We start from the raw sequence: 230,686 nt of genomic DNA, 5'->3' as shown, positions 1-230,686 counted from the left end.
TACAGCGTCTTCGATGGTGACGATGCGGTCAGTAGCCGGAATGAAGGAGGACAAGACGTTCAGCATGGTCGTTTTACCCGTACCGGTGCCGCCTGAGACGATGATGTTCATCTTCGCGAGCACGCAGGCCTGAAGCAGTTCGGCCATCTCGGGAGACAAACTTCCGAAGCTGATGAGTTTCTGGACAGTGAGGGCTTCGCGGCCGAATTTTCGGATGGTCAGGGAAGCGCCGTTGACGGCGAGGGGCGGGATGATGGCGTTCACACGAGACCCATCGGCGAGTCGGGCGTCAACCAACGGTGACGACTCGTCAATGCGCCGACCGATCCGGGTGACGATGCGTTCGATCACACGTCGGAGAGCGTCCTCGCTGGCGAACTTTGTGTCCGTCAGGAATAGCTGGCCCTGGCGCTCGACATATATCTGATCGGCTCGGTTGACCATGATTTCTGTGACCGACGGATCATCGAGAAACCGCTGCAAAGGACCGTGCCCCAAGACATCGTCGATAATCTCCCGGGTCAGACGTTGCCGCTCGCCGGTTGATAGGGGCACTTGCTCCTCGTCCACCACAGCTTTCAGCTCATCTCTAACAAACTGATGGAGCTCTGATTCGTCCATTGACGAGTCGGTGATCCTGGAGCCCAGGCGCTCATAAAGTGCCTCGCTGGCGCGCTCCTTAAGGGCCGAAAGGGCCTCGCTTGCGCTACCGGCCGTAACCTCGACGCTCACAGGTACGGATGCCTGTTCGGCAGCTTGTGCTTGCTGGATTGAGCTGAGCGTTGAGGGTGCCGTTGGCGGGGCGGGAATGCTGCCGGCAAAACTGTTGTCAACCAACGCTTCGTCGTCATTGCCGCGCAACTTGGCAAATCGGTTGGAAAGACTCACGACACTACCGCCCTTCGATGCAGCTTCTTATGGGGACGCGCTTCCCAGTTGGGTTTGAATCGTTCAACGAGCTGTCTGAGACCTTTCGCGACTAGGTCTCGGCCACCGTCGTGCAGGAGAGGAACACCCTTGTTTGTGGAAAATGGGACCGTTCGTGAGCGGGGGAGCACGACGTCCACTGGGGCACCGATGGTTGCCTCGACGTCCTGGACCGTCAAGCCCGTTTTGCGGTCGGCCATGTTCAGTACTACGTGGCGATTGTCGGGAAGCAGATCGAGTTCGGAGAGGATCCGGAATCCCGTGCGCAGACCACGAATGCTGGGAATGTCCATCCCGCAGACCCATACCGCGTCGGTTGCCTGCTCGAGCGTTGCCAGCACATGCTCACCGAGCCCCGGTGCGGTATCCACCACAACGTATTGAAATTCGGAACGCAACTGTCGGAGCAAATGGCTTATGTGCTCACCGGTGATCCGGTCCATCTCAATGGGATTGCGAGGCGCGCAGAGCGCGTAGATGCTTCCGGGATGTAGCGAGAGATACGTTTTTAGGACCATTGCGTCTTGGCTCGCGGCACCCACCACAGCGTCCGTGATCGTGTACTCCGGTTCGAGCATCAGGCCGCTTGCGACGTCGCCAAACTGGAGGTCGAGGTCCACTATGACAACGCTCATCGGGGCAATCTGTCCCAACCCGATGGCAAGGTTGCTGGCAATCGTGGTCTTGCCAACCCCGCCCTTGGGTGACATCACGGCGATGATTCTGCCACCATCGGAGCCAATGCCTTCTACCGCCGTCGGGGCTAGACCGCGGCGACGACCGGCAGCGGAGAGGCTGGCCCTTTCCACCAAGGCGCGCACCGCGTCAGAATCGGCCGCTGGCGAGATGATGTCGCGGACGCCCGAGCGCATGGCATTCAGCGCAGTTTCGCCGTCGTCTTCAGCGGTCAAGACGATACTGATTTCCGGGTACTGAAGGTCCAAGACCGCAGCGAATTTGAGCGCTTCATCCAGAGGCAGCCCAGGCCCCAGAATCAAAACTTCGGGCGGCTCACCGGTTTGCTGCCTTAGCATATCCTCCGGGGAGTCTGGCAGATATGCCGCCTGGTAGAACTGCAGCGAGCCTCGAAGGGGCGCGATGGAGGCCCGGACCGTCCGCTCATAGTCTGCGGAGGGGGATATCAGAATGTAGCGGCTCATCGGAATACCCTTACCTGATTGACAACACCGGTGGTTCCTTCAGTTGCGTCGGACGGCTCCTTGGACAGGTAGATCTTCCCGAACTCTGCGGCGAACACCAGCTTCTCGGCGTCGACAGCGTTTCTCGCAAAAGTGATGAGGTATGCGTCGCTTGTTGTCGGCTTGGACTGACTGTCGGCGTTCAGCGCGCCCGTCGAACTCGCCTGGGTCGCTTCAGCTTGAGTCTGGGCCGCAGCGCCCGAGCTGAACTGGACGGCCGTCACAAGAACCTTATGAAACGCGAGCTGTGTTGCATTCCCGGCGGTGGCGTCTGTGCCTGTGGCTGCCGCGGCCGCCATGGAAATGAAGACGCCTACAGTGTCGCCGGCTTGAAGATGTCCGCCGACCACCCGGTCGATGCCGAGGCGGAGCGTGATCTCTTGGAGGCCAGGAGGTACCTCAATTCTGGCAGGCCCGAGGTAGGCAGTTGCGTCCACCAGGCGACTGCTCAGGAGCTGTTCGCCTGGAACGAGGGCCACCGAGGTGACTTTTGAGCCGAATGAGTTGAGGTCCTCTACTGCTTCGGCGGCCAATGTCGTGCGCGGCACAGCCTTGGTGGTGATGTACGGTGCGAGCTGGCTGGCTGGCGTTCCCGCCGGGATATTCTGCTTGACCACCAGGACGTCCTGCGTTTCTGTATTGGCCAAGGCGCGGCGATCCGCGCTTTGGACGTAGGTGAAGAGAAGGACGGTGCCAATGATTGCTACAACCAGTGCGGCGATGCCTCCCAGTAGGCGTGCTTTCACTTGAATCTCCTTAGTCGAACTATTTAATGAGCTTCACAACTGTTTGTTGGAAAAGTGGCCCGCCGACAGAAGCCCGATCGGACCACGGAATGAACTCAAGGACCTTCCCGCAGATTCCGCGGTTGTTGCTCGGATTGAACAACCCGACACAGATCGGGTCGGCTCTTGGGCTCGATAGCCCGTCCTTGTCCGGGACGAAAGACCAGCCGTGAACTTCAATCTTGCTGAATCCCACAATGTGGAAACGGCCGTGCGCGCCGCCGCCGTCTCCATCATCAAAGACTGGGAAGTACCCGATGGCATATTGGTTCTTGGAGTTGTCGGTGGCGGCACGCCACGCGTTGAGCGTGGGCATGCAGGAGGACGGCAATTTGCTGTTGCCCGGGTTGGACCCCACCCAGGCATTTGAGTCGGCCTTTGCATTGCAAGGAAGCGTCGTGTCCGGGTCCAGCCAGCCGAAACCTCCCGGGATGTGGTGCCCGGACGGACTTCCGACACAGGGACTCATTCCGTGTTCATTTATAAGTACGGTTTTTCCTGCCGGGGCGTAAGATGCCCCGACTTGACACTTGTCAAAGATCAGAGGAAAGGCGCCCGGGGGTGGCGTCACCTGCCATAAGGCGGTGGCGCTGGCACCGACAGTCGCTGCAGCCGACCCTAATGCATTGGAAAATAGCTTCGGTAGCGTGGGGCCGCCGTCAGTGCCGTTTTTGGTTTTCGTCTTTACCGTGACCTGGCCGGGAATCGAGAGGTCAACGGGCCCGCCCAGGTCGCTCTTGCCGTCGAGAGAGTTTTGGTTGGCCAAAGGTGCCGCGAGGGCCACCGCGCAGGAGCCTTTTGCGCAACTGTCTGCAACGGCCAATGCACCCGCATCGGCTGCGTTCTGAAGTTGGGCGCGTTCGGAATAGATTTGCCCGACATCGACGGCGATAGCACCCACGCCGATCAGGACCAGCATCATGAGAACAACAAGCACGCCGGCTACGCCTCTTTCGGGGTGTTGACCATTTTCGGCAGTTAACCTTCGCATTGCATTGCTCCCACTCCGGTGCTGACGAAAGTGTTTGAGAAAGAAATGTTGCTTCCCTGTACGTTGAGGGAGAAACCGGTCGGGGAGCTAAAGGTGTGAGTCACGGTGACTTGAACCGTCTTCCCTGTCCCCGAACACGTGCTGGTCGGCGCCAATGTGAAGTCGGAGGCGATCAGTCCGCTTCCGGGTGCTCCGGCGATGCCCGCGGTGGTGGCCTCGGACCAAACCTTTGTCACGGCGTAGTTTCGTGCTGCTTCACGGGCTGCCTGGGAGAGGGAGATTTGCGTGTTGTAAACGAAAGAAAACTCGACGATACCGGCGACCAGTGCTAGTAAAAGCGGGGCAACTAGAGCAAATTCGACGGCAACTGCGCCGCTCTCTCTTCGATCGGAAGTTGGAAGGATGCCTTTAGAGCGAATGCTGCGTTTCAAGGGGTCCCCCCAGGGTTACTTACAGCTGATAGAGGAAAGCAGGTGTGCCGCATGGGCCAATGCGATGCGGCACACCGGTAAGACTTGCATTTAACTACGGCGCTGGCCTGAAGCCACGGCCAGCGGCTGCCGCGAGGCCGTTGAAGAAGTCATTGAGACTGGTGCCAAAGAGCCCCACGCCCACAACAATCACGAGAGCGATCAGACCAACCAGAAGCGAGTATTCCGTGGCCGTCGCACCCTTTTCGGAGCTGAGGCGATCCTTAACTCCGGCGACAAATGTCATCATTGAGACCATAAGAGAAGTCATGGCTATTCCTTAATTCAGTGAAGTTGGTTGGGATATTTTCAAAGAAGCCGTGGCCTCGGACCAAACCTTTGTTCCGGCGTAGTTTGGCTGCTTCGCGGGCTGCCTGGGAGAGGGAGATTTGCGTGTTGTAAACGAAAGAAAACTCGACGATACCGGCGACCAGTGCTAGTAAAAGCGGGGCAACTAGAGCAAATTCGACGGCAACTGCGCCGCTTTCTCTTCGATCGGAAGTTGGAAGGATGCCTTTAGAGCGAATGCTGCGTTTCAAGGGGTCCCCCCAGGGTTACTTACAGCTGATAGAGGAAAGCAGGTGTGCCGCATGGGCCAATGCGATGCGGCACACTGGTAAGACTTGCATTTAACTACGGCGCTGGCCTGAAGCCACGGCCAGCGGCTGCCGCGAGGCCGTTGAAGAAGTTATTGAGATTGGTGCCGAAGAGCCCCACGCCCACAACAATCACGAGAGCGATCAGACCAACCAGAAGCGAGTATTCCGTGGCCGTCGCACCCTTTTCTGAGCTGAGGCGATCCTTAACTCCGGCGACAAATGCCATCATTGAGACCATGAGAGAAGTCATTGTATTTTCCTTAATTCGGTGAAAGGGATGTGAATTGATTTCAACGAACTCCCAGCTGCCCCCATAAATCCTTAGCGGCTGGACTTCGCTAAGAAGAGATTGTCATTCGGGGGTGCCGGCAACAATGCGTAGGGGTACTCGAATTTTCCTAGCCATTTTAAATGGCGTACTCGAAACACAATCCTGAGTACTCGCATCAGGGATGTATGTACGCAGACCACTACTTGGATGCGGCGACGCGACTGAACGCCAGCAGTTTGATGGGAGCGGCCGCGGTCTAGGTCAAAAGGAGCGCAACGCCCGCCGCGGAAAAAAGCATGGAAGGCCCGTGGGGCACCTCAGAGGGGCGTACTGCGCGGTTCCTGCGGAGGATGAAGAGTGTTACGACTCCGTTCAGGATGAATCCTAGGAGGCCGCCGTACAACAGTTGGCTCCAGCCTAGGTACCCCAAGTAAAGGCCCATGGGTGCCGCGAACTTGACGTCGCCCATTCCCATGCCCTGGGGGGAAATAATCGCCAAAATCAGGTAGATGACGAAGAGAATTGCTGCGCCTGCCACTGCCCGAAGCGAGTCTGACCAGCCTGATCCGGCCACAATCGCCGCCAGAAGGCAAAAGAGTCCCCCTAATAAGAGGGACAAAACCAGAGGATTCGGCAGTAAATGCAGCGCGATGTCGATTCTGGCGAGCTGCATACCGAGAACTGCAAGCAGTAGGAACGCCGGCAGTACTTTGTCGGCCTCAAATCGGAATGCGAAAGCAGCGCAGAGGAAGCCGGTGGTCACCGCCGTCGTCACCCGGACGCGCGGGGTGGGTAGCCCTCCGAGTCGGGGGAGGAGCTTGGCGATGAACAACTCTGCGACAGGTGAAAGAATGAGTCCCAGGAGTCCGATGCCAGCCACGAACAGCGGCACCGTTGAACCGGCGTTGCCCAAAGAAGTCATCGAGTCCCCTGCATGCGTCAGGCCGGCGGGCTGCGAATAGCGTCCGGCTCACCTATTTTGACCCTGGGGCCCCGTTCAAGCTAACATTGGTAGTCGTTGTGCGTGTCCTTTCTCGATGATGCGTGCCCGCTTGAGAATCCGGTTGCAGGATAACTACTCAACGTGCACATTCGAGACCTCAGGATGACTGGTTACATAGAGCCCTCACCTCTGTTCCGGTAGCGCATAGATAGTAGGTGCACACGTTTGCGTGACACCTAAACAAGAACGCCAGAACAAGAACGAGGCAAAAACCGTGCGTACGTACACCCCGAAGCCCGGCGATATCAACCGCCAGTGGCACGTCATTGACGCCACAGACGTTGTCCTTGGTCGTCTCGCGAGCCAGACCGCAATCCTGCTGCGCGGCAAGCACAAGGCCACCTTTGCGTCCCACATGGACATGGGCGACTTCGTCATCATCATCAACGCTGAGAAGGTAGCCCTGACCGGCGCCAAGCTGGAGCAGAAGCGCGCCTACCGGCACTCCGGCTACCCGGGCGGCCTGACCTCCGTCAACTATGCGGAACTCCTGGAGTCCAACCCGGTCCGCGCCGTTGAGAAGGCCATCAAGGGCATGCTCCCCAAGAACTCCCTCGCTGCCCAGCAGCTGGGCAAGCTGAAGGTGTACCGCGGTGCAGAGCACCCCCACGCCGCCCAGCAGCCCAAGACTTTCGAAATTACCCAGGTCGCCCAGTAGTCCTGGCCACCAAACAACTTATCTATACAAGGAGAACCGTGGCTCAGAACGAAGAGACCACCGAAGCCGTTGAGGCTGAGGAAACCCTGACCAGCTACACCTCTGAAAGCGGAGCTGCCGAAGCTGCTGCGCCGAAGAAGGAGCGTCCGGCCCTGACCGTTGCCGGCGCTGCTGTTGGCCGCCGCAAGGAAGCTGTTGCCCGCGTCCGCGTTGTGCCGGGGTCCGGCAAGTGGACCATCAACGGCCGCGCGCTGGACAACTACTTCCCGAACAAGCTCCACCAGCAGGACGTCAACGAGCCCTTCAAGATCCTTGATCTTGACGGCGCCTACGACGTCATCGCCCGTATCCACGGTGGCGGCATCTCCGGCCAGGCCGGTGCACTGCGCCTCGGCATCGCCCGTTCCTTGAACGAGATCGACACCGAGAACAACCGCGCCACCCTGAAGAAGGCCGGTTACCTGCGCCGTGACGCCCGCGTCATCGAGCGTAAGAAAGCCGGTCTCAAGAAGGCCCGCAAGGCTCAGCAGTACTCCAAGCGCTAAATCCGCTTGCATAGAAGCCCGTCCCGCCATTGGCGGGGCGGGCTTCTGCCGTTAACTTCGCTTCTTATGACGAGCGGACAGTCCACCTGACCAGTCATTTCAAGCCCTGAACCCCTCATCCCCTAGACTTGACCCCGATGTCTAGATTATTTGGAACAGATGGAGTCCGGGGCCTGGCTAACGGCCTGTTGACGGCGGAGCTCGCCATGCAGCTTGCCCAGGCAGCCGCCGTCGTGCTCGGGCATGACCGTAATACCAACGGGACCCGGCCCCGCGCCGTGGTGGCGCGTGACCCCCGCGCGAGCGGCGAGTTCATCGCCGCGGCCGTTGAGGCGGGGCTCTCCAGCTCAGGCATTGACGTTTACGACGCCGGAGTCCTCCCGACGCCGGCCGCTGCCTACCTCGTGGCTGATCTCGACGCTGACTTCGGCGTGATGATCTCCGCGTCGCACAACCCTGCTCCGGATAACGGCATCAAGTTCTTCGCCCGTGGCGGCCAGAAGCTGCCTGACGAGGTTGAAGACGCCATCGAGCAACAGATGAGCAAGGAGCCCACCCGGCCCGTCGGAGCTGACGTGGGCCGCATCCAGCGCTTCTCGGACGCCGAGGACCGCTACATCGTCCACCTGCTGGGCACGCTGCCGCACCGCTTGGACGGGCTCAAGGTTGTCCTGGACTGCGCCCACGGTGCCGCCAGCGGATGCTCGCCCCAGGTCTTCAGGGACGCCGGAGCTGACATCGTCGTCATCGGCGCGGAACCGGACGGCCACAACATCAACGACGGCGTGGGCTCCACGCACCTGGGCCAGCTCAAGGCCGCCGTGATCAAGAACAAAGCCGACCTCGGTATTGCCCACGACGGCGACGCCGATCGCTGCCTCGCCGTGGACCACGAAGGCAACGAGGTGGACGGCGACCAGATCATGGCGATTCTGGCCGTGGCACTCAAGGCCTCAGGCAAGTTGATCGACGACGTTCTGGTCGCCACCGTCATGAGCAACCTCGGCCTCAAGATCGCGCTCCGCGAGGCTGGCATCAGCATCCGCGAAACGGCAGTGGGGGACCGCTATGTCCTCGAGGGTATGCGCGACGGCGGCTACAACCTCGGCGGCGAACAGTCCGGACATGTCATCTTCTCCGATTACGCCACCACCGGCGACGGCGTCCTCACCGGACTGCAGCTGGCCGCGCAGATCGCGCTGACCGGCAAGTCGCTGAAGGAACTTGCTGCCGTGATGACCAAGCTCCCGCAGGTCCTCATCAACGTCAAGGGCGTTGACCGCAGCCGCGTGAACAGGTCCGCAACACTCGCGCAGGCAGTCACCGTCGCCGAAGCAGAGTTGGGCGACACCGGACGCGTCCTGCTCCGGCCGTCAGGAACGGAGCCTGTAGTCCGCGTCATGGTGGAGGCCGGGGACGAAGCCACGGCCGAATCCATCGCGGAGCGGCTCGCACAGGTGGTCCGCACAGAGCTCGCGCTCGAACTCGTCACCGACTGACCCAGACTTCTAACAACTGTGGCCCGCCTCCGTCAGGAAGCGGGCCACACGTGGTTAGTGCCCAGGCGAAACTCAGAGTACCCGGTTCTGCAGCGAGTCGCGGATTTCGGTGAGCAGGGCGATCTGCGGATCCTCCGCGGCCACTTCCTTGACGTCCGGGTTGATGCCGAGCCTGCGGTTGCGGCGCTCGATCATGTGGTTCATCGGCATGATGACCACGAAGTAGACGGCGGCGGACACCAGCAAGAAGGAAATGATAGAGGAGATGACGGATCCATACATGAATCCCTCCCACTGCATTTCTGCAATCCCTTTGGCACTGAACAGACGGCCGATCAGCGGTGTGAGGAGGCCCTCGACAATTGAGGTCACGACGGCGCCGAATGCGGCACCCATCACGACGGCGGCGGCAAGGTCTACGACGTTGCCCTTCAAAATGAAGTTCTTGAATCCTGTCAACATAGAACCCAAAACTAGCGCACCAAGGTAAGCCGGACATGACTAAACCTGTAAATTCCTGCCACCGTGTCAGGAACTACATACGCACCGGTTGCGGTCAGGCGTACCCAGGCGCCGCTTCCACCCCGAAGTACTCCTCAAGAGTGACGATGCCGCGGTTCGCCATGTCCGTGGCGGCCTCCACGCCGATGTACCGCAGGTGCCACGGCTCGTAGTAGTAGCCGGTGATCGGGTGGAACATCAACGGATAGCGCACCACAAAGCCGAAGCGGTGGCCGTTCGCTTTCGCCCACACCGCGGCCGGCTGATCGGCGAAGCAGGAATCGAAGCCGCAGGCCCCGCCGCCGTCGCCAATGTCGAGGGCCCACCCGGTCTGGTGCTCCGAGTAGCCGGGCCGGGCACTGGCGGTGTCGGCATCCGCCTGGCCGCGGGCCGCCACATAGCCGTTGTACGTCACCACCTGCGTGCCATACGAGCGGTAGCCGCTCGCCAGCGTCATCACCACGCCATCCTGCGCGGCGGCGGCGAACATCGTTTCTGCGGCAGCCGCCGTCGGGCTGTTCAGCAGGGCCGCCTCGCCGGATACAGCCAAGTTCACGTTGGGCCGGACAAGGTCCGCCGGGGCATAGTCCGCCGGCGAGAGCGGGCGGTGTTTGTTCACCACCACCCAGGGGCTCGCCGGATCCGTCAGCGAGAACTGCCGCGGCAACGCCGCAGCTGCTGACGGCGAAACAGGAACCTGCGCACTCGGCGCAGCTGCCGCCGTCGTACTTTCCACTGCGGGGACGCCGGACGCGGACGTCACCGCGGGAACGGGGGAGGACGACGGCGCCACCGTCTCGGGTGCCACCGGCGTGCACGCTGCCAGAACAGTCAGTCCGGCTCCGGCGGCGAGGAAGCGGGCGAAGGACCGCCGGCTGGCCCCCGCCGTACGACGGCCTGCCACGCAGTCATGGCACACCTGGGTTAAACCTTCCGCAGGAGCATACGGCGGATGGAGTGATCCGCGTCCTTGGTCAGCACCAGCTGGGCGCGGCCACGGGTGGGGAGGACGTTTTCCTCCAGGTTGGGCTCGTTGATGCGCTTCCAGATATCCCGGGCGGTGCTCTCCGCTTCGGTGGGGGACAGCGATGCGTAGCGGTGGAAGTAGGACTCCGGCTGCGCGAACGCCGTGCTCTGAAGCCGCCGGAACCGCTCCACATACCACTCCTCGATATAAGCGGTCTTGGCGTCCACATAGATGGAGAAGTCGAAGAAGTCGCTCACGGCCAGGCCCTGCCGGCCGTCATGCCGCGGGCGGGCCGGGGCCAGCACGTTCAGGCCCTCCACAATCAGTACGTCCGGGCGGCGGACCACCACTTCCTTGTCCGGCAGGATGTCATAGGTGACATGCGAGTACCACGGGGCCCGGACCTCCTCCGCGCCGCCCTTGACCTCGCTGACAAAGCGCAGCAGCGCCCGGCGGTCGTAGGACTCGGGAAAACCTTTCCGGTCCAGCAGCTGGCGCCGCTGGAGCTCGGCCAGGGGATAGAGGAACCCGTCCGTGGTGATCAGCTCAACGTTCGGTGTCCCGGGCCAGCGCCGCAACATCTCCCGGAGCACCCGCGCAATGGTGGACTTGCCCACAGCCACCGATCCGGCCACGCCGATGACAAACGGGGTGCGCTGCGTCTTCTCGCCCAGGAACGTGGTGGTGGCCGAATGCAGCTGGCCGGCGGCCTCCACATACAGGTGCAGGAGCCGGGACAGCGGCAGGTAGACCTCGCGGACCTCCTTCATGTCCAGGGGATCGCCGAGGCCACGCAGTCGCACAATGTCCTCTTCGTTAAGGGGCTGCTCCATCTGGGCGGCGAGCCGGGACCAGGTCTGCCGGTCCAGCTCAACGAACGGGGAGACACCCTCGCCGTTCGCTTCGTTGCGTTGCAAAGTCACGTTAGAGATTCTGCCCCTCCCGCGGCTGAGAGCGAAATGCGGCGGCGAAAGTTTAAATCTCCTCCCGCCTGCCGATAGGCTGGTGCGCATGTGTGGAATCGTTGGATATGTGGGCCATTCTGCTGGCCGTGGCAATGCCGGTCACAGTGCGTTGGATGTGGTCCTTGAGGGATTGCGCCGCCTCGAGTACCGGGGTTATGACTCTGCAGGGGTGGCGGTGGTCTCTGAGGGGTCCATCCAGTCCCGGAAGAAGTCCGGCAAGCTGAGCAATCTCCTGGCCGAGCTGGAGGAGCACCCGCTGCCGGAGACGCTGACCGGGATCGGCCACACGCGCTGGGCCACGCACGGCGGCCCCACGGACCAGAACGCGCACCCGCACCTGGCCGACGGCGGCAAGCTGGCCCTGATTCACAACGGCATCATCGAGAACTTTGCCGAGCTGAAGCTGGACCTGGTGGAGAAGGGCTACACGTTCGAGTCCGAGACGGACACCGAAGTCGCGGCCGTGCTGCTGGGCGATATCTTCCGCACCAAACTCAACGGGGATGTGTCCGACGGCGGCCTGACGAAGGCCATGCAGCTCGCCTGCCAGAGCCTCGAGGGTGCGTTCACCCTCCTCGCCGTCCACGCCGACCAGCCCGACGTGGTGGTGGCTGCCCGCCGCAACTCGCCGCTGGTGGTTGGCCTGGGCGAGGGCGAAAACTTCCTGGGCTCGGACGTGTCCGGGTTCATTGACTACACCCGCCGCGCGGTGGAGCTGGGCCAGGACCAGATTGTCACCATCACCGCCGACTCCGTGGAAATCACTGACTTCTTTGGTGCCCCGGCCGAGGGCAAGGAGTACCACGTTGACTGGGATCCGGAATCGGCGGAAAAGGGCGGCTTCCCGTCCTTCATGGAGAAGGAAATCCATGACCAGCCGGACGCCGTGGCCAAGACCCTGCTGGGCCGTTCCGACCTCGACGGCCGGCTGACCCTGGATGAGCTGCGGATCGATCCGGAGCTGCTCAAGAGTGTCAACAAGATCATTGTGCTGGCCTGCGGCACGTCCGCCTATGCCGGGCAGGTGGCCAAGTACGCCATTGAGCGCTGGTGCCGGATCGCCACCGAGGTGGAGCTCTCCCACGAGTTCCGTTACCGCGACCCGATCGTGGACGCGAACACCCTGATCGTCTCCATCTCCCAGTCCGGCGAGACCATGGACACCCTGATGGCTGTCCGCTACGCCAAGGAACAGGGCGCAAAGACGGTGTCCATCTGCAACACCAACGGCTCCACCATCCCGCGTGAATCTGACGCCGTGCTCTACACCCACGCCGGCCCGGAAATCGCGGTGGCTTCCACGAAGGCGTTCCTGGCGCAGATCACCGCCGCGTACCTGTTGGGCCTGTACCTTGCTCAGCTGCGCGGGAACAAGTTCCAGGGCGAGATCAAGGACATCCTCGCGGACCTGAACAAGATCCCCGCCAAGATCCAGACCATCCTGGACAACGAGGGCCCGATCAAGGACCTCGGCAAGTCCATGGCCGATGCGAAGTCCGTGCTGTTCCTGGGCCGCCACGTCGGCTACCCGGTCGCGATGGAAGGTGCGCTCAAGCTCAAGGAGCTCGCGTACATCCACGCTGAAGGGTTCGCCGCCGGTGAGCTCAAGCACGGCCCCATCGCGCTGATCGAGGAAGGCCAGCCCGTCTTTGTGGTGGTCCCGTCCCCGCGCGGCCGCGACTCGCTGCACGCCAAGGTGGTCTCCAACATCCAGGAAGTCCGGGCCCGCGGCGCCAAGACCATCGTCATCGCCGAGGAAGGCGACGAAGCCGTGAAGGCCTACGCCGAGCACGTCTTCTACATCCCCGCAACCGACACCCTCCTGGCACCGCTGCTCAGCACGGTCCCGCTGCAGATCTTCGCCCTGGCCCTCGCCTCGGCCAAGGGCTACGACGTGGACCAGCCGCGCAACCTCGCCAAGAGCGTCACCGTAGAGTAGTGCCATGATTGTTGGCATTGGCGTAGACGTTGTAGACATTGAGCGGTTCGGCCGCCAACTCGAGCGCACCCCCGGCCTCCGGGACCGGCTGTTCGTCCCTGCGGAACGCGAGTTGAACACCCGGTCCCTGGCCGCACGGTTCGCCGCCAAGGAGGCCGTGGCCAAGGTTCTTGGTGCGCCGGCCGGCATGAACTGGCAGGACTGCTGGATCGGCCTGGACCAGCACGGCCCCACCATCCAGGTCAAGGGCACCGTCCTTGCGGTGGCCGAGTCCAAGGGCGTCAAGCGCTGGCACGTGTCCATGAGCCACGACGGCGGGATCGCCACCGCCACGGTCCTCGCCGAAGGCTGAGAACCGCAACGGCTGAGACGCCAACGGTCCTGACACGATGATCAGCGCCTACACCGGAACCCAGATCAGGGCGGCCGAACAGCCACTCCTGGCGGCCGGCATGGGCGGCGTCCTGATGCAGCGCGCTTCCTACGGGCTCGCCAACGCCATAGTCCACGAGCTGCAGGCCCGCGGCTGGCGGCTCTACGGCGCCAGCGTGGCCGTCCTCGCGGGCAAGGGCAACAACGGGGGAGACGGACTCTTCGCCGCGTCATTCCTGGCCGCCCGGGGCATGCGGACGACGGCGGTGCTCACCGCCGGGGCGGCGCACCCCGAGGCGCTGGCCGCTTTTGAACGCGCCGGCGGGCGCGTGTATCTGCTCACCGAAGCGAATGTCAGCCAGCTGGCGGCTGAAACGGCAAGTGCCGACGTCGTCATTGATGCTGTCCTGGGGACGGGCGCCCAGGGCGGGCTGCGGGGAGCCGGCGGAGCACTGATGGGCGCTCTTCTGGAGGGGCGTTCCGGCGGCCCTGGACTTGTGGTGGCCTGCGACATCCCCAGTGGCGTGGACGCCGATACCGGGGAAGCCCATGCGCCGGTGCTGCCCGCGGACCTGACCGTAACATTCGGCGCCGCCAAGGTGGGCCTGCTCGCAGACCCGGGCGCCGATCACGCGGGCCGCGTTCAGGTGGTGCCCATCGGCATTGAGGACGAGCTGCCGTGGCCCGCCCTGCGCCGGCTGGGGCCGCCTGACCTGTCGCGTCTGCTGCCACGGCCCGGCAGACGGTCGCACAAGTACTCCCGCGGGGTCCTGGGCGTTGTTGCCGGCTCGGCCGGCTATCCCGGCGCCGCAGTGCTCGCGTGCCGCGGTGCGCTTGCCGCCGGCGCGGGTATGGTCCGCTACCTCGGCCCGCCGGAGGTGGCCGGCCTGGTCCGGCAGGCCTGCCCCGAGGTGGTCTGCAGCACCGGCTCCGTGGCGGACACCCACGTCCAGGCGTGGCTGGTGGGTTCGGGCATGGGCCCTGGCGACTCGGATCAGCTCCAGCGCGCCCGGGACGCCGTGGGGTCCGGCCTGCCAGTGATTGCCGACGCCGGTGCGCTGCCGTCCCTGCCCGACGTCCTGGGGCCGCACGTGGTGCTGACCCCGCACGCCGGCGAACTGGCGTCCCTCCTGGGACGGCTCGGCGCTGAGTATGACCGGTCCGCCGTGGAGGCCAACACATTAGGCGCCGTCCGGCACGCCGCCGTGCTGACCGAGGCCACCGTCCTGCTCAAGGGTGCCACCACGCTGGTGGCCTCGCCCTTCCAGGACTTCTACAGCCAGGCCGACGGCACGCCGTGGCTCGCCACCGCCGGGAGCGGCGACGTCCTGGCGGGAATCATCGGTGCGCTGCTCGCCCAGGCGGGGTCCGACGTCGGGCGCTTCCGTGACGCGGGCATCGATCCGGACGAGCGCTGGGCGGCGATTGCAGCCCTCGGGGCAAGCCTCCACGGCCTCGCAGGTACTGCCGCAGCCGCCGGGGGACCGTTAAGCGCAGGGCGGATTGCGGACGCCATACCAGAGGTTTGGGGTAAAGTCAGCGTGCTTAGTAAACACGGGGTCCGGAAACGTAATAGTCACACCCACCCGCTACCGTAGGCATAGGTTCTGTACCGGCCGGGGTGGTGCGGCGATGTTTCGCGGGCCCCTGCTGTCGAATAACAATGAGGAGCACGCATGGAAATCTGGCCCGGATCGGCTTATCCGCTTGGCGCCACTTTTGACGGGACCGGCACTAACTTCGCGCTGTTCAGCGAACGCGCCGAAAAGGTTGAGCTGTGCCTCTTCGATGACGACGGCGTGGAAACGCGGTTCGGGCTCGATGAGGTGGACGGCTACGTGTGGCACTGCTACCTCCCACAGATCCAGCCCGGCCAGAAATACGGCTACCGCGTCCACGGACCCTATGACCCCGCCTCCGGGAACCGGTTCAACCCGAACAAGCTCCTCCTGGACCCGTACGCCAAAGCCGTGCACGGGCAGATCGACTGGGACCCGGCCCTGTTCACCTACAACCTGGGCGAAGAGCCGGACACCATCAACAACGATGACTCCGCGGCGCACATGATGATGGGTGTGGTCATCAACCCGTTCTTCGACTGGGACGGAGACCAGAACCTGCGCGTCCCGTACCACAAGTCCGTCATTTACGAGGCCCACGTCAAGGGCCTCACCCAGCTCCACCCCGAGATCCCGGAGGAGCAGCGCGGCACGTACGCCGGGGTGGCGCACCCGTCGGTCATCGCCCACCTCCAGAAGCTGGGCGTCACCGCCATCGAACTGATGCCGGTGCACCAGTTCGTAAATGACGGCACCCTGCAGGACAAGGGCCTGAACAACTACTGGGGCTACAACACCATCGGCTTCTTCGCCCCGCAGAACACCTACAGCTCCACCGGCGACACGGGCCAGCAGGTCCAGGACTTCAAGGCCATGGTCCGGTCGCTGCACCGGGCCGGCATCGAAGTGATCCTGGACGTGGTCTACAACCACACCGCCGAAGGCAACCATCTGGGCCCCACCCTGTCCTTCAAGGGCATCGACAACCAGTCCTACTATCGCCTCATGGAGGGCGACGAGAAGCACTACATGGACTACACGGGCACCGGTAACTCGCTCAACGTCCGCCAGCCCCATTCCCTGCAGCTGCTGATGGACTCGCTGCGGTACTGGGTCACCGAAATGCACGTGGACGGCTTCCGCTTCGACCTCGCCTCCACCCTTGCCCGTGAGTTCTATGACGTGGACAAGCTCTCCACGTTCTTCGAACTCATCCAGCAGGATCCGGTGGTTTCCCAGGTCAAACTGATTGCCGAGCCCTGGGACGTTGGCCCCGGCGGCTACCAGGTGGGCAACTTCCCGCCGCAGTGGACCGAGTGGAACGGCAAGTACCGCGACACCGTCCGGGACTTCTGGCGCGGCGAACCGGCCACGCTGGGCGAATTCGCTTCCCGCATTACCGGCTCCGCTGACCTGTATGAGCATTCCGGCCGCCGCCCGGTAGCTTCGATCAACTTCGTCACCGCGCACGACGGCTTCACGCTTGCGGACCTGGTCTCCTACAACGAGAAGCACAACGACGCCAACGGCGAGGACAACAACGACGGCGAATCCCACAACCGTTCGTGGAACTGCGGCGCCGAGGGCCCCACCGACGATCCTGCTGTCCTGGGCATGCGCGCCCGCCAGCAGCGGAACTTCATCGCCTCCCTTCTGCTCTCCCAGGGCGTGCCCATGCTGCTCCACGGTGACGAACTGGGACGCACGCAGCAGGGCAACAACAACGGCTACTGCCAGGATTCGGAGCTGACCTGGATCAACTGGGAGAACATCGACCAGCCACTGATTGAATTCACGGCGGCCGTCAACGCGCTCCGTGCCAAGCACCCCACGTTCCGCCGGAGCAGGTTCTTCGACGGCCGCCCCGTCCTGCGGGGCGAAGGCGAACGTCTGCCCGACATCGCATGGCTGGACGTCGGCGGCGACACCATGAAGCCTGAAGACTGGGACAGTGGTTTCGGCCGCTCAGTTGGTGTGTTCCTCAACGGCGACGGCATCCAGGGCAAGGACCTCCGCGGCCGCCGGATCACGGACGTGAACTTCCTTCTCTACTTCAATGCCCATGACGACATGGTTGAGTTCACTCTTCCGAATGACGAGTACGCGCCGGCATGGGACATCATCATCGACACCGCGGGCCACAATGCCGACACGGAACCCGTCAAAGCCGGTGAGGCCTTGCCGGTGGATGCCAAGTCCCTGGTGGTGCTCCGCGCCCACACGGTGGAGGAGACGGAACCGGACCACTCCGTGGCCGCGTCGCTCGCAGCCCTGTCGCAGACCTCTACCGCGGAAACCGCCGCCCTGAGCACGCCAACCGTGCCGGAACCCAAGAAAACGAAGAAGGTCAGCACGCCAGAGGGGGCAGCCAAGTGAAGGTCCCGGCGTCCACCTACCGGCTCCAGATCCGGAGCAGCTTCACGCTGTTTGATGCGGCCGCCACGGTTCCGTACCTGAAATCACTGGGCGTTGACTGGGTGTATCTCTCGCCCATCCTGACGGCCGCGCAAGGTTCTGACCACGGCTATGACGTGACGGATCCGTCGGCGGTTGATCCCGAGCGCGGCGGGCCCGAGGGCCTGCTGGCACTCTCCGAGGCTGCGCGTGCCCACGGCATGGGGGTGCTGGTGGACATCGTTCCCAACCACGTAGGCGTAGCCACGCCCGTGCAGAACCCGTGGTGGTGGTCGCTGCTGCAGGAGGGCCGCGGCTCGCCCTACGCGGCAGCGTTCGACGTCGACTGGGACTTTGGCGGCGGACGGCTCCGGATTCCGGTGCTGGGCAGCGATGACGACGTTGCCCGGCTGGAAATCAGGGACGGTGAACTGCGCTATTACGATCACCGCTTTCCACTGGCAGTCGGCTCCTACACCGAGGGCGATTCGCCGCAGGCTGTGCATGACCGGCAGCACTACGAACTGATCTCCTGGCGCCGGGCGGACAGCGAGCTGAACTATCGGCGGTTCTTCGCCGTCAACAGTCTGGCGGGCATCCGTGTGGAAGACCCCTGGGTTTTCGATCAGGCGCATGCCGAAGTGCACCGCTGGTTTACTGAAGGCCTGGTGGACGGGCTGCGCGTGGACCATCCTGACGGCCTGGCCGATCCGGTGGGCTACTCGCACCGGCTGAAGGAACTCAGCGGCGGGGCGTACGTCCTGGTGGAGAAGATCCTGGAACCGGGGGAGGAGTTGCCGCCGGAATTCGCCTGCGAAGGCACTACCGGATATGACGCCCTGGCCGACCTGGACCGTGTCCTGGTGGATCCGGCGGGGGAGGCTGGTTTGGACGCGCTGGATGCACAGCTGCGGTCCGGGGAATTGGCGGACTATGCGGCCATGATCCTTGGGACCAAGCGGGCCGTGGCGGACGGCATGCTGCGCTCCGAAATCCTGCGGCTGGCTCGTCTGGTGCCTTCCGATGCGGGCCTGTCTGCCGACAGCTCGGCCGATGCGCTGGCGCAGGTCATCGCGGCCTTCCCGGTGTACCGCACCTACCTGCCTACCGGCGAGGACGTGCTCCGCGGCGCCTGCGTGGCAGCGGCGGAGTCGCGCCCGGACCTGGCCGACGCGTTGGACGTCCTCCTGCCCCTGCTGCTGAAACCGGAAACGGAACTGGGCCGCCGGTTCCAGCAGACCTCCGGGATGGTGATGGCCAAGGGTGTCGAGGACACTGCCTTCTATCGCTACACCCGGCTGGGAACGCTCACGGAGGTGGGCGCTGACCCGGCCCACTTCTCGTTAACAACCGACGAGTTCCACCAGCGGATGGCGGAGAGGCAGGCCACCCTGCCGCTGTCCATGACCACCCTGACCACCCACGACACCAAGCGCAGCGAGGACACCCGGGCGCGGATTTCGGTGATCGCCGAGCGGGTGCCGGAGTGGGCAGAGCTGCTGACGGCGCTGCGTGCGGCCGCGCCGTTGCCTGACGGTCCGTTGTCCGCGTTGCTGTGGCAGGCGGTGGTGGGGGCCTGGCCCGCCAGCCGGGAACGGCTGCGCGGCTACGCCGAAAAGGCTGCCCGGGAAGCCGGGAACTCCACCACGTGGACGGACCCGGACACCACCTTCGAAGCCGCGTTGATGAAGGCCGTGGACGCGGTTTTCGACGACGACGCCGTCAACGCCCTGGTCACCGGGTTCGTGGACTCCCTGGCTCCTTACTGCGCGGTCAACTCGCTCTCGCTGAAGCTGCTCCAGCTGACCATGCCGGGGGTCCCGGACGTTTACCAGGGTACGGAATTCTGGGACCGTTCGCTGGCAGACCCCGACAATCGGCGCCCGGTTGATTTCGACCGCCGTGTTGCCGCCCTGGCGGGGCTGGACGGCGGCGCTCGTCCCGCGGACTTCCAAGACGAGGCCGTCAAACTGCTGGTGACATCCCGGGCGCTGCGTCTCCGCCGGGACCGGCCGGACCTGTTCCGGGGTTACGAGCCCTTGGCGGCGTCCGGGGCAGCCGCCGACCACCTGGTGGCCTTCGACCGCGGCGGCGCACTGACGTTCGCCACCCGGCTTCCCTTCGGACTGGAACGTGCCGGCGGATGGCGGGACACCGCCGTCGAACTTTCCAGCGCTCTGCGGGACCAACTCACAGGCCGGACATACGGTCCCGGCCAGGTGCCGGTGGCCGGCATCCTCCAGACCTACCCTGTGGCGTTGCTGGTGCCCGTGAACGGAGAGAACGCATGAGCCTGACGCACCACGGTTCCGGCCGGTTCGACGTCTGGGCGCCGGACGTTGCGGCGGTTTCGCTGCTCGCTAACGGGCAGCAGTACGCTATGAAACAGGTGGCCGGAGCCCCCGGTGCAGACGGCTGGTGGTCCGCGCCGGACGCCCCCGGGGACGCCGACGTAACCTACGGCTACCTGCTCGACGGCGACACCCACCCGCTGCCGGACCCCCGGTCCCGCCGCCTCCCGGACGGCGTCCATGCCCTGTCCTGCACGTATGATCCCGGCTCCCACAACTGGCAGGACGCTGGATGGGCCGGGAAGGAACTGCGCGGCTCGGTCATCTACGAACTCCATGTGGGAACCTTCACGCCGGAGGGCACTCTGGACGCGGCGGCCGGCAAGCTTGGCTACCTGGCGGACCTCGGCGTCGATTTTGTGGAGCTGCTGCCGGTCAACGGGTTCAACGGCACCCACAACTGGGGGTACGACGGCGTCCAGTGGTTTGCGGTCCACGAAGGCTACGGCGGGCCGGCCGCTTACCAGCGGTTTGTGGACGCCGCCCACGCATCCGGCATGGGCGTGATCCAGGACGTTGTCTACAACCACCTGGGCCCCAGTGGCAACTATCTGTCCCGGTTCGGCCCGTACCTCAAGCACGGCGATGCCAATACGTGGGGGGACTCGGTCAACCTCGACGCCCCAGGCTCCGACGTCGTGCGTGAATACATCCTGGCCAACGCCGCCCTGTGGCTGCGCGACTACCACGTGGACGGCCTGCGCCTGGATGCGGTCCATGCGCTGCGGGACGAGCGCGCGGTGCATCTCCTGGAGGAACTTGGGGCGCTGGGCGACGCGATTGCCGCGGAGACCGGTTTGCCCAAGACCCTCATCGCCGAATCGGACCTGAACAACCCGCGGCTGCTCTATCCGCGGGACGCCAACGGCTACGGCCTTGCCGGGCAGTGGAGCGACGACTTCCACCATGCGGTGCACGTCAACGTCAGCGGGGAAACCGCGGGCTATTACGGCGACTTCGTGTCCCTGGCCGTGCTGGCCAAGGTCCTCAGCGACGGGTTTCTGCACGATGGCAGCTACTCCAGCTTCCGCGGACGCCATCACGGCCGTCCCATCAACACCTCCCTGGTTCACCCCGCCGCCCTGGTGGTGTGCAACCAGAACCACGACCAGATCGGCAATCGGGCAACGGGGGACAGGCTGTCGCAGTTCCTTCCGTACGGGCCGTTGGCCGTGGCTGCGGTGCTGACGCTGACCTCGCCGTTCACGCCCATGCTGTTTATGGGCGAGGAATACGGCGCCACCACTCCGTGGCAGTTCTTCACCTCGCACCCCGAGCCTGAGCTTGGCAAGGCGACGGCGGAGGGCCGGATCCGTGAGTTCGAACGCATGGGGTGGGATCCCGCCGTCGTGCCCGATCCGCAGGATCCCGAAACGTTCCGCCGCTCCAAACTCGACTGGACTGAGGCAACCACGGGCGACCATGCGCGGCTCCTGTCGCTCTACCGGTCGCTGACGGCGCTTCGCCGCGCTTACCCGGACCTGGCCGGGCTGGGCTTCGCCGAGACCCACGTTGAGTTCGACGACGACGCCTGCTGGCTGCGTTTCCGCCGGGGGTCCGTGGAGGTGCTGCTGAACTTCAGCTCTTCTTCTGTGCGTTTGGCTGGTGCGCGGGGAACGCTGCTGCTGTCCACCGAAGAAACCTCCGGCGCAGAGGGCGATTCGTTTCTGCTGGCGGCACACAGTGGGGCGGTTCTGACCAGTGGGAGAGAAGTAGCCTCGAGTTGACGTAGACACTGGAGTTACCCGGGCGTACCATGCGCTTACTGGCCAGCCGTGATGTACGGCTCGGCGGCATGGTGCGGGCGATGGAGGCCGTCATGGGTGACAGTGTGGATGGCACGCCGAAGGTCCCGGCCACGCTTGAACTGCGGATCCATGGCATCCGCAATACGCCGCCGCACGAGCTCCTCCAGTGCGAAGTCGCAGACGTTGACCGGGTCCAGGGCGACGAGCTCGGCGGTTTCTTTACTGCAAAGGCACCCTCTCCCGGACCGACCCTCGTGGAGGCCTACAGCTGGGGGAAATTGGCTCGTAATTCGCCGGTTGCCAGCATTTTTGGCAAGGTCGGGGTTGTTGCAAGCAATCTGGCATGGTTTCTGCTCTTGCCATTTGGTCTTGCGAATGCGGCCTACTGGGCGCGCAGACTACAAAAGGACGGTCCCAAGGGAGGCAGCCAACTCGCCGCAGGAAACGGGGCGGGAACGGTACGGCTGTTCGCCCTGCTTCTAAGTGTGTTCTACACCGCAGCGCTGTGCACGGTGGCCTTCGACCTGCTGGCGGTGCAGTGCTTCCGCCACCTTGAGGGTGTGCCAGGGGTGTCGGTATGCAGCCAACTTCCTGGCCCTGCTGACCTACTTCGGAACCTGACCCGGGGGCAGCGCCATACCGTTATGGCCTCAGTGCCGTTGCTGGGAATGGGACTCCTGTTCACCATTTCCCTTTTGTCCAACGCCAAGTACCGAAGACGTACACTTCGACTCGAAGCCCGCAGCTCCGTGGAAGCTGCAGCCGGCGCCGTCAAACTTCCCATTCTGGCCGCCTCCGGGTTCTGGGATCGAAGGTTTGTTTCTTCGTCCACAGGAGTCCTTCACATCGCGGCATGCTTCGCATTCGTCGCGCTGCTGATTAATGCGGATGCGGTCGCAGCCCTGCGGTCCCCCGTCTGCGGTGACCCAGGCCGGTCGTTCGACCTCGTCTGCCTCACGGAACCGTTGCGCCGCGCCGGGGAACGCACAGTCGAGATGGCGCTCCTCGTCACAGGCGGCGTTCTGCTGCTGATGGTCGCGGTCATTGTGGTGGCGTGGTCATCGGAGGTCCGCGCACCAGTCTCAACTGCGCTCCGGCGAAAGCGGGCCGCGGCCTTAGTCATGGTGGCCGTCGTCCTGCATTTGGCCGGAACACTCAGCGTGGCTTATTTCGCGACCCCGGATGCTTTCGTTACCAGGGGTTTCTCGGGCACTCGTGCGGCGCCTCTTGTGTTGCTGGCGCTGTTGACCATCTTGAGCCTTTCGGCTGCCGTTACGCGTTCAGGGGTGCCGGCGGCCAGGGCGTTCGTATTGATCTCCATTTCCACCGTATCCCTGCTGGCATGGTCGCTCATCCCGGCAACCGACCTCATCCTCCTACTGCCACTGGGCGCCGGGCTTGTTCTGGCCGTAGACATCGTCCGAGTGCGCCGGCGAAGCCTTGCCGATTTCGAACACGAAGGATGGTTCGGCTTTGGACCAGGGGTATTCATGTTCCTGGCGGTCATGTTTGCGTCTTTCCTCAGCGGGAGCCTTGTGGTGGGAGTGGCCGAGTTCCTGAGGAGTCCGCGAATAATCAGCCAAGTTCTGGAGCAAAATCCGGTGTGGCGATCGGTGACCGAGAGCGCCGCGCTGGGAGAGTTAACTGTCCCGACGTCATACCGGATGTTTGCGGGTGTCCTGCTGGTAGCCATCGTGGTTGCTTCCGTGGTGGTTGTCCTCTGGGCCGGCGTCAATTTGTTCAAACGCCATATTATTGCTTACCCGCGAGCCTATGACTCTGGCGTTGGGATGCCTCCTGGCGAGCCTGGAGAATTTAAACCCCGCAGGGCGCCCGAATCGCTTGAACCGCGCCTGCAAAGGGTGGCAGACAGGCAGAGATGGTCATCCTTGGCCCAGCGCGGTGAACCTGCCATCTGGATCGTGGTACTCCTTGTGTGGTTGGCCGTGACCGTCAGCCTGGCCGCCAGCACGGCTCGAAGCCGCACCGTCAGCGATTCTGCACTGCACGCATGGCTCTATGACCTTGCCGCATTCGTGGACCTGAAACTTGCAGGCTGGGGGGTTGTGGCAGGTGCAATCCTTGTGCTGGGCCTCGCCATTGGAAACGCGGCCTCGTCCAAGGACCGGCCGCTGTCGCTCATTTGGGACATCATCTGTTTTCTTCCCCGGGCGGCGCATCCATTTGCGCCGCCTTGCTACGGCGAACGGGTAGTACCGGAACTCAGCGACAGGATGGCTGAATGGATACGGCCGGCAAACCGAATGGGCGCCCAGATAGTGCTTTCGGCACACAGCCTCGGCGCTGTTCTAGCCATTGCTGCTTTGTTTCATCTGAAGGCAACGGCGCCGGACCTAGACTTTACGCGGATCCGACTCCTCACTTACGGAGTACAGCTCCGGTCCTACTTTGGGCGGTTCTTTCCCGAGTTGCTGGGTCCTGCCGTGCTCAGTACAGCGCCCTCCTTGGGCCCCGCATTAGGCGCAGCAGATCCGTGGACACGACAGGTCGCCCGGGATTTCGCCCTGTCCAACCACCCGCAGGTTACCGCGTACGAAAAATACTCACTCGCGTCCCTGCTCAACGGGGACTGGGGCAACGAGGAACCCACGCGAGGCGAGGATCACTGGATCAATATCTGGCGGCGCACCGACTATTTGGGCTTTCCCATCGACTCCTTCTGCACCGGCCCGGGGCAGCGGGACCGCATTGCTGAGGAGATCGAGCCCAGCGGTTACATGGAGGAAGTCGCGACTCACTCCAATTACCTGTCGACTGCTGCGTACGAGACGGCCCGGAACGCCTTGATTTCCACGTGATCGGCGGACCGAGGTCCTGTCGCGTGCGTCACAGATGGCAGGATGGAACGCATGACTTATTCAGCCGCGGAAAACCGCTATGAATCCATGCCCTACCGCCGCGTCGGACGCAGCGGCCTGAAGCTCCCGGCCATCTCACTGGGACTTTGGCACAACTTCGGTGACGACAAACCGTTCGACGTGCAGCGCGACATCCTGCGCCGTGCCTTCGACCTCGGCGTCACCCACTTCGACCTCGCCAACAACTACGGGCCGCCCTACGGCACAGCCGAGACCAACTTTGGCCGCCACTTTGCCGATGACTTCAGGCCGTACCGGGACGAACTCATCATCTCCAGCAAGGCCGGCTATGACATGTGGCCCGGGCCGTACGGCAACTGGGGCTCCCGCAAATACCTGCTGGCCAGCCTGGATCAGTCGCTGACGCGCATGGGCCTGGACTATGTGGACATCTTCTACAGCCACCGTCCGGACCCGGAAACGCCGCTGGAAGAGACGATGGGAGCCCTGGACCATGCCGTCCGGTCCGGCAAGGCGCTCTACGCCGGCATTTCTTCCTACACCCCGGAGCAGACCCTCGAGGCGGCCCGGATCCTCAAGGAACTGGGTACGCCGCTGCTGATCCACCAGCCGAGCTACTCCATGCTGAACCGCTGGACCGAAAACGACTCGCCTAACCTGTACGAGGCACTTGAACAGGTGGGGGCGGGGTCCATCGCCTTCTCACCGCTCGCCCAGGGGATGCTGACCAGCCGCTACCTCGACGGTATCCCCGCGGATTCGCGGGCAGCGCAGGACAAGTCGCTGGACGAACGCATGATCACGGACGAAAATCTGGACCGGGTGCGCGGGCTCCACCGGATTGCCGAGGGCCGGGGCCAGACGCTCGCACAAATGGCGATCGCCTGGATCCTCCGAGAACAGGGCAAAGGGTCCGCCGTGACCTCAGCACTGGTCGGCGCGTCCAGCGTCCGGCAGTTGGAAGACAGCCTCGCTGCCGTCAACAACCTCCACTTCGGGGACGACGAACTGTCTGCCATCGACGAGTTCGCGGTGGAATCCGACATCAACCTCTGGAAGCAGAAGTAATCTTTATGATGCTCCGGCAAGCAGGGGCCGGGAACAATCCAGGCCCCTGCTTGGTTGGGTAAGATGATAAAGCGCCGATTGGCGCACTGCCAGCACGCCGCCGTCGTATTTTCCGGTGTTGACCGTCCTGGCGGCTGAGGTTGTCTTCAAAGGAGTTCCGTGTCTGCAAATCCGATTCGTGTTGCCATTGTTGGTGTAGGTAACTGCGCCGCCTCGCTCGTCCAGGGTGTGCAGTACTACCGCGACGCCGATCCCCAGGCCACGATCCCGGGTCTGATGCACGTGGAGTTCGGCAAGTACCACGTCAATGATGTCCAGTTTGTTGCCGCTTTTGATGTGGACGGCAAGAAGGTGGGTGTTGACCTCGCCGATGCCATCCTGGCCAGCGAGAACAACACCATCAAGATCGCCGACGTTCCGCCCACCGGCGTGACCGTCCAGCGCGGCCATACCCTTGACGGCCTCGGCAGGTACTACCTCGAGACCATCGAGCAGTCCACCGAAGAGCCCGTGGACATTGTCCAGGCCCTCAAGGACGCCAAGGCTGACGTTATGGTCTGCTACCTGCCCGTCGGGTCCCAGGAAGCGGCCGAGTTCTACGCGCAGGCTGCCATTGACGCCGGTGTTGCCTTCGTCAACGCCCTCCCCGTTTTCCTCGCCGGCACCAAGGCCTGGGCTGACAAGTTCACCGCTGCCGGTGTCCCGATCGTGGGCGATGACATCAAGAGCCAGATCGGTGCCACCATCACGCACCGTGTCATGGCCAAGCTCTTCGAAGACCGCGGCGTCACGCTGGACCGCACCTACCAGCTGAACGTCGGCGGCAACATGGACTTCAAGAACATGCTTGAGCGCGACCGCCTCGAGTCCAAGAAGATCTCCAAGACCCAGGCCGTGACGTCCAACGTTGAGGCCGACATCGCGCCCCGCGACGTCCACATCGGCCCGTCCGACTACGTCCAGTGGCTGGACGACCGCAAGTGGGCTTTCGTCCGCCTCGAAGGCCGCAACTTCGGCGACGCCCCCGTGTCCCTGGAATACAAGCTGGAGGTCTGGGACTCACCCAACTCCGCCGGCGTAATCATCGACGCCATCCGCGCCGCCAAGATCGGCCTGGACCGCGGCATCGGCGGCCCGCTGCTCTCCGCCTCGAGCTACTTCATGAAATCCCCGCCGGAGCAGTTCAACGACGACCTCGCCCGTGAAAAGGTTGAGGCCTTCATCCGTGGTGACCTGGAGCGCTAACCCTCGCCGCACCCCGGACGCTCTCTCACGGAGCCTGGGTTTTTACCAGACGCTCCCTCACTTCGGTGGGGGAGCGTCATGGTTTAAGCGCAGTTCTGGTACCGGTGGATGGCGTGGCTGGCCCTCGTCAGTGACATCCGCCGCGATATCCGATCGCACCTCGGAAACAGGGTGGGCAGCCACATCGGCATTGCCGTGGCCTTCGGTTTTGCCGTTTACGTGCCGGGGCGCGCCCTTCGTGACCTGCTCGCCAGAAACCTCGCCGCAGCGGTCTCCGCTGGCGGGCTCGTTGTGCTGAGCACCGTGGTGATCTATGTTTCGCGCAAGCGGGGCGGCCGGGTGGGCCGGTATCGTCTCCCAGCGCGACGGATCCGGGCCTCGAGGAGGTGACGTTCGCCGCCGTACTGCGACCTGTTTAGGCGCGGGACCTGCCACGGACGAAGTGGAAGATCAGGATGACCACGGCAACGACTAAAAGCAGGTGAATGAACCCGCCGCCGATGTTGGCGAGCAGGCCAAGAAGCCAGAGAACAGCGATAACGACGGCTATCCAGAGCAACATGAGAGTCTCCTTCGTATATGTGGCGTGGACGGAAATGCCTCTCACATTCTAAATAGCGACAGGAACAGGACACAAGGCAAGCATGCTTAGCAAATTCTTTCGCTCGGTAAACCAATGCCCCGGGCCGCAGGCTTAGAAGCCCGATTTGATCGCCGCGAGCAGGGCCGTCCCGTCGGGGTTGCCGAGCCCGGTGCAGGGATCCCAGCCGGCCGCGGCCATGACTCCCTGGTGTGGGCTTCGGAGCAGGTTTGTGTGCCGCCGCACGCCAGTACGTGCGGGCTGGAGGCCGGAAAAATCCGCGTGGTCTTTGCCGTCTGTTACCCCGTCGGTGCTGCCGTTGTCGCCGGCCGCTGCCGTGACGGTCACGCCCAGTGCCGTGGCGTCGGCCAGGGCCTGGTCGAACGCAGTCCGTGCCTGGGCGGTCCAGGCGTCCTCGTTCTGGCCCCAGCTGATGCTAATGGAGGCAGGTGCCGGGGTCGCGTGGGAGGCGTTGATAATCGCGTCGAGGAAGCCGGCGTCGGTGTTCGGGGCGAAGTAGACCAGGATGTCCGCCTTCGGTGCCAGGGCGCCGACCACTTCGACGTGGGAACCCGCGTTAAGTGAGAGAGCGTTGGTGAAAAACCCCTCTACGTCAAGCTGGTTGTGAGTCAGCGTCTGCGGGCGGGCTTAGGAGAGGCCTACGGGGTTGCCGGCGTCGTCCACGTCCATGCGCATGGCAGCCGGGCTGACGGGCAGTCCTGGCATGGTCATGACAGCGCCGGTGAGCGCCACGATGAAGCCTGCCCCCGTCTTGGGGATGAGGTCGCGGACGTGGATGGTGAATCCCTTGGGGGCGCCGAGGCGGGAGGCGTCGTCGGTGAAGGAGTACTGGGTCTTGGCCATGCAGACCGGCAGCCCCTGCCAGCCGTTCTTCTCAATGTCAGCGAGGCGTTTCAGGGCCGGGACGGAGAAGTCCACGCCGTCGGCGCCGTAGATCTCCTGCGCGATGGTCCGGATCTTCTCCTCCACAGGCAGGTCAAGCGGATACAGGTGCTTGAAGCTGTTGGGCGCCACAACCGCCGCAGCGACTCTCGCGGCCAGTTCGTCGCCGCCGTCCCCGCCGCCGCCACGTCCCCAAACATCGGCAACCGCCGCCTGCACACCTTCGGCGGCGCACCACTCCAGCAGCCAGTTCAGTTCCTCATCAGTGTCGGACGAGAACCTGTTGATGGCCACCACCGGCGCCACCCCGAACTTCTCCACGTTGTGCACGTGCCGCCGGAGATTTGCGACGCCCGCCTGCAGCGCGTCGAGGTCAGGCTCCGTGAGCCGGTCCTTGGGCACGCCGCCGTGCATCTTCAGCGCGCGGACGGTGGCTACAACCACGACGGCGGACGGCGCCACGTCAGCCATCCGTGCCTTGATGTCCATGTACTTTTCCGCGCCCAGGTCGGCGCCGAAGCCTGCCTCCGTGACCACGATGTCCGCGAGCCGCCGGGCGGTCTGGGTGGCGATCAGCGAGTTGCAGCCGTGCGCGATGTTGGCGAACGGACCGCCGTGCACCAGGGCGGGCGTGCCGGCGATGGTCTGCACCAGGTTCGGCTTGATGGCTTCCTTCAGGAGCAGGGTCAGCGCGCCCTGGACGCCGAGGTCTGCCACGGTGACCGGAACCCTGGCATAGGTGTAGCCGAACGTGATCCGGCCCAGCCGCTCGCGGAGGTCGGCCAGATCCGTGGCCAGGCAGAAGACGGCCATGATTTCCGAGGCCACCGTGATGTCGAAGCCGTCCTGCCGCGGCACACCCTGCGTGGGCCCGCCCAGGCCGATGATCACCTCGCGCAGTGACCTGTCATTCATATCCAGCACTCGCTTGAACGTCATCCGACGGGGATCGATGTTCAGCTCGTTGCCCTGGTAGATGTGGTTGTCCACGAGCGCCATCAGGGCGTTATTCGCCGAGGTGACGGCGTGGAAGTCACCCGTGAAATGCAGGTTGATCTCGTCCATCGGCAGCACCTGCGAGTAGCCGCCCCCGGTGGCGCCGCCCTTCATCCCCAGGACGGGCCCGAGCGACGGTTCCCGCAGCGCGATCATGACCCTGTGGCCAGCCCTGGCCAGCGAATCGGCCAGCCCCACGGTGGTGGTGGACTTGCCCTCCCCGGCCGGGGTGGGCGACATCGCGGACACGAGCACCACCTTCCCCGCGGGCGCCGGTGCCGTGAGGAGCGACGGATCAACCTTGGCCTTGTACCGGCCGTAAAGTTCCAAGGCTTCGGCGTTGATGCCTGCCGCGGCCGCAATGTCGCCGATGGGCCTGATGGTGGCCTGCCGTGCGATCTCGAGGTCAGTCAGGGGAATCAGGCCAGTCATTCGAGCTCCTTAGGGTGCCGCGACAGCTGCGGCCGCCGCAGCAGCGAGACCGGGAACGGCGGGGGCCAGCCGGCTTGCCAGTTGCTGCTCGACGGCGGTGTGGTAGGTCTCCAGCGTGATGGCGGCCGTGCGGTTCCAGCCCAGGTTCTCCGCCCGGATGGCCGCGGCCCGCCCCATATCGGCGCGGGTGTCCGGATCGTCGTACATGGCTTCGAGGGCGTCCGCCCAGTCTTTGGCATGGTGCCCCTCCACCAGTAGCCCGGTCCGGCCATGGCAGATGGCCCGGGACAGTCCACCCACCCGGGTGCCCACCACGGGGGTACCGCAGGCCTGCGCCTCAATGGCCACCAACCCGAACGACTCGCTGTAGGAAGGCATCGCCACAACGTCCGCCGCCCTGAACCAGGACGCCAGATCACTCGCGCTGACCGGCGGAAGGTGCGTCACGACGTCGTGCAATCCGGACTCCGTGATCAGGTGCCGGAGGTTGAAGTCTTTGTTGCCGCTTAATGCCCCCAGGATGGTGAGCCGCAGATCGATCTCCGGCCGCCGTTTACGCAGCAGGGCTGCGGCCTTAAGCAGGACCTGCGGTCCTTTGAGCCGCTGGATCCTGCCGGCGAAAAGCAGGTGGAACGTCTCCGGCGGCACACCGCGCCCCGCCCGGGACCGCGCCCGGAAGGCAGGCGTGAAGGTGTTGAGGTCCACGCCCGGCGGCGCCACATCGATCCGGTCGGGATCGGCGCCGTAATGGGACACAAGTTCGGTGGCTTCGGTGCTTGTGTTGGCGATCAGGCGGGCCGCGCCGTCGACGATCCGGTGCTCGCCCTCTTCGCGCCGCCGCGGCTCGGGCTGCTCGCCGGGCTGCAGCAGCAGGTTCTTGACCTTGGCCATCGTGTGCATGGTGTGGATCAGCGGCACGCCCCAGAGCTCGGATAGTTCCAGTCCGGCGATCCCGGACACCCAGTAATGCGAGTGGATGACGTCGTACCGGCCGTGCAGCTGCTCCCGGCGGATCTCGTCGATCTTGGCCACCATGCTGTGCAGCAGCGCGGGCAGTTCTTCCTTGGGGATTTTCCGCGCAGGTCCGGCCATCACGTTGTGGACGCAGACGCCGGGGCTGGGATGCTCGACGGCGGGCTGCCGGGCTGAGGTGGACCGCGTGAAGATCTCCACTTCCACCCCGCTTTCGGCCAGGGCAGAGGCCAGTTCGCGGATGTAGACGTTCATCCCGCCGGCGTCGCCGGAACCGGGCTGTTCCATGGGGGAGGTGTGGAGGGAGAGTAACGCGACCCTGCGGATCAGTGTCATGGCTTCCCCTTCCCGCCCCCGGTGCGTCGTCCGCCCCGGCTGTTGTCCACTCGGTAAAACACTACTCCTGCCGCCACAGTGCACCCAGTGCCGGGAACACGCGCTCGTAGCCGGTCAGTAACGCCGGGCCCAGATGCGGTGAGTCCACCAGCGGATGCCGGCTGAAGGCGTCGACGGCGGCCTGCCGGTCGCCGCGCGTCGCGGCCCGGACGGTGAGCTGCTCCACCTCCTTGACCCGGCGCAGCAAGGCAAGTTGCTCCGGTCCGGGGGCCGACTGTGGAAGCGGCACCGCGCCGTCGGGCGTTACAGTGCACGGGACCTCGACGACGGCATCCGCCGGCAATCCCGGGACGGCCGGCTGCGGCGGGGCTTCTCCAGGCGCGGCGGGATTGACCGGAAGGGTGTTGGGTGTGTTGAGGATGAGTTGGGTGCCGCCCGCCAGGGCTGACTCCCCCGCCAGCGCGCGCATCACGGCCAGGGCGACGCGTTCGTAGCCGCCGCCGGCGAGGTCGGCTTCGTCGCGTTGCTCACCAGGGGTCCGCGCCTCCGCGAGGTAGCCTTCCTCGCGGGAGCGCCGGGCAGCGTCCCACAGCCGGTAGGCGTCCGTGCCTGCCGAGGCGAGCCGGGGGTACAGCTCGGCCTGCTGGTGGTGGATGGATTCGCCTCGGGTGACGGCCATGGCCCGCATGGCTGCGGCTGCGGTGTCCCGTTGGTAGTAATAATAAAGGTATTCATTGGGCAGGGCGCCGAGCTGCGCCAGGAACGGCTGGGGAAAGAGCCGGCCTTCCTCGAAGGAGGCCAGGGCAGCCGGGTCGGCGAGCAGCCCCGGCAGCAGATCGCGGCCCTCAGACTCCAGCCGGTACAGCCAGCCCAGGTGGTTCAGCCCGTAGTAGCCCACGCCGTCGAGCCTGCCGTCCGGCAGCGACAGGCCGGCCGCCCGGGCCGCCCGGTGCACCAGCCCGCCCGCGGAATCACAGATTCCGATGACCTTCCGGCCCAGGATGGGCACGAGTGCCTCGGTGACCATGCCGGCGGGGTTGGTGAAGTTGATCAGCCCCGCGTCCGGGCAGAGTTCCTGCATCTGCCGTGCCAGGTGCAGCATTTCCGGGATGGTCCGCAGGGCGTAGGAGATGCCGCCGGCGCCGGTGGTCTCCTGGCCGAGCAGGCCAAGATCCTGGGCCACCCGTTCGTCGGCGATCCGGCCGGCCGTGCCGCCGGGCCGGATCGCCGCGAATACCAGGTCCGTCCCGCGCAGTGCGTCCGGCAGGGACGTGGTGGTGCGGACGGCGGGCGGCGGGGCATGCGCGCCCGCCCCGGCGGAAGCACCGCCCGCGGAAGCTCCGCCGTCGGGCATGGCTCGCACGACCGCGGCGATGGCACTGAGGCGGGCGGGGTCGACGTCGAACAGCACCAGTTCGCTGACCAGCCCGGCGAAAGGGCCCGAGGACAGCGCCCGGTAGACAAGGGGCACGCGGAATCCGCCGCCACCGGCAATCATGAGCCGCATAGCCAGCAGTCTAGGGCGACGGCGGCCGCGCCCCTACCGCAGCGCGGCGGCAGGGCGTAGTCTGCCGGACATGGACGCCAACCCGGACCGCCGCTTCGATCCGCTCGCGTCCGTCCGAACGAAGTCCAACGGCGGCTTCGACCTCATCCTGGCAGGCACCGTTTTCCAGGACATCATCTTCACGGGGTTGAAGCATGCACCCGAGCCCGGCACGGAAATCTGGAGCGAGGGTATGGGCAGCTGCCCCGGCGGAGTCGCGAACCAGGCCATTGCTGCGGCGAGGCTGGGCCTGAAAACCGGGCTTGCTGCCGCATTTGGGGACGACGGTTACGGTGACTACAACTGGAAGATCCTCGCCGGCCAGGAACACGTGGACCTCAGCCTGAGCCGCCGCGTGCCAGGGTGGCATTCGCCGGTCACCGTTTCGCTCTGCGTCCAGCAGGACCGCGCCCTGGTGACACATGGCCACCCGGCTCCCGTGACGGCGTCCGAACTCATTGGCCCGCCACCCGCTGCGCTCGCGGGCATTGCCGAGCTCGGCGTCGAAATTGAACCGTGGGCCAAGGCCGCGCACCAGGGCGGCGTGAAGCTGTTCGGCGACGTGGGCTGGGATCCCAGCGGCGAGTGGGCGGCGGTCCGGCTGGAGAACCTGCAGTACTTCCACGCGTTCCTGCCCAACCAGCGCGAGGCCATGGCCTTTACGGGGAAGGACAACCCGTGGTCCGCGCTGTACGCCCTTTCGGACCGGGTGCCTGTGGCTGTGGTGACGCTCGGCCCGCAGGGTGCCATGGCCGTGGACTCCGAAACGGGGGAGGAAGAGTGGGTGCCGTCGCTGCCGGTGACCGCTTTCGATCCCACCGGCGCCGGCGATTGCTTTGATGCGGCCTTCATTGTGGGCAGCCTCGCGGGCTGGCCGCTGGGGAACCGGCTCCGCTTCGCGAACCTTTGCGCCTCCCTGGCCGTGCAGGAGGTGGGCGGTTCGCTGGCCGCGCCGGGCTGGGGCGACATCGCCGACTGGTGGAAGAAGGCCAACGCCCGGCCGGAACGCCAAAGCAGCCAGTGGCTCCGCCGCTTCGGCTTCCTCGCCGACATCATCAGCGACGTGCCGCAGGCTGCCCAGCGCCGGGCCACCGCCACCATCGCACACCTCTCCGACGCCTGAGAGCACACCGATTATCCGGCCCTGACAGCCCGCACTAGAATCACTAGGGTGACTTACCCCGCAGCAACCGGTGACTTCAGTGTGGCCCCAGGAACGGATCCGCTGTACGAGCGCTCCGCCGTGATCGACCTGGACGCCATCCGGCACAATGTCCGCCGGCTGGCGGACGCAGCCTCACCCGCCAAAGTCATGGCCGTGGTGAAGGCCGACGCCTACGGGCACGGCGCGGTTCCGGTGGCCAGGGCCGCCCTCGAAGCCGGTGCCTCCTGGCTGGGCGTCGCGCACATCTCCGAAGCCCTGGCACTGCGCGCCGCTGGCATCGAGGCGCCGCTGCTGGCCTGGCTGCACACCGCCGAAAGCAACTTCGCCGCGGCGGTGGCTGCCGGCGTCGACATCGGCTGCTCGGGCTGGGAACTGGACCGCATTGTGGCTGCCGCTCGCGACCAGGAGCGTCCCGCGCGGATCCATCTTAAAGTGGACACGGGCCTGGGCCGGAACGGTGCAACACTCGAGTCCTGGGACCAACTGGTGGGCGAGGCGCTGGAGTACCAGGACGAGGGCCTCCTCCGGGTGGTGGGAATTTTCTCGCACCTGTCCGTGGCGGATGAACCCGACCGGCCGGAGACGGACGAGCAGCTGGCTGTCTTCCGGGAAGTGCTCGCCGTGGCCAAGGACGCCGGCGTCGACCCGGAAGTCCGCCACCTCGCCAATACGCCGGCCACGTTGTCGCGTCCCGACACGCACTTCGACCTGGTCCGCGTCGGGCTGGGAATCTACGGACTCTCGCCCTTCGAAGGCCAGACCTCCGCCGAGCTCGGCCTCCGTCCGGCGATGACGCTGCGCACCCTGGTGTCCCAGTGCAAGGATGTCCCGGAAGGGCAAGGCGTCTCCTACGGACTGCGTTACCGCACCAGCGGTCCCAGCTCTCTCGCGCTGATCCCGCTCGGCTACGCGGACGGTGTGCCCCGCGTTGCTACCGGCGGCCCCGTCCGGGTGGCCGGCCGGACCTACCCTGTGGTGGGACGGATCGCCATGGACCAGATGGTCATTGACGTCGGCAACATCGGCGCCGCGGGTGCGGACCTTTTCGGTGCCGAGGCGGTCCTGTTTGGCAACGGCGACGACGGCGGGCCCACTGCCGACGAGTGGGCGGACGCCGCAGGCACCAACAACTACGAGATCGTCACCCGCATCAGCCCGCGGGTGCCGCGCCGGTTCGTTAACGAAAGTCCCGCCGTCGGGCGTTCCAACACGGGACAGTCCGACGCCGGGCAGGTCGACGCCGGGCAGGTCGCGCCGTGAGCGTGTCCACCCCGGCTGGGCTGCCTGCCTGGGAACAGACGCTAAGGGTCACGACGGCGGACCAGACGCACGCGCTCGGCGCGGCGTTGGGGGCGGTGCTGCAGGCGGGGGATCTGCTGGTGCTGACCGGCGAGCTGGGTGCCGGGAAGACCACGTTTACGCAGGGGCTCGGCGAGGGCCTTGGCGTGCGGGCGGGCATTATTTCGCCCACGTTTGTCCTGGTCCGCATCCATCCCAACCTGCCTGGCGGCCCTCGTCCCGGTGGCCCCGACCTGGTGCACGTGGACGCGTACCGGCTTGGATCGGCGCCGGAAATTGACGACATTGACCTTGAGAACACACTGGACTCGTCGGTGACGGTGGTGGAATGGGGGCGCGGCCGGGTGGAGCACCTGAGCGAAAGCCGGCTCGAAGTGGATCTGCTCCGCGCCATCGGGTTCGAGGCCATAGGCGCCACGGAACCCATCCCCGGCCACACGGAAACCCTGGACTTTGACACCGAGGACGACGACGAACCACGCACCATCGCGATCCGAGGATTCGGTCCCCGCTGGAGCACCAAGCCCGTCCTCGGCGGCGCCTTCGAAGGGACACTCTGATGCTTATTCTTGCCATCGACACCTCCGCCGTGGCCAGCGCTGCCCTGGTTTCGGACGACGCCCTAGAAGGCGTGGTGGCCAGCTTCTCGACGGAGGACACCCGCAGCCACGCCGAAGTCCTGGCTCCCGGCATCGAGGACCTCCTCACCTCCGCCGGGGTCACAGGCCAGGACATTGACGCGATCGTGACGGGCGTGGGCCCTGGCCCATTCACAGGCCTGCGGTCAGGGATCGCGACTGCCCGGACCCTCGCCTTCGTCTGGGACAAGCCGCTCTATGGGCTGATGAGCCTCGACGCCGTCGCGCTGGAAGTGGCGGAATCCACCGATGCCGCCGACGAGTTCCTGGTGGTCACCGACGCCCGGCGCAAAGAGGTTTATTGGGCCCGGTACAGCCTCGCGGCGGGCCAGCTGCCTGCGTTGGTGGACGGCCCGCATGTGGGATCTGCCGCCGATCTCCCCGACCTTCCTGCCTACGGGGCTGGCGCCGGCCTGTACAGCGACGTTCTGCGCGCTGACCCCGGCTTCAGCAACGAACAGCCGGACGCGCTGTACCTCGGGCAGTTCGCCCTGGCCCGGCTCGCCTCCGGCGGACAGCTGCTGGATTCCACACCCCTGTACCTCCGCGAATCCGACGCGCAGGTGCCCGGGCCGCGGAAGCGGGCCCTGTGAGCACGCCGTCCAGCACCGGCCGTTCTAGCACCGATGGTCTGACCTTCCGGGACATGACCCTGGAGGATGTGCCCGCCGTCAACGCCTTGGAACAGCGGCTGTTCCCTGCGGACGCGTGGCCGCTGCAGATGTTCCTGGCGGAACTGTCCCAGCCGGAGACCCGGCGCTACTTCGTGGCAGAAAGCGGCGGGGACGTTGTGGGCTACGCCGGCCTGATGTGCATTGAGCCCATCGCTGACGTCCAGACCATCGCCGTCGTGCCTGAATTCGAGGGCCGCGGAATCGGTTCGGCCCTCCTGACCCGGCTGATCGACGAAGCGCGGCTTCGCCGGGCAGCTGACGTCCTGCTGGAGGTCCGTGAGGACAATCCGCGGGCCCAGCAGCTGTACGTACGGTTTGGTTTCGAACAGATCCACGTGCGCCGCAAGTATTACCGCGACGGCGTGGACGCCTTCATCATGCGGCTGCAGCTGGTGCCGGACGGCGCCATCCCGGCAGCCGACCCCACCGCCAATCCCACAACGGAAGCAGGCCAGGCATGAACCGCTCGCAGCCACTGGTGCTGGGCATCGAATCATCCTGCGACGAAACCGGCGTGGGGATCGTCCGCGGCACCACCCTGCTCACCAACACCGTGTCCTCCTCGATGGACGAGCACGTTCGCTTCGGCGGGGTGATCCCCGAGATTGCTTCCCGCGCCCACCTTGACGCCTTCGTCCCCACGCTGCGGCAGGCCTTGGCCGATGCCGACGTGAAGCTGGATGACGTCGACGCCATCGCCGTTACCTCCGGCCCCGGGCTGGCCGGCGCGCTCATGGTGGGGGTCTGCGCGGCGAAGGCACTGGCCGTCTCCACCGGCAAGCCGCTGTACGCCATCAACCACCTGGTGGCGCACGTCGGCGTCGGGCTGCTGGACCGTGCAACGCCCGACGGCGGGTCCCCGGCCGGGGGCCCGGGAGCTGTGTCGGCGGGCGTCCAGGGTGCCCCGCGCCTGCCCGACAACCTCGGCGCCCTGCTGGTCTCCGGCGGGCACACCGAGATCCTGAAAATCAACAGCATCACCGACGACGTCCAGCTCCTCGGCTCCACCATCGACGACGCCGCCGGCGAAGCGTACGACAAAGTGGCCCGCATCCTGGGCCTTGGCTACCCGGGCGGCCCGGCCATCGACAGGCTGGCCCGGACAGGCAATCCCAAAGCCATCCGGTTCCCGCGCGGACTCAGACAGCCCAAATACATGGGCACCGCCGAGGAACCCGGGAAGCACCGCTACGACTGGTCCTTCAGCGGCCTGAAGACCGCCGTCGCCCGTTGCGTGGAGCAGTTCGAGGCCCGCGGCGAGGAGGTGCCGGTGGCCGACGTCGCGGCAGCATTCCAGGAAGCGGTGGTGGATGTGATCACGTCCAAGGCGGTGCTGGCCTGCCGCGAGCACGGCATCAAGGACGTCCTGCTGGGCGGGGGAGTGGCGGCCAATTCCAGGCTGCGGGAGCTTACCGGGCAACGCTGCGCGTCGGCCGGAATCAGGCTCCACGTTCCGCCGCTGGAACTGTGTACGGACAACGGAGCGATGGTGGCGGCCCTGGGCGCGCAGCTGGTGATGGCGGGGATCGGGCCGAGCGGCATCCGCTTCGCCCCCGACTCCTCGATGCCGGTCACCGCGGTGTCACTGCAGGTCTGAGGCAGGTTCGCCCGGCGAACTCCGCGGGGCACTTTGGGGGCGTCGTCGTCGTAAATCACGACGGCGGCTGGCGTGTCCGTGTTGAAGTGCCCCGTTTCGGGGCAGGGACTGCATTAGCCCGTCGGGCCGTTCCGCATCTGCTTGACGAGGTCCAGCACCACTGCCTGCAGGTCTCCGCCGTGCTCGGCGGCCACACGGCGCTGGCGCTGGTAGCCGGCGCCCCGGCGGATGATCTTTTCGACGTCGGCCAGCTCGTCGGTGCAGCCGAGTTTAACCGCCACCGGCTCCAGCCGGTTCAGGGTCTCCATCAGGTGGTCAGTGACCAGCTGCTCGTTGCCGGCGGCGTCGAGGATAATGATGGCTTCCATGCCGTAGCGGGCGGCCCGCCATTTGTTTTCCTGGATGTGCCAGGGCGGCATGGTGGGGATGGTCCCGCCGTTGTCCAGCGTGGTGGAGAATTCGTCCACGAGGCACTGGGTGAGGGCAGCGATCGCGCCCACTTCCTCCAGCGAGGCCAGGCCGTCGCAGATGCGCATCTCGATGGTGCCCAGGTTGGGGACCGGCCGGATGTCCCAGCGGATCTCGGACAGGGTGTCGATCACGCCGGTGGTGAACATGTCCTGGACGTAGGATTCATATTCCGCCCAGGACCGGAACTGGAAGGGCAGGCCCGCCGTCGGCAGCTGCTGGAACATCAGGGCGCGGTGCGAGGCGTAGCCGGTGTCCTCGCCACCCCAGAACGGGCTTGATGCTGAGAGCGCCTGGAAATGCGGGAAGTAGTTCACCAGCCCGTCCAGCACGGGCAGGGCCTTTTCGCGCCGGTCCAGCCCAACGTGGACGTGTACGCCGTAAATGACCATTTGCCGGCCCCACCACTGGGTGCGGTCGATCAGCTTGGCGTAGCGGGCCTTGTCCGTCACCGGCTGCAGCTGCGGCGGGCTGAACGGATGGCTGCCGGCGCAGAAGACCTCCACACCCATGGGATCGGTGATTTCCCGGACAGCGGCCAGCGACCTGCTGAGGTCTTCCTTGGCTTCGCCGGCCGTCTCGCAAATGCCGGTCACAAGCTCCACCGTGTTCAGCAAGAGTTCCTGCTTGATGTGGGGGTGTTCGTCGTCTTCGTTGAGCTCGGGGTGTCTGGCAACCACGCCGCGGAGGACCTCATTTGCCACCGATGCCAGTTCGCCTGTCCGGCCGTCCACCAGGGCCAGTTCCCATTCCACACCAAGAGTTGATTGCCTCGATGAAGCGAAATCAATCTTCATGCGTTCCCCTAACTGTTCGGTTGACCATGGGCGCACGCCGCGTTCAAGTCTAGTGCAGGGGTAGCATCGTCTTGATGGCTTTGTTCGTGAGCACCCGTGACAGTATTCACAAAATTACCCTCTTTTTCGCGGCTGCGGCTGCCGCATCCGCGTTGGCTGCCTGCACCGCCGTTCCGGCCACATCGCCAGTGCCGTCAGGCTCCGCTTCCGCATCTCCATCTGTCTCGCCACCCGGATCAGAGCGTCCGACGGCGGCACCTCCTTCCGCGGCCCCCGCACCTGACCCCGGGGTGAGGCCGCTGGGCTGGGGCCCGGAGCAGCGGGACCATGATGTGGCAGCCGCCGCTGTGGCGGCAATGTCGGTGGAGGAGAAGGCGGGCCAGGTGCTGATGGCCGCATATGCGGGAACCGACCCGCAGGCCCAGGCCGCCACCATTGAACGACTTCATCTGGCCGGGTCCATCATTATGGGCGACAACATTCCGCTGGACGCGCGCGGCCAGGCGGACCCGGCAGCAATGGCGGCGGTGAATGACCGGCTGGCACAGGCTTTCCGGGCTGACGGAAGGCCATGGCCCGGTCTCATCGGCGTGGACCAGGAGGGCGGGATCGTGGCCCGCTTAGGCGCACCGCTGACCGAATGGCCCACGCCCCTGAGCTACGGGGCAGCCGGCGATGGGAAGGTCACCCAAGACGCAGGCGGGGCACTCGCCGCTGAGCTCGCTGGGCTGGGATTCAACGTGGACTTCGCTCCCGATGCCGACGTCACCATCGGCCCTGCGGATCCCACCATCGGGGCACGGTCGATGTCCGGAAACCCTGACCAGGCGGGGCAACTCGCGGTGGCGTTTTCCCAAGGGATGGAGAAAGCCGGCGTCCTGCCCGCCGTCAAGCATTTCCCCGGCCACGGCTCCGTCACCGTCGACTCGCATCAAAACCTGCCGGTGCAGCCTGCAGGCATCTCCGATCTCGAGGCCCGTGACTGGAAGCCGTTCCGGGCAGCCATCGCCGCCGGTGTGCCGATTGTCATGACGGGGCACATCGCCGTGCCGGCGCTGGAACCCGGCGTGCCGGCGTCGTTATCAGCGCAGACGTACGGAACACTCCGCGGCATGGGCTTCAAGGGCGTTGCCGTGACGGACGCCCTGAACATGGGCGCGGTCCAGCAGCAGTATCCCGGTGGCTCTGCTGCGCCGGCAGCGCTCGCGGCCGGCGCGGACCTGCTGCTGATGCCGGCGGACATCGGGCAGGCCCATGCGGCCATCGTGGGTGCCGTGGCTGGCGGAACCTTGCCGGCGGCGCGCCTGGACGAGGCCGCCACGCGGGTTGCCACCATGATGGCGTGGCGCGGCCGGACGGCGTCATCCCCACAAGGGCCCAAGGGCGCCGCCCCGGGCAGCACCGGCGACATCTCGGCGCGGGTCTCCGCAGCAGCCGTCACGGTCCTGTCCGGACAATGTGCCGGGCCCCTCGCCCCGGCAGGCATCCGGATCGCCGGCGGTTCCAACCAGGACCGGGCAAGGTTCGAAGCGGCCGCAGCGAAGGCCGGGTTGGCCATCGGGCAAGGCCCGCTCGTGACCCTCATCGGCTACGGCGGAAGCCCCGCCGGAGGGGACATCGCGGTGACGCTCGATGCGCCCTGGCCACTGGCGGGCTCCAGCGCACCGGTGAAGATCGCGCTCTACGGCCGTACCCCTGGCGCCTTTGACGCGTTGGTCGCCGTGCTGGCGGGCAAAGCGGCCGCCCCGGGGAACCTGCCAGCTGCCGTCGGAAGCTTCCCGGCGGGCACCGGCTGCCCGTAACCCGCCCAACTGACTTGCACTTAACGTCGTCATTCGCCCATTTCAGTGCGTTATCTGCCATTCAGTTGGGGAGTCCGGGTTAAATGGACGGGTGCCCATTCTTAATAAAGACATGACCCTCTGCATCTCGCTGTCGGCCCGGCCCAGCAACAACGGGACCCGGTTCCATAACCACCTCTACGACCAGCTGGATCTGAACTGGATCTACAAGGCGTTTGCCCCCACCGACCTGGCCCAGGCGATCGCCGGCGTTCGCGGGCTGGGGATCCGGGGCTGTGCGGTGTCCATGCCCTATAAAGAGGATGTGATGGCCCTCGTGGACGAGCTTGATCCTTCGGCTAAAGCCATCGACTCGGTCAACACCGTCGTGAACACCGACGGCCATCTCACGGCCTACAACACCGACTACACGGCGATCGAACAGCTGCTCAAGAACAACGCCGTGCCCACGGACTACTCCGTATTGGTCCAGGGTGCCGGCGGCATGGCGAAAGCTACCGTGGCGGCATTGCGCGACGCCGGCTTCCCCGACGTCACCGTCATCGCCCGCAACGGGAACACCGGCCGGGGGCTCGCGGAGCAGTACGGCTTCCAGTGGCGGGCAACGCTCGACGGCGGCACGGCGGACCTGATCATCAACGTCACGCCCATAGGGATGGCAGGAGGCCCCGACGTCGACTCCTTGTCCTTCCCGGCGGACGCCATCGCTGCAGCCAAGGTGGTGTTCGACGTCGTGGCACTCCCCGCCGAGACACCGCTGATCACGGCCGCGCGGGCCGCGGGAAAGCGCGTGATCACGGGCGCTGAGGTGGCCACCATCCAGGCACTCGAGCAGTTTGTGCTTTACACGGGGGTGCGTCCCACCGACGCGCAGGTGCGGGCCGCCGAGGATTTCATGCGCGCCCAGTAGAACGCGCCAGCAGAACAGGTTTAGACGGGTTCCACCGCGATGGCTACCCGGTCCTCCCCGATGCGGGTCAGGACCAGGGTGGCCGTTTTGGCTCCGGCCTTCTTGCTGCCGCCCCTAGTGCCGGCGAGGAGCTGTTTCCGCAGTTCTTCGGGGGTCACGGAGACGCCGCGTTTTTTGATGTCCAGCACCGTGACGCCGTTGTCCTTGACCCAGGCCTTGAGCGCCTTAACGTTGTACGGCATCACCTCCAGCACCTTGTAGGCCCGCGCGAAGGGTGTGTCCAGCAGATCCGGGGCACAGATGTAGGCGATGTGTTCGTCCAAAAGGTGCCCGCCGAGTTGAAGCGCAACGTCGGCAACCATGCCCGCGCGGATCACCGCTCCGTCGGGCTCGTACAGGTAGCCCTCTGCCGGACCCACCTCTGCGGTGGGACCGCCGTCGAAGTCTTCGGCGCTGGTGATCTCCGCAGCTCCCTGCGGCCCGAGCAGCAAGGCGCCCCGGCGGATCCCGGGACGCCTGACGGAGTTGAACCACAGGGCAACCTCGGTGACATCGCCGCCAACAGAAACCCACTGCGCCTCGCACCCGGTGGGCACGGACTCGTGCGGCATGCCGGGACCCATTTTGACCCCGACGGCGCGCCCGGTGGCTGCGAGGGATTCCACAAAAGACAGCGGCGGCGAAAACGCCTCGGGATCCCAGATCCGTTTAGTACCCGAGGTGGAGGTGACCCGGCGCGCGGGATCCAGCCAGACGCCGTCGACCCCCTCCAGCGGAACCGTCATGGCGTCCGAATGCACCACCTTGGCGTTGGGAAACGGGATGAGGTTGACAGTGGCGCAGGCAGCCGTGGTTTCGTCCACCTCCACGGCCGTGACGGTGATGTCCATCGATGCCAGGGCCAGGGAATCAGCACCGAGCCCGCAGCCGAGGTCCGCCACATGGCTGATGCCGGCCTGCGCAAACCGTTCTGCGTGCCGGGCCGCAACGTTGAGCCGGGTTGCCTGTTCAAGGCCCGCCTGGGTGAACAGCATGCTCCGGGCGAACTCGCCAAATTTGAGCTCGGCCTTGGTGCGCAGCCTGGACTGGGTGAGTACGGCGGAGACCAGTTCGGGGGAGTGCCCCGCTTTGCGAAGCGTCGAATTGAGTTCAAAGGCCCCGTCCTCGCGGTACGGCCCCAGGGATGCCAGCAGCTCCCAACCCTCGCTCGTGAGCAGTGGGGCGATCTGTTCCTGCGGTACTGAAGACATGGGTTCAAGCCTAGTGGAGGTGGGCCGGCGCCCTGTTCCGGCTAGGGTTGAAGGCATGGAAGACAGCGCAGGCACCCAGCCGTCCGGACCGTCCCCAACCAGCCGCACGGACCTGGTGAAGATTGCCCGCCCCGCCCTGATTGCAGGATCCGCAGTAGCCGTCGTATGCATCGCGCTGCTGGTGATCATCTTCTTCCTGGACACTTTCAACGCCACTGTCTACTCCGTGGGCGGCAACGATATCCAGGACGCCACTGACGAAGCCCGGGACATCCGCGGACTTTACGCCGGCATACGCGTGGGCGGCACTATCCTGCTGGTGATTTCGCTGCTGGCTGCCGTGGGCGGCGCGGTGGTGCTGTATCTGAAGCGGGGCACTGCAGAGGACGGCGACGACGGCGATGAGGACGTGGATTTTGACGACCTTGCTGGCCGCTGATTCTGTTCGCCGGGGACATAATTCTGGCACTCGCCTTGACCGAGTGCTAACCAGTACATAGAGTCGTCATTAGCACTCTCCCTAGGAGGGTGCTAACACATGAAGAGCTGCCAGCCAGGCTGCTGCCGGCACCGCGACGACGGTTTGCCAGCCACGGCGACACAGCCTAACTGTCCATGAATTTTGCTGACGTAGAAGGAGAGGTCCGAGTGTCGGTCTCTATTAAGCCTCTTGAGGATCGTATTGTTGTCCGCCCGCTCGAAGCCGAGCAGACCACGGCTTCCGGCCTGGTTATCCCGGACTCCGCGCAGGAGAAGCCGCAGGAAGGCGAAGTTGTTGCAGTCGGCCCCGGCCGCTTTGAAGATGGCAACCGCGTTCCCGTCGACGTAGCCGTTGGCGACGTCGTTATCTACTCCAAGTACGGTGGAACCGAAGTCAAGACCGGCGGCAACGAGTACCTCGTGCTGTCCGCCCGCGACGTTCTGGCGATCGTCGTAAAGTAACTCTTTGGATCCCCGCGCTGCTGTTCCGTCCCTGACTGAACAGCAGCGCGGGGTTCTGTCTTGAAAGGACAAAACCATGGCAAAGCAGCTTGCGTTTAACGACGCTGCCCGCCGGTCGCTTGAAGCCGGCATCGATAAGCTCGCCAACACTGTCAAGGTGACGCTCGGCCCCCGCGGCCGCAACGTTGTCCTCGACAAAAAGTGGGGGGCACCCACCATTACCAACGACGGCGTCACCATCGCCCGCGAAGTTGAGCTTGATGACCCGTACGAAAACCTTGGCGCACAGCTGGCCAAGGAAGTAGCCACCAAGACCAACGATGTTGCCGGCGACGGCACCACCACGGCCACCGTGCTGGCCCAGGCCCTGGTCAAGGAAGGCCTGCGCAATGTTGCGGCTGGCGCCGCTCCGGGCCAGATCAAGCGCGGCATCGAGGTTTCCGTTGAAGCCGTCGCTGCCCGCCTGCTCGAGAACGCACGCCCCGTTGAAGGCACCCAGGTTGCCAACGTTGCTGCCATCTCGGCTCAGAGCGACGAAATCGGCGAGCTCCTCGCCGAGGCGTTCGGCAAGGTCGGCAAGGATGGTGTGATCACCATCGAGGAGTCCTCCACCACGCAGACTGAGCTGGTCCTCACCGAAGGCATGCAGTTCGACAAGGGCTACCTGTCCCCGTACTTCGTCACCGACACCGAGCGTCAGGAAGCCGTCCTCGAGGACGCCCTCATCCTGATCAACCAGGGCAAGATCTCCTCCGTGCAGGACTTCCTGCCGCTGCTGGAGAAGGCGCTGCAGAGCTCCAAGCCGCTCTTCATCATTGCCGAAGACGTCGAGGGGGAGGCACTGTCCACCCTGATCGTCAACCGTATCCGCGGCACCCTGAACGTGGTTGCCGTCAAGGCTCCGGGCTTCGGCGACCGCCGCAAGGCCATGCTGCAGGACATCGCCACCCTCACCGGTGCGCAGGTTGTCTCCGCGGAACTGGGCCTCAGCCTGGATACCGTTGGCCTTGAGGTGCTGGGTACCGCCCGCCGCATCACGGTCACCAAGGACAACACCACCATCGTTGACGGCGCCGGTTCCGCAGAAGACGTCGCAGCCCGGGTTTCCCAGCTGCGCGCCGAGCTGACCCGCACCGACTCCGACTGGGACAGGGAAAAGCTCCAGGAACGCCTGGCCAAGCTGGCCGGCGGCATCGGCGTGATCAAGGTTGGCGCAGCCACCGAGGTCGAGCTGAAGGAAAAGAAGCACCGCATCGAAGACGCAGTGTCCTCCACCCGCGCAGCCCTCGAAGAAGGCATCGTGGCCGGTGGCGGTTCCGCGCTGATCCACGCACTGAAGGCCCTCGACGAGGATCCCGCAGTGAAGGCCCTCGAAGGCGACGCCGCCGCAGCTGTGGGCATTGTCCGCCGCGCGCTGGTCCAGCCGCTGCGCTGGATTGCCCAGAACGCTGGCTTTGACGGCTACGTTGTCACGGCCAAGGTTGCCGAACTCGAAACCAACAACGGCTTCAACGCCAAGTCGGGCGAGTACGAAGACCTGATCGCTGCCGGTGTCATCGACCCCGTCAAGGTCACCCGTGCAGCCCTCCGCAACGCAGCCTCCATCGCGGCGCTGGTCCTCACCACCGAGACCCTTGTGGTGGAAAAGCCCGTTGAACAAGACGAGCACGCAGGCCACAGCCACTAATCCCCACCGTCTCCCTTACCTCGCTTCGTCCCCACCGGCTCCCAAATCTCGCTTCGCTCGATTTGGGCCCCTCGCCGGTGTGGGCCCACGGTCAGGGAACGGCGTGGGCCCAGGGCATCTGCGCAAAGTCTCAAGCACAAAGAACCGGTCCAGCTTCGGCTGGGCCGGTTTTTTGTGGCCCTTAGGCGACCGCCATCTCCTGCGTCTCGACGCCGCCGGTGCGCTCGTAGACCAGCGACACCGCGCCCTTTGGGAAGGTGCGCGCCCGCTCAGCGAGGCGGAAGGAAGCGGGGATGGTCCCGGGGTCGAAGAGGCGCTTGCCCTGGCCGAGGGTGATCGGATAGAGCCAGAGGTGGAGTCGGTCGATCACGTCTGCCTCGAGCAGTGAACGAATAAGGACGCCGCTGCCAAACATGTGCACCTGGTCGTATTCATCCCGGAGCCGGCCCGCGGCGGCAGCGTCCGGCAGTACGGTAGTGCCCGCCCACCCCGGAGCGGTCAGGGTGCTGGAGACGACGAACTTGGGTACCCGGTTGAGCGTGCCGCCGATGTCATCTGATTGGTGCGGCCAGTAGGCGGCGAAGATGTCGTAGGTCTTCCGGCCAAGAAGCAGGGCGTCAATGCTTTCAATCCCGGCACCGATGGCCGCGGCGGCCTCGTCATCTGACACCGGCGCCTGCCAGCCGCCGAAGGCGAAATCGCCCTCGGTGTCTTCCTCGCGGCCGCCGGGAGCCTGGTAGACGCCGTCGAGGGTGATGAACAGGTTCGCGACGATGATTCCCATGCGTTCATTCTGGAACTGCGTCCCGGCGCTGTCCATCGTCTGCGGGCGTGGCAGACTGGTGCCATGCTGCTCGACGAGCTCGTCAGAACCACGGCGGCCGTCGCGTCGACCCGCTCCCGGCTTGCGAAGGTCGCTGCGCTGGCCGACCTGCTGCGCCGGCTTGAGCCCGGGGACATCGCGGCCGCCGTCGGCCTTCTCGTCGCCAAGCCGCGACAGGGCCGCGTAGGGGTCGGCTGGCGCGGCATGACAGCAGCCATGGGGGAGCCGGCCGCCGAGCCAAGTCTTACCGTGGCTGACTTCGACGCTGCGCTGGATCGCCTGCTTGTCACCGCGGGCGCCGGATCGGCTGCGGAGCGCGCCGCGACGCTCCGCTTGCTCACGGAGGCAGCCACCGAGCGCGAACAAGCCTTCATCGCCGGCGTGCTGCTCGGGGAACTGCGCAGCGGTGCGCTGGAGGGGGTGCTGACGGATGCCGTGGCCCGCGCCGCAGATCGGCCGGTCGACGCCGTACGCCGTGCGGCGATGCTCTCCGGCGATCTCGGCGGGACCGCCCTGCTGGCGATCACCGGCACGGCGGCCCAACTGGACGCGGTGGGCCTCGTCGTCGGCCGTCCCGTGCAGCCCATGCTCGCCGCAACCGCGGCGACCGCCAGCGCGGCACTGGAGGTCACGGGGGAGGCATCCGTGGAATACAAGCTCGACGGCGCCCGCATCCAGGTGCATCGCGTCGGCGACGATGTGCGCATCTACACACGCACCCTGGCCGAGGTGACCCACCGGCTGCCCGAGGTGGTGGAGGTGGTGCGCGGACTGCCGGTGCTCGATGTGATCCTCGACGGCGAGACCCTCGCCCTCGACGAGGACGGCGGCCCGCGACCCTTCCAGGTGACCATGTCGCGGTTCGGGGCGGATGCTGCGCGCGCCACGGTGCTGCATCCGTGGTTCTTCGACGTGCTGCACATCGACGGGCGCGACCTGCTTGACGAGCCGCTTTCGACCCGGATCGGCGTGCTCGAGCGCATTGCCCCCGAGCACCGGATCCCTGGGGAGATTACGGCGGACGCGGCCGTGGCTGAGAGAGTCTCGCGGGATGCGCTTGCCGCCGGCCATGAAGGCGTGGTGGTCAAGGCGGTCGGATCGGCCTACGCGGCCGGTCGGCGAGGTTCGAACTGGATCAAGGTGAAGCCGGTACTCACGTATGACCTGGTGGTGCTCGCCTGCGAGTGGGGGTCTGGACGGCGCACCGGGCTGCTGTCCAACCTGCATCTGGGAGCCCTGGACCCGGCCGGCGAGTTCGGCGTGCCGGGCGGCTACGTGATGGTGGGCAAGACCTTCAAGGGCCTCACCGACACGCTGCTGCGCTGGCAGACCGAGAGGTTCCAGGAGCTCGAGGTGCGCCGCACGGCGGCCACCGTCTGGGTGGAGCCCGTCACCGTGGTCGAGATCGCGATTGACGGCGTGCAGAAATCGTCGCGCTATCCGGGCGGAATCGCCCTGCGGTTCGCACGCGTCAAGCGTTACCGCGACGACAAAGCGGCGGCAGAGGCCGACACCATTCAGACGCTGCGCGCGCTGCTGCGTTCGTAGCTTGTGCCCGTTCCGCAGCGGGCGTACCGTCTCGCCTGATACCGGCCCGCGCCTGCCGACACGGCGGGCAGACCGAAGGCTCCCCCGAGTTTTTGTCCAGATATCGCGGATTGCACAGCGCTTTCGGCCAATTATCTGGACAAAAACTGCGCGTGGTGGGGCTCGACGTCCTCAGGCTCCCCGACCCTTCCGGCCCACGCCGCGAGTCCGCGCCGGCTGCCAGCTGAGAGGCCATTCTGAATCCCGCCGTGATTGGCCATCCTGAGTCACAGGCAAGTAGGGTGGATGTTTTTGCCAGCGGGTTTTAGGGGTCATGGGTGTTGATTGCGGGAACAGAGGCTGCGCCCGGCGGTCCGGCGGACGCCACCGGCGCCCCCCGCAAACCCACCTTCCGTCCCGAGGTGCAGGGCCTCCGTGCGCTCGCTGTACTCATGGTGGTCACGTATCACGTGTGGCTTGGCCGGGTGTCCGGCGGCGTGGACATCTTCCTCCTGATCTCGGCCTTCCTGCTGACCATGTCCTTTGTCCGGAAGGTCGAAGCCGGTACTTCGCTCAATCTTTTCCGGCACTGGCTGCACCTCTTCAAACGGCTGCTGCCGGCCGCCGTCGTGGTGATCCTCGCCGTCCTCGCGGGCACCTGGCTGGTCCTCCCGCAAGGCCGCTGGCCGGCCGTGCTGGACCAGGCCTGGGCTGCGCTGCTTTACCAGCAGAACTGGCTGCTGGCCGACACCGCCGTTGACTATTACGCCCAAGACCACGCCGGGGCGAGCCCGCTGCAGCACGTCTGGTCCTTGTCCATCCAAGGGCAGGTTTTCATCCTCTGGCCTCTCGTTTTCGCCGGCTCGGCTGTAGTGTGGCGGCTCCTGCGGCGGAGGTTCAACACCAGCTACCGGGCCGTGGCGGCAGCCGTGTTCGCAGCCATCCTCGCCGCATCGCTGGCTTTCTCAGTTGACCAGACGGCCACGAACCAGGCGTACGCCTACTTCGACACGAGGGCCAGGCTGTGGGAATTCGCCCTGGGCTCGCTCCTGGCATTGAGCCTCCCGCTGCTGAAGCCCGGAAAAGTGCTTCGCCTGATCCTGGGCTGGGCCGGGCTTATCGCCATGGTCTCCTGCGGCCTGGTGCTGACCGTGGACCGGGCCTTCCCGGGATTCTTGGCACTGTGGCCCACCATTGCGGCAGCAGCGATCATTGTGGCCGGCCAGAGCGGCGGCCGCTTCGGCGTGGACCGCTTCCTGAGCTGGAAGCCGCTGGTCTCGCTGGGCGACAACTCCTACGCGCTCTATCTGTGGCACTGGCCCGTACTTGTGTTCGCACTGGCCGCCACCGGCGTCGAAACACCCAACCTCAGCGAGGGCGGGGCCATCGTTGCCGCCTCGATCGTCCTGGCCGTCCTCACCACACGTTTTGTGGAAAAGCCGCTCCGCGAATGGCGCTGGCCTCAGTTACGCAGCTGGCGCACCGCCGTCGTCGTTGCTGCCTGCTGTGCCATCCTGGCCGGACCCGTGGCGGTCTGGCAAACCAGCCTGACCGCGGAGGAGGCCGCCACTGCAGCGCAGCCCCGCGAACTGACTCCGGGGGCGGCCCAACTGACGTTTGGGAACGGAGACACGCCGGCCCCCGCGGCGCGGATCATTCCGGCGCCGGCGGTCCTGGACCACGACTGGGCCGGGATCCATGCGCCCTGTATCGATGCGAACGCGACGCCCGATCCGGTTCTGGCTGGGTGCCGGCAGGCTGTCCCGCCCGGCGAAACCACCAAACGGATCATGGTGCTGGGGGACTCCCATGCGCAGCAGTACCTGGCCGCTCTTGCCCCCATCGCGGAAGCCCGCGGCTGGGAACTGGTCACGCTGCTGATGCCCGCCTGCCGTTTTGGGGCGGAATCCGAGGCCCGGAATGCTGAATGCAACGCCTACAACCGGGCCAGCGCGGCGTACGTGCTCGAACACCGGCCGGATGCCGTCTTCACCGTGGCCACCCTGACCCACGAGGAAGCCCCGTTTGAGACAGAGGTACCGGCGTACCTGGAAGGAATCCAGCCGATCGCCGACGCCGGCATCGAAATCCTCGGCATCCGGGACAACCCCAGGTTCACCTTCAACATGCCCGAATGTGTCCAGCGCAAAGGTCCGAACTCCCCGGCCTGCAACCCGCCGCTAAACGAATCCCTGGTCGATCCTTCACCCCTGGAGAGCTACCGCGGGAAGGTCGACGGTCTGCACCTGATGGACGTCAGCGACTTCATCTGCGCCGGCGGCAGCTGCCCGGGGGTGGTGGGAAACGTCTACGTGTACAAGGACGACAACCACCTCAGCCGGACCTACGTTGAAAGCATGATCCCCATGTTTGAAGAGCGGCTGCTGGCCGCCACGGGCTGGACGTGACTCCCGGGGGGCGGGCCCATGCCTGCATGGTTCCCTGTCCGGGCGGGCGGGGTCAGGGAGCGTGCCGTTGCTCACAGTCGGCTGCCGGAATAGGGGGATCGGCTGCGAGGTTCTAATATTTACTCAACGCTTTGCGCATGGCTACCCTGCGTGCGGCACAGACTCATTAGGCCCCTGCACCGACCAGTCCCGTAATGACGGGCTGGTCATCAGCTGCAACCCCTACCCGTGAACGAATACCCAAGGTAAGAGGCGCACTCATGACCCAGCCCGAGCACAACCCTTTCGGCTTCATCGGCCTGACCTACGACGACGTCCTGCTCCTCCCGGGACACACGGACGTTATCCCGTCCGAAGCGGACCCGTCGTCGAGGATCTCCAAGCGGATCTCCGTGCACACCCCGCTGCTGTCCGCCGCCATGGACACGGTCACCGAATCACGGATGGCCATTGCGATGGCACGCCAGGGTGGCCTGGGCGTGATCCACCGCAACCTGTCCATCCAGGACCAGGCGGACCAGGTGGACCGCGTGAAGCGCAGCGAGTCCGGGATGATCACCAACCCGCTGACCATCGGCCCGCAGGCAACGCTGGCTGAGCTGGACGAGATCTGCTCGCAGTACCGGGTTTCCGGCCTGCCTGTTGTGGACGAGGGCCTGCGGCTGCTCGGCATTGTCACAAACCGCGACACCCGCTTTGTGCCCGAAGCAGACTTCCCGCTGCGGCTGGTCAGCGACGTCATGACCAAGATGCCGCTGATCACCGGCCACGTTGGCATCAGCCGTGAGGAAGCCTCCCACAAGCTGGCCACCAACAAGATCGAAAAGCTCCCGCTCGTTGACGAGCAGGGCCGGCTCAAGGGCCTCATCACCACCAAGGACTTCACCAAAGCCGAGCAGTACCCGCTGGCCACCAAGGACGAAGAGGGCCGGCTCCGCGTGGGTGCCGCCATCGGCTTCTTCGGTGACGGCTGGGAACGTGCCATGGCCCTGGTCGACGCCGGCGTCGACGCCCTGTTTGTTGACACGGCCAACGGCCACTCGCAGGGTGTGCTGGACATGATCCGCCGCCTGAAGTCTGATCCGAGGGCTGCGCACGTGGACATCATCGGCGGCCAGGCCGCCACCCGTGAAGGTGCCCAGGTCCTGATCGACGCCGGTGCCGACGGCATCAAGGTGGGCGTGGGCCCGGGATCGATCTGCACCACCCGTGTGGTGGCCGGTGTGGGCGTCCCGCAGATCACCGCCATCTACGAATCCGCCAAGGCGGCCATCCCTGCCGGCGTTCCCCTGATCGCCGACGGCGGCCTGCAGTACTCGGGCGACATCGGCAAGGCGCTGGTTGCCGGCGCCGACACCGTGATGCTCGGTTCCCTCCTGGCCGGTTGCGACGAGTCCCCGGGTGAGCTGATCTTCGTCAACGGCAAGCAGTTCAAGAGCTACCGCGGCATGGGCTCACTCGGTGCCATGCAGTCGCGCGGCAAAAACACGTCCTACTCCAAGGACCGCTACTTCCAGGCCGATGTGTCCGGTGATGACAAGCTCATTCCCGAGGGCATCGAAGGCCGCGTCGCCTACCGCGGCCCGCTCGCGTCGGTGGCGTACCAGTTGGTGGGCGGCCTTCGCCAGACCATGTTCTACACCGGCGCCCCCACCATCCCGGAACTCAAGTCCCGCGGCAAGTTCGTCCGGATCACGCCGGCGGGCCTCAAAGAATCCCACCCGCACGACATCCAGATGACCGTGGAGGCTCCGAACTACGGTTCGCGCTAGTCCCACCGGCACCCTCGCCTCGCCAGCTCGGCCAGGGAACCCTGCCGGCGTGGGCGCACCCACCAAACAGGCCGCGGGAATTGTCCCGCGGCCTGTTCTCGTTGGTGCCGGGAACTAGGCTGGAGCCATGCCTGAACGAAGCCATCCCGTCGAACTGAACCCCCAGCGCGACGCTCGGCGACGTTTGGCCCTGAGGCCGTACGCCCGGGCCGTGGCGCAGGTTCTGCGCGTCAGCTTCCGGGCCTCGCCGGGCGCCGTCGTGATGAAGGTTGTGGGGTCGCTGATCTCGGCAGTGCTGCCGCTGGTGACAACCTTCTTCGCCGCGCTGACCACCACCGCGTTGGCGGCCGCCTACGCGGGCGATGCCGCGGCGGGCCAGCAGGCCATTGTGTACGTCATCATCACGGCAGCGCTGGGACTCTTCTGGGGCGCCTTCAGCAGCGTGGACCGTTACATCCAGCAGCTCATGAGCTTCAAAGTGGGCGCCATTGTGGGCGACCAGATGTATGAGCGCTTTCTGGCGCTGGAGTTCTGGCGCTACGACGATAAGCAGACCGTGGATCTGTATGACCGGGCCAAACGCTTCTCCGATTCCTACGCCAGGGTTTTGGACCGGATCGCCGCAATTTTCACTCAATTGGTCTCGGTGATCCTGGCCGTCGGGGCCCTGCTGCTGGTCAGCTGGTGGATCGCCGTGATTGTCCTCGTGGCGATCGTGCCGAGCGTTTACCTGCAGTTCAAACTTTCCCGGGAGCAGATCGCGCACTGGAACACCCAGGTGGATTCCCGCCGGCAGCGCCGGATGATCGAAACGAACCTGCTCCGGCCGCAGCACATCGCCGAGATGCGCCTGTACGGCATCGTGGGGTACCTGATGGACTTCCGCTCACGCCTGCGCGACGCTGACGAGCGCCGGCGCCTTGACTTCCAGAAGCGCTACATCCCCAGGCAGCTGGCCGCCGACGCGCTGCAGTACGCCGCGGAGGTGGTCTCGCTGATCTGGGTGGTGGGGCAGATCATTGCCCGGGCCCAGCCGGTTGGCCAGTTCCTGTATGTCCAGCAGATCGTTAGCCGCGCCCTGTCCACCGCCAACAACCTGGTGTCCTCGTTGAGTTCCATCGACGAGGACCTGGCGAACCTCAAAGACTACGAAGTGTTTATGGCGGTGCCGGTGCACTCCCACCACGCACCGGCGCTGCTGCAGGCTCCCAAGACGGTGGAGCTGCGGGACATCCGCTTCACCTACACAGGCAGCGACCTGGAGGTGATCCGCGGCATCAGCATGACCATCCGGGAGGGCCAGCACATTGCCATCGTGGGAGAGAACGGGGCGGGAAAGTCCACCCTGATCAGGATCCTGGCGGGGCTTTACGCCCCGGACTCCGGGCAGGTAATGCTCGACGGCGTCGACCTCGCCGCCGTCGATGTCACCTCCTGGCACCGCCACCTGGCGGTGCTGAGCCAGGAATTCCTGAAGTACGAGTTCGCCACTGCCGCTGACAACATCCGCTTTGGCGACGTCGATTCGCCACAGGATGACGACCGGATCCGGCGGGCTGCGGCCGACGCCGAGGCCCTGGAGTTCATCAACAAGCTGCCCAACGGCCTGGACAACCATGTCAGCAACTGGATGGAGGACCCGCGCGGCCGGAAGGGCAGCGGGTTGTCCGGCGGCCAGTGGCAGCGGTTGGCCATGGCCAGGAACTTTTACCGCAGCGCCTCCTTTATGGTCATGGACGAGCCAACGTCGGCCATCGATGCGCTGGCGGAGCACCGGATCTTCACCCGGCTTTTCGCGGACCGCAGCAGCACGATCATCGCCATCAGCCACCGGCTCGCCACTATTGAGAAGGCTGACATCGTCTACATGCTTGAAGACGGCCGGATCGTGGAGCAGGGCACGCACAAGGAGCTGGTGGCGCTGCGCGGCCGCTACTTCAGGATGTTCGAGTCCCAGCTGACGGTGGAAGAGGCCGAAGGGATCTGAATGTCACAGCCCCCTGGCCCGCGTTAGCGGCGACCCGTCCCGGCCACGATTGTGGTCCGGACACGGGCCACGCTGGGCTGGGCCGGCACGCTGCTGAAGCCGAACGTCACGGCAGGCTGGATGGGTGCGAGAGTCCCCTGGTTCCTGCCCTCCCAGGAAATTTCGGCAGTGCTGATGCGGTGGACGTCTGTCACCCCGTAGGTTTCACGCCTCCCGTTTCCGGCAGTGCCGGAGGTCCGGGCTCCGGGACTGAGGAGGCCCGCCAGCGGGTCGACAGCCCGGAGCCACCTTGGATGGACAGCAAGCGGCCGCGGCACTGCCCGGAGGGCGAAACCCAGGGGAGTCCTGCGGCCGATCTCTGCGTTGATCTGCAGCGGTCCGGCATTCACGGCCAGCTTCCGCCGGCCCAGCTGAACGTCTACTGCGACCACCCGCACAACGTCAAAGCTGTAGGTGGCGGAGACGAAGTCCGCCACCTCCACGGCGGGCGCGAGCAGGATCCGCTGCCCGGACGGGAGCTGCACCATCACGTCGGCGAAAGGTCCCAGCGGGGAGGCCTGCCACACTCCAACCACGGCCCGGAGTCCGGATTGCGCGCCGATGCCCGCGATGTGGCCGTCGAAGACCCACTGTTTGCCCATTCGGCCACTCTAGCCATCAGCCGCGGCCAAGGTCCCGGCTGGGATAACCTAGAGCAGTGACTTACGAGATCGAGATCGGCCGTGGCAAGCGTGGGCGTCGTGCCTACTCCCTGGATGACATTGCGATTGTCCCTAACCGTCGTACCCGCGACCCCAAGGACGTGTCTGTCTCCTGGCAGATCGATGCCTACAAGTTCGAAATGCCCGTGATCGCGGCGCCGATGGATTCGGCCATGTCCCCGGAGACGGCCATCGCCCTGGGGCGCCTGGGGGGTCTCGGCGTGCTGGACCTTGAGGGTCTCTGGACCCGCTACGAGGACCCGCAGCCCATTTTGGACGAGATCGCTGCCCTCGAAGATGAGGTCAACAGCCCCACTGTGACGGGCCGCATGCAGGAACTCTACCGCGCGCCCATCCAGCCGCAACTGATCACCTCCCGCCTCGCCGAGATCCGCGCCGCCGGCGTGACGGTGGCTGGATCGCTGACCCCGCAGCGCACGCAGGAATACTACAAGACCGTGGTGGCCGCCGGCGTCGACATTTTTGTGATCCGCGGGACCACCGTGTCCGCCGAGCATGTTTCGAAGGACGACGAGCCGCTTAACCTGAAGCAGTTCATTTACGAACTGGACGTTCCGGTGATTGTGGGCGGCGCGGCCGGCTACACGCCCGCGCTGCACCTGATGCGGACCGGCGCCGCCGGCGTCCTGGTCGGCTTCGGCGGGGGAGCCACGTCCACCACCCGCCGCGCACTGGGGATCCACTCGCCGATGGCCTCCGCCATCTCCGATGTCGCCGCCGCCCGGCGTGACTACATGGATGAATCCGGTGGGCGCTACGTGCATGTAATTGCCGACGGCGGCATGGGCACCTCGGGTGACATCGTCAAGGCAATTGCCGTGGGCGCCGACGCCGTGATGCTCGGCAGCGCCCTCGCCAGGGCCAAAGAGGCCCCGGGCAAGGGCTGGCACTGGGGCCAGGAGGCCCACCACCTGGAACTGCCCCGCGGGGACCGGGCCAACGTCGGAACCGTCGGGCCTCTTGAAGAGGTGCTCTTCGGGCCGGGCCACCACACGAACGGCACGTCCAACCTGATCGGCGCCCTCCGCCGGTCAATGGCCACCACGGGATACTCTGACCTGAAGGAATTCCAGCGCGTCGACGTCGTGGTTTCACCGTACGCCGGTAACTGAGGACAGGTGGACGCCCTGCCCAACTAAGCGGCTAGGAAGTAGGGTGGATCTACTACCGGCAGCAGCGGCAATGGGAGGCGTTCCATGAACAATAGTCCAAACCAAGGCGGGGCCCTGGGGCCTGCAGCGCGGGAAGCGTCGATTGCCCGGCTCAGGGCGACGTCCGAGCCCGGCAATGAGCTGGACATCCTCATTGTTGGCGGCGGAATCGTCGGTACGGGGGCAGCGCTGGATGCGGTGACCCGCGGTCTCAGCGTGGGGATCGTGGAGGCCAGCGACTGGGCAGCCGGCACGTCGTCCCGGTCATCGAAGCTGATCCACGGTGGCCTGCGCTATCTGGAAATGCTTGACTTCGGGCTGGTCAAGGAAGCGCTGCAGGAGCGTGGGCTGCTGCTTTCTGAACTCGCCCCGCACCTGGCCCGGCCAGTGCCATTCCTGTATCCGCTCACGAAGCCTTTCTTCGAACGGCCCTACGTGGGCGCCGGCATCGCACTGTATGACCTGATGTCCGTTTCCAACGGGCACCGGCGCGGCGTGCCGTTCCACAAACACCTCTCCAGGCGGGGCACCCTCAGGGCAGCCCCCAGCCTGAAAAAGGATGCCTTTGTGGGGTCAATCCGCTACTACGACGGCCAGGTGGATGACGCGAAGTATGTGGCCAACCTGGTCCGGACGGCAGCCCACTATGGCGCCCATGCCGTGAACCAGATGGCCGTGGTGGATTTCCTCCGTGAAGGGGAACGCGTGGTGGGGGCCAAGGTGGTCAACCACGAGGACGGTTCGCACTTCAACATCCGGGCCAAGCAGGTCATCAACGCCACCGGAGTGTGGACTGACGAAACCCAGGCCATGGTCACCGACCGTGGCCAGCTGAAGGTCCGGGCATCCAAGGGCATCCACCTGGTGGTGCCGCGCGACCGCTTCCAGTCGACCGTTGGCCTGATCCTGCGGACCGAGAAATCGGTGCTGTTTGTGATCCCGTGGGGCCGGCATTGGATTATCGGTACTACGGACACTGACTGGCACCTGGACAAAGCCCACCCGGCAGCGTCCAGCAAGGACATCGACTACCTCCTCGAACGCGTCAACACGGTGCTCAAGCGGCCCCTCACCAGGGAAGACGTTGAAGGGGTTTACGCAGGTCTGCGGCCGCTCCTGGCCGGTGAGAACGACTCCACCGCCAAGCTGTCCCGCGAACACGTGGTGGCTCACCCCGTTCCGGGCCTGGTGGTGGTGGCCGGCGGAAAATGGACCACTTACCGCGTGATGGCCAAGGACGCTGTGGATGAGGCCACGCGCACCATGGATGAGCGGGTCCCGCCCAGCTGCACCGAAACCATCCCGCTGCTTGGGGCCAGCGGCTTCAAGGCTGCCTGGAACCGCAGGAACAGGACGGCTGACGAATCCGGCGTGCATGTGGCCCGGGTGGAGCACCTGCTCAACCGGTACGGGTCCATGACCCCGGAAGTGCTCGCCATCATCAAGGAGAATCCTGAACTGGCCGAGCCGCTGCCCGGCGCCGACGACTACCTGCAGGCGGAAGCTGTCTACGCCGCTACCCATGAGGGTGCCCGGCATGTCCATGACGTCCTGACCCGGCGGACCCGCATCTCCATTGAGTCGTGGGACCGTGGCGTGTCCGCGGTGCCGGTAGTGGCTAAACTGATGGGCGAAGTCCTTGGCTGGAGCGATGTGCAGCGCGAAAGTGAAATAAAGCACTACATTGCACGCGTTGAGGCTGAACGGCTGAGCCAGGAGCAGCCGGACGACGAATCAGCTGACGCCGCCCGCCTGGGCGTGGATGACATCGTCCCGTTGCGCTAAGGGCTCTGCGCATCACCACTCGCCTCACTGAAGGGACACTCCTTGGCGGAACTACTTGACCGGTACGATGCCGATCTCACCACCTCCGAATTGGTCATCCTGGAGCTGGAGGCAACGGACAAGGCGGATGCGGTGGCCCAACTCGCAGAATGCCTCTTCGCGGCCGGCCGGGTCACGGACCTCCCCGGCTTCCTTGGACACGTCAACGCCCGCGAACACCAGCTCGCCACGGGCCTGCCGGGCGGCATCGGCCTCCCGCACGCCCGCAGCGAATTCGTCTCGCGGACGTCCATTGCTGTTGGAATCACGAAGTACGGCCACGCGCTGGACTTCGGTGCCGCTGACGGTCCCGCCACCGTCATCCTGTTGATCGCCACCCCGGCCAGCTCGTTTTCGGACCACCTCGAGGTGCTGGCCACGCTGGCACGCTCCCTGTCCAAGGAGTCCTTCCGCGAGTCACTGCGGCGGGCCTACGACGCCGAAGTGATCGCCGAGCTCATCAACTCCAGCCTGGTGTTCTTCGACCACTGAAATTGGTGACCCCGGCGGCTCCGTTCCCTGGCCGGAAGCAGGGCGTTTAGTTGTTCTACGGCGGAACGAAGTACCTTTAAGGGGTGTGGAAAACAGCCCTTAAGCCCCGGTGGATCGCTGGCCTGGTGTTCGCGATCGTAGTATCGGGGGTGTTTGTCCTGCTCAGCCAGTGGCAGTTTGGCCGGTCCTTGCAACCCGAGGTTCCGGTCAGCCCTGCCACCGAGGAAACCAAGGCGCTGACGGACACCCTCCGGCCCGGTGGCTTCTTCCCCGGATCCGTGTCGGACCAGATGGTCTCCGCGGAAGGCACGTATGACCCCGCAAAACAGGTCCTGGTGCCGGGCCGCTTGAAGGACGGCAACACTGGCTACTGGGTGGTGTCCGCCTTTGCCGTGAAGGGGGCTCCTGCCCTCAGCGGTGTGGCCGCTTCCCCCGAAACGTGGATTCCGGTAGCCCGCGGCTGGGTGTCAGATCCCGACGACGCCGGCGCACCGCCGTCGGGCGCTATTCAGCTCACCGGACGGCTGCTGCCCTCCGAATCGCCGCTCCCGGCCACGGCGCCGGAATCCGGACGCGCCTCCGCCGTCTCCATCGCCGAACTCATCAATTACTGGGACATCAGCAGTTACCAGGGCTTTGTGGCCGCCACCGCTGAAGCGGCGGACGGCTCCGACGTGAGCGCTGCGGCGGTTGGCGGAGACCTGAAGCCGCTGAACATCGGCCCCCAGCCGCCCGCCCAGCAGGTCAATTGGCTCAATCTCTTTTACTCGCTGGAGTGGGTGGTTTTCGCCGGCTTCGCCCTCTTCATCTGGTGGCGCCTGGTGAAGGACGATTACCGGCGGGACCTCGAAGAGGAGCTCGACGACGACGCCCACCATGACACTCCGCCCACATCTGAACAGCTCCAACAAAAGGTAAAGCCATGATCGAACCGAAACCAGCCGTCCAGTCGGGTTCCGTGCAGGGGAAAAACAAGAAGCGCCGCTTCGGCGGTACCGAGGCGCAGATCCGCTCGGCGCTGAAGTTCTACAAGGTGTTGGCCTACCTGACCGGCGGGATGCTGCTGCTGCTGTGCGCCGAGCTGATAGCACGGTACGCGTTCGGCCAGTACCTGTTCGCCGGCGGGACCAACGCGGTCACAGGCCAGCCCTTCGTCCTGGGCTTCGCGGACGCCGAGCCCCAGGGCGTGCTGGGCGGAGTCAACGTTTCCGTTGGTGTGCTGATCGTCCACGGCTGGATGTACGTGGTGTACCTGATCTCCAACTTCCGGCTGTGGACGCTGATGCGCTGGCCGTTCTTGAAGCTCATCCTCCTGGCGCTGGGTGGAGTGGTGCCGTTCCTGTCCTTCATCGTGGAGAAGAAGTTCCACGCTGAGGTCGAGGCGGAGCTCGCCGCGCACCCGCAGGCCGCACAGCGGTACTGAGCACCGGCGGCCGAAGCCAAAGCGGAGTCTGCTCCGTCACAGCGGGCTTTCTAACGTGCGGCAGGGCAACGCGGCCAAGTAGGCTAGTACGGTGACTACTCCCACTGCATCCCAGACTTCCCAAAAGCCGGTGCTGGTTGTTGACTACGGTGCCCAGTACGCGCAGCTGATTGCCCGCCGCGTCCGGGAAGCAAATGTGTATTCGGAAGTGGTTCCGCATACCTACAGCACCGAGCAGCTCCTGGCCAAAAACCCTGCTGCCATCATCCTGTCGGGCGGCCCGTCCAGTGTGTACGCAGACGGCGCACCTTCAGTCGGCGCCGACCTCTTTGAGGCCGGAATCCCGGTCTTCGGCATCTGCTACGGGTTCCAGGCCATGGCCAACGCCCTGGGCGGCAAAGTCGACAAGACTGGCCTGCGCGAATACGGCTCCACCCAGACCACCATCCTAGGCGAGGGCCGCTCCGTGCTTGAGGGCATGCCGCAGCACCAGAACACGTGGATGAGCCACGGCGACTCCGTGCACCAGGCCCCCGAAGGCTTCGAAGTGCTGGCGACCACGGCGGGCGCCGAAGTGGCTGCCTTCGCCAACGAGGAGAAGTGCCTGTACGGCGTGCAGTGGCACCCGGAGGTGAAGCACTCGGCTTATGGCCAGCAGGTGCTGGAGAACTTCCTGTTTAAGGGCGCCAAGCTGGAACCCAACTGGACCACGGGGAACATCCTCGAGGAGCAGGTGGACCGCATCCGGGCGCAGGTCGGCGAGGCCAGGGTCATCTGTGGCCTCTCCGGCGGCGTGGACTCCGCAGTGGCCGCAGCACTGGTCCAGCGGGCCGTCGGCGACCAGTTGACCTGTGTGTTTGTTGACCACGGACTGCTGCGCGAAGGCGAAGCCGAACAGGTGGAGCGCGACTTCGTGGCCGCTACCGGCGTCAAGCTCTACGTTGCCAACGAGCAGGAGCGGTTCCAGGCCGCCCTGGCCGGCGTCAGCGATCCGGAGACGAAGCGCAAGATCATCGGCCGCGAGTTCATCCGCGCGTTCGAGGAAGCCGAACTGGCCATCATTGCCGAGGCGGCCGCCCACGGTGAGAAGATCAAGTTCCTGGTCCAGGGCACGCTGTACCCCGACGTCGTCGAATCCGGCGGCGGTGAAGGTGCAGCGAACATCAAGAGCCACCACAACGTGGGCGGCCTTCCCGAGGACCTGCAGTTCGAACTCGTGGAACCGCTGCGGGCACTTTTCAAGGACGAAGTCCGTGCCGTCGGCGCCCAGTTGGGGCTGCCGCAGGAAATTGTCGGCCGCCAGCCCTTCCCCGGCCCCGGCCTCGGAATCCGGATCGTCGGCGAGGTCACCAAGGAACGCCTGGACCTGCTCCGCAAGGCGGACGCCATTGCCCGCGCCGAGCTGACTGCGGCCGGCTTGGACAACGAGGTATGGCAGATGCCGGTGGTTCTGCTTGCCGATGTCCGCAGCGTCGGCGTGATGGGCGACGGCCGGACCTACGGCCACCCGATCGTGCTTCGTCCCGTGTCCTCCGAGGATGCGATGACGGCCGACTGGTCCCGCCTGCCCTACGATCTCCTGGCCCGGATCTCCAACCGGATCACCAACGAGGTGGAAGGCGTTAACCGGGTGGTGCTGGACGTAACCAGCAAGCCGCCGGGAACCATCGAGTGGGAATAGCAGTGTGAGTGGCCGGTCCCCGCCAGCGGGGGCCGGCCATTGCTTTTATCCGGCCAAATCCCGCAATTTGGCCTGACCCAGTGTTGCGGTCTCTCATCCCGGCTCGTTTTGCGGCTACCCTCGAAAGTATGCCGGTATGGTCCAGGGCGTCACGTGCAAACGCAGAAAAGAAGGCAGTAGTGTCAGTTGGTCAAGGCCACCCGGAGGGTTCTGAGGAGCTTGGAAAATGGCTGTCCGGGCTTAAACCCGTCACCGGGGCAGACACCATGCTGCGCTTCACCAAGACCCCCGAGGGTTCAATTGACCTGACGCATGCCCACCCGTCGGGGCTGGCCCAGTTGATGGCGGGCCGCCGCACCCGCCTGTCCACCCTGATCCGGGACCACCAGCAGTACGTGGTGGCGGCGCGGGCATCGCGGAACATCCGCTCCAAGATCTTCGAACTCGGAAACGACCGCGGCATTGATGCCGGGTACCTTTCCGCCGGCACTGTGGTGTGGACCTCCGCCGTCGGCGGCAAACCCCAGCGTGTTTCCGCTCCGGTCATGCTTACCGCAATTTCGCTTACGGTCCGTCCCGGCGAGGACGACTACGAGCTTCAGCTCACCGAACAGGCGCACATCAACCCGGCCCTGGTCCGGCTCCTGAAGACCATCCACGGCATCGTTTTTGACGTCAACGCCGTCACCCGCCTCGCCTACAGCACCGCGCGTTTTGACCCGCAGCCCGTCCTGGACCGGCTTGCTTCGCTCATCCGGCCCATCCACGGCGCGGAAGCCCAGCACAACCTGCTGGTGTCCACCTTTGCCGACCTCTCCGGCAACCTCGACGACCCCTGGATCAACGAGGGCAACCCGCTCATGAACGCATTGGCCAAGGCAGCCGGCGGCGAAGTGGTTGACGTTGACCCGCCGGACACGTCCCGCTTTCCCAGCGTTGACCAGCGCCACCCCAGGGACGAATTCCTCCTGCTGGATGCCGACCCGGACCAGCAGTACGTCGTTGATGCTGCGCGTGCAGGGGACTCCCTGGTGGTCAGCACACCGCCGGGCACCGGCCAGACCCAGACAGCCATCAACACCATCGGCGCCCTGGTGGATGCGGGGCGGACGGTCCTGGTTGTTGGTGACCGCCGGGCCAGCCTTAATGAAGTCTCGGCGCAGCTTGAATCGCTGGGCCTGGAATCGATCCTCTTTCAGCTGTCCGGCACCGCCACTCCGCAGCAGCTCAAGACCCAGCTGGTCCGCGCCATCGTGCGGAACGAGAAATCGCTTGAACCGCAGTTGGGGAACCTCCACAAGACCCTGACCGAACACCGGCACGCCCTGATGGACCATGTGGCGTCCCTGCATAACGTGCGCCAGCGCTGGGGTTGCTCGCCGTACCAGGCCATGCAGTCGCTTGCCGAGCTGACCTCCATCCACCCGGCGCCCGCCACCACGGTGCGGCTCAAGCGGAGCGTGCTGGACAGTATCCGCGACCGCAACGAGCTGGCCGGCCGGCTGCGCCGCGCCGCACAGCTTGGCAGCTTCAGCCGGGCGTCCACCACCAGCCCGTGGCACGGTGCCAGGCTCCTCACCCGAAAAGAAACCGAGGAAGCCCAGGAGCTGGCCCGCTCCGTGGCCAAGAACCTGCCGGTCCTGCGCGACCGGATGCACGGTGTGGCCGAGCATGCCGAGATCCGGTTGGGTATCTCCTTCGCTGAATGGGGCGAGCAGCTAGAACTGCTCGTGGCTGTCCGCGAAAGCCTGGACAAGTTCACCCCGGACATCTTCGACCGGCCGGTCAACGACCTGATCTCCGCCACCGCGTCCTCCGCCTGGCGCCGGGAGCGGAACCTAGACATGGCGTCCATGCAGCGTTCCCGGCTGCGCCGTGTGGCCAAGGAGTATGTCCGGCCGGGCGTCCACATTGCTGACCTTCACAGTTCGCTGGTGCTGGTGCAGGAGCAGCGGGCCCTCTGGGCCGGTTATGCCACCTCGCAGCGCCATCCGGCTGTTCCCTCCGGCCTGGCCGAAATGAACGTGATGTACCGTGCCCTCGACGCGGAGCTGACCCAGCTGGGGGCGGCCCTGCTGCACACGACAGCGGGCGGCTCGCTGGCTACGGCCCGCTATGAGGAATTCATGGAACGGCTCGAGCGGCTGGTCGCGGACACGCACACCCTGAAGACCCTCCCTGAACGCACGCTCCTCGTGGAAAACATGCGCGAACACGGACTGGGTGAACTGCTCGCTGACCTTGCCGACCGCGAGGTACCCGCCGAGTCCGTGGCTGCCGAGCTTGAGCTGGCGTGGTGGCAGTCCGCGCTTGAAGCCATGATCAGCGGCGATGATTATCTGGCCATGTCCGACGGCGAAGCCCTCCGGCAGCTGGAGGCCGAATACCGGCTCGCGGACAACGCCCACATCGCCAGTGGTGCTGCGCGGCTTCGCTGGGACCTGTCCGAGCGGTGGCGGGCGGCACTGACCGAGCACCCGCGCCAGGCCCAGTTGCTGCGCAGCCTGCTCAAGGACGGCCGGGTGACCCTCGCCGCGCTGACTGCCCAGGCGCCGGACCTCGTCCCGATGCTTGTCCCCGTGTGGTCGGTCAGCCCGTACCTGATGACCGGGCTCCTGCCTGCGGAACAGTCTTTTGATGCCGTGGTCATCCTGGATGCTGAAGCGACGTCGCTGCAGGCAGTCCTGCCGTCCATAGCCCGCGCGAAGCAGGTTATTGCCTTCGGTGATGCCAGGATCGCCAGCGCGCGGACCTTCACCGTGGGTGTGGAGCGACTGGCCGTTGGCGACGCGCCCCACCAGCGCGTCGGAAGCGCCTACTCGGCGTTGTCGGCCGTATTGCCAGTCTGGCGGCTGAATTTTGTCTATCGCTCAGTGGATGAGGACCTGGTCCTGCAGCTGAGCAAGAACTTCTACGACGGCGGCCTCCGCCGGCTCCCGGAAGGGCAGGCGGCCACTGGCCTGGACCGGGCCCTGACGGTGGAGTACCTGCCCGACGGGACCGGACTGCCCAGTGCTGACCACGAAGGCGTTGAGTCCGTGGTGGCAGAGGTCAACCGGGTGGTGCAGCTGGTCTTCGAACACGCACGCCTGCGCTCCCGCACATCGCTGGCGGTGGTTACCGCGAGCCTGCGCCATGCTGCCCGGATCGGCGAGTCCATCCGGCTCCAGCTGCCCAACCACCCAACCCTTGCCGGGTTCTTCGGCGGCGGGCCGGAGTCGTTCCGCGTGGTTGACCTTGAGAGGGCACAGGGCCTGGTCCGCGACCACATCATCTTCTCGCCCGGCTTCGGCCGCACGCCCCACGGCCGGGCGCTGCACAACTTCGGTCCGCTCTCTGCCGAGGGCGGCCGCGAGAAATTCGCGCTCGCCATGACGCGTGCCCGGCGCTCGATCCACGTCCTGACATGCTTCCAGCCCCAAGATCTCGATCACACCCGGCTTTCGTACGGCGCCGTGGACTTCTATGAGCTCCTCAACCGTGAGATCGCGGGCAAGACGGACCTCGGAACCCCGGCGTCCCGGGCTGCGGCCAGTGAGCAGGCCCTCGGGGCGGACCCCCTCGTGGCGGACCTCGGGGACCGGCTCCGCGCCCGGGGCGCCCGGGTCTGGCACCAGTACGACGGCGTCATTGACGTGGTGGCCGCGGCAGACCCGGTGAGCACCATGGGCCAGGACGACGCAGATACCCCGTGGCCGGTGGCGATTGAATCCGACGGCACGGAGCAGTACCGTACCATGAGCGTCCGCGAGCGGAGCCGCCTCCGCCCGCAGTTGCTGGAACGGATGGGCTGGCGGTACATGCCGCTGTGGACCATTGAAGTCTTCACGGACCCCTCCGCCTGCGCTGACCGCATTGCAGGCTACCTGGGCCTGGAAAATGTTCTGCCACCCGGTCGCGGCACTGCGTCGGGAGGCTTCTTTGACGAGGACGTGGATTCGCCCGCGCAGGGGACGGCAGAGAACTACTGGAACGATGACCAGGCAGAACGCCTGGACCGCGAGGAGGAGGTTGTGGTGAGTACACAGAACCCCGGCCGGGCCGATGCCCAGGGCAATGACGAGCAGGACACCCAGAACGGGGAGCACGCGCCCGCGCCGGAAAGCGAGCAGGCCGGTACCGCAGGCACCCTGCCGAACAAGGCAGCCGAGGACGACCCCCGGAATTGGGGCGACGGCTCGGACACCGATCACGATGCCTGGCTGAAGGAAAACAAGCCGCCGCACTGGGGCTGAGACCGGCCACGCTGCGTCACCCCGCCGCATTCGACGGTCCCACGAGGACAAAAAAGAGCTTGCCTTGTGTGGACGCGCCAGCCAGGCGGGCGGCCTTGTCGGGTGCTGCCGCTACCACAATCAGCCCGTCCGTCTCTCCTGTGCCGAGCCACTGTCCCGTCTTGCCGCCCTGCCCGGACGTCCAGAGGACGGGTACTGCTGAAGCGAGCACTTCGGACGGGGAGTTCTGGTCATAGCCGTTGGCGCCGGTCAGAACCACGTTGACCAGTTGCCCGGGCGATACCAGCTGGATGGAGGAAGGATCTGCCATCCGCAAGGGCACGGCCGCAGAACCTGGCGGCGTTCCGGTCAGGAGGCCTGGCCCCAGCAATTGGGAATCGGTCAGCAACTGGCCTTTCCGCAGCGGAGCCGCCAGTTGCTTGCCCGTGGCTTCACTGGCATCGGCTATGGATCCGGCGTTCACCATCTGCGGGGGGATCTTAACCGGGCTCAGGTCGGCTGCCGCCAAGGCCGTACCGGCGGGCAGGTCCCTCGCTGCGGCCAAGGCCGTCGCTGTGTCGGCAGGCGGGGGAGTGAGCTGATGGACAGTAATCCCGGCAGCGACGCACAGCAGGAGCGCGATGGCGAGACGCCGGTTCCGGCCCAGCCAGGACACAAGTCTGTTGCTGCCGCCGCGGCTTGTACGTCGGGCTGGAATCGGGCGGCGGACGGTGCGTGCGGGCGCGGAGGACCGGCGGCTGGGGCGGAAGAGGGTGGCGGGCATGGAACCCACGCTACGTTCCGGGGACAGCGCCGGACAGCGGCAGAGGTGCCTATGTGGACAACTCTTGTGACGGCGTCGGACGTGGCCCTGGACGGTGCGATGGCACCGGACTTACCCTGGCGGATCAGCTCGTCGGGGGCGGCAGAGAGGGTAAGGTCAGCTGGCGGCGGCAGGTGCCGGTGCAGCTGCCGGGGCGGGTGCGGCTGGTGCCGCAGAAACCGTGCTGCCCTTGGCGTCCCGGGAATCGGTCCGGTAGAAACCGGAGCCCTTGAACACCACACCAACGCTGTTGAACTTCTTGCGCAATGCCCCCTGGCACTCTGGGCATGACGTCAGGGTGCTGTCGGTGAACGACTGGAAAACGTCGAAGGCGTGGCCGCAGTTCTTGCAGGCGTAGGCGTAAGTGGGCACTGGTGATCCTCCTCTGGGGCAAACGAGAGGTCCTGTGTTGCAATGAACAAATCTTGCAGTCCATTAGCAGTCTCAGGGCCTGAGTGCCAATTCTACCACCCCCGGAAAGTAGCCCTGAGAGTGCCGGAGGGGCCGATCAGGAACTGCCGGCCAAGGGAACCAGGCCAGACGGGGTCAGGGCAACAGGAACTGTACGGTCGAACTCTTCGGCAGGAATACTTCCTGCGGGCAGCACTTCGGAATCGAAGACGATGGCTGCCAGCGGGATATCGAGCCCCTCGCTGGCCAACGAGCCCAAAAAGACGTCGTAGTAGCCGCCGCCCTGGCCGATCCTGTTTCCGCTGCGATCCAGGGCAGTCGCCGGGATGAAGAGGCCGGCCACTGAGCGCATGATGGCCAGATCGTGGCGGGGTCCGGCGGGTTCCACGACCGGGGCGAAACGGCTGCGGACGAACTTTGCCTCGGGTGTCCAGGCTGTCCAGCTCAGCCGCCGCCCGGGCTCGCAGACGGGGAGCAGGACGGTGTGGCCACGGGCGTGGAGTTCCCGGATCAGCGGCAGCGTGGGCGGCTCGGGCACTACGCCAAGATAGGCGCAAAAGGTCGACGGCGCTCCGCTCGTCAGCTGTTCGGCCCAGGCTGCGCCGTGGACGGCCAGGGCGCCGCCGGCTGCATCGCGCTGGCCGGGTTCAATGTCGGCGCGATGCTTGCGATGGCGTGCCCGGATGCCTTCCTTGGCCGCCCTGTCGCGATCGGACATACCGTTCCCTCTTTCATGTGCACGTGGCCCGCGGCGCCTTTTGCGGTGCGCCGCTGCGGGCGCCAAGTCTGCATGGCCAATAATTACTGAATGATCGGCCCCTCCGTTAGATTAGTCCAGTGACTACCTCTCAGCAGACTGTACGCAAGGCCGTAATTCCCGCCGCAGGGCTCGGCACCAGGTTCCTGCCGGCCACCAAAGCGATGCCCAAGGAAATGCTCCCGGTGGTGGACAAGCCAGCCATCCAGTATGTGGTTGAAGAGGCCGTCAACGTTGGTCTTAACGACATCCTGATGATCACAGGCCGCAACAAGCGTGCCCTGGAGGACCACTTCGACAGGGTTCCTTCGCTGGAGGACACCTTGGAAGCCAAGGGCGACATGGCCAAGCTTGAGTCCATTCAGGCAGCCAGCAACCTCGGTGACATCCACTATGTCCGCCAGGGTGATCCCAACGGCCTGGGCCACGCGGTACTTCGTGCAAAGCAGCACGTCGGCAACGAACCGTTTGCTGTCCTCCTCGGTGACGACCTGATCGATGCCCGGGATGAGCTCCTCAGCACCATGATCGAAGTCCAGGCCAAGACCGGCGGATCCGTGGTGGCCCTGATTGAGGTTGAGCCGTCCCAGATCAGCGCCTACGGCTGCGCCGACGTGCAAACCATCGACGGTGAAGGTTACGTCAGGATCAACAAGCTCGTCGAAAAGCCGGACGTGGATGAGGCGCCGTCGAACCTGGCCGTCATTGGCCGTTACGTTCTCCACCCTGAAGTTTTCGACGTGCTTGAGCGCACCGGTCCGGGCCGCGGCGGAGAAATCCAGCTGACGGACGCGCTGCAGGAACTGGCAGCCGGCGAAGGCGAGGGCTACGGCGTTTATGGAGTAGTCTTCCGCGGCCGCCGTTACGATACTGGTGACAAACTCAGCTACCTCAAGGCCTGCGTCCAGCTCGCCATTGACAGCGAGGATCTCGGTCCTGGCCTGCGCGAGTGGCTGCCGGGCTTTACTGCCGGTCTCGCTAAATAGCTGCCGTGCGTCCCGGACCAATCTGGCCCACAACCCTGGAGTGCGGCGACGTGATCCTGCGCCCCATCAGGTACAGGGACAAGAGGGAATGGACAGAGGTCCGGTCGCGCAACCGGGAGTGGCTGGCGCCTTGGGAAGCTTCCAACCCGGCACCCGGGGGCCTCTTGCCGGACTACCGGCAGATGGTGCGGTCATTGAAGATCCAAGCCGCCCAAGGCACCGCCTTGCCGTTCCTAATCACCGAGCGTAGGTCCGGTTCCGGCTCGCCGGTCATAGTCGGCCAGTTAACCGTGTCATCGATTGTGTGGGGCTCGGCCATGATGGCAACGCTGGGTTACTGGGTTGACCAGGAACGGGCCGGCCATGGCATTGCTCCCACATCGGTGGCCCTTGCCACGGATCATTGCTTCCAGGCCCTTGGTTTGCACCGGATGGAGATCAGCATCCGGCCCGAGAACGGTCCCAGCCTGCGCGTGGTTGAAAAGCTTGGATTCCGCGACGAGGGCTACCGGCCGCGGTACCTTCACATTAACGGGGAGTGGGCTGACCACCTGTCGTTCGCCTTGACGTCGGAGGACGTTCCCGAGGGGCTGCTGAACCGGTGGATGGCCTCCCGGGCCTGAGCCGGGGGCTCGCGCTGGGTCATAAATCCATTGATTTGTGACGTTGCCCGCGACACACCGAGGCTAATGCGGGTGTGGCTGACTTTCTACTCATACGGTTTTGATTGTGGACTTCCCCCTAAGCAGCTCAGTGATCCTTGTGGTTGCCGTTGTGCTCTGGATTGTCTGGGTTGGGCCTTACGTCCTGCGGAACGGCCGTCACCAGGCCCAGGCCGCGGGTGAGTACTTTGCGGAAGTGCCAGCTATTGAAGCATCGGACCCGAGAGCCCGGGCGGTCATGAACATCACCGCCCAACAGGAGAAAGCCATGGATATCAGGAAGAGCCACGGAACCGCAGCCGAGACATCCGGCAGTGCGACGACGGGCGCGTTCCGGATCCGATACGGCCGGACAGCCATCGCCCTCGCCGGGGTGGTGGGTTTGCTGACCGCCTTTGTTTCAGGCATCCTGCTGCTGTTCGGGCTTGGCACGGCATTGCTGCCCGTTGCCAGCTTGGCTATTACTGTTGCCGCCCTTGCGTTGCTGCGCTCTCTTGCATTGCGAGACCGCAATTCCAAGGTGAACGCCGCCTTTCGCTCCGCGATGAGCGCGCCGGTCGGCCGCCAGGAACCCACTGCCGCGGCTGCCACCCGGCCCTCAGCTCAGCCGGAACCTCGGCTCTTTGATGCCGAGGCCCACCAGCCCGCCCCGAAGCCCCTCACCGCCATGGAGCTCAGGGAAGCCGCTTTGGCAGTCGCAGTTGCGGCCGGAGACACGAGCGCCAGCCCTGCACCGTCAGCCGTGCCTGTCACCACTACCTGGGACCCAGTGGACGTGCCGAAGCCCGTGTACATCGAGGCTGCCAAGGCCGAGCGACCGGCTCCCCAGCCGCTTGACCTCCCCGAAGCGCCGAAGGCCGTGGGCAAGCCCTCTCTGAAGCAGGGCACTCTCGCAACCGAGCCCGCCACAGCGGCAGCCAGGCCACTCACGAAGGCCCAGAGCGCCCTCAGCAACCTCGACGACGTCCTGCAGCGCCGCCGCGCCTGATCCGTCAATTGGCAATGCGCGGGGAAAATTTGTAGCCTAAGTGCACCGGTGCCGCCGTTCCACACCAGGGAGCGGACTGTTCCGGGGCTATAGCTCAGTTGGTAGAGCGCTTCGTTCGCATCGAAGAGGTCAGGAGTTCGAATCTCCTTAGCTCCACAATGAAGGCCCTCTGACCTGCGGAAACGTTCGGTTTTAGGGCTTTTTCTTCCCCGTTTTCGGGTCGACCACACGGAAACCACACGCTTTGGAAAAGTTCCGGCGTTCATCCGGACGTTCGTTCAGGATGTGGCGGTGGCTCCTTGCCAAATTTTTGGAGGGCCTCCGTGAGATCCGGCGATTCACTTGCCTTGGCAATGTAGTGCTTCTCCGTGATCGCAGTTCCGGAGTGACCCAGCTGGGCGGCGGCATGTTTGGAACTGTATTCCTGGTCGATGAGAGTGGCAACGGATTTCCGGAAGACGTGCGGAGTTACCCATTCATAGGGGGACCCTGCACGGGCGTCCCGCCATTGCCTGCGGAAGTTGTGTGGGCTGCGAACAGTTCCTGTGGAAGACGGGAACAATACGTCTTCGGGCTTGGGCTGCTCGACTGCTTGCTTACGGCGGAGTGTTTGCACGGCAAAAGGTGGCACCTTCATCGTGCGGAAGCCGGCTTTTGTCTTCGGGTGGTCTTGCCGGTAGGCGCCGCGGCCTTTCTCCATGACGACAGTTCCCGAGATGGTGATGGTTGGCGGTTCCGCTTCGAGGTCGACGTCCTGCCAGCGGATGGCCAGGACCTCACCAATTCGGGCGCCCGTGGCAAGGAAGATATCGAGAACGTCGAGTAGATCTGTAGCGCGCGGGCGTCCTTGGTGCGTGGGGTCCTCCTGCCACCTTCCAATGACAGTCCGGAGCTTCTGAACGTCGTTGACTGAAAGCGCCTTGATGTCCTTCGTGGCGATCTTGATGGGTCCGACATCGCGGACTGGATTGCTATGCAGGGCATCGTGCCGGACCGCGAGACCGATCATGCCGGTTAGCACGATTTTGGAATGACGTGCGGTGGCAGGGTGCTCTGAGGCGACGTTTTTGAGGAACCGGTCGATACGGCCGGTGCTCAGCTCGTGCAATCGGAGTCCGGCCAGTGCGGGTTTGATGACACGTCTGTAGGTGTCGCGGTAGCCATCGATGGTCCTTCGGCCTGCGCGACCGTTGTTCTCGATTTCGTCGAACCACAGATCGCTGAGCTCGGACAGCCGGGTATTTCTGGAAATTTCACTCGAGGTAGGGGCTTGACGATCTTGAAACGAAGTGACGAGGTTTCGCTCGGCGGCGGCTCCGCTGGTTCCCCAGGCTTCTGCGGTGCGGGTGATGCCGTCGGTGTCACGGTATCTCGTCGCGGCACGCCAGCGGCCATTTGAGTGCTTCTTCCGGCTGATTTTTCCCCAGGTGCCGAGCGGCAACGGAGGTCTTGGTGACATCAAGCCTCCAAGCGCGAGGACAACCAGGAGTCGTAGTCTGTACGGCTGATCCGCAAATGTCTACCGATTCGGTAGGCGCGGGGCCCGAGGTGTTTGACCCGCCACTGGTAGAACGTCTGCTCTGGAATCTGTAGCTGGGTGCAGATGTCCTTCGGGGTCAGCCATTGCTCGTCGGCAGTTTCTGCGCTGCTGCTGCTTTCTGGGGTCGTGGTCATGTGGTTCTCCGTCGTTGATGCCGGCCCAAGGGCGAGGTCTGTTCCTGGTTCATGGGAGCAGGGTATTGGGACGGCATGACTGATACGTGGAAGCTTGCCGCCAGCGCTCCGGCGTGCAGCAGGACGTGTTCGGGGGAAGCGCTGAACTGAGCTGATGAGTGTTGCACGAGGCCGGCGTCCCGAAGCAAGTGGAGGTGTCGGCGGACGTTGGACGGCGACGCGTGGAGATTGGTGCCGATGGTGCCACAGCTCGAGGGACCGTTCCTCAGCAGGAAGCGGACGATTCGGCTTCGCGTTTTGTTCATCAAGATGCTCGACATGGAGACCATAACCTGAGGAATGATAAGAATTGCTTGTAGACGGGTCTACACATGCAGGGTACTCCCGTTGGGCGTCATGTTGGAAGGGGGTGGCATTGGAAATGATCCTCAAAGGACGTGAGGAGTTTTCCATGCAAGATCACCCACAGATCAGGGCCTTTAGTGAGGCGGCTCAGTCTCTCCGAGCCGAACGGTACTGGCGCTACGCCTCGACGGAAGAGCTCGCTGAATTTCTACGGGCGCTTGGCGACGTGCTGACCGAGGTCTCTTACCAGCTGGACGCGAATGCGGTGCTGCCGCCGGCCGTCCTGGAGGTGTGGCAGGCCATGGCGGTTCCAGTGATCCGGAACCTACCACTGCCGCCGTCGGCTGGGACTGTTCTGATGTCCTACCTGGAGTGTCGAATTGACGGGCTGATTGCCGCGCAGGGCGACTCAGGGAATACTGGGGCGGAGGGAGGCCGAAGCGCCTGACAGAGCCGACGGCCCCGGAACTGGTGTACAAGGGGTAGGCGATGCGAACTGACGAGGCGGGGCATGGTGACGTGTTGTCTCCCCAGGCCCAGCTTGCCCGTCGTCTGAACCTGTTGCTCGACGTCGTCGTTGCTGAACGCGGGAAGCCCGTGACTTTCCGCGAGGTGCAGGCCGAACTCGAGGCAAAGGGCATCAAGCTGTCCCGCGCGCGGTGGTTCTACATGAAAGAGGGGACTGGGCGTCTAGTAAGTGATCCGGTGCTATTGGCTGGGCTGTGCAACATCTTCAACGTTGACCCCTCCTACTTGACCGGCGCCGACGCCGAGCTGCCCGAGCGGATCGATTCGCAGCTCGAGTTCGTAAAGTCCCTCCGTGCGGCCCGGGTGAAGTCCTTCGCCGCGCGTACGCTGGGTGACGTATCGCCGGAGACGTTGAAGGCCATTTCGGAATACCTCAACAGGGACATTGGACGCCATCCGGGAGCGGAAGCGGCTGCAGTCAATCCTCCAGAAGATACTGAAGATGAGCCGCCAACAGCTCCTTGATCCTGGCCGAGTTAGCTGAATACCGCGGCGACCGGCCATGCCGCCGGCCCGGTTCCACATCCACCACGATGGCGCCGGATTCCTCCAGTGCAAGAAGGTGTTTCGCCACGCTCGGCTCGCCGGCACTCACCGCTTCCACGATGTCCCCGCGGGTTGCCGGACCGTGCGCTGAAAGATAACGCAGGATCTCATTGCGGGACCTGTTGCCGAAGGTCGCGACGGCGGCTTCGACGTCGGCCGACCATGCGGCGTCGTGAGGCTGCGTAATCCTGGGCATGCAACCATTCTTATCGAACGCCGGTCGAAAAGTAAGACCCGGATCCTTGACGATACTTTAACTATCCTTGACAATAGTTTGCATAGCCTTCGTGTAGTCGTGGTTGGCGCCCTGTGGGTGGCCACTTTAGCGGTCAGCAGTGCTGACCGCGGACATATTGGAATCGCGAGTTGAAGCGGTGAAGACCATGCGAGTCGAAGCCCGGGCGAATCAAGCCCAACAAGAACAAATCAACCAAGGAATCATCGATGTTTCCCTGCGCGCTGCCCCAGAGTCCGCCATGCGTTCCGTCCCAGTCGATCAGATCATGGTGGCCGTGGACGGGGTGCAGCGCTACGTCGTCTCGCACCTGTCGCGCATCGGGCGTGCGTGCGATGTGGACGACGTCATGCAGGACATCCGCGTGGCCGTCTGGGATGGAGTGACGCGAGGTCATTACCGGCAGCTGCCCGGGGTACCGTTCGGCGCGTGGGTCCAGGGTGTGTGCGCGAACGTATGCGCGGCACACATCCGCCGGGAGATGACCCATCAGACGCTACCGCTGCTCCTGGAGCCAGAGGCCGATGGCTGTCCGTCGCTCGACGCTGTGACGCTGCTCGGCATGGACCGTGGGGCTGATCGAAGCGCTGAGAAGTTTGTCGACCAGCAGTGGGCACGAACCATTATCGAACTGACCCGGGAGAGCGTTCCTGGGGGAGTGTGGGAACTTGCCGTCGACAGTCTCACCGGGCCGCGGCGGTACGGTCCGCCGTCGCCACAGGACCGCCGGCGGTGGCACGCGGCGACGGTGGTCCGCCAGACGGCGAGGACTGTTCAAAGCGCGCTGGAGGTTGACCATGCCAGTATCCGGAACATCCGGGACGTCTGCGTGCAGGCAGCAGAGTGCTTGCCGACGCCGGTGCTCCGCCGCACGGCGGCAACGATTGTTCGTCCAGACGTCCGGGGACCGGAGCGAACCAGGGCTGTACTGGCGTTGGCTTCCGAGCTTGGCGTCACGGAGCGCTATGTGGCTGTCCAGATCGGCTTTGCCCGGCGGTTGTATCAAACCTCGTGGCGGATTCTCCGGGCTGGAATGCGCTCCTCTCGCTGAGTCATGTCCTTACCGGCCGTTCAAAACATGAACGGGACGTGGAAGGTGGAAAGTTGTTCTCGCTTCGAAATGGACTGTCGAGCCTGGGTCGACGCCGGCGATGGTGGCTTCTGACAATCGTCATGTTCGGCGTCGCCGTGGCGTTGTGGACTCTTGCACGGCCACTGGTGGGGCCCGCGGTAGAGCCGGTTGCGCCGCCGACGAACCGCCCGGCCGAGGATAGTCCGGTTCCGACGCCCCCGGGCCCGCAAAGGGAAACCCCGACGGCGGCTCCGGCCATTTCGGGGCCCGTTCCGGATGGTGCCCCGCGCACCACCGACTTCCGGCAGCTCGCTTCCGCAGCAGCGATGGCGATCTATTCGTGGGACACCCGATCGGCGTCGTACTCGGAGGTTTACTCCCGGGTCCGCAGCTGGTGGCACGTGCTGCCGGACGGCTCCAATCCACTGGCGGTGCTTGTGCAGGAGTTCGAAGCGACAGCCGTCAACGCCGCATCCTATGCGACGCTGGCCAGCCAACAGGCAAACAGGACGGCCACCGTCCAGTCCCTGATGTGCGACGGCGAGCTGGCCAAGGTACGCGAACAGCCGGCTCCCTGGGTGGGGCTGCATGTTTGCACCGTCTCCCTTCAGGTTCTGGAACAGTCGACGGCGACCCGGAACGCGTACACGGCCCCTGTCAGTGTCATGGTGAACTGCCCGCCCGCCTCCACGGCACCGCCTGATCGTTGCGGCATGGTCGCCTTCTACGCTTCGCCTAGCAGGATCGTGTACTGATGCCTGCTGCTGTGCTGCTGGCGGGGCTTGCTACGCGTCGGGCTATTTGGCGGGCAGTGGTGGCAGCGGTCTCAGCGCTGTTTCTGGCGGGTGCCCTTGCGTTCTGCGCCGCGGTCGCGGTGCTCGGGGCCAATTCAGCGAATGCGGCGTCTGTCTGCTCACCAGCGTCCTTGGGTACTTCGCCTGTCGCCAGGGCACCCGCTGCGATTGTCCGCGATGGTAGCCAGCCAAGCCTGAATCTGACCGCCCGACAAGCGGCTGTGGCGGAGGACTACGTTTCAATCGGAAAGCAGTTGGGAATACCTCGGGATGGCCAGGTCATTGCGATCATGGTGGCCTTGCAGGAATCCAGCTTGAGGGTCCTGGCCAACGCGAACGTGCCCGATTCGCTTAGTTACCCGAATGACGGTGTCGGCAGAGACCACGATTCTCTGGGAAGTGCCCAGCAGCGGCCAGCGGCAGGCTGGGGGAGCGTTGCTCAACTGATGGATTCCGCGTACAACGTGCGGGCTTTCTACGGCGGGCCCACTGGCCCAAACCGCGGGAGTCCACGGGGGCTGCTGGATATCCGTGACTGGCAGGCGATGACCAAAGGCCAAGCTGCCCAAGCGGTCCAAGTGTCCGCGTTCCCGGAACTGTATGAGCGCTGGGAGGGTCAAGCCGCTGCGATTGTAGACGCGCTCGACGACGGGGCTGCGCTGGCGCCGTGCGGTGAAACGCCTAGCGTGCCGGTGGTCCCAGAACCCGCAAATCTGAGCCAGATCCGCAACGACATCCTGCGGTTTACCAATGAAGGTGTCGGTGGCGCGTACGTATGGGGTGGGACCGCCTTCAAAGCATGGGACTGCTCCGGCTACGTGCAGTGGATTTATCGGCAGGCCGGCATCAATCTCCCTCGAGTCGAGCAATGGCGCGTCGGCGTGAGAACTGACAATCCCCAGCCAGGAGACCTGGTCGTCCAGAACGCCAAAGGGCCGAACAACTGGGGACACGTTGGCATCTTTGCCGGGGACGGCATGATGTGGAGTGCGCTCAATCCTTCGGTGGGGACGCTGCTGCATCCCATAGCTTGGAATTCGGACACGGCGTACTTTGATCTCTTGAGCTAAGAACGTAACTTACGAGAGTGGCCACGATGGCGACGGGTCCGACGGTTTTCAGCTTGTCGTGCAGAGAACTTTGGGTTGCCGAGAACGCTGGTTACGAAGGGGCGCCACGGTGCGATCCGTGACGAGCCTTTCCTAGCGAAGACTCAGCTAGGATAGGTCCGTTCGCGCTGGGATCAAACTACGATGTGCTGATTCATTGCCTAAATTTGGGGAGTAGATATGCCTCTTGATGCCAGTGGTTACCAAATTCTCGGTGCTTCAATTTTCGGGCCTGAACCGTTGTCCGGTATCCATCTTGATGTACGACCTGGGTCAACCTTCTTGTACGGAAAGAACGGCACCGGGAAGACTCGACTCCTTGATCAGCTCACCAAAGCACTTGAAGGGGCCGGCCAGCCCAAAAACGGATCGTGGCCGCGGTCTCTAATCCACACCTCTGTTGAAGTTCGACCGCCGACTGGCGACGACGTCTTTGTGTCCGCACTCTACGAGTTGCTCGACGTTCCAAAAGAACTTCAAACGGACGACGTTCATCGCGAGGAGTTCCAAACGGCACTCCTTGAAAGAGTCAATCTCTGGGAAGCACTTGACCTCGACGACGCCTTGGCCTTGATCGAGTATCCCGAGCTCAGAACGAGCCAAGGATTCCACCTTTCTCTCATGCCCTCAGGGACCTCCGGATCGGGCCGATGGACCGTTTATTTGTCGGCGATCTTGGGCGCCGATGACATACAGGAGCTTGCGATGTATGGCGCCGCCCTCAGCGAAGCTAGGCGTGCGATGCTTGAGGGCACCTCGCTCGATGAGCAGTCTTCCTTTCAGCGGTTGCCCTTTAAGTTGGCACAGGCAGATGAGTGGTACACCGAGCCGTTCGAAATTCTCCGGGGGGATGGCCGACCGGTTTACTCGTCCACCGGGGCCTCACCGCTGGAAACTTGGCCGCCCAACGTCCCAGTGCCCTTGGCTGCAATCGGATCCATTTCAAGAGGTCCTGCCCAAGTATTCGTCAACTCGCTGCCACTGGACGTGATCCAGAAGAAGACGCTGTCACTGGTTTCCAGAAGCCAGTGGAAAGCCCCGATCGTGGAGGCCACAGCGGGATCTGAAATGGTGCTGGCAGAAAGTGTTCAGCAGGCCGTCGCCCTGGCGGAGACAGAAACGAACCGGATCCTGGATGTTTTGGCTGACTTTCCATTCTGGCTGAAATTCGACACTCGGAGTCCGTCGGACTGGTTCGCTGGCAAACCGCCGCGGTGGGTTGCCGTCGCTCGTCATGACCAGGCAACAAAAATGCTGTTGGACGATCTCTCGTTCAGCCAACAAAAGTGGGTCCGGTTCGCGTTGAGCCTATACCTCAGCAAGTCTGACCGTAACAAGCCCCGTTTGGTCGTCGTGGACGAACCGGAGCAAGGGCTGCACAGGCAGCTCGAGTCTCGAATCTCCCTCGGGCTTCACCGACTCGTAGCAGAATTCGATGACGTCGCTGTCGTCGGCGCGACTCACTCGCCCGCGTTTTTGGATCCGCGTCTAGGGTCTCACCTACTTCATCTGACTCTGACTGGACTCGGCGGGACTGCGGTGTCCGACCTGGATGTCGGTCATCTCAGCCTCGATGAAGAATCCAAGCGCCTTGGTGTCGCGCCCAGTGATCTTCTCGCGATGACGAGGGTCGCCCTCGTTGTGGAGGGCACCCATGACCAAATTGTGTTGGAGCAATGTCTATCGGAGGACTTGCACGCGTCCGGAGCTAGGGTTTTCGTGATGCGCGGGACGGATCACGCCGCTGCACTACCCGATATGCAGTTTCTGTTCGACGCTCTGGAGGCGCCTATTGTGGTGGTCTTCGACAATGTCATCCAGGAGCGGGTACTGCCGATCTGGCAGCGAGCTGTTAATGCTTTTCAAGCTAAAGATTCCCGGCTAGCTGAGCGAACCATATCGGAACTCGAATCGAATTCGGCAACGAAGGAAGAACGCGCCTTGGCTGAGCTTGGCAGACGCGCTATTCGAGTTGGCAGGCTCAGCCGAATCACTCCCTTTGGGCTTGGGCAGGCAGACATCCTCGATTACTTGGCGCCGAGTCATTTCGGCTTGGAAGACGGCGATTGGCAGACGTACAAGGCCGCATTCAGGGCTCGAAAACGGCTCGGCGAGCCGTTCAAAGATTTCCTTCGACGTGAATATAGGGCCAAGATCAATATTGACGCCGTTCGGCACGCAGCGAAGACCATGGTTGCATTGCCTGACGATTTAGCGCAGCTTGGCGACTTGATACGGCAGCTCGGGTATCTTGGGGCAATCGACGACCTGGAAACCGCTGATAACTGACGCCGTACTCTGATCGCCCACGGCGCAGCCTGCCGCCTGTGTCAGGGCCCCGCTGCATGAGCCTTCTTGGGCGCTTTTCGGCGCATCGCAGGGCTTGGCCTACCATCGGGGAATGACGATCAGACTGGACGAAGACGGCAACCTCTACTCGATGAATGATTGCTACAGCTGTGACAATGAGGGACCTCACTACTCTTCCTTCGTCCTCAAAGGCCGACCTGCTTTTCAGTGTGCCCGGTGCATGGGCCCGGTCAGCGACGATTCGCCGGTTCCGTCCTCATGGTTACCCGGAAATGCAGGTTAGGGGCGTAGTCCGGAAAACGACTGGACCTTAGCCTCTATATGGACTGACCATTGCGCCGCCGATGATCGCCAATTCCTCGGTAAGGGGACAAAGCGCAACTCGGCGATGTGCCCGTTCGACCCTGTAGACCTCCCCTGATCGTAGATCCGGCAGAGAGCCTCTACTTGTAAAGCATCCCGGCAGGTCATGTTGCCCCATCCCGCCACCTCCATGAAGTCGTGAACCCGAACACCCCTCACGCCCGTGGAAACGACAGATGGAGCGCCCAATGTTGATGGCAGCTGTAGACCCCGGAATCACCCCCAACGCGAGCTTTCCCTTTCTTGAATCGCTGAAGCAGATCGGCGGCGGCATCCTGGTCGGCGCGTTCATAGTGATCGCCATTGTCGCAATCGTCGGGGCGGCCATGCTTCTGGCGGGGAAGCTGAGCCAATCCTCGCGGTTGGCGTCTGGTGGCGGTATGATCCTGCTCTGGACCGGCCCCGTCGCCGCGATCCTCGGTGGCATCAACGGCTATATCCTCTGGTCCCAGACGGCGTTTAACCTCGGATTCTAGGCCTGTCGTGCCGGTTCAGTGTGATCTGAATGGATGGTGGCCGCCCGGGTGTGGTCTCGTGTCCCAGGCCAACGACGGTGTTCAAAGTTCCATCACGTCGTTCTTCGCGAACATTCTGCAGAATGTCGCCGCCTGGATCTGGTCGTTCATCACGGGCGCATTCAGTGTCTCCAATGTAGATGATTCTCAGTGGACGGCCATCGAAGGGCTGACGAATTGGTGGGTCGTAGTCATGCTCACGCCGCTCATCATCGTGATGATCCTCCAACTGCTCTCCGCCCTCATCAGTCAGCAACCCCGCCGCCTGGTGCGGGCGCTCGCGGGCGGCGCCGCCGCTATCCCCATGGTCGCGGGCGCCGTCTACCTGGTCCGCCAGCTCACCAAAGTCAGCGATGCGGCGTCGACGGCGCTACTCGGCTCACTGGGAACGGACCCCTACGTGCTGTTTATGCGGCTCTTCGGTTTCGAGAAAGCTCCGGCCGGCTCTGGGCGGGAGTGGAACGTCGTGGCACTGGCTCCCGGGTCCACTGGCGGCGCGGCTGGGGCCGTCGTCGTCACCGCCATGGCCGTCATCGTGGTCTGGGCTCTGGCGTTCATTTTGATGTGCTCGATGATCTTCCGGTCGTTCGCGCTCATCGTGCTGGCCGCCGTCGCCCCGGTCGCGCTGATGCTGATGCCGTGGGAGAAGACGAAATCAATGACGCGCCGGTGGACAGAGATCGTGGTCGCACTGCTCTTGGCCAAGCCGCTGGCCGCGACAGTGCTCGCGGTGGCCATAAAACTATTTGCCGAGTCGAAGTCGTTCGCCGGTTTGGCGGCTGGGACGGTCGGGATGGCTCTGGCGTGCGCCGCGCCCATGATGGCGCTGCGCCTTGTGAGCTTTGCCGGTGGCGAGCTGGCGGCAGCCGCGCAGACTGCAGGTGGCGGCCACGTGCTTTCCCGGAGCTCTGGCTTCGCCGCCCGGCAGATCAGTCGGCAGACGGGCGGCCGCTTCACGCTCGCTGCGTTGGCCAGCCGCTCAGCCATGAACCGCCCCATCCAGTCCAGCAGGCCGGTATTTCCCACTACGACGCTGCCGCCCCGTGTACCGCTGCCCGGGATCGGGACAGGCCCGACGCCGTCGCAGACTTCCGGCGGTGGAGGCACCGCTGTGATGCTCGACGCCGGGCCGTCGCCTTCCGGCCCCATGTCGCCGCATGCGCGGAAAGAGCACGAGACAACACGACCGAATGCGCGCACGTCGCCAAGCGGACCGATGACCGGCGCGAACCTCGAGCCCGCACGGCCGCCGTCGCCCCAGTCCGCAACAGATCCCAAAGCCGTTCCTGCAGCGGCGCCGCCAGTGCGGCCGCTGAAGCCGCGGCAACCAATCGTCCAGCCACCCAAGGATGGTGATTCCCGTGTCTGAGAACTCCCGGGCCCTCGAAGCCGTCAATTTTCCCAGGTATGAGCGACGCGGCTTGTTCATGGGTCTGAAGTGGTACCAATTGCTCTTCCTCGCTGGCGGTGTCCTGGTGGCCAGCACGGCATCGGCGGTCAGCGGCCCTGCCGGCCTTTTCGCCTCGGGACCGATGTGGCTGACGCTGCTACTCCTCGGGTTACTGCAGTACTCACGGATTCCCTACCCGGTCTGGGCCAGCCACGCTGTCCTGTTCTTCGTCAGGCTAGCCACGAAACAGACCCGCTTTCTCGTGAGGCCTGAACGGGCTGCCCTGGCCGGGCGGCTGGCGCTGCCCGGCGGATTGGGGAACCTGGAGGTGCGCCGGACGTCCAGCGGCGAGGCGTTCATCGTGGACGCCCGCGGCAGGGAAGCCATCGCCGTGTTGCGGTGCAGCACAAGATCATTCGCCCTGTTGGACTCTGACGACAAGGCGTGGGCTGTGCAGTCATGGTCTCGAGTGCAGGCAGGTTTGGCTCAGCGCAGCAGCGTTGCGAGAATCGCAGTGCAGGATTACACGGTCCCGTATCCCTCGTCAGCTCTGCGCAACTTCTATGACCGGACAGTCACGAACGCGGACCGCGATGGGGAACTCACCTGGGGACAGCGAGCCTACGAGGACCTGATCTCCGCAGCCGGCTCGGCGATGAGCCATGACCTCTTGCTCACCCTTGTTGTGGACACCGCCAAGGCCCGACGCCGTATCAGAGAGAGCGGCGGGGGACTGGTCGGCGTCGAACGTGTCCTGCGGCTGGAAGTCGAGGCCATGACCACCGCGCTGGGCACTCACAATGTCAGGGTGGAGGAGTGGCTTCCCGAGGCGGGCATCCTCGACGTCGTCCGTGGTGCCTTCGATCCCGCCGCTGTTCCGGACGCCGTTTCGGCGCCTGACCACCAGAACGACGGCGACCCCAAGGTTCAGAGCCTCCCGGCGGGACCCATGGCAGTCGAGGAGCACTGGACCTATCTGCGCACGGACACGGGCTTTCATCAAACCTTCTGGATCGCCGAGTGGCCCAGGCAGAAAGTCTTCCCTGGATTCTTGCATCCGCTGATCTATGTCGGCGATTTTCGCCACACGGTGACCGAGGTGATCCGGGCCGTACCCACAACTGAGGCACTGCGGGACATCCGATCCGCCCAGGAAGCCCACGAAACCAGGCGACGCATCAACACACGCTTCGACAGGCCACTCACCCGGGAGCAACGGGCCGAGGAGGAAGAAGTTGCCCAGCGGGAGGAAGAGATCGTCGCCGGTCACGGCGACGTCCGTCCGGCTGCCTACGTGACCATCACGGCGTCCACCCTTGAAGATTTGGCCCGGCATAGGCAGGAACTGGAATCGGCTGCGGCAGGAGCCTTCGTCGAACTGCGGCTGCTAGCCGGGCAGCAGTGGGCCGCATTCGTCGCTGGCGCGCTTCCGTTCGGGAGGGGGCTTCGATGACACGAGCACGTCAATCGGTTCAGTTCGTGCCGACCGGTGGAACCAGACAGGAGCGGAAGGAACGACGCCGGCGCTCAGCCGCCGGAGACAGCCAACCGTGGGAGGTCGCGCTCCACGCCTTGAGAGGGAGGGCAGATTCTGCACTCGACAGGAACGAACTCGGCGACTGGGGGAGCCGCGAACCCAACTCCCTGCGTGGCCCACACCGTTTGCGCCCGGCACCACACCGCGCGTCCACCATGACCTTTGCCGCTGCCTACCCTTTCATTACCGAGTCAGGCCTGGGCCATGAAGGAACATACATTGGCACTGACGTGTTCGGCTCTGGCGCGTTTGCCTATGATCCGTGGATTCTCTATGACAAGGGCGTCATCAGCGGTCCTTCAATAGTGGTTATCGGCACCGTTGGGACTGGTAAGTCCATGTGCGGAAAATCCCTGGTGGCTCGGTCGATCACACTGGGGCGGAAGGCTGCCGTCGCGTCCGACCCCAAGGGGGAGTGGGTCGCCGTCGCCAATGCGGTGGGTGGCAAGGTCATTTCAGTTGGCCCGGGTCGTTCCGCTCGCGTCAACCCACTCGACGCGGGACCGCGCTCCAGCGCACTGAGCGAGGCACAATGGCAGGCCGTGGTTCGGCAACGCCGCCGCTATCTGTTGGTGGCACTGGTCTCCCTGATGCGGCAAGGGATGCCGCTAAGCCCTGTCGAACACACGGCACTGGACATGGCTCTCATGGAGACCGTTGCCGAGAACTCGAATCCCACATTGCCTATGGCCCTGGACCACTTGCTGAACCCGTCCAAGGAAACGATCGGGCTGGTGGGCAAGGACGGGGGACAGGCAGTCAGCCATTCCCTGCGCCGCACCGTCTCCGGCGATCTGGAGGGGATGTTTGACGCTCCTTCCACCGTCTCGTTCGATGCCCACGCGCCCATGATGGTGATGGACACCTCCGCACTGATCGGGGCGTCGGAGCAGGCCCTATCGCTTGCGGCAGCGTGTGGCGCCACGTGGCTGGAAGCAGCAGTCACCAATCCCGACGGCGGCAAACGGCTGGTGGTCTACGACGAAGGCTGGCGCATGCTGGCCGACCCGTACATGCTCGCCAAGATGAGCGAGCAATGGCGCCTTGCCCGTACCTACGGCATCGCCAACCTGCTGATCATGCACAAAGTCGCCGACCTCAACGAAATCGGCGACAGCACCAGCGGCCATCGCCAAAAGGCCCTCGGCCTGCTCACCGAAGCCGACACCCGAATCATCTACCGGCAAAAACACGACGCCATGCGACTGACCAAAGAAGCACTCGGGCTGACGGAGGCCGAGTGTGAGCATGTGGAGAACCTTCCCAAAGGCGTCGGACTCTGGAAGGTCGGAAACCGGTCATTCATCGTGGCCAACAGAGTCACCACCGATGAACTGGCAGTCTTCGGCACCGACGACCGAATGATCTGAGGCATGGCATGAATCGGCGAAGTCCTGACAGTCCATTGGTTACAGCCGGGCTTATGGCGGTGGCCAGCTGCGTGTGTCTGAGCTTCCTTGTCCAAGCAGCCGCCCAAGTCCTGACTCACTGGCGGTGCGGCGACAGCCCGCCGTCGCACTTCAACCCAGGCGCCGCCGTCGGACTCCTCCTCGGCCGGATCGACTGGATCGTCCGGCAACCACAGGGCTGCGACGTCGGGACCGGCACCATTTGGTGGGTGGTCGGTCCGGTGCTGCTTATGGTGACGGCGCTCGCCGTCGGCTGTTACCTGCTTTGGAGGCGGTGGAAGCAATCGGGAGCGTGGCTGCGCCAGGACATCCTGAAACGTGAAGGGATTGCCCAGCGTGCCGAAATCCTAAGTGATTTCGGCGCCAGAGCCGTCCGGAGGCGTGGCAAATTCACGCGGCCCGGCCTGGCCAAGCCCCGGATTCAGGACGTGGCGTGGACCCTGGGCCGCTCCCGCGGAGTCACGATCCACGTCTCCACGGAGGAGTCGATGGTCATCCAGGGCTCCCCGCGCTCGGGTAAGGGCCTATACGTAGTCATCAATGCCATCCTCGATGCGCCCGGAGCAGTCGTAACTACCTCCACCCGAGCCGACAACCTCGTCGTCACGATGACGGCACGAGCCAGTGGCGGTAGACCCGTCACTGTGTTCGACCCGCAGGGCATGTCCGGGCTCCCGTCAACGCTTCGCTGGTCTCCGGTGCGAGGCTGCCAGGACCCTGACATCGCAACCCGCCGGGCCCTCGTCATCACCGCCGACACGGAGATGAAAGGCGAGAATGCCGCCTGGCAAAAGCGCTCGCTGATCATCCTGCAATGCCTCCTCCACGCTGCGGCACTGTCTGGGGAAGGTGTCCGCGCCTTTCGCCGCTGGTCGTCGAGCCCCGTCTTGGCCCGCGAGGCGCTCGAAGTGCTCAGCCGGCCTGGGGCTGCACTGGGATGGCAGGCCGATCTGATGGGAATCCTGGAGGACGACCCCAGGAACACATCCAACTCGTGGATTGGGGTCTCGGCCGCTGTCGCGCCGCTGTCATCCCCGAGGGTGCTCGCTGCGCTGGACCCCGAGGATGAGTCCGTGGAGTTCGACCCAAAAGCATTCATCCGCGACCGCGGCACGCTGTATCTAATCGGCACCCGCGCCGGAGCAGCCGCCGCTGGGCCTTATCTCTCGGCGTTGATCGACGACATCGACAATGCCGCTCGCGAGATGGCCTTCATCGCGCCCGGAGGACGGCTGGATCCACCGTTGTCACTGATCCTGGACGAGATTGCCAACCTGGCCCCGTGGCCGGGCCTGCCAATCGCCCTCTCTGACGGTGGTGGCATCGGCATTTCGACCCTTGTGGTCCTGCAGTCCCTGTCCCAGGCCCGGACGGGTTGGTCCATCGATGAGGCCGCGACCATCTGGGATTCGGCCATCATTAAGGTGATATTCGGCGGGGGTTCTGACGAGCGCGATCTACGTTCGCTTGCCGGACTGATGGGGGAACGGAGCCTGACACTGAACACCCGTTCCTGGTCCGCCCAAGGCCGCCAGGACGGCGAACAGATCAGGGAGAGCCCGGTCCTGCCCCTGCATGAGATCAGGCGCCTGCCGGCTGGCACAGCCCTCATGCTGGGGCGCCGCACGCGCCCCATCCTCTTGGATCTGCGCGAATGGCACAAACGCAAAGACGCTGCCGAGCTCGGTCGCTCGAAGCTCGAGCTCGAACGGGCATTGGCCGATGGCCACCGCTTACGGCAGCAGGCAACCGAGGAGGTGACCGATGGCCAGCCATGACGACGTGGAACGTTTTGAGATCCCGTCGGCCGGAGCGGAGGACGACGACCTGACCGCAGAGCTCTTCCGTTCCGCATTCCGGCCACCCGGCCGCGCGACAGGTGTGACACATCGCTGGCGGGAAATGAGGGCCGCTCAGGCCAGCAGCGTTTGGAGCGCTTTGGCTGTATGGGTCAGATGGCTCGTCGCCACGTACCAGCTGACCACGTCGGTGGTCCCCGACTGCTGGTGGCGGCACCCCGAGATTGTGGCTGAGCTCTATGCGTTGCAGCGGGCAGAATTGGCTTCCTACGCCAGCGACGATCCCGGGTTCGGGCCGTTGGCCTTTCACGAGCGGCTGCCACACGCCGTCGAGCGTCTGCGGATGCATACCCGGACTGCCGGTTGTGTTGGCTTGCAAGCGCACAAGGACCCCGCATTTAGAATCCTGCGGCTCGATGATGCTGACTTCGTCGAGTGGCAGGCGGCTGCCCATCAGGTTGGCGACGCATAGCCCGGCGGGATTCCAAGAGGTATGACGGCAAACGGAGCCCAAAGTGGATCCTCTGTGGTGAGACGTTGGGCTCGAAAGCCGGGCATCGAGCTCTGCAGTGGTTCTCATCACAGACCGACCTGCGGCCCGTGGTGCGTTTCATGGGCAGGATCCTCCTGACTGTGGAGCGTGTGCAATGGTCGCTTAGGTGTAGCGCCCGTTGGTAACGAATAATGACAGTTCGGCGCCGGGTGGCCGTTTTTGACGGACCCCTCCTGTAGGTTGAGCAAGTGAACGATGACGACGACGCCACCGGCGCAGATGAAATCGACGCAAGTCCAGCCGAAGGCGTGCCAGGCGTTTTCGCTAGGCTCAAACTGGATGGCGCACGATTCAGTGGGGGAAGACTGCCGATCGATGCGTTAGTCGAATTGCAGCGCTATAGGGAATTGATTCTTGAAGCTGCAAAGCAGGCATGGCGTGAGGCAAATCCTGGAGAAGAAGTCCCGTCTGACTTTTCCAGTGAGTTTGATTTGGCCGTTACTGAAATTGAGCATGGCAGTGCTGTTCCGTTAATGGAAAAAGCGCCATCTGCCTACGACAATTTCTACGATGCAGGACGCCTCGATGTCGAGGCGCTTTTTGCTGACATTGTGAATCGTAACTTTGGTGTGACTCTTGAAGGCAGCCCGGAAGATAATGCGTCTGAGTTGGAATTGACTTCAGTAATCGAGGACAAGCGTGAGCCTGAGAATGATGGCCTGCCGGATGAAGTAAGTTCCGACGAAGACGGTGACGCCGATGCCGAGGATGAAGAAGCGTCCAATCAGTCCAAACTGCGGCTGCTGTCGAGCCTAGCGACGTTGGATGCCTTCCGAGACTTCGGCTCAAGCCTACGCAATGACGACTCGCTAGTACTGAATGGTACTGAAAAGCACGAAGAAGTTCGCATAACCGCTGAGACGGCGCCGAGCGTTTTTCGCCCAATCTTCGAGCAACTTGCGTTTGACTTGGAAGGGCCCAAAGAGGAAGCTCCGGAAAAGAGCAAGTACACATCGACGGTGGCTGGCCGCCTAATTGCACTCAACGCCGACGCCAAGAACTTCGAAATCAACACCGTGCTATTCGGACAGGTGCACGGACGGTACAAGGAACCAGAAAGACTGGAGGACTTAAAAGCTGTACTAGAATCCAGCGCTCAAGCTCCTCTAATCCGGGTCACAGGCCGAATGAGCTGGGCAGGTGACATGCTGCTTCGGATTCTTAATGTGGACGACGTCGAACTGCTGGAAATTGAGACTGAGCCTTGGTCGAGAAGAATAGTGGAACTCGCTAGCCTTGCTCAGAATTGGCATCCGGAGCTTGATAAGAGCCCTCTTATATCCTTTACTGCAATAGATGCCGCGCGGGAGGTCATGCGCGCCACGCAGGAAACTGAGATCGCACCGGGTATCTATCCCGGGGAAGACGGCGGCGTGATTGTCGAGTGGGGCTCTCCTCAACGAGTCGTGACTCTCGAAATTTCGCCCGAACCTGAGTATTTTTTGTTTCATCTTGACGTGGCCTCCGGTGATGCGACTGAGTTTGAGACGGAAGACCTATCAGAAGTAATTGCACGAGTGGGGGAGGCTCTTTCGTGACTGATTTTGTAGACTTAGAGTCTTGCGAGGCTGAATTGCTCGAAGACGAACAGGAAGATTTGTTCCGACAGATACCCTCTCATCACTGGGATGGCCAACTGGGCCGCCCCCGCGCTGCCGCCTTTGGGCCAAGCGATGCGGACCAGGGTAAGGCATCCTACTCGCGCTCCACGAAGGTCACGCCCGAAGACAGCCGCACATGGCACAACGATAATGCGAGGTCTGCCTCCACGGGTGTGTTCAAGGTGACCGTTGATGAAGTGGTCAAAGCCACGCTTCGCGTCATAGACGACAGCGAATGCCCGCTTCCTGCGGGAGAGAAACGTGCGCCGGGGCACTGCTTCGTCGATTTTCAGCACGTGGACAAAAAAGAACAACGGCGGTTGCGCGGCCTTCTACTTGCGCACGCTCTGGCTTGGGGCGAAATTGAGTCGCAGTCAGCCTGAGCGCAGAATACGTGGACTGAAGTACGTCAATCTCTGCGGGGCAAGCCGCATGGCTGACACCAAGAAAGGCCTGAGGTGCCTTTCGCGACGCCTTCCTGGCTCCTTCTACGTTCTGTCACGCGAAAAGCCCCTCCACTGAGCTGATTGGGGAATGGCTCGCGAAGGGGCTACTTGGTGCCGGTGGTCTCGCTTCCGGCGCAGGGATCAAGCACAGGATGTCAGCGATACCGCCAGTGCTACGGGATGGAATCGGCCTGAAGAACGCCACGAGGGAGTCCCGAATTGCTGGTGCCATCACTCCGAAATCGCGGCCGAGCTTAATGCCCTCCAGCGAGCGGAACTGGCTTCCTACACCAGCGACGATCCGGGGTTTGGGCCATTAGCGTTCCACGAGCGGCCGCCGCACGCCGTCGAGCGTCTGCGAATGCATACCTGGACTGCCGGCTGCGTCGGCCTGCAAGCGCACAAGGAACCGGCACTTCGGATCCTGCGGCTCGATAATGTGAACTTCGTTGAGCGGCATGTAGCCACCCATCAGGTCGGGGACGAATTCTGAAGTCATGCTGTTCGCGCCGTCCTGGACATGAATAGGTATCCGCAGGTTGGTCCCGGCGGTAACCCGAGAAGCATGGAGGGTGGCTGTCGTGGCCCCTGAAGCTGAAGACGAACCCAGTGACCTGGCGGCAGAGGCCGCGCCTGCCGCTGGACGCATGACTCCGGAAGAGCGCATCACTGTCTTGACGGATGGCCTCCATAAGATCCTGGAAAAGGCCGTTGAATCGCCGTCGCACTGGCAGGTGCTGCTGGACGCCTCGGTGACATTGTGGCGTTACTCAGGCGGCAACGTTGCAATGCTCATGATGCAGATGGCCCAGCGCGGAACCGAACAGCCGAGCCTGGTGGCAGGGTACAAGGAATGGGCACGCCATGGGCGCACGGTGTTGCGGGGTGAGCACGCACTCTGGGTCATCGCGCCACTGACGGCTCGAGTCCAGCAAGTGATGCTTCCTGACGGTACCCGGCAACGAGTTCCGGCGGGCGAGCAGCTGCCGCGTGGCGCCGTCGACGATGGAAAGACGACCGTCATCACCGGCTGGCGTGGCCAGGCAGTTTTCGATGTCTCCCAGACGGAGGGGACTCCGCTCCTGGTACCCCGCGCCATCGACGGACCGAACGCGGACGCCGCTGCGCTCTGGCAATCTCTGGCGGATGTGGCCAGCCGGCACGGCTTCAGCGTGGACGTTACGGATGCCCAGTACGGGCTGACGAGTGGCTTCACTGATTTCACGCAACAGCGCGTCCAGGTCGGTGGGTGGTTGAACACTGAAGAGCGCACAGCGGTCCTTGCCCACGAGCTTGGGCATGTCCTGCTCCACGGGCCGGACGACGACATCGGCAGGCTTTACGGAAGCAGCGCCGACCATCGAGGGTTGGCCGAAGTCGAGGCCGAATCCGTTGCCTACACGGTGCTCAGGGCCCACGGGATCGACCGCGGCCCGCAATCCGCTTCATACCTGGCGGGTTGGGCTGACGCTGTCATTGAGGCGGAGAAGGACGCGATGGCTCACCACGACGGCAGCAAGCTACCAGCGTCTCGTGCGGACATTGCGAAGTCAGTATTGGGCCGCGTCACCGCGGCCAGCAAGGGAATTCTCGAAATCACGCATCCGCCGGGATTCGGCGGCAAGATCGCCGCGGTCGACGCGGACCCCCGGTTCAACCCTGCAGCGTCCTACGTGGGGTTGGAACAGCCCGGACGGTCTGTTGACGGTCCGGTGATGGCCGGTCCGTAAGGTCCGCCGCAATATCTGTCCGGCGGGGGAGTCTCGCCGGCTGTTGAAAGGACAGAACAATGAGCACCAAGATCCCGGTCAGCATCGCGGGTAATCTCGTCGCTGATCCCGAGCTCAGCTTCGGTGAAAGCGGTGTGGCCCACGCCAAGTTGCGCGTTGCCGTTAACCAGCGAATCCAGGGAGCCGACGGCACCTGGCACGACGGGGAACCCGTCTTTCACAATGTCTCGGCGTTCCGTGCGTTGGCGGAGAACTCTGCGAGCTCACTGAAGAAGGGGGACGCGGTCACCGTCGCTGGCGAGCTGGAATTTCGTTCGTACGAGAAGGAGGGCGAACGCCGCGAGGCCCGGCGCATCGTCGCCGACACCATCGGGCCGGACCTTCGCTTCGGCACTGCCGTCTACCAGCGTTCGTCAAACACAGCAGTTGCGGGGCCTGACGTTGAGGTTCAGGCAAACATTGACGCGCCGGTGGCAGCAGACGTTGCCGCGCCGGGCTACAACATCACGTCAAAGAGCCCGGTGGTGGTGCCCCCTTTCGGGGTCGCAGCGGGGAGTGAGATGAATTACTGAACGCCCGTCCCGATCCGTCACCTACCAGGTCGGAAAGTGCCGTTGGGGCAGACCTGCTCGACAGCGCTGATTTTCCAAGTCTGGTCACCTTGTCGAGTGTCTCGCGCCCCATCGCTGCAGCCTGCATCCAGGATCGGACCGAAGACTTCCTGTTCAATCTCCTGCAGCCGTTGGTTACCGCGGTAATGTCCACCCCCTCTGTAGACTGTGAGTCCACGGCTGGGGACGTCGTGGTGGGCAACAGCATAGGGGTAGGCAATGTCAGTCAGCGCATCGTCATCGGCGTTCGATACCCCGTCAGGAGTGAGGCTCGAGCAGCTTGTCCCAGGTGTCTCGGTTGGTGGTGTCGCAGGCCCGGGTCCTGTGGACATAGTTGCAGTGACGTGGATCGGATCGAACTATCTCACGGTCACATTCTCGGACCAGCAGCACCGGATACAGCAGGCGGTTCTCGGCCGGGACAAGGAGTCCGGCATGACCCTTGCCAGGAATGGTAAGACCCGGGCGTTTGACGGTGATGCCGGGGCTTGGCGTCTTGCCGCAGAGGCACTGCGCATCCGTTATGCGGCGTTATTCGATCCGATGCTGGCCATTTCCACCTCGGACCTGCAGCCGCTGCCGCACCAGATCAAGGCGGTGTATGGCGAGCTGCTCCCGCGGACCCCGCTGCGGTTCCTCCTTGCCGATGACCCCGGTGCTGGCAAAACCATTATGTGCGGCCTCTACGTCAAGGAACTCCTCCTACGTGGAGACCTTGCCCGGTGCCTCATCGTCGCGCCGGGCAGCCTTGTGGACCAGTGGCAGGACGAACTCTTCGACAAGTTCGGGCTTCGCTTCGACATCCTGACCCGCTCGCTCACCGAGTCCACCATCGACGGCAGTGTATTCGATCGGCACCCGCTGCTGATCGCCCGCATGGACCAGCTCTCGCGCAGCGACGATCTCCAGGGGCAGCTAAAGGATACCGACTGGGACCTCATTGTGGTGGATGAAGCGCATCGCATGTCCGCGCACTACTTCGGCAATGAGCTCAAGACCACCAAGCGCTATCAGCTGGGCCTGAACTTGGGTGCCATCACCAGGCACTTGCTGCTCATGACGGCCACCCCGCATTCAGGCAAGCAAGAGGACTTCCAGCTGTTCCTGGCCTTGCTGGACGGGGACCGCTTCGAGGGCAAGTACCGCGACGGCGTGCACACAGTAGTGCCGGAGGACCTGATGCGTCGCATGGTCAAGGAGGAGCTCCTGACAATGGAAGGCAAGCCGTTGTTTCCCGAACGTCGCGCCTACACGGTCCCCTATGACCTCTCCGATGCAGAGGAGGATCTCTACGGTGCCGTCACCGACTACGTCCGCGAAGAAATGAACCGGGCGGACCGGCTCAAAGCCGCAGGCGACGGACGCCGCGGCAATACCGTGGGGTTCGCCCTCACCGTGCTACAACGCCGTCTTGCATCCAGCCCCGAGGCGATTTTGAAGAGTCTTGAGCGCCGCAAGGCACGGCTTGAGAAGCGCCGGCGGGAGATGACTATGGGTGTGGACGCGGAGGGTGGTTTTCGCCAGCGCGTGGATGCGATCTTGGGCCGTGACGACGATCGCCTCGAAAGCGTTCTGGAGGACCTCGCGGGAGAGGAACTGGAGGACCTAGAAGAGGACGTGCTGGATGCCGCTACAGCGGCCCGCACCATCGCTGAGCTGGATCTGGAGATCGGCGCATTGGCCGACCTCGTCGAGATCGCGGGCCGCGTGCACCGCTCGGGCCAGGACAGAAAATGGACCGAGCTACGCCAGCTACTTACTGGGCATGAACTCACCCACGATTCCGAGGGCAGCCTCCGCAAGATCATCATCTTCACGGAGCACCGGGACACCCTGAACTATCTGGTGAACCAGATCCGGAACCTGCTGGGCCGGGACGAGGCCGTGGTGAGTATCCACGGCGGCGTAAGGCGGGAAGAGCGCCGTGCCGTCCAAGAATTGTTCACCGGGGACCCTGAGGTCAGCGTGCTGGTGGCCACGGACGCAGCCGGAGAAGGCTTGAACCTGCAGCGCGCCCACCTTATGGTCAATTACGACCTCCCTTGGAACCCAAATAAGATCGAGCAACGCTTCGGCCGCATCCATCGCATCGGCCAGCAGGAAGTATGTCACCTGTGGAACCTCGTGGCACGGAACACCCGCGAAGGCGAGGTCTTCACTAAACTCCTGGACAAGATCGAGGAGCAGCGCAAGGCATACGCGGGGAAGGTCTTCGATGTATTGGGCGACGCGTTCGAGAATCAGCCGTTGCGTGGACTGCTTATGGAAGCTATCCGCTACGGTGACCTTCCGGAAGTTCGCGCCAAACTCGATGAAGTCATTGACGCCACCGTCGGCCAAGGCTTGGACGAACTGCTCGCCGAGCGTGCCCTGCATCGCCAAGTAATTGCAGAGTCCGATGTAGAAGAGATGAAGCTGCGTCTGGAACAGACACAGGCCCGGCGCCTCCAGCCACACTTCATTGAATCCTTTTTCCTAGAGGCGTTTAATCGGCTGGGTGGACGCATCAGCATCCGGGAGTCCGGTCGATATGAGGTCACCCACGTACCTCACGCTTTGAGGGACCGTGATCGCCAGATCGGACTGGGGGCGCCCGTTTTGCCAAAATATGAGCGAGTCACCTTCACCCGTGAACGGGCTCGGGCCGCGGGCATGACACCTGCAGCCCTGATCGCCCCGGGCCATCCGCTGCTGGACGCCGTGGTTGACCTGACGATTGAGACGCACCACGGGAACCTCAAACAAGGTGCAGTTTTGGTGGACCCCAACGATGACGGCGAGACCCCGCGACTGTTGGTGGCTCTGGCCGAGGAAATCGCCAACGGCCGCCCCCAACCCATCACAGTTTCCAAGCGCTTTGACTTTGTCGAGCTGCAACCGAACGGGGCGGTACATCCGGCAGGCCCCGCGCCCTACCTGGACTATGAGGCTCTCCCCGCGGGGGCAGAGGCATCTGTGGAGGCTGCCCTCGCGGAGCCATGGTTGGTCCGGGGCGCAGAGGACATCGCCGTGGAATGGGCCATCCAGCACTCTCTGCAGGAGCACGAGAACGAGATCCGAGCAATGGTGCTCCCCATGGTGCAACGCACACGGGAACAAGTGAACAGGCGCCTTAAAGCGGAGATCAACAACTGGGACATACGTCACGCAGAACTGCTTGACCGCGAGGCCGCCGGCAAACAACTGAAACTCCGGCCGGAGACCGCCTACCGGCGGGCACGGGACTTGGAACGCCGCTTGGAACGCCGCTTGCAAGAGCTCGACGCCGACGCCTCCTTGAGCGTCAGACCTCCCGTTGTCGCCGGCGCAGCCCTTGTGATTCCGAAAGGACTGCTGGAACGACTCCAAGGCCAGCGCACGCAGCCGGTGGCCACCTACGCCAACGAGACGACCTTCGTGGAGCGCCGTGCTGTGGAAGCCGTAATGGCCGCCGAACGGACACAGGGACGCGTTCCGAAAGAGATGCCGCACAACAACCCCGGCTATGACATCCGTTCGGTGACACCCGGCGGGACTGTGCTGAAGATTGAAGTCAAGGGACGCATCAGCGGCGCCGACGACTTCACCATCACCCACAACGAAGTGTTGACAGCCAAAAACCTTGGCGACGACTACCGGCTCGCCCTCGTCGAAGTCAGTCCGGAAGGACCGCAAGCCGATCGGATGCGATATCTTGACCGCCCCTTCGATGCCACGTCAACCGATGACTTCCGGATCACCAAGCTCACACTAGGGTGGAAGAAGACGTGGGAGCAGGGTACAAAGCCACACTGATCGTCCCAACCTAGCCTTGCTGCTCAGCGGCGCCCCACGTATTGAACGCGATTCAGATGTACCAAAGCAAGAGAACTGTGCAGGAGAAACATTGACCGAGCCGATCCGACGGAAACTCATCGAAGTGGCACTGCCCTTGGAGGCCATCAATCGAGAGTCGGCGCGGGAGAAGTCCATCCGGCACGGACACCCGTCCACGTTGCATCTATGGTGGGCCCGTCGCCCTCTCGCGGCTGCCCGGGCCGTCCTTTTCTCCCAGCTCGTCGATGATCCTTCGGCACGACCCGAGGAGTTCCCCACAGAAGCGGCGCAAGATGCCGAACGCAAGCGGCTGTTCGCCTTAATCGAGCGCCTGGTGGTCTGGGAGAACGCAGGGGACGAGAGGCTAATGAAGGAAGCTCACGACGAGATTCTGAAGTCGACTGATGGCAATCCACCACCGATTCTGGATCCTTTTGCTGGCGGGGGCTCCATCCCACTAGAAGCGCAGCGACTGGGTTTGGAGGCGCATGCTTCCGACCTCAACCCTGTGGCTGTGCTGATCAACAAGGCGCTCATCGAGATGCCACCGAAATTCGCGGGCAATCAGCCGGTCCATCCAGACATAGACCGGGCGGTGAAGCACTGGCCGCGTGCCACCGGCTTGGCTGAGGATGTCAGACGCTATGGTGCGTGGATGCGCGACGAAGCCGAGTCTCGTATCGGACATCTGTACCCGAAGGCCAAGCTCGCAGACGGCACTGAGGCGAACGTTATGGCCTGGATTTGGGCCAGAACCGTCACGTGTCCCAACCCAGCCTGCGGGGCCGAAATCCCGTTGGTGAGTACCTGGTGGCTATCGAAGAAGAAGTCCCGTCCCACATGGATCCAGCCAGTGGTCACGGGAAAGGATATCGACTACGAAATCAGAGTTGGCATGCCCGGACCGCAGACGCCGACCAAGAGGGGACAAGGTGCAAACTTTGTCTGCTTGGTATGTGAATCTGTCGCAGGTCGAGACTATGTTCACGACCAATTTGCCGCCAAGAACGACGGCCGACGCTTGCTTTCGGCCGTGACGGTGGGCCATCGTCAGCGTGTCTATTTACCTGCAACTACTGTCCAAGTGCTCGCTGCCGATGTAGAGCGCCCCGTAGACGTACCCGATCAGGAATCTCGCGGAACTTTCGGCGGTAACGCGCAGGGCAGACGCTATGGATTCCACACTTTTGCGGACTACTTTACGAATCGACAGCTTGTGGCAATGACGACGCTTAGTGATCTTGTCAGCGAAGCCTGCAACCGTGTGGCAGCCGATGCAAAGGATGCAGGCCTCGGTTTGGAATCAGCTGATTCCTACGCTAAGGCGGTGGCTCTCTACCTCGGGTTTGCTGTTAGTCGGTCAGTAGACCGGAGTTCGTCCATTTGCACGTGGGATTCGAGCCCCAAGATGGAAGCTCTGCGAAATACCTTTGCTCGGCAAGCCATCCCAATGACATGGGATTTCGCTGAGGGAAATCCATTCAGTAATTCTTCCGGCAACTTTCTGGATAATGTCGGCTTCGTTGCAAAGGTTGTGGACCGGTTGCCTGCGGCATGCGAGTCGGCCGTACGTCAGTCAAACGCTGAGGTGGCGATAGAGGCGGGTCAAGTTGTAACAACGGATCCGCCATATTACGACAACATCGGTTATGCGGACCTTTCGGATTTCTTCTACGTTTGGCTGCGCAGGTCTCTCGGCGCAATCTACCCCGACGTGACTGGCACGATGCTCACACCCAAGGCCGAAGAACTGGTTGCGACGCCACACAGATTTGAAGGTTCGAAGAAGAAAGCCGAGGAACACTTCGAGCGCGGCTTTGTCAGGACTTTCACTCGCATCCGCAAAAAACAGGCCGAAGGGATTCCGATCACAGTTTTCTACGCGTTCAAGCAAGCGGAATCCGATGATTCCGGAACTGCTTCAACCGGCTGGGAAACCATGCTCAATGGCCTCATGGAAGCGGGTCTTATGGTTACGGCCACATGGCCGATGCGCACTGAACTTGGAAATCGGATGATCGGCAGCGGCACCAATGCTCTCGCCTCCTCGATTGTCCTGGCGTGCCGGCCTCGCCCGGAATCGGCTGAAGCCACGACCCGCCGTGGATTGATCGGTGCGCTCAAGGCTGAGCTTCCGAACGCCCTACGTCACCTGCAGCAGGGCAGCGTTGCCCCGGTGGACCTCGCGCAGGCGGCAATTGGTCCGGGCATGGCCGTGTTTACCCGATACACCCGCGTCGTTGAGGCCGATGGTTCAGGCATGAGCGTCCGCACTGCACTGGCCCTGATCAACCAGGTGCTCGACGAGACCCTTTCGGAGCAGGAAGGCGACTTTGACTCTGACACTCGTTTCTGTGTGAAGTGGTTCGGCCAATTCGGGTGGAACAAGGAACTGTCCGGGACAGCAGACACGCTGTCCCGTGCGACGAACACCTCCACCCAGGGACTGCAACGCGGCGGGGTGTTCCGCGCCGTCGCTGGCGAGGCCTGGCTCATTGCTCCGGAGGACCTTCCCCTGGACTGGAATCCTATGACGGACGACCGGACGAGTGTTTGGGAAGCAGCTATGCACCTTGCCCGTGCGCTCACCGATCACGGGGTTGACGCAGCGGCCAAACTTATGTCTGGCGCAGGGCAGCGGGTCGATCTCGATTCCGTCAAGGAGCTTGCCTACCGGCTCTTCAATATCTGTGAACGCAAGGGCTGGACCAAGACCGCTATCTTGTTCAACGCGCTCGGCACAAGCTGGGGCGAGCTCGAATCCGCCAGTCGTTCCGCTGTCGCGAGTGCCCCGGCGCAGGGCGCCTTTACGTTTGACGCCAGTAATTGACAGCTACCACTTTCGCACCAAGAAGACACGGGGATAGACCATGGCAACGTTAAGCAACCGGGACCGCGTCGGCAAGGCCTTTGAGCTGCTTCGCGACGGACTCTTGCCTTTTATTGACCAGACTATTGACCGGCTGGCCCGCGGCGCCGACTGGGCTGCCATGCTCACCGAAGCCAAAGTCAAGACGGTTGATCCCGAGGATGTTCAATCGCATCTTATGCTCCTTACGGAGAAGTTCGTCCCGCTGTTCAAGGAACAGCTGCCCTTCTCGGCACGAAACTATGCGAGCGAGCTACGCGACCAGCGCAACAACTGGGCGCACATGAAGGCTTTTTCCAACGACGACGCGCACCGCATGCTTGAGAACGCTGAACGGCTTCTGGTCTTGGTTGGTGCCGTCGAGCAAGCAGAGGCCGTCCGCACATCGCGGTTGGATCACCAGCGAGGCGTGTTCGAGGCCGAAACCAAGAAGCTCGTCAAGCAGCAAGACGTCACCGTCAACGTAGGCGGTGAGGTTGCTGGTCGCGGGCTCAAATCATGGCGAGAGGTTCTGCAGCCGCATCATGACGTAGCCACGGGCAACTTCTCGTCGTCGGAGTTTGCCGCAGACCTCCACGAGGTCGCTTTCCCCAAGAAGGGCGGCGGTGTCAGCGTTGAATATACTCAGCCCGCAGAGTTCTTCCGCCGCACCTACCTCACGGAAGGCCTCCGGGATCTTCTGGAAGGTGCCATCCGGCGCATCGGCGGAGATGCCAACGCGAGTCCTATCATCAACCTGCAAACTAACTTCGGTGGCGGTAAGACGCACTCGATGCTCGCCCTGTACCATCTTTTCTCCGGCGCAGCGCTGACCTCGCTGCCACAAGACATCCAAGACCTCGTCGCCGGCCGTCAATTGCCCGCGAAGATCAACAGGGTAGTGCTCGTCGGCACCCACCTCAAGCCCACCGGTTCCTTGCGGGACGGCACCCAGATCAACACCCTCTGGGGCGAGCTAGCGTGGCAGCTCGGCGGGGCCGCCGCCTACGCCCGAGTGGCCGCAGCAGACAAGGCAAAGACCAACCCTGGAGACCTCCTCCGAGACCTCATCGCCGACTACGGGCCATGCCTTATTCTCATCGACGAATGGGTAGCCTATGCCCGCCAGTTGTGGGGTCGCGAGGACCTTGAAGCCGGCACATTTGACACCCAGTTCACCTTCGCCCAAGCCCTCACCGAGGTGGTTAAGAGCATACCTGGAGCTCTTCTTGTAATCTCCATCCCGGCATCCCACGACCCCGAAAAAGAGCCCGGCGCAGGCGGATCAGCCATCGAAGTCGGAGGACCCAACGGCCAGGAAGCCCTCCAGAGACTGCAGAACGTGGTACGCCGCGTCGCTGTCCCCTGGCGTCCGGCATCGTCCCAGGAATCCTTCGAGATCGTCCGCAGGAGACTGTTCACCGAACCCAGCGCCGCAGCGCTGGGCGAGATAGCCGCCGTCGCCCGCCAATACAGCATCTTCTACGCCAATCACCGGGGTGAGTTTCCCCGCGAAGTGACCCTCCCGGAGTATGAAGCGCGGATCAAGGCCGCTTACCCGCTTCACCCCGAGCTTTTCGACCGCCTCTACGAGGACTGGTCCACCCTGGAACGTTTCCAGCGCACCCGTGGTGTCCTGCGCCTGATGAGCACCGTCGTCCACGCTCTTTGGATGGCCCAGGACGCCTCACCCATGATCATGCCCGGTACAGTGCCACTGGACGTCTCCACCGTGACCAGCGAAATCACCCAGTACCTTCCTGACGCATGGAAGCCAATCATCGACAGAGACATTGACGGGGACAACTCTACTTCCGCCAAGATCGACGCCGAGCGCCCCCTCCTCGGAGCCCGCGCCATGACACGTCGTCTGGCCCGGACAATTTTCATTGGGGCAGCCCCCACACTGAACTCCCCGCACAAGGGCCTAGAACGGCAGCGTCTGTGGCTCGGGGCCGCCATCCCCGGAGACACCGTGGGGAACTTCGGCTCCGGGCTGGAGCTCCTCTTCCAGCGCTCCAACCACATCTATGAGGAATCCAGCCGCTACTGGTACGACACCCAGCCCTCAGTCGCCCGGACCGCCGCTGACTACGCCGACTCCCTCCGCGACCGTCCCGAGGAAGTCTGGGCAGAAATCGTGTCCCGGCTTCAGGGCGAACGCCGTCAGAGTGCCGGTTTCGCTGCGGTGACTGTGGCGCCGGCTTCGTCTGCGGAGATCAAGGATGCCGATGAAGCCCGGCTGGTGATCCTGCACCCGTCGCAGCCGCACACCAAGGACAAGGCAGACTCTGCGGGGGCCCAGTGGGCCCGGGACGCGTTCGAGCGTTGTGGCACTGCACAGCGTTCCAACCGCAACATGGTGGTCTTCCTGGCTCCCGATTCCAAGCGCCTGCCTGAGCTTGAGGAGTCGACGCGTTCCTATCTGGCGTGGTCGTGGGTGGCCGCACGCAAGGAGGAGCTCAACCTCACGCCGCAGCAGCTCAAGCAAGTTGAGTCGAACGTCCAGAGGAACTCTGAAGACGTGAATTCGCGTGTCTATCAGAGCTATCACTGGTTGCTTGTGCCCGAACAGCCCGACGCCGCAGCCCCCGCGTTCATCGGCTTCGAGAAAGCCGAGGGCGCAGGGTCCTTGGCGAAGCGGGTGCTTGACCGCCTGGTACGCCAGGGGCTCATGACCACTCTTATCGCTCCGCTCGTTATCCGTATGGATCTTGAACAGCGTCTTCGCCCGGTGTGGGAGCGTGGCCACATTTCTGTGGGGGAGCTTTGGGGGTATTACTGCAAGTATCCCTATCTGACACGTATGCGGGACCGGAGCGTGCTTGCGGCCGGGATTTCCGAGGCGCTGACGACCATCTTGCCCGACGATGGTTTCGCGCTGGCGCACGGTTACGACGAGGCCTCGGGACAGTACTTAGGGCTCAGATTCCACGGATCGCACTCTTTGTTCGGGGACATCACGGACTCCGTGTTGTTGGTCCACCCAGATGTGGCACAGCGGCAGCTCGAAGCTGAAACAGCGGCGCAGACGGCGACGGGCGAGCGGGAAATGGCCCTGCGCACTGACACAGGAGGCTCCTCAGCATCCTTGACGGATGTACCTTTGGAGCATCGGCCGGGAGCCGACGTCGAACATTCCCAGGAAACGCTGGCCAGACGCAACACCCGCTTCTTCGGCGTATACGAGGTCGATCCCGAGCGCTACGGCCGGGACTTGACACGCGTCAGCCAGGAAATCCTGCATCAACTTGCCGCCGCAGAGGGTGCCTTGCTGCGCGTGACCTTGGAGATTCATGCGGAAGCGGCCGAGGGATTTTCTGATGACAAGGTCCGTGTGGTGCTGGAGAACGCGAGGACGCTGAAGTTCACCCAGTCCTCCTTCGAGGACAACTGACGCCGTGAGCGGGCAGACACCTGCGGCGGTGGCGCTTCCCAAGAACGGGGAAGAAACGCGGCGCGTCCTTGATCGAGCTGAGCAGCTGCGGCAGAAAGCCGCCGGGCTTGTTGGGGTCGAGCGCAGGGCTCAGCTGGACGTGGAGCAGTCTTTCAACGAGCTGCGCACCCACATGGTTGAGGCCCAGCTTGCTGAGATCCCCGTGGAGAGGCTCAAGGAGTCAACTTCCGGACGGCTGCGGCTGGGGGCCATTGCCACGGCAGGGTTCACCACTGTGCTGGATGTCTACAAAGCTGGTCCCGACAGGCTCTTGCGCATCCAGGGCGTGGGCCAACAGACCGCAGATCAGTTGCGTGGAGCTGCGCGCCAGGTGGCAGAGGCAGTTAAGGAGGGGCTGAAGGTCCGTGTTGATCTCGATCCGGCAAACCCGCGCAGCACAGGATTGCTCGTGGCGCTCCGACGTCTTGAGATTACAAGGGCTGCCGTGGCGCCACACTCAGCATCCATTCTGAGCGTCAGTACGGGACTGGCTCGGCACATCAGTTCATCCCAGAAGGCTACGGTGGGGAGTCTTCGCTGGTTTTTCACCGGTTCCGACGAGAAAGCCCGTGCAAGGGCCGCCGTGGCTAAGACGTTGGAATTCCTGCGATGGGCCGACGCAACAGGCTACTGGCAGGCCCTGGACCAGCTGGCGGCGACCGTTTCCACGCCGGTGGCTGGCCGGGATGTGTGGAAAGACTTCGAGACCAGATCCGCGCAGTATTACGGCCTTCTCGGGGAGATCGTCGACCTCGGCCTGGACGTAGCCGCTTCAGAGGGTTTCCTTCCAGCCGAGATCGTAAAACAGGTCAACGAGCAGCAGCTCGACGAAACGTTCCGCAACGTCTCACTCCGCGGTTACCAGGCGTTTGGTGCCAAATTCGCGTTGGTGCAGCGCAGGGTAATCATCGGTGACGAGATGGGCCTCGGTAAGACAATCCAGGCGATCGCAGCAATGGCGCATCTGCATGCCATCGGGGGAACGCGATACTTGGTGGTGTGTCCGGCCAGCGTCCTGGTCAACTGGCTGCGGGAGATCCAATCAAAAAGTTCGCTTGAAGTCTTCAGATTGCACGGCGACGAACTCTGGCGCAATCGACTGGTATGGGACAAACGCGGGGGCGTAGGCGTGACTACATTCGAAGGACTCCGCACGCTCGACCACGAATCCAAGATTGAGCTAGACATGCTCGTAGTGGACGAAGCCCATTTCGTTAAAAATCCCAACACCATCAGGTCGCGAACAGTGCGGTCACTCCTCCGACGGTCCGCACGCACGATGTTCCTGACGGGCACACCCATGGAGAACAGAGTGGAGGAGTTCAAAAATCTCATCTCTTATCTCCAGCCCGAAGTGGTTCAGCACATGTCCGGAGTCAAAACGATCGCCCGGGCTGAGGTCTTCCGTAAGGCCATCGCTCCCGTGTATCTTCGGCGCAACCAAGAGGACGTTCTCAACGAACTCCCCGACCTCATCCAGGTCGATGAATGGGAAGACTTTGAAGGCGAAGACTATGGCGCATACCTAGACGCAGTGGCTGCGGGCAACTTCATGGCAATGCGGCGTGCCGCCTTCGCCGGCGCGGCAGACGGGGGATCAGCCAAAGTGCGCCGGCTGCTTGAAGTCGTTGAGGAGGCTGCGGCGAACGGCCACAAGGTCATCGTTTTCTCTTTCTTCCGCGACGTCCTCGAGGTTGTCAGCCGGACGCTGCGGATGCAGACGTTCCCCTTAGAAGTCATCGGAGCCCTGACGGGAAGCGTGTCGACATCCGAACGCCAGAACATGGTAGACCGCTTCACAGCGGCAAAGGGGGCGGCAGTCCTTGTCAGCCAAATCCAAGCAGGCGGAGTTGGCCTCAACATTCAGGCGGCCTCCGTGGTGATCCTCTGTGAACCGCAGGTCAAACCATCCATGGAATCGCAGGCCATTGCCCGAGCCCACCGCATGGGGCAGGTACGCAGCGTCCAGGTCCACCGCTTGCTCATTGAAGACAGCGTGGATCAGCGAATGCTGGAAATTTTAGGCTCCAAGCAAGCTCTGTTCGATGAATACGCGCGGCAGAGCGACATCGCAGTCAACACACCCGAAGCCATGGATATCTCTGAGGTCGCGCTGGCGCGGGATGTCGTGGCCGCGGAACAAGAGCGGTTGGCCAAGGAACTGATGGCGAGGCTGGATGCTGACGGAAACTCAACGGCTTCGTTGGCAGAAGGCTGAAAGCCTGACCGAAAACATTGATTGCCTGTGGTCAGAGCTTGTCGATCCAAGTGTCTTCTTCGCGGTTGTCCCAAGCCGAACCAGAGGTTGATTCCGACTTACGACCCCACCCTTCAATTCGTGCCAGGACCTGGCGCACTTCGCGGGAATACAGTTCCCGAATGTTCGAGATACTCCGAATCACACAGCCCTGAATGACCTCTTGGCGTTCGGCCATGTCGGCGATTCCCGCGATGTCGAAGGCACCTCGAATGCTCGCGATCTGCTCGGGAGAGATCCTTGGCTCTTCGATGACCGGAGTTGCTGGTGCTGCGGCGGGTAAGTCGAAGAGCCCTGGTTCTTCATGAGTCATTTGCGCGGACGATCCTTAATTTTGCTGGGGCGTGGAGCCACCATGTTATCCGGGGCGGCGCGTCGATCGCGACGGTAGCTGTCGTGTGGCAAGGGGCACTTCCTTGATGGTTTTAGCCCACGCTCCATGGAGCCCGTTGACCGTCTTCCGCAGTTACTTCGCCGTGATCGGTGTCCACGAGGATACAGTGTCAGAACATGACGTAACTGCCGTTGGTACAAGGGGGAACCAGATGACGGATGGACTGCCGCAGTGGTCGGGCCTCGGTGACGGGCCGTCCGAAGGAAGATTCCCACTCGCTGTGGAGGGCTACCCCATGCGGTGCGTCGAGGGGCTGCTGCCCGGGGTGACGACAGTGACGCCGCACGCACGGTACTACTCACTGCACGCGTACGTTGCGACTGTGGGCAGGGCGGGGGGTCTGGAACCGACGGAGATCTTGCGCCGCTGTGAGGTTGTCTTCGCTGCCATATCAATTCTGCACGCTAGACGCTCACCGGATACCCATCGAGGAATGTCCCTGGCCCATGGTCACGACAAAATTGTGGACTCGATGAGCGACGGCGTTCTTCGAGTATCGGAGTTGGCGGCGCCTGGATCCTATGCTCAAGCCAAGCGCGGCTTTCTCGGCCCCTACCTTGCGAGCGAACGCTCGCTCGGATTGCTGCTTGCTGATGATCAACACATGCATCCTGGAGCGAATTCGGACCATAAAGTGCTGCAACATGCCTTCGCAGGATTGCTTGACTTGGCCGTGCTTGACGAGATTCCATCCTTGGAACTTGATGAGTGGCCGAGCTTGTGTTTATGCGGCGAACAGGCTGCCGAGCGAGCGTGGCTGCGGTCGGTTATGTTCCCGGCTTCGACGGTGTCGGTGAGAAGCGGAAGCGATAGGCGATCGCAGACTTCACTCATGTTGTGCCGCCTCATCGAGATGTTCGAACCCGAGGACATCTCCAACGCACTGAGTCGAAAGCTCATCGCAGATTCTCGGACATATGAGGATCCTCAACTCCAAGGTTTACAGATAGTTCCGGCCTGGCGGGGAGTCGTCTTGCGTCGCTGGTACACGTGGGCTTGGCGTGATTTGTGGCGCTGGCTTGTCAACGAAAACGTCATCGGCGTTGTACCTGTGTCTCAACTGCAAGGCGCCCTAGCGGAACAGCTACCGGAGCAGACTGTCGCCAAATTTCGTCGTAACCTTCCGCCCGGAATGGTCGCGGGCTCACTTGTGGATGCCGAATATGACGGGAGCGTCCGTGCGCTGGGACCTGGCCCCCGTAATCTGGCATGGCTCATCATTGGTGCGGGTCGTTCGGGGCAACTAGGCGAGCAGGTGGGGCCCTACTTCGAAGGTGGAGAGCGCGAGCTCCGAAATTACGAGCTGACCCCCGTATGGCTGCAGGCGTTCCTGGACCAGCGGGACGATCGCCCCCTCAGGGATGTCGCTGTTGAACTCTGCGCGATACTCTTGGCTCGGTCCCAGCGGATTGCATTGGCAAAGTCGACATTCAAGAACGGTCACTGGCGTGTGCCTGCGAGAGTGACTCTCCGCGACGGCTACGTCTTTCGCGACTCAAATGAAGGAGGGGGACCGGTCTCTTTGCGCTGGGATCAGCTGACGCAGGTAATGTGTGGTCTTGGCATGGTGAAGCGCGTTCGTGGGGACCAAGGGCAACGTGACCGATGGACCCTCGGTGCAAATGGATCGCGAATATGAATGACGCCCCGAATCAGCTGGATCTGTCCGCATTACTTCATGAGCTGGAAGCGGGCGGTCAGTGGGACGTCGAAGAAGTGCTGTTCCTCAGTTTCAATGCCAATGTCGGGTTCTTTGAGAAAGGAGTGCTCGGGCTCTGTCGCTCCATGGGAGCGCGGGTATCTGTAATCGCGGACGCCGGCATGTGGCGGCCCGATCCGCTGGCTATGAGGGGCGCGGGGTCGGAGTACCTAGTTGGTCTCGCCTCACACTCTTCCGCGTTTCACCCGAAACTGGTGCTCATCATCGCCGCAGATAGGGTACTTGCAGTCATCGGTTCAGGGAACCTCACATCGGGAGGGTGGCAATATAACTCTGAATTGTGGAGCGTGCTCCGGTCCCAGGAAAGAGAAGCGCCGCAACCACTATTTGACCTGGCTGAGTGGCTCGAAGCCTTGCCTCACGTCGTACGCATAGCTACGCCGCATGTGAAGGCAATTCAACGGGTAGCAGATCGCCTCCGCACAACCTTGAGCAACTTTGGTCCGCGCGCTGGCGGCACGAAGCTTATAACTAACTTGGATCACTCCATGTTGTCGCAGCTACCGACTGGACCGGTAGACGAACTGATCTTGGCCGCGCCGTTCATCGATGACCGGGCAGCGGCAGTCGAGGCGTTGGTGAAGCACTTCCCATCCCCAAAATTGACCATCATCGTCCAGCCTGGCCTGACAGTAGTCACCCCAGACGCGCTGGCGCAGGCCTTAAAGAGCCAGCCAAACGTCAGCGTTGTCATGGATGAGTCTGGATTCTCCCGCAGACGCTACCGTCACGCAAAGCTCATTGAGTGGCGTCGAGGCACCATACGCCAGGCACTGACTGGCAGTGCCAATCTATCTGCGGCGGCCATGCTTAATCCGGCACGTACGGGGGGCAACGTTGAACTGGGATTGTTGACAAACATAGTAGAATCGCTGTGGCCCGATCCTGTTTTCCGGCTTGACGATTGTGTCATCTTGGATAATCCGGGCGATATTCCCGCCATGCGAATTGAGAATTCGGATACTGGGGACAACGCCAAGGGCGCCCCGCAGCTGCTGAGTGCAGTCTTCGCCGGTAATGAAATCGTTCTTGAGCTGGCCCGTCCGGCTTCGATTTTGCTAAACGTCGAATACGTCAACAATCCTTTGACCGAGACTTGGAAACGGCTCGGTCTTATCGCCCAGGGGGAGATAGGTGGAACGTTTCCTGCTGGCGTCCTCGCTGAGAACGCGCTGCTCCGCCTCAGCTGGCACCGAGACGGCTCACCTGGTCAGACTGGAGCGGCCATTCCGGCCTCTGTACCAGAACGACTTCGACTCCGTCCTGCCCGCGCCGGAAAGTCCGTAGGATCGAGGATCAGATCCCGGGACGACTTGCTGGGCCAGGATCTTAGCTATCTCGATGCATTCGCAGAACAACTTTCACAAATCCAAGAAGACTTGACTGCCCTGAAGAAGCAGTCCAGCAGGACGCACTCTCAGGAACCACCTTCAGCAGCAGCGGCAAGAGCAGCTGCTGAAGAGGATGTCACGCCATGGCTTTGGGAACTCGAACAAGTCGCGATGAACATCCATGGCCCCGTCCTTTCCGGATTTGCGCTCGGCCTTCCGACACCCATTGCCGCCACGGGATGGGAAAGCTTTGACACCAGTGAAGCTGGAGACCTGGACGCTGATTCCACAACTTCGACTGACGGTCCCGTGGCTCTTCCAACCGAGGAAAATGACCAATCTTCGGAATTGCTGTCTCATCACAACGACCCTGACCGGTTGAAGAAGATCAGGCGCGATCGAATAGAAGCTTTCGCAGAAATGACAGAACGCTTGAGCGCAGTATCGTACTTGGGTTTGGCACGCTTGGCCCTGTGTTTCTACTGCGCGGGCAATTGGGCCGAATCGGAAGCCAGCCCTATTGAATTCATTACGACCTTCGCGTCCAAGGCGCTGGCAGCCGCAGATACGGCCAGCCTTCGAGACGAGGCAGACGCTCTGACCGCAGTAGCACTGACATCGGTGCGGCGCAGAGTCGATTTCAGGTCGACGTCAGCACTGTCGCAAGAGGCGAGAAAGCTGAAAGAGCTTGGCCATAGGATCACGCTGGATGGTGTCCCTCGCAGCATAGTGATGGAATATACAAGGTGCCTGTCATCAGCAGGCGGACGCCCTCTCGAAGCGGACGACGTCTATGAAGAGATCCAAGCACTCTCTGATCACTCGATACTTGATGAAGCTGTACTCGCTGCCAACGGTCACAACTACGGCGCCGAGGTAGTAGGACCAAATCTTCTACAGCTGTCGCTGGAGTCTGGTGACCCGATACGAGCCGCCCTAAGCGTACTAAGCGATTCTTCCGAACCGGTCGGGGTGAGAGCGTTCTCGAAGGCGTCAGATAAGAGGGCGCTAGTGCTGTGGTGCAGTCCAGACCTGTACTGCATCGAGTTTGAGAGGCGAGATCTCTGGACTCATTATCGCGCTCCTCAAGGCCCTCGCGTGGTGTTAAACAGCATGCGTTCCTCTGAAGCGAGCCGATTCAGAGTCAACCATGGACCCTTCGTACGCCCGATCACCGAAGCCAAGGATCTAGCGAAACGCTTGGGCATTTCGATATACCCCACAGGCACAGCGCCTCGTGGGACCTGCCCGAACTGTTTTATGGTTCTGCCGCGGGATGGGGTGTGTAGCAGTTGCGAGTGAAGATGCGAGACATCCTTCGAAGGCAAAGGGTTCTGACCCCATCTGGACTGTGCGGCCGGCTCGCCGCGTCGGCGCTAATGCTGTCAGGCTCTTCCCGTCCCGCCGTCCATTCGCTCCTGACCGCTGACAGAGGTCCCCAAATCGTTCAGATACTGCCAGTGGCGTATTCTCCTGCGTGTTCCCACGCCGCTCACGCGACACTCGGTTTGCCTTTATGCAGGTCGTCCAAGCGGTGCTGAAGCGAGGAAGTGCGTGGAGCGAATGTAATAGACCGGCGGCCACGGCGCACCAGGCCCGACTTGGGCGGGATCAGGTGAAATCAAGAGTAATGAGCCGGGCCAGATTGGTTCGTCGAGAGCTTCGAGCCAAGCGCACTGAACGTGATCGAAACGGTCCCATCTCATGGTGATCCACGAGCCTGTGGGTTCAAGGGCATCAACGCTCAGAACGGCGACCTCAGTAGTGGTCCTGTGTGACCGCTTCACGGCGTCGAGGTGATTCCACTTCTCGATTGCGGCTGCTGTCCAAGCACGAAGCCGCCGTACTCGGGCCAGCCAGATCGCGCCGACCACGGCGGCAAGCAGGAGCGGCACTACGGCCGCCAGCGTCAGGAGCAACGGTTTCTGCCCGTTGGCGGTCAGAGCGACGATAACGTAGATGGCACAAATGGAGACAGCCACGCTGCTCATAATCAGCGCAGGTGTCGCAAGCTTCGGCTTCAGGACTGGGTTCGCATACATCGATTGCCTTCTCGCCCAGTTTAGAGTTGCCAGCCGACATTGATAAGGCCGTCTTCCCAAACCACCGGGTCATTCGTCCACGTCGGCGCCTGCAGCGCACCGGCGGACGAGAGGGCGACTTGATCAATAAGCCGGTCGACACTTGCACGCTGCTCCAGTTGTTCCCGCGCATAGGCGTCCGGTACCGGACCCTGGGGAAGGGACGAATCATCGACACCCCATCTGTCCCTATAGATGGCTACGCGGCGGATGACATTCGTTGCATCCTCGGGAACGACGGTTGGCCCCAGCACCTCCATAACGTTCCGCTTCCATTCAGCGTCCTGCGCTATTGCAGATCTAGTGACGTGCTCCATCCTGAGCTGCATCCGTGTCTGTACCTGGTTGAACAGGTCGGTGAGGTCGGGGCGGGCAGTAGGGATCGGTTCGGCGATCGCATCGAGTCCGTCGGCCGGCATCCCCGACAAGAACTGCCGGAGGCGTGCATGGACGACGGCTGCCGGATCGCGCGCGCCAGCGTTCGTTTCCAGGGCGCCGAGCACGAGCCGCTGCGTACTCGAACGGCTGACTGCAACGGAGCGGCGCCAGGCGGCAACAGCCGCGCCCCAACATAGTGATTGCTGAAGTTCGGAGATCCTTCGGGGCGCTTGTGCGTCTAAGAATTTTGCCAGGTCTTCGGCAGCGGCGATTTGCGCGAGGTAGTCGTACTCAGCGCTGAGCCGCTCGAGGCTGTCCGCCTTCGACTGCTCGGTCTCGCGGACTTCGTGGGCAGCACGTTCGGCCCCCTCTGCGGCAAGGACCTCACCCAGGATCTGCCGCCACGATGATTGCATGGCTGGATCCATTGGCTCGTCGTCCAAGGGATCGTTCTCGCTGACATACGCGTGGTTTCCCGCGCGTCCCCGGGTCATGCTGACGTACAGCAGCTCGCGAGTGAGCCGGCCCTGCGTGACCACGGTGTGTCCGGTGTCCACGGTGATGCCCTGCGAACGGTGGGCCGTCGTCGCATATCCCAGCTCAACTGAGGCCTCAACATAGCCGCGATGCAGCGAGACTCTCGCACCGGTATCCCGGCGAACCGCCGTCAGTGAGCCGTCGCGCCTTCCGGTACGGACGACGTCGAGCATGGTTCCGTTCCGGATGTAGTCACCGTTGCTGTCGGTGATGTGGCGGTCATTGTGGCGGGCAATGACGGTATCGCCGGTACCGGCCCGCAATCCGTCACTGAGCGGTACCGTGTGTTCGGCGTCCACGGAACCTTGGATGACCCGGTCAGCCTGGGCGCGCTGGTTCAGCATGCTGACGGTGTTGTTATCGGCCGCGATGAGAATGGACGACTTGCCGTCGCGGATGTCCGCTTGCCAGCTTCGGTAGGCGTGGTCCACCATGTCGAGGTACGAGCCGTGTTGAATGCGGCGGTACCGCTCATAGTCACCTATGGCCGCAAAGTCCCCGGCGCGGAGCTTCAGCGATGCCTCTTGCTCCCAGGCCTGCTCGAACCGCCAAATCGTGCTCAGCCGCACAGTCTTGCCCTGCCGGTCCAGCCACCCGAGAACTCCGCCGGCGTCAATGGCGTCCAGCTGCCCGGGATCGCCCACCAAAAGCACCTTGGCACCGGCATCCCGAGCTTGCTGCACCAACGCCGACAACTGAAGGGTGGAGACCATGGAGGCCTCGTCGACGACGACCAACTGGTTCGGATGAAACCTCCACCTGTCCTGGTCGGCAGCCAGGCGGGCGGTCTTTTGTGCCAACCGGGTGGCCATCGGGCCGGTGCCCCTTGCGTGCATGCTGAGCCGCTGCTCGGCGTCGAGGAACTGCGCAGCCCTGTTGCCGGCTCCTTGCCCGACGGACTCGTACAGCCACTTGGCGACGTTCTCGGTGGCCATCGCCAGCTCACGTCCCAGGACCTCGGCACTGGCCGCCGCCGGGGCCAACCCGATCACACTGCCTGCCCCGAACTCCGCTTCCCAGGCAGCCTTGACCGCTCCGAGGGTGGTGGTCTTACCGGTTCCCGCGGGACCGACGACGGCGTCCAGACGGTTGCCGCTCAGCAGGACATGGGCCGCTGCCGCGCGCTGGTCGCTGTGCAGTTCGAGCCGGCCACGGTGTTTGTAGCTGGCGAGTGAGTCCATGGCGAGGGCCGCGCTCACGGCCGGGCTGCCGTCGTCGTTCCTTGCCGCCATGACGAGGCTCTCATTGGCGAGCGTCCCCGCGTCGGTGTAGAGACGGGAGCCATGGAAGTCGAAGATGCTGTGATTCGCGAAGCGGAGATCGAGCTGCGCATTGATGGGGACGGTGTAGCGGTACTCGTTCAGCGGTACGGATTGGCTCTCCGCTGCGGTGGCCACGGCCTCGATCATGGCGTTGCGGTCTGCCGGTGTGTGGCAGCGGATATCGGCGCACACGCGCTCGGCTTCCGCGAGAAGGTTCCACCGGTTCCACGTGGCGCGTTTGTCTGCGACGCGTCCGCGGGTCAGTGAGCCGACGGCGTCGATCCAGTTGGCTGTGAAGTCACCGGTGCGGAAGGGGGCTGTGCGGGAGCGTCGGATGGTGTTGGCGAGTACGTCGCGGGGTTCGAAGCCTTTGGCGGCCGCGCGCGTGCGCCACTGGGCGGAGAGCTGGTGGAGGGGGACGGCTGTTTCCGGTTTCGCGGTACGGGTGGAAAGTGTTGCCTGCTGGCGGAGCTTGATGGTGGTCGTGGCGGTTGGGGGAGTGCCGTGGCTTGCGGTCCATTCGGCGACGAGACGGTCAGTTTCCAGATCGATGAGGCGGGAGCGGTTGGAGAATTCGCGGATCAGCTCGTCGTCGACGCCGGTGAGTTGCTGGGTGGGGTTGTGGGTGTTGGCGGCGGGTTCGCGGATGTCTGTGTCGGTGCCGAGGTTCCGGTGGAGGGCGTCGAAGAGGAGGCCGTTGTAGTGCTCGCTGGCGGCGACCGCGGCCTTGTAGAGCGTTCGCGAGTCCATGGTGACCCACGCGCCGTCGGTGATGCGCTGGACACGGTTGGCGATGACCATATGGGTGTGCAGCTGCGGATCTCCGGCGCGGGACTCCCAATGGTCGAAGGCCGCGGCGATGGCGCCGCGGGTGCCGAGGTGGGCGACGCCGTTCCGCCCGGCCCGCGTGTGGATGACGTTTGCTTCGAGCCATTGCAGGGTGGCGTTCACGGCCTCGTGGTGGGTCCGGAGGATCTGGTCCTGGAGGCTCCGGGGACTCAGCGACCAGAGGACTGACACGGATTTGGGGACGCTGAATGTGAGGTCGAAGCCGACGACGGCGTGGCGGGTGGTTGCTTGTCCGTGGCTGTTTTGGACGACTGTGGGTTGGCCGTGCGGACGGCCTAGGGGAGCTCCGGTGCCTGGGTGGGTGGCGTGGTCGAAGATTGCTTTGGCGTCAGTTTCTGTGACTTTCTCTTCCGTGGTCCGGTCGATGCCTGGCAGGCCTTGGCCGATCCAGCGGCCCTGCGGTGTTCCGGCCTTCATGTAGTATGTGGTGGCGTCCGCGGGCGTGACCGTCAGATCGTCCATCATGGTGGTCTTGAACAAGTACTTCAGGCCGGACTGGGCGGAGAGCCTGGCGATGGACATGGTCATGGCTTTTGCCCGTCTTGGTTTCTGGCGGCCGTCCAGCCTCGGCGACGGAAAAGCGATTTCGTGGTGGTGTCGAGATCAACGCCGGTTGCCCGGGCGATGGCCAGGAGCCTGCCGGCAATGTGGATCAGGTCCTGGGCGTCAGCTTGCTGGATGGCTTTGAGGCGAGCGACATCTGTTCGGAGATTCTTGACGATGGTTTGCTGATCGGCGTTCTCGGCGGAGAGGCGGTCGATGTCCGTTGCTTGGGAACGGAGTTGGCTGCGAACGGAATCCATTGCCTGGTTGCCAGGGGGAGCCAGGGCAGGCGTGGCATTCGAGGCATCTGGGGGGTCTTGGAGTGCGACCTGGCAGTGGAGCGTTGGGCGTCCCGGCGAAGCATGGCGCCGCCGTCGACGATCACGCTGCCTGTTGGCGCAGCGCGTACAGCAGAACCGCTGCGACGCGCGCGTCGGGAGGAAACGTCCTCTACATTCCTCGCAAGTCTTCCCGCTCACGACCGTTCATCAGCACGGATGCAGCCGGCGACATGACTGGACGCGAGCCGGGGCTCACGGCGACGGCCTTGGATGCCAGAGGTGTGAGGCTTTTGGCTGGCGGTGCTATTCGGGGTTTGAGTCGTCGGGGAGGCGTGTCGGGGAGTCGATGGTTTGATCGGCTCTGGACATGTCCAGAGCATGAGCGTTCAATGGAAGTGAGGTGATTCTGGACGGCCCTGGAAAAGAGCCGTTGGACTGAGCGGCGACCAGGCGGCACACAGCGGTGGCCGCAGGATGGGGTTCCGATGGACGGCGCAGCTTCCGCCAAATATTCGCCGGCGCGATGCGCTGCGGAAGGTTTCCTCGCACTTAATCTGCCAAGCCATCTTTCGTTGGAACGGCTGATATCGATTGTTGAGAACCTAAGGCATCGGCGGATTGAGGTCGACGTTTCCGAGTCCCTGAACGGGGGATCGGTCTGCGGGTTGTGGCTGTCCACGGATAGCGCCGAGATAATCCTGCACGCGCCCACGCCGTCGGCACTACATCGCCAGCAGTTCATCCTTCACGAACTGGGCCATATGGTGCTCCGTCACGATGAGCTGGTGGTGTCATCACAATATGCGGAGACGTTGTTTCCGAACCTCTCCGGCGAGAAGGTGTCGCGGATCCTGGGGCGAAGTGACTTCCTGGACCATATCGAGGCCGCTGCCGAAACCTTGGCGGATCTCTTTGCCGCTGCCATCCGGGACAGCAGCCTTGAGCCGCGCTCGTTTGAACGGATCTTCGGATGATTCAGGACATTGCCGCAGCGGTCATTTGGTGTCTGGCGCTATGCCTCCTGCCGGATATTAAACGGCGCAAGGACCAGAGCATACTGGCGGCGGCCATTACCATCGCCACCGCACTCACGCTCAACGTCGATAGGATCTACATCGCGGGGGACCAGCTCCTCGGGAACCGCAATCTGCTGGACCTCGTTGCCAATATCTTCATGGTTATCGGTATCTACTTCCTGTCCCGTGCGATCCTGAGAGCCGCGGATGTCAGCGAGACAGTGGACATCCACAACAGGGTCGGGCAATCGGTTCTCGGGATTGTCGTTGTGGCCTTGATTGTCAGCTTCAGCCTGGTTGATGCTCCGCGGACTTCCACCTCCTTTATGAGGGATTATGGAAGCCAGTGGCCGGCTGCCGTATACTCTGGTGTTCAGTTCCTTTACATCGGCGCCGTGGTGGCCATCACCGGCTTTACCTGTTTCAGGTTCCGCGGTGAGATGGCGAAGCCGTACTTTCGCGTGGCTTTCGTGTTCATCGGCCTCGGATGCGCTCTAGCTGTGGTGTTGGTCCTTGCGGTGCTGGGGATGGACGTTCTTCATCTCATGGGTGAGCTTGAAGCAATGTCGCGTCTCTCCTACGTCTACGACGCAGCCGAAGTGGGCGCCATGGTTTTCCTCTGCGTGGGTCTAGCCTTGCCGCCGGTCGCGCGGCGGCTGGAGCGCAGGTCTGATGCCCGGGCCGCAGCTGTCCTCGTAGAGCAACTATCGGAGCCCTGGGACCGAATCACGTCGGAGCGATCCGAGCTCCGGCTAAACCTGACTCAAACGGCGATCGATCGCCGCGATGCACCCAAGCGCCGGCTGCATCGGATGTTGGTGGAGATCCAGGATGCACTGTTCGTGGACCCGCACCTTGCCCAACTGCTGAGTCAAAATGATTTGGATGTTCTCCGAAAAGCGGAGGAGTATCTCGGAGCCCGGTTGGCAGGACCGGAACACCGAGGGACAAGGTTGCCAGGGAACGGAGGCATGAATCCGTGAGCGACACTGACGGCGGGACATTCGAACAGCCGCAGGCGAAACTCGCGCGGAAGCTGAATCTCCTCCTGGACCTTTTTGAGGCCCAAGGATCATCGCCCCTCACGTATCCGCAGATAAGCAAACACATGTCAGACCGCGGAACGCCCTTGTCTCGCTCCCGGTGGGCCTACATGCGTGCCGGCGACAGCTCGATGGCGACGGACCCGCAGCTTTTGAAGAACCTCGCCGAATTCTTCGGCGTCGACCCCAGATACCTCTTGGACGACGACGGCGAGGTTCCCAACTTGGTGGATGCGCAGCTTCAGCTACTGCGCACGCTGCGGGAAACCCGCGTGAGAAACTTCGCTGCAAGACAGCTGCAGGGGATTTCTCCGGAGACATTACTGCGCCTACGCAAAGCCATCGATGAACGCCTGAAAGCTCCCGAGGACGACGCCGATGCGTAGGGCCGCTGCAGCTGTGGCCATAGGTTGTGGCATTGCCGGCGCTGCCGCCTTCCTCGTAGCGGCCTATTTTGCTCGGGAAGTTGTGGTGCCCAAGAGGCAGCGGAGGGAGGGTCTGGAAATCCGTCGTGTGGTCCACGGCGCCGACGAAACGCTGATGGTGGAGTTGCCGGCATCGGCGTGGACGACGGCTCCAGGCCGCTACAGCATCTGGTTTTCCAACGGCACAGGCCACGCCTGCATTGGAGAGATTGTGTCGACGGACGCCAGCGCCGGAACGGTAACCCGCCTAGTTGAACGGGTTGACTCCGGAGACCTGCAGACCGCCAAGACCGGCATTTGGAGCGGATACGTCTATCCGGCGCCGGAGCCGTTAGGGCTGCCCTACTCGGACGTTCAGATTCCAGTCGAGAACGGCATGGCGCCCGCCTGGAAGTTCACACCGACGCAGGCGTCCGGAGATTCTTCCACTTGGGCGATCCATATCCATGGCTTGGGCGGATCGAAAGCCGGCGCTCTCCGCGGCGTGCCCGTTGCGAACCGACTGGGATACACATCCCTGGTTGTTTCACTCCGGAACGACCGGGATGCCCCTGCGTCGACAGACGGCCGGTATCACCTGGGGCAGTCCGAATGGCGGGATGTTGAAGCTGCGGTGTCGTATGCCGTGGGGCAGGGTGCACGCCAGATAGTGCTTTTCGGCTGGTCCCTCGGTGCTTCGATTGCCCTTCAGCTGGCGGCATCATCGGAGTTTCGGGGGCACATTTCCGGGCTAGTGCTCAATGCACCTGTCATCGACTGGAGGAGCACTCTGGTGGCCAACGCCCGGTCGAGGATGCTTCCCGGTTGGGTTGCACGGCTTGGACTGCAGATGCTTGGGTCCTCCGGAATGCGCTGGACCACTGGCCTGGATGCTCCCTTGAGCTTTCATACCCTGGACTTTTTGGCCCGGGCGGACGAACTCAGGGTTCCAATCCTTGTCATCCACAATGAAGGGGACCAGTCGACACCCTTTGCCATTTCCCGCGAGTTCGTCACCCGGTGCCCAGAGCTGGCAACGCTGCTCACTTTTCCCTCCGCGGAGCACACGCAGGAGTGGAATTCCGACCCGGAGGGGTGGGACGCGGCGGTGGAGAACTGGCTCCGAAACGGGCCCGCCGTTGTCGGCGCCGTAACCCTATGACTGCGGACTTATGACGCTTCGAGTCCCCGATCCCGGTAGGCCGTGCCCTTATCCATGCTCCAGCCAGCGACCATGCCCGTTCCGATCATTTGGTCACTGAGCCTGGCCAGGCGATATTTTGGGTCGGCTTCGAGGGCGAGTTGCAGGAATTGGTGGGCTTTGCTGCCTCTGCCTTCCCACCAGTTGATGAAGGCGATGGCGGTCAAGGCCGGAGCCGAGTGTGTTGTGGCGCTGTGCGTGTAGGCGTGGACGAGCAGTTGCTCGGCCCATTCGATACGGGACCACTGCGGCTTGCCGTGCGTTTGGGCCAGGAGGATCCGGTCCATGGGTTCGTCGATTCCGGGGATGTCGGCCATGAGTTGGTCGCGGATGGCGGGGAACTGGAGGTTCGCGATCAGGCCGATGGTCTGCTCGTCTTCCGGGTATGTCTTCGCTTCGAGCATTTCTGTCCAGAGCGTCCTGGCTTGCTCCATCGCATCCCAGTGGCTCAGGCTTTGGATTGCGGCGACACGGCTCTCAACGGCATCCAGGGTCTGGGATTCTTTGGTCGATGCTGGCAGCGTGATGCGGTTGGTGGGTTCGATGGTGCTGCCGCGGTAGACGAATTCGGCGTTGATCTGGCTGGATTGGGTGGCACTCAAGGGGAGCCGGACGCCCTTCTCAGGATCGCCGTCGTACTGTGACACCGTCTGGTCTCCGACGAGGAGTCCTTCCCTGATGGTGAGTCCTCGCTCGGCTAGGGCGCCCGTGAGCGCAGCGATAGTTGCCGCGTGTGGCTTGTGGTCGCCATTCCTGGGCTCCGAGGTGTAGACGGCGAAGAGCACACCTTCGGCGCTGGTGTCGTGGCCGAGGTATCCGGCCACCATCTTTGCGTAGCTGATTTCGGTGCTTGGCTTCGGCAGGTCGACGCGGAGGGTTGCCCCTACGTGGTTGTCGGCGAGGGTGATGCAGACCAGGCTTTCTTGGGGCCAAAACCCCAAGGTGTGGCCAATGAAACTGAGGACGTCGGCGGGGGTTTTGATGGTGAGCGTTTCCATGTTCCTTCTCCTTCAGCGACTGGCCGACACCGGGCGTGTCTGTCAGATTTCGGCGTCGTTCTGATAGCGGAGTCACCGCTGGGTTTGAGGGGCCGGAGTGCAACTTGGGGGACCGGGAGCGGTCCGGAATTTCGCGAGGAAATAAGCGACGGAGGAGCGCCGAACGAAATTTTGGTTCGTGACCGGCGCGTAGCGCCCTGGTTGCGCGGAGGTCCCGCCCAGCGATGATGGGGGATCAGAATGACAAACAGCGATGATGCTTCTGGTCATTCATGGATGGGATGCGGCGTCGCGACATGACGCCATCGAGTTCTCTTGGTCTGTGCGGAAGCTAGGGCGTTTGTTGGGCGCCGGAGCGCGCTTCCAGCGTGCGATCGGCGCGTTCGACGACGGTGCGGTCGTGGGTGTCCAGGTGCCCGCCACTTGCGGGATTGGCCACTTCGCAGTCGCGGATTCCGACAAGGTGCTTGAGCCTGCGGAACCCGGGGTGAAGTGCGGCTGCCGTCTCAGCGGACGGCGGCGGTGGACGGCGTTGCGGATGGCCAGCCCGGATTTGAGGGCGGTCCGGGAAGCCCAGGTGGAACGGGAGAGGCCGAGCGCTTGGGTGAGGCGATCGTCGTCGAGCATGGTGCTGATGAGCTGTTTCGCGAGTGGGTGGAGCGGTGCCGGCAGGCGGCTCTGGAAAACCTGGACGGTGGCGTCCATCAGATGTTGGCCCTGTGGGGAGGGCGCGACGTGCGCTGCCTCGTAGCGGTCGAAGAAATTCGCGGCTTCGGCGTACGTTGCGGTCACGGTGGTGATATTCATCCGGGAGCCGAGCTCCGTGGAGAATCGCGAGGCGGCCGCGAGTTCTTTGGCCGTGGGTTGGCGCCATGCGTGCTGTTGAATCCATCGGATTTGGGACGACGAGCAGCGTGAGGAGGACGTAGAGGAAGTCGTCTTTGCTGCCGGGGACGTTGCGGTGCACGCGGTTGAGCAGTGCGACCATTTCCTTGCTTGTAGTGAGGTGGCTCGTGGCACAGGTTCGTGGACGGTGCACCAGCCTAGGTTCCCGGCGGGAACGTTAGTGTTCTTGCCTTCCTCCTGATCACCGGTGACGGATGGTCCGCGAGCATGGCCACAATTGGCGCCAGACGGCTCGGAGACGGATCCAACCGTGCCAAGCCCGCCAGAATGTGTTCGGCAGTCCTTGGTTCGCCATCGTTGAGCATTGCCATAAGTGCGCTCACGTAGTCAGGCGTGATCCCGTCGTCGTCACGGACTCGCTGCGCTAAGGCACGTTTCGCGCTACTGGCAACGTTGGTGTTGCCGTCCTGGCACATGGCCATCAGTGTGCCTTCGCCGCCCGGGCGCCGTGATAGGTAGTCGGCGGCATCACACCGAAATGTTTCATCGCCTAGCCGAATGGGATGCACTCGCGACCACCACGGCCCCGCGAAGCAAGGAGTTTCGCAGGATCGAAGAACAACTCGCCGATGAGAAAGCCAAAACCCGGCGGCTGCGCGACAAAGTCCGGCAGCTCGAAGGACAGCTCAGTTCTGCAGTGAGCGTCATGCTGGAGCTGCAGGCCGTGGTCGAGGAACAGAACACTTCCTCGACCGTCAGCGGCATCAGCAGAAGACAGCGCTTAAGGTCGTGAGAAACGCCAACGCTTACCGTCGGTGTTCCCTCGGATCGTGGGTTAGTACCGGTCTGGCTCGGGGCCCAGGTCGAAGTGTCGGCCATAGATCCTGGTGGGAGTAATTTCCACATAGGTGTACTTGCGGGTGCGGATCCAGGGCTTGAGCGGCAACTTGTTGGCTTCGTCGATTTCCGTTTGCGATTCCAGGACCCTTGCGGTTCCTTTGACGACGACGCTCCAGGCCTGATCGCTGGTGATCCCGTCCGCTTCGAAGGCGACCTTGTCGTTGATGGTCAGTTCGGCGAGCTTTGTGCCTGGGTTGGTGCGCATCAGCAGCACTCCGTCATGGGCGATAAAGTTGATTGGAAAAATGTCGGGTTCGTTTGCCACGCTGACGGCGAGCCGCCCGTGCTGGCAGTTTTCCAGCAATTTCCACGACTCGGGATCGGATGAGGCTGTACCGGGGCTTTCGTCGGATTCCATGCCACTAGTGTGCCCCATGTATGCCGGTAGCCATCAAGGGGGTAAAGGGAAAATGCGGCACATTATTGGGCCGCCCGAGTTCTCGGCGCCTCGGTGGGTGAAGACGATGAGTGCTTGGTTGTGATTTACCCTCGGCGCGTCTGCGACCTGTGCGGGATGAAAAGTGTCTGACGGAGGGCCCTATCTTGTCCCGGACGGGGACCCTAGGATGAAGGGCATGGCTACCGGACCCCATGCGGGGTTGGATGGACCCGCATCAGACGCAATGTTGAAGCTGGGCCGTTTTTTTACAAAATGGGACCAGACCGAGGACGGCAGGGCGGTGTTCCGGGAGGGCGGCCGCAAGGGCGATATTTTCTACCGCGACCGCTGGAGCCACGACAAGGTGGTCCGCTCCACGCACGGGGTGAACTGCACCGGCTCCTGCTCGTGGAAGGTGTACGTCAAGGACGGCATCATCACCTGGGAATCCCAGCAGACGGATTACCCGTCCGTGGGCCCGGACAGCCCGGAATACGAGCCGCGGGGCTGCCCGCGCGGGGCAGCCTTCTCTTGGTACACGTACTCGCCGACGCGGGTCCGCTTCCCCTATGCCCGTGGTGTCCTCGTCGAGATGTACCGCGAGGCCAAGGCCCGGCTCGGGGACCCGGTGCTGGCGTTCGCCGACGTCGCCGGGGACCCGGAACGCCGCCGCCGCTACCAGCAGGCCCGCGGCAAGGGCGGTCTGGTGCGTGTCTCCTGGCTGGAGGCGATCGAGATCGCAGCCGCCGCCCACGTGAACACGATCAAGACTTACGGCCCGGACCGGTGCGCGGGCTTCTCGCCGATCCCTGCGATGTCCATGGTCTCGCACGCGGTGGGGACCCGCTTCATCCAGCTGATCGGCGGGGTGATGACGTCCTTCTACGACTGGTACGCGGACCTGCCCGTGGCAAGCCCGCAGGTTTTCGGGGACCAGACGGACGTCCCGGAATCCGGTGACTGGTGGGACGCGCGGTACCTGATGATGTGGGGCTCCAACGTTCCCGTGACCCGGACCCCGGATGCGCACTGGATGGCCGAGGTGCGGTACCGCGGCACGAAGGTGGTGACGGTTAGCCCGGACTATGCGGACAACACCAAGTTCGCCGACGAATGGCTTCCAGCGCAGGCCGGAACGGACGCCGCGCTGGCGATGGCCATGGGGCACGTCATGCTCAAGGAGTTCTTCGTGGACCGTGAGGTTCCGTTCTTCACCGATTACGTCCGGCAGTACACTGACCTGCCGTTCCTGGTCCGGCTGGAACGGCGCGACGACGGCTCCCTGACGCCGTCGAAATTCCTCACCGCCCTGGACGTTCGCGGCGAAGCCGGGGCTGAGGACGCGGCGTTCCGCACCGTGCTGTTCGACAAAAAGACCGGCCGGACCGCAGTGCCCAACGGTTCCATGGGGTTCCGGTATTCCGGCAGCGGCGAGGGAAAATGGAACCTGGACCTCGACGGAATTGAGCCCGCGCTGTCCCTGCGGGAGGTCTCCGGCGACAGCGCCGAGATTCTGCTGCCCTGTTTCGAGGACGCCGGCGGGGCAGGCAGCGTGCTGCGCCGCGGCGTGCCCGTCATCGAAGTGGAAGGCCAGCTCGTCACCACGGTGTTCGACCTCATGCTGGCCCAATACGGTGTGGGCCGTGAAGGGCTCCCGGGGGACTGGGCAGCCGGCTACGACGACGCGGCCACGCCCTACACGCCGGCCTGGCAGGAGGAGATCACGTCCGTGCCGGCGCAGGCCTGCATCAGGGTGGCGCGGGAGTTTGCCCGCAACGCCGAGCAGTCCAAGGGCCGGTCCATGATCATCATGGGTGCCGGGATCTGCCAGTGGTTCCACGGCGACACCACCTACCGGGCCGTGCTGGCCCTGGTGATGCTGACCGGCTGCATGGGCCGCAACGGCGGCGGCTGGGCGCACTACGTCGGCCAGGAGAAAACCCGTCCGGCTACGGGCTGGGTCTCCTTGGCGAATGGGCTGGACTGGTCCCGGCCGCCACGGACCATGATCGGTACCGGCTACTGGTACATGCACACGGACCAGTGGCGGCAGGACGGCTACTCCGCGGACGCGCTGAAGTCACCGCTGTCCACCGGCAGCCTGGACGGCATGCACACGGCGGACGCGCTGGCCCAGTCCGCGCGGCTCGGCTGGATGCCCTTCTATCCGCAGTTCGACCGGAACCCGCTGGACCTCGCGGATGAGGCCGAGGCCGCCGTCGCTGCCGGCACCGCGAAAGACACACCCTCCTACATTGCCGACGCCCTGAAGAACCGCACCCTGGCCCCGGCGATCGAGGACGTGGATGCCCCGGAGAACTGGCCGCGGACCCTGGTGTTGTGGCGCTCGAACCTGTTCGGCTCCTCGGCCAAGGGCAACGAGTATTTCCTGCGGAACCTGCTGGGTACCCACAACAACGTCCTGGGCCAGGACCACGCCGAAGGGCTCAAGCCCAGGGACGTGAAATGGCATGACCAGGCGCCGGAAGGGAAACTGGATCTGCTGGTCTCCGCGGACTTCCGGATGACGTCCACCACACTGTTGTCCGACGTCGTGTTCCCGGCCGCTACGTGGTACGAGAAACACGATCTGTCCTCCACCGATATGCACCCGTTTGTGCACGCCTTCAGCCCGGCGATCGATCCGCCGTGGGAGACCAAGACGGACTTCGACACCTTCCACCTGCTGGCCCGGGAGTTCTCCCGGCTGGCGAAAACCCATCTGGGCGTCCGCCGGGACCTGGTAAGCGTGCCCCTGCAGCACGACACACCCGGCCAGCTCGCCCAGCCCGGCGGGATCGTCCGGGACTGGCGGGACCCGGACATCCCTGCGGTGCCGGGGCAGAATATGCCCGTCTTTTCGGTGGTGGAACGGGATTACACCGCCATCGCGGACAAGCTGGCCGCCGTCGGGCCGCTGGCCGACAAACTGGGCTTCACGGTCAAAAACGTCACCTACAAACTCGCCGGTCCCCTCGACCGGCTCAGCCGCTCCAACGGCGTGATGCTCGGCGGCGCAGCGGATGGGCGACCCGCGATCGACACCGACGCGAAAATGGCCGAGGCCATCCTGGCCTTCTCCGGTACCACCAACGGCGCGCTGTCCGTACAGGGCTTCAAGGACCTGGAAGTCCGCACGGGCCGGAAACTCGCGGACCTTTCAGAGGGCTCCGAGGAAAAATTCATCACCTTCGCCCAGACGCAGGCCGGCCCGGTCCCCGTGATCACCTCGCCGGAATGGTCCGGCTCCGAAACCGGTGGCCGCCGCTACGCCCCGTTCACCATCAACGTCGAGCGGCTCAAACCCTGGCACACCCTGACCGGGCGGATGCACTTCTTCCTGGATCACGACTGGATGATCGACATCGGCGAGGCCCTGCCGATCTACCGGCCGCCCTTGGACATGCACCGGCTGTTCGGGGAACCCAAGCTGGGTCAGGACGGGGCCATGGAGGTGGTGGTCAGGTACCTGACGCCGCACTCGAAGTGGTCCATCCACTCCGAATACCAGGACAACTTGCTGATGCTCTCGCTCTCCCGCGGCGGTCCAACGGTCTGGATGAGCCCGGCCGACGCGGAGGCCATCCAGGTGAAGGATAACGACTGGGTGGAGTGCCTGAATATCAACGGGGTCCTCGTGGCCCGCGCGATCGTCAGTCACCGGATGCCGGCCGGTGTGGTGTACGTCCACCACGCGCAGGAGCGCACCATCGACGTGCCGAAATCCGAGGCCACGGGACGTCGCGGCGGCATCCACAACTCCGTGACCCGACTGCTGGTGAAGCCGTCACACCTGATAGGCGGCTACGCCCAGCTGGCCTACGCGTTCAACTACCTCGGCCCCACCGGAAACCAGCGCGACATGGTGGCGACAGTCCGCCGTCGTTCCCAGGAGGTGCAGTACTGATGCGAGTGATGGCCCAGATGGGCATGGTCATGAACCTGGACAAATGCATCGGCTGCCACACGTGTTCCGTGACCTGCAAGCAGGCGTGGACCAATCGTGCTGGCACCGAATACGTCTGGTTCAACAACGTCGAGACCCGCCCCGGGCAGGGGTACCCGCGCCGGTACGAGGACCAGGAGAAGTGGCAGGGCGGCTGGGAGCTGAACAAGCGCGGCAAGCTGGTACTCAAGGCCGGCGGCCGGGTTAAGAAGCTCCTGGGGATCTTCGCCAGCCCGGTCCAGCCCGAGCTCAAGGACTATTACGAGCCGTGGACCTACGACTACAAGACTCTCGTGGACGCGCCGCTGGGCGACGATTTCCCGGTGGCGCGGCCCAAGTCCCTGATTACCGGCGAGGACACGAAAATCACTTGGTCCGCGAACTGGGACGATGACCTGGGCGGCTCCACCGAATACGGCCATCTGGACCCGATCGTGGAGAAGGTCCGCCGGGAGTCCGAGGACAAGATCAAGTTCGCCTACGAGCAGACTTTTATGTTCTACCTGCCGCGGATCTGCGAGCACTGCCTGAACCCGTCCTGCATGGCCTCCTGCCCCTCCGGCGCCATCTACAAGCGGGTGGAAGACGGAATCGTCCTGGTTGACCAGGACAAATGCCGCGGCTGGCGGCAGTGCGTCACCGGCTGCCCGTACAAGAAAATCTACTTCAACCACAAGACCGGCAAGGCCGAGAAGTGCACCTTCTGCTACCCGCGCGTGGAGGTGGGGCTGCCGACGGTTTGCTCCGAGACCTGTGTGGGGCGGCTGCGGTATCTGGGGTTGTTCCTGTACGACGCCGACGCCGTCACCGAGGCGGCGTCCGTCACGGACCCCCGGGAACTCTACGACGCCCAGATGGACGTGCTGCTGGACCCGAACGACCCCGCCGTCCAGGCCGAGGCCCGGGCCCAGGGCATCCCGGAGGACTGGATCGACGCCGCCCGGCGCTCACCCGTCTACGCCCTGGCCAAGGTCTACAAGGTGGCGCTGCCTCTGCACCCCGAATACCGGACGATGCCGATGGTCTGGTACGTGCCGCCGCTGTCCCCGGTGGTGGACCTGCTGCGGGACCAGGGCCACGACGGCGAGGACTCCGGTAACCTCTTCGGCGCCATCGACGCGCTGCGCATCCCGGTGGAATACCTTGCGGAGCTCTTCACCGCCGGCGACACGGACCGGGTCACCGCGGTGCTGAAGAAACTCGCGGCCATGCGCTCCTACATGCGCGGCATCAGCCTCGGCAACGACCCGGACGACTCCATCCCCGAAGCCGTCGGCATGGACGGGCAGACCATGTACGAGATGTACCGGCTGATGGCAATCGCGAAGTACGAGGAACGCTACGTCATCCCCAAGGCGCACGCGGAACAGGCCCACGACCTCGAGGAGATGGGCTGCTCGCTGGACTTCGAGGGCGGCCCGGGCATGCAGGACTCCGCCCCGTTCGGCGAGGCCAGCGGCAGGCCCGTCCCGGTGGCGGTGGAAACGTTCAACGCCCTGCGGGACCGGCAGACCTCTGATTCCGCGCCCGGCGAAACGACCCTGCGGGGCAGGGTGAACCTGCTGAACTGGGACGGCACGGGGGCCCCGCCAGGGCTGTTCCCGGAGAAGCCGGCACCCGGTCCGGAGGCCCCGCCGGCGGGGGAGCAGCCGTGAGCCGGCGCCAGCAGGTGGTCTACCTCACGGCGGCCTGGTGCCTGTCCTACCCTGACGAGGAACTGGTGGGCCGGGTTCCGCTGATGCGCGCCGCCCTGGCCGAGTTCCGTGGGGCCGTGCAGGACTTCGCGGAGGTCCTGGACCAGCTGGAGTCCATGCCGCAGATGGATCTCCAGGCCTACTATGTGCGCGAGTTCGATCTCAGCAAGCGCCATGCCCTGCACCTGAGCTACTGGACGGACGGCGACACCCGGCGCCGCGGCGAGGTGCTGGGAAACTTCAAGAACACCTACCGGCAAAGCGACATCCTGGTGGACACCCGTGGCGAACTGCCCGACTACCTGCCGATGGTCCTCGAATACGCCGCAACTGTGGACCTGGCTGCCGGGCGGGAACTGCTGATCCGCTACCGGCCGAGCCTGGAGATGCTCCGCCTCGGGCTGCTGCGGGACGGGCTGCCGCACACCCGGGTCCTGCAGGCCGTCTGCGCCACCCTGCCCGGGAAGTCGCCGGCAGACGAGCAGGCGGTGATGCGGATGGCCGGCTACGGTCCGCCAACCGAAGCGGTGGGGCTGGACCCCTACGATCCGAGACTTCTGCCCGTGAAGGGGCCCTGAGCATGCTGGTATCCGAAGCGGAACCCGCGTCCGCCGTCGATATCTCCGCCTTGGACATTGTGCTCTGGGGCGTCCTGCCGTACGTCATGGCGGTGGTGCTGGTGGGCGGGCTGGTCTGGCGCTACAAGTATGACCAGTTCGGCTGGACCACCAGGTCTTCCCAGCTGTACGAATCGAAGTTGCTCCGGATCGCGTCCCCGCTGTTCCATTTCGGCCTGCTGGCCGTGATTGCCGGGCACTTTTTCGGCCTGGTCATCCCCATCGCCTGGACCCAGGCGGTGGGGATGAGTCAGGATTTCTACCACTTCAACGCCCTGTTCGTCGGCGGAATTGCCGGGGTGGGGACCCTCGGCGGGATCATCCTGCTGATCTACCGCCGCCGCACCACCGGGCCGGTGTTTATGGCCACCACCAGGAACGACAAGGCCATGTACGTGGTGCTCACGGCCGCCATAGTGTTCGGCCTCTGGACCACTCTGGCCAGTGTTTTCGAGGGCGGGCACGGGCACAACTACCGCGAGACCGTGGCCCCGTGGTTCCGCTCGCTCTATGTCTTCCAGCCGGACATCACGGCCATGGCCGCGGCACCGTTTTCCTTCCATCTGCACACCCTGGTGGGCATGGCACTGTTCGTCATCTGGCCGTTCACCCGGCTGGTCCACGCCTTTACCGCGCCATTGCATTACCTCTTCCGCCCGTACATCGTTTACCGCTCGCGGGACCGGGCCGTGGGCGGGGCACCGGACCGGCCGGCGGGCTCCACCACCTCCGGCGTTCCGGCCCGCCGCGGCTGGTCCGCCGTCGGAACCCGTGACCGGGACACCAAGAACCGCTGAACTGTAGCGCTGAACTGACGTGAGGGAGGCAGCCACCGTGGCCGGATCCGAAACCCTTGCCCCCGGAGGCCGCACCCGGAACCTGGTGCTGGCCACCGCGGCGTCCGTGGCGGGCTTCTGGGCCTGGAACTCGGTGGCCACCCTCGGTTCCTTCTACACGCAGAATCTGCAGCTCAACCCGGCTGCCACCGGCGTCCTGGTGGCCATGCCGGTGTTCGTCGGCTCGCTGGGCCGGATCGTCGTGGGCGCCCTGACTGACAAGTACGGCGGCCGGGCGATGTTCACTTTCGTGCTGCTCGCCTCCATCCTGCCGATCCTCCTCGTGTCAGTGGGCGGCCTCCTCAATTCCTTCGCGCTGGTGCTGGGCGCCGGCCTGCTGCTCGGCGTCGCCGGAACCGTGTTCGCCGTCGGAATCCCTTTTGTCAGCGGCTGGTATGAGCCGTCGCGGCGGGGCTTCGCCACCGGCGTCTTTGGTGCCGGTATGGGCGGGACGGCGCTGGCCGCGTTCCTGAACCCCCGGCTCGTTGCCGCAATAGGGTACTTCCCCACGCACCTGCTGATAGCCGGGGTGCTTGCCGTCATGGCTGTCCTGGTCTGGTTCCTGATGAAGGAATCCCCGGGCTGGACCCACAGTAACGCGCCCGTGCTGCCCAAGCTCCTAGACGCCACCAGGACGGCCGTTACGTGGAAGATGTGCTTCCTCTACGCCGTCGTCTTCGGCGGCTTCGTCTCCTTCGCCACCTACCTGCCCACTTACCTGCGGGATGTGTACAGCTTCGACCCCAGCGGCGCCGGTGCCCGCACCGCGGGGTTCGCCCTGGCGGCGGTGCTGGCCCGGCCGGTGGGCGGCGTCCTGGCGGACAAGCTTGGCCCCAAACCGGTAGTGATCACTTCGCTCGCCGCCGTTGCTGTCCTGGCGTGGGTGGTGAATTTACAGCCCGACGGTGAGGTCCCTGCCGGTCTGACATTCGTTGCCATGGCGGCCGCCCTTGGCCTGGGCACGGGCGGTGTGTTCGCCTGGGTGGGAGTGCTGGCGCCGCCGGGCAAGGTGGGCACCATCAGCGGGGTGGTCAGTGCCGCCGGTGGTCTCGGCGGCTACTTCCCCCCGCTCGTCATGGGCGCAACGTACGACGCCGCGACGCACAGCTACTCGATCGGGCTGCTGCTGCTTGTAGCGACAGCGCTAGCAGCCCTGGCCTTCACGCTGTTCGCCGTACAGGGCCGGGCCGGGGCGCCGGCCGTTCCGCCCAGACTCGCGGGTCCAAGCCGCTAGCCAGCAACCGCGTGCCGCCGCTTGCTCATGCTGACGAACGTGGCCGATGATGTCCGCCTACCGCCGAAAGGGCGTTGAAACCGGCCACAACGAGCAGGGTTCGCCTTGCAACTCTTGTCCGAACATCTGCTCGCATGCCAGGCCCGCTTCCTCGTCGCGCTCTCCTCGAGGCCATCTTTATCCAACACTACGGGCCCAAACACTACGGTCACAGTATTCGTCGTCGTAATCCGGTGGGGAGGCATGCTGACACAGCGCGAGATGCCGAGCTCCCGGCAGAGGTAACCGACTTTTGTCCCGGATAGTCCCATGGATACGTTTGCCGCCAACCCTCGGACCGCAACGGTCTCCGGGGGCGTCGCTGCCGACTCCTTGGCGGCGGGCGCAGCAGCACGCTGGACAGCAGCCGGCAGTCTAGGGCGACCATTTCCGTGCCATCGTGCACGCAGACGTCCCGGCTACGTGCCTCCAGTTGCCCTGTCTCGCGGCAGCCACCAATGTTCAGGCCCTGCTATCACAAACCTGCGCCCGCTAAGTTCCGTTGGCACGATCCGGATCACATGCTCCTTCGCACCTTCTTCCCAGGGGGAGGGAATCTGCTGTGGCAGGTCATCGACGTCCTGGACCTCTTCGGGAAACCCTTTGAGCACAACGCTCCACGCAATGGTGCCTGAAGTGTTCAGGCCGTCTGCTTCCAGTGCCAGGGGCCCGCCCGCCACGATGGCGTCCAGTTTGGTTCCAGGGCCGGTGCGGAAGACCGCCGATCCCTCATCGGGCAGATAATTCACCGGAAAAATCTCAGGAGACCCGCCGACGACAACAGCCAGCCTGCCAACTGATGAGGTCTGTAAATACTTCCAGCAGTCATGGGCGCTGAGCTCATTCCTCGGCTGCTTGCCGCGGATGATTCTGCCTCAGGGCTGGTCACGATGCAGAGCCTAAGCCCTAAGGGACTTGAGAAGTAGGGGTGACAAGTCAGGACATTCCGGCTACTCGAAGGAGGCTCTCCGCTGGTCGTTCCACCGGGTGTTCCAAACATCGGGTGCGGTTACCTTGAAGCGCCGGCCGGTCAGACGGTTCGGCTCGAGGCGCACGTAATGGGACTTGGCCCCGGGTTGCCAGGGTTCCAGACCCAGGGCGTCCGCTGCGGACTGCTCCTCCTGGCTGTCGATCAGAGCCGTTGTTCCTCTGGCGACGACGCTCCAGGCCTCCCCGGTACGATCGTCGTATCCGTCGATTTCGAAGGCTGCCGCGACCTCTTTCATGGACTCCCATAGTTTTGTCCCGGCAGCCGTGCGGAAGACGACGCTCCGTCGCTCGACGACGAAATTGACCGGAAAGATTTCTGCATGCCCGTCAACGACGAGGGCCAGCCTGCCGATCACTGCCGAGGCCAGTAACTCCCAGCAGTCGTCGAAGGTGAGTTTCCCGTCCAGCGGTGCGGTGTCCATGGAAACAAATAGTAGACCCGCCCGGGGCGGGGCGAAATCTGTTGCCGGGAATCTCCTTGGTTTGGGAGGGGTTCAGTTGGCCGCGGCCTCGCTGTTGTGCATGCTTTTCCGGATTACGTGCCTGGCCGGGACCGAGGTCACAGCGGCGACAGTCACGGCCATGAGCAGGCCGGCCGCCATATAAACTCCCGTGATGACCTCGATTGGTGTGCGCTCATCTACAAGGGGTGAGGGCGCAAGGGTCCACAGGATACCGGCCGCCCACGCAACCATGTTCCAGGGAATCCAGCGCCAGGCGTTACGGACTGTCCGGCGCAGAACCAGCCACTGCAGAGTCGGGATGGATGCCAGAAGGACCAGCCCGCCAACGAACAGAAGCCCGACCGCAAGGGGCGATAGTTCGAACAAGCCAAGAGTGCTCGGAAGCATACCGATCGCCCAAGCCAACCCCGCCCCAAGAGCCGTGGCGAGGATCCAAGTCCTCGTCCGAAACGGCCGAATGGCACCGAAGCCAATCCCTTGACCTGCCCCCAATAGTGCACCTTCCACCGTGCCAGCGGCGATCATCGCCGGATAGACGAACTGGGCAGGAAAGGCACCTGACGTGAGAAGACCACCTGCAATGGCCGGCACCGAGAACCCAACGGTTTCCGCAAGGGTCACCGCGACCAGCCAGCGGACAAAGAAACGCCTGCGTCCCCTACCCTCATCCCGCAAAGCGATCTCTCCAATTTCTTGGGCACTTCGGGTTTATCCGGCCGCCATCACTGGTCCCCTTACTTCGTTCGTGGCTTCGAGCTGAAGAATGCGGGTCCTGTGCACAAAACCGTCGCGTCACAGACTCTCGAACCATGCCTGGTGCCCTCGGCATGCGCCGGGCCGGGTTGACCTGGCGGGCCTACTCTGGTGCGGACCTCACAGCGCCGCTTAGTTGAGTCCACCAGGTCAGTGGCGGCGCGACTTTGAAGCGCCGCCCGGTGACTGAATCCGGCGTGATTCGGATGAAGTGATCCTTCTTCCCCTCTTGCCAGGGGAAAAGATACAGCGAAGCGGTGTCAAGGACGCCTTCTATCCCGGTGATTCCCGCGGCCTTGCCTTTGACCACGACGCTCCAGGCCATCCCGGTCGTGGCATCCACGCCGTCGGCCTCCAGTGCCACCGGGGTTTCATTCAAGGCGCCGCCAAGTTTGGTTCCCTCCCCGGTCCGGAACACCACGGTGCCGTGGTCCACGGTGTAGTTGAGCGGAAAAATGTCCGGATGGTCCTCAATCCAGACGGCCAGCCTGCCGACCGAGACCTGCCGCAGCAGTTCCCAGCACTGGCTGGAGTCGAGATTTTCCACCGGTTCCTGACGCCCTGCAGATGACGGCTCGTGTGTCATGTTCCAGAGCCTACGCTTGCCCACATACGCGGACCAGAGCCCGACGCTGAAAGGTTATTCCAACGTGCACTCCCCGGTCGCCGTCTTCGAAGGTGGGACAGGGCTAACGATTTGCGGCCACCTACCGACGAGCCTGGAGGGCCTTCTATAACCAGTCGGCCGAAAAATCTAGCGGGGGCCACCAGCGCGTTCTCGACCGGACCGCGAACCGGCGTCCGCTGATCTCAGTGGGTATGATGCAAATCAGATGCTCCTTGATTCCGGGCTCCCAAGGCTCGCGGTTGGCATCTTCGATGAGAGGGCTGACCTGGTTTTCGTCGAAGGGCTCAGGTATTCCCTTCGCCACGGCGCTGGTCAGCAGGGCGCGTGGCTTCGTGCCAGGAGCCGTGCGGAAGAGCAACGTTTTTCCCATGACGACGTAATTCACGGGGAAGATCTCCGGGCCGGCACCGTTTATTACCGCCAACCGTCCGATGTAGGAAGACCGAAGATACGACCAGCACTCGTGAGCTTTCAGAATTTCCACTTGAGACCCTGCCGGGGAGCTGCTCATGCTACAGATCCTAAGCCCTGGGCGACGGTCAGGCATCAAGAACGGAAAGTCCTCCCGACCTTCCCGGCCCCGGCACCACTGGGCAGGGTCCCGGGGACGCCAAGACTTATTCTGGGAGATCAGAGAGACGTGGCACAGGCAGCACAAGGCGGGCCTGAGCAGAGGCGAGCGGGCGGCAGACAGGCTCCAGCAACGGCATGGGCAGTTGGGCGTTCGTGGGGGTGTTCATCGCGCTTATGGGCCTGTGGGCGCTGGTGAATTCCTATCTTCTTGTGACGCATGCGTGGGACCCTTACCCTGGTTTCCCAGACGTTTCGGAGGCTGGTGACTGCTGCCGGAATCGGGGCCGACGCGCCCTCCGCCCCCAGAATTCACGATCTAAGACATCGTTTCGCCATTCAAACCTTGCTCGGTTGGTACCACAGCAGTGAGGACGTGCAGGCTAAGATCCCAGCACTGTCAACGTATCTTGGCCACCGCGAACCCGCATCGACCTACTGGTATCTTTCGGCTGCGCCGGAACTGCTTGCCCTGGCCGCCGCACGTCAAGACGCTCAATGGATGAAGGCGCGCTCATGACGCTCATCGCCCCGACCCTGCAACTGTTCTTCACCGACCGCCTCGCTCAGCTGTTGCTTAGTCGGCGCCGGTTCGGCGGCAGGTGGAGCAGCCGACGGCGGGCTGCCGGGCCGGGCGGCGATCACCATGGCGAACCCGATGGCGAGAACCGCCGGGACCAAAGCCTCTGGCGAGGCGGCGCCATGCGGGCGGACACTGAATTCATGGCCGGTGCAACTGCTGCCCCGGCATGTACTGGAGGACCTCGAATGATGTATTGGGACGGCAACATGGGCGGCTGGGGCTACGCCCTAATGGTCATCAGTTTCGTGCTGTTCTGGGGCGCTGTCATCGCCGCCATCGTCCTTTTGGCCAGGGCCGTCGGACCCGGCAACCGAAGCCATGACCCGGCCTCAGGCGCTGGGTATGCTGAGAATCTGCTGGCCGAAAGGTTCGCACGCGGAGAAATCGACGAGAACGAATACACCGCCCGGCTGAACATACTCCGACGCGGTCCCCGCAGATGAGGCCGCGGCCTGCGGGTACTCCCCGTCGGCCTAAATCCGGGGACTTCCAGGGACCGCCATGACCGAGTCACCAACCGCCTCCGCGGCCATGTCGCCTTTCGACGCCGTGATATTTGACCTGGACGGCGTCGTGACAGACACGGCATCAGTGCATGAGGCGGCCTGGAGGCAAGTCTTCGACGGGGTGCTGGCGGATCCTCGATTTCCCGCGGAGGCGCGGAGGGATCCTTTCACCGCCAGTGACTACCTGACATACATAGATGGCAGGCCCCGGGAAGACGGTGTCCAAGCCTTCCTCGGGTCCCGCGGAGTCACCCTCTCTGCAGGCAGCCGCGCCGACGCCGCCGGGGAATGGTCGGTACACGGACTGGCCAAGCTCAAGGACCGGGTGTTCAAGGAGCGGTTGGGACGTGACGGCGTCAGGACCTATCCGGGGACGGTAGCACTGCTTGAAAGGCTGCGGTCGGCGCGGGTCCCTGTGGTCCTTGCAACGTCAAGCCGCAACGCATCCGCCGTCCTGGCAGCGGCCGGCCTCTCGGGAGCATTCGACCTCGTCATGGGCGGTGTCATGGCCAGTGAACTGGGGCTCCCGGGCAAGCCCGACCCCGCAACGTTTCTTGAAGTTGTCCACCGGCTCGGGATTCCTCCTGCCCGCGCCGTGGTGATCGAAGATGCCGTGGCCGGTGTGGAGGCAGCACGACGCGGCGGCTTCGGCCTGGTGGTCGGCATCGACAGGGCCGACAGGAGGGCCGAGCTGGAGGCAGCCGGCGCCGACGTTGTACTGACCGACGTAGGCCAGCTCGATCTGGGGCTTGTCCTCACCGACCCGTGGCGCCTCACCTATGAGGGCTACGATCCTGCCCACGAAGGGCACCGGGAGGCTCTGACCACCCTCGGGAACGGGTATCTGGCTGTCCGCGGTGCTGCTCCCGAGGGCAGGATGAGCGAAGTCCACTATCCGGGGACCTACCTGGCCGGGATCTACAACAGGCTGGTGAGCAGGGTTCAGGGCCAGGATACCGAAGACGAGCACATGGTGAACCTGCCCAACTGTCTGCTGCTGGACCTCCGCCTGGACGGAACGGACTGGTGGTCCCGGGGCGGCCTGAAAATTCGCCGTGAGCGGCGGGTGCTCGATATGCAGCGGGCCTTCCTCAGCCGGGAAATCAATCTGGAGGCAACCGACGGGCGCCGGCTGAGTGTGGTCCAGCGCCGGTTTGTGTCGATGGCGCAGCCGCACCTGATGGCTCTTGAGACGACAATCACCGCCCTGGGCTGGAGCGGGGCTGCCACGATCCGCAGCGGCGTGGACACCGGGGTTACCAACGAGAATGTGCCGGAGGACGCGCTGCTGTCCCACCACCACCTGATCCGGCTGGGAGTGTCTGATCCGGCAGGTCCGATCCCGGTGGTTGAAGTGGAGACGAGTCAAAGCCACATCAGAATTGCCACAGCGTTGCGCACTGACGTCGCCGGCAAGACCGGCAGTGGCGAGCCGGGCCGGGAGGAGGGGCTCTTTTGCTGGTCCTGGGAAGCTGGATTGACCGACGGCGCACCGCTGGTAATCACCACGACTGCCGCGATGGTGACTTCGCGCGACCGGGCAGTGTCCTCCCCGGCGCTGGCCGCGCTGTCCGTGCTCAGGACCGCCGGCGAAGGCTTTGACCGCATGCTCGCGGCACACGAGGACGCCTGGCTGAGGCTGCTGCGGCTGTTTGCCATAGACCTCGACGGCAGCCCCCAAGTGCAGCTGATCCTGAATCTTCATGTCTTCCACGTGCTCCAGGCCCTGAGCCCGCACACGGCTGAACTCGACGCCGGCGTGCCCGCCCGGGGGCTGCACGGCGAGGGCTACCGTGGCCATATCTTCTGGGATGAGCTCTTCGTCCTGCCCCTTCTCACCTTGAGGATGCCCTCGGTTGCCCGCTCCCTGATCAACTACCGCTGGCGCAGACTTCCGGCGGCCCGGGAAGCCGCTGCGGCATCAGGGTTCCGCGGTGCGCTCTTCCCCTGGCAGAGCGGCAGCGACGGCAGGGAAGAGACACCCCGGTTACTTTTCAACCGGCGTTCCGGCCGGTGGGTACCAGACTATTCCCACCTCCAGCGGCATGCGGGCCTTGCCGTGGCTTTCAACGCGTGGCAGTACTTCCTGGCAACGCAGGACAGGGAGTGGCTCCTGCACCGTGGCGCCGAGCTGATAGTGGACGTGGCCCGGTTCGTAGCCTCCATGTCCGAGTATGACCAGGACGAGGACCGGTTTCATCTGCGGGGAATCATGGGGCCGGACGAGTACCACACCGGCTACCCGGATCAGCCCGGCGCCGGACTCGACGACAACGCATATACGAACGTCATGGCTGCCTGGGCCTGTGCCCAGGCCTGCGAGATCATGACACTGCTTCACGGCCACGACCTTCAGGTTCTACAGGCACGGCTATCCGTAGACCACGCCGAAATTGAGGCTTGGCGGCACGTCAGCCAACGGATGGCCGTCCCGTTCCATGACGGCATCATCAGCCAGTTCGACGGCTACGAAAACCTGAAGGAGCTCGACTGGGAGCATTACCGGAACATCTACAGCAACATCGAGCGCCTTGACCTGATCCTGGAAGCCGAAGGCGACAGCACCAACCGGTACCGGCTGGCCAAACAGGCTGATGTGCTGATGCTGCTTTATGTCCTGGGCGAGAACGAGTTGATAACCTTTCTGGCCCGGCTCGGTTACGAAGTGTCCGCGGCGCAGCTGGCAGGCACCGTTGACTACTACCTGGCGCGCACTGCGCATGGCTCCTCCCTGAGCAGGGTGGCCCACGCCTCGGTGCTGGCCGCAAGGGACCCGGAACGGGCCTGGAACACCTTCCGTGAAGCCCTCAGCGCCGACCTCGACGACACTCAGGGCGGCACCACGCACACAGGCATCCACCTTGGTGCGATGGCAGGAACCATCGACGTCGTGCAGCGAAGCTTTGCCGGTCTCAGGATCACACGTGACGCACTCCTCTTCTCACCGAAGATGCCCAAGGGGATAAGAACCGTCTCGTTCCACGTCCGCTACCGCGACCATCTACTCGCCGTCAACCTCGAACACGGGCAACTGACAGTCTCGGCAGCCCCCGGGGATGCCTCCGCCATATGCCTGCGGGTCGGTGCCGAAGAGGTCATCCTCGGCGCTGGCGAGACGCGGCAGTTCCGGCTTGCCAGCCCAGACGTGCCGTCCGCGGAGCAGCTGTGACGCCACCAGGGGGTCCGCCTACACAGGAGCCGGTTGCAACCGGTCTGAGTTCGGAGCACGCCGCAGCATTGTTGATGGAGGCGGGGCCAAACGTTCTTCCCACCGCAAAGTCAGTGCCGCAGTGGAGGAAACTCCTGGGAGAGTTGACGCATTTCTTCGCCCTGATGCTGTGGTGCGCCGCCGCACTGGCTTTCGTCGGAGGGATGCCACAGCTTGGCGTCGCCATCATCGTAGTGGTCGGCGTCAACGGGATCTTCGCCCACATCCAGCAGGAACGTGCCCAGCACGCGGCCGCAAAACTGCGCGCGCTGCTACCTGCTGACGTTTCCGTCCGTCGGGACGGACACATCCTCAGGGTTCACACCAGTGAACTGGTCCCGGGTGACGCAGTCGTCCTGACAGCGGGTGACAGGGTGCCCGCCGACGTCGTCCTGGCCGTTGCCTCCGGCTGCGCCTTGGATGAGTCCATGCTGACAGGCGAAAGTGAAGCTGTAACAAAGGCCAGCGGCGACAGCGCCTGGGGCGGGACGTTCCTCGTCAACGGACAAGCAGACGCCGTGGTGTCCCACACGGGTGGAAACACGCGGCTTGCCGGAATCGCCGCACTGACCAGCGGAACCGTATCTCCGCCGACACCGCTGGCCCGTGAGCTGCGCCGGATCGTCCGTCTCATTGCGACTGTCGCACTGGCAGTCGCAGGGTTCTTCTTCCTCGTGTCCTTGCTGGTAGGCATCCCTTGGCACAACGCTTTCCTCTTCGCCATCGGCGTCGCCGTTGCCCTGGTACCCGAGGGGCTCCTGCCTACCGTCACTCTTTCACTGGCAATGGGGGCCCAACGGATGGCGGCGAGGAACGCCTTGGTCCGCAATCTGGAGGCCGTGGAAACTTTGGGGTCCACCACATTCATCTGTACCGACAAGACCGGAACCCTGACGCAGAACAGGATGAACGCCGTCGAAGTCTTTACACCCGACGGCCGCGTGAGCGTAACGGGGGAAGGTTACCGGCCGGAAGCAACCATCGAGGGAACCGCGGTTCCGACGGCCACCAGGGCCGCGCTCGCGGCACGGGCAGCTTCCCAGGGCAGGGTTGTGCTCCACGGGGCGGAGTGGAGGGCGGAAGGGGACCCGATGGAGGCTGCCATCGATGTCCTGGCGCGCCGGCTTTCCGGATCCGCTCCGGTGGATACAAAGCCTGCCCGGCGGTTCGCGTTTGATCCCCGCCGGCGCCGTGAATCGGTCATCCTGGGCACGACGCTCTTTGTTAAGGGCGCGCCCGAATCGGTTCTGCCGCTCTGCGGAGAGTCCGCAGGCGCCGCGGCGGCGGAAGTCGAGGTGATGGCTTCGCGGGGGCTGCGGGTCCTGGCAGTCGCTGCCCGCGAGCTTCCCGGGCCGGTGCAGGACTGGCTGGAGCGCCCGCCGGCCGAGGCTGAAGCCGAGCTTGCGCTGCTGGGACTGATCGCCCTGCACGATCCGCCCAGGCCGGACGTGGGAGAGGTGATCCAGGCCGCCCGCGAAGCCGGCATCAGGGTGGGGATGATCACGGGCGACCACCCGGCAACCGCTGCTGCCATTGCCCGGGAAATCGGACTGATGGGATCCCCGGAACTGGTCCTGGAAGGATCGCAGTTTCCTGAGGACGAACAGGTCCTCGGCGCCCTGCTCGACCGGGACGGCATCGTGGTGAGCCGGGTTTCCCCGGAACAAAAGCTGCGGGTGGCCAAGGCCCTGCAGGGCCGCGGCCATATCGTGGCCATGACCGGCGACGGCGTCAACGACGGTCCCGCGCTGCAGGAGGCCGACATCGGTGTGGCCATGGGACTCAGCGGAACCGACGTTGCGCGCGAAGCTTCCGACCTGGTGCTCCTGGACGACCACTTCGCCACGATCGTCGCAGCGATTGAACAGGGCCGCGCCACGTACTCAAACATCCACCGCTTCCTGACATACCACCTGACGGACAACGTCGCCGAACTGACGCCATTCGTCATCTGGGCATTGTCCGGCGGCCAGTTTCCGCTTGCCCTTGGTGTTCTCCAGATTCTCGCCCTCGACATCGGCACCGACCTTCTTCCCGCCCTCGCCCTGGGCGGTGAACCGCCAGGAAAGGGAGTGCTGAAGCGGCCACCGGAAAAACGGCACCTCATGGACCGCCGGCTCATGTTCCGGGTCTTCTGCGTGCTGGGACCTGTGGAGGCCGTCATGGAAATGACGGCGTTTTCCGTGGTGCTGTTCGGCGGCGGGTGGACGCGCGGAGACCCGCGGGATGGCGCCCTGTTGATGGCGGCGTCCGGAGCCGCCTTCACCGCCGTTGTGCTTGGCCAGCTTGCAAATGCCTTCGCCTGCCGCAGCGCCACCCTGCCGCCCTGGAAGCAGGGCTGGCTCACCAACCGCATCCTCCTTTGGGCAGTGCTGGCAGAAATCGGAGCGTTGGCCGCGTGCCTCTACGTCGTTCCAGTTGCCTCCGCGCTGGGTCACCTCCCGCCGCCGCTGGTGGGTTTCACCGTCGCGGCTTTCGCTGTTCCTGCAGTGCTGGCAGCCGACTGGGCTTACAAGAAGCTACGTCGGCACGGGAACAAAGGCGCTTAGCCGGCTACCCCTGCCGGGAGTGCGCAGGACCAAAGCCTCTGCTGTTGCCGCGGCGGAACGGGCAGGATCGAGCCATGAATTCCCGGACGACGATGACTGACGTTCACGTGGTGTGGCTGGAAGACGTGGGCATGGCTGATGTGCCTTCCGTAGGCGGCAAGAACGCATCGCTGGGTGAGCTGAGCCGCTCCCTGCTAAGTTCCGGCGTTCAGGTGCCGGAAGGCTTTGCCACCACCGCCTCCGCCTACCGGGCGTTTGTGGCCGCCAACGGCCTCGAGCCTGGGATCCGTGCGTCGATCGGTGAATACCGGGCGGGCCGGACAACGCTGCGGGATGCGGGCGAAGCGATTCGGGAACTGATCCTTGAAGGGCAGTTTCCACCCGAGATCGCCGCCGATATCAGGGAGCATTACAGGGAATTGTCCACACGGACGGGACAGGCCAGGGCCTCCGTCGCGGTGCGCAGCAGCGCAACGGCCGAGGACCTTCCCGACGCGAGTTTTGCCGGCCAGCAGGAGACCTTCCTCAACATCGCCGGCGAGCGCGAGCTGATGGAGGCGTGCAGGAGGTGTTATGCCTCCCTGTTTACGGACCGGGCCATCAGCTACCGGGAGATCAAGGGGTTCGACCACCTGGATGTGGCCCTCTCCATCGGCGTGCAGAGGATGGTGCGTTCAGACCTTGGCGCATCCGGGGTGATGTTTTCCATCGACACGGAGTCCGGTTTCCCGCGCAGCGTCCTGATCAGCGCCGCGTGGGGACTGGGGGAAACGGTGGTCCAGGGCACCATCAACCCCGATAAGTACCAGGTGTTCAAACCGCTGCTGTCTGACCCCCGGTTTGCGCCCATCATCGAGAGGACACTCGGTGCCAAAGAACGGAAGATGGTCTACCGCCGGGGCGGCCACGCGCGCACACGGACCATTGACACGACAGAGCAGGAGCGGCGCTCCTTTGTGCTCAGCGACTCCGAAATTTTGACCCTGGCGCGCTGGGCCGTGGCGGTGGAGGAGCACTACGGGCGGCCGATGGACATGGAATGGGCCAAAGACGGTTCCAGCGGCGAACTCTTCATGGTCCAGGCGCGCCCGGAAACCGTCCAGGCGCGCCGCAGCGGGTCAGTCTTTAAGATCTATCACCTCCGCGAAACGGGACGGCGGCTGGCGTCCGGCGCGGCCATCGGTGAATCGATCGCGCACGGCGCCGCCTGCGTGGTCCGGGACGCCCGGGACATCGACAACTTCCGGGACGGCGCCATCCTGGTGACCCGGATGACCGATCCCGACTGGGTTCCCATCATGCAACGGGCCGCCGGCATTGTCACCGACCACGGCGGTCCGACAAGTCATGCCGCGATCGTGAGCAGGGAGCTGGGCGTCCCTGCCGTGGTGGGCACAGGCAACGGCACCTCGGTCCTTGAAGAGGGAACACCCATCACGCTCTCCTGCGCGGGCGGTGAGGACGGGGAGGTCTACGAGGGCACCCTGGCTTTCGATGTCGAAGAAGTGGATCTCGGGGCGCTGCCTGAGACCCGCACCGCCGTCATGGTCAACATCGCGAGCCCTTCGGCGGCCTTCCAATGGTGGCGCCTGCCTGCGGCAGGGGTGGGCCTGGCAAGGATGGAATTCATCATCAGCAACCTCATCCGGATCCATCCCATGGCGCTGGTCCATCCGGAACGCGTCACGGATCCCGGCGAAGCCGAACGCATCAGGGAGCTCACGCACGGCTACCCCGACCTGCAGGAATACTTCGTCGACGTCCTCGCCACGGGCATCGCGAAGATTGCGGCGCCCTACCACCCGCACCCTGTGGTCGTCAGGCTCAGCGACTTCAAGAGCAACGAGTATGCGCACCTGATCGGAGGCGGCTTCTTTGAAGTCGCCGAGGAGAACCCCATGCTTGGCTTCCGGGGGGCTTCACGCTACTACGACGAGCGTTACCGGGAAGGCTTCGCCCTGGAATGCCGGGCGCTGAAGCGGGTGCGCGAGCGGCTTGGATTCGCCAACGTCATTGTGATGGTTCCGTTCTGCCGGACCCTCCATGAGGCAGACCTGGTAATCAGCGTGATGGCAGAACACGGCCTGGACAGGGGAGAGCAAGGACTCCAGATCTACATGATGTGCGAGATCCCTTCGAACGTCATCCTCGCCTCGGAGTTCGCCCGGCGCTTCGACGGATTCTCCATCGGTTCCAATGACCTGACACAGCTGGTCCTGGGGGTGGACCGCGATTCCGAACAGCTGGCAGGGCTTTTCGACGAGAGGGACGAGGCAGTCACCTCGATGATCGCGCAGGTGATCGACAGGGCGCATGCAGCCGGGATCAAAATCGGCATCTGCGGGCAAGGCCCGAGCAATCATCCGGACTTCGCTGCGTTCCTGGTCAGGCAGGGCATTGACTCGATTTCGCTGAATCCTGATACCTACCTCAGGACGGTTCCGATCATCGCCTCCGCTGAAAAGTCTGAAGCATGAGCCGGCTGGGCATCTTGACCAGCGGCGGGGACTGCCCTGGGCTGAATGCGGTGATCCGTGGCGCAGTGCTGAGCGGCGTCATCTCCTACGGGTACGACTTCATCGGATTCCGCGACGGCTGGCGGGGGGTGCTTGAGCGGGACACGGTCCCCTTGCCGCGGCATGACGTGCGGGGGCTCGCCCGTCTTGGCGGGACCGTCCTTGGTACATCGCGGACGAATCCGCTTCGGGACGGCGGGGCCGAGGCTGTGCGCGACAGCCTTCAGCAATTGGGCGTCGACGGCCTCATAGCCATCGGAGGAGAGGGCACCCTGGCCGCCGCGCAGGAACTCTCGGGCCAGGGAATCAAGGTGGTAGGCGTTCCCAAGACCATCGACAACGACCTTGACGCCACCGATTTCACCTTCGGTTTCGACACCGCGGTCCAGACGGCGACGGAGGCCATCGACCGGCTCCGCACGACGGGGGAGTCGCACCACCGCTGCATGATCGCCGAGGTCATGGGGCGGAACGCCGGCTGGATAGCGCTCCATTCAGGCATGGCCTCCGGCGCCCACGCCATCCTTATCCCGGAACAAAGGATTCCGTTAGGTCAGGTTGCCGAGTGGGTGCAGTCCGCGCGCGACCGCGGACGGGCACCGTTGGTGGTGGTAGCAGAGGCGTTCGTCCCGGAAGGCCAGGATGCTCCGTACTCACCCCGTGGCCTTGACACCTTCGGCAGGCCACGGCTGGGCGGCATTGGCTGGTTCCTTGAGCGTGAGCTGCAGGAGATGACGGGGATCGAGACGAGGGCTACCGTCCTCGGCCACATCCAGCGGGGCGGCGCCCCCACCGCCTTTGACAGGGTACTGGCGACGCGGCTGGGGATGGCAGCCGTGGATTCCACCGCAAACGGACACTGGGGGACCATGGTCTCCCTACGCGGAACCAACATCGTGAACGTCGGCTTCGAGGCTGCGCTGGGCCGGCTCAAGACCGTGCCTGAGGACCGCTACAGGGAGGCAGCGGTCCTCTTCGGCTGATCCGGGCCGGTCGCCCTTAGGGCACCCTTTAGCCGCGCGTTATCTCGATCTTCCTGGCAGCCGGCTGCTGGGCTTTTTCGGGCACCGGGCTCCGGACCTCCAGCACGCCGTCCTTGTAGGAAGCGGTGATGTCATCCTGCCGGACGCCGTCGGGCAGCGCCAGCCTCCGGACAAAGGAACCGTATCGGAACTCCGACCGGTAGCTGTCCTTCTCCTTCTGCTCGGACTATTCCCTGAACTCGGCTTTGATCTCAAGGGTGCCGTCCACGATGGAGACGCTGACATCCTTTTCCGGATCGATTCCCGGCAGTTCGGCACGGACCACCACTGTGTCGCCTTCAACCGATTCTTCGACCCGGATCCCCGAGGCCGGTATCACCTTCGAAAAGTCTTTCAATCATCTCGACGGGGGAGCACCGGGTGTCAAACCATTTCATCAAATCAGCCATGTCTGCCTCCTTGCTCAGATGACCACCGGGCATCGAAAGCGCCCGACTCCTTAAGGGTCGGCCCACGGGCCGGACGGACCCAGAAGCTTTGGTCCCGGCACACTGATGGAAGCAGCGCCGGACTCACCGCCGGACGCACCGCCGACGCGCGTCAGCGGCGCGGGGCCAGGGGGCTAGGATCAGAAGCATGAGCAGCTCCCCCTCTGAGTCTCAAACGGAAGTCCTCGCCCCGGAAGAGTGCTGGAAGTATCTGCAGGCCTCCTACATCGGGAGGCTCGCGGTGATCAGCGGCGCGTCCCCCGAAATCTTTCCCGTGAACTTCATGACGGTCGGAAGGACCCTGGTCTTCCGCTCCGCGCCGGGTACAAAACTCCGTGCTCTGCTCACCGGCGCCGCCGTCGCGTTTGAGGCAGACGGGATGAACGCCTATTCCACCGAAGTGTGGAGCGTTGTGGTCAAGGGAAAGCCGGGATCGTTTGACGGAGATCCGGCGGCCCTCCACGAAGCCGGTCCCGACCGCGAACCCTGGCAGCCCGGACTCAAGGAGCATGTGGTGCAGATCGATCCCACGGAAGTCTCCGGGCGCAGGTTTGCCGTCTCGCCCCGCTCGCGCTGGTGGCCGCCGCAGGATCTTTCGGCGGACTGGACGTAGCGCCCCGCCAGGAGAGCCCCGCCGGCCCGCCAGTCACCGGGGCCGGTCGAGTGGGTACCGCCGCCCATGTACCAGGCTCAGTGCAAGGACACCCATAATGGCGACGGCGGCGGCGCCAAAGGACACGGCCGAAAGCCCGGGTGGGGGCCATTCCAGCATAAAGAAGTCTTGCAGGATGGGGACAGTCATCAGCAGGACAAGGCCCGCGCCCATGGCGGCGATGATGGCCAACCGGAGGGGGCTGACCGGGCGGCTGGCAGCCGCCAGGACGCTCAGGGCGACCAGTGACAGCGTAATCACCGATGCTGTGCGGCTGGCTCCGGCGGTGAAGCCTCCCGCCGCGAAGGAATACACCTGGACGGCAAGGACCGCCGTCGTAATAATGATCCCGGCGGGGACCGCCATGGTCAGTGACCGCTTCAGGAATCCCGCTTCATAGCGGCGGCTGTTGCTCATCAGGGCCAAAAAGAACGCGGGGATGCCGATAGTCAGGCCGTCAGTGGCCGAGAGTTGACGGGGCAGGAACGGAAAGCTCCACATCAGGGCCCCGTACGCCAACGACAGGGCGACGGCGTACGTAGTTTTACTGAGGAACAAAACGGAGACCCGCTCAATGTTGGCGATGACCTGGCGTCCTTCCGCCAGGACAGCCGGAAGCCGGTCGAATCGCCCGTCCAACAGCACCAGCCGCGCCACAGCCTTGGTGGCCGGTGCCGCCGTGTCCATGGCGATGCCCATATCGGCCTCCTTCAGTGCCAGCGCGTCATTGACCCCGTCGCCCGTCATGGCGACGGTGTGCCCCATTCTCTGCAGCGCCAGTACCATGTCTTTCTTCTGTTCGGGCGTGACACGGCCGAACACAGAGAAGCGGTCCAGCGTGTCCTCCAACTGGTCCGACGCCCGGGGTAGGTGCCGCGCGTCGTAGCCGTCGCCGACGTCGATCCCCACCTCGCGTGCCACTACTGTGACCGTCCGGTGGTCGTCGCCGGAGAGGATTTTGACGGAGACGCCCTGCTGACGGAAGTAGGATAGGGTCTGCGCTGCATCCGGTCGGACCTTCTCCCGGAACGTCAGCAATGTGGCCACAGTAAGTCCTGTGGGGAGTTGCGCATCATCATCCGGGTCGCCTTCGGCCATGATGTCCTGCGAGTATGCCAGGACCAGGGTGCGCAGGCCCTGCGACGCCAGCCGCCGGGTCTGGATCAGGACTTCGCCGGAAGATGTGCCGTCCTCTGTGAATACCATCTCCGGGGCACCAAGGACCCACGTTCCAGCGGCAGCGTGGGGCGGATGGAAGCTCGCAGCACTCCACTTCCTGGCGGAAGAGAAAGGAACGACGGCGGCTGGGGCCCGGTTCCCGTTGAAAGCGAAGGTGCCACTAAGGCAGCGGGCGGTCGCGTTGGCGTGCGGGTCGGCGCCGAACCATCCCAGCGCCTCCTTCCACCCTCGGGCAGGGGACCTTCCGGCCGTATGCACGCCGTCGAACACCACCCTGCCCTCCGTCAGCGTGCCGGTCTTGTCGATGCACAGGACGTCTACACGGGCCAGGCCCTCCACCGCCGCGAGCTCCTGTACCAGCACGTTCTGGCGGGCCAGCCGCACACCCCCGACGGCGAAGGCAACGCTGGTCATAAGCACCAGGCCCAAGGGGATCATCGCGATGGCCCCGGCCACCGCGCCAACAACGGCTTCTACCCACGCCCCGGTGCGGAAAGCGACGCCCCAGCCTCCCTTCGCCTGCATCTGGCCATTGGTGACGATCGCCATGACGGGCAAGAGGGCCCATCCGATCCAGTAGAGCACGCGGTCGATCCCGTTGCGTATTTCTGAGTTGACCAGGGAAAAACGTTTGGCCTCCGCAGTGAGCTGGCTGGCGTACGAACCGGCACCCACGGCGACTACCCGCGCCCTGCCCTGGCCGGCCGTGATGGTGGAGCCAGACAGCACTGTGGAGCCCCGGTTCTTGTCCACGGCCTCTGATTCACCGGTGAGGAGGGACTCGTTAACCTCCAGGCCATTTTCGTCGATGATGATGGCGTCCGCCACGACCTGGTCACCGGCCTGCAGCACGGCGACGTCGTCGAGGACTACGTCCGCAACCGCAATTTCCTGTACGAGGCCGTCACGGAGCACCCGGGCCCGAGGGGCATCAAGGACGGCCAGCCGGTCCAGCAGCCTCTTGGCTCTGTACTCCTGGACCACGCCTATGACGGCGTTGCTGACCGCGGCGAATCCGAAGAGCGCGTCTTGCCACTGCCCCAGCAACAGCAGCAGCAGGAAGCAGCCGCCGACAATTCCGTTGAAAAGTGTCAGCACGTTCGCCCGGAAAATCTGCCACAGGCTCCTGCTCGACGTGTCAGGTGCTCCGTTGGCCAGGCCCGCCAGCGTCCGTTCCCTCACATCCTCGGCGGAGAGACCGGATCCAGCGGCAGCGTCAGCTCCGGGCGGATAAGGCGCAGCTGCCGTGCCCACGTGGTCCCTCAAGGTATAGGAGAGAGGGCTGTGCCGAGCGTCTTTCCCCATTCGCGTGCCCGGTCGAGTTCACCCGGCAAGAGCTGGTTGGTGTCATCGACGAGGAAGCTTGCAGGATCGGCTATGAGCTCAAAGCCATGCTGCTTGAGCCGTTTCGCGATGCCTTTGGAAGCGTGACCGGTGAGTAGCTCATTGCCCTCCAGCCGGGTATCGAAGGCAGCCGCTTTCCCGGTGGTCCTGTCCAAGGATTTGAACCATGTGCGCAAGCCCGGTCCTCCGGCCGCGGCGTCCGGGACCAATCCCTTCTCCGGGTGTTCGAGGGCGTCTTTGACTGCCAGTTCCCACATCGGCTTCCTGCTCAGGCCGTGGATATGGGTCGGGCCTCCCACAACCACGAGATCGGTGGCGGCGGGCTGGGTGGTGCCAGCCTCTTCGACGGACATCACCTGGAGTTCGGCCAGACCTTCTAGCCCTTGCGCTATCGCACTGGCGATTGCGTGCGTATTGCCGTAGAGGGATTCGTAAACAATGGCTGCTTTCATGGTGTTCCCTTCTGCTCGAGTGCTGTGGCCAGGCTGTCCGCCCAGCGCGCCGCTTTTTCCAGCTCTCCGTTGCGCAGCGGCCCTTGGGTACCCCGGACGTAGAACGGAGCACGGTTGGAAATGATGTGGGCGCCACCTTCCTTGAGCAATTTGGTCATCTTCTTTGCGGCGTCGCCATGGATGAAGAACCGGACGCGGGTGTCGAACGCTGCTGCCTTGACACCGGTGAGCCGGCCGTTCCCAGGCGGGTCAGCAGCTCCGTGATTTTGAGTGTGGGGCGCCAGCCGTTGATGGGGGAGCCGACGATGAGGAGGTCGTCCGCGGCGAGGTCCTGGGGGTCGAAGTCCGCCACGGAAACCGCCGCAGCGTGAAGAGGCTTGGGGCCTGCTGTGATGGCCTCGGCAATAGCCTTTGTGTTCCCGTAGGCGGAGTCGCAGACAATGTGCGCTTTCATGCCGTGATGACCACTTTCAGGGCGTTCGTCTCTGCTGCACGGGCAAAGGTGTCGTAGGCATCCATGAACTGGTCAAAGCGGAAATGGTGCGTGGCAAACTTTTCCGCCGGCAGCTTTCGCTGGGCGACCAGTTTGAGCAGCATCGGAGTGGTGTTGGCGTTCACGAGTCCCATGCTGATGTTGATGTTCCGGATCCAGAGGTCCTCCACATGCAGTTCCACGGACTTCCCGTGGACGCCAACGTTGGCCACGTTCCCGCCCGGCCGGACGATCTCCGTGCACATGCTGAAGGTCGCGGGAATGCCCACTGCTTCGATGGCCACGTCCACGCCCTGGCCGTCGGTGAGGCCCAGTACCTGTTCCTTCCAGTCGGCGTCCCCGGACAGGACGACGTCGGTTGCGCCAAAACCGCGGGACTTCTCCAGACGGTTCGCGTCAAGGTCCACGGCGATGATGGTGGCCGCTCCGTAGAGCCCCGCAGTGGCGATTGCGGCCAGCCCCACCGGACCGGCCCCGACCACCGCCACCGTATCGCCGGGCTTTACCCGGCCGTACTGCACGCCGATTTCGAAGCCCGTGGGGAGGATGTCCGACAGCATGACGGCCTGTTCGTCGCTTACCCCTGCCGGCAGCAGGTGCAGTGAGTTCTCGGCGTAGGGGACCCGGACGTATTCGGCCTGCGTCCCGTCGATCAGATGGCCGAAGACCCAGCCGATCCCGGGGGCACCCTCGTCACCCATGCAGTGCGAATAAAGCCCGCCCTTGCAGTTGGCGCAGTGGCCGCAGGACTTGATACAGGAAATGATCACGCGGTCGCCCGTCTTCAGGCTGGTCACGGACGACCCCACCTCAGTGATGGTCCCCACCCCTTCGTGGCCCAGGATCCTGCCTTCCGTCACGGCAGGCACATCGCCCTTGAGGATGTGCAGGTCGGTCCCGCAGATGGTGGTGGTGTCCACTCTCACGATGGCGTCGCTGGGGTTCCGGATCACCGGATCAGGAACGTCAGTCCACGACTTCTTTCCGGGCCCGCCGTAAACAATGGCTTTCATAACCGTTCCTCGCTGTTGTTGATGATGGTTTCCACGGTGCGCCCGGAATAGGGCTCCCCTTCAACAATGAAGTCCGGTTGCCACGGCGGTAAGGGACGAAAGTCCCTTCGCTAGGGCTCGGGAGGGCGCCGGGAGACAACGACAGGGCAGGAGGCATGGTGCAGGACGGCGTGCGCTTTTGATCCCAGGGCTCCTCTCACAAGTCCCTGTCCCTTGCTTCCGACGACGATCAGGGCGGCGCCGCGGGCGGCATTGAGCAGGGCACGCGGGACGGACGTGTCATCAGCAAGCACCACTCTGATGTCCCTGCCGGTGGCAAGGCCGCGGGCGCTGTCGGCCGCACTTTCCAGAAGTTGCTGGCCGGCGCGCCGGCCAGCACTTGACGTTGGCGCGTCGGCCGCCCCGCCGAAGTGGGTCCGAAGGACGTGGAGGATGATCAATTTCAGACCCAGGGCGTTGGCCAGGCTGCAAGCATCATGCAGGGCCAATGCGGATCCGGAGGCGTCGATTCCGACCACCACCGGTCCCTCCGGGTTCCTGTCGCGCCGTACCACAGTAACCGGGCACCTGGCGGTTGCCGCCAGCTCCAGACTGACCGAACCCACGAGGAGTCCCATAAAGCCCCCGATGCCGCGACTGCCGAGGACAAGGAGCCGCGCGCCCGCGGAGAGCCGCAGGAGATGGGCTGCTGGCAGCCCGTACAGGAGGCTGGTCCGGATCCTGAGGCCGGAGGCCGCAGCCACGGCTTCGGATTTCCCTTCCTCAAGGATGGCCTGCGCCTGATGCTGCAGGCCGCTGCCGGCTACGCCTTCGACAGGTCCGAGGTTGTGGGTCAGCAGCGGCCACAATGAGCAATGAACCACGTGAAGTTCACAGTCCAGAAGCAATGCGTTACGGGCGGCCCAACGCACGGCGAGGGCTGCCTCAGCCGAACCGTCGTAGCCAACGACCACACGGTCAGGGGAGGGCATGGCTGGCCCCGGCCTCGCCGCCCTCCTCTGCGGAAGCTGGACCGGGAGCATCCGAAAGCCCTGCCGGCAGGTCTGTGCCATGCGCGATGAGGACAGGGCATTTTGCATGTTCAGCCACTGTTGCGCTCACCGCGCCCAGCAGGAGCCCTTCAAATCCGCCGTAGCCGCGGCTGCCCACTACGACCATCTGTGCAGTCGTGCTTTCTTCGACCAGTACCTTGGCCGCCGGACCCTGGGACACCACCATTTCGAGTCCCGCGGGAGGAGCGCCGTCGAAAGCCTTGTCCACTGCCTCGGCACAGATTTTCCGGGCGTCCTCATCGGGGTTCCAGACAACCGGGGTGAACGTGCCGAATGAGATCTGGAACTGCCAGCAGGTCACGGCCCGGATCCGGGCTTTGAGCAGCGGCGCCAACGCGCCGGCCCAGTGCAGTGCAAGGATGGACGGAGCGCTTCCGTCCACGCCCACCGCTATTGCGGGCAGTTCAGCGTTCTGTTGCATGGCGTTCCTCGGCATCCTGGCTTACCACCAGCACGGGGCAATGCGCGTGGGCCGCGCATGCCGCGCTCACGGAGCCCATCAGCTGGCCAAGCAGGCCGCCGTGGCCGCGCCGTCCGACAACGAGCATTTGCGCGTTCCGGCTTTCGTCGACGAGGACCTTTGCAGGCGATCCCACCTTGACGGCGGTGGAGAGGTGTTGCGGGCGTTCCTGGCCGTAGGCCCTGTCGATGGCCTGTTCCATCAGGCGTTTGGCGATTGCCTCAAGCTCGGCCGTGGTGTCGACGTCGCCGGGCGGTAGGTGCGCCGGAAGGTAGAAGTCAGAGAAGCCCAGACAGGTGATGACGTGCAATGGTGCGTCCAGTGCGGTCGCCAGCCGCCCGGCGAGGCGCAGCGCCGCGGGGGAGTACTCGGAACCGTCGATTCCGACTAGGATGCGTTCGTTATCACTCATGGCAGTACCTTCCTCCAGAAGCCTGCGGTGCGCCTAGGGCCGAAGGTCACCAAAGGGCACACGGTTTCCGTGGGTGCGTCAGGCTGACCGAAGCAACACCACGGCCCCTGTGAACCGGTCTCGGGAAAGGTCCAGCAATGCCTGGTCTGCCATTGTCCACGGGTACGGGACTGTTGTGGGGCGGAGTGGTATCTTTTCGGCCAGCGCCAGGAATTCTCGGCCGTCGGCCCTGGTGTTGGCCGTAACACTGCGCAGGTGGCGCTCCTGGAAAAGGGCCTTCTGATAGTCCAGGACCGGGATTTCGCTCAGGTGGATTCCGGCGACGGCGAGTGTACCTCCGCGGTCCAGGGCCCGGAGCGCGATCGGCACGAGTCCGCCCGCGGGGGCGAAGAGGATGGCTGCGTCCAACAGCTCAGGCGGAGCGTCGTCAGCTGCCCCGGCGAACTGTGCCCCCAGCTCCAGGGCCAGTTTCCGGGCCGCCGCCGACCGTGTCATGACGAAGACGCCCGCACCTTCAAAGATTGCCATTTGGGCCGTCAGGTGGGCCGATCCACCAAAGCCGTAGATGCCCAGCCTGCCGCCCGGCGGGAGACCTGAGGAACGAAGCGCCCGGTAGCCGATGATCCCCGCGCACAGCAGGGGCGCCGCCTGCTCATCGGTAAAGGCCTCGGGTATCCGGTACGCGTAATCCTCGTGGACGGTCATCAGCTCCGCGTAGCCGCCGTCGGTGTCCCAGCCGGTAAAGGTCGGGGCGAGGCAGAGGTTCTCGGACCCTCGCTGGCAGAACCGGCAGGAGCCGCAGGTGCGCGCCAGCCACGCGGCGCCAACACGGTCGCCAAGGCGGAACCTGGAGCTGCCAGCTCCCAGCCCCACCACCTCGCCAACCACTTCATGTCCGGGGATCCGCCGGGACCCGTGGGGCCGCAGGTCTCCTTCAGCAAGATGGAGATCTGTACGGCACACGCCACAAGCAAGCACCGAGAGGAGGACTTCGCACGGCCCCGGCGACGGGTCAGGGCGGTCGCCCATGTGTAAGGGGCCCGACGCAATGGGGCCGGGACCCTCAACCCACCATGCCCGCATGAACGGATTACTCCAGTCCGGCGCGGGTGGCCTCATCCAGGGGACCGCCCCAGGTCAGCGGCGCCGCAATCCTGAATCGCCTTCCACTGACGCTCTCCGGGACAATCCGGAGGAAATGGTCCTTGCGGCCAGTCTCCCAAGGAAACAGCACCTGCCCTACGGAGTCCAGGACTTCAGGCGTCCGGGTCAGAGCTGTGGCCGACCCCTTCACGACAACACTCCACGCCACGCCTCCGTCCGTGTCAGCGCCGTCGGCTTCAAGCGCCACCTGCTTGCCTAGTGCGGACGCAAGTTTGGTGCCGGCACCCGTCCGGAAGACCAGTGATTTATGGTCGACCTTGTAGTTGATGGGAAAGATCTCGGGGTGGTCGTTCACCCACACGGCAAGGCGGCCCACCGAATCGCCTCGCAGCAACTGCCAGCACTCCTCAGTTGGCAGCACGGCAGTCTCCGGTATTGATGCATCTGTGGTCATGGCCAAGATCATACGGAGCGGTTCCGCCCCGACGTAGGGCACAAAGACCCCTAATCAGGGCTGTGAGCGTGGATGAAACGCGCCGCGAAGCGTAGTCTGTGTGCAACTGCAACTGCAACTGCAACTGCAACTGCAGCAGCCGGCAGTCCTGCAAGTGCGGGCGAATTCCCCGGAAGGCGTTGTCCGTGAGCGAAGCCACCAGGCATACCGGGGCCGACCGGCAACTTGTCGCCGGCTCCCGGGAGGATGAACTTCTTACCGACTTCGTTGACCGTGCCGAGGAACTGGTCGACACCCAACAGCGGATGCAGGGGCTCCTGAACGCCGTCGTTGCCCTGGCCGAGGACTTGAGCCTGGAGGTGGTACTGCACAGGGTGGTGAGTTCGGCCTGCGATCTCCTCCAGGCCGAGTACGGGGCGTTGGGAGTCATTGGAAGCGACCGCGCCCTGAGCCATTTCATTACTGTGGGGATCGACGACGAACTTGCCCATAAGATTGGCCCCCTGCCCACGGGCCAAGGCGTTCTCGGCCTGCTGATCAGCGATCCAAATCCGCTGCGGCTGCATGATCTTAGCCAGCACCCCGATGCGTACGGGTTTCCCAAGAATCATCCGCCCATGAAATCGTTCCTCGGCGTGCCGATCCGGGTGAGGGACGTAGTGTTCGGAAACCTCTACCTGACCCAAAAAAAGGGTGGCGGGGACTTCACCGACGAAGACGAGGACCTGGCCGAGGCACTTGCGGCAGCCGCCGGCGTCGCGATCGAAAACGCGAGGCTCTATGAAGACTCCCGGCACAGGACCGCATGGCTTCAGGCCTGCATGGATGTGACCGGCAAGATGATGGGGGACGAGGAAGCGCCGGAGGGCCAGGAGGGTGGATTGGACATGATCGCCGCCAGGGCGCTCAGGGAGTCCAGTTCCGCCCTGGCCCTTATCCTCGTCCAGGAGGACCCATCCAACTTGTTCCGCATCGCGGGCGCTGCAGGAAACACCGCCTCAGAATGGGTTGGGAGCCTGGTGTCCTTCGACTCAGCGGAGATCAACACCGTTGTCGCCACTGGAAGGGCCGCCTTGATCGAAGACGCTTCGTCCGCCCTCGGCAGCGGCGAGGGACTGGCCGGGGGCCGGCTGCTGGTCATCGACCTCAGCGCCCTCGGCACCCACCATGGGCTGCTGGTCCTGATGCGGGAACGGGTCGCCGGGACATTCAGCAAGACTGACATGGAAATGGGCACGGTGTTCGGCTCGCACGTGGCGCTTGCCCTCGAACTGGCGCGTGCGCACCGGATGCGGGAGCAACTTGCTGTCTTCACTGACCGGGACCGGATCGCCCGCGACCTGCATGACATCGTCATCCAGCGCCTGTTCGCTGCGGGGCTTAGCATCCAAAGCCTCCGGCATGTCATCACCGGTGACTCGGCCGCCAGGACGCTCCAGACTGTGACCGCCGAACTTGACGAGACCATCCGGGAGCTTCGCAACACCATCTATTCACTGAGTGACTCCGGCATGAACAGGGTGCTACTCAGCAGCCGTGTCCTTCAGGCAGTCCGCACCGGCGGGCGGTCCCTGCCGTTCGTCCCCCTCCTGACTCTGACAGGGCCAATCGACGCGATCCGGGATGAAGAAACCGCCCTCAACATCCTGGCTGTAATCACCGAGGGGCTGAGTAACGCCGTCCGCCACTCAGGGGCGGACTCCATCGGCGTGTCAGTTTCCCTGGAGGACGGATGTGTCTGCGTCCTGATCCAGGATGATGGCGCGGGATTCACAGTGCCACCGCCCGGCAATGGACTGTCGAACATGGAACACAGGGCACGGACGCTCGGCGGCACTTTCGAGGTATCCAGCTCCCCGAAGACGGGAACGGCGCTGAGCTGGAGGGCTCCAGTATTCTGACGGCTACTGGTCAAGGGAAGAATGCTGCGCCATGTGGACGGCCGCCTGGGTCCGCCGCTCGAAACCCAACTTCGCAAGGAGGGACGAGACATAGTTTTTCACAGTCTTTTCCGCAAGAAGCATCCGTTCGCCGATCTGACGGTTCGTCAGGCCTTCCCCGACAAGTTCCAAAACCCTGCGCTCCTGCCGGGTCAGCGACGCGACCCTGGGGTCCACGCGCCTAGGTTCTGCCAGTCCTTGAACGATCCGGGCTTTCAGGTTGGCGTCAAACAGGGATTCCCCCCTGGCAGCACGGCGGAGGGCGCCGATCAGGTCCGAACCGCCTATTTCTTTGAGAACGTACCCTGAGGCCCCGGCCAGGACCGCACCGCGGAGCGCTTGTTCGTCGTCGTAGCTCGTGAGGATCAGGCAATTGATCGTTTCGTCAACCGAATGCACGTCGCGGCAGACTTCAATACCTGTCCCGTCCGGCAACCGCGCGTCAAGGATTGCCACGTCCGGATGCAGCGCTGGAATCCGGCGTGCCGCTTCCGCGGCGGAACCGGACATGCCGACGACGACGAACCCTTCGCTCTCCAGCAGGTCCTGGAGGCCTCGCCGGACCAGTTCATGATCGTCAAGGATGAACACCCGGATGCCGGCGTTGGGTGAGGCAACCCCTTGCCCGGATGCTGTTGTGGTGTTCATCTTTGTCCCTTTCTGCGCCGCCGTTGCTGGCGGACGACGACGTGCTGTGCCCGCGCCTGACTCATTCTTTAGGACCAGCCGGGATGCCACAAGGGTCCATTGACCCGAGTGGAGGCCGCGAGGGTATGACCTATGGCCCTACGCCCGTGCCCGGAACCCGGGGGAACACCGAATGTGGCTCCGCCGTCGGTGGAGACGACAAGCCCGGCGGTCGTGGCGGCCCAGATCGAGGGGCCTGCCTCCGGGCCCTTCACTGCCGCCACAGCCTGAACAGTGCGTTGGATTTGGCCCTTTCGGGTCCAGGTCGCGCCGGCGTCGGCGGAGTAGTGGACTGTCCCGTCGGGTTCGACTCAGATGGCCTCGGCGGGGCTGGCGAAGGCGGCGAACTGGACCACTGGTCCGGAGTTCACCGTGTCCCAGGTTTTCCCGTCAGGGCTGGTGCGCAGTGTGCCCTCGAAGCCGACGAGTCCAGATTTGGTGGCGGTGAGCGAGTCGAAGTCGGATTCGCCCTGTCGGGGAGAGCTGTTCCCAGGTCTTGCCGGCGTCGGTGGATCTGATCAGCCCGAGCGGGTTGGGAAGCTCGGAGCCTTTCCCCGGGGTGTCCGGAAGCGTAGAGGACGCCGTGGTCGGTGCCGTCGGTGAAACCCATCAGGTCGTTGGTGGTGCCGATTTTGGCGGCGGGCTGTTTCGTGATGTCGAACAGGCCGTCGTGGGTGGCCAGGAGCACCTGGCCGGTCTTGCTGCTGACGCTCAGCCCGTGAACGTGGGCGTCGGGCAGGGGGCTGGACCCGGGGACGGGAGGGATTGGGCACGGAGGGCTCCAGGGATTCAGGTGGGGCAGGGCAGGGATGGCGCCGGCCCGTCAGGGGCCGCCGCCGGCGGACACCGGTCAGAGGGTGGCCAGAAGGTCCTGCATTTCCTTGATTTCAGCTTCCTGCGCGGTCACGATGTTTTTGCTGAGTTTGATCGCGTCGACGTTCCTGCCCTGGGAAGTTTCGGTCTTGGCCATCATCACGGCGCCTTCGTGGTGGGTAATCATCTGCTTCAGGAAGAGCTTGGCCGCTTCGGTGCCCTGCGCCGCTTCGAGCCCCTTCAGGTCGTCATCGCCCATCATGCCGTCCATGGTGTGGCCGGCACCCATGGTCGCGGATTCGTTCCAGCTCTTGAGCCAGCCGGTCATCGTTTCGATCTCCGGTGCCTGCGCCGCCTTGATCCTGGTAGCCAGGTCAGTGACCGACGCGGGGATGTCCTTCTTCTGAAGCATCATCTCGCTCATTTCGACGGCCTGTTCGTGGTGCGGAATCATTCCCTGGGCGAACATGGTGTCGGCCGCGTTGTGTTCGGCCGCGGCAGCCGGTGCGCTGCTGGGCATCATCCCCGAGCCCGTGCCCGGCATGGAGCTGCCGGTGGAAGCAGAGCTGGACGTGGCGGAGGATCCGGAGGGGCCGGTGGAGCATCCGGCGAGGGCGAGTGCCGCGGCGAGGGCGGTGGCGGAAAGGGTCAGAAATTTCTTGTTCATCATTGGTTTTCGAGTCCTTCAAGACATCGGGGGCGCGTGGGCGCCACGGGAGTGTGTGCATCAGTGATGCGCCAGACGGGTCCGCAGAGGGGCGTCGGGCAGGGACGGGCGCCGGTCAGGTCACAGCGCGGGGCCCTGTTTACGTTCTGCTGATGCAGAGCTCGCCCGGTGAAGGACTGCCGGGAAAATAGGACCACCGCGCGCTGATCGTAGCGAGGGATCCGGTGTTAGTGCTCCGGGCGATGATTCCGGTCCCTGGCAGCGGTGCTGTCAGGGAGCCGGCCTTCGCCGACGGGGTGCAGGACGCAGTCATGGCCTGCATGCTGGTGCAGGTGCCCGAGTCCGTGCACTGCACGGTCCGGGTACCTGCCTCACCCTGCGCCCCGGTCATGTCCGGGGCAGAGGACGGTCCGGGAGCATGGTCTCCGGTGTGGCCGGAAGCGGATGATTCGTGATGGGCGCTGACAGCGGCCCCCGCCGTGGCCGGAGAGCGCACGGCATTGGTGGTGGTCATGACATGCATACCGAAAATCCCGGCAACAAGGGCCAGGACAGCCGCGTACAGGCCCGCACGGCGAAGGAACACGATCGCGGGGACGTGTACCGGTGCGGTCATGGCAATCCTCCTTCCCGTTTGGGGCTTTCCGTTCACGGCTGGTTTCGTTCGTTCAAGGCTACCGGCACTGTGGCCGCGCACTTACCCCTACAACGATCCTGCACCGGATTCTGCTTCAGCCCCCGGCCGGTGTGGGTGATCGGGCCGGATCTTCGGCCCTTGCGCTGAAATTCAGGTGGGGACCACACTAAGGGCACCACGTGAAGAACCTGACGGAGGGCGGCATTCATGGGCGGCGATGGTGTTTTCAGGATCCTGGCCGGGGTGGACGGCTCGGCCCCGTCGCGCCTCGCACTGGAATGGGCAGTCACGGAGGCGCGGCTGCGTCATGGCCAGGTCCGCGTCGTGACCGCGTGGGAGTTCCCGCCCGTCACGGTCGGTATGGAAGGCCTTGTCCGGGATCCGGACGTCTTCCCGCAGACCGCGCGCCGTCTCCAGAACGAGGCTCTGCAGCGCGTGGACAGCGAGGGCGTGACAGTGACCGGTGATGTTGTTCAGGGCAATGCGGCCGACGTGCTCCTGCGGGCGGCCGAGAATGCCGACCTGCTGATCGTAGGTTCCCGCGGTCTTGGCGGATTCACCGGATTGCTACTCGGCTCCGTGTCCACACAGGTCCTTCATCACTCGCCCTGCCCGGTGCTCGTGGTCCGGACCCGGTCCCGGACCGGCGGCGAGGAATGAGGCATCCGATGACCCCCAGGGGCAACCGCTACGACGAAAGCAGTGACCGTGACTGGTGACCAAACCTCCCACGTGCATCCGCCGGCCGACCCCCACGGAGGGACGGTTCCAGGACGGACCTTCCGGGGCAGGCTCCAGGGCCTGTGGCATACGGTCGTCGGCGTGGTGGGCCTGGTCATGGGGCTCCTTCCGCACGTCCTGCACCACATCGGGCTGCTCGCAGGGACCGCGCTGGTGGCAGGATCCGGCGGCACCGCGCTGTTCGGGGCGCTGGGGCTCCTTGCGTCCATTCCCATGCTCGTCCGCCTCTACCGGCGGTTCGGCAGCTGGGTAGCACCGGCGCTGGGACTGCTGGTCTTCGCCGCCATGTTCTCCCTGTCAGCGTTTGTCATCGGCCCGGCAATCAGCGGCACCGGAGGGGACGTGAACCCCGCCCCGGTGCCCACAGTGGACCACACCGCCGATCACACCGGAGGCCACTGACCACCCGGCAACCCGGTGCTCACCCGGGCCAGCGGATCGTGTGGGTGAAGGCTATTTCGCGCCGGCCAGGACATAGCCGGAGGAGCTTACGGCCTCAGCCAGCGCCTCCCGGTCCGCGGTTCCGGTGATGCTCAGCCGGGACGTGCCGCCCGGGACCAGGTCCACCTGTGCCGATTCAACCCCGGACACTCTGGACACGGCCTGTTCAACGGTCTGGACGCAGTGTCCGCAGGTCAGCCCTTCCAGGGCGTACTGCGCACCGGAAGCCTGAACCTCCGACGTTCCAGCGGTCGGAGCCCCAACCTGCGTTTCGGCGGTGGGGGAGCAGCAGCTGCAGCCGTGCTGCGCAGTGGAGGCAAGGGGGAGCTGGGTTCGTGTTTCGGTTGTTCCGCACATGTCAGTTTTCCTTCGAAGCGAGGGATAGGAAAGGGCTGTTGCGGTTGAACGGCTGTAACGGCCGGGGCCTGGACAAACCACGTCACTGGCAACACCCAAAGAATACCCCCTAGGGGTATTTTACGCAAGTGCCATCACAGGTCCGGGCGGCAGACATACCGATCGGTAATGCGGGCCGTTAGGCTCTACCCGGTCAGTCGCACCCGGGCAACACTCAGGGTATGAGCAGTCTTCCTGACCCGTGGCAGGTCCCGACCGGGCGGCCGTCCCGGCCCTGGACGCAGGCCCTGCTTACCGTGCTCATTGCCGCGGCCGCCGTGTATCTGATCTCAAACCATTGGCTGCACGTCCTGGACGCCCTGCCGTACCTGGGCGTGGTGCTCATGATGGGAATGTACCTGTTCATGCACGGCGGCAATAGCGGCCACGGCGGCCACCATGGTGCCGGCCGGCCCGGGGGCGGGGAAGGATCCGGACATGTCTACTGATTACGGATACGACCTGTGGTGGCTGGTGATTATCAATTCGGCTGTGTTCATCATCTTTGCCTTCAGTTTCATCCGGCCCAGGACGAAACTGGGATGGAGGGCGCTGGGCGGATTTTCCGCGTTCATCGTGGCGCTGTTCACGGAGATGTACGGCTTTCCGCTGACGATCTACGTGCTCTCGGGATGGCTGGGGAACCGGATACCGGGCCTGGATCTCCTGAACCACAATTCTGGTCATTTGTGGCAGGACCTGACGGGATGGCAAGGGGACCCGCACCTGAGTCCGCTGCATCTGCTCAGCAACGTGCTGATCGCCGCGGGGTTCATCCTGCTCTACCGGTCCTGGCAGGTCCTCTTCGCGGCCCAACGGGACCACCGTCTCGCGACCACGGGACCCTACGGCACGGTGCGCCGTCCGCAGTATGCTGGTTTCGTGATCATCAGGGCCGGCTTCCTGCTGCAGTGGCCTACCCTGCTGATGTTCCCGGTCCTCGTCATCGTGTATTTGCGCCTGGCCCGGAAGGAGGAGCGCCTGATGGACGCCGAGTTCGGCGAAGACTATGCCGCCTGCCGACGGCAGGTCCCCGGATTCGTCCCCCGGGTCGGACGCCGCCCCCGCCGGCACCGGACAGAAACTGTAGGAGTGCCCATGAGGCCCGGACGGCCGGACATGGCCGGGGAGATGACGGCATGCTGTTTCTGGCGGTAAAGAACCTTGTCCAGGAAAAGACCCGGCTGCTGATCAGTGTCGGCGGGGTGGCGTTCAGCGTGCTGTTGATCATGAGCATCCAGGGGCTGTACCAGGGCTGGAGCAACAAGATCGGCGAATACATCCGGACCGTGCCGGCCGACTACTGGATTACCCAGACCGGTGCGACGGACATGTTCCACACCCCGTCCGTGCTGCCCCTGACCGTCCGTGATTTCCTCACCGGCGTTGAAGGGGTCGGCAGCGCCAAACCGTTCAGCGGCCGCCGGGTCGCGTTCGCGCACAACGGCAGGGACATCAACCTCTACGTCATCGCCGACGACACGGAGAACAACGTCGGAGCCCCCGCACGCGTGGTCGAGGGCAAAGCCGTGCCGGATAAGGGGGAGATCATCATCGACCGGGTGGTCGGGCGAAGCGAGAACATCCGCATCGGGGACACCATTCCTGTCGCCGGCAGGACGCTGAAAGTTGCCGGCTATTCCGAGGGCGGATACATCCTCAGCTTCTCCTTCGCGTTCGCGACCAAGGAAGACGCCGAAAGCATCCTCCAGCTTCCCGGAGCCACCAACTTCTTCCTCGTTACCGTCAAAGACGGCACCGACGCGGCCGGGGTTGCGGCGCGGATCGAAGCCGACCCTGCGGTGGATGCCATCACCAAGGACAGGTTCGTGGAAAACAATACGAACATCGTCCGGGACACGTTCCTGCCCATCATCCTGGTTCTGTTGCTGATCGGCATCGCCGTGGGCATGACCGTCATCGGCCTGACCATCTTCACCTCGACCATCGAAAAAGCCCGCGAATACGGGGTACTGAAGGCCATCGGGGTGAGCAACCGCCAGCTCTACACCGTGGTGGTGGAGCAGGCCGTCACCGCAGCCGTGCTCGGGTACCTCGCCGGGGCGGTCCTGGCCCTTGCCGTTAGCGCCGCAGCGGGAACCTATGTCCCCGAGTTCATCACGGAAATCCGCTGGCTCGATGCGGCCTGGATTTTCGCTGTCACCGTGGCCATGGCCGTGGTGTCCTCGCTGCTGCCGGTCCGCCGACTGGCCCGCATCGACCCGGCGGAAGTGTTCCGGGCATGAACGTCGTCTCGGTCGAAGACGTGTCCAAGACCTTCGGGGCAGGGCACACCGCGGTGACCGCCGTGGACCACGTATCCCTCAGCGTTGAGGCCGGGGATATTGTGCTCGTGATGGGGCCCTCCGGGTCAGGAAAAACAACCCTGTTGTCCATGATCGGGACCCTCATGTCCCCCACGGAGGGCCGGATCCTCATCTCCGGGCAGGACACCTCCACTCTCGGACCGGCGCAGTTGTCGCGGCTTCGGTTGCACGAATTCGGTTTCGTCTTCCAGACCTTCAACCTGCTCTCTGCACTGACGGCGGAGGAAAATGTCATGATGCCCCTGCTCACGGCCGGAGTGCCTCGGAAACACGCCCGGGCCAAAGCCCGGACGGCGCTGGAACAACTCGGGCTCGGGCACCGGCTGCGGAACCTGCCCCGGGACCTCTCCGGCGGGGAGAAGCAACGTGTGGCCATCGCCCGGTCCCTGGCCAACGACCCCCGACTGATCCTCGCCGACGAGCCCACGGCCAACCTGGACGCGAAGACCGGCCAGGACGTGACCCTGCTCCTGTGTGAAACGGCCTGCCGGGAAAGCCGGGCCGTCATCATCGTCAGCCATGACCAGCGGCTCCGAACGGCAGCCAAACGGGTCATCACCATCGAAGACGGACGACTCACAGCCGAAGAAGCCGGGGGACACAACCTGAACTGCGGCATGCATCCCGGAGCGGTGCCGTCATGAAGATGACCGATGAAGAACTTCTCGCAGCACTGGCTGACCCGGCCGAAGACCGGCCCGGATGGAACGGACCAGCACAGAAATCGACGCCGGATTCCGCCTACTCTCGGGCCCGACTTTGGCATCCCCGGCTTCGGACGATTCGGCTGCGGCGCTGACAACGCAATGGCCGATGTGTTCTTCGAGGAGCCCGATGCTGACCGCGTTCCTTCACACATCTTAAACCGGCCCGGTATGATCGCCGCAGAGGACGAAACCTACGAGCGCTATTCGCGATGAACAGGGGGTGGGGAAAGGTGCGTTATTCCATGGGATGGCACCATGATTTTTCCTACCTGGCCACAATCACCGCGGTCCTGTCGTTTCTCGTCGCCATAACGGGAATTCTTGACCTGCCGATGACGTCTGCTCAAGAAACCGGACCGGGCGCTACATTGCACACAATCACGGCGTCCTACACGGAAGACTCCGAATCCGTGGGCATCCTGCTTATCTTTTCAGCTGACACCGTTGTGGCTGCGGATCAGGACCCGGGGGAACAACCCGTTCCGTCCCGTACGGAACACTGCCCCATGAACCTGGGCTTGTCTGTGGCGTGCCCTGATGTGCTGTCGCCTGCCGTCCTTGCCTCATCACTCCCAGGACACCCCGGCAGCACCCCTGCTGCCGATGCAGCAGCACAGCCGGGCGGGGCGCTGCCCGAGGCCCCGGGAGCACAGCTCCACCCTGTGTCGCTCATCCGCCTTTCCATCAGCCGCGTATAGGAGACGTCTGCCCTCCGGACCCTGATCCGGCGGAGGCATCGTCGTCCACTCCCTGCATCCAGGCGCCTGAAGAATACGTACCCCGGCAACAACCAGGCCGTCGGGCCCGGCAAATCTCATTTCCAGGCTCACAACCGCTGTATTGCCCGGTCTTCGCGCCAGGAGAGCGACGGCTGGACACTTCTTGAACAACCAGCTTCAACTTCTAACGAGTCCTGAGAGGAATTTCCGGCATGAGTAATAGGACACAAACCGCGGTCATGGAGGTGTCGGGTGTCCACTGGGCCTCGTCCAAGAGCGTCGCTGAAGCCATGCTCTCCCGTCGGCCCGGCGTGCTCAGCGTGGAAGCGAATCCGGTCTCGCAGACCGCTAACGTCACTTTCGACCCGGCGAAGACCTCCATCGCCGATCTGGCGAGCTGGGTGCGAGACTGCGGCTACCACTGTTCCGGCCAGTCCGTGCCTGACCATATCTGTGATCCGATGCACGAAAGCGGTTCAGCGCCGTCGGCACGTGCTGGCCACGGTACCGCCGAGCACCGTCCGTCGGCCCATGAAGGGCACACCGCCCCCGCCCCCGAAAGCCCCGAAAGCCACGCGTGTCATGAGGGTCATGAGGACGGGGTTGACGCCCCTACCGGTCATCCCCAGCGTGCGTCCCGGGATGCCCAGGAGATCATGGGGCACGGCGGCCACGGGGGCCATGGCATGTCGATGGCTTCCATGGTCCGTGACATGCGGAACCGGTTCGTTGTGGCAGCCACACTGTCGGTGCCGATCACCCTCTGGTCCCCGATCGGAAGGGATGTTTTCGGGTTCACGGTCCCGGCCCCCTTCGGCTTGCGGGACGACGTCTTTGCGCTGGGTCTGTCCCTGCCTGTCATTTTCTATGCGGGCTGGATCTTCTTCGACGGCGCCTACCGGGCGCTGCGTGCCCGGACCCTGGACATGATGGTCCTCGTCGCCGTCGGTGTCGGGGCCGGCTGGGTCTACAGCCTGGTCGTAACCGTGACCGGGGGCGGCGATGTCTTCTACGAGGCCGCCACCGTTCTGGCCAGCTTCGTCCTGTTGGGGCACTGGTTTGAAATGCGCGCACGGGGCGGGGCGAACGACGCCATCCGGACGCTGCTCGAACTCGCCCCGGCCAAGGCGCTGGTGATCCGTGACGGTGATCCGGTGGAAGTCCCCACCTCCGATGTCCTGCCCGGAGACCTCCTGCTCGTCCGCCCGGGGTCAAAGATTCCCACGGACGGAACTGTCGAGGACGGCGAATCCGATATCGATGAATCGATGGTCACCGGCGAAAGCCTGCCGGTGGCCAAGACCGTTGGCTCCAAAGTCATCGGTGCCACGGTCAACACCACCGGAACATTGAGGGTCCGCGCCACCAAGGTCGGCGCGGACACAGCCTTGGCACAGATCGTCGCGCTGGTCCAGGAAGCCCAGAACTCCAAAGCCCCCGGGCAGCGCCTTGCCGACCGGGCAGCGTTCTGGCTCGTCCTTGTCGCACTCATCGGCGGCAGTGCCACCTTCGCCGTGTGGTTGCTGACCGGGGCAAGCCTCCAGACCGCACTGCTCTTTGGCATCACGGTTGTCGTCATCACCTGCCCCGACGCACTTGGCCTGGCTACCCCCACGGCCATTATGGTCGGCACCGGCCTGGGCGCCAAGCGGGGAATTTTGTTCAAGAACGCCACCGCACTGGAAACATCTGCCCGTATCGAAGCCGTTGTCATGGATAAGACCGGCACCCTGACCCAGGGCAAGCCGGAAGTCACCGACTTCATCGCCGTCGGCATCGACGATGACGAACTGCTTGCCCTCGTGGCCGCCGTGGAACGGGAATCCGAGCACCCCCTCGCCGCCGCCGTCGTCAACTATGCCGCGGGCAGGGGCGTGCCCTCCCTGCATGCCGCGGACTTCCGCAATGTTCCCGGACACGGCGCCGGAGCAACGGTCCAGGGACACCAGGTGTTTGTGGGCAACCGCAAGCTCATGGCCGCCCAGGGCATTGACATCGGCCCGGTGGCCGACCAGCGGCAGGAACTGGCGTCAACGGGGCGAACGGCGGTCCTGGTTGCCGTGGACGGCCGCGTGACAGGGGTCATCGCCCTTGCCGACGCAGTCCGCCCGACTGCAGCTGCGGCTGTCGCGGCGATGCACGAAGCCGGCATCGAAGTCATCATGCTCACCGGGGATAATGAGGCAACCGCCAAGCGCATCGCCTCGCAACTGAACATCGACACCGTCATCGCCGAAGTGCTGCCCGGGGACAAGACAGCAAAAATCGCAGAACTGCAGAAAGCCGGCAAACGGGTCGCCATGGTCGGGGACGGCGTCAACGACGCCCCGGCGCTGGCACAGGCTGACCTGGGCATCGCGATCGGGGCGGGGACGGATGTGGCCATCGAAACCGCCGATGTTGTCCTGATGCGCTCGGATCCGCTGGATGTTCCCATCGCCTTGCGCATCGGCAAGGGAACGCTGCGCAAGATGCGGCAGAACCTGGGGTGGGCCATCGGTTACAACGTCATTGCCCTGCCCATTGCTGCCGGCGTCTTCTTCACCTCCCTGGGCATCAGACTCAGCCCGGAGATCGCTGCGATCTCGATGTCCGGCTCCAGCGTCATTGTCGCCGTCAACGCCTTGCTACTCAAGCGCCTGCGCCTGCCGGAGCCGGGAGAGGCCACCGGCCGCACGATCAAGACCGAACCTGCCCCGGAGCCAAGCGGCGTCCGCTAAACGCCGCCCCTTCGGCCCGTCCCCGTTACTTTCACCGAGAGGCAGGACCTCCCATGACAGACGAACAGCAGCCGCAAACCCGGGAACCCGTGCTCAGCCCGCTCCGGCTTGAACAAATTCATGCCTGGTGGCGGGCAGCGAATTATCTGTCCGTGGGACAGATCTACCTCATGGACAACCCGCTGCTGCGCGAACCGCTCCTGCCTGAGCACATCAAGCCGCGGCTGCTGGGGCACTGGGGGACCACCCCGGGCCTGAACTTCATCTACGCCCATTTGAACCGGGCCATCATGGACCGGGACCTGGACATGATCTACATCATGGGCCCTGGGCACGGCGGACCGGGGCCGGTGGCGTCGGCCTGGCTGGAAGGTACCTACAGCGAAACGTACCCCGATATTTCCCTGGACTTCGTCGGGATGAAGCGGCTGTTCCGCCAGTTCTCTTTTCCCGGCGGCATCCCCAGCCATGTGGCCCCGGAGACACCAGGCTCCATCCACGAGGGCGGCGAGCTCGGATATGCGCTCTCGCACGCCTACGGCGCAGCATTCGATAACCCGGACCTCATCGTGGCGGCCGTCATCGGTGACGGGGAAGCAGAGACGGGCCCGCTGGCCGCGAGCTGGCACTCCAACAAGTTCGTGAACCCAGGCCGGGACGGCACCGTCCTGCCGATCCTGCACCTGAACGGCTACAAGATCGCGAACCCCACCGTCCTGGACCGGATCAGCCATGAGGAACTGGACTCGCTGTTGCGCGGGTACGGCCACACCCCGTATTACGTGGAAGGTTCCGACCCGGAACAGATGCATCAGGACTTCGCCCGGACCCTGGACGCCTGCCTGGAGGAGATCCTTGAGATTAAGCGCCGCGCGCGTGAGGACGGCCGGACCGAACGGCCCCGCTGGCCCATGATCGTCCTGCGCTCTCCCAAAGGCTGGACCGGGCCGGCTGAAGTGGACGGGCTGAAGGTGGAGGGAAGCTGGCGTTCGCACCAGGTGCCCTTCACCCAGGCCCGCGAAAACGACAGCCACCGCGCCGTGCTGGAACGGTGGCTGCGCAGCTACCGCCCCGAGGAACTCTTCGACGAAGCGGGGGCTCCGGTGGCGGCGGTCCGCGCGTTGCAACCGGCCGGGGAACGGCGCATGAGCGCTAACCCGCACGCGAACGGAGGGCTGTTGCTGCGCGACCTGCGCATGCCAGACTTCGCCGACTATGCCGTGCCCGTGGCCCTTCCCGGCACCGGGGCCGTGGAATCCACCCGGGTCCTGGGCACGTTCCTGCGGGACATCATGGCTGCGAACATGGACAATTTCCGGGTCTTCGCCCCGGACGAAAACAACTCCAACCGGCTGGGGGCCATATTCGACGCGACCGACCGGGCCTGGAATGCCCGGACCGTTCCAGAGGATGACCATCTCGGCCGCGACGGTCGGGTCATGGAAATCCTCTCCGAACACACCTGCCAGGGCTGGCTGGAAGGCTACCTGCTCTCCGGCCGGCATGGATTCTTTTCCTGCTATGAGGCGTTCATCCACATCGTCGACTCGATGTTCAACCAGCACGCCAAGTGGCTGACCACGACCAACGACATCCCGTGGCGCCGGCCGGTCGCTTCCCTGAACTACCTGCTGACCTCTCATGTGTGGCGGCAGGACAACAACGGGTTCTCGCACCAGGACCCCGGATTCATCGACCACGTGATCAACAAGAAGACCGACGTCATCCGCGTCTACCTGCCACCGGACGCCAACACGCTCCTGTCCGTGGCCGACCACTGCCTGCGCAGCCGCCAGTACGTGAACGTCATTGTCGCCGGCAAGCAGCCGCAACTGCAGTACCTGGACATGCAGCAGGCTATCGTGCACTGCACCAAAGGCATCGGCATCTGGGACTGGGCCAGTTCGGATGCGGACGGGGAACCCGACGTGGTCATGGGCTGCGCCGGTGATGTGCCCACAATGGAGACCCTGGCCGCCGGCGACATCCTCCGCGGGCGGTTCCCGGATCTGAAGATCCGGGTGGTCAACGTTGTTGACCTCATGCGCCTGCAGGATGACACGGAACATCCCCATGGCCTGTCCGGGCGGGACTTCGATGCCCTGTTCACCACGGACAAACCTGTGATCTTCGCGTACCACGGCTACCCGTGGCTGATCCACCGCCTCACGTACCGCCGGACGAACCACGGCAACATCCATGTCCGCGGCTACAAGGAGGAAGGCACCACCACGACCCCGTTCGATATGTGCGTGCTCAACCAGCTCGACCGGTTCAACCTTGCCATCGACGTCATCGACCGGGTGCCCCGCCTCAAGGACGTTTCGGCGCACGTGCGCGAGGAACTCAAGAACAAGCTCATCGAGCACCGGCAGTACATCCGCGCCTACGGCGAAGACATGCCGGAAATCCGGAACTGGGAGTGGACGTCCGCACCGGGCCCCGCCAACAAACCGGCTGATGAAGTAGCGGAACCGGCGTAGCATGGCGCAGGTCCATGCGGGCGGCAGCCGCCCCTCCAGTGATTCCCTGCATGGCGCAGCATTGCCCTATCAGGCGGTGCTGTTCGACATGGACGGAGTTGTCACACAGACCGCCGCCGTGCACGCGGCAGCCTGGAAGCAACTCTTCGACTCCGTCCTTCAGGACCCCCGGCTCGCCGGGCGCCCACGGAGGGATCCGTTCGACGAGGACGCGGACTACCGGCGGTACGCCGACGGCCGGCAGCGCGAGGACGGAGTCACCGCCTTCCTGGCCTCCCGCGGCGCCCGGCTTCCCGCCGGCAGCCCGGACGACGGGCCGGAGGTCTGGTCCGTCCACGGACTCGGCGCCCGCAAGAACGCCCTGTTCCTCCAAGCCGTGACCCGCAACGGCATCCAGGCCTACCCCGGGACCACCGCCCTGCTGGCCCGCCTGCATGCCGCAGGAATCCCCGTGGGCCTGGTCACCGCGAGCCGCAACGCCCGAGCCCTGCTGACGGCTGCCGGCCTCGATGCCGGATTCGACGTCATCATCGACGGGCAGACCGTTGCCGAGCAGTGTCTGCCGGGTAAGCCCGACCCGGCCATGTTCCTCGAGGCAGCGCGCCGGCTCGGCGTGGCACCCCGGCATGCCGCGGTTGTCGAGGACGCCGCTGCCGGTGTCCAGGCAGGACGCCGCGGCGGATTCGGTCTGATCGTCGGCATCGACCGCGCGGGGCATCGGGAACAGCTGGAGGACGCCGGCGCCGACATTGTCCTGGGCGACGTCGCTGAGCTGGACCTGGGGGTTTCACGCACCGATCCGTGGACGCTGGTCTACGAAGGGTTCGATCCTGCTCACGAAGGCCACCGGGAGGTGCTGACCGCCCTGGGCAACGGGTACATGGCAACGCGCGGAGCCCGGCCGGAGCACATTGACGACGGCGTCCACTATCCCGGGACCTATTTGGCCGGTGTCTACAACCGGACAACGGGCACCATTCACGGCCGCGATCTGGAAGAAGAGCATCTGGTCAACGTCCCTAACTGGCTGCCGGTGGATGTTCGCATCGGCGCCGGGCCGTGGTGGTCAACGGGGGATATCCATGTCAGCGATGAGCGAACCGAGCTCGATCTGCGCCGGGGCCTGTTGACTCGCCGCGCAACCCTGACGGGCCCGGACGGTGAACAGCTCACCGTCGTGCAGCGGAGGCTGGTCTCCATGCACAATCCCCACCTGGCCGCGCTGGAGACGACCCTGACGGCCCGCGGCTTCAGCGGGACCGTGGGCCTACGTGCGGGCATCGATGCCCGGGTGGCCAACACCAACGTCCGCGACTATGCCGGCACCGGGCAGCGGCACCTGAGAGATCCTGAATTCACGGACGCGGACAGCAGCACCGTCCTGTGCGCCGTCCAGACCAGCCACAGCAGGATACGCATCGCCTTGGCCGTCCGGACGGTGTTCGACGGCGCCCCTGCGGCAACGCCCCGGCACGCCGGGAGCGACGGCGGACGGTACCAGCGGCAGTTCGACCTCCGGCTGACCGACGGACAGCCGGCCACCATAACCAGGACCGCGTCGCTGGCAACCTCCCGCGACGGCGCCATCTCCTCGCCTGAGGCCTCAGCCCTGGCCGGGCTTTCCCGCGATAACACGGGCTTCACCGCACTGCTCACGGACCACGAGGCGGCCTGGCGGCGCCTGTGGGAGCGGTTCGGGATCAGCCTCGACGGCGACCGGCAGTCCCAGCTGGTACTCAACCTGCATGTGTTCCACCTGCTGCAGACAATCTCCGTGCATACCGCCGCCCTGGATGCCGGCGTACCGGCCCGGGGCTTGCACGGGGAAGGCTACCGCGGTCACGTCTTCTGGGACGAACTGTTCGTCTTCCCCGTGATCGGGCTCCGCCTCCCTGATGTCAGCCGGGCCCTCCTGGAGTACCGCTGGCGCAGGCTGGACGCTGCGCGGGGCGCCGCACGCGCGCAGGGACTCCAGGGGGCGCTCTTCCCCTGGCAGAGTGGCAGCGACGGACGGGAGGAGACGCCCCGCCAGCTCTACAACGCCCGGTCCGCCCGCTGGATGCCGGATAACTCCAACCGCCAGCGGCACGTCGGACTCGCCGTCGCCTACAACGCCTGGAAGCACTTCCAGGCCACGGGGGACCGGGACTGGCTGACGGCCCGCGGCGGGGAAATGATCATCGAAGTGACCCGGATGTTCGCCTCGCTGGCCACCTATGATCCGGTAAAGGACAGGTTCCACATTTCAGGGGTGATGGGGCCCGACGAATACCACGACGGGTACCCGGACACGCCCGGGACCGGACTGCGCGATAACGCCTACACCAACGTGCTTGTCTCCTGGCTGTGCGAACGCGCCGCCGATGTGCTGGACGAACTCGCGGGCCATCCCGGCGATGACCTCACTGACCGGCTGCAGGTCACCGAGGATGAAATCAGCCACTGGTCCAGGATCAGCCGCAGGCTCGCCGTGCCGTTCCATGCCGACGGGGTCCTCAGCCAGTTCGATGGTTACGAAGACCTGGCAGAACTGGACTGGCCGGACTACCGTGCCACGTACGGCAATATCGGGCGGCTCGATTTGATCCTCGAAGCCGAAAACGATGCCACCAACCGGTACAAACTCGCTAAGCAGGCTGACGTCCTGATGCTGATCTACCTGCTGGGGCCCGCAGGGGTGATCAGGCAGCTGCACCGGCTCGGCTATCCGTTCGCGGAGCCCGACTTGGAGCGCACCGTGGAGTACTACCTGGCCCGGACGGCCAACGGATCGACGCTCAGCCGGGTGGTGCATGCCTCGGTACTCGCCCGGATTGACGAATCCCGGGCCTGGCAGGTCTTCCGTGAGGCCTTGGTCTCCGACCTGGACGATACCCAGGGTGGCACGACCCGGGAAGGTATCCATCTGGGCGCCATGTCCGGGACGGTCGATGTCGTCGTCCGGGCTTTCGCCGGCCTGCAGACGGAGGCCGACGCGCTGACCTTTTCTCCCCGGCTCCCGGCCCGGCTGGGATGTGCCGGGTTTCAGATCCGGTACCGGGGCCACCGCATCGATGTGTCCCTGACGGCGGAAGCCCTCCGGATCCGGCTGCAGCCCTGCAGTGCACCCGCTGTGCGGATAGGTGTCGAAGGAATCTATGCGCAGCTCGCCGGCGGGGCAGACATGGACTTCCCCCTGGTCCCAAAGACCGCAAAAACAATTGGGGCTGAGGACCACCATCGACGAAACAACGCAACCGCAAGTGGGAGGCATACCAATGAGTAAGACCAGAGTGGCCGTCAACGGATACGGAGTCATCGGCAAGCGGGTAGCCGACGCGGTCCTGTTGCAGCCGGACATGGAACTGATCGGCGTCGCCGATATCATCACCGACTGGCGGATCCGCTCCGCTGCGGGACGTTTTCCCCTGTTCGCATCCACCGTCGAAGCGCGGGACGCCATGGTCCAGGCAGGCCTGACCATCTCCGGAGACCTGGACGACCTGGTGGCCCAGGCGGACGTCGTCGTGGATGCGACACCCAAACATGTGGCGGCCGGCAATCTGCCCCGCTACCGGGCGGCAGGTGTGAAAGTCGTCCTGCAAGGCGGTGAATCCCATGACACCACAGGGCATTCATTCGTGGCGCAGGCCAACTATGACAGCGCACTGGGCCGGGACATGACCCGTGTCGTCTCATGCAACACGACGAGCATCGTCAGGGTACTCGGTGCTCTGCAGGAAGCGGGCCTGCTGGCCAGGGCCCGCGGAGTCCTCATCCGCCGTGCCACCGACCCCTGGGAGTCGCATCTGGGAGGGATCATGAACACGATGGTCCCGGAACCGAAAATACCTTCCCACCAGGGCCCGGACGCCCGGACCGTCCTGCCCGATCTCGATGTCGTCACCATTGCGGCCAAAGGAGCGCACACCCAGACCCATAACCATTACTGGACGCTCCAGCTCACCCGAGCCGCCAGCCGGGGGGAGGTCCTCGCTGCGCTGCGGGGCGCCCCGCGGATTGCGTTCATCCGGATGTCTGACGGGCTCGTCGCCCTTAACTCCACCATCGAGCTGATGAAAGATCTGGGCCGGCCCCGCGGAGACATGTGGGAAGTCGCCGTCTGGGAAGACCTGGTCACCGTCCTGGACGACGAAGCCTATCTGACCTACCAGGTTTACAACGAGGCCATCGTCATACCCGAAACCATCGACGCCATCCGTGCCCTGACAGGGTCCGCGCCGGACGCGGCAACGTCAATACGGATTACCGACGCCACATTGGGCATCCGGCAGGACTTCCTTGCGCAGAGTGCGTCTGGTGCGGGAATGGTAGGGCCATGAACCACGACCACCAGCACCCCGAACAGCCGGCCGGCACTTCCGTCCCCGGTGGCCAGCCATCGGACCGGCGATCCCCGCTGAACTTCGGACCCGGCCCGGGGGGCAGCCCTCTGCGCCGCACACTGACCGTCCTCGCCGTCGCCGCGGCCGTCATCTACCTGCTGACCAACCACTGGGTGCATGTGCTCGATGCGCTGCCCTACATCTTTGTGGTGGGGATGCTGGGAATGCACTTGTTCGGCCACAGCGGTCATGGCGGGCACGGCGGAGGTGGTGAAAATCATGACAAGCGATGAGTCCGGGTACAACCTGTGGTTCCTGGTGATTCTGAACTCTGCCATATTCATTGTTTTCGCGTTCAGCTTCGTCAAACCCAAAACGAAACTGGACTGGCGGGCCTTGGGCGGGTTCGCCGCGTTCATCGTCGCGTTGTTCACGGAGATGTACGGTTTTCCGCTGACCATCTACTTCCTCTCCGGCTGGCTGGGCAGCCGGTTCCCGAACCTGAGCCTTCTGACACACAATTCAGGGCATCTGTGGCAGGACCTGATGGGCTGGCAGTGGGACCCCCATCTGAGCCCCCTGCACCTGCTGAGCAACGTGCTCATAGCTGCCGGCTTCATGCTGCTGTATCAGGCATGGCGCGTTTTGTATGCGGCACAGACGGAGCACCGGTTGGCGGGCACCGGTATCTACGCCCGGCTCCGCCACCCGCAGTACCTGGGGTTTTTGACCATCATGGTCGGTTTCCTGCTGCAGTGGCCCACCCTCCTCACCCTGATCATGTTCCCGATCCTGGTTGTCGTTTACCACCGCCTTGCCAGACACGAAGAGAAGAACATGGCGGCCGAATTCGGAGAGGAGTACCTCGCCTATGCCCGCAACGTTCCAGGCTTCATCCCCCGATTCGGCAAAATCAGAAGCGCACCGCGCGTTCACGGCCCTGACCAACCTCAGTAGCCATGCTTCGGCGGGCCGGTCACACCATGCAGGAACCATCTATGTAAGGAGCCATCCATGCCAATGACACCTGGATCTGGAAGATCCGGCCAACGCGACACCAGACATCCAGGACCGGGGCGGTTCTGTGCCGGAAGAACACGCGCGGCTGTCCTGCTGGCCTGTTTCTTCCTCGTCGGGGGAGTTATATCAGCCCCACTGGCATCCGCCCATGAGGGAGATCCTTCGTCAGAGGAATATCTGTTGGTTCAACAGGCGCTGGGGCACCTCGTCCACGATCCGGGCAATGTTGGTCCGGCCCTGGAGAAAATCGACGCGGCCCTCGCCGAGCCGGACCAGGACGGGGTATCCGTGGCTGATCTCCAACAGGCCAAGGCTGCGCTCCAGGCCGGAAATTCAGCCCAGGGACGTGCCTTGCTGCAGGAGTCCATCACGGTGGCCCTGAGCTCGTTGGAGCCGGCGACCGGCGGTGAGACCGGAACAACACTCGTCCTCGATGCCCTCCCGCCCCGCGGGGAGCTAACCGGGGCGGACTGGGGGTTTTTGACGGTATCCCTACTGGCGGTTCTCACGGGATTGTTGCTGGCATACGTGTTCCGTCCACATGAAAATCTCCGCGAGTTGCGGTTGCTGCTGGCCTGGAGGCACAGACGCCGGGACTTACCTCCCAAACATGAGCGGTCACGCCGAAAGGATCAGGGTATCTGAGATGAACGATGAACCGATGACCGACAGCGGGCGGCCCCCGGCACCGGCGCAGCGCCGCGGACGCGCCCGGCGCATACTGGATGTGATCGATGAGCGGCTGGGCATCGGCGCCCTGGGGTACGCCGTCCCGGAACACGCCAACTCCCTGGCCTGGAGCCTGGGGGGCGTCACGGCGGCAGCCTTCGGAATCCTGGTGGTGAGCGGCATTGTGCTGGTCCAGTTCTACAGCCCCACGCCGGAAACGGCGAACCAGTCGGTCCGCGGTATCGTCACGGACGTCTGGGGCGGAAGTGTGCTGCGTGGCGTGCACTTTTGGGCGTCCCAGGCAATGTATGTCACCGCAGCCCTGCACCTAATCAGGGTTTTCGTTACCGGATCATTTAAACGCCCGCGCGAAGGCAACTGGCTCATCGGCGTGGCACTGTTTGCTCTGATCACCCTCGCCCTGTTCACCGGAACAGTCCTGAAGTGGGATCAGGAGGGCTTTGAGGCGCTGGGGCACAATGTGGAGGTCGGGGCCCTGCTCGGCGGGGCCGGATTCTGGTTTTCCGCCGAGTTCGCGAATCAGGTGTCGATCCTGGTGCGGATCTACGGCGCGCATGTCGTGATTCTGCCGGGAACCATCCTCGTACTCGTGACTCTGCACGGGCTTCTGGTAAAACGCCACAAAATCTCTCCCCACCCATCGCTGCCGGCCGATATCTCAGGGGAACAGGCTGCGACTGCGGAACCAACCGAACCGTTCACCCATCACCTGCGCCGCATCGGCGCGTTCGGCCTGGTGCTGGCCGGCGTGCTCGGGATCCTGGCGGTGTTCCTTCCACCCCCGGTAGGTTCTACGCCGGTCGCCGGAATCGAAGTGACCCGGCCCCCATGGAATTTTTGGTGGCTCTACACCTTGGAAGACTGGTTTGGTCTGCCCGCGATCCTTTTTGCCGAGGTCGCGTTTTTCATCATCCTGGCCGCGGTTCCCTTTGCGGACCGAAGCCGGAACCGTCTGTGGCGACGGCGCCCCGTTTCGATTGCCGCCGGCCTTGTGCTGTTGCTGAGCATCCTGACGCTCACACTTCTCATTTTAGTCATTCCGGTCAAAGAACATCTGGGGGCATGAGCATGCCCACGTCACCAACATTTCCTCCCCGCGGCCGACGGGCACGACGGGCATTTTGGATGCTCGTCGCGGCTGCAGCGCTGGCGGCAGGTTCACTGACGTGCGCCATCGGCGCGGCCCCTGCACCTGTCACTGGCTTATGGACCGCCGTCAGCGGAGCGGTCCTGGCCGTTTCGCTGAGCCTCGCTGTGCGTATTCTCACCCTCCAGGACCGGACACGCAGGGCACCGGACCAAACCTTCAGGACAAGTTATGAAGGCCGGCAGTGATTGCTGCCGGACGCTCAGCGCGTGAACGACGGCGTGCCCTGCAATTGTCCGGCCGATCCAACTGCCCAAGTCACCTGGTCAGTTGTGCCCAGTCTCCAAGTGCGTGCACAACAAGTTGTCCACCGTACCGGGCTGAATCTTTATCCGGCTCAAGGCAGTTGAAACCGGCAGATTTCCCGGCCGACCCGGGCCGGTACTCTTAAACGAAGACAGCCCAACGGAAGGAGGAAAGACCATGACAGCAAGCCTGTCGGCGCGCGCTGTGTCCTTCCTCTGCAGGGTGGCCCTGTTGGCCGAGATGCTGACCATCATCGCCGGGATTCTGGGCATGCGCATCATTACCGCGTCGTCCTGATGCGCTCGGAAACACCCAAGGCCACCACTGCGCGTGCGGTCCGGCCGCTGGCCCCTGCCGGTAACCGCTAGGCTGACCCGCATGGACATCCGGCTCATCTCCCGCGTGCTGTTCCTGCGGGCCGCCTGGCGGAGAAGGGACCACTGGGACGCCGCGCGGATCAGCGCACACCAGGAACACGCCCTGCAGGAGCTGCGACGGGCAACCTACGCCGGCTCGGAGTTCTACCGGCGCCGTCACGCCGGCCTGCACGACGCTCCCCTGGACCGCCTGCCGTCGGTGACGAAAGCGGAGCTGATGGACCACTTCGACGAGGCCGTCACTACACCGGACCTGAGGCTGGCGGATCTGGAGAACCACCTGCGGTCCCTGACGCAGAGCGGTGGCGATCCGGGGATGCCGTGGCAGGGCCGGTGGTGGGCTGCAGCAACGGCCGGGACCACAGGCCGGCGCGGAACCTTCGTCTGGAACCGCGAAGAATGGGCGACCGTCCTGGCATCCTACGCCCGCGCGAACGACTGGGCCGGGATCTCCGCTGGGTTCACCCACCCCCTGAAGATGGCCCTGATAAGCTCCCGCATCCCCACGCACCAGTCCGCGGTCGTCGGAGCCTCGCTCCGCTCCGGACTCGTCCCCACCCTCCGCCTGGATGTCACCGCGCGCATGGATGAGACGGTGGCCGCGCTGAACCGGTTCCAGCCCAGGGTCCTGGTCGGCTACGCCTCAGCACTCAAACCCTTGGCGACGGAGCAGCGCGCGGGCCGCCTGCGCATCTCGCCGCAGGGTGTCATGTCCGCCTCCGAAGTGCTCAGCCCGCACACCGCGACGGAACTGGAAGCGGCATGGGGAAGCGCCCCCTTCGACGTCTACGCCGCCACCGAAACGGCCGGCATCGCCTCACCGTGTACCTACCGGAACCGACATGTGTACGAGGATCTGCTGATTATTGAGCCTGTGGACGAGGCCGGGAATCCCGTGCCCGCGGGGACAACCGGGGCGAAGCTTCTTGTCACAGTCCTGTTCTCCCGCACCCTGCCGCTGATCCGCTATGAAATGTCCGACACTGTGAGGCTGGGCGGAGGGGGATGCCCCTGCGGGCGCACTTTCACCCTTCTGGAGGACATCGAAGGGCGGGTCGAAGATGTCCTGCAGCTGCCAGGCAAGGACGGCGCGGTCAGCGTCCACCCTATTGTGTTCCACCACGTTCTCGACGAAGCCGGAAGCGCGGGGTGGCAGGTCATCCAGGAGCCCACCGGGCTACGCGTGCTCCTCGCGGGCCTCGCTCCCGGAGCCTCCACTGAAGGAGTTCGGGATGCCGTGACCGGCGCGCTCAACGCAGCCGGCGTCAGTCCCCTCCGAGTCGAGGTGCAGTTGGTGGAACATGTTGAACGGACAGCCCTGGGGAAATCACCGTTCGTACGAGGCCTAACCCCACCGCAATAGGGCTCTTTCCCGTGCTGGGGCTCACGACGCCCAGCGTGAGCTCCGGTCAGAACCGGCGTCGGAAAACATGTTGTGCAGTAAACAGCTAGCGTAGTCTCGTTGATTCATTTACGACGGCCATGCCTTCGGTGGCCAATCCCTCCACCGATTCCAGGATGGAGTTGCGGGACTGCGGATCGACACCAACAGTCGGTTCATCCAGGATCAGCAACGTGGGACGGTGAAGCAGTCCGATTCCGATGTTCAGCCGGCGCTTCATCCCACCAGAAAACTTCTTGGTCTGGTCGCCGGCCCGGTCGGCCAGCCCGATGAGTTCCAGCACCTCTTCGGTCCGGGAAGTGAGTTCCTGGCCCCGAAGTCCCTGGAGGCGGCCAAAGAACCGCAAGTTCTCGCGGGCGGTCAGGTCCGGATATATGGCCAGTTCCTGGGGGAAGAGGACGATGTGCCGCTTCGGGCCCGTGGTCGAGGGCGTCATGGCTTCGCCAACGACACTGACCGACCCGGCATCGGCGGGGATCAGGCCCGTGACCATGGAAATGATCGTTGTCTTGCCGGCGCCGTTGGGTCCGAGGAGTCCGAAGGTTTCCCCCGCCCGGATCTGGAAGGTTACTCCGTCTACCACCGTTCGTTCGCCAAAGCGTTTAACCAGGCCTGTCACCGCCAGAACTTCGTCAGTCCGGGTTCCCACCTCCGGAGTCGCTGCCAGCCGCATCTCAGGCTGCCGCGCAGCAATCTTTGATGAGTCCTGTTCCGGCGCATTCACGGACATCGTTAATTGCGGCAACGGCGTGGCGTTTATCCGGGTACTGTCCGGAAACGGCGAGCACCGTCCCGTCCGGTGCCACAAGCGTGAACCGGACCTGTGATTCCTTGTCCGTGAACAGTTCGAATGATCCTGCCATGCGCTTGCTCCTTCCAAACTTCCTCGTTCGGGCCTTGGGCGGGGGTAGTCGTGCCAATGCTTCCAGAGCGGAACCACCTTTATCAGGGACGAAGGTCCCGGTATCGAGACAAAAGAGCGTGAAACCCTGGGTCCGGAAGCCCTGGCTGTGAACCACGGACGGCCATAGGGTCAAATTTATGACTCAGACAGATTTGAGGGACGCGGTGATGCGCTTCCCGTTGGTGGCCGGAACCATCGCGGCGGGGGCGGTCGTTGCGGTGTTGCTGGCCGCGGGTGAGGATTCGGCGGCCCAGTGGTTGGCCAGTGTCTTCGCCCTGCTTGTTGCTGCCGGCCGCACTGTCTCCATGATCAGGGCGTTGCGCAGCGGCCGGTGGGGCATTGATCTTCTGGCGGTGACTGCCATTGCCGCGACCGTGGCGGTAGGGGAGTACGTGGCAGCCCTGATCATCGTGCTGATGCTGTCCGGTGGCGAAGCCCTGGAAGAGATCGCCCGGGGGCGTGCTACCCGGGAACTCAGGTCCTTGCTCGAGCGCGTCCCGCACACAGCCCACCGGGAACTTCCGGGCCTGCCCCCCCGAAGACATCCCGGCCGGCGACGTCCGGCCCGGCGACACTCTACTGATCAAGCCCTCGGAAGTGCTTCCCGTGGACGGATTGCTCCTCTCCGGGACCGTCAGTTTCGACGAATCCACTTTGACGGGTGAGAGCTTACCGGCGGAACATGTCAAAGGCGACACGCTGCTCAGCGGATCCGTCAACGGCGACAACGCCGTGCACATGCTGGCAACCGCCACGGCGAAAGACTCGCAGTACAGCCAGATCGTGGCGCTGGTCCAGGAAGCGGCGTCGAGCAGGCCGCCGGTGGTCCGGCTCGCCGACAAATACGCTATCCCGTTCACACTCCTGGCTTTTGCCCTGGCAGGGGCCGGCTGGTACTTCAGCCAGGATCCAGTGCGGTTTGCCGAGGTCCTCTTCGTCGCCACCCCGTGCCCGCTGCTCATTGCCGCTCCCGTCGCATTCCTCGCCGGTACCAGTCGGGCAGCCCACGCAGGAATCATCATTAAGAGTGGCGGAACCCTTGAGCAGCTTGCCCGGGTGCGAACGGCGGTTTTCGATAAGACCGGCACCCTCACTCACGGCCGCCCGACCCTCCACGCCGTCCGGATCTCCAAGTCCTCAGCACCTGATATGTCTGAGGACAGGCTGTTGCAGCTGGCGGCTTCGGCAGAGCAGTACTCATCCCATGTCCTCGCCTCTTCCGTGATTGAGGCTGCCCGGCGCAGTGGGCTCCGGCTGCTGGCGGGCAGAAACGCGGTTGAGCACACTACGCAGGGAGTCACTGCCAGCTGCGGCAACCAAACCATCATGGTGGGCAAGCCTGACTTCGTACGCTCGGGCACGTCAGGCTTCGAGGAGGCCGACGTGGCCAGCGGACAACTGGCTGTCTACGTGGGCGTTGACGGACGCTTTGGGGGAGTCTTGATCATGAGCGACCCACTCCGGGAAAACGCGGTTGACACGCTGACCGCGCTGCGCCGGCTGGGCATTGAGGAAACTCTCCTGGTCACCGGCGACTCGTTGGCCACCGCCGAAAAAATCGCTGCAGAGACAGGGATCTCCCGGATTCAGGCAGGGTGCCTTCCGGGTGACAAAGTCTCCATCGTCGCAGGGCTGCGGGAGCGCCCGGTCATGATGGTGGGCGACGGCGTGAACGACGCCCCCGTCCTGGCCGCCGCCGACGTCGGTATCGCCATGGGTGCCAAGGGCGCAACGGCGGCGAGCGAGTCAGTCGACGTCGTGATCATGCTCGACGACCTGTCCAAGGCTGCGCTGGCCGTCGACATCGGACAGCGCACGGTCCGGATTGCGCTGGCGAGCATCTGGACCGGAATCCTGCTGAGCATCGGCCTGATGATTGCAGCGGTCTTCACCTATCTCCCCGCTGTGGCCGGTGCCCTCCTCCAGGAGCTGGTGGACCTGGCGACAATCCTTAACGCCCTTCGTGCACTGCGGCATGGCGGCCGGGTGCGCACGACGGCGTCAGGTGGCACACCGGTCAGCGTCGCCGGCGTGAAGTGAGGGCCGGCGTCGTCATCCCACCTGCGTCACCTCACCTGCCGCCCGGAGGTACTTGCCCCGGCGAGTCCAGCGGAGGCCACCAGCCCGATGGCGGGGTGATCACAAAGCGCCGGCCGCTGACCTCAGTGGGCGTTACCCGCACCAGATGGTCCTTGCTGCCCGTCTCCCAGGGCGAAAGCCCGGCGTCTGCGGCCTCCTGGAAGGCTTCCTGGGTGTCCACAACTTCGGCGGTCCCCTTGATGATGACACTCCATGCAATGGTGCCGTAGGCGTTCAAGCCGTCGGCTTCCAACGCAACCGGTTCGCCGCCACGAACAGCATCCAGTTTGGTGCCTGGACCGGTGCGGAACACCACGGTCCCGTAGTCGGGGACGTAATTCACCGGGAAGATCTCAGGCCCGCCGCCCGCAGTGATGGCGATCCGGCAGACCGAAGCGGATCGGAGGTACTTCCAGCAGTCATGAATGTCGAGGACTTCCGTTTCCGGTCCTGAGCCGTTTCCTTGCATGCCGGGGTTCCTCCTACTCGTGCTTCCTGCGTTGGATAGGGGTGATTACGGCAGGGCACGGCAGGTTCGTCAGGACCGCGTGTGCCGTGGAACCGAGCAGCAGCCGTTTGAAGCCGCCCCGGCCGCGGCTTCCCACCACGAGCAGCCGGGCGGCAGCCGCGGCCTGCACCAGCGCGTCCGCCGGTTCCTTTTCGCTTTCCAGAATCTTGTGCACCACAAGGTCCGGGTAATCCTCGCGGAGGCCGGCCACCGCTTCGGAGAGAACAATCTGTTCTTCTTCGTCAATCAGCTCGGCAAGGCTGCTGGTCGGCAGGCCGGCCTTGACCCAGCGGTTGGGGCCGCTGAAGGCGAACAGCACTGTAAGCTCCTGGCCCTCCCTGTCCGCCTCGGCCGCTGCGAACGCGACGGCCTGGGTGGACTCCTCCGAACCGTCCACGCCCACCAGGACTCCGCTGCGGCCTTCGAGGTCATGCATTCCGACGACGGCGACCGGACACTTCGCCGCGGCGGCGACCTGCAGGGCCCGGTCGGTGAGCGAACCACCCAAATGGGTGCCCCCGGAGCCCACCACAAGCATGGACACCTTGGTGGAGTACTTACCCAGTGAGCCGGCGACGCTGCCTTCCAGGAGTTTCGTGGTGATTTCGATCGGAACGGTGCCCCTCACTCGCCCGGCGGCAGTTTCCAACAATTCGCCACCTTTCTCCAGCAGCATGTCGGTCCAGGGGATAGGTTCCGCCACCCAACGGTCATCCACGACGTGGAGGATCACCAAGGGCTCGCCGCTGCGCTCGGCCCGGCGCGCAGCCCACACTACGGCCGCCTGGCTCTGGGCTGAATCATTGGTGGCGACGGCGATTGGCTTGGAGGATCTCACGGCAGGCCTTCCTGTTCCATTTGTTCGGGACTGTGGACAACGAGGACCGGGCAGTGCGCGTGGGCAACGCAGGCTGAGCTGACGGATCCCAGAAGCAGGCCGCCGAATCCGCCATGGCCGCGCCTGCCCACGACGATCATGTCAGCGTGGCGGCTGGCGTCGATGAGTGCATCCCGGGGGTGTCCGCGGACGACACGAGGGACGACGTTCGGCGGCGTCTCCGCTCCGAAGGCCTTTTCCAGGGCTTCGTTGAGGATCATCTCTACACGCTCCTCGAAGCGGTCTATGCCCATAGCCACGTAGCCGGCGTAGACCTGCGGATCATCCCAGCAAGCCGTGGCCAGCACCTTGGCCCCAACGGGGACGGCCAGCCGCTGGGCCTGCCGGAGCGCTTCCACCGAGGCATCGGATCCGTCCACCCCCACCACGAATCTGGCATCCTGCAGTGTTGACTCCTCCATGACAGTTTCCCTTCGTGATGTCTGCTTGCTGCCTCCAGCCTGCGGTGCCGGACGGTGGACCTCTAGGGCCAAAAGTCACCTAGTCAGTACTACCGTCGCGAATATTTTGTCGTCCTTCGGCGTTTTAACCGCGTTCCTCGCGTGCGGGCGTGTTAATCCTTGGCGGTGGGCGATGATATTTGCGTGGCAGACGTGCAGGAGTGGGCCGATGCGCTGGCGGAGATCGGGGGAACTGATCGGGGCCAGATTCGCCCGTTCGGAGCCGCAGGCGAACGCTGTGGAGTACGTCAAGGGGCTGCTCTCCGGCGAGGAGCGGAAGAATTCCTGGACGCTCTCGGAGCGGGCCGGGCACAGGGTCCCGGACCGGATGCAGCGGCTGCCAAGGACAATGTTTGCGGCCACGATCCAACCCCATGTTGGCCCGAAGATCAAAAGGAGCGGGACGGGGAGGGCGATGAGCCAGCCGGCTACGAGGACCGGGTTTGCGGCCGTAGCGGTCTGAGAGAGGGTGCCGGCGAAGTAGTTGGTGGCGGCCTTGGCCAGGCCGAACGCCAGGATGAAGGTCAGCGCGCTGGTGTAGAGGTCAAGGTAGAAGACCTTCTGGGCGAGCAGCGGCAGTATGGTGCGTTCCTAGCCCAGTGTGCCGCCCACGAGGGCGTTGACAGCGACCAGAAGCATGAACTGGGCCAGGTTCTGCCGCAGGCCCAGCGTGAGCCCGGCGTCAGGGTCGCGCCGCTGCCGCGCGGCTGTGTTTCCGGGCTTCATCACTGCTCTGCCTTTTCATGGGATGGAGTGTAGGCGGCGGCCCGGCCTTTGGGCCACCGCCTAGGATCCTTGTGGTCTCTCTGTTTTCGATGCTGCCGGGACTAGTTGGCGGAAACGGATTCCGGGGTCTGCTGCCGTGCGGCCCAGGCGGCGTAGCTACCGTCGAGTTCGACGACGTCGTAGCCTTCCCGGCGCAGGATGCTGGCCACGACCGAGTTGCGGACACCGCTCTGGCAGTAGCTCACGATGGTCCCGTCAGCGGGCAGCTGGTCCAGGTTCCAGAGCACGCGGCCACCGCTCAGCTGGCTCGATCCGGGGATGTGCCCGGCGGCGTGTTCGGTGCGGTTGCGGACGTCGAGCATCAGCGCCGAGTCGAAGCTTTCCAGATCTTCGGGCTGGATCAGGCGCGGGGTGGCGGCCGGCAAGCCCTCGAAGCCGGTGACATAGCCGCTCACGGCGTCGATGCCGACGCGGACAAGGTGGTCCCACATTTCCTGGGCCTGCTCCTGGCCGGCGGCCAGCAGCACCAGCGGGCGGGAATCACGCTCGGGGTCAACGGCCCAGGCGCCGAAGCTGGCCACGGACTTTCCGGCCGGAATGTTCAGGGCGCCGGCGACCGTGCCCTCGTGCACCTCGGCGTTCGGGCGGGTGTCCACGAAGGTCACCGTGTCCTGGGCGAGGTCGCTGGCGACCGTCGCGGCGTCTAGCTCCGCCAGCGGGGCGCGTCCGCCCATGACGGCCGGGCCCTGCCGGTTCTGGCGCTTCATTCGACCGAAGTAGGCGTGGGCGTCCGGCTGGCCGTCGAGGAGCTCGTCGATGAAGCCCTGCTCGTCGTTCGCGGCGAAGTATGGGCCCCACCAGGCGTAGAGCCGTTCGTAGCCGACGGTGGAGGAGGGGATGGCGCCGAGGGCCTTGCCGCACGCGCTGCCGGCGCCGTGGCCGGGGTGGACCTGGACGTAGTCGGGCAGAGTCAGGAACTTCTCGCGCAGGCTGGCGAACAGCTGCTTCGCGCCGGCGAAGCGGGTGTCGACGCCGCCGGCCGCCTCGTCGAGAAGGTCAGGGCGGCCCAGATCGCCGGAGAAGACGAAGTCGCCGGAGAGCAGGTAGCCGGGCTGGTCGCTGAACGCGCCGTCGGTGATGAGGAAGGACAGGTGCTCGGGGGTATGCCCCGGAGTGTGCACGGCCTTGACGGTGATGTTGCCGAGGGTGATCGTGTCGCCGTCGTACAGGCGCTCGGCGTCGAAGCCGTACTGCCAGTCCGGGCCGCCCTCACCCGAGACGTACATGGCGGCGCCGGTGGCGGCGGCCAGTTCGCGGGTGCCGGAGAGGTAGTCGGCGTGGATGTGGGTCTCGGTGACGGCCACGATCTTCATCCCGTTGGCTGCGGCGAGGGACTGGTAGACCGCGATGTCGCGGCGGGGGTCGACGACGACCGCCTCGTTCTTGCTCTGGCAGCCGATGAGGTAGCTGGCCTGGGCGAGATCTTCGTCGTAGATGCGCTCGATAAGCATGTGGTTCTCCTTGATAAGTGGGTGGGGAAGCTGTCGCCGCGGGTCAGGCCTGCTGTTGTGGGACCTCGGCGCGGAGTGCCGCCATGTCCAGGTTCTTCACGGCGGTGATGACCTCTTCCAGGCCGGTGGCGTTCTGGGCGCCGGGCTGTGAGAAGACGAGGGTCTTGTCGCGGAAGGCCATCAGGGTGGGAATGGAGGTAATGCCGGCCGCGGCCGCCAGAGCCTGTTCGGCTTCGGTGTCGACCTTGGCGAAGACCAGGTCCGGGTGTCTTTCGGAGGCGGCGTCGTAGGTGGGGGCGAACATGCGGCAGGGACCGCACCAGCCTGCCCGGAAATCAACAAAAACGATCTCGTTGCCCTCCAAGGTCTCTGCCAGGGTCCGTTCGGTGATGTCGATCGTTGCCATAAGTGAATTGTATACCCCCCGGGGTATCTTGAAAAGTCGGATGGATGAGGGCCGGCCCCGCAGCCGGGGCGGTGTTTAGGCGGTGGGAAATCCGGCGCGGGTCCAGGCGATCATGCCGCCGGTCATGGTATCGGCGGTGAATCCGGCAGCGTTGAGGGCGTCCGCGACGTGGGCGCTGCGGTTGCCGCTGCGGCAGACGGCGATGACTGGAACGGCCGGGTCCAGTTCGGACAGTCGGGCCCGCAGTTGTCCCATCGGGATGTGGAGGGCGCCGGGGATCATGCCCTCGGCGACTTCGAAGTCTTCCCGGACGTCCAGAATTCGGGCGGTATCGCGGAGCTGGTCGGTTTCGGTAACGGTGATTTCTGAGATGGGACTCTCCTTCGATCATTTTGGGTTTTCTGTTGTTCCCGGAGGAACGCTCTAGCGGACGGGTTCGCCGGACCGGCGCCAGGCGATCATTCCGCCGCGGATCGAGTAGGCCTCGTAGCCCTTCCCTGCGAGGGCCCGGGCCGCGGAGGCTGACCGGACGCCGGACTGGCATACGGCGATGACAGGCCGGTCTTTCCGGATGCCGGTGGTGCCGGTCTGCAGCCGGTCAAGCGGGACGTGTCTTGCCTGGGGTGCGCGCCCGGTGCGCCATTCCTGGGCGGAGCGGACGTCAATCAGGGTGGCGCCGGAGGTGAGGAGTTCCCTGGCCTCGGCCACCGAGATGGACTTGCAGGGTCTGCTGAAGGCTTTCTTGAGGGTGCTGATGAAGCCCATGATGAATCTCCTCTGTGTCGGTATCTCAGGCGGTGGGCATCAGGTTTCCGGCGGTGCTGACCGTCACCCAGGCGGCGACGATGAAGATGAGCACGGCGAACGAGATGCGGATGTGACTGTCCTTGAGGCGGCGGGCGAATCGGGCCGCCGCGAGGGAGCCTAAAATGGCGGGAACCGCGAACGCCAGGACGGTGGGCCAGTTGACGGTGAATCCGGCGGCGTGGGCGCTGAACCCCGCGGCGGAATTGACGACAATGATCGCCAGGGATGTTCCCACCGCCTGTTTCATCCGCAGTCCCAGGAAGAGGGTGAGTGCGGGGGTGATCAGGAATCCGCCGCCGACGCCCAGGAGCCCGGTGAGGAACCCCACCAGGAGTCCGACGCCGACGGCTTTGGGGGCGCAGGAGCGGAAGGCGCTGCCGGGTCCGGTACCGCAGGAGCCCTCGGTTTCGGTGGTGCTGTGGAGCATGCGGATGCCGGCGATCACCATGATGGCGGCAAAGGCCAGCATCAGGATGTCCGGGTCCAGCAACCGTCCGACGGCGGTGCCGCCCCAGGCCGCGGGGATGCCCGCCGCGCCGACCAGCAGCAGCACGGGCCAGTTGATGCCTTCGCGGAGCCTGGGGATCAGGGCCGCCAGCGAGGAGACGCCCACCACCAGCAGGGAGGTGGGGATGGCCTCGGCGGTACTCAGGCCCACACCGTAGACCAGGGCGGGGACGGCGACGATGGAACCGCCGCCCCCGACCAGGCCGAGCACGATCCCGACGACGAGTCCCAGGACCAGTGCCGGGATCACGACGCGCGGGCCTGCCCGGCAAGCGTGTTCACCACGGGCAACTGCAGGATGGCAGCTTCCCGGGTGGGTTCCGTGGCCGCCCTGTTCCAGGGCATAGCCGACAGGGCCTGGCCCATGGCACAGGTGTTGGTCGCAGCGGAGAAGGTCAGGCCGGTACCGATGGCCCCGGCGAGCATGCGGATCTTCGGGGAGACGAACCTGCCTCCGGCCAGGCCCAGAACCACCGGGGAACCGGCGGCGAGACGAACCTGGCGCTCCAGGTCCCAGCGCCCCTGGCCCCGGACGACGTCGCCGCCGGCCGCGGCAAATCCGGGGACCCCGCCGGTCAGAACATGGGCGGTCCCGATGCCGGCCCCGCCCAGGCGCTGCCGTGCCTGCTCTGCCCGCGCCCCGGACTGGCACACCAGAACCACTCGGCTGCCCAGCCTCGCCGCAAACTCATCGGTGTGTTCCGAGAGCAGCGGCAAGGGCACGTTGTAGGAGCCGCGGATGTGCATGGACTCGAACTCCGCGGCGGAGCGCACATCAATGACGACGAGGTCCTGATGCTCCTGGAACCAGGACCTCAGTTCCTGCGGGTCAAGGGACGTCATGGCCGGGGCCGAAGTGGAAGGGGAAGTCATGGATGTCCTTTCAAGACACATGCCGGCTACTGCGAATACCCCGTAGAGTATTCCAGATACCCCCAGGGGTAGTCAACACACCCCGGGGGGTATATGCTGAAGGTCAGAAACTTCCTGACTTGGAGACCCTTTATGCAACTCGATCCAACAGAACTGTCCCCCGTCGTTAACCGCCTCAAGCGCGCCCAGGGCCAGCTGGCTGCCGTGACCCGCATGCTGGAGGAGGGCCGTGACTGCAAAGACATCGTCACCCAGCTCGCAGCCGTCTCCAAGGCGCTGGACCGGGCAGGTTTCGCCATCATCGCCAGCGGCCTGGAACAGTGCATCGTCCGCGAAGATACGAGCATGAACAAGAAGGACCTGGAAAAGCTCTTCCTCTCGCTCGCCTGAGCCGCAGACAGCCGGAAAGCCCAATCAAGGAGCGCACCATGACCTACACCCATACCGTCGTTCTCCCCCTTGCCTGGCCCGAGGCCGTGCAGCAGACGCGCGAAGCCCTCGCCGTCCAGGGGTTCGGCATCCTGTCCGAAATCGATGTCCGCGCCACGTTCGAAGCCAAACTCGGATCCGACGCCGCCGACGCGGTGGGTGACTATGTGATCCTGGGCGCCTGCAACCCCGTCCTGGCCAGCCGCGCCCTCGCTTCCGAACCGGACCTCGGCGCGCTGCTGCCCTGCAACGTCGTCGTCCGCCGCGGCAAAGACGCCAGCGGGACAACCGTCCAGGCCATTGACCCGCAGACCATGGTCCGGCTCAGCGACAGCCCTGCCGTGCGGGAGGTCGCCGACGACGCCGACACCCGGCTCCGCGCCGCCCTGGCAGCCCTTGACGGCACCGGGAAGTCGCTCAGCTGATCCCTGCGGCGATGCTGCCGAGGCGCCGTTGAGTGGCGCACTGAACTGCAACGGCGGAATAGCCCCGGAGGACGGCACCGGCAGCCCACGGAGGAAACCGTGACGCTGACGGTGAGAACCAGACCGCTATTGAAGGAGATCCAGACATGATGGGTGGAAACGGCTTCATGTGGGGCCCGATGTGGTTCTTCTGGCTGCTCGTGGTCATGGGTGTCGTCCTGCTCGTGATTCTTGCCGTGCGGGCTTTCTCCGGCGGGATCGGCCGCCGCGGCGGCACCCCGGGGGACGTCCGCGGGGCGGATCATTTGTCGCCCCCCGCGGGCAGGAGCACGGCCAGACGCATCCTGGATGAACGTTATGCCAGCGGCGCGCTGAGTGCCGAGGAATACGCCGAACGGCTGAAAGTCCTGGGCGAGGATCACTGATGCAGCCCCTTAGCCGGCGCAGTGCCTTGGTCCTTGGCGGCCTGGGGTCCGCCGCCACGCTGACCGGGGCGGCAGGTCTGCTCGGGGTGTGGGATTCCAGCTTCAGGCCTGCCGGCGGGCAGGACCTTCTGCAGCCGGCGGCCGTGCACAGCGAGGGCGGCCGGCTGCAGGTGAGAATCTCGGCGGCCCAGGGACCGGTGCGCATTGCCGGCAGGGACGCTACCGCCCTGTCCTATAACGGGTCAGTTCCGGGCCCCGCGCTGTTCCTGAGCCCGGGAGACCTGCTGGAGATTACTCTCGAGAACCGTTTGGCCGTCCCGACCAACCTGCACGTGCACGGCCTGCACGTCTCCCCTCAGGGCAACGGGGACAATGCGCTCCGGTCAGTTGCCCCCGGGGCGTCTTTCGACTACGCCTACCGCCTTCCGGAGAACCATCCGCCGGGGGTGTACTGGTACCACCCCCATCACCACGGCAGCGTGGCGGATCAGATCTTCGGCGGACTCTTCGGCGCCATCATCGTGGAAGACCGACAATCCATCCCCGCGGCCAGGGAACGCATCATGATCGTCTCGGACATGACACTGGACGCAGCGGGACGACCGGAAGAGGTTTCAGTGATGGAGAAGATGATGGGCCGGGAGGGAAACCTGATCCTGGTCAATGGCCAGTCCAACCCGCGACTGTCGGCCAGACCGGCCGAACGCGAGCGGTGGAGAATTATCAACGCCTGCACCGCCAGATACCTCAGATTGCGGATCGACGGCGCGTCCCTGCAGCTGCTGGGCCTGGATTCAGGCCGCTATCAGGAACCCCGGGAGGTCGATGAGGTGGCGCTGGCCCCGGGCAACCGGGCGGATCTACTGGTCACCCCAGGCGCAGGCACCGCCCTCCTGCGCACCCTGCCCGTGAACAGGGGAACCATGGGCACCATGACGGGAGGAAACAACGGCACCCCGGGGCAGCAGCCGGGCCCGGACGGGACCGCCCTGGCCACCCTTGCGGCCACCGGGGACCCGGTGCCCGCTCCTGCACCAGTGCCGGCACAGCCGGCACCCAGAGACTTGCGGACCGCTGCGCTCACCGCCCGCCGGGAACTCACCTTCGCCATGGGCATGAACATGAACAACGGCATGGGCTCCGGGCCGGGGATGATGGCTTTCACCATCAACGGCAAACCATTTGATCCGGCCAGAGTCGACACCACAGTCTCCGCCGGAGGGATCGAGGAATGGACGCTGACGAACACGAGCCCGATGGACCACCCGATCCATCTTCACGTCTGGCCCATGCAAATCATCGAACAGGCAGCCCGCCCGGTGGATGCGGCCGAGTGGCAGGACGTTGTCAACGTCCCGGCCCGCAGCAGCGTCCGAGTCCGGATTCCGTTCGAAGACTTCACCGGCAAATCCGTCTACCACTGCCACATCCTGGACCACGAAGACAGCGGCATGATGGGCATCATAGAGGTCCGCTGATGGTCCGGAGGCGCTGTGCCTCTTGTACTTGGCCCTCACAGCCGGCAGCGACCGGGTGAAACGCCAGGTCATAGGGCTTGGCCTTCTTGGGTACCTGTTCTACTCATATGGCATCTATGTGATCGAGCGCGCCTACAACGGCCTATACCTCGTCTACATGGCAATTTTCACACTGGCTTTCTGGGCTATGGCCCTTGCTGGCGCTTACCTTCGCAGGGACCTGCACACACCGTCCCTCCCGAAAGCGCTTCGACTAGTGTCGGCATCCGGTGCGATGCTTCAGCCCCTCATCTTCTATCCGCTGTGGATCGGGATGCTCTTGCCGCTCATGCGCACCGGCGAGCAGATCGACTCCCTATACTCGATCTTCATCCTGGACCTCTGCTTCGTCATGCCCGCTTTTCTCATCCTGTCCGTCCTCACCTACCGGTCGCACAGGACGGGATTGCTTCTGCTGCCATCCATCTATGTTCTGGGCTTCACCCTCATCCTCTCCCTGGCGGTGGGGGAACTGGTTAAGCCGCTGTTCGGGGCGGCCTTGAACCCGGCGGCCTTGTGGCCAGCACTGGCGCTGTCCATTCTGTTCTTTGTGCTTGGCGCACTTCATTTGTACAAGCTGCGCCTTGGCAGGAGGCAGGATTATGCCCGGGGTGATTAGAGTCCGCGCTTCCTTGAACCGTGCCCGACCCAGGCGCTATAAGCCGCGGATCTTTCGATCCGGCGGTTGGCCGTCATCACCACGAGTCCCTCGCGGCGGCAGAGCCAGCTAAGGGGCCCTTCGGCGCCCGCTTCGACCCTACGGCTTCTGGCCCTCGCGCACCTGCGCCGGGTCCAACCGCTCCGAGCGACCCTGCTACCTAGCCTAGGCGTTCGCTCCGATGGGGTGCCGAGGTAGGCGATGGCCCCCCTCTGGTGCCCCTGCTGAGCCGGCGACTCTTTGGAGCGCAGACTTCCCAGAAGGTCGATACTTGGAGCGCTGGGCGGTCTCGACCTCCCTAAGGCCGTCGCACAGTGGCCACTAGTCCCCAGTTCGTGATTTCTAGAGTCAGGGCGGCCATAAGGTCCGTCCTTCCAGCACAAGCCTAGTTGCTGCCAGCCTGACGTCTGCCTGAACCCATAGATACCCATGGCTCTAGTGTCGCGGGTGGTCGAGTCCTGCGGCCGGACGCACCGGACTTCGTTGAGTGGCAGGCAGCCTCCACCAGCTCGGGGACGAATTCTGAAGTCATGCGGTTCGCGCCGCTCAAGACATGAAAGGGTATCCGCAGGGTAGTCCCGGCGGGGATCCCAGGAAGCATGGAGGGCGGCTGTCGTGGCCCCTGAACCTGAAGACCTGTCCAGCGATTTGGTGGCGGAGACGGCACCTGATCGGGGCGAATCTGGCAAGGCGCGCATGACACCGGACGAGCGCACCTCTGCCTTGAGGGAGGGTCCGATGCAGCGTGGAGCGCGCTGGCTCCGGGCAAGTGGGCCGCTGTGGTGGACAGGGCTGCTTCCAGCACATTCGTCGCAGTGACTGATAGTCAAATCATCACAGCTGCTCCCCGAGCGCTACTCCACCGAGGGGAACTTGGCGAAAGCTTCCTGCTCAGAGACGTGCAATTCGTTCGGCCTCCTCAGAAGCAGAGTGAGAGCGTACGTCCAACGATAGATGTCATCACGGAGCACCAAGACCTGCGTTGGATTTTCCCGTCAGCCGCCGACGACGGATCGATCGACAAACTCGCTGTCATGCTCAAGGAGGGCGCGAAAAGTACGCGAGGGGATCGAATGGCGATCGAGGATCTCCCTGTGCCAGAGCCGGAGCCCGGCGCAGACTAATCGGACGCCGACATACAGTGAAAACCGAGAACTGTCGATCGGCATCATGTCCGCCACACGTTTACCCCACGGAAATGATGAAAAACGTCGACATGTCACGGGTTGTCCGTCGGACCAGAAACGTCTAGATCCCGCCGATTTGCAACACAACACAAGCCCTTGACAACCAATGAAATACACTGTCCTCTGAGAAGAGGTCAGGAGTTCGAATCTCCTTAGCTCCACAAGTAAAGCCCTTTGACCTGCGGAAACGTTGGGTTGGAGGGCTTTTCTCTTGGCCAGTTCTGAACCCACCCCACGTTTTGGGACGAAAACCTACACCACCTCCTGCAGACGGTCCGTTCGGATCAATGGGGCAACGGTCGCCGGTAGCCGTAGGTCGTTGCTAGACGATATGACGTGAGGGGTGCAGGTTCTGGCCTGTCTGGGACCGGCCATTATCGCCGGGGCGGTCCCGCAGCGCCAGCTTGGATGTAATCCGTGCCGTCTGTGTGGTGGGCGGCGCTGCGGGCCCTGATCCCGGGCGGTGATGTCCTTTATCCCGGACGGGTGGGTATGGGATTCATTAATTGATGATCGGCGTGGGGCGTTGGTGTGAAATTTTTTCGGACGGCTGCAACACACTTAGGTACGTGGCGGACAAGTACAGGGTATGAGCTACCTATCGAGAGCCCCTGATCGGGCAGAGGACTTTCGGGCACTATACGAATCGGCGTACGGTGACCTACTGAAGTTCGTTCAGCGTCGCAACGACTCGGCAGATGCTGAGGACGTGGTGGCTGAGGCGTTCGTTATTGTTTGGCGACGATTTTCGGAAGCGCCAACGCACGAAGGTGATGCACGCGCTTGGGTTTTTGGCATCACGCGAAATCTCATGCTGAATGCTCGACGTGGAGAACAGCGACGCCAGGCCCTCGGTGTTCGGCTTGCCGAGACGACGCCGATCTCTCACGGCGATTCTCACGCTGACTTGGTCAGCAGCCGCGTTGACCTGAGTAGGGCCTGGGCGCTTCTCTCCGAAGTCCACCAAGAAACCTTGGGACTCGCGATCTTCGATAACCTCGCCGCACCACAAGCAGCACACGTCGTGGGTATTTCACCCGTGGCTTTTCGGCTCCGCCTGACCCGAGCACGACGAGCCCTGCGACTGCTGCTTGAGCACTTACCCCGCAATGCCTCTGCCGTGCCGGCAAAATTTTCCGAAAAGGCGTCAACACCATGAAAAGCAACCAGAACATTGACACCCTCCTACGGTCCATGGACGCAGCTGAGCAGAGTCCAGCCCCCGACTCGGACCGTTCACAGAAAGACCTGCACCGCATTCTCGGGTCCCACCCAACTGCTGCGGGAAACAGAAAAGCAACCACAGAACACAAACCGGCCGCGCCACAACCCAACCGCCGCCGGCGCTCCTTCGTCGTGGGTGGATTTGCCGCGGCAGCCACGGCCGTATTGCTCATCATTCCCGCTCTTTCCGGAGGAGACGCGGCGTTTGCGACGTGGACGGCGGCTCCTGGAGAGCTGAGCGGTACCGAACGTGACGGAGCGGTCTCCGACTGCCTCCGCTCGAGTCACGGGGTTGGCAGTGGCATGTACTCAAGCGACCTGGCGGTAGCAGAAGTCGCCATCGCTGAAAAACGTGGCGCCTGGACAACTGTTGTCCTCACCGGACGGGACGGCTTTGAAGCAACGTGCACCACGGATACCACAGCCTCATGGTTCAACAAGGGATCCTTCGGTTCAGTTGGAAAGCCCGGAAACGATCAGACTCTCACCGCGCGAGCGGTCATGGCTACCCAGCTCGGAACAGGGGTAATCTCCAATAACCCGCTCTCAATGGCATCAGGTCGAATTGGCACAGACGTTATCGCCATTACTTACATGAGCGCGGCCGGCGAAAAGATCAAGGCGACCGTCTCCAAAGGTCAGTTCGCCTTCTGGCTCCCCGGCGATGAAATAACAAACTCCTCCGACCAAAACGTGCCCATCGAAGTGACCTACAGCGACAACTCGACCGAAACCCAATACCTCAGTCTCTAGCGGGCCGCCCTGAATCATGCCTCGCATGGCTGCAATGTGGGTACGCAGCGTCATACGCATCGTGTCGGATAGTCCAAGACGTGGCGAATCGGCCCCAAGCGTCTTCGAGTTCACGCTGGCTACGTCAGCGAGCAAGATATCAAAGCTGGCCGATCGGTTCCGGGATCTGCGATCTGCGAGTATCTTCCTCGACTGCCAGTTCGTACCAGGTCTCCGCTCCCCAGCGCCGGGCTGGGTGTATCCAAGTTCTGATACAGGGCATCGATGAGATTACTGAGCTCCCCTGCGGTCAGGGTGGGGGAGGACCTTTTCAGGGCCGCGGGGATCGTTGATGAGGACGAGCGGTGCCTTCGAAGTTCTCATCGCCCGGACTCCCGGCTGTCGGGTCGACGCTGCATGCTGTTCACGGGGCTCCATCCGGACACTAAGAAGACGGCATAGTTCCTGAGTCTATGCGGGGGCCGGAACCGCCACAAACGGGCCGGGTAGTTTCGGCCAGGACGGTTTCAGCAGCAGTGTGGAGCTGGCGACGGCTGGGGGTGACGTTCGCTATCTCAGACGGACGCCTTCGTCGCCAGCTCCGGTCACGAGCCTACGGACTCTGCCTGCAATACGCGCGAGTAATCGGTACGCGTTTTTTAAAGCCGACGTACCCTCCCCTAACTTGTGGCCCGTGGCTGGCCGCCTAGTGTAGCGTGCCGTTGATCCCTTTGGTTCTGGTTTTTGTCAGACTTGATCCATGGTTTATCTGGCAAGGGCTTTGGAATTGCGTGACGGTGACCGGGGGGCTTTGGAGGCGCTGACCCGCGGGAAGGCATCCTTCGCGACGTTGGCGTTGCGGGCGCGCACGGTTTTGTTGGCTGCCGACGGGATGCCGAATATCCGGATCGAGAAAATCACCGGGTTTCGGCACCCACGGTCTTGAAGGGGCGCAACCGCTATGCCGAGGGCGGGATCGAGGCCCTGTCCGATGTCCAGCGCCCGGGCAGGGAGCGGGAGATCGACGAACTGGCCCTCATCGCGGACACCCTGACCAACGACGGGAAGCCTCGGGCAGAGTTGGGGATCTCGCACTGGTCCGCCCCGGATCATGGCCGAACGCCACGGAATCTCCTTTTCCTCGGTGGTGAACAACTAAATTGAGCCCGAAACACGAGTCGGCGATACTCGTTCCTCATGGAAGCGATACTTGCTTGTGCCCAGCACGTATTGCCCGGGCGTCAGTGGCCCTTATGGGCGTTATTCGAACCAAATACCGGCCACCGGCGAGCATCGCCGAGGGATTGCAACAATCCTTGTGCTGCCTATTCCAAGCCCACTTCGCCGGTTCATTGAAGGACAGAAAGCATCGGGGAAAGCCGCTCTCTGACTTCCTGACTCTCACACAGCGCTGCCACTGCATGGGTATTGCGTCGCATCAAAGTCAGGCGGCTTCGAGTGAGATCGATGTCAGAGAGACTTGGGAGGTCATGCCAATGGTGAAAGATAGGTAGGCGGAGTCCAGATGGCTGGGTGGCTTGCCCTGCGGACGGACGCAGTGACTACGACTGCGAGCCCGCCTCTAGGTCCAGGTATTCCGCCGGTGCCCGAATACCTTGACTTGGACAGGCAGGGACCCTCATTCTGGGTACCTGATTGCTAAGAGCCGAAACGGGGCCGACCATGAACATCACCCGCCCAACGTCCATGCTGAGCCGGTTTCGCTATCTGCTGGCCGCCATTGCAGCAATGCTGTTGACGCTACAGGCCCTCCCGGCGGAAGCCACAACAGCCGCCGGCCCGGGCAATGACGTCTCATGGCCGCAGTGCGGCAAGGCGCTGCCCAAGGGCCAGACCTTTGGAATTGTTGGCGTCAACAACGGCCTCGCAAATACCACTAATCCCTGCCTCGCTACCCAGCTGTCCTGGGCCGGATCGTCAACCGGCGCTACTGGACAGCCCAAGGTCGCGCTCTACGTGAACACCGCCAATCCGGGGTCAGCTGGCTCATGGTGGCCTACAAGCAATACCTATGGCGGAACTACTGTGGCCAACCCCTACGGCCAGTGCACGAGCGGATCCTTTGGAGCGGCCTGCTCATACATGTACGGGTACGCCAAGGCATATGACGATGCAAACATTCGAGGCGTGAGCAATCCCGCCTCATACACATGGTGGCTCGACGTCGAAACCGGCAACAGCTGGTCCGCCGACAAGGCTTCCAACCGCGCGGATCTTGAAGGCATGATTGCCTACTTCGCGAGCATCGGTGCATCGAGCGGAATCTACTCGACGAGTAGCCAGTGGTCGCAAATAGCCGGCACCGCTCCAACGTCGAGCCCGCTCTACACCTCCAGAAGTTGGCTCGCCGGGGCAAGTTCGCTGGCGTCGGCGAAGCGCATGCGTGGCGCTGCGCCGCTGACCGGAGGAGGCAAAGTCACGCTCACGCAGTATGTCTCAGGTGGCTTCGACTACGACTACTCCTGCGTCTGAGCTCCGGAAACCACTCAGGGCACTTTTCCGTCCGGTAGCGGCACATGTGGAGTCCTGAACCCCTCTGGGCGGGCATCCGAGTGACTGGCCGTGTTTGAAGGACGGATCCGGAGAGAGTGCTGCTCCAAGGGGGCTTGTTTTTCCGTCCCCGCGGGAGTGGACTGATTCCATGGCTTGTGCTGCGGCCAGTAGTCAGCGCCCTGGCGGAGCCTGGTCCACCTATAGAGAATCGCGGATGGAGATCGCCATGAGTACAGCGACGCTCGATAAGAAGGCAGTGAAGCGCGCCACTTTCCACGTGCAGCCCTGCGACGGGACGGATGGCAACAAGTGGGACCTGCATAAGTTCAGGACCAGCAAGCACCAGTATTTCCGCACTCAGAAGGAAGCCTTGGCCGCTGCGCACCTGGCCGTCGGCTCGCAGCCGGCGCACGTGGTGATGCACGCACGGGACGGGCACGCCTACCGGGAATTCGACCTGAACTGAATCAAAAAGGAAGTGGGCGACGGCGGGATTGTCCGCCGTCGTTATCCTCGGTGCTGCCTTTACTCGGCTCTAACTGCTTCCCGGACGCTGAGGGAGCCCAGTCCAATCCGGATGACGAAGATCAGGGCGATCATCCCGTAGGTGGCGAAGTTCTGCGTGGCAACCAACTGCGCCCCGTACGTGGAACCGGCGGCGAGCCGGGCCGAGCCGAAGCCAAAGTCGGTCAGGCAGGCGTTCAGCATGTTGGCGTTATGGCCCGGGGAGGGGGCGGTCGGCCCGGTTCGGACGGTACACCTCCAGCACCGGCAGCCTTTCGCCGCGTCGGGTCCTGGCGAGTAGTCGTTGAACCTGTTCCTTCGATGCCCCCCGCGGTGACCGTACCGTGGCTGGCAATGAAATCCCACGATCTCTGCGGTATCCGGACCTCACCGCAAGGAATTCCCGGTCCGCGAGGGGTTTGCCACATCCGGTGATGACGGCCACGTGGTGCGGGCCTGCGATTCTCGTAACTATGTGTCGAAACCTCACGGTTGAATCGGCGGTACTAGCTAACCCCTATTTACGAGACGCCGTGGAGCGGTCGTGACCAAGCTGATCGGATACGCGAGGGTACCGACCCGAACTCTTGCGCTGGTACGATCGGCGTCAGCGTCCGCCGGTCAAGTCCAAATGCGTGGTGTATTGCGGTTGCCGCGTGATCCTTGGTTTGTTTAGGCGCTGAGCGCCAGTTCTGTGGTTGTCGTTGCCTCCTTGGTTGTCGGGGTGCCGACGGTTTGGGCCTGTTGGATGAGCCCCAGGCCGAGGTAGCGGCGGGCTTCGATCCAGTCATCGTGTTGCTCGGCCAGAACGGCGCCGACGGGGCGGATCAACGAGTTCCGGTCGGGGAAGATCCCGACCACGTCGGTGCGGCGGCGGATCTCCCGGTTCAGGCGTTCCTGCGGGTTGTTGGACCATCGTTGTGGCCTTGATTGTCAGCTTCAGCCTGGTTGATGCTCGGCGGACTTCCACCTCCTTTATGAGGGATTTTGGAAGCCAGTGGCCGGCTGCCGTTTATCGTCCGGCACCGGCCGGGTGCTGTTCGCGTTCTTCGCCGCGATGGCAGAAGCCGAACGCGAGAATATCCGCGAAACCACCCTCGAAGGCCTAAACACGGCCGCCCGCAAGGGAAACCACGGCGGCCGCCCGCCAGTCATCACCGACGACATGCTGCACCCCGTGATGCGCCGCCGCGCCAACGGCGAGTCCGTCGAGGACATCCGCCCCGACCTGATCATCCCCACGGGCAAACGCAAAGGCCGCAACCCCAGCCCGGCTAGCATCTACCGGGCCCTCATCGAGTACGAAAACGTCAGGCCTACCCCGAAGCCGTTGACCAAGCCCACGCCGACTTTGCCACGCTCCAGCAGGGCACCTGACGCGACGGAACGGTCGGGTTTCCCTGGCCAGCCATATCCGCATGATTTTTAGCGAGTACTACGGCGACCCCACCTCAGTAGGAACCACGGACCGGGGCGCAGCCCCGCCGCCGGCTACAGCCGGCGTTGGCGGAACATCGGGAATAACTCCCGCACCCGCGCCACCGTCTGTGGGGAGATGTCCACCGCTGCGACGCCGACACCGAGCCCGAGATCGGCTTCGGTGACCCCCATCGGATCGACCAGAATGCTGCGCCCTACCGAGACCGGCGGCGCCTGGCACACCCCGGCTACGTAGAGGCTGTTCTCGATGGCGCGCGCTGTATTCAGCGCCAGCCACTGCTCGGTTTTATGGGTGCCCGGCACCCAGGATGAGCAGACGAGCAGGACCTGGGCGCCGGCGTCGGCCAGTTCCCTGGCCAGCTCCGGGAAGCGAAGGTCATAGCAGGTCATCAGGCCAAAGCGCGTTCCCCCGTGCTCGAAAACCACCGGATCAGTGGACGGGCCCGGCTTGATGAACATCGACTCCCCGAAGCCCTGCGCATCGAAGAGGTGGATCTTCCGGTAGCAGGCCAGCCGGCTTCCGTCCGGCCCGAACGCCACCACGGTGTTGTACGCCTTGCCCGGCTCCTCCGAGCGTTCCACCACGCCCGCCACCAGCGCGATGCGGTGGCGGCGGGCAGTGCCGGCCAGTTCCTGGCAGATGGGACCGTCCAGCGGCTCAGCCATCACGGGGAACGTAGCGTCCACCTTCTTCTTCTCGTACGTGGCATATTCCGGGAATGCAACCAGCTCGGCGCCCTCGCGCACGGCCTCGGCGGCGAACCGGTCGATCACTGCGAGATTGGCCAGGATATCGGTGCCCGACTCCAGCTGCCCGAGCGCTATCCTCACGGTTGTTCCTTCCCTCCGGTCAGGCGGCGGCCCGGCTCAGGCTGCAGCCTCAACCGTCGCCCTCTCCGTGGCCGACATTTCCGGCGGCGCCGCTTTGAAACCACGCGTAATCAGGGCCAGGACAACGACGCCCAGCACCAGCCATGACAGTCCCAGCGTAATCGCGTTACCGTCCAGCTGGGAGAGCAGGTACGCGCAGATGATGGCTCCCACCGCCGGGACCACCACGTAGGACACGGGGTTCAGGTTCTGCCCGGCGCGGCGCTGCCGGACGTAGTGGAACACCACGGAGACGTTGACCAGGGTGAAAGCGGTGAAGGCGCCGAAGTTGATGAACGAGGTCGAGGTGGCCACGTCCAGGAAGATCGCGATCAGGCCGACAATGCCGGTAAGGATCAGGTTCACCACCGGGGTGTGGAACTTCGCGCTGAGCCGGCCGAAGACCGCCTTGGGCAGCACGGAGTCCCGGCCCATGGCGTAGAGCAGGCGCGAAGCGCTGGCCTGCGCCGCGAGGCCGGAGGCGAACTGAGCCACCACCAGGCCGGCGAGGAACACGGCTCCGAAGAGCTGACCGCCGATCTGCAGCGCGATGGAGCTGGCCGCGGAAGCCGAGTCCTCGAACACCCCGCCGGGGTGGACCAGCTGGGTCACGTAGGACACGGTCACGAAGATGCCTCCGCCGATCAGGGCGATGAGCATGATGGCGCGGGGCATGTTCTTGCGCGGTTCGATGGTCTCCTCGGTGAGGGTGGTGACGGCGTCGAACCCCAGGAACGAATACGCCGCGATGGCCGCACCCGCGGAGATGGTGGCGAAGCTGGAGGTGTCGTTGAAGAACGGCTGGGTGCTGGCCAGGCCGCCCGCGCCGGAGGTGGACACCACGTTGCCTATGGCCAGCGCCACAAAGAACACGATGACCAGCAGCTGGAATGCCATCAGCACGTAGTTGGCCTTGTCCGCCACCTTGATGCCCAGGACATTCAGGGCCGTGGTGATGAGGATGAAACCAACGACCCAGCCACCGATGGGGATTTCGGGGAACTGCGCGCTGAGATAGGAGCCGCCGATCAGCCAGATCACCATGGGCAGGAAGAGGTAGTCCAGCAGGATGGCCCAGCCCACCAGGAACCCCACCCTGGGATCGATGGACCGCCGGACGTAGGTGTAGGCGGACCCGGCCACCGGGTGTGCGACGGCCATCCGGCCGTAGCTGTGCGCCGTGAACAGCATGGCCACGAGCGCCACCAAATACGCGGACGGTGAGGCCCCGCCGGTGGCTTCGGCGATGATGCCGAAGATCCCCAGGACGATCAGCGGGGTCAAGTACGCGAGGCCGAACAGGACCAGAGAGGGCAGTTTCAGCGTGCGCGTGAGGGTGGGTGTTGTTGTCACGGTGTTTCCTTAGGCGTTGAAGGACTGGGGAGCCCAGGTGGCCGGGGTGATCCGGCCCTGGTAAACGGGCAGTTCAATGGCGTCTTCGCCGTCGCGGAACTGGGACCAGGGGCGGTTGAGGTTTTCGGTGCCGTGGGTCCTGACATGCTCGACGGCGGCAAGGTCGAGTTCGGCTGTGAGCAGTACCGTGGTGTCGTCGGGCGCCTCGGTGAGGGTGTTGCCCTCGGGGTCCACGATGATGCTTCGGCCTGTTCCGGTGGGACCGGCGCAGTTGACGCTGACCATAAAGACCTGGTTCACGATGGCGTTGGCCTTGGCGAGCACCAGTTCCTGCCTGCGGTCCGGCGTGGTGGTTTTCACGACGTTGAGGATGACTTCGGCGCCCATCCAGGCGAGCTGGCGGGACACCTCGGGGAACCACGCGTCGTAGCAGATGTTCAGGCCCACCCTCCCAATGCCGGCGAGGTCCACGGTGGTGAACCGGTCACCGGGGTCGTAAGGTTCGAAGGGCCGCCAAGGGAAAACCTTCCGGTAATAGCCGGCAAGCCCGCCCTCCGGGGAAAGGACCAGCTGGGTGTTGAACAACTGCCCTTCCGGGCCTCGCTCGCACACGCTGCCCGGGACCAGCCAGATGCCAAGATCACCGGCGATCTGCCGCAGTTCCTTGACCCGGGGGCCCTCCAAAGGCTCCGCGGAAGCCTGGAGCGCTTCCGTGCGCTGCTGGTCGGGATCGGAATCCCCGAACAGGTGAAGCTCCGGAAAGACCACCAGCCTGCTGTGGGGCTGGACGGCGAGGGCGGCTTTGACCTCGTCCGCAAACGCCGAGACTGGCTCGCCGATGAGACGGGGCCGGGTCTGGGCTGCGATGAGGGGAAGGATGCGTTGCATGGTTATCTCCACGTTGGGGTGTGATCTGCACTATATTAGATCAGAATGATCTAATTATGGGAAGAGGAAGGATTGGGCCGTAAAGTAGCGGATATGACCCGTCAGTTAGACGACACCGCCGACACTTCGCCCATCGAGGCCGGAAGCCTGGCCGGCATCGACCGTCGCAGCGCCATTGACGCCGTGCGGCTTCGGATCGGCATGGCAATTTCCCTGGGCCTGCTGAAGCCTGGCGATCGCCTGCCCGATCAGGAGGACGTCGCCCTGGGCCTGTCTGTCAGCCCGATCACCGCCCGCCGCGCGCTGGCGAGCCTGGCGGAGCACGGTGTGGTGGTCCGCCGGCGCGGCCGGGGCGGTGGAACGTTCGTGGCCGACGAGCCCCCGCGGAGCGTGCTGGCTGAACTCTCCGCATCACCGGCCGAGTCCCGGGCCGTGAACCGGATGGTGGACCGGAGGCTGCTTTTCGAATGCGCCGTGACGCACTACGCGGCGGTAAACGCCACGGCAGAACAGCTCGATGAGCTCGAACGGCTGACTCATGACATGGCCGAATCTGCGGACTGGTCCGACTACCACAAGGCAGACGAGCAGTTCCATCAGCTGGTGGGCACTGCGTCGGGGCTGGGCACCGCGGTGCAGGAGTACCACGAGACTCTGGCACAGCTCTACGCCTACTTCATCCCCTACCCGATCCAGCTCCTGCACAAATCGAACTACGACCACATCGCACTGGTGGCGGCCCTACGGGGACGCGATGTCCAGGAAGCCGTGGAGGTCTCGCGCAAACACGTGGACATCCTGCACCTGACGATGTTCATGGGCCTGACGAACGGCGGCGCCACCTCCGAGTGATGAACGACGGCATCGACTCAAGGTGGATGCCTTTCGGGCATCCGGGGGAGCCCTTGTTGACCCATGTCCAGAGGTCCGGGAAGGCGCCTTCGTTGCCCGATATGGGAAGTCCCGGTTCGGCGACAGTTTATAGATGCGGTGTTGACGTCGCGTGGTGGCTCTTTAGCTTGAGAGAGGGCTTCGACCTCTGCCGTGAGCCCTTGGATCCAACGGGGCCGATACATCCCCGTTAGCTCTGCGTGGCCTCCAGCAACAAGTCAGGCTCACCCAGCGTGGCCACAGACGACAAACGCGCTGCCTACGACGCAGGCCGTTACATCCCGGAGTTCGGTCACCGCCGTCTCGGCCCCCTCACCAGCGACGCGGGCTCGGCCTGCATGGCACACAAACGCCCACGGCGTCCCTCCACGCCGTGGCCGAAGGCCAATGTGGGCTCCGACTAAGTTGACACAATCATGCCATCACGGGCAGCACCGTTCCGCTGCCCACAACCGGGTCAATCCTCACGGGTTATCCACCGCTACGGAGGCCCGTGAACTACCCCCCAACGGCTCCCAATTTCCAGCCGCGGATATCCCTGACTGGCCCCTCGGCTGCGGACAGCTCAAAGTCACCTGCAGCTCCGGCTGGACGGCCCAGGAATCAACCTTTGTCCTTGACAACATCATTGAGATTCCTCCGGATTGTACGTGGCCGCTCCGGACCGTCCAGCCCCTCCTTCGTCGGGGCCTGATCGAGTATCACATCTGGGACCTGCAGCGGCTCCACCAGATCCAGGAGTTCAACAGTGGCCGGTCAGAAATTGAGATCGATCTTGAGCAGTGGCTCCCGTTGGGCCTCCCGGTGCTCACGTGGCCTTGGCATAACCATCCGAGGACTTCATCTCCTCCTCGACCTCAACCTTGAGGTAGGCCGCCAATGGACTTCACCTGATCAGCGACCTCGGGCCGCGGATCAGTCGCCCGCACAATCGCACCCAGACTGGAGGCCGCCCCGATCGCGGCCAGGCCCGCAACCCCGGCCCCGGCGACCAGCACCTTCGCCGGGGGAACCTTGCCGGCAGCGGTTACCTGTCCCGTAAAGAACCGGCCGAACTCGCGAGCCGCCTCAATAACGGCCCGGTAACCGGCAATGTTCGCCATCGAACTGAGCACATCCATCGACTGCGCCCGGGAAATGCGAGGCACGGCATCGAGCGCCAACGCCGTGATCGGACGCGCCGCCAACGCCTCCACCAGCTCCGGCCGCAGACCCGGGCTCAGCGACCCGATCAGCGTGGCCCCCTCGGCCAGGCGGCCGATCTCATCCCCCGGTGGGCGGATTGATCCGTAAAACCACCTCACTGCCCCACGCCTCGTCCGCGCCCACAATCACCACACCCGCCGCGGCATAGTCGTCATCACGGAAGGACGCGGACTCTCCCGCACCCTTTTCGACCACAACGTCGTAGCCCAACTCCAACAACTGCCCGACGGTGACAGGCGTCGCCGCCGCCCTTCTCTCGTGACCCAACTCGACCACAATGCCAATACGCGTCACGTTTACTCTCTTTCATCCAACCAGCTGGCATCGGGCAGAAACCCGCTGCCCGATGCGCCAGTATCTGCTTTCGAGCGGCCAGGGGAACCTCAGATGAGGATGGACAGTGGGTTCTCGATCCGTTTGACGAAAGCAGCCATCCATGCGGCCGCTACCGCGCCGTCGACCACCCGGTGGTCGGCAGACAAGGTCGCAGTCATCACAGTACCGATTACGAGCTCGCCATCCTGGACGACCGGTTGCTGCTTTGCCGCACCGACGGCGAGAATTCCAGACTGCGGGGGGTTCAGTATTGCCGAGAACTGGTCGACGCCGAACATGCCCAGGTTGGACACAGCGAAGCTCCCGCCTTCCAGTTCCCGCTGTTGGAGCCGGCCGTGCCGGGCCCGTTCGGCGAGATCAGAGATTCTATCGCCGATCGCCGTGAGGGAGAGGCCGTCGACGCCGCGCAGGACGGGCGTAAGCAGCCCGCCGTCGGTAGAAACGGCCACCGCCAGGTCCACGTGGTCGAAGCGCCTTGTGGCCGCGTCCATCCATATGACGTTCGCCGCCGGAACATCCACAAGCGCCGCAGCGACGGCCTTCACGACAAAATCGTTGACCGAGATCTTGCGGGGCGACGTGGAGTTAACTTCGGTCCGAAGGGCGAGCAGCCGGTCGACGCGGCAGTGCGCCGTGACGTAGAAGTGGGGAACGGTCGACTTACTCTCTGTGAGCCTGCGCGCGATCGCCTTGCGCATGCCGGTGTACGGAATATCGGTGAATCCGGCCGCATCTGCAGCGGCCGCCGCCGGCGGATTGACGGGGAGGGCGGGCTGAGCCGGGGTAGGTGCGGGCGGAATTACCGCGGGAATGACCGGAGCCGGGGCCAGTGCGGGCTGGAGGTCGTCCAGATCACGTCGCACGATTCTCCCGTTGGGTCCGCTGCCCGCGACTCCGGAGAGATCTAACGAGCGTTCCTTCGCGATGCGGCGCACGAGCGGACTCGCGAATAGCCGGTCACCGATAGCGGTGGGCGCTGCCGGCGGCTTAAGAAGAAGTGGGCTTCGGCTGCATCGACCTGTACAGCCGGTGCACTGGGTGAGAAGACCCGCAAAATGCTGAATTGGAAGTGCCGCGGATGGCTGGCATTGGCGCCGGCCAGTTCAGGGAGGGAGACATTGCCGCCGTGGCCGTTCCGGGAGTGTTCGCTCCACCGTCCCAGAAGCGTTCAGCACCGTCCACCTCGGCGACGTACAGCTTGCCGGTATTCGTGCCGGCGATGAGATAAATGCCCTGCACGGAACTGAGGGCTGTCTGCCATTGCTTGCAGCGGTCATCAGAGACGACTGTCTGGAGCTCGTCGTAGCTGATCAGGAGCGACTCAAACCGGGGAACGGCTCGGTCCGCGGATCAGCAAATTCGACCACAGTCATGAGGCTTGCGTGCGTTCCCGGTTTTGCCCAGTTCACCTTGTCCGCAGTCCATTCGATAACCAGCCGGTCCGCGAGGGCGGAAAATGCCGGGGAGGACTCCTTCGAGCTTGTTGTGCCCGTGTTCGCGGGTGTACATGGTCGAGCCGGACAAGAGGAGCCGGCGACGGCTGGGGAGGTGCACTCGATCTCAGAAGCGCACCCTCGTCGCCGGCTCCTCTCACCACCCTAGGGCTCTTTCCTGAGTGGTGCCCGAGTGGTGGGTACCTGCTTTAGACACCCCGAGGTACCGGAAGGACACGTCGATGTCTGGCGCTCAGTCCCCTGTCCAGGGGGTAGCATCGCCGGCTGCGGTCCAGATCTGTCAGGCGAACGGGGTAATGATTGCCTTCAGCTGCGGACCTTCCGGAGGCGCAGCCTGCGTCGCGCCGTGTCCTGGCCTGTTACAGGGCGGACGCGCCGCCATGGCCTGTGGGGATGGATGCTGCCGGGTTCAGCGGGAGGGGAAGCCGCCGCTACCAGCGAGGACCCGTTCCGGCGGCGGCGACGGCGCAACCGGACGAGTACGAATACCGTCAAGCCGATCCAAGCGAAAGCCGCACCGAAAATCAGGACCAACGACGAGATCGTACTCATGGCTCAGTGTAGGCGCGCAGCAAGCTTTAAGCCTTACCCGATTCCCAGGGGACTGATTACTTGTCTAACAGGGATGAAGATTTCACCTTCCCCGACAGAAAGACGCACTAGTGACAGCCGTTAGCCAGAGCGACGGACTCCCGGTCACACTCGCCAGATAAGCACGATCGTGCGGGATTTCCAGCGCTACCCGATATTCTGGGTTGACCACGCGTACTGCGTGACCTGGGAGCAGCGGGCAGGGTTGTAATGAGCTGGGACAACCGCCTGCGACCCAAGGATGCTAATGACCGCTTTTCACCTCCATGCTCTGCGCTGCCCACAGTGGTAGCCGCAACCACCCAGTCCAGGCCGCGGCGGAGCATGGTCAGGCACCCCCGGTTCATTGCGGGGGAGCGGGTCCGTTTCGCCGAAGGTTCGACGACCGGCACCGGCGTCGTGGATGCCGCAACGGATGACTACTCGATCATCTGGATATGGACCGACGGCGGCCTTGGCCGGCGGATGTTCTTCCAGGGCTGCGGCAGCATCATTTCCTCCCTCAAGGATCAGCAGGAGTAAGCCTTTCCGCGCAGCGGACATGACCAAGGGGTGCACCCCCTTTCGACAAGCTGCACCCCTTGGTCATACTCACTTGACGCTAAGGGTCCACCTCCATTGGCTACGGGGCCGCGGCGAGCTGCTGTTCGCCAATGACGCGAAGAACCTTGGAGCACGCGCTTACAGGCTGCTGGATGATCTCCACGATGCCCGTCGAGGCCAGGCGGCGGGCCGTCTCGCTAAGGGGTCCACCGGCGATGATGACCGCTTCGGCTCCGTCGTCCCGACTCGCTTTCTGGACCGCTCCGAGCAGCTCCTGGAACTGTTGCGCCGGATCAGCGGCCAGCACATCGGGTGCCGAGGGGGTGAGCCTAACCCGCGTGAACCAGTGTGTCTGCCCGTGTCCCTCAACCAGCGATGCTAGGGAGTCCGCCAGCAGTGGAGTGCTGGTGGCTATGCCAGACCTACGGCTACGGCCACGGCCGACGGCCGCAATTATCTACCCGGACTGATGCCCACGGCCGGAATGCCGAGGTCCTTGGCGAGTGCTTTCAGCGAGGCGTTGTTCCGGTTGATGCCGCGGTGTGGAACGCGGCGGTTGCCTCGCCGGCGCTTACCCTTCGGGACCCGGTCTCCGCCACAACCTTGGCGATCGGCTGCATGACCGGTGCGCGTTCTTTTAGGCCGCCAGCCGCGTCACCAACCTCCGTGTTAATCCGGCTAGGCCATGGTGGCGACCGGCAGGGGTTCCAGGGGCACGTGCCGCACCGCTCCCTTGTCTGCCGAGAGAGCGAAAGCCGCGTAGGCGCGCAGGGCCGGGGAGACGGCGCGCTCGCGGTTGCGGGGCTGGTAGCCTGTGGTCGCTTCCAGCAGCGCGCGACGGCGGTCCATTTCGTCGTCGGACACTTCTACTGTGATTGAGCGCGAAGGGATGTCGATGGAGATCGTGTCGCCGTTCTCGATGAGCGCGATGGCTCCTCCCGCCGCGGCCTCGGGGGAGATGTGGCCGATCGACAGTCCGGACGTGCCGCCGGAGAAGCGGCCGTCGGTGATCAGCGCACACTTCGCGCCGAGTCCCAGCCCCTTCAGGAACGAAGTCGGGTAGAGCATCTCCTGCATGCCCGGGCCACCGCGCGGGCCTTCGTAGCGAATGACGACGACGTCCCCTGCGACGATCTGTTTGCTCAGAATGGCTTCAACAGCATCATCCTGCGATTCGAAGACGACAGCCGGGCCGGAGAACTGGAAGATCGATTCGTCCACGCCGGCTGTCTTCACCACGCAGCCATCCGCTGAGATGTTTCCACGGAGCACGGCCAGCCCGCCCTCCACCGTGTGCGCGTTCTGGATCGAACGGACGCAGCCGTTCTTACTGTCGGTATCGAGGCTGTCCCATCGTTCCGATTGGGAGAAGGCCGTGGCGGACCGGACGCAGCCGGGCGCGGCATGGAACAGTTCAACGGCCACGTCGCTGGCCTTGCCGCCGCGGATGTCCCAGGTATCGAGCCATGAACGCAGGTCCGGGCCGTGCACCGACCGCACATCGTGGTTGAGCATCCCGCCGCGGTCCAGTTCACCCAGAATGGCCGGGATGCCGCCGGCTCGGTGCACGTCCTCGACCAGGTAGTCCCCATTCGGAGCTACCTTGGTCAGGCACGGGGTGCGTCGCGAGATGGCGTCGATGTCCTCGAGCGTGAAGTCGAGTTCGGCCTCCTGGGCGGCAGCGAGCAGATGCAGGATGGTGTTCGAGGAGCCGCCCATGGCGATGTCCATGGTCATGGCGTTCTCGAACGCGGCACGGCCGGCGATGGCACGCGGCAGAACCGACTCGTCGTCGCCGTCGTAATGGGCTTTGGTGATGTCCACGATGGCCTTGCCGGCGTCCTGGTAGAGGTCGCGGCGGGCGGTATGCGTGGCGAGCGTGGTGCCGTTGCCGGGCAGCGAGAGGCCCAGGGCCTCGGTGAGGCAGTTCATCGAGTTGGCCGTGAACATGCCCGAACAGGAACCGCACGTGGGGCAGGCATTCTCCTCCAGGCGGAGCAGGTCGGCATCCGAGACGCTCTCATCCACCGCGTCCGCGATCGCAGAGATCAGGTTCAGCCGCTTGCGGACGGTGCCGTCCACCAGCACGGCCGTGCCGCCTTCCATGGGGCCGCCGCTGACGAAGACCGTGGGGATGTTCAGGCGCAGCGCGGCCATCAGCATGCCGGGGGTGATTTTGTCACAGTTCGAGATGCAGATCAGGGCGTCGGCGCAATGCGCGTTGACCATGTACTCCACCGAGTCGGCGATCAGATCGCGCGAGGGCAGAGAGTAGAGCATGCCGCCGTGGCCCATGGCGATGCCATCATCGACGGCGATGGTGTTGAACTCGCGCGGGATGCCGCCGGCCTCGATGATGGCGTCGGAGACGATGCGTCCCACCGGCTGGAGGTGTGTGTGGCCGGGGACGAATTCGGTGAAGCTGTTGGCGACGGCGATGATCGGCTTGCCGAAGTCGGATCCGTTGACGCCGGCGGCGCGCAGCAATGCGCGTGCGCCGACCATGTTGCGGCCGTGGGTGACTGTTCGTGAACGTAGTGGAGGCATGAAAGCAGTCAACCAGTGGAAGTATGACGGTGGAAGGCGGTGCTGATACTAGTAGTGGCAGTGCTAGATTTTTGGGATGAGTGATGAACGACGGCGGGAGCTGGGGCAGTTCCTGCGCGTCAGACGCGGGAACCTGGTTCGGGCGGAACTGGGCCTGCCGCCCATAGGCCGCAGCCGCACCCAGGGACTCCGCCGCGAGGAAGTTGCCTCCTTCGCTGCTGTCAGCGTCACCTGGTACACGTGGTTGGAGCAGGGCCGGGAGATCAACGCCTCGCGCCAGGTCCTGGATGCCATCGCGCGCGTCCTCCGCCTGACAGGTGCCGAAGCGTCCTATCTGCTCGCACTGGGCGGTTACGCTCCGGTTCCAGCGGCCGAGGTCGCGACCATCGAGGAGGCGCCTGCGCACGTGCAGCGGCTGCTGGATTCTCTTGGTTTCCCGGCCTTCGCCGTGGCCCCGGACTGGGGGATCGCCGGCTGGAACCGGGCCTACGCCGGCCTCTATTCACGGATCGCGGCCGTGGACCCGGCTGAGAGGAACCTGTTGTGGCTCATCTTCACAGACCCCCACCTGCGCGAGATGCTGCCCGATTGGGAAGAAACCTCGCGCCACTTTGTTGCTGAATTCCGGGCCGAGGCAGGCCCCCGGCTCGGATCGGCCGCCCACACCGCACTGATCAACCGGCTCGGCAAGGCCAGCCCGGAGTTCGCACAACTCTGGGCCGACCGTGGGGTGGAACGGTTCGCCTCCAGGCAGCGGGTGTTCCTGCATCCCCGCCTCGGTGAACTGGTCTTTGAGCAGCACCGCCTGGTGCCCTCGGATGCCCCGGAGCTGCACCTGGTGATGTACACGCCGGTGCCGGGCACCCCAACCGGCGCACGAATCCCGGCACTGATGGAGGGCCAGCCTGGATGACACCGCACTGTCAGCCGCCTGGACCGCCGCGATGCCGGGCCGCGCTCACCGCGCTGCTCGCCTACCTCGGACGGTAACGCGCGCCCGGATGGCACACTAGGGCGCCGAGACTCATGCCGTACACGCCGCGTACAACCGGGTCGGCGACTGCTCCCAAGCGCCACCCGGACTGTAACAGACTTCACGATGTGAGCTTCGTAGGCGGCTCCTTCCGCGTAGGTCTCCACCCGCTGGATGGTGGCACCCTGGTTGGCTGCCAAGGCGGCGTCGGTGACCTTAGCGGCAGTGTCGCCGGTCAGCAGGGTCTCGGTCATCCCGTTCGCCTGGTGCCCACCCTTGGACTCGTCCCGGGCCGGTGCCGTGGTGGACTGGCTGGAGTCAGGCGAAGGGGCGGTGGTCGCGGCGTTGGCCGGAAGGGCCGAGACCGCCAGGGCTCCGCCTCCAATTGCTGCGGCGAGGGTCAGGCTGGCGCTGTGCATCCGGCCGGGAAGGGGGTACGCCCGCGAATCTGGATCGGCAGCGTATTCGTGAGAGAGTGTGATGCGGCCGCATCTCTGGCCTGTCGCCATTACCCATGACTGGATTGGACAGCAACGATGAGTTTGATCCGGCTGAATGACGTCAACGTCAGCTTCGACAACGCACAGGTACTCCGGGAAGCCTTCTTCAAGCTTGAGGCCGGGGACAGGGTGGGCCTGATCGGGAAGAACGGCTCGGGCAAGTCCACTATCCTCAAACTCATCCAAGGCCAGGTCGCTCCCGACGCCGGCACCGTGGCCGTGGAGCTGGGAACCAGGACCGCCTACTTCTCGCAGTTCTCGGAGTTGAACGGCGAGTCCACCATCACAGAGGTCCTGAACGGCCTGTTCGCCCACGTGACGGAGATCGAGTCTGAGCTCGCCGGAATCGATGCGGCCATCGCCACCGACTCCTCCGACGGTGCACGGCTGGACGAGCTGATCCACCGCCAGTCCGAGCTGTTTGAGGCCATGGACCGGCTGGACGGCTGGGACTACCAGCGCAGCATCGACAAAGTCCTCACAACCCTCGGCTTCAGTGAGCACCACCGGACCTGCGCCATCGACGAGCTCTCCGGCGGCTGGCGGAACCGGGCAGCACTGGCGAAGATCCTGCTCGAGGCCCCGGACGTCCTGCTGCTGGATGAGCCCACCAACTACCTGGACGTTGCCGGCGTCGAATGGCTCGAAGGCTGGTTCAGGACGTTCAAGGGCGCCGCGATCATCGTCTCGCACGACCGGAAGTTCCTGGACTCCGTTGTCACCCGGATCATCGAGGTGGAGAACCACCACCTGCACGAGTACCCGGGGAACTTCGCCGAGTACGTGGTGGCCAAACAGTTCCGGCTCAAAAGCCTGGAAAGCCAGTTTGTCCACGAGTCGGAGCTGCTCGCCTTCGAAGCCGAGGGCATCTCCGACCGCCGGGAGGCTGCCAAGGCCGCGGGCAAGGGCCTGGCGAACCAGCTGGCCAGGATCAAGAAGTCCAGGGCGCCCCGGCCAGTGGACCAGATCATCACGGAGATCTATGGCGGCCTCTACGTCAAGGACGTTCTGTGCCGGGTGGAATCGCTGGGCAAGGCCTACGGCGGCAGGACTCTTTTCAGCGATCTGAGTTTCGAGATCGGTCGCGGCCACCGGATCGCGGTCATCGGAGCCAACGGCAGCGGCAAGACCACGCTGCTGCGGGCGCTCACCGGTGAAGAGCCGGCTGATGCCGGCACCGTGGCCTGGGCCAAGGGCGCGGGCATGGTCTCGTACAACCAGGTACTTGAGGAACTGGACGACGACGACACCGTCACCCACGCGGTCAACGCGATGCCGGACAGCCTGGCCCTGACGGCGACGAAGAAATCGGTGAACAGGTTCCTGGCCATGTTCCAGTTTTCCGAGGCCGATCTTAAACAGAGAATCGGCAACCTCTCCGGCGGCCAGCGTGCCAGGGTGGCGATGGCCCAGTGCCTGCTCTCCGGCGCCTCGGTACTGCTGCTTGACGAGCCCACCAACCACCTTGACCTGTCCAGCACCCAGGTCATGGAACGCGCCCTGCTGCACTTTCCGGGGGCCGTTGTGGTGGTCAGCCACGACCGTTTCTTTACGGACAAAATCGCCAACCGCCGGCTGGTGTTCAGCGCAGCAGACTCGGGCCACGGAGCCGTCGCCCTGCAGGCCAGCTGACCCCTAGAGCCAGCCCTTGCGCTTGAAGATGGCGTACATCAGGGTTGCCGTGGCGGCCATCAGCACCATGGCTAGGGGGTAGCCCAGGGTCCAGTGCAGCTCAGGCATGTGATCGAAGTTCATGCCATACACCCCGGCCACGAACGAGGGCGCGAAGAAGATCGCCGCCCAGGATGAGATCTTCTTGACCTGTTCGTTCTGTTCGGCGCTGGCCTCGCTCTGCCGGTTGGCGGTCAGTGTCCCGTCCAGCGTGAGGGCGTTCTGTAGCAGGTCACGGAACGAATCCGCGCGGGAGATCAACCGTGCCACGTGGTCCTCGACGTCGCGAAGGCTGTGCTGCAGGTCCGAGTCCACCCCGTACTTTTCGAAGCCGCGTTTGAGCTGCTGCATCATATCCGGCAGGGGATGGATGGCGCGCTGGAACTGGATGACTTCGCGTGCGAGTTCATAGATCCGGCGGGACACCGTGGCATCCCCGCTGAACAGCTGGTCTTCGATCTCGTCGATGTCGTTTTCCAGGCCGGCCACCACCGGTGCGTAGTCGTCCACCACCATGTCCAGCAGGGCGTAGAGGACTGCCTCGGGGCCGTGCCGCAGGAGGTCGGCGCGGTCCTCCAGGCGGCGCCTCACCCGGCCAACCCCGGCCATTTCGGCATGGCGGATGGTTACCACGAAGTTCGGGCCTGTGAAGATGTGCAGTTCGCCGAATTCCACGGTCTCGGTTGAATCCAGGTAGCGTGCCGGCCGGAGCACCGTAAACAGGTTGTCCGCATAGCGTTCCAGCTTGGGGCGCTGGTGCGCCGAAATGGCGTCCTCCACCGCCAGGGCATGCAACCCGAACTCGCTGGCCACCGCTGCCATTTCCTCCGCAGTGGGCCGGTACAGCCCAATCCAGGCCATGCCGCCGTGGTGGGCGAGGGCGTCGAAGGTCTGTTCCAGGCTCTTCGGCTCTGCACTGCGGACGCCATCCACATACACGGCATTATCGATGATGGTCACGTCAGGACATCGCCCCGATGATGACGCCGGACAGCGTCATGGCGGGCAGGCCATGGCCGGAATCGATCCGCGTGACTGCCGCGGGACGCCCGGCGAACCCGTTGTGGATGACCTGGCCTCCAGCGCGGAACACGAGCGCCAGAACCAGTGCGAACAGGCCGCCCGCCAAGGCAGTGTCCAGGCCCAGCTTGCTGATCAGGACAGCCAGCAGGACGTCAGTCAGGGCAGCAGCCACCATCATGGGAACCCAGATCCCGGCGCCGCCACTGATGTTTTTGAGGTCATTCTCCGTCTTGCGGATGGATGCCATCCATCGCTTGCCCAGGACGGCGGGCATGTACCAGACGAAGCCGATGGCCATGCTGGCGATGAACGCCAGAAGCACGGCGAGCCAGTAAATTTGTGAAACATGTGAAAGCCAATCCATGCTCGAAGCCTAGCCTTTGCCCGGCATGGCCTGTGCAAGACGGCTGATTAGCGGCTCGGTCCGGTAGGGAATGTGGGTGTGGAGCGCCAGGACTGTTTCGGTCCGGATAACGCCTTTGATGCGGAGGATCTGGCGGAGGGCTGACTGCAGATTGTGCGTATCGGTGGCCACAACGCGGCACCACACGTCTCCCCGGCCGGAGATCTCATGGACCTCCAAAACCTGGGGCAGCAGCCGGAGGGCGCCCACCACTCCGTCCAGCTCCCGGTGTGTCACTTCGATGGTGACGAAGGCGACGACGTCGTACCCCACCGCCGCGAGGTCCACCTCGCGTCCGCCGCCGTGCAGCACACCGGCGCGGAGCAGGCGCCGGACGCGGGACTGCGCGGTGTTCCGGGCAATCCCCAGCGCCTCGCTGAGTTCGCCAATCTGGACGCGGGGATCCCGGACGAGTTCCAGCAGGATCTTCAGGTCTGTGGGATCAAGTGTTTGCAAACTGTCACTTTCGATTACCAAGGCTACAAATAATTGCCTGTTTTGCTCAATTGTTGCATGAAGAGCAGATGAAAAAAGCAGAAAGGGCACAGAATTTAGCTATCCATTTGCACCCCGGCGCGGCTTCCCACAAGGACCTCCCGCCCGGCAGATGCCAAGGCAGCGCCAATGACAGTCTTCAGTGAACTTCGCATGCGTCCGGCCACCGCCGGGCGTCAAGGGTGGAACGCTTCCACCACCGCCCGGCTGGTGATGGCCTGTGCCGTCATCTCCCTGTTGCTGGTCGGTGCAAACCTGGCCACACCCCTCTATCCGCTGCTGCAGGCAAACCTGGGCCTCTCGGCGCTGGGTGTCACTGCGGCCTTTGCCAGCTACGTCCTGGCCCTGGTGGCCACGCTGATGCTGGCGGGGCATTGGTCTGACCACATCGGTCGGCGGGCAGCGCTCATTCTTGCCGTCATCGCCGGACTGGCGGGTGGCTGGGTGTTTTCGCAGGCGGAGAACCTGGTGGCGCTTTCAGCAGGCCGGGCGCTGCAGGGTGTGGCCGTTGCCCTGGCTACCGGCGCCAGTGCCGCCGCGCTGCGCGAGCTCCTTCCGTCCCGGCCGGAGTGGGCGTCCCGTTTCACCCTGCTGGCGACGGCCGGCGGAGTGGCGGCCGGCCCCGTCATCGGCGGCGTGCTGTCCATGCTGCCGGGGCCCACCACGGCGCCGTACTACGTACACTCGGTAGTTCTGGCCGGGATGCTCGTGCCGCTGTTCCTGCTGAACGCCCGGCCGGCCATCAAACCGCCAGCCGGGCGGCGGCCCATTCTGGTCCTGGTTCCACGCCGGCCGTCGGTGTCCACGGAGGCGAGGGGCGCCTTCTGGCTGGCGGCCGCCGTCGGATTCCTCAGTTTTTCCGTTTTTGGTTTTTGTCTGTCGCTGGCCCCCGGCTACTTCGCCCAGATGGTGCACACGGACTCGCGGCCGCTGATCGGTGCCTTGGCTGGAATGATCCTTGCCGCCTCGGCGCTGAGCCAGCTGCTGGCCGTGCGGGGCCGCTTTGTGGTTCCGGCCGGGCTGGCGGTCCTGGGAATCTCCGTACTGCTGCTGGCGGCAGCGGCCGCATGGCACAGCCTGCTGCTGCTGGCTGCCGCTAGTGTCTGCGCAGGGCTGGGCCAGGGCGTTGCGTTCCGCACCGTTTTCAACGACGTCGCGGCCAAAGTGGAGGTGTCGCACCACGCACAGGTCATCAGTACGGTTTACGTCATCACGTACCTGGGCAGCGCCGTTCCGGTCATCGGACTGGGATGGGCCACTGCGGCCTTCGGACTCCCGGCATCGGTGACGGCGTTTGTCATGGTGTGCAGTGCCGCCGCACTGACCCTGGCCGCGCACACCCTCAGGACGGCCGTGCAGCGGGGCCCGGCCTAGCCGCCGGAACGCCTACTCGGGCAGCGGACCGTGGTTGCCCTGGATGTGTTCGAAGACGAGGGTGGTTTCTGTGTGGCCCACCACGGGGTCGGTGGCGAGGTTGTCCAGGACCCAGTCCCGCAGGTCCTCGGTGGTTCCTACCGCGATGTGCAGCAAATAGTCCACGGAACCTGACGTGTGGAAGGTCGAGAGCACTGCCGGCAGGTGCGGCACTCGGGCGGTAAAGCGGTCGATCTGGTCCCGGTCATGTGCCCTGAGTCGGACAGCCACCAGCGCCTGGACGGACCGGCCGATCGCCGAGAGGCTGAGCTTGGCCTCGAAGCCCTGCACGATGCCGCGCTCGGACAGGGCACGGGTCCGCATCAGCGCGGTTGACGGCGCGATGCCCACCAGCTCAGCCAGCTGCTTGTTGGAGATCCGGGCATCATCCACCAAAGCGGCGAGAAGCCGCTCATCAATAGCGTCCAGCGGTTCAATCTGGCTGCCCGGACGGATGGATTTTGGATTGGTGCTCATGGGATCTCCTCGTACGTCTTTGAGTTCATCCTAGACGCCCGTTTCACCACAATCACCTCCGCCCAGCCCCTTTCGCCGAATAATCACCACAGATTCTGGCCTTTGGTGGCTGATAGTTTTACGGCTGGCAGCGCGCTGCGGGTCGGTCAGCCCGGGGCCGGCGTCCCGCTGTGCGGGGAGTGATGGACGACGGCGACTGTCACCGCCGTGATGCACGCCAGTACCATGACGGCCAGGGCAAGGGCCGCCCACCCCAGGGACTGGAAAACGAGGCCGCCGGCCCAGCCGATGACGCTTGAGCCCAGGTAGTAAGCCGAATTATAGAGCGACGCGGCCTGGGCGCGGCCGGTGGTGGCAATGCTGCCGGACCAGCCGGAGCCGATGCTGTGGGCGGCGAAGAAGCCGCCGGTAAAGATCACCAGGCCGGCCAGGATCAGGGCGAGCACCTGAGTGAGCGTCAGCGCCAGGCCTGCGACCATCAGGATGAGGCCCGCCAGCAGGACATTCCTGCGGCCGAAGCCGGCTGTCAGCCCACCAGCCCACCGCGAGGTAAGGGTGCCCGAAAGGTAGGCGAGGAAAATCAGGCTGATCACGGTGGCAGGAAGCGCGAAGGGCTCAGCGGACAGGCGGAAGCCCAGGTAGTTGTAGACCGCCACAAAGCCTCCCATCAGGAGGAACGCCTGCACGTAGAGAGCCAGCAGGCGGGGGGTCCGCAGGTGGCCCGCCAGCAACCCGAAAGCGCCGCGGAGCCCGGCGGCCCTGGTGGCGGTGAACCCTTTCGCCTTGGGTATCAGGATCAGGAAGAGTACGGCTGCCGCGGTTGCCAGCAAGGACACCGCAAGGGCCGCTGTCCGCCAGCCCCACAACTCACCGGCCGGGCCAGCCACCAGCCGGCCCGCCAGGCCGCCCAGGGTGGTGCCGGCAACATAGCTGCCGGCGGCCATCGCCGCATGGGCCCGGTTCACTTCTTCGTTCAGGTAGGCGATGGCGACCGCCGGGATCCCACCCAGGGCCATGCCTTCGAGCAGCCGGAGAGCGAGCAGCACGCCAAAGCTCGGCGCAAGCGGCACCAGGAGTCCCAAGACGGTGGCCGCCGAAATGCCCCAGGTCATGGCCTTGACTCGGCCTATCCTGTCCGCCAGGAAAGACCAGGGAATGACAGTGATGGCAAGGCCCACCGTGGCCAGCGAGATGGTCAGGGCCGCCTCGGCGGCGGTGACCTGCAGATCCGCCGCCATGATCGGCAGCACCGCCTGGGTGGAGTAAAGCTGGGCAAAGGTCGCGACGCCCGCAAAAGCCAGGCCCGCCAATACCTTGCGGTAGGCGGCGGAGCCCTTGGAGTGGCCCTCCCACACGTCCCGCTGCGCCGCGGAGGTTGCTGATGCGGTCGCGAGTTCTGGCATAGCTCAAAGGGTAGGCTTTTGGAATTCATGCTTCCAATGCATGTTTTAGCTAGATTCCATAGCAGATATGGAACACTTCCAAGCTGTCAGTCAGAATGGGGTCCGCGATCGACGATCATCAGCAGCTGGCAAAACTCCTCCCGCTTCTTCCGATCCTTGCTGAACTGGGCCGCACGCAGCACGTCACGGAAACCGCCGAGCTGCTCGGAGTACCACAGTCCACCGTGAGCAGGGCACTGTCCCGGGCAAGCGCCGTCGTCGGAACTGAGTTGCTGATCCGGGACGGAAGGGGCGTGCGCCTCACGGCGGCCGCCCAGACCCTGCTGCCTTATATTGACTTAGCCCTGACGGAGTTCCAGGCCGGGTTGGCCCTGGTCCGGCACGAGTCGGACGTTGTGCGGGGGAAGATCTCGGTGTCTTTCCAGCACACGTTTGGCGAGGCCACGCTGCCACTGCTTATCAGTGCTTTCCGCAGCCGTCACCCGGAAGCAGGATTCATCCTTCGCCAGGGGGCGCGGGATGCGTGCCTAGCGGAGCTCGCCTCAGGTCAGGCAGACCTTGCGCTGATCGCGCCCGTGCCTGCAGCGAGCAGCTCTATCTTCTCGGCGGCCCTGTACCGGGAGCCGCTTCGACTGGTGGTGCATCACAGTCACCCGCTGGCTGGACGCGGCAGCGTCGGGCTGCAGGATATCCGGCGGGATTCCTTCGTGGCTCTGGAACCGGGGTACGGCATGCGGTCCCTGACCGATGCACTGTTCCGAGAAGCCGGATTCCGACCACGGATCGCCTTCGAGAGCCAGGACACCCACACCGCCCGCGGCCTGGTCTCCGCCGGGCTGGGCGTCAGCATCCTGCCGCCGGGCGGGAATGGGCCGCGGCGCCATGTCAGCCCTGAGACGGGCAACCTGGGCTGGGTTGAACTTGCGCTGGAGTCCGGGCTCGCCTACCGGGAAATCGGGCTGGGGTGGCGACGCCGGAAGCCTGGCCCTGATGCTGAACCGGATTCCGTCCGGTATTTCCGGGAACTTGTCATGCAGGAGGGGCCGCAACTGCTGGCGGGCCTGGTGGCCGCGCGGTCCGAAGGCGGCTGACGGCCGGCCCTTGAGACAGGACGGCGGCCGTTCAGTAGGCTGATGACGTGACTGATACCGAGCGTCCCCAGGCTGCATCTTCCGGAAACCGGGCCGAGACCGCAGGCGCGTCCGAAGCTGTCCCGCGCGCCTTGGCGGGCGTCATTATCGGACTGGATATCGGCGGCACCAAGACCCGCGGTGTCCGTTTCGAAGACGGTGTGGGAGTCGCTGACGAGTCGGCCGGGAGTGCCAACGTCCAGAACGTCAGCCCTGAACAGGCGGCGCTGAACCTCGCGGACCTGTTCGCCCGGATCGGTGCGGGCCCAGTGTCCCAGGTGTATGCCGGGGCGGGCGGCATTGATACCGACGACGACGCTGCCGCACTTGCTGCGCTCATTACACCTCATGTTCCGGGAGCGAAAGTCACGGTGGTCCACGATTCGAGGCTGCTGCTGGCCGCCGGCGGCGCCGGCACGGGTGTGGCCGTGATTGCCGGGACAGGCTCCGCGGCCTGGGGCAGGAATACAGCGGGGGAGGAGGCCCGGGCCGGCGGTTGGGGCTACCTGCTCGGTGATGAGGGCAGCGGCTACTGGCTGGGCCGTGAGGCCGTCCGGCACAGCCTGCGCCGGATGAACCAGGGGCTGCCGGCCGATCAGCTCACTACTGCCCTGCTTGCCGCCTGCGAAGCGGACCACCCCAACAGGCTGATTGCGCTCTTCCATTCCCCGGCGACCGGCCGCCGGTTCTGGGCCCAGCAGGCCCGCCTCGTTGTGGGCGCCGCTGCGTCAGGCCACGAAGCCAGCCAGGAACTGCTGGACCAGGCCGGCAAGGACCTGGCGGCGCTCGCCGTACAGGCACTCCGGAAACTGGGAATCGAAGGCCCGGTCATCCTGGGCAGCGGGCTGGGCATGAACGTGGTTCCGCTGCAGGAGGCCTTCCGGAAGCATCTGGCGGCCGCCGGCATCACCGACGTCCGGGTCCTGGACCAGGATCCTGTGTTCGGGGTCCTGCAGCTGGTGAAGGATCCCCCAGGAACCGTTTGACTTCGACGGCGGGCGAGCCGGGCCCCCGCCGCGCCGGGGCCCGCCAACGAATGAATGATTACAATAGGGATTCGCTTGCCCGAAATTGCCCGCGGATCTGGTTACGCTGGGAACTGATTGGGCTACGGTAATTATCAGTGAGCGCGTCTGCACCGTCCGATGCTGTCCCACAGAACAGGTATGACAGGGAATGGACCCAGCCATGATTGTGTTCCAGAGCGTCACCAAGCAGTATCAGCGCGGGCACCCGGCCGTGGACCAGCTCACCATGTCAATCGACCAGGGATCCATCACTGTTTTCGTCGGGCCGTCGGGCTGCGGCAAGACCACCTCGCTGCGGATGATCAACCGCATGGTTGAGCCGACGTCGGGCGTCATCACCGTGAACGGGCGTGACGTCACCACCGTTCCGGCCGCCGAACTGCGCAGGTCAATGGGCTACGTCATGCAGTCCTCCGGGCTCATGCCGCACCGATCCGTGCTGGATAACATCGCCACCGTGCCCCGGCTCAACGGTGTCTCCAAGACGGAGGCCCGCAAGCGCGCCACCGAACTGCTCGACGTCGTCGGGCTGACTTCATCACTGGGGAAGCGCTACCCGTCCCAGCTGTCCGGCGGCCAGCAGCAGCGCGTTGGCGTGGCCCGGGCGCTCGCAGCGGATCCACCGATCCTGCTGATGGATGAACCGTTCAGCGCCGTGGACCCGGTGGTGCGTGACGAACTGCAGCAGGAGCTCCTGAGGCTGCAGCAGGACCTCGCCAAGACCATCGTCTTCGTGACCCACGATATTGACGAGGCAACCATCCTGGGCGACAAGGTGGCGGTGTTCGCCGTCGGCGGCAAGCTGGCCCAGTACGCCACGCCGGAGGAAATCCTGCGGGCACCCGCCAATGACTTCGTGGCCTCCTTCGTGGGCCGGGACCGCGGCTTCCGCCACCTCGGGTTCACCACTTCCGACGCCGTGGCTATCCATCCGGTGCCCACGCTGGTGACACGCGCCGGGAAGTTCGACGGCGACCCCGCCGCGGTGACGGACTGGCAGCTTGTGGTGGATGGGGACATGCGGCCCCTGGGCTGGGCCCGGCCGGGAACGGACTCTGAGCTGATCCCGGGGGGTTCCCTGTTCCACCAGGGCGAATCCCTGCGGCGGGCACTTGACTCAGCGCTCTCGTCCCCTTCCGGCCAAGGCGTGGCAGTGGACGGCCGGGGACGTGTGCTGGGGGCCATCAGGGCACAGGAAGTCCTGGCTGTCATCGAGTCGGCCCGCCAGGTCAGGCAGGCTGCCCTCTGATGGACTGGTTCCTGGCAAACAGCGGCATGGTCCTGGAGCGGACCGGGCAGCATATTGTGCTGGCACTGGTCCCCATGGTCCTGGGGCTGGTGATTTCCATTCCCTTGGCGCAGGTGGCACGGATCCATACCGTGCTGCGGTCTGTTGTGGTGACGGCCAGCTCGTTGCTGTACACCATCCCGTCGCTGGCGCTGTTCATTATCCTGCCCTCCATCCTGGCAACGCGGATCCTGGATCCCGTCAACGTCGTTGTGGCGCTGACCATCTACGCCGTGGCGCTGCTGGTCCGCGCCGCCCTTGATGCCTTTGACTCGGTGGAAGAGGACCTCCGGCAGGCCGCCACCGCCATGGGATACAAACCCTGGCTCCGCTTCGTCCAGATCGACCTGCCGCTTTCCCTGCCGGTGATGTTTGCCGGGCTGCGGGTGGTCTCCGTGAGCAATATTTCCCTGGTGAGTGTCGCCGCGCTCCTGGGCGTGGGCAACCTCGGGATGCTGTTCACCGACGGACTGCAACGCTCGTTCGTGACCGAAGTGGTGGTGGGCATCCTCGCCATCCTGGTGCTCGCGCTCGTGATGGACGCCTTGCTGGTCCTCCTGGAGCGGCTGCTGACGCCGTGGACCCGCGCTGCCAAAGCTGCCGGTCCGTCAGGACCGGCCAGCGCACAGTACGTGGCCGACGCCAACGTCCATGCGGGGGCCGGCCCATGAGCAACATTTTCACCGACACCCTGGCCTGGATCGCGGCCCCCGCCCACTGGTCCGGCAGCTCCGGCATCCCGGCCCGCTTGGTGGAGCACCTCCAGTACAGCGGGCTGGTCCTGGTGATTGCCGCCGCCATCGCGGTTCCCGCGGGTCTGTACATTGGGCACACCGGCCGCGGCCGCGTGGTGGCTGTTGCCGTGGCGGGCGCGCTTCGTGCCCTGCCGACGCTGGGCCTGCTGGTCCTGTTCGCGCTGCTTGCCGGCAGCAGCCTGATGCCGCCGGTCTGGGCCCTGGTGATCCTCACGGTGCCGCCCCTCCTGGCCGGAACCTACGCGGGAATCGCCAGCGTGGACAGGGCCGTGGTTGATGCGGCGCGGGCCATGGGGATGACCGAGCTGCAGATCCTGTTCCGGGTTGAGCTGCCCAACGGCCTGCGGGTGATGTTCGGCGGCATCCGTACCGCTGTCCTGCAGGTCATCGCCACCGTATCGGTAGTGGCCTACCTGCCGCTGGGCGGGCTGGGCCGCTACCTCTTTGACGGGCTGGTCCTGCAGGACTTCCCGCGGATGCTGGCCGGGTCGCTGCTCATCGCAGGGCTTGCCATCGTGTTTGACCTCATCCTGGCCATGGTGCAAAGAACCCTTCTTTCGCCGGGCCTCAAGACCGATCCCAGCGGTGGCCGGACGGCCACCGCTGATCTCTCAGTTGCCGCGCCCGCGCCAGCTGCTGTTCAAGGAGGCACCGCATGAAAGACAACATCCGGACAACCGTCACCCGCCGGGGACTGGCCGGCCTGGCCGCCGGCGTCGGCCTCGCCGTGGCGCTGACTGCCTGCGGCGGCAGCGACCCCCTGGCCACGCCCAGCACCAGCGCCACCACCGGAGGCAGCGGGGGCGGCTCGCTGATTGTCGGCTCGGCCGACTTCCCGGAGAGCCAGATCGTGGCCGAGATCTACGCCGGCGCCCTGAGCGCCGCGGGCATCACGGCAACCACCAAGCCAAACATCGGCGCCCGCGAAATCTACTTCAAAGCTGTCCAGGACGGATCAATTGACCTGGTCCCGGACTACTCCGGCAACCTGCTCTCGCACGTGGATCCTAAGGCCGCCGAAGTCTCGGCCGAGGACATTTACAAGGCGCTGCCCGGGAAACTGCCCCAAGGCTTGGCGGTCCTCGAAGCATCCAAGGCAGAGTCCAAGGACGCCATGGTGGTTACCAAAGCCACCACCGAAAAGTACCAGCTGAAGTCCATCGAGGACCTCGCCAAAGTCTGCAAGGACCTGACCATGGCGGCACCGGCAACGTTCGAAACCCGGGCCTATGGCTTCCCGGGCCTCAAAGCGAACTACGGCTGTGAACTGAAGGCGCTGAAGCCCTTCAGCGACGGCGGCGGCAACCTGACCCTGCAGGCCCTGCTGACCAATGACGTCCAGGTAGCTGACATTTACACCACCACGCCGGCCATCGCGGACAACGACCTGGTGGTGCTGGAAGATCCCAAGAACAACTTCAAGGCCCAGCAGGTGCTGCCCCTGTACAACACGGCAAAAATGACGGACAAGGCCAAGGAAGCGCTCAACGGCGTCTCCAAGATCCTGACCACGGATGACCTGGTTAACCTCAACCGCGCCGTCAGTGGAAGCCAGAAGCAGAACCCCAAGGACGCAGCTGCCAGTTGGCTAAAGGACAAGGGCATCGTTAAGTAGCACTCGGCGTCTTGCGGTAAACCACGACGGCGGCTGCCGGACCCACACGGGACGGCGGCCGCCGTCGTACCCCCGTTGAGTTTTTGTCCAGATAATCCCCGGAAACCTGTCTAATATCGCCGATAAGTGGACAAAAACTCGGGGGACGATGGTGAGTGAGGTCTCAACGGAAGTACATCCGTCCTGTGGCATATTTGATGAATGGCAGAATTCAAGCAGTCCACCAAGCTTCACAACGTCCTTTACGACATCCGTGGACCGATTCTTCAGGCCGCCCAGCAGATGGAGGCGGAGGGTCACCGGATCCTCAAACTGAACATCGGAAACCCGGCACCGTTTGGATTTGAAGCGCCGGACGCCATCCTGGTGGACATGATCCGCCACTTGCCGCATGCCCAGGGCTACAGCGATTCCCGCGGCATCTTCTCTGCCCGCACCGCCGTCTCGCAGTACTACCAGACCCGCGGCATCCAGAACATCCACGTGGACGACATCTACCTGGGCAACGGCGTCAGTGAACTCATCACCATGTCCCTGATGGCGCTGCTCAACGACGGCGACGAAGTCCTCATCCCGACGCCCGACTACCCGCTGTGGACCGCCTCCGTTGCCCTCGCCAGCGGCAAGCCCGTGCACTACCTCTGCGATGAGGACTCAGGGTGGCAGCCGGATCTCGATGACATGGAAGCCAAGATCACGCCCCGTACCAAGGGCATCGTGGTGATCAACCCCAACAACCCCACCGGCGCCGTCTACCCGGCGGAGACGCTGAAGAAGATCGTGGCACTGGCCGAGAAGCACGGTCTCATCATCTTTTCCGACGAGATCTACGAAAAGATCCTGTACGAAGATGCCGTGCACACCAACCTGGCCGCGCTGACGGGCGACGACGTGCTGTGCCTGACCTTCAGCGGGCTGTCCAAGGCCTACCGCGTCTGCGGCTACCGGGCAGGGTGGATGGCCATTTCCGGGCCTAAAAAGGACGCAGCGGACTATCTGGAGGGCATCAGCCTGCTCGCCAACATGCGCCTATGCGCCAATGTCCCGGCCCAGCACGCCATCCAGACGGCGCTTGGCGGCTACCAGAGCATCAACGACCTGATCCTACCTGGCGGCCGCCTGCTGGAGCAGCGGAACAAGGCCTATGACATGCTCAACGCCATTCCCGGGGTCAGCACGCAGCAGGCCCGGGGCGCCATGTACCTCTTCCCGAAGCTCGATCCCGAGGTATTCCACATCCGTGACGACGAGAAGTTCGTCCTGGACCTGCTGCGTGAGCAGAAGATCCTGGTTTCTCACGGCCGGGCCTTCAACTGGGTCCGCCCGGACCACTTCCGGATGGTCACCCTGCCGCTGGTGAAGGACCTGGAGGAGGCCATCAACCGCATGGGGGACTTCCTGAGCCGGTACAAAGGGAACTAGCCTGTGGTGACGTGCACGCTTGGCACGTTGAACCTTGGAAAGGACCGTCCGTGGCCCGTGTTGTTGAGTTTGAGAAGCATCCTTCCGAGACACTGAGGGTGGGGAAGGGTTTTTCGCTTGCCGATGCTGATCCTGAGGCGACGCCCGGCTTCAAGGGCAATAAGGCCAATGGCGAAGCACTTTTGGCTGACCTGGACGGAAAGCTCTCCACCCTCCAGGAAATGCTCTTCGCGGAATCCCGGTTCGGCGGGCGGAATCGGATCCTCCTGGTGCTGCAGGCCATGGACACCGCAGGCAAAGGCGGGATTGTCAATCACGTGATGGCCACCATGAACCCGCAGGGTGTCCAGTTCAAAGCATTCAAAGCGCCCACGGAGGAGGAAAAGTCCTACGACTTCCTCTGGCGCATCGAGAAAGCTGTTCCCGCCGCGGGCATGGTGGGCATCTTCGACCGCTCCCACTACGAGGACGTCCTGATCCACAGGGTCCACAACTGGGCGACTCCCGATGAAATCAAGCGCCGCTACCGGGCCATCAACGAGTTCGAGCGGCGGCAGAGTGACGCGGGCACCAAGATCATCAAAGTGATGCTTAACATCAGCAGGGACCAGCAAAAGGCCCGGCTCCTGGCCAGACTGGAGGATCCCGCCAAGCACTGGAAGTACAGCAGCGGTGACCTGCAGGAGAGGGCCTTCTGGCAGGACTACGTCGACGCCTACCAGGCCGTATTTGATGAGACCAACAAGGACTACGCTCCATGGCATGTGATTCCGGCGAACAAGAAATGGTACGCCAGGATCGCCGTGCAGCAACTGGTGTTGGGCGCGCTGTCCGAGATGAAGCTTGAATGGCCCAAGGCCGAGTTCGACGTTCCGGTGGAACGCGAGTTGGTGGAGCGGTCCTGAACCCGTGAGCTGAGCCCGGTTTGCCGGTCAGGGTCAGAGCGGCTGGTCGCGGGCTGCGGCGAGGCGCTTGCGGGCACCCTCCAACCATTCCTCGCACCGCTTGGCCAAGGCTTCCCCGCGTTCCCAGAGCGCCAGCGACTCTTCCAGGCTGGCGCCGCCGGCCTCCAGTTTGCTGACCACCTGGACCAGCTGCTCCCGGGCTTCCTCATAGCTCAGGGCATCGATTTCGGGATGAGTTTTAGTCTCAGGCATCTGCTTCTCCTTGTTGAAGTTCCCCGGTGGATGTGGCGCCAAACTGGCCTTGGGCGACCCGAACCGAGAGTGCGGCACCAGCCGGTGCCTCTGACGGGTTGCGAACCACGGCGTGGCCGGCGGCTTCCGTGGCCCGGGCGGGCCGGCCATTGGCGAGCTCCACTACGGCGTAGCCGCGGTCCAGGGTTTTTTGTGGTGACAGGGAGCGCACCTGGGCCTGCAGGTGCACCAGTTGGTCAGCGGCCCGCACCACCGTGGTGCTGACGGCCGCCGATGATCGACTGAGGAGCCGTTCAATTTCCTCCGAGCGCACAGTGACCATTCCCTCGGGGCTGGCCAGCACGGGCCGGGAATGGAGTGAGGCGAGCCTGTCCGTCTCCCGTTCCACCAGCCTGCCGATGCACCGGCGCAGGTATTCCCGCGCCTGGCGCACACTGGCCAGTTCCTCGGTGACGTCAGGCACAATCCGCTTGGCAGCATCAGTGGGCGTGGACGCTCGGAGATCGGCAACGTCGTCGAGCAGCGGCCGGTCAGCTTCGTGCCCGATGGCGCTGACCACCGGGGTGGCCGCAGCCGCCACGGCACGGATCAGCTCCTCGCTGTTGAAGGGCAGCAGGTCCTCCAGAGCTCCGCCGCCCCGGGCAATGACGATGACGTCCACGTCGGGGCGGGCGTCCAGCTCCCGAAGGGCACGGACGATCTGCGACACCGCGGTGTTGCCTTGGACGGCAACCTCACGGATCTCGAATTCCACGGCGGGCCAGCGCAGCGCGGCATTTTGGAGAACGTCTTTTTTGGCGTCCGAGTCCCGCCCGGTGATCAGTCCAATCCGGTGGGGGAGCAGCGGGAGCGGCTTTTTGCGGGACTCGGCAAAAAGCCCTTCGGCGGCGAGGGCCTGGCGCAGCCGTTCGATCCGGGCCAGGAGATCACCGAGGCCAACAGGCCGGATATCCCTGACTTGCATGTTGAGGCGGCCGGTCTTCAGCCAGAACTCCGGCTTGAGCAGGGCCACCACGCGGGAGCCGCGTTCCAGCGGCATGTTCTGGCGGTCAAGGACTTTCGTCCAGACGGAGGCGGGCAGGGAAACTTCCGCGTCCACGTCCCGCAGGGTGAGGTAGGCGTTGCCGCCGCGGCGGTTCATTTCGATGACCTGGCCCTCGACCCAGGCCGCAGGCGCGCGGTCGATGTGGAACTTGAGTTTCTGGGACAGCAGCTGCAACGGCCAGGGATTGTCCGGGGTGGTCTCGGCGGCGGTGGCCGGCAGCGTTGTGGCAGCAGCGCCTTGTAGGGCAGCCTGTTCAGACATGCGCGCTGCCCGGGGAAGCTGTGGCTTGCGGCATGGCAGTCCTTTGTTCGGCAAGTGCAGGTACGGCTTATGGATAAGGTTGAATGGCGGCCGTCATTCAACCTTATCCATAAGCTGTACCACCCGGGACTGACATCCACTGTCCAGGAACCGGTCCTATGATGGCTGTGCCGCCGCCAACCTGTGAGGAGCTGTTTTGCGCACCTTTGTCTCAGCCGTAGCCGCCGTTCTGGGCCTCCTGCTCTCAGCCGCGGCAATTCCGGCGATCTGGGCTGACCGAAACATCGTGCAGGAGGACGGCTTTGTGGCGCTGGCAGCACCGCTCGGGCAGGACGCCGGGTTCCAGCAGCGGCTTGCGGCGGCCACGGTAGGCACCATCGATACCGGCGCCATCCCCGATGCCCTGGCTGGCCTTGTGAGGCCCGTGCTGGAAGCGGCAGTCGGAAAGCTGACAGGCCTGCCCGGTTACCCGGCGGCGTGGGAAGAGACACTCCGCAAGAGCCACCGGCTCAGTTTTACCGATCCCGCGTCGCTGCCTCCCGAAGCGGACACGTCCTCGTCCCTCACCCTGGACATAGCACCCCTGGTGGCGCTGGCGACGGACGAACTCTCGCGCGCAACCGGACTGCCGCTTGACGCGCCGGAACAGACCCTAATCAGCGTCGGACAGTCGGACCAGCGCCAACTGGTCGAGCGGGTGTCCGCCTACGCTCCGCTGGGTTACCCGGTGGCCATCGGGGCTGGAATCGCCTTTGCGCTGGCGCTGGTTGCTGCCCGCCGGCGGTGGTCAGTACTGGCCAGCATGGGCTTCGGAGCCTTGGTGCTGGCAGGCCTGTGGACCTTGGCCTCCCAAGCGGCGCGCAAGGCCGTGCTGGGCACAGCGAGCGGAAACGACGTTGCGGACATGTTCAAAGACGCGTTTGTGGCGGCTGCTTCAGCCAGCTTCGAATCCTGGGTCACGGGCACAATCGTTGCCGGCGGTGCGCTTCTCGCGGCGGCCCTTGCGACCAGGGTCGCTTCACCGGGGCAGCGGCGCCCCAGCCGGTAGCATGGAGGCATGACTCCCTCCGCAGTTTCCCTCTCGATGCCAACTGTCCCGCGAAGGCGGCGCTCGCCTGAGGAAGTATCCGCCGCGGCGCCGGTGTCCGGCCCCAAGAAGGTCCTCCTCGCCGCTCCCCGGGGTTATTGCGCCGGCGTGGACCGGGCTGTCATTGCCGTGGAAAAGGCCTTGGAACACTATGGCCCGCCCGTATACGTCCGCAAGCAGATTGTGCATAACGTCCACGTGGTGAGCTCGCTCGAGGAGCAGGGTGCCATCTTTGTGGACGAAACCGACGAAGTGCCCGAAGGCGCCCTCGTCATCTTCTCGGCCCACGGTGTCTCACCCGCCGTCGTCCAGTCCGCCGAGGATCGTGGACTGCGCACCATCGACGCCACCTGCCCCCTGGTGACCAAGGTCCATAAGGAAGCCGTCAGGTTCGCCAAGGACGACTTCGATATCCTGCTGATCGGCCACGACGGCCATGAGGAAGTTGAAGGAACCGCGGGCGAAGCCCCGGAACACATCCAGATCATCAACGGCCCACACGAAGTGGACAAGGTGACCGTCAGGGATCCGGAAAAGGTCATCTGGCTTTCCCAGACCACTCTGAGCGTGGACGAGACGATGGAAACCGTCCGGCTGCTGAAGGAGCGGTTCCCCACACTTCAGGATCCGCCCAGCGACGACATCTGCTACGCCACCACAAACCGCCAGGTGGCCATCAAGAAGATCTCGCCCCACGCGGACCTGGTCATTGTGGTTGGGTCAGCCAATTCTTCGAACTCGGTCCGGCTGGTTGAGGTTGCCCTCGAATATGGCGCCAAGGCCTCATACCGGGTGGACTTTGCCAACGAAGTGGACGAGGCCTGGTTTGAGGGCGTCGCCACTGTGGGCGTTACCTCCGGAGCTTCCGTTCCTGAGGTCCTGGTCACGGACGTCCTGCGTCTGCTGGCCGACTACGGGTACGGCTCCGTGCAAGAAGTTGTCACTGCCGAGGAAGATCTCCTGTTCTCGTTGCCCAAGGAACTCCGCGCAACCCTGAAGGAAGCCGGCGACGTCAGCCGCGCCCTCGGCGGACGCCGGTCCCGCGACTGACGCGCCCAACCCCTCCCGGCGGCGGGCTGCGCCCCTCCACCCGGGGGCGGTCTGCCGGCCTCAGGATGTTGGCGTCAGGCTGCAGCCTCGTCCTGCTGAAGCTCGGGCGCGGCCAGCGAACGCGGGGTCACCTCGAGCGCGGCAGGGGTTGTCAGCAGACCGGATTCGTCCATGGCATTGAGCTTCCGGGCAGTGGGCAGAATCCGCGCCTCAAGGGTGCCGACCATCGAGTTGTAGCGGTCCACCGACGACTTCAGGGACGAACCCAGCTTCCCCACGTTCTCGCCCAGGGTTCCCATGCGTTCGTACAGCTGGCGGGCGAGGTCGAACAGTTCGCGTGCACTGTCAGTCAGCACGTCCTGGCGCCATGTGAAGGCCACCGATTTCAGCACGGCCAAAAGTGTGCCCGGCGAGGCCAGGACTACATTCCTGGACAAGGCATGGTCCAGGAGCGTCGCATCCGCCGTAAGTGCTGCTGCGAGGATCGATTCCGCCGGCAGGAAGCAGATCACCAGCTCCGGGGAGTTGCCGGGAATGTCCCAGTATTTCTTGTTGCTGAGCGCATCCACGTGGGCGCGCAACGCCTTTGCGTGGGCAGCGAGCAGCGCCTGCTGGGACGCGTTGCTCCGGGCGGTTCCGGGACCGTTGAGTGTAGAGTGCTCCGGACCTGTGCCCGAGCCCAGTTCCTGTGCTTCGAGATACGAGGACAGTGGCACCTTGGCGTCCACCACCAGCTGCTTCTGGCCCGGAAGCTGGACCACCAGGTCGGGTCGGATAGTGGACTCGCCGCCCGCGCTGTGGACCTGTTCGAGGAAATCGACGTGCTTCAGCATCCCCGAGGCTTCCACGACGCGGCGCAGCTGCACCTCACCCCACTGCCCGCGGGCGCTGTTGGAGCGGAGGGCTGATTCGAGGGCATGGGTGGATCGGATCAGCTGCGCATCGGACAGCCGGGCCTCCTGCAGCTGCTGCGCCAGCTGGCCATACTGCTCCAAGCGGTCCCGCTCCAGCAGCGCCACCTGCTGCTGCACTGCAGTCAGTTTCTCCGCCACGGGGGCGAGGGCGCGAAGCACGTTTCCGTCCTGGCTGCGGGCCTCCCCAAGTTCCCGGTTCTGCATGTTGAGGAGCCGGCGTTCGGCGTCGGCCGCCGCGAACTGGACGTTGACTTCGGAGAGGCGAGCCGAGACGGCATCGAAATCCTCTTCGAGTGCGCCGGTGCGCCGGCGGAAGAACAGGTAGGTGGCTGTCGCGCCGGCGAGGGCACCGAGCAGCAGCATCAACAGGGCAAGAATCAGGGCGAGAGCATCCATAGCCTCACTGTGGCACGGCCCTCTGACAATTTACGGAAGCGACATATTCCAGTGGGTGTTCCACGGGCTCCGGACCACCCGGGCACCGCCGTCGGACCCGCTGGGGCCCTCGCGCCCCGCAACCGGTAGAATCAATGATCGTGGCTCTTACTATTGGCATCGTCGGACTGCCCAACGTCGGCAAATCAACTCTCTTCAACGCACTGACCCGCAACCAGGTCCTGGCAGCGAACTATCCGTTCGCCACCATCGAACCCAATGTGGGAGTAGTTAACCTGCCGGATCCCCGGCTCCAGCAGCTTGCGGAGATCTTCGGCTCCCAGCGCCTGCTGCCCGCCCCGGTGTCTTTCGTCGATATCGCCGGCATCGTGAAGGGTGCGTCCGAGGGCGAAGGCCTGGGCAACAAATTCCTGGCCAACATCCGCGAGGCCGAGGCCATTGCCCAGGTAGTGCGCGTGTTTGATGACCCCGATGTCATCCACGTGGACGGCAAGGTGGATCCACGCTCGGACATGGAGACCATCAACACCGAGCTGATCCTGGCTGACCTTCAGACCATCGAAAACGCTATTCCGCGGATCGAAAAAGAAGTCAAGATCAAGAAGCGGGAAGCCGTCGAACTTGCAGCCATCAAGGCGGCCCAGGCGGTCCTGGAACGCGGCGACACAGTCTTTTCCTCTATTAAGAGCGACAAGCTGGAGATGGAGCACCTCAAGGAGCTCAGTCTCCTCACCGCCAAGCCTTTCATCTACGTCTTTAACGCAGACGAAGGCATCCTCGGCAGCCCCGAAAAGCAGGAAGAGCTGCGCGCACTGGTTGCGCCGGCAGACGCCATCTTCCTCGACGCGAAGCTCGAGTCCGACCTCGTGGAGCTGGACGAGGAAGAGGCCCGCGAGATGCTTGAAATGAATGGCCAGGATGAGTCCGGGTTGGACCAGTTGGCGCGCGTGGGATTCCACACCCTTGGCCTCCAGACCTACCTCACGGCCGGTCCCAAGGAAACGCGAGCCTGGACCATCCACCGGGGCGACACCGCCCCGCAGGCAGCCGGCGTTATCCACTCCGATTTCCAGCGCGGTTTCATCAAAGCCGAAGTGGTTTCCTTCGACGACCTCATCGAGGCCGGCTCCATGGCGGTAGCCAAGTCCCGCGGCAAGGTCCGCATCGAAGGCAAAGAATACGTGATGGCCGACGGCGACGTGGTGGAGTTTAGGTTTAACGTATAGTTAACTGAGTTCACGAAACGGCCCCATCTGCTTCGGCATACGGGGCCGTTTCTGTTTGTGCGATTTAAGTTCCCGCGGATTCTGGGTGTCAGTTGCGCAATCGGTGTGTGTTCATCCGTGCGGCATGAAACCTGGGCGCTTCACCCCGGGGGTGCGCGTGAAGACTGCCTCGCTGCATGGGGGAATACCGCAGCCGTCCAACGTCAGCCAACCGACTCGCGCTGGGCTGCCTGCCGCACGTGATTTAGGATCTACCCATGACGAATCTTCAGGGGGTGGTTGTTCTGGTAGTCGGCGCGACCGGAGGGCTCGGCTCGCGGATCGCCGCTCAGCTGGAGAGTAACGGCGCCATCGTCGCCCGGTCGTCAAAGTCTGCGGGGCACGATCTACGCGAACCCTCTGTGATTCGGGAGGTGCTTGATGCCACGAATGCGCAGCACGGACGTCTCGACGGGCTAGTGGTTGCGTCGGGGGTCGTCGCCTTCGGCGCCGCATCAGACCTTGCCCCTGCGACGGTGGACGAACTATTCGCGGTGAACACGACCAGTGCGATCCAGCTCATTACCCAGAGCCAGCCCTACCTCGCGGCCTCGGCACGTGACGGCCGAGAGCCCTTTGTGGTAACTCTGAGCGGCGTTGTCGCTGAGACTCCCGTCGCCGGTCTGGCAGCGTACTCGGCGTCGAAATCGGCGCTCGCCGCCTTCGTTGTCGCAGCGGCGCGCGAGTATCGTCGCGCGGGCATCCGCATCGTGGATGCTCGCCCAGGCCACACTGGCACCGCGCTGTCCGAGCACCCGATCGCCGGGTCAGCGCCGCGGTTCGGAGCGGCGCTGGATCCAGACCTCGTGGCAGCGCGGATCATCACCGCAATCGTCGATGGCGAGATGGATCTGCCCAGCACCGCCTTCTGATCGGAAAATGAGGTGACCTGCCTGCGGTCTGTGCAGGGGTGGTCTCCGGCGGGGTGGTGGCGCTGAAGCGGGTGGTGTGGGTTTGTGGGTCAGGCTGCGGGTGCGAGGGTGACGGTGTAGCCGAGGGCTTCGAGCTGGCGGATGTGGTTGCGTTTGCTGCGTTCGGCGTTGATGTGGTTGTCGTGGAAGTCGGGGCCGAGGTCGGCGTAGCGGGCTGCGGGGTCGGCCAGTAGGTGCCAGATGATGATCAGGATGGATCGGGCGACGGCGACCAGGGCCTTGAGCTTGCCGGGGCGTTTGATCAGTCGGCGGTAGCGGTGTCCGAGGAAGGTGTTTGTC

At 64.3% G+C, this 230,686-nt stretch carries 207 protein-coding genes, 1 tRNA gene and 6 pseudogenes (1 of these 214 cut by a window edge); 128 read left to right on the top strand and 86 right to left on the bottom strand.

What is annotated here, in order from left to right:
• The 9 genes from ABIB27_RS04280 to ABIB27_RS04240 form a co-directional block, all read right to left on the bottom strand.
• Window positions 1-888, bottom strand: partial view of a TadA family conjugal transfer-associated ATPase gene (locus tag ABIB27_RS04280; RefSeq protein WP_502909111.1) — the 5' portion only. The gene continues 582 nt to the left of window position 1, outside the view; only the first 888 of its 1,470 coding nucleotides appear in the window; it begins with the start codon at window positions 886-888; its stop codon lies beyond the left edge, outside the window.
• On the bottom strand, window positions 885-2,087 hold the full coding sequence (locus ABIB27_RS04275; protein WP_354253557.1) for a CpaE/TadZ family protein: 1,203 nt from the start codon (window positions 2,085-2,087) through the stop codon (window positions 885-887). The genes ABIB27_RS04280 and ABIB27_RS04275 overlap by 4 nt, the downstream gene beginning before the upstream one ends.
• Entirely contained in the window at window positions 2,084-2,872 is a 789-nt protein-coding gene (gene cpaB / locus ABIB27_RS04270; protein WP_354253556.1) for a Flp pilus assembly protein CpaB, read from the bottom strand. Before cpaB (ABIB27_RS04270) ends, ABIB27_RS04275 begins: the two co-directional genes overlap by 4 nt.
• 19 nt (window positions 2,873-2,891) lie before the next feature.
• Window positions 2,892-3,848, bottom strand: a complete 957-nt coding sequence (locus tag ABIB27_RS04265) for a pilus assembly protein TadG-related protein (RefSeq protein WP_354253555.1) — start codon at window positions 3,846-3,848, stop codon at window positions 2,892-2,894.
• A 41-nt stretch (window positions 3,849-3,889) separates the two neighbouring features.
• The gene (locus tag ABIB27_RS04260; RefSeq protein ID WP_354253554.1) at window positions 3,890-4,333 is read right to left on the bottom strand and encodes a TadE/TadG family type IV pilus assembly protein; all 444 of its coding nucleotides are present in this window, start codon (window positions 4,331-4,333) and stop codon (window positions 3,890-3,892) included.
• Window positions 4,334-4,427: 94 nt separating this feature from the next.
• Complete coding sequence (locus ABIB27_RS04255; protein WP_354253553.1) at window positions 4,428-4,643, bottom strand: Flp family type IVb pilin; 216 nt, start codon at window positions 4,641-4,643, stop codon at window positions 4,428-4,430.
• The gene (locus tag ABIB27_RS04250) at window positions 4,597-4,911 is read right to left on the bottom strand and encodes a TadE family protein (RefSeq protein ID WP_354253552.1); all 315 of its coding nucleotides are present in this window, start codon (window positions 4,909-4,911) and stop codon (window positions 4,597-4,599) included. Before ABIB27_RS04250 ends, ABIB27_RS04255 begins: the two co-directional genes overlap by 47 nt.
• A 94-nt stretch (window positions 4,912-5,005) precedes the next feature.
• On the bottom strand, window positions 5,006-5,221 hold the full coding sequence (locus ABIB27_RS04245; protein ID WP_354253551.1) for a Flp family type IVb pilin: 216 nt from the start codon (window positions 5,219-5,221) through the stop codon (window positions 5,006-5,008).
• Window positions 5,222-5,498: 277 nt separating this feature from the next.
• A complete protein-coding gene (locus ABIB27_RS04240; RefSeq protein WP_354253550.1) occupies window positions 5,499-6,164 on the bottom strand; it encodes a prepilin peptidase in 666 nt (221 codons plus the stop codon).
• Between the two features lie 295 nt (window positions 6,165-6,459).
• Here ABIB27_RS04240 and rplM point away from each other — a divergent pair, with 295 nt between their 5' ends.
• From rplM to glmM, 3 genes are all read left to right on the top strand, one after another.
• A complete protein-coding gene (gene rplM / locus ABIB27_RS04235; RefSeq protein ID WP_015937805.1) occupies window positions 6,460-6,903 on the top strand; it encodes a 50S ribosomal protein L13 in 444 nt (147 codons plus the stop codon).
• Window positions 6,904-6,941: 38 nt separating this feature from the next.
• Entirely contained in the window at window positions 6,942-7,448 is a 507-nt protein-coding gene (rpsI, locus tag ABIB27_RS04230; RefSeq protein ID WP_354215521.1) for a 30S ribosomal protein S9, read from the top strand.
• A gap of 137 nt (window positions 7,449-7,585) precedes the next feature.
• On the top strand, window positions 7,586-8,947 hold the full coding sequence (gene glmM / locus ABIB27_RS04225; RefSeq protein ID WP_354253549.1) for a phosphoglucosamine mutase: 1,362 nt from the start codon (window positions 7,586-7,588) through the stop codon (window positions 8,945-8,947).
• A 72-nt stretch (window positions 8,948-9,019) separates the two neighbouring features.
• Here glmM and mscL read toward each other — a convergent pair whose 3' ends face one another.
• From mscL to coaA, 3 genes are all read right to left on the bottom strand, one after another.
• Window positions 9,020-9,409 carry a large conductance mechanosensitive channel protein MscL gene (gene mscL, locus ABIB27_RS04220; protein ID WP_354215519.1) on the bottom strand — a complete coding sequence of 130 codons (390 nt, stop codon included), beginning with the start codon at window positions 9,407-9,409 and terminating at the stop codon, window positions 9,020-9,022.
• Between the two features lie 94 nt (window positions 9,410-9,503).
• The gene (locus tag ABIB27_RS04215; protein WP_354215518.1) at window positions 9,504-10,367 is read right to left on the bottom strand and encodes a M15 family metallopeptidase; all 864 of its coding nucleotides are present in this window, start codon (window positions 10,365-10,367) and stop codon (window positions 9,504-9,506) included.
• Between the two features lie 5 nt (window positions 10,368-10,372).
• A complete protein-coding gene (gene coaA, locus ABIB27_RS04210) occupies window positions 10,373-11,347 on the bottom strand; it encodes a type I pantothenate kinase (RefSeq protein ID WP_502909113.1) in 975 nt (324 codons plus the stop codon).
• Between the two features lie 79 nt (window positions 11,348-11,426).
• Between coaA and glmS the strand changes: the two genes are divergently transcribed.
• The 10 genes from glmS to ABIB27_RS04160 all read left to right on the top strand — a co-directional run bounded on the left by glmS (window position 11,427) and on the right by ABIB27_RS04160 (window position 27,286).
• Window positions 11,427-13,319, top strand: a complete 1,893-nt coding sequence (gene glmS / locus ABIB27_RS04205) for a glutamine--fructose-6-phosphate transaminase (isomerizing) (RefSeq protein WP_354215516.1) — start codon at window positions 11,427-11,429, stop codon at window positions 13,317-13,319.
• A gap of 4 nt (window positions 13,320-13,323) precedes the next feature.
• On the top strand, window positions 13,324-13,671 hold the full coding sequence (locus ABIB27_RS04200; RefSeq protein WP_056344245.1) for a holo-ACP synthase: 348 nt from the start codon (window positions 13,324-13,326) through the stop codon (window positions 13,669-13,671).
• Window positions 13,672-13,708: 37 nt separating this feature from the next.
• Window positions 13,709-15,289 carry an NAD(P)H-hydrate epimerase gene (locus ABIB27_RS04195; protein ID WP_354215515.1) on the top strand — a complete coding sequence of 527 codons (1,581 nt, stop codon included), beginning with the start codon at window positions 13,709-13,711 and terminating at the stop codon, window positions 15,287-15,289.
• Between the two features lie 78 nt (window positions 15,290-15,367).
• A complete protein-coding gene (glgX, locus tag ABIB27_RS04190; RefSeq protein ID WP_354215514.1) occupies window positions 15,368-17,626 on the top strand; it encodes a glycogen debranching protein GlgX in 2,259 nt (752 codons plus the stop codon).
• Complete coding sequence (gene treY, locus ABIB27_RS04185; RefSeq protein WP_354215513.1) at window positions 17,623-19,935, top strand: malto-oligosyltrehalose synthase; 2,313 nt, start codon at window positions 17,623-17,625, stop codon at window positions 19,933-19,935. The genes glgX and treY overlap by 4 nt, the downstream gene beginning before the upstream one ends.
• On the top strand, window positions 19,932-21,722 hold the full coding sequence (treZ, locus tag ABIB27_RS04180; protein WP_354215512.1) for a malto-oligosyltrehalose trehalohydrolase: 1,791 nt from the start codon (window positions 19,932-19,934) through the stop codon (window positions 21,720-21,722). The genes treY and treZ overlap by 4 nt, the downstream gene beginning before the upstream one ends.
• Window positions 21,723-21,814: 92 nt before the next feature.
• Entirely contained in the window at window positions 21,815-24,562 is a 2,748-nt protein-coding gene (locus tag ABIB27_RS04175) for a hypothetical protein (RefSeq protein WP_354253547.1), read from the top strand.
• 51 nt (window positions 24,563-24,613) lie between these two features.
• Window positions 24,614-25,651 carry an L-glyceraldehyde 3-phosphate reductase gene (mgrA, locus tag ABIB27_RS04170; RefSeq protein WP_354253546.1) on the top strand — a complete coding sequence of 346 codons (1,038 nt, stop codon included), beginning with the start codon at window positions 24,614-24,616 and terminating at the stop codon, window positions 25,649-25,651.
• Window positions 25,652-25,810: 159 nt separating this feature from the next.
• Window positions 25,811-26,896: an inositol-3-phosphate synthase gene (locus ABIB27_RS04165; protein WP_354215507.1), complete on the top strand. Its 1,086-nt coding sequence runs from the start codon at window positions 25,811-25,813 to the stop codon at window positions 26,894-26,896.
• A gap of 108 nt (window positions 26,897-27,004) precedes the next feature.
• Entirely contained in the window at window positions 27,005-27,286 is a 282-nt protein-coding gene (locus ABIB27_RS04160) for a DUF2306 domain-containing protein (protein WP_354215506.1), read from the top strand.
• 25 nt (window positions 27,287-27,311) lie between these two features.
• Here the strand turns inward: ABIB27_RS04160 and ABIB27_RS04155 are convergent, their stop codons facing one another.
• From ABIB27_RS04155 to ABIB27_RS04135, 5 genes are all read right to left on the bottom strand, one after another.
• Window positions 27,312-27,458, bottom strand: coding sequence for a lmo0937 family membrane protein (locus ABIB27_RS04155; protein ID WP_354215505.1), 147 nt, complete (start codon window positions 27,456-27,458; stop codon window positions 27,312-27,314).
• A 132-nt stretch (window positions 27,459-27,590) separates the two neighbouring features.
• Window positions 27,591-28,034 carry a S8/S53 family peptidase gene (locus ABIB27_RS04150; RefSeq protein ID WP_354215504.1) on the bottom strand — a complete coding sequence of 148 codons (444 nt, stop codon included), beginning with the start codon at window positions 28,032-28,034 and terminating at the stop codon, window positions 27,591-27,593.
• Between the two features lie 90 nt (window positions 28,035-28,124).
• Window positions 28,125-29,807, bottom strand: coding sequence for a formate--tetrahydrofolate ligase (locus ABIB27_RS04145; RefSeq protein ID WP_354215503.1), 1,683 nt, complete (start codon window positions 29,805-29,807; stop codon window positions 28,125-28,127).
• Between the two features lie 9 nt (window positions 29,808-29,816).
• A complete protein-coding gene (mshA, locus tag ABIB27_RS04140; protein ID WP_354215502.1) occupies window positions 29,817-31,115 on the bottom strand; it encodes a D-inositol-3-phosphate glycosyltransferase in 1,299 nt (432 codons plus the stop codon).
• A gap of 61 nt (window positions 31,116-31,176) precedes the next feature.
• Window positions 31,177-32,622, bottom strand: a complete 1,446-nt coding sequence (locus tag ABIB27_RS04135) for a family 4 glycosyl hydrolase (protein WP_354253545.1) — start codon at window positions 32,620-32,622, stop codon at window positions 31,177-31,179.
• Window positions 32,623-32,692: 70 nt separating this feature from the next.
• On the opposite strand from ABIB27_RS04135, the gene ABIB27_RS04130 reads away from it, so the two are divergent.
• Genes ABIB27_RS04130 through tsaD form a run of 6 tightly spaced genes read left to right on the top strand, consistent with a single transcriptional unit; the run spans window position 32,693 to window position 38,034 of the window.
• On the top strand, window positions 32,693-33,784 hold the full coding sequence (locus ABIB27_RS04130) for a carbohydrate kinase family protein (protein ID WP_354253544.1): 1,092 nt from the start codon (window positions 32,693-32,695) through the stop codon (window positions 33,782-33,784).
• Between the two features lie 48 nt (window positions 33,785-33,832).
• Window positions 33,833-35,086 carry an alanine racemase gene (alr, locus tag ABIB27_RS04125; RefSeq protein WP_354215499.1) on the top strand — a complete coding sequence of 418 codons (1,254 nt, stop codon included), beginning with the start codon at window positions 33,833-33,835 and terminating at the stop codon, window positions 35,084-35,086.
• Entirely contained in the window at window positions 35,083-35,685 is a 603-nt protein-coding gene (gene tsaE, locus ABIB27_RS04120) for a tRNA (adenosine(37)-N6)-threonylcarbamoyltransferase complex ATPase subunit type 1 TsaE (RefSeq protein ID WP_354215498.1), read from the top strand. The genes alr and tsaE overlap by 4 nt, the downstream gene beginning before the upstream one ends.
• The gene (tsaB, locus tag ABIB27_RS04115) at window positions 35,685-36,356 is read left to right on the top strand and encodes a tRNA (adenosine(37)-N6)-threonylcarbamoyltransferase complex dimerization subunit type 1 TsaB (protein WP_354215497.1); all 672 of its coding nucleotides are present in this window, start codon (window positions 35,685-35,687) and stop codon (window positions 36,354-36,356) included. The genes tsaE and tsaB overlap by 1 nt, the downstream gene beginning before the upstream one ends.
• 53 nt (window positions 36,357-36,409) lie before the next feature.
• Window positions 36,410-36,898 carry a ribosomal protein S18-alanine N-acetyltransferase gene (gene rimI, locus ABIB27_RS04110; RefSeq protein ID WP_354215599.1) on the top strand — a complete coding sequence of 163 codons (489 nt, stop codon included), beginning with the start codon at window positions 36,410-36,412 and terminating at the stop codon, window positions 36,896-36,898.
• A complete protein-coding gene (gene tsaD / locus ABIB27_RS04105; protein ID WP_354253543.1) occupies window positions 36,895-38,034 on the top strand; it encodes a tRNA (adenosine(37)-N6)-threonylcarbamoyltransferase complex transferase subunit TsaD in 1,140 nt (379 codons plus the stop codon). The genes rimI and tsaD overlap by 4 nt, the downstream gene beginning before the upstream one ends.
• Before the next feature lie 113 nt (window positions 38,035-38,147).
• On the opposite strand, the gene ABIB27_RS04100 is transcribed toward tsaD, so the two are convergent.
• On the bottom strand, window positions 38,148-39,299 hold the full coding sequence (locus ABIB27_RS04100; protein WP_354215495.1) for a glutamate--cysteine ligase: 1,152 nt from the start codon (window positions 39,297-39,299) through the stop codon (window positions 38,148-38,150).
• 356 nt (window positions 39,300-39,655) lie between these two features.
• On the opposite strand from ABIB27_RS04100, the gene ABIB27_RS04095 reads away from it, so the two are divergent.
• Together ABIB27_RS04095 and ABIB27_RS04090 are read left to right on the top strand one after the other, a co-directional pair.
• Window positions 39,656-41,101 carry a glycoside hydrolase family 3 N-terminal domain-containing protein gene (locus tag ABIB27_RS04095; protein ID WP_354215598.1) on the top strand — a complete coding sequence of 482 codons (1,446 nt, stop codon included), beginning with the start codon at window positions 39,656-39,658 and terminating at the stop codon, window positions 41,099-41,101.
• A 91-nt stretch (window positions 41,102-41,192) separates the two neighbouring features.
• Window positions 41,193-42,011, top strand: a complete 819-nt coding sequence (locus ABIB27_RS04090; RefSeq protein WP_354215494.1) for a shikimate 5-dehydrogenase — start codon at window positions 41,193-41,195, stop codon at window positions 42,009-42,011.
• Window positions 42,012-42,031: 20 nt separating this feature from the next.
• Here ABIB27_RS04090 and ABIB27_RS04085 read toward each other — a convergent pair whose 3' ends face one another.
• Window positions 42,032-43,261, bottom strand: a complete 1,230-nt coding sequence (locus ABIB27_RS04085) for a THUMP-like domain-containing protein (protein ID WP_354215493.1) — start codon at window positions 43,259-43,261, stop codon at window positions 42,032-42,034.
• 55 nt (window positions 43,262-43,316) lie between these two features.
• Here ABIB27_RS04085 and ABIB27_RS04080 point away from each other — a divergent pair, with 55 nt between their 5' ends.
• From ABIB27_RS04080 to groL, 3 genes are all read left to right on the top strand, one after another.
• The gene (locus ABIB27_RS04080) at window positions 43,317-43,700 is read left to right on the top strand and encodes a hypothetical protein (RefSeq protein WP_354215492.1); all 384 of its coding nucleotides are present in this window, start codon (window positions 43,317-43,319) and stop codon (window positions 43,698-43,700) included.
• A gap of 209 nt (window positions 43,701-43,909) precedes the next feature.
• Window positions 43,910-44,203 carry a co-chaperone GroES gene (gene groES, locus ABIB27_RS04075; RefSeq protein WP_056344177.1) on the top strand — a complete coding sequence of 98 codons (294 nt, stop codon included), beginning with the start codon at window positions 43,910-43,912 and terminating at the stop codon, window positions 44,201-44,203.
• A gap of 76 nt (window positions 44,204-44,279) precedes the next feature.
• Window positions 44,280-45,890 (top strand): chaperonin GroEL, encoded by a 1,611-nt coding sequence (groL, locus tag ABIB27_RS04070; RefSeq protein WP_354215491.1) that lies wholly within the window; start codon window positions 44,280-44,282, stop codon window positions 45,888-45,890.
• A gap of 181 nt (window positions 45,891-46,071) precedes the next feature.
• Here the strand turns inward: groL and ABIB27_RS04065 are convergent, their stop codons facing one another.
• On the bottom strand, window positions 46,072-46,674 hold the full coding sequence (locus ABIB27_RS04065) for a dihydrofolate reductase family protein (protein ID WP_354215490.1): 603 nt from the start codon (window positions 46,672-46,674) through the stop codon (window positions 46,072-46,074).
• A 63-nt stretch (window positions 46,675-46,737) separates the two neighbouring features.
• Here ABIB27_RS04065 and ABIB27_RS04060 point away from each other — a divergent pair, with 63 nt between their 5' ends.
• The 4 genes from ABIB27_RS04060 to ABIB27_RS04045 all read left to right on the top strand — a co-directional run bounded on the left by ABIB27_RS04060 (window position 46,738) and on the right by ABIB27_RS04045 (window position 54,407).
• Window positions 46,738-48,261, top strand: a complete 1,524-nt coding sequence (locus tag ABIB27_RS04060; protein WP_354215489.1) for an ATP-dependent DNA ligase — start codon at window positions 46,738-46,740, stop codon at window positions 48,259-48,261.
• A 317-nt stretch (window positions 48,262-48,578) separates the two neighbouring features.
• Complete coding sequence (locus ABIB27_RS04055; protein WP_502909108.1) at window positions 48,579-50,648, top strand: acyltransferase family protein; 2,070 nt, start codon at window positions 48,579-48,581, stop codon at window positions 50,646-50,648.
• A gap of 260 nt (window positions 50,649-50,908) precedes the next feature.
• Complete coding sequence (guaB, locus tag ABIB27_RS04050) at window positions 50,909-52,420, top strand: IMP dehydrogenase (protein ID WP_354215488.1); 1,512 nt, start codon at window positions 50,909-50,911, stop codon at window positions 52,418-52,420.
• Window positions 52,421-52,547: 127 nt separating this feature from the next.
• Window positions 52,548-54,407 (top strand): ABC transporter ATP-binding protein, encoded by a 1,860-nt coding sequence (locus ABIB27_RS04045; protein ID WP_354215487.1) that lies wholly within the window; start codon window positions 52,548-52,550, stop codon window positions 54,405-54,407.
• Window positions 54,408-54,430: 23 nt separating this feature from the next.
• On the opposite strand, the gene ABIB27_RS04040 is transcribed toward ABIB27_RS04045, so the two are convergent.
• A complete protein-coding gene (locus ABIB27_RS04040; protein ID WP_354215486.1) occupies window positions 54,431-55,048 on the bottom strand; it encodes a hypothetical protein in 618 nt (205 codons plus the stop codon).
• 56 nt (window positions 55,049-55,104) lie between these two features.
• Here ABIB27_RS04040 and ABIB27_RS04035 point away from each other — a divergent pair, with 56 nt between their 5' ends.
• The 7 genes from ABIB27_RS04035 to ABIB27_RS04005 all read left to right on the top strand — a co-directional run bounded on the left by ABIB27_RS04035 (window position 55,105) and on the right by ABIB27_RS04005 (window position 65,935).
• Window positions 55,105-56,241 (top strand): GuaB3 family IMP dehydrogenase-related protein, encoded by a 1,137-nt coding sequence (locus ABIB27_RS04035; RefSeq protein WP_354215485.1) that lies wholly within the window; start codon window positions 55,105-55,107, stop codon window positions 56,239-56,241.
• An 84-nt stretch (window positions 56,242-56,325) separates the two neighbouring features.
• Window positions 56,326-58,065, top strand: coding sequence for a glycerol-3-phosphate dehydrogenase/oxidase (locus tag ABIB27_RS04030; RefSeq protein WP_354215484.1), 1,740 nt, complete (start codon window positions 56,326-56,328; stop codon window positions 58,063-58,065).
• A gap of 42 nt (window positions 58,066-58,107) precedes the next feature.
• Window positions 58,108-58,596, top strand: a complete 489-nt coding sequence (locus ABIB27_RS04025; protein ID WP_354253542.1) for a PTS sugar transporter subunit IIA — start codon at window positions 58,108-58,110, stop codon at window positions 58,594-58,596.
• 83 nt (window positions 58,597-58,679) lie between these two features.
• The gene (locus ABIB27_RS04020) at window positions 58,680-59,522 is read left to right on the top strand and encodes an SURF1 family protein (RefSeq protein ID WP_354215482.1); all 843 of its coding nucleotides are present in this window, start codon (window positions 58,680-58,682) and stop codon (window positions 59,520-59,522) included.
• Window positions 59,519-60,019, top strand: coding sequence for a DUF3817 domain-containing protein (locus tag ABIB27_RS04015; RefSeq protein ID WP_354215481.1), 501 nt, complete (start codon window positions 59,519-59,521; stop codon window positions 60,017-60,019). The genes ABIB27_RS04020 and ABIB27_RS04015 overlap by 4 nt, the downstream gene beginning before the upstream one ends.
• Before the next feature lie 91 nt (window positions 60,020-60,110).
• A complete protein-coding gene (guaA, locus tag ABIB27_RS04010; protein ID WP_354215480.1) occupies window positions 60,111-61,700 on the top strand; it encodes a glutamine-hydrolyzing GMP synthase in 1,590 nt (529 codons plus the stop codon).
• Between the two features lie 128 nt (window positions 61,701-61,828).
• Complete coding sequence (locus ABIB27_RS04005) at window positions 61,829-65,935, top strand: AAA family ATPase (protein ID WP_354215479.1); 4,107 nt, start codon at window positions 61,829-61,831, stop codon at window positions 65,933-65,935.
• 16 nt (window positions 65,936-65,951) lie between these two features.
• On the opposite strand, the gene cpaB (ABIB27_RS04000) is transcribed toward ABIB27_RS04005, so the two are convergent.
• The 3 genes from cpaB (ABIB27_RS04000) to ABIB27_RS03990 all read right to left on the bottom strand — a co-directional run bounded on the left by cpaB (ABIB27_RS04000) (window position 65,952) and on the right by ABIB27_RS03990 (window position 67,866).
• Window positions 65,952-66,698: a Flp pilus assembly protein CpaB gene (gene cpaB, locus ABIB27_RS04000; protein ID WP_354215596.1), complete on the bottom strand. Its 747-nt coding sequence runs from the start codon at window positions 66,696-66,698 to the stop codon at window positions 65,952-65,954.
• A gap of 156 nt (window positions 66,699-66,854) precedes the next feature.
• Window positions 66,855-67,109, bottom strand: coding sequence for an FmdB family zinc ribbon protein (locus ABIB27_RS03995; RefSeq protein ID WP_354215478.1), 255 nt, complete (start codon window positions 67,107-67,109; stop codon window positions 66,855-66,857).
• 136 nt (window positions 67,110-67,245) lie between these two features.
• Window positions 67,246-67,866 carry a 5-formyltetrahydrofolate cyclo-ligase gene (locus ABIB27_RS03990; RefSeq protein WP_354215477.1) on the bottom strand — a complete coding sequence of 207 codons (621 nt, stop codon included), beginning with the start codon at window positions 67,864-67,866 and terminating at the stop codon, window positions 67,246-67,248.
• Between the two features lie 119 nt (window positions 67,867-67,985).
• Here ABIB27_RS03990 and galU point away from each other — a divergent pair, with 119 nt between their 5' ends.
• From galU to ABIB27_RS03970, 4 genes are all read left to right on the top strand, one after another.
• The gene (galU, locus tag ABIB27_RS03985; RefSeq protein WP_354215476.1) at window positions 67,986-68,891 is read left to right on the top strand and encodes a UTP--glucose-1-phosphate uridylyltransferase GalU; all 906 of its coding nucleotides are present in this window, start codon (window positions 67,986-67,988) and stop codon (window positions 68,889-68,891) included.
• 5 nt (window positions 68,892-68,896) lie between these two features.
• Window positions 68,897-69,514, top strand: a complete 618-nt coding sequence (locus ABIB27_RS03980) for a GNAT family N-acetyltransferase (RefSeq protein WP_354215475.1) — start codon at window positions 68,897-68,899, stop codon at window positions 69,512-69,514.
• A gap of 106 nt (window positions 69,515-69,620) precedes the next feature.
• Window positions 69,621-70,541 carry a hypothetical protein gene (locus ABIB27_RS03975; RefSeq protein ID WP_354215474.1) on the top strand — a complete coding sequence of 307 codons (921 nt, stop codon included), beginning with the start codon at window positions 69,621-69,623 and terminating at the stop codon, window positions 70,539-70,541.
• 83 nt (window positions 70,542-70,624) lie between these two features.
• Window positions 70,625-70,697 (top strand) — tRNA-Ala (locus ABIB27_RS03970).
• 106 nt (window positions 70,698-70,803) lie between these two features.
• Here the strand turns inward: ABIB27_RS03970 and ABIB27_RS03965 are convergent.
• From ABIB27_RS03965 to ABIB27_RS03955, 3 genes are read right to left on the bottom strand one after another with little or no spacing between them, the layout of a single operon-like run.
• The gene (locus tag ABIB27_RS03965; protein WP_354253541.1) at window positions 70,804-72,000 is read right to left on the bottom strand and encodes a tyrosine-type recombinase/integrase; all 1,197 of its coding nucleotides are present in this window, start codon (window positions 71,998-72,000) and stop codon (window positions 70,804-70,806) included.
• Window positions 72,000-72,215 carry a helix-turn-helix transcriptional regulator gene (locus ABIB27_RS03960; RefSeq protein WP_354253540.1) on the bottom strand — a complete coding sequence of 72 codons (216 nt, stop codon included), beginning with the start codon at window positions 72,213-72,215 and terminating at the stop codon, window positions 72,000-72,002. Before ABIB27_RS03960 ends, ABIB27_RS03965 begins: the two co-directional genes overlap by 1 nt.
• On the bottom strand, window positions 72,212-72,520 hold the full coding sequence (locus ABIB27_RS03955) for a winged helix-turn-helix domain-containing protein (RefSeq protein WP_354253582.1): 309 nt from the start codon (window positions 72,518-72,520) through the stop codon (window positions 72,212-72,214). Before ABIB27_RS03955 ends, ABIB27_RS03960 begins: the two co-directional genes overlap by 4 nt.
• A gap of 146 nt (window positions 72,521-72,666) precedes the next feature.
• Here ABIB27_RS03955 and ABIB27_RS03950 point away from each other — a divergent pair, with 146 nt between their 5' ends.
• Both ABIB27_RS03950 and ABIB27_RS03945 read left to right on the top strand, forming a co-directional pair.
• Entirely contained in the window at window positions 72,667-73,008 is a 342-nt protein-coding gene (locus tag ABIB27_RS03950) for a hypothetical protein (RefSeq protein WP_354253539.1), read from the top strand.
• Between the two features lie 41 nt (window positions 73,009-73,049).
• A complete protein-coding gene (locus ABIB27_RS03945; protein WP_354253538.1) occupies window positions 73,050-73,553 on the top strand; it encodes a hypothetical protein in 504 nt (167 codons plus the stop codon).
• On the opposite strand, the gene ABIB27_RS03940 is transcribed toward ABIB27_RS03945, so the two are convergent.
• Complete coding sequence (locus ABIB27_RS03940; RefSeq protein ID WP_320536155.1) at window positions 73,507-73,830, bottom strand: ArsR/SmtB family transcription factor; 324 nt, start codon at window positions 73,828-73,830, stop codon at window positions 73,507-73,509. The two genes, ABIB27_RS03945 and ABIB27_RS03940, sit on opposite strands and share 47 nt — an antisense overlap.
• A gap of 280 nt (window positions 73,831-74,110) precedes the next feature.
• On the opposite strand from ABIB27_RS03940, the gene ABIB27_RS03935 reads away from it, so the two are divergent.
• The 12 genes from ABIB27_RS03935 to ABIB27_RS03880 all read left to right on the top strand — a co-directional run bounded on the left by ABIB27_RS03935 (window position 74,111) and on the right by ABIB27_RS03880 (window position 88,704).
• A complete protein-coding gene (locus tag ABIB27_RS03935) occupies window positions 74,111-74,920 on the top strand; it encodes an RNA polymerase sigma factor (protein WP_354253537.1) in 810 nt (269 codons plus the stop codon).
• Between the two features lie 122 nt (window positions 74,921-75,042).
• Window positions 75,043-75,696, top strand: a complete 654-nt coding sequence (locus tag ABIB27_RS03930; protein ID WP_354253536.1) for a hypothetical protein — start codon at window positions 75,043-75,045, stop codon at window positions 75,694-75,696.
• A gap of 260 nt (window positions 75,697-75,956) precedes the next feature.
• Window positions 75,957-76,805 (top strand): C40 family peptidase, encoded by an 849-nt coding sequence (locus tag ABIB27_RS03925; RefSeq protein WP_354253535.1) that lies wholly within the window; start codon window positions 75,957-75,959, stop codon window positions 76,803-76,805.
• A 219-nt stretch (window positions 76,806-77,024) separates the two neighbouring features.
• Entirely contained in the window at window positions 77,025-79,133 is a 2,109-nt protein-coding gene (locus ABIB27_RS03920; RefSeq protein ID WP_354253534.1) for an AAA family ATPase, read from the top strand.
• Window positions 79,134-79,705: 572 nt separating this feature from the next.
• Complete coding sequence (locus tag ABIB27_RS03915) at window positions 79,706-79,993, top strand: hypothetical protein (RefSeq protein ID WP_190989882.1); 288 nt, start codon at window positions 79,706-79,708, stop codon at window positions 79,991-79,993.
• Between the two features lie 58 nt (window positions 79,994-80,051).
• Complete coding sequence (locus ABIB27_RS03910; RefSeq protein WP_354253533.1) at window positions 80,052-81,401, top strand: hypothetical protein; 1,350 nt, start codon at window positions 80,052-80,054, stop codon at window positions 81,399-81,401.
• Window positions 81,394-82,875 (top strand): SCO6880 family protein, encoded by a 1,482-nt coding sequence (locus tag ABIB27_RS03905; protein WP_354253532.1) that lies wholly within the window; start codon window positions 81,394-81,396, stop codon window positions 82,873-82,875. Before ABIB27_RS03910 ends, ABIB27_RS03905 begins: the two co-directional genes overlap by 8 nt.
• Before the next feature lie 239 nt (window positions 82,876-83,114).
• Window positions 83,115-84,329 carry a putative type IV secretion/conjugal transfer ATPase gene (locus ABIB27_RS03900; RefSeq protein ID WP_354253531.1) on the top strand — a complete coding sequence of 405 codons (1,215 nt, stop codon included), beginning with the start codon at window positions 83,115-83,117 and terminating at the stop codon, window positions 84,327-84,329.
• Between the two features lie 53 nt (window positions 84,330-84,382).
• A complete protein-coding gene (locus ABIB27_RS03895) occupies window positions 84,383-86,146 on the top strand; it encodes a type IV secretory system conjugative DNA transfer family protein (RefSeq protein WP_354253530.1) in 1,764 nt (587 codons plus the stop codon).
• Window positions 86,133-86,639: a hypothetical protein gene (locus ABIB27_RS03890; protein WP_354253529.1), complete on the top strand. Its 507-nt coding sequence runs from the start codon at window positions 86,133-86,135 to the stop codon at window positions 86,637-86,639. The genes ABIB27_RS03895 and ABIB27_RS03890 overlap by 14 nt, the downstream gene beginning before the upstream one ends.
• Window positions 86,640-86,908: 269 nt before the next feature.
• The gene (locus tag ABIB27_RS03885) at window positions 86,909-88,258 is read left to right on the top strand and encodes a hypothetical protein (RefSeq protein WP_354253528.1); all 1,350 of its coding nucleotides are present in this window, start codon (window positions 86,909-86,911) and stop codon (window positions 88,256-88,258) included.
• On the top strand, window positions 88,255-88,704 hold the full coding sequence (locus ABIB27_RS03880) for a hypothetical protein (RefSeq protein ID WP_354253527.1): 450 nt from the start codon (window positions 88,255-88,257) through the stop codon (window positions 88,702-88,704). The genes ABIB27_RS03885 and ABIB27_RS03880 overlap by 4 nt, the downstream gene beginning before the upstream one ends.
• 379 nt (window positions 88,705-89,083) lie before the next feature.
• Here the strand turns inward: ABIB27_RS03880 and ABIB27_RS03875 are convergent, their stop codons facing one another.
• Complete coding sequence (locus ABIB27_RS03875; protein ID WP_354253526.1) at window positions 89,084-89,266, bottom strand: hypothetical protein; 183 nt, start codon at window positions 89,264-89,266, stop codon at window positions 89,084-89,086.
• Between the two features lie 82 nt (window positions 89,267-89,348).
• Here ABIB27_RS03875 and ABIB27_RS03870 point away from each other — a divergent pair, with 82 nt between their 5' ends.
• The 6 genes from ABIB27_RS03870 (at window position 89,349) to ABIB27_RS03845 (ending at window position 103,405) form a co-directional block, all read left to right on the top strand.
• Entirely contained in the window at window positions 89,349-90,497 is a 1,149-nt protein-coding gene (locus ABIB27_RS03870; RefSeq protein WP_354253525.1) for an ArdC-like ssDNA-binding domain-containing protein, read from the top strand.
• A gap of 59 nt (window positions 90,498-90,556) precedes the next feature.
• Window positions 90,557-91,069, top strand: coding sequence for a single-stranded DNA-binding protein (locus tag ABIB27_RS03865; RefSeq protein ID WP_354253524.1), 513 nt, complete (start codon window positions 90,557-90,559; stop codon window positions 91,067-91,069).
• A 258-nt stretch (window positions 91,070-91,327) separates the two neighbouring features.
• On the top strand, window positions 91,328-94,882 hold the full coding sequence (locus tag ABIB27_RS03860) for a helicase-related protein (protein WP_502909106.1): 3,555 nt from the start codon (window positions 91,328-91,330) through the stop codon (window positions 94,880-94,882).
• Window positions 94,883-94,973: 91 nt separating this feature from the next.
• Window positions 94,974-97,733, top strand: a complete 2,760-nt coding sequence (locus ABIB27_RS03855; RefSeq protein ID WP_354253522.1) for a DUF1156 domain-containing protein — start codon at window positions 94,974-94,976, stop codon at window positions 97,731-97,733.
• Between the two features lie 40 nt (window positions 97,734-97,773).
• Entirely contained in the window at window positions 97,774-101,148 is a 3,375-nt protein-coding gene (locus ABIB27_RS03850; RefSeq protein WP_354253521.1) for a DUF499 family protein, read from the top strand.
• 4 nt (window positions 101,149-101,152) lie between these two features.
• A complete protein-coding gene (locus ABIB27_RS03845; protein ID WP_354253520.1) occupies window positions 101,153-103,405 on the top strand; it encodes a DEAD/DEAH box helicase in 2,253 nt (750 codons plus the stop codon).
• 31 nt (window positions 103,406-103,436) lie between these two features.
• Here ABIB27_RS03845 and ABIB27_RS03840 read toward each other — a convergent pair whose 3' ends face one another.
• Complete coding sequence (locus ABIB27_RS03840; protein ID WP_354253519.1) at window positions 103,437-103,757, bottom strand: hypothetical protein; 321 nt, start codon at window positions 103,755-103,757, stop codon at window positions 103,437-103,439.
• Window positions 103,758-104,271: 514 nt separating this feature from the next.
• Here ABIB27_RS03840 and ABIB27_RS03835 point away from each other — a divergent pair.
• The gene (locus ABIB27_RS03835; protein ID WP_354253518.1) at window positions 104,272-105,477 is read left to right on the top strand and encodes a hypothetical protein; all 1,206 of its coding nucleotides are present in this window, start codon (window positions 104,272-104,274) and stop codon (window positions 105,475-105,477) included.
• Complete coding sequence (locus tag ABIB27_RS03830; RefSeq protein WP_354253517.1) at window positions 105,474-108,191, top strand: hypothetical protein; 2,718 nt, start codon at window positions 105,474-105,476, stop codon at window positions 108,189-108,191. Before ABIB27_RS03835 ends, ABIB27_RS03830 begins: the two co-directional genes overlap by 4 nt.
• Before the next feature lie 212 nt (window positions 108,192-108,403).
• Here ABIB27_RS03830 and ABIB27_RS03825 read toward each other — a convergent pair whose 3' ends face one another.
• The 3 genes from ABIB27_RS03825 to ABIB27_RS03815 form a co-directional block, all read right to left on the bottom strand.
• The gene (locus ABIB27_RS03825; RefSeq protein WP_354253516.1) at window positions 108,404-108,880 is read right to left on the bottom strand and encodes a hypothetical protein; all 477 of its coding nucleotides are present in this window, start codon (window positions 108,878-108,880) and stop codon (window positions 108,404-108,406) included.
• A gap of 71 nt (window positions 108,881-108,951) precedes the next feature.
• Window positions 108,952-112,524, bottom strand: a complete 3,573-nt coding sequence (mobF, locus tag ABIB27_RS03820; RefSeq protein WP_354253515.1) for a MobF family relaxase — start codon at window positions 112,522-112,524, stop codon at window positions 108,952-108,954.
• The gene (locus ABIB27_RS03815) at window positions 112,521-112,799 is read right to left on the bottom strand and encodes a hypothetical protein (RefSeq protein ID WP_354253514.1); all 279 of its coding nucleotides are present in this window, start codon (window positions 112,797-112,799) and stop codon (window positions 112,521-112,523) included. Before ABIB27_RS03815 ends, mobF begins: the two co-directional genes overlap by 4 nt.
• A gap of 506 nt (window positions 112,800-113,305) precedes the next feature.
• Here ABIB27_RS03815 and ABIB27_RS03810 point away from each other — a divergent pair.
• The 4 genes from ABIB27_RS03810 to ABIB27_RS03795 are packed head-to-tail and all read left to right on the top strand — an operon-like array spanning window position 113,306 to window position 116,445.
• Window positions 113,306-113,794, top strand: coding sequence for a hypothetical protein (locus tag ABIB27_RS03810; RefSeq protein ID WP_354253513.1), 489 nt, complete (start codon window positions 113,306-113,308; stop codon window positions 113,792-113,794).
• Window positions 113,791-114,819 (top strand): hypothetical protein, encoded by a 1,029-nt coding sequence (locus ABIB27_RS03805; protein ID WP_354253512.1) that lies wholly within the window; start codon window positions 113,791-113,793, stop codon window positions 114,817-114,819. Before ABIB27_RS03810 ends, ABIB27_RS03805 begins: the two co-directional genes overlap by 4 nt.
• Window positions 114,816-115,265, top strand: coding sequence for a hypothetical protein (locus ABIB27_RS03800; protein WP_354183301.1), 450 nt, complete (start codon window positions 114,816-114,818; stop codon window positions 115,263-115,265). The genes ABIB27_RS03805 and ABIB27_RS03800 overlap by 4 nt, the downstream gene beginning before the upstream one ends.
• Window positions 115,258-116,445, top strand: a complete 1,188-nt coding sequence (locus ABIB27_RS03795; protein WP_354183300.1) for an alpha/beta hydrolase — start codon at window positions 115,258-115,260, stop codon at window positions 116,443-116,445. The genes ABIB27_RS03800 and ABIB27_RS03795 overlap by 8 nt, the downstream gene beginning before the upstream one ends.
• Before the next feature lie 8 nt (window positions 116,446-116,453).
• Here ABIB27_RS03795 and ABIB27_RS03790 read toward each other — a convergent pair whose 3' ends face one another.
• Together ABIB27_RS03790 and ABIB27_RS03785 are read right to left on the bottom strand one after the other, a co-directional pair.
• Complete coding sequence (locus ABIB27_RS03790) at window positions 116,454-117,482, bottom strand: DUF4192 domain-containing protein (protein WP_354183299.1); 1,029 nt, start codon at window positions 117,480-117,482, stop codon at window positions 116,454-116,456.
• Between the two features lie 270 nt (window positions 117,483-117,752).
• Window positions 117,753-118,502, bottom strand: a complete 750-nt coding sequence (locus ABIB27_RS03785) for an oxygenase MpaB family protein (protein ID WP_354253511.1) — start codon at window positions 118,500-118,502, stop codon at window positions 117,753-117,755.
• A gap of 364 nt (window positions 118,503-118,866) precedes the next feature.
• Between ABIB27_RS03785 and ABIB27_RS03780 the strand changes: the two genes are divergently transcribed.
• A complete protein-coding gene (locus ABIB27_RS03780) occupies window positions 118,867-119,121 on the top strand; it encodes a hypothetical protein (RefSeq protein ID WP_354183298.1) in 255 nt (84 codons plus the stop codon).
• Window positions 119,122-119,163: 42 nt separating this feature from the next.
• Here ABIB27_RS03780 and ABIB27_RS03775 read toward each other — a convergent pair whose 3' ends face one another.
• The gene (locus ABIB27_RS03775) at window positions 119,164-119,586 is read right to left on the bottom strand and encodes a pyridoxamine 5'-phosphate oxidase family protein (RefSeq protein WP_354253510.1); all 423 of its coding nucleotides are present in this window, start codon (window positions 119,584-119,586) and stop codon (window positions 119,164-119,166) included.
• 217 nt (window positions 119,587-119,803) lie between these two features.
• Between ABIB27_RS03775 and ABIB27_RS03770 the strand changes: the two genes are divergently transcribed.
• The 5 genes from ABIB27_RS03770 to ABIB27_RS03750 are packed head-to-tail and all read left to right on the top strand — an operon-like array spanning window position 119,804 to window position 127,934.
• Window positions 119,804-123,514 carry a nitrate reductase subunit alpha gene (locus ABIB27_RS03770; protein ID WP_354155613.1) on the top strand — a complete coding sequence of 1,237 codons (3,711 nt, stop codon included), beginning with the start codon at window positions 119,804-119,806 and terminating at the stop codon, window positions 123,512-123,514.
• The gene (gene narH / locus ABIB27_RS03765) at window positions 123,514-125,208 is read left to right on the top strand and encodes a nitrate reductase subunit beta (RefSeq protein WP_354155612.1); all 1,695 of its coding nucleotides are present in this window, start codon (window positions 123,514-123,516) and stop codon (window positions 125,206-125,208) included. Before ABIB27_RS03770 ends, narH begins: the two co-directional genes overlap by 1 nt.
• Window positions 125,205-125,825, top strand: coding sequence for a nitrate reductase molybdenum cofactor assembly chaperone (gene narJ, locus ABIB27_RS03760; protein WP_354155611.1), 621 nt, complete (start codon window positions 125,205-125,207; stop codon window positions 125,823-125,825). The genes narH and narJ overlap by 4 nt, the downstream gene beginning before the upstream one ends.
• Before the next feature lie 2 nt (window positions 125,826-125,827).
• A complete protein-coding gene (gene narI, locus ABIB27_RS03755) occupies window positions 125,828-126,661 on the top strand; it encodes a respiratory nitrate reductase subunit gamma (protein WP_354155610.1) in 834 nt (277 codons plus the stop codon).
• Between the two features lie 37 nt (window positions 126,662-126,698).
• A complete protein-coding gene (locus tag ABIB27_RS03750; RefSeq protein ID WP_354155609.1) occupies window positions 126,699-127,934 on the top strand; it encodes an MFS transporter in 1,236 nt (411 codons plus the stop codon).
• A gap of 458 nt (window positions 127,935-128,392) precedes the next feature.
• Here the strand turns inward: ABIB27_RS03750 and ABIB27_RS03745 are convergent, their stop codons facing one another.
• The 5 genes from ABIB27_RS03745 to ABIB27_RS03725 form a co-directional block, all read right to left on the bottom strand.
• Window positions 128,393-128,839, bottom strand: a complete 447-nt coding sequence (locus ABIB27_RS03745; protein ID WP_354155619.1) for a pyridoxamine 5'-phosphate oxidase family protein — start codon at window positions 128,837-128,839, stop codon at window positions 128,393-128,395.
• 84 nt (window positions 128,840-128,923) lie between these two features.
• Window positions 128,924-129,385 (bottom strand): pyridoxamine 5'-phosphate oxidase family protein, encoded by a 462-nt coding sequence (locus ABIB27_RS03740; RefSeq protein WP_354155608.1) that lies wholly within the window; start codon window positions 129,383-129,385, stop codon window positions 128,924-128,926.
• Window positions 129,386-129,457: 72 nt separating this feature from the next.
• Entirely contained in the window at window positions 129,458-129,814 is a 357-nt protein-coding gene (locus ABIB27_RS03735) for a hypothetical protein (RefSeq protein WP_354165086.1), read from the bottom strand.
• Window positions 129,815-130,283: 469 nt separating this feature from the next.
• The gene (locus ABIB27_RS03730; RefSeq protein WP_354253509.1) at window positions 130,284-130,766 is read right to left on the bottom strand and encodes a pyridoxamine 5'-phosphate oxidase family protein; all 483 of its coding nucleotides are present in this window, start codon (window positions 130,764-130,766) and stop codon (window positions 130,284-130,286) included.
• Window positions 130,767-130,911: 145 nt separating this feature from the next.
• Window positions 130,912-131,319 carry a pyridoxamine 5'-phosphate oxidase family protein gene (locus ABIB27_RS03725; RefSeq protein ID WP_354155605.1) on the bottom strand — a complete coding sequence of 136 codons (408 nt, stop codon included), beginning with the start codon at window positions 131,317-131,319 and terminating at the stop codon, window positions 130,912-130,914.
• A gap of 197 nt (window positions 131,320-131,516) precedes the next feature.
• Between ABIB27_RS03725 and ABIB27_RS03720 the strand changes: the two genes are divergently transcribed.
• The 6 genes from ABIB27_RS03720 to ABIB27_RS03695 all read left to right on the top strand — a co-directional run bounded on the left by ABIB27_RS03720 (window position 131,517) and on the right by ABIB27_RS03695 (window position 141,723).
• A complete protein-coding gene (locus tag ABIB27_RS03720; protein WP_354155604.1) occupies window positions 131,517-131,750 on the top strand; it encodes a DUF1003 domain-containing protein in 234 nt (77 codons plus the stop codon).
• 144 nt (window positions 131,751-131,894) lie between these two features.
• A complete protein-coding gene (locus ABIB27_RS03715) occupies window positions 131,895-132,404 on the top strand; it encodes an SHOCT domain-containing protein (RefSeq protein WP_354155603.1) in 510 nt (169 codons plus the stop codon).
• Between the two features lie 58 nt (window positions 132,405-132,462).
• Window positions 132,463-135,636 (top strand): HAD-IA family hydrolase, encoded by a 3,174-nt coding sequence (locus ABIB27_RS03710; RefSeq protein ID WP_354155602.1) that lies wholly within the window; start codon window positions 132,463-132,465, stop codon window positions 135,634-135,636.
• Window positions 135,633-138,224 carry a cation-translocating P-type ATPase gene (locus tag ABIB27_RS03705; RefSeq protein ID WP_502909105.1) on the top strand — a complete coding sequence of 864 codons (2,592 nt, stop codon included), beginning with the start codon at window positions 135,633-135,635 and terminating at the stop codon, window positions 138,222-138,224. Before ABIB27_RS03710 ends, ABIB27_RS03705 begins: the two co-directional genes overlap by 4 nt.
• A gap of 74 nt (window positions 138,225-138,298) precedes the next feature.
• Window positions 138,299-140,701, top strand: coding sequence for a phosphoenolpyruvate synthase (gene ppsA / locus ABIB27_RS03700; RefSeq protein WP_354155601.1), 2,403 nt, complete (start codon window positions 138,299-138,301; stop codon window positions 140,699-140,701).
• Window positions 140,698-141,723: an ATP-dependent 6-phosphofructokinase gene (locus ABIB27_RS03695; protein ID WP_354215422.1), complete on the top strand. Its 1,026-nt coding sequence runs from the start codon at window positions 140,698-140,700 to the stop codon at window positions 141,721-141,723. Before ppsA ends, ABIB27_RS03695 begins: the two co-directional genes overlap by 4 nt.
• A 28-nt stretch (window positions 141,724-141,751) precedes the next feature.
• Here the strand turns inward: ABIB27_RS03695 and ABIB27_RS03690 are convergent.
• Window positions 141,752-142,172: pseudogene (locus tag ABIB27_RS03690) on the bottom strand (Hsp20/alpha crystallin family protein).
• Window positions 142,173-142,359: 187 nt separating this feature from the next.
• On the opposite strand from ABIB27_RS03690, the gene ABIB27_RS03685 reads away from it, so the two are divergent.
• Window positions 142,360-142,824, top strand: coding sequence for a pyridoxamine 5'-phosphate oxidase family protein (locus ABIB27_RS03685; RefSeq protein WP_354253508.1), 465 nt, complete (start codon window positions 142,360-142,362; stop codon window positions 142,822-142,824).
• Window positions 142,825-142,857: 33 nt separating this feature from the next.
• On the opposite strand, the gene ABIB27_RS03680 is transcribed toward ABIB27_RS03685, so the two are convergent.
• From ABIB27_RS03680 to ABIB27_RS03635, 10 genes are all read right to left on the bottom strand, one after another.
• On the bottom strand, window positions 142,858-145,296 hold the full coding sequence (locus ABIB27_RS03680; protein ID WP_354215421.1) for an HAD-IC family P-type ATPase: 2,439 nt from the start codon (window positions 145,294-145,296) through the stop codon (window positions 142,858-142,860).
• Between the two features lie 8 nt (window positions 145,297-145,304).
• Window positions 145,305-145,838 carry a flavodoxin family protein gene (locus ABIB27_RS03675; protein WP_354155597.1) on the bottom strand — a complete coding sequence of 178 codons (534 nt, stop codon included), beginning with the start codon at window positions 145,836-145,838 and terminating at the stop codon, window positions 145,305-145,307.
• A complete protein-coding gene (locus tag ABIB27_RS03670) occupies window positions 145,835-145,996 on the bottom strand; it encodes a hypothetical protein (protein ID WP_354155596.1) in 162 nt (53 codons plus the stop codon). The genes ABIB27_RS03675 and ABIB27_RS03670 overlap by 4 nt, the downstream gene beginning before the upstream one ends.
• Window positions 145,993-146,292, bottom strand: a complete 300-nt coding sequence (locus ABIB27_RS03665) for a flavodoxin family protein (protein WP_354155595.1) — start codon at window positions 146,290-146,292, stop codon at window positions 145,993-145,995. Before ABIB27_RS03665 ends, ABIB27_RS03670 begins: the two co-directional genes overlap by 4 nt.
• A complete protein-coding gene (locus ABIB27_RS03660; RefSeq protein WP_354155594.1) occupies window positions 146,289-147,344 on the bottom strand; it encodes a zinc-dependent alcohol dehydrogenase family protein in 1,056 nt (351 codons plus the stop codon). Before ABIB27_RS03660 ends, ABIB27_RS03665 begins: the two co-directional genes overlap by 4 nt.
• A 110-nt stretch (window positions 147,345-147,454) precedes the next feature.
• Entirely contained in the window at window positions 147,455-148,315 is an 861-nt protein-coding gene (locus ABIB27_RS03655) for a universal stress protein (RefSeq protein ID WP_354155593.1), read from the bottom strand.
• Entirely contained in the window at window positions 148,302-148,817 is a 516-nt protein-coding gene (locus tag ABIB27_RS03650) for a universal stress protein (protein WP_354155592.1), read from the bottom strand. The genes ABIB27_RS03655 and ABIB27_RS03650 overlap by 14 nt, the downstream gene beginning before the upstream one ends.
• The gene (locus ABIB27_RS03645) at window positions 148,801-149,268 is read right to left on the bottom strand and encodes a universal stress protein (protein ID WP_354183296.1); all 468 of its coding nucleotides are present in this window, start codon (window positions 149,266-149,268) and stop codon (window positions 148,801-148,803) included. The genes ABIB27_RS03650 and ABIB27_RS03645 overlap by 17 nt, the downstream gene beginning before the upstream one ends.
• 78 nt (window positions 149,269-149,346) lie before the next feature.
• A complete protein-coding gene (locus ABIB27_RS03640; protein ID WP_354155590.1) occupies window positions 149,347-150,351 on the bottom strand; it encodes a zinc-dependent alcohol dehydrogenase family protein in 1,005 nt (334 codons plus the stop codon).
• Window positions 150,352-150,358: 7 nt separating this feature from the next.
• Window positions 150,359-150,826, bottom strand: a complete 468-nt coding sequence (locus ABIB27_RS03635; protein ID WP_354155589.1) for a pyridoxamine 5'-phosphate oxidase family protein — start codon at window positions 150,824-150,826, stop codon at window positions 150,359-150,361.
• Between the two features lie 185 nt (window positions 150,827-151,011).
• Between ABIB27_RS03635 and ABIB27_RS03630 the strand changes: the two genes are divergently transcribed.
• Window positions 151,012-152,727 (top strand): GAF domain-containing sensor histidine kinase, encoded by a 1,716-nt coding sequence (locus ABIB27_RS03630; RefSeq protein ID WP_354165078.1) that lies wholly within the window; start codon window positions 151,012-151,014, stop codon window positions 152,725-152,727.
• A 3-nt stretch (window positions 152,728-152,730) separates the two neighbouring features.
• Here the strand turns inward: ABIB27_RS03630 and ABIB27_RS03625 are convergent, their stop codons facing one another.
• From ABIB27_RS03625 to ABIB27_RS03615, 3 genes are all read right to left on the bottom strand, one after another.
• Window positions 152,731-153,414 (bottom strand): response regulator, encoded by a 684-nt coding sequence (locus ABIB27_RS03625; protein ID WP_354155587.1) that lies wholly within the window; start codon window positions 153,412-153,414, stop codon window positions 152,731-152,733.
• An 889-nt stretch (window positions 153,415-154,303) separates the two neighbouring features.
• Window positions 154,304-154,936 carry a DUF305 domain-containing protein gene (locus ABIB27_RS03620; protein ID WP_354155585.1) on the bottom strand — a complete coding sequence of 211 codons (633 nt, stop codon included), beginning with the start codon at window positions 154,934-154,936 and terminating at the stop codon, window positions 154,304-154,306.
• Window positions 154,937-155,072: 136 nt separating this feature from the next.
• Window positions 155,073-155,549 (bottom strand): hypothetical protein, encoded by a 477-nt coding sequence (locus tag ABIB27_RS03615; protein ID WP_354155584.1) that lies wholly within the window; start codon window positions 155,547-155,549, stop codon window positions 155,073-155,075.
• Window positions 155,550-155,777: 228 nt separating this feature from the next.
• Between ABIB27_RS03615 and ABIB27_RS03610 the strand changes: the two genes are divergently transcribed.
• Together ABIB27_RS03610 and ABIB27_RS03605 are read left to right on the top strand one after the other, a co-directional pair.
• Complete coding sequence (locus tag ABIB27_RS03610) at window positions 155,778-156,230, top strand: universal stress protein (RefSeq protein ID WP_354155583.1); 453 nt, start codon at window positions 155,778-155,780, stop codon at window positions 156,228-156,230.
• Between the two features lie 48 nt (window positions 156,231-156,278).
• Entirely contained in the window at window positions 156,279-156,713 is a 435-nt protein-coding gene (locus ABIB27_RS03605; protein WP_354155582.1) for a hypothetical protein, read from the top strand.
• A gap of 51 nt (window positions 156,714-156,764) precedes the next feature.
• On the opposite strand, the gene ABIB27_RS03600 is transcribed toward ABIB27_RS03605, so the two are convergent.
• Complete coding sequence (locus ABIB27_RS03600; RefSeq protein ID WP_354155581.1) at window positions 156,765-157,109, bottom strand: heavy-metal-associated domain-containing protein; 345 nt, start codon at window positions 157,107-157,109, stop codon at window positions 156,765-156,767.
• A gap of 221 nt (window positions 157,110-157,330) precedes the next feature.
• Between ABIB27_RS03600 and ABIB27_RS03595 the strand changes: the two genes are divergently transcribed.
• From ABIB27_RS03595 to ABIB27_RS03525, 15 genes are all read left to right on the top strand, one after another.
• A complete protein-coding gene (locus tag ABIB27_RS03595; protein WP_354155580.1) occupies window positions 157,331-157,597 on the top strand; it encodes a DUF2933 domain-containing protein in 267 nt (88 codons plus the stop codon).
• The gene (locus ABIB27_RS03590) at window positions 157,587-158,306 is read left to right on the top strand and encodes a methyltransferase family protein (protein WP_354155579.1); all 720 of its coding nucleotides are present in this window, start codon (window positions 157,587-157,589) and stop codon (window positions 158,304-158,306) included. The genes ABIB27_RS03595 and ABIB27_RS03590 overlap by 11 nt, the downstream gene beginning before the upstream one ends.
• On the top strand, window positions 158,288-159,394 hold the full coding sequence (locus ABIB27_RS03585; protein WP_354155578.1) for an ABC transporter permease: 1,107 nt from the start codon (window positions 158,288-158,290) through the stop codon (window positions 159,392-159,394). Before ABIB27_RS03590 ends, ABIB27_RS03585 begins: the two co-directional genes overlap by 19 nt.
• The gene (locus ABIB27_RS03580; protein ID WP_354183293.1) at window positions 159,391-160,119 is read left to right on the top strand and encodes an ABC transporter ATP-binding protein; all 729 of its coding nucleotides are present in this window, start codon (window positions 159,391-159,393) and stop codon (window positions 160,117-160,119) included. Before ABIB27_RS03585 ends, ABIB27_RS03580 begins: the two co-directional genes overlap by 4 nt.
• 9 nt (window positions 160,120-160,128) lie before the next feature.
• On the top strand, window positions 160,129-160,395 hold the full coding sequence (locus ABIB27_RS03575) for a hypothetical protein (RefSeq protein ID WP_354155576.1): 267 nt from the start codon (window positions 160,129-160,131) through the stop codon (window positions 160,393-160,395).
• A 29-nt stretch (window positions 160,396-160,424) separates the two neighbouring features.
• A complete protein-coding gene (locus ABIB27_RS03570; protein ID WP_354215418.1) occupies window positions 160,425-160,880 on the top strand; it encodes a hypothetical protein in 456 nt (151 codons plus the stop codon).
• 233 nt (window positions 160,881-161,113) lie between these two features.
• The gene (locus tag ABIB27_RS03565) at window positions 161,114-163,621 is read left to right on the top strand and encodes a heavy metal translocating P-type ATPase (protein WP_354155574.1); all 2,508 of its coding nucleotides are present in this window, start codon (window positions 161,114-161,116) and stop codon (window positions 163,619-163,621) included.
• A 53-nt stretch (window positions 163,622-163,674) separates the two neighbouring features.
• Window positions 163,675-166,104, top strand: coding sequence for a phosphoketolase family protein (locus ABIB27_RS03560; RefSeq protein WP_354215417.1), 2,430 nt, complete (start codon window positions 163,675-163,677; stop codon window positions 166,102-166,104).
• Window position 166,105: 1 nt separating this feature from the next.
• A complete protein-coding gene (locus ABIB27_RS03555; RefSeq protein WP_354215416.1) occupies window positions 166,106-169,369 on the top strand; it encodes a beta-phosphoglucomutase family hydrolase in 3,264 nt (1,087 codons plus the stop codon).
• Complete coding sequence (locus tag ABIB27_RS03550; protein WP_354155571.1) at window positions 169,362-170,426, top strand: type II glyceraldehyde-3-phosphate dehydrogenase; 1,065 nt, start codon at window positions 169,362-169,364, stop codon at window positions 170,424-170,426. Before ABIB27_RS03555 ends, ABIB27_RS03550 begins: the two co-directional genes overlap by 8 nt.
• The gene (locus tag ABIB27_RS03545) at window positions 170,423-170,722 is read left to right on the top strand and encodes a DUF2933 domain-containing protein (RefSeq protein WP_354215415.1); all 300 of its coding nucleotides are present in this window, start codon (window positions 170,423-170,425) and stop codon (window positions 170,720-170,722) included. The genes ABIB27_RS03550 and ABIB27_RS03545 overlap by 4 nt, the downstream gene beginning before the upstream one ends.
• Window positions 170,709-171,386: a methyltransferase family protein gene (locus ABIB27_RS03540; protein WP_354183287.1), complete on the top strand. Its 678-nt coding sequence runs from the start codon at window positions 170,709-170,711 to the stop codon at window positions 171,384-171,386. Before ABIB27_RS03545 ends, ABIB27_RS03540 begins: the two co-directional genes overlap by 14 nt.
• Window positions 171,387-171,629: 243 nt before the next feature.
• Entirely contained in the window at window positions 171,630-172,094 is a 465-nt protein-coding gene (locus ABIB27_RS03535; RefSeq protein ID WP_354155569.1) for a hypothetical protein, read from the top strand.
• Between the two features lies 1 nt (window position 172,095).
• On the top strand, window positions 172,096-173,205 hold the full coding sequence (locus tag ABIB27_RS03530) for a cytochrome b N-terminal domain-containing protein (protein ID WP_354155568.1): 1,110 nt from the start codon (window positions 172,096-172,098) through the stop codon (window positions 173,203-173,205).
• 705 nt (window positions 173,206-173,910) lie between these two features.
• On the top strand, window positions 173,911-175,272 hold the full coding sequence (locus tag ABIB27_RS03525; RefSeq protein WP_354183286.1) for a phenylacetate--CoA ligase family protein: 1,362 nt from the start codon (window positions 173,911-173,913) through the stop codon (window positions 175,270-175,272).
• 85 nt (window positions 175,273-175,357) lie between these two features.
• Here ABIB27_RS03525 and ABIB27_RS03520 read toward each other — a convergent pair whose 3' ends face one another.
• Together ABIB27_RS03520 and ABIB27_RS03515 are read right to left on the bottom strand one after the other, a co-directional pair.
• A complete protein-coding gene (locus ABIB27_RS03520) occupies window positions 175,358-175,960 on the bottom strand; it encodes an ABC transporter ATP-binding protein (protein ID WP_354155566.1) in 603 nt (200 codons plus the stop codon).
• Between the two features lie 25 nt (window positions 175,961-175,985).
• On the bottom strand, window positions 175,986-176,174 hold the full coding sequence (locus ABIB27_RS03515) for a YegP family protein (protein ID WP_354155565.1): 189 nt from the start codon (window positions 176,172-176,174) through the stop codon (window positions 175,986-175,988).
• Between the two features lie 178 nt (window positions 176,175-176,352).
• Between ABIB27_RS03515 and ABIB27_RS03505 the strand changes: the two are divergent.
• A pseudogene (locus ABIB27_RS03505) lies at window positions 176,353-178,255 on the top strand (heavy metal translocating P-type ATPase).
• Window positions 178,256-178,286: 31 nt separating this feature from the next.
• On the opposite strand, the gene ABIB27_RS03500 reads toward ABIB27_RS03505, so the two are convergent.
• The 10 genes and pseudogenes from ABIB27_RS03500 to ABIB27_RS03450 form a co-directional block, all read right to left on the bottom strand.
• Entirely contained in the window at window positions 178,287-178,763 is a 477-nt protein-coding gene (locus ABIB27_RS03500) for a pyridoxamine 5'-phosphate oxidase family protein (RefSeq protein ID WP_354155563.1), read from the bottom strand.
• Window positions 178,764-178,776: 13 nt separating this feature from the next.
• The gene (locus tag ABIB27_RS03495; protein ID WP_354155562.1) at window positions 178,777-179,640 is read right to left on the bottom strand and encodes a universal stress protein; all 864 of its coding nucleotides are present in this window, start codon (window positions 179,638-179,640) and stop codon (window positions 178,777-178,779) included.
• Complete coding sequence (locus ABIB27_RS03490) at window positions 179,637-180,101, bottom strand: universal stress protein (RefSeq protein ID WP_354253507.1); 465 nt, start codon at window positions 180,099-180,101, stop codon at window positions 179,637-179,639. The genes ABIB27_RS03495 and ABIB27_RS03490 overlap by 4 nt, the downstream gene beginning before the upstream one ends.
• 378 nt (window positions 180,102-180,479) lie before the next feature.
• Window positions 180,480-180,866: pseudogene (locus ABIB27_RS03480) on the bottom strand (MFS transporter); the annotation flags it as partial.
• Between the two features lie 101 nt (window positions 180,867-180,967).
• The gene (locus tag ABIB27_RS03475) at window positions 180,968-182,377 is read right to left on the bottom strand and encodes an MBL fold metallo-hydrolase (protein ID WP_354183283.1); all 1,410 of its coding nucleotides are present in this window, start codon (window positions 182,375-182,377) and stop codon (window positions 180,968-180,970) included.
• 43 nt (window positions 182,378-182,420) lie between these two features.
• A complete protein-coding gene (locus tag ABIB27_RS03470; RefSeq protein WP_354155559.1) occupies window positions 182,421-182,783 on the bottom strand; it encodes a thioredoxin family protein in 363 nt (120 codons plus the stop codon).
• 75 nt (window positions 182,784-182,858) lie between these two features.
• A complete protein-coding gene (locus ABIB27_RS03465) occupies window positions 182,859-183,155 on the bottom strand; it encodes a rhodanese-like domain-containing protein (RefSeq protein ID WP_354215411.1) in 297 nt (98 codons plus the stop codon).
• Window positions 183,156-183,206: 51 nt separating this feature from the next.
• Entirely contained in the window at window positions 183,207-183,548 is a 342-nt protein-coding gene (locus ABIB27_RS03460; RefSeq protein WP_354155557.1) for a rhodanese-like domain-containing protein, read from the bottom strand.
• A 25-nt stretch (window positions 183,549-183,573) separates the two neighbouring features.
• Window positions 183,574-184,347: a sulfite exporter TauE/SafE family protein gene (locus ABIB27_RS03455; protein WP_354183281.1), complete on the bottom strand. Its 774-nt coding sequence runs from the start codon at window positions 184,345-184,347 to the stop codon at window positions 183,574-183,576.
• Window positions 184,344-184,970 carry a rhodanese-like domain-containing protein gene (locus tag ABIB27_RS03450; RefSeq protein WP_354253506.1) on the bottom strand — a complete coding sequence of 209 codons (627 nt, stop codon included), beginning with the start codon at window positions 184,968-184,970 and terminating at the stop codon, window positions 184,344-184,346. Before ABIB27_RS03450 ends, ABIB27_RS03455 begins: the two co-directional genes overlap by 4 nt.
• 132 nt (window positions 184,971-185,102) lie before the next feature.
• On the opposite strand from ABIB27_RS03450, the gene ABIB27_RS03445 reads away from it, so the two are divergent.
• The 11 genes from ABIB27_RS03445 (at window position 185,103) to ABIB27_RS03395 (ending at window position 194,547) form a co-directional block, all read left to right on the top strand.
• Entirely contained in the window at window positions 185,103-185,360 is a 258-nt protein-coding gene (locus tag ABIB27_RS03445; RefSeq protein ID WP_354155555.1) for a metal-sensitive transcriptional regulator, read from the top strand.
• A gap of 38 nt (window positions 185,361-185,398) precedes the next feature.
• Window positions 185,399-185,824, top strand: a complete 426-nt coding sequence (locus ABIB27_RS03440; RefSeq protein WP_354155554.1) for a DUF302 domain-containing protein — start codon at window positions 185,399-185,401, stop codon at window positions 185,822-185,824.
• Window positions 185,825-185,970: 146 nt separating this feature from the next.
• Window positions 185,971-186,249, top strand: coding sequence for an SHOCT domain-containing protein (locus ABIB27_RS03435; RefSeq protein WP_354155553.1), 279 nt, complete (start codon window positions 185,971-185,973; stop codon window positions 186,247-186,249).
• Entirely contained in the window at window positions 186,249-187,727 is a 1,479-nt protein-coding gene (locus ABIB27_RS03430; protein WP_354155552.1) for a multicopper oxidase family protein, read from the top strand. The genes ABIB27_RS03435 and ABIB27_RS03430 overlap by 1 nt, the downstream gene beginning before the upstream one ends.
• A 28-nt stretch (window positions 187,728-187,755) precedes the next feature.
• Window positions 187,756-188,385 (top strand): hypothetical protein, encoded by a 630-nt coding sequence (locus ABIB27_RS03425; RefSeq protein ID WP_354215410.1) that lies wholly within the window; start codon window positions 187,756-187,758, stop codon window positions 188,383-188,385.
• A gap of 1,815 nt (window positions 188,386-190,200) precedes the next feature.
• Window positions 190,201-190,770 carry an RNA polymerase sigma factor gene (locus ABIB27_RS03420; RefSeq protein WP_354215409.1) on the top strand — a complete coding sequence of 190 codons (570 nt, stop codon included), beginning with the start codon at window positions 190,201-190,203 and terminating at the stop codon, window positions 190,768-190,770.
• Window positions 190,771-190,805: 35 nt separating this feature from the next.
• Window positions 190,806-191,588, top strand: a complete 783-nt coding sequence (locus ABIB27_RS03415; RefSeq protein ID WP_354215408.1) for a hypothetical protein — start codon at window positions 190,806-190,808, stop codon at window positions 191,586-191,588.
• Between the two features lie 739 nt (window positions 191,589-192,327).
• Window positions 192,328-192,513, top strand: a complete 186-nt coding sequence (locus ABIB27_RS03410) for a hypothetical protein (RefSeq protein WP_354253505.1) — start codon at window positions 192,328-192,330, stop codon at window positions 192,511-192,513.
• Window positions 192,510-192,731 (top strand): hypothetical protein, encoded by a 222-nt coding sequence (locus tag ABIB27_RS03405; RefSeq protein ID WP_354253503.1) that lies wholly within the window; start codon window positions 192,510-192,512, stop codon window positions 192,729-192,731. Before ABIB27_RS03410 ends, ABIB27_RS03405 begins: the two co-directional genes overlap by 4 nt.
• 519 nt (window positions 192,732-193,250) lie before the next feature.
• Window positions 193,251-194,060 carry a glycoside hydrolase family 25 domain-containing protein gene (locus tag ABIB27_RS03400; protein WP_354215406.1) on the top strand — a complete coding sequence of 270 codons (810 nt, stop codon included), beginning with the start codon at window positions 193,251-193,253 and terminating at the stop codon, window positions 194,058-194,060.
• A gap of 247 nt (window positions 194,061-194,307) precedes the next feature.
• Complete coding sequence (locus ABIB27_RS03395; RefSeq protein ID WP_354215405.1) at window positions 194,308-194,547, top strand: DUF2188 domain-containing protein; 240 nt, start codon at window positions 194,308-194,310, stop codon at window positions 194,545-194,547.
• Window positions 194,548-194,606: 59 nt separating this feature from the next.
• Here ABIB27_RS03395 and ABIB27_RS03390 read toward each other — a convergent pair whose 3' ends face one another.
• Both ABIB27_RS03390 and ABIB27_RS03385 read right to left on the bottom strand, forming a co-directional pair.
• Entirely contained in the window at window positions 194,607-194,789 is a 183-nt protein-coding gene (locus ABIB27_RS03390; RefSeq protein WP_354215404.1) for a hypothetical protein, read from the bottom strand.
• Between the two features lie 468 nt (window positions 194,790-195,257).
• Window positions 195,258-195,506, bottom strand: a pseudogene (locus ABIB27_RS03385) (transposase); the annotation flags it as partial.
• Window positions 195,507-195,582: 76 nt separating this feature from the next.
• On the opposite strand from ABIB27_RS03385, the gene ABIB27_RS03380 reads away from it, so the two are divergent.
• Entirely contained in the window at window positions 195,583-196,014 is a 432-nt protein-coding gene (locus tag ABIB27_RS03380; protein ID WP_354215403.1) for a recombinase family protein, read from the top strand.
• Window positions 196,015-196,076: 62 nt separating this feature from the next.
• Here the strand turns inward: ABIB27_RS03380 and ABIB27_RS03375 are convergent, their stop codons facing one another.
• From ABIB27_RS03375 to ABIB27_RS03365, 3 genes are read right to left on the bottom strand one after another with little or no spacing between them, the layout of a single operon-like run.
• On the bottom strand, window positions 196,077-196,856 hold the full coding sequence (locus ABIB27_RS03375) for a carbon-nitrogen hydrolase family protein (RefSeq protein WP_354215402.1): 780 nt from the start codon (window positions 196,854-196,856) through the stop codon (window positions 196,077-196,079).
• 36 nt (window positions 196,857-196,892) lie between these two features.
• Complete coding sequence (locus ABIB27_RS03370; protein ID WP_354215401.1) at window positions 196,893-198,248, bottom strand: APC family permease; 1,356 nt, start codon at window positions 198,246-198,248, stop codon at window positions 196,893-196,895.
• Window positions 198,249-198,257: 9 nt separating this feature from the next.
• Window positions 198,258-199,136: a carbon-nitrogen hydrolase family protein gene (locus ABIB27_RS03365; protein WP_354215400.1), complete on the bottom strand. Its 879-nt coding sequence runs from the start codon at window positions 199,134-199,136 to the stop codon at window positions 198,258-198,260.
• A 93-nt stretch (window positions 199,137-199,229) separates the two neighbouring features.
• Here ABIB27_RS03365 and ABIB27_RS03360 point away from each other — a divergent pair, with 93 nt between their 5' ends.
• Window positions 199,230-199,988: a FadR/GntR family transcriptional regulator gene (locus ABIB27_RS03360; protein ID WP_354215399.1), complete on the top strand. Its 759-nt coding sequence runs from the start codon at window positions 199,230-199,232 to the stop codon at window positions 199,986-199,988.
• A gap of 272 nt (window positions 199,989-200,260) precedes the next feature.
• Window positions 200,261-200,431: a hypothetical protein gene (locus ABIB27_RS03355; RefSeq protein WP_354215398.1), complete on the top strand. Its 171-nt coding sequence runs from the start codon at window positions 200,261-200,263 to the stop codon at window positions 200,429-200,431.
• A gap of 407 nt (window positions 200,432-200,838) precedes the next feature.
• On the opposite strand, the pseudogene ABIB27_RS03350 reads toward ABIB27_RS03355, so the two are convergent.
• Together ABIB27_RS03350 and ABIB27_RS03345 are read right to left on the bottom strand one after the other, a co-directional pair.
• Window positions 200,839-201,527 (bottom strand): annotated as a pseudogene (locus ABIB27_RS03350) (Re/Si-specific NAD(P)(+) transhydrogenase subunit alpha); the annotation flags it as partial.
• A gap of 89 nt (window positions 201,528-201,616) precedes the next feature.
• Window positions 201,617-202,432 carry a 2-oxo acid dehydrogenase subunit E2 gene (locus ABIB27_RS03345; RefSeq protein WP_502909112.1) on the bottom strand — a complete coding sequence of 272 codons (816 nt, stop codon included), beginning with the start codon at window positions 202,430-202,432 and terminating at the stop codon, window positions 201,617-201,619.
• A gap of 1,506 nt (window positions 202,433-203,938) precedes the next feature.
• Between ABIB27_RS03345 and ABIB27_RS03340 the strand changes: the two genes are divergently transcribed.
• Complete coding sequence (locus ABIB27_RS03340; RefSeq protein ID WP_354215397.1) at window positions 203,939-204,136, top strand: hypothetical protein; 198 nt, start codon at window positions 203,939-203,941, stop codon at window positions 204,134-204,136.
• Window positions 204,137-204,236: 100 nt separating this feature from the next.
• Here ABIB27_RS03340 and ABIB27_RS03335 read toward each other — a convergent pair whose 3' ends face one another.
• Both ABIB27_RS03335 and ilvD read right to left on the bottom strand, forming a co-directional pair.
• Window positions 204,237-204,464 carry a hypothetical protein gene (locus ABIB27_RS03335; RefSeq protein WP_354215396.1) on the bottom strand — a complete coding sequence of 76 codons (228 nt, stop codon included), beginning with the start codon at window positions 204,462-204,464 and terminating at the stop codon, window positions 204,237-204,239.
• A gap of 371 nt (window positions 204,465-204,835) precedes the next feature.
• On the bottom strand, window positions 204,836-206,704 hold the full coding sequence (ilvD, locus tag ABIB27_RS03330) for a dihydroxy-acid dehydratase (protein WP_354215395.1): 1,869 nt from the start codon (window positions 206,702-206,704) through the stop codon (window positions 204,836-204,838).
• A 76-nt stretch (window positions 206,705-206,780) separates the two neighbouring features.
• Here ilvD and ABIB27_RS03325 point away from each other — a divergent pair, with 76 nt between their 5' ends.
• From ABIB27_RS03325 to ABIB27_RS03315, 3 genes are all read left to right on the top strand, one after another.
• Complete coding sequence (locus ABIB27_RS03325; protein ID WP_354215394.1) at window positions 206,781-207,617, top strand: helix-turn-helix transcriptional regulator; 837 nt, start codon at window positions 206,781-206,783, stop codon at window positions 207,615-207,617.
• A gap of 270 nt (window positions 207,618-207,887) precedes the next feature.
• Complete coding sequence (locus ABIB27_RS03320) at window positions 207,888-208,148, top strand: hypothetical protein (protein ID WP_354253502.1); 261 nt, start codon at window positions 207,888-207,890, stop codon at window positions 208,146-208,148.
• A gap of 65 nt (window positions 208,149-208,213) precedes the next feature.
• Entirely contained in the window at window positions 208,214-209,809 is a 1,596-nt protein-coding gene (locus ABIB27_RS03315) for an ABC-F family ATP-binding cassette domain-containing protein (RefSeq protein ID WP_354215393.1), read from the top strand.
• Between the two features lie 3 nt (window positions 209,810-209,812).
• On the opposite strand, the gene corA is transcribed toward ABIB27_RS03315, so the two are convergent.
• Genes corA through ABIB27_RS03300 form a run of 3 tightly spaced genes read right to left on the bottom strand, consistent with a single transcriptional unit; the run spans window position 209,813 to window position 211,730 of the window.
• Entirely contained in the window at window positions 209,813-210,808 is a 996-nt protein-coding gene (gene corA, locus ABIB27_RS03310; protein ID WP_354215392.1) for a magnesium/cobalt transporter CorA, read from the bottom strand.
• 1 nt (window position 210,809) lies between these two features.
• Entirely contained in the window at window positions 210,810-211,235 is a 426-nt protein-coding gene (locus ABIB27_RS03305) for a DUF1761 domain-containing protein (protein ID WP_354215391.1), read from the bottom strand.
• A 9-nt stretch (window positions 211,236-211,244) separates the two neighbouring features.
• Window positions 211,245-211,730: an Lrp/AsnC family transcriptional regulator gene (locus ABIB27_RS03300; RefSeq protein WP_354215390.1), complete on the bottom strand. Its 486-nt coding sequence runs from the start codon at window positions 211,728-211,730 to the stop codon at window positions 211,245-211,247.
• A gap of 168 nt (window positions 211,731-211,898) precedes the next feature.
• Between ABIB27_RS03300 and ABIB27_RS03295 the strand changes: the two genes are divergently transcribed.
• Entirely contained in the window at window positions 211,899-213,143 is a 1,245-nt protein-coding gene (locus ABIB27_RS03295) for an MFS transporter (protein ID WP_354215389.1), read from the top strand.
• 12 nt (window positions 213,144-213,155) lie between these two features.
• Here the strand turns inward: ABIB27_RS03295 and ABIB27_RS03290 are convergent, their stop codons facing one another.
• On the bottom strand, window positions 213,156-213,659 hold the full coding sequence (locus ABIB27_RS03290) for an Lrp/AsnC family transcriptional regulator (RefSeq protein WP_354215388.1): 504 nt from the start codon (window positions 213,657-213,659) through the stop codon (window positions 213,156-213,158).
• 146 nt (window positions 213,660-213,805) lie between these two features.
• Window positions 213,806-215,062, bottom strand: a complete 1,257-nt coding sequence (locus ABIB27_RS03285; RefSeq protein ID WP_354215387.1) for an MFS transporter — start codon at window positions 215,060-215,062, stop codon at window positions 213,806-213,808.
• 95 nt (window positions 215,063-215,157) lie between these two features.
• Here ABIB27_RS03285 and ABIB27_RS03280 point away from each other — a divergent pair, with 95 nt between their 5' ends.
• The 8 genes from ABIB27_RS03280 to ABIB27_RS03245 all read left to right on the top strand — a co-directional run bounded on the left by ABIB27_RS03280 (window position 215,158) and on the right by ABIB27_RS03245 (window position 223,205).
• Entirely contained in the window at window positions 215,158-216,153 is a 996-nt protein-coding gene (locus tag ABIB27_RS03280) for a LysR substrate-binding domain-containing protein (protein ID WP_354215386.1), read from the top strand.
• 47 nt (window positions 216,154-216,200) lie between these two features.
• Entirely contained in the window at window positions 216,201-217,178 is a 978-nt protein-coding gene (locus ABIB27_RS03275) for an N-acetylglucosamine kinase (RefSeq protein WP_502909103.1), read from the top strand.
• Between the two features lie 190 nt (window positions 217,179-217,368).
• On the top strand, window positions 217,369-218,469 hold the full coding sequence (locus ABIB27_RS03270) for an ABC transporter ATP-binding protein (protein ID WP_354215385.1): 1,101 nt from the start codon (window positions 217,369-217,371) through the stop codon (window positions 218,467-218,469).
• Window positions 218,469-219,179, top strand: a complete 711-nt coding sequence (locus ABIB27_RS03265; protein ID WP_354215384.1) for an ABC transporter permease — start codon at window positions 218,469-218,471, stop codon at window positions 219,177-219,179. The genes ABIB27_RS03270 and ABIB27_RS03265 overlap by 1 nt, the downstream gene beginning before the upstream one ends.
• Window positions 219,176-219,922 carry an ABC transporter permease gene (locus ABIB27_RS03260; protein WP_354215383.1) on the top strand — a complete coding sequence of 249 codons (747 nt, stop codon included), beginning with the start codon at window positions 219,176-219,178 and terminating at the stop codon, window positions 219,920-219,922. The genes ABIB27_RS03265 and ABIB27_RS03260 overlap by 4 nt, the downstream gene beginning before the upstream one ends.
• Window positions 219,919-220,878 carry an ABC transporter substrate-binding protein gene (locus ABIB27_RS03255; RefSeq protein WP_354215382.1) on the top strand — a complete coding sequence of 320 codons (960 nt, stop codon included), beginning with the start codon at window positions 219,919-219,921 and terminating at the stop codon, window positions 220,876-220,878. Before ABIB27_RS03260 ends, ABIB27_RS03255 begins: the two co-directional genes overlap by 4 nt.
• Window positions 220,879-221,079: 201 nt before the next feature.
• Entirely contained in the window at window positions 221,080-222,300 is a 1,221-nt protein-coding gene (locus ABIB27_RS03250) for a pyridoxal phosphate-dependent aminotransferase (RefSeq protein ID WP_354215381.1), read from the top strand.
• Between the two features lie 50 nt (window positions 222,301-222,350).
• On the top strand, window positions 222,351-223,205 hold the full coding sequence (locus ABIB27_RS03245; RefSeq protein ID WP_354215380.1) for a PPK2 family polyphosphate kinase: 855 nt from the start codon (window positions 222,351-222,353) through the stop codon (window positions 223,203-223,205).
• Between the two features lie 33 nt (window positions 223,206-223,238).
• Here the strand turns inward: ABIB27_RS03245 and ABIB27_RS03240 are convergent, their stop codons facing one another.
• Window positions 223,239-223,457, bottom strand: a complete 219-nt coding sequence (locus tag ABIB27_RS03240) for an exodeoxyribonuclease VII small subunit (protein WP_354215379.1) — start codon at window positions 223,455-223,457, stop codon at window positions 223,239-223,241.
• Complete coding sequence (gene xseA, locus ABIB27_RS03235; protein ID WP_354253501.1) at window positions 223,450-224,763, bottom strand: exodeoxyribonuclease VII large subunit; 1,314 nt, start codon at window positions 224,761-224,763, stop codon at window positions 223,450-223,452. The genes ABIB27_RS03240 and xseA overlap by 8 nt, the downstream gene beginning before the upstream one ends.
• 196 nt (window positions 224,764-224,959) lie before the next feature.
• On the opposite strand from xseA, the gene ABIB27_RS03230 reads away from it, so the two are divergent.
• Window positions 224,960-225,811 carry a hypothetical protein gene (locus ABIB27_RS03230; RefSeq protein WP_354215377.1) on the top strand — a complete coding sequence of 284 codons (852 nt, stop codon included), beginning with the start codon at window positions 224,960-224,962 and terminating at the stop codon, window positions 225,809-225,811.
• Window positions 225,812-225,820: 9 nt separating this feature from the next.
• The gene (locus ABIB27_RS03225; RefSeq protein ID WP_354215376.1) at window positions 225,821-226,900 is read left to right on the top strand and encodes a 4-hydroxy-3-methylbut-2-enyl diphosphate reductase; all 1,080 of its coding nucleotides are present in this window, start codon (window positions 225,821-225,823) and stop codon (window positions 226,898-226,900) included.
• A 74-nt stretch (window positions 226,901-226,974) separates the two neighbouring features.
• Here the strand turns inward: ABIB27_RS03225 and ABIB27_RS03220 are convergent, their stop codons facing one another.
• A complete protein-coding gene (locus tag ABIB27_RS03220; protein WP_354215375.1) occupies window positions 226,975-228,210 on the bottom strand; it encodes a DNA recombination protein RmuC in 1,236 nt (411 codons plus the stop codon).
• A 140-nt stretch (window positions 228,211-228,350) separates the two neighbouring features.
• Here ABIB27_RS03220 and ychF point away from each other — a divergent pair, with 140 nt between their 5' ends.
• Window positions 228,351-229,436: a redox-regulated ATPase YchF gene (gene ychF / locus ABIB27_RS03215; RefSeq protein ID WP_354215374.1), complete on the top strand. Its 1,086-nt coding sequence runs from the start codon at window positions 228,351-228,353 to the stop codon at window positions 229,434-229,436.
• Window positions 229,437-229,693: 257 nt separating this feature from the next.
• Complete coding sequence (locus ABIB27_RS03210; protein ID WP_354253500.1) at window positions 229,694-230,347, top strand: SDR family NAD(P)-dependent oxidoreductase; 654 nt, start codon at window positions 229,694-229,696, stop codon at window positions 230,345-230,347.
• Between the two features lie 89 nt (window positions 230,348-230,436).
• Here the strand turns inward: ABIB27_RS03210 and ABIB27_RS03205 are convergent.
• Window positions 230,437-230,686: pseudogene (locus tag ABIB27_RS03205) on the bottom strand (IS110 family transposase); the annotation flags it as partial.

The sequence above is a fragment of the Arthrobacter sp. UYEF21 genome (genome assembly GCF_040546085.1).
Lineage (GTDB): Bacteria > Actinomycetota > Actinomycetes > Actinomycetales > Micrococcaceae > Arthrobacter.
Note: the sequence above shows the minus strand (reverse complement) of the source record. Positions and strands in the feature narration are given on the sequence as shown.

Bases quoted from the DNA above. Each gene is read 5' to 3' on its own strand.
- ABIB27_RS04275 (WP_354253557.1), bottom strand. From the start codon at position 2,087: ATGAGCCGCTACATTCTGATATCCCCCTCCGCAGACTATGAGCGGACG.
- ABIB27_RS04255 (WP_354253553.1), bottom strand. From the start codon at position 4,643: ATGACTTCTCTTATGGTCTCAATGATGACATTTGTCGCCGGAGTTAAG.
- ABIB27_RS04245 (WP_354253551.1), bottom strand. From the start codon at position 5,221: ATGACTTCTCTCATGGTCTCAATGATGGCATTTGTCGCCGGAGTTAAG.
- ABIB27_RS04240 (WP_354253550.1), bottom strand. From the start codon at position 6,164: ATGACTTCTTTGGGCAACGCCGGTTCAACGGTGCCGCTGTTCGTGGCT.
- glmM (WP_354253549.1), top strand. From the start codon at position 7,586: ATGTCTAGATTATTTGGAACAGATGGAGTCCGGGGCCTGGCTAACGGC.
- mscL (WP_354215519.1), bottom strand. From the start codon at position 9,409: ATGTTGACAGGATTCAAGAACTTCATTTTGAAGGGCAACGTCGTAGAC.
- glmS (WP_354215516.1), top strand. From the start codon at position 11,427: ATGTGTGGAATCGTTGGATATGTGGGCCATTCTGCTGGCCGTGGCAAT.
- ABIB27_RS04200 (WP_056344245.1), top strand. From the start codon at position 13,324: ATGATTGTTGGCATTGGCGTAGACGTTGTAGACATTGAGCGGTTCGGC.
- ABIB27_RS04195 (WP_354215515.1), top strand. From the start codon at position 13,709: ATGATCAGCGCCTACACCGGAACCCAGATCAGGGCGGCCGAACAGCCA.
- glgX (WP_354215514.1), top strand. From the start codon at position 15,368: ATGGAAATCTGGCCCGGATCGGCTTATCCGCTTGGCGCCACTTTTGAC.
- treZ (WP_354215512.1), top strand. From the start codon at position 19,932: ATGAGCCTGACGCACCACGGTTCCGGCCGGTTCGACGTCTGGGCGCCG.
- ABIB27_RS04175 (WP_354253547.1), top strand. From the start codon at position 21,815: ATGGGTGACAGTGTGGATGGCACGCCGAAGGTCCCGGCCACGCTTGAA.
- mgrA (WP_354253546.1), top strand. From the start codon at position 24,614: ATGACTTATTCAGCCGCGGAAAACCGCTATGAATCCATGCCCTACCGC.
- ABIB27_RS04160 (WP_354215506.1), top strand. From the start codon at position 27,005: ATGGCGTGGCTGGCCCTCGTCAGTGACATCCGCCGCGATATCCGATCG.
- ABIB27_RS04155 (WP_354215505.1), bottom strand. From the start codon at position 27,458: ATGTTGCTCTGGATAGCCGTCGTTATCGCTGTTCTCTGGCTTCTTGGC.
- ABIB27_RS04145 (WP_354215503.1), bottom strand. From the start codon at position 29,807: ATGACTGGCCTGATTCCCCTGACTGACCTCGAGATCGCACGGCAGGCC.
- mshA (WP_354215502.1), bottom strand. From the start codon at position 31,115: ATGACACTGATCCGCAGGGTCGCGTTACTCTCCCTCCACACCTCCCCC.
- ABIB27_RS04135 (WP_354253545.1), bottom strand. From the start codon at position 32,622: ATGCGGCTCATGATTGCCGGTGGCGGCGGATTCCGCGTGCCCCTTGTC.
- ABIB27_RS04130 (WP_354253544.1), top strand. From the start codon at position 32,693: ATGGACGCCAACCCGGACCGCCGCTTCGATCCGCTCGCGTCCGTCCGA.
- tsaB (WP_354215497.1), top strand. From the start codon at position 35,685: ATGCTTATTCTTGCCATCGACACCTCCGCCGTGGCCAGCGCTGCCCTG.
- rimI (WP_354215599.1), top strand. From the start codon at position 36,410: ATGACCCTGGAGGATGTGCCCGCCGTCAACGCCTTGGAACAGCGGCTG.
- tsaD (WP_354253543.1), top strand. From the start codon at position 36,895: ATGAACCGCTCGCAGCCACTGGTGCTGGGCATCGAATCATCCTGCGAC.
- ABIB27_RS04100 (WP_354215495.1), bottom strand. From the start codon at position 39,299: ATGAAGATTGATTTCGCTTCATCGAGGCAATCAACTCTTGGTGTGGAA.
- ABIB27_RS04095 (WP_354215598.1), top strand. From the start codon at position 39,656: ATGTCGGTGGAGGAGAAGGCGGGCCAGGTGCTGATGGCCGCATATGCG.
- ABIB27_RS04085 (WP_354215493.1), bottom strand. From the start codon at position 43,261: ATGTCTTCAGTACCGCAGGAACAGATCGCCCCACTGCTCACGAGCGAG.
- ABIB27_RS04080 (WP_354215492.1), top strand. From the start codon at position 43,317: ATGGAAGACAGCGCAGGCACCCAGCCGTCCGGACCGTCCCCAACCAGC.
- groL (WP_354215491.1), top strand. From the start codon at position 44,280: ATGGCAAAGCAGCTTGCGTTTAACGACGCTGCCCGCCGGTCGCTTGAA.
- ABIB27_RS04065 (WP_354215490.1), bottom strand. From the start codon at position 46,674: ATGGGAATCATCGTCGCGAACCTGTTCATCACCCTCGACGGCGTCTAC.
- ABIB27_RS04060 (WP_354215489.1), top strand. From the start codon at position 46,738: ATGCTGCTCGACGAGCTCGTCAGAACCACGGCGGCCGTCGCGTCGACC.
- guaB (WP_354215488.1), top strand. From the start codon at position 50,909: ATGACCCAGCCCGAGCACAACCCTTTCGGCTTCATCGGCCTGACCTAC.
- ABIB27_RS04045 (WP_354215487.1), top strand. From the start codon at position 52,548: ATGCCTGAACGAAGCCATCCCGTCGAACTGAACCCCCAGCGCGACGCT.
- ABIB27_RS04040 (WP_354215486.1), bottom strand. From the start codon at position 55,048: ATGGGCAAACAGTGGGTCTTCGACGGCCACATCGCGGGCATCGGCGCG.
- ABIB27_RS04030 (WP_354215484.1), top strand. From the start codon at position 56,326: ATGAACAATAGTCCAAACCAAGGCGGGGCCCTGGGGCCTGCAGCGCGG.
- ABIB27_RS04015 (WP_354215481.1), top strand. From the start codon at position 59,519: ATGATCGAACCGAAACCAGCCGTCCAGTCGGGTTCCGTGCAGGGGAAA.
- ABIB27_RS04005 (WP_354215479.1), top strand. From the start codon at position 61,829: ATGCCGGTATGGTCCAGGGCGTCACGTGCAAACGCAGAAAAGAAGGCA.
- cpaB (WP_354215596.1), bottom strand. From the start codon at position 66,698: ATGCCCGCCACCCTCTTCCGCCCCAGCCGCCGGTCCTCCGCGCCCGCA.
- ABIB27_RS03990 (WP_354215477.1), bottom strand. From the start codon at position 67,866: ATGTCCGATCGCGACAGGGCGGCCAAGGAAGGCATCCGGGCACGCCAT.
- ABIB27_RS03965 (WP_354253541.1), bottom strand. From the start codon at position 72,000: ATGTCACCAAGACCTCCGTTGCCGCTCGGCACCTGGGGAAAAATCAGC.
- ABIB27_RS03960 (WP_354253540.1), bottom strand. From the start codon at position 72,215: ATGACCACGACCCCAGAAAGCAGCAGCAGCGCAGAAACTGCCGACGAG.
- ABIB27_RS03955 (WP_354253582.1), bottom strand. From the start codon at position 72,520: ATGAACAAAACGCGAAGCCGAATCGTCCGCTTCCTGCTGAGGAACGGT.
- ABIB27_RS03950 (WP_354253539.1), top strand. From the start codon at position 72,667: ATGCAAGATCACCCACAGATCAGGGCCTTTAGTGAGGCGGCTCAGTCT.
- ABIB27_RS03945 (WP_354253538.1), top strand. From the start codon at position 73,050: ATGCGAACTGACGAGGCGGGGCATGGTGACGTGTTGTCTCCCCAGGCC.
- ABIB27_RS03940 (WP_320536155.1), bottom strand. From the start codon at position 73,830: ATGCCCAGGATTACGCAGCCTCACGACGCCGCATGGTCGGCCGACGTC.
- ABIB27_RS03935 (WP_354253537.1), top strand. From the start codon at position 74,111: ATGCGTTCCGTCCCAGTCGATCAGATCATGGTGGCCGTGGACGGGGTG.
- ABIB27_RS03930 (WP_354253536.1), top strand. From the start codon at position 75,043: ATGTTCGGCGTCGCCGTGGCGTTGTGGACTCTTGCACGGCCACTGGTG.
- ABIB27_RS03920 (WP_354253534.1), top strand. From the start codon at position 77,025: ATGCCTCTTGATGCCAGTGGTTACCAAATTCTCGGTGCTTCAATTTTC.
- ABIB27_RS03915 (WP_190989882.1), top strand. From the start codon at position 79,706: ATGTTGATGGCAGCTGTAGACCCCGGAATCACCCCCAACGCGAGCTTT.
- ABIB27_RS03900 (WP_354253531.1), top strand. From the start codon at position 83,115: ATGACCTTTGCCGCTGCCTACCCTTTCATTACCGAGTCAGGCCTGGGC.
- ABIB27_RS03895 (WP_354253530.1), top strand. From the start codon at position 84,383: ATGGCGGTGGCCAGCTGCGTGTGTCTGAGCTTCCTTGTCCAAGCAGCC.
- ABIB27_RS03890 (WP_354253529.1), top strand. From the start codon at position 86,133: ATGGCCAGCCATGACGACGTGGAACGTTTTGAGATCCCGTCGGCCGGA.
- ABIB27_RS03875 (WP_354253526.1), bottom strand. From the start codon at position 89,266: ATGACTTCAGAATTCGTCCCCGACCTGATGGGTGGCTACATGCCGCTC.
- ABIB27_RS03865 (WP_354253524.1), top strand. From the start codon at position 90,557: ATGAGCACCAAGATCCCGGTCAGCATCGCGGGTAATCTCGTCGCTGAT.
- ABIB27_RS03860 (WP_502909106.1), top strand. From the start codon at position 91,328: ATGTCAGTCAGCGCATCGTCATCGGCGTTCGATACCCCGTCAGGAGTG.
- ABIB27_RS03850 (WP_354253521.1), top strand. From the start codon at position 97,774: ATGGCAACGTTAAGCAACCGGGACCGCGTCGGCAAGGCCTTTGAGCTG.
- ABIB27_RS03840 (WP_354253519.1), bottom strand. From the start codon at position 103,757: ATGACTCATGAAGAACCAGGGCTCTTCGACTTACCCGCCGCAGCACCA.
- ABIB27_RS03835 (WP_354253518.1), top strand. From the start codon at position 104,272: ATGTCCCTGGCCCATGGTCACGACAAAATTGTGGACTCGATGAGCGAC.
- ABIB27_RS03830 (WP_354253517.1), top strand. From the start codon at position 105,474: ATGAATGACGCCCCGAATCAGCTGGATCTGTCCGCATTACTTCATGAG.
- ABIB27_RS03825 (WP_354253516.1), bottom strand. From the start codon at position 108,880: ATGAGCAGCGTGGCTGTCTCCATTTGTGCCATCTACGTTATCGTCGCT.
- mobF (WP_354253515.1), bottom strand. From the start codon at position 112,524: ATGACCATGTCCATCGCCAGGCTCTCCGCCCAGTCCGGCCTGAAGTAC.
- ABIB27_RS03815 (WP_354253514.1), bottom strand. From the start codon at position 112,799: ATGGATTCCGTTCGCAGCCAACTCCGTTCCCAAGCAACGGACATCGAC.
- ABIB27_RS03810 (WP_354253513.1), top strand. From the start codon at position 113,306: ATGGACGGCGCAGCTTCCGCCAAATATTCGCCGGCGCGATGCGCTGCG.
- ABIB27_RS03805 (WP_354253512.1), top strand. From the start codon at position 113,791: ATGATTCAGGACATTGCCGCAGCGGTCATTTGGTGTCTGGCGCTATGC.
- ABIB27_RS03795 (WP_354183300.1), top strand. From the start codon at position 115,258: ATGCGTAGGGCCGCTGCAGCTGTGGCCATAGGTTGTGGCATTGCCGGC.
- ABIB27_RS03790 (WP_354183299.1), bottom strand. From the start codon at position 117,482: ATGGAAACGCTCACCATCAAAACCCCCGCCGACGTCCTCAGTTTCATT.
- ABIB27_RS03780 (WP_354183298.1), top strand. From the start codon at position 118,867: ATGTTTCATCGCCTAGCCGAATGGGATGCACTCGCGACCACCACGGCC.
- ABIB27_RS03775 (WP_354253510.1), bottom strand. From the start codon at position 119,586: ATGGAATCCGACGAAAGCCCCGGTACAGCCTCATCCGATCCCGAGTCG.
- ABIB27_RS03770 (WP_354155613.1), top strand. From the start codon at position 119,804: ATGGCTACCGGACCCCATGCGGGGTTGGATGGACCCGCATCAGACGCA.
- narH (WP_354155612.1), top strand. From the start codon at position 123,514: ATGCGAGTGATGGCCCAGATGGGCATGGTCATGAACCTGGACAAATGC.
- narI (WP_354155610.1), top strand. From the start codon at position 125,828: ATGCTGGTATCCGAAGCGGAACCCGCGTCCGCCGTCGATATCTCCGCC.
- ABIB27_RS03740 (WP_354155608.1), bottom strand. From the start codon at position 129,385: ATGGACACCGCACCGCTGGACGGGAAACTCACCTTCGACGACTGCTGG.
- ABIB27_RS03735 (WP_354165086.1), bottom strand. From the start codon at position 129,814: ATGCTTCCGAGCACTCTTGGCTTGTTCGAACTATCGCCCCTTGCGGTC.
- ABIB27_RS03730 (WP_354253509.1), bottom strand. From the start codon at position 130,766: ATGACACACGAGCCGTCATCTGCAGGGCGTCAGGAACCGGTGGAAAAT.
- ABIB27_RS03725 (WP_354155605.1), bottom strand. From the start codon at position 131,319: ATGAGCAGCTCCCCGGCAGGGTCTCAAGTGGAAATTCTGAAAGCTCAC.
- ABIB27_RS03720 (WP_354155604.1), top strand. From the start codon at position 131,517: ATGGGCAGTTGGGCGTTCGTGGGGGTGTTCATCGCGCTTATGGGCCTG.
- ABIB27_RS03715 (WP_354155603.1), top strand. From the start codon at position 131,895: ATGACGCTCATCGCCCCGACCCTGCAACTGTTCTTCACCGACCGCCTC.
- ABIB27_RS03710 (WP_354155602.1), top strand. From the start codon at position 132,463: ATGACCGAGTCACCAACCGCCTCCGCGGCCATGTCGCCTTTCGACGCC.
- ppsA (WP_354155601.1), top strand. From the start codon at position 138,299: ATGAATTCCCGGACGACGATGACTGACGTTCACGTGGTGTGGCTGGAA.
- ABIB27_RS03695 (WP_354215422.1), top strand. From the start codon at position 140,698: ATGAGCCGGCTGGGCATCTTGACCAGCGGCGGGGACTGCCCTGGGCTG.
- ABIB27_RS03685 (WP_354253508.1), top strand. From the start codon at position 142,360: ATGAGCAGCTCCCCCTCTGAGTCTCAAACGGAAGTCCTCGCCCCGGAA.
- ABIB27_RS03675 (WP_354155597.1), bottom strand. From the start codon at position 145,838: ATGAAAGCAGCCATTGTTTACGAATCCCTCTACGGCAATACGCACGCA.
- ABIB27_RS03670 (WP_354155596.1), bottom strand. From the start codon at position 145,996: ATGACCAAATTGCTCAAGGAAGGTGGCGCCCACATCATTTCCAACCGT.
- ABIB27_RS03665 (WP_354155595.1), bottom strand. From the start codon at position 146,292: ATGAAAGCGCACATTGTCTGCGACTCCGCCTACGGGAACACAAAGGCT.
- ABIB27_RS03660 (WP_354155594.1), bottom strand. From the start codon at position 147,344: ATGAAAGCCATTGTTTACGGCGGGCCCGGAAAGAAGTCGTGGACTGAC.
- ABIB27_RS03655 (WP_354155593.1), bottom strand. From the start codon at position 148,315: ATGCCCTCCCCTGACCGTGTGGTCGTTGGCTACGACGGTTCGGCTGAG.
- ABIB27_RS03650 (WP_354155592.1), bottom strand. From the start codon at position 148,817: ATGCAACAGAACGCTGAACTGCCCGCAATAGCGGTGGGCGTGGACGGA.
- ABIB27_RS03645 (WP_354183296.1), bottom strand. From the start codon at position 149,268: ATGAGTGATAACGAACGCATCCTAGTCGGAATCGACGGTTCCGAGTAC.
- ABIB27_RS03640 (WP_354155590.1), bottom strand. From the start codon at position 150,351: ATGCGGGCATGGTGGGTTGAGGGTCCCGGCCCCATTGCGTCGGGCCCC.
- ABIB27_RS03635 (WP_354155589.1), bottom strand. From the start codon at position 150,826: ATGACCACAGATGCATCAATACCGGAGACTGCCGTGCTGCCAACTGAG.
- ABIB27_RS03625 (WP_354155587.1), bottom strand. From the start codon at position 153,414: ATGAACACCACAACAGCATCCGGGCAAGGGGTTGCCTCACCCAACGCC.
- ABIB27_RS03620 (WP_354155585.1), bottom strand. From the start codon at position 154,936: ATGATGAACAAGAAATTTCTGACCCTTTCCGCCACCGCCCTCGCCGCG.
- ABIB27_RS03615 (WP_354155584.1), bottom strand. From the start codon at position 155,549: ATGACCGCACCGGTACACGTCCCCGCGATCGTGTTCCTTCGCCGTGCG.
- ABIB27_RS03610 (WP_354155583.1), top strand. From the start codon at position 155,778: ATGGGCGGCGATGGTGTTTTCAGGATCCTGGCCGGGGTGGACGGCTCG.
- ABIB27_RS03600 (WP_354155581.1), bottom strand. From the start codon at position 157,109: ATGTGCGGAACAACCGAAACACGAACCCAGCTCCCCCTTGCCTCCACT.
- ABIB27_RS03595 (WP_354155580.1), top strand. From the start codon at position 157,331: ATGAGCAGTCTTCCTGACCCGTGGCAGGTCCCGACCGGGCGGCCGTCC.
- ABIB27_RS03590 (WP_354155579.1), top strand. From the start codon at position 157,587: ATGTCTACTGATTACGGATACGACCTGTGGTGGCTGGTGATTATCAAT.
- ABIB27_RS03585 (WP_354155578.1), top strand. From the start codon at position 158,288: ATGCTGTTTCTGGCGGTAAAGAACCTTGTCCAGGAAAAGACCCGGCTG.
- ABIB27_RS03580 (WP_354183293.1), top strand. From the start codon at position 159,391: ATGAACGTCGTCTCGGTCGAAGACGTGTCCAAGACCTTCGGGGCAGGG.
- ABIB27_RS03575 (WP_354155576.1), top strand. From the start codon at position 160,129: ATGAAGAACTTCTCGCAGCACTGGCTGACCCGGCCGAAGACCGGCCCG.
- ABIB27_RS03570 (WP_354215418.1), top strand. From the start codon at position 160,425: ATGGGATGGCACCATGATTTTTCCTACCTGGCCACAATCACCGCGGTC.
- ABIB27_RS03565 (WP_354155574.1), top strand. From the start codon at position 161,114: ATGAGTAATAGGACACAAACCGCGGTCATGGAGGTGTCGGGTGTCCAC.
- ABIB27_RS03560 (WP_354215417.1), top strand. From the start codon at position 163,675: ATGACAGACGAACAGCAGCCGCAAACCCGGGAACCCGTGCTCAGCCCG.
- ABIB27_RS03555 (WP_354215416.1), top strand. From the start codon at position 166,106: ATGGCGCAGGTCCATGCGGGCGGCAGCCGCCCCTCCAGTGATTCCCTG.
- ABIB27_RS03550 (WP_354155571.1), top strand. From the start codon at position 169,362: ATGAGTAAGACCAGAGTGGCCGTCAACGGATACGGAGTCATCGGCAAG.
- ABIB27_RS03545 (WP_354215415.1), top strand. From the start codon at position 170,423: ATGAACCACGACCACCAGCACCCCGAACAGCCGGCCGGCACTTCCGTC.
- ABIB27_RS03540 (WP_354183287.1), top strand. From the start codon at position 170,709: ATGACAAGCGATGAGTCCGGGTACAACCTGTGGTTCCTGGTGATTCTG.
- ABIB27_RS03530 (WP_354155568.1), top strand. From the start codon at position 172,096: ATGAACGATGAACCGATGACCGACAGCGGGCGGCCCCCGGCACCGGCG.
- ABIB27_RS03525 (WP_354183286.1), top strand. From the start codon at position 173,911: ATGGACATCCGGCTCATCTCCCGCGTGCTGTTCCTGCGGGCCGCCTGG.
- ABIB27_RS03515 (WP_354155565.1), bottom strand. From the start codon at position 176,174: ATGGCAGGATCATTCGAACTGTTCACGGACAAGGAATCACAGGTCCGG.
- ABIB27_RS03500 (WP_354155563.1), bottom strand. From the start codon at position 178,763: ATGCAAGGAAACGGCTCAGGACCGGAAACGGAAGTCCTCGACATTCAT.
- ABIB27_RS03490 (WP_354253507.1), bottom strand. From the start codon at position 180,101: ATGGAGGAGTCAACACTGCAGGATGCCAGATTCGTGGTGGGGGTGGAC.
- ABIB27_RS03475 (WP_354183283.1), bottom strand. From the start codon at position 182,377: ATGCTTATCGAGCGCATCTACGACGAAGATCTCGCCCAGGCCAGCTAC.
- ABIB27_RS03470 (WP_354155559.1), bottom strand. From the start codon at position 182,783: ATGGCAACGATCGACATCACCGAACGGACCCTGGCAGAGACCTTGGAG.
- ABIB27_RS03460 (WP_354155557.1), bottom strand. From the start codon at position 183,548: ATGGGCTTCATCAGCACCCTCAAGAAAGCCTTCAGCAGACCCTGCAAG.
- ABIB27_RS03450 (WP_354253506.1), bottom strand. From the start codon at position 184,970: ATGACTTCCCCTTCCACTTCGGCCCCGGCCATGACGTCCCTTGACCCG.
- ABIB27_RS03445 (WP_354155555.1), top strand. From the start codon at position 185,103: ATGCAACTCGATCCAACAGAACTGTCCCCCGTCGTTAACCGCCTCAAG.
- ABIB27_RS03440 (WP_354155554.1), top strand. From the start codon at position 185,399: ATGACCTACACCCATACCGTCGTTCTCCCCCTTGCCTGGCCCGAGGCC.
- ABIB27_RS03435 (WP_354155553.1), top strand. From the start codon at position 185,971: ATGATGGGTGGAAACGGCTTCATGTGGGGCCCGATGTGGTTCTTCTGG.
- ABIB27_RS03430 (WP_354155552.1), top strand. From the start codon at position 186,249: ATGCAGCCCCTTAGCCGGCGCAGTGCCTTGGTCCTTGGCGGCCTGGGG.
- ABIB27_RS03420 (WP_354215409.1), top strand. From the start codon at position 190,201: ATGAGCTACCTATCGAGAGCCCCTGATCGGGCAGAGGACTTTCGGGCA.
- ABIB27_RS03415 (WP_354215408.1), top strand. From the start codon at position 190,806: ATGGACGCAGCTGAGCAGAGTCCAGCCCCCGACTCGGACCGTTCACAG.
- ABIB27_RS03410 (WP_354253505.1), top strand. From the start codon at position 192,328: ATGGTTTATCTGGCAAGGGCTTTGGAATTGCGTGACGGTGACCGGGGG.
- ABIB27_RS03400 (WP_354215406.1), top strand. From the start codon at position 193,251: ATGAACATCACCCGCCCAACGTCCATGCTGAGCCGGTTTCGCTATCTG.
- ABIB27_RS03395 (WP_354215405.1), top strand. From the start codon at position 194,308: ATGAGTACAGCGACGCTCGATAAGAAGGCAGTGAAGCGCGCCACTTTC.
- ABIB27_RS03390 (WP_354215404.1), bottom strand. From the start codon at position 194,789: ATGCTGAACGCCTGCCTGACCGACTTTGGCTTCGGCTCGGCCCGGCTC.
- ABIB27_RS03365 (WP_354215400.1), bottom strand. From the start codon at position 199,136: ATGCAACGCATCCTTCCCCTCATCGCAGCCCAGACCCGGCCCCGTCTC.
- ABIB27_RS03360 (WP_354215399.1), top strand. From the start codon at position 199,230: ATGACCCGTCAGTTAGACGACACCGCCGACACTTCGCCCATCGAGGCC.
- ABIB27_RS03340 (WP_354215397.1), top strand. From the start codon at position 203,939: ATGGTCAGGCACCCCCGGTTCATTGCGGGGGAGCGGGTCCGTTTCGCC.
- ilvD (WP_354215395.1), bottom strand. From the start codon at position 206,704: ATGCCTCCACTACGTTCACGAACAGTCACCCACGGCCGCAACATGGTC.
- ABIB27_RS03325 (WP_354215394.1), top strand. From the start codon at position 206,781: ATGAGTGATGAACGACGGCGGGAGCTGGGGCAGTTCCTGCGCGTCAGA.
- ABIB27_RS03315 (WP_354215393.1), top strand. From the start codon at position 208,214: ATGAGTTTGATCCGGCTGAATGACGTCAACGTCAGCTTCGACAACGCA.
- ABIB27_RS03305 (WP_354215391.1), bottom strand. From the start codon at position 211,235: ATGGATTGGCTTTCACATGTTTCACAAATTTACTGGCTCGCCGTGCTT.
- ABIB27_RS03295 (WP_354215389.1), top strand. From the start codon at position 211,899: ATGACAGTCTTCAGTGAACTTCGCATGCGTCCGGCCACCGCCGGGCGT.
- ABIB27_RS03290 (WP_354215388.1), bottom strand. From the start codon at position 213,659: ATGAGCACCAATCCAAAATCCATCCGTCCGGGCAGCCAGATTGAACCG.
- ABIB27_RS03285 (WP_354215387.1), bottom strand. From the start codon at position 215,062: ATGCCAGAACTCGCGACCGCATCAGCAACCTCCGCGGCGCAGCGGGAC.
- ABIB27_RS03280 (WP_354215386.1), top strand. From the start codon at position 215,158: ATGGGGTCCGCGATCGACGATCATCAGCAGCTGGCAAAACTCCTCCCG.
- ABIB27_RS03270 (WP_354215385.1), top strand. From the start codon at position 217,369: ATGGACCCAGCCATGATTGTGTTCCAGAGCGTCACCAAGCAGTATCAG.
- ABIB27_RS03265 (WP_354215384.1), top strand. From the start codon at position 218,469: ATGGACTGGTTCCTGGCAAACAGCGGCATGGTCCTGGAGCGGACCGGG.
- ABIB27_RS03260 (WP_354215383.1), top strand. From the start codon at position 219,176: ATGAGCAACATTTTCACCGACACCCTGGCCTGGATCGCGGCCCCCGCC.
- ABIB27_RS03255 (WP_354215382.1), top strand. From the start codon at position 219,919: ATGAAAGACAACATCCGGACAACCGTCACCCGCCGGGGACTGGCCGGC.
- ABIB27_RS03250 (WP_354215381.1), top strand. From the start codon at position 221,080: ATGGCAGAATTCAAGCAGTCCACCAAGCTTCACAACGTCCTTTACGAC.
- ABIB27_RS03240 (WP_354215379.1), bottom strand. From the start codon at position 223,457: ATGCCTGAGACTAAAACTCATCCCGAAATCGATGCCCTGAGCTATGAG.
- xseA (WP_354253501.1), bottom strand. From the start codon at position 224,763: ATGTCTGAACAGGCTGCCCTACAAGGCGCTGCTGCCACAACGCTGCCG.
- ABIB27_RS03225 (WP_354215376.1), top strand. From the start codon at position 225,821: ATGACTCCCTCCGCAGTTTCCCTCTCGATGCCAACTGTCCCGCGAAGG.
- ABIB27_RS03220 (WP_354215375.1), bottom strand. From the start codon at position 228,210: ATGGATGCTCTCGCCCTGATTCTTGCCCTGTTGATGCTGCTGCTCGGT.
- ABIB27_RS03210 (WP_354253500.1), top strand. From the start codon at position 229,694: ATGACGAATCTTCAGGGGGTGGTTGTTCTGGTAGTCGGCGCGACCGGA.